The 230,686-nt window shown below is 64.1% G+C and carries 194 protein-coding genes, 3 rRNA genes and 1 pseudogene (2 of these 198 only partly in view); 86 read left to right on the top strand and 112 right to left on the bottom strand.

Annotation, left to right across the window (positions count from 1 at the left end):
* On the bottom strand, positions 1–492 hold the 5' portion of the coding sequence (locus R5O87_RS08425) for an SPFH domain-containing protein (protein WP_410554486.1). The gene continues 324 nt to the left of window position 1, outside the view; the window shows 492 of its 816 coding nt (coding positions 1–492); it begins with the start codon at positions 490–492; its stop codon lies beyond the left edge, outside the window.
* 233 nt (positions 493–725) lie between these two features.
* On the opposite strand from R5O87_RS08425, the gene R5O87_RS08420 reads away from it, so the two are divergent.
* Entirely contained in the window at positions 726–998 is a 273-nt protein-coding gene (locus R5O87_RS08420) for a hypothetical protein (protein WP_410554485.1), read from the top strand.
* Between the two features lie 49 nt (positions 999–1,047).
* Here R5O87_RS08420 and R5O87_RS08415 read toward each other — a convergent pair whose 3' ends face one another.
* Positions 1,048–1,719 (bottom strand): hypothetical protein, encoded by a 672-nt coding sequence (locus R5O87_RS08415; protein ID WP_410554484.1) that lies wholly within the window; start codon positions 1,717–1,719, stop codon positions 1,048–1,050.
* Between the two features lie 77 nt (positions 1,720–1,796).
* Here R5O87_RS08415 and R5O87_RS08410 point away from each other — a divergent pair, with 77 nt between their 5' ends.
* A complete protein-coding gene (locus tag R5O87_RS08410) occupies positions 1,797–3,203 on the top strand; it encodes an MFS transporter (protein ID WP_410554483.1) in 1,407 nt (468 codons plus the stop codon).
* A gap of 35 nt (positions 3,204–3,238) precedes the next feature.
* Here the strand turns inward: R5O87_RS08410 and R5O87_RS08405 are convergent, their stop codons facing one another.
* The 4 genes from R5O87_RS08405 to R5O87_RS08390 all read right to left on the bottom strand — a co-directional run bounded on the left by R5O87_RS08405 (position 3,239) and on the right by R5O87_RS08390 (position 7,711).
* Positions 3,239–4,903, bottom strand: a complete 1,665-nt coding sequence (locus R5O87_RS08405; RefSeq protein WP_410554482.1) for a hypothetical protein — start codon at positions 4,901–4,903, stop codon at positions 3,239–3,241.
* Positions 4,904–5,430: 527 nt separating this feature from the next.
* Positions 5,431–6,432, bottom strand: a complete 1,002-nt coding sequence (locus R5O87_RS08400; RefSeq protein WP_410554481.1) for an SLAC1 family transporter — start codon at positions 6,430–6,432, stop codon at positions 5,431–5,433.
* Positions 6,429–6,998 (bottom strand): PaaI family thioesterase, encoded by a 570-nt coding sequence (locus R5O87_RS08395; protein ID WP_462836416.1) that lies wholly within the window; start codon positions 6,996–6,998, stop codon positions 6,429–6,431. The genes R5O87_RS08400 and R5O87_RS08395 overlap by 4 nt, the downstream gene beginning before the upstream one ends.
* Entirely contained in the window at positions 6,995–7,711 is a 717-nt protein-coding gene (locus R5O87_RS08390) for an SDR family oxidoreductase (RefSeq protein ID WP_410554479.1), read from the bottom strand. The genes R5O87_RS08395 and R5O87_RS08390 overlap by 4 nt, the downstream gene beginning before the upstream one ends.
* Positions 7,712–7,836: 125 nt before the next feature.
* On the opposite strand from R5O87_RS08390, the gene R5O87_RS08385 reads away from it, so the two are divergent.
* Positions 7,837–8,325: a winged helix-turn-helix transcriptional regulator gene (locus R5O87_RS08385; RefSeq protein WP_410554478.1), complete on the top strand. Its 489-nt coding sequence runs from the start codon at positions 7,837–7,839 to the stop codon at positions 8,323–8,325.
* A gap of 58 nt (positions 8,326–8,383) precedes the next feature.
* Here R5O87_RS08385 and R5O87_RS08380 read toward each other — a convergent pair whose 3' ends face one another.
* On the bottom strand, positions 8,384–9,130 hold the full coding sequence (locus tag R5O87_RS08380) for an ABC transporter ATP-binding protein (RefSeq protein WP_410554477.1): 747 nt from the start codon (positions 9,128–9,130) through the stop codon (positions 8,384–8,386).
* Between the two features lie 51 nt (positions 9,131–9,181).
* A complete protein-coding gene (locus R5O87_RS08375) occupies positions 9,182–10,306 on the bottom strand; it encodes an ABC transporter permease (protein WP_410554476.1) in 1,125 nt (374 codons plus the stop codon).
* Positions 10,307–10,482: 176 nt separating this feature from the next.
* On the opposite strand from R5O87_RS08375, the gene R5O87_RS08370 reads away from it, so the two are divergent.
* Together R5O87_RS08370 and R5O87_RS08365 are read left to right on the top strand one after the other, a co-directional pair.
* On the top strand, positions 10,483–11,793 hold the full coding sequence (locus tag R5O87_RS08370) for a sensor histidine kinase (protein ID WP_410554475.1): 1,311 nt from the start codon (positions 10,483–10,485) through the stop codon (positions 11,791–11,793).
* Complete coding sequence (locus tag R5O87_RS08365; protein WP_410554473.1) at positions 11,790–12,449, top strand: response regulator; 660 nt, start codon at positions 11,790–11,792, stop codon at positions 12,447–12,449. The genes R5O87_RS08370 and R5O87_RS08365 overlap by 4 nt, the downstream gene beginning before the upstream one ends.
* 28 nt (positions 12,450–12,477) lie before the next feature.
* Here the strand turns inward: R5O87_RS08365 and R5O87_RS08360 are convergent, their stop codons facing one another.
* The 6 genes from R5O87_RS08360 to R5O87_RS08335 form a co-directional block, all read right to left on the bottom strand.
* A complete protein-coding gene (locus R5O87_RS08360) occupies positions 12,478–12,867 on the bottom strand; it encodes a hypothetical protein (protein ID WP_410554472.1) in 390 nt (129 codons plus the stop codon).
* Positions 12,868–12,918: 51 nt separating this feature from the next.
* Positions 12,919–13,242 carry a hypothetical protein gene (locus tag R5O87_RS08355; RefSeq protein WP_410554471.1) on the bottom strand — a complete coding sequence of 108 codons (324 nt, stop codon included), beginning with the start codon at positions 13,240–13,242 and terminating at the stop codon, positions 12,919–12,921.
* A 60-nt stretch (positions 13,243–13,302) separates the two neighbouring features.
* Positions 13,303–14,124, bottom strand: a complete 822-nt coding sequence (locus tag R5O87_RS08350) for a hypothetical protein (RefSeq protein WP_410554470.1) — start codon at positions 14,122–14,124, stop codon at positions 13,303–13,305.
* Complete coding sequence (locus tag R5O87_RS08345) at positions 14,121–14,669, bottom strand: RNA polymerase sigma factor (RefSeq protein WP_410554469.1); 549 nt, start codon at positions 14,667–14,669, stop codon at positions 14,121–14,123. The genes R5O87_RS08350 and R5O87_RS08345 overlap by 4 nt, the downstream gene beginning before the upstream one ends.
* Before the next feature lie 102 nt (positions 14,670–14,771).
* Positions 14,772–15,503, bottom strand: coding sequence for a hypothetical protein (locus tag R5O87_RS08340; protein ID WP_410554468.1), 732 nt, complete (start codon positions 15,501–15,503; stop codon positions 14,772–14,774).
* Between the two features lie 161 nt (positions 15,504–15,664).
* Complete coding sequence (locus R5O87_RS08335) at positions 15,665–16,354, bottom strand: ArsR/SmtB family transcription factor (RefSeq protein ID WP_410554467.1); 690 nt, start codon at positions 16,352–16,354, stop codon at positions 15,665–15,667.
* Positions 16,355–16,456: 102 nt separating this feature from the next.
* On the opposite strand from R5O87_RS08335, the gene R5O87_RS08330 reads away from it, so the two are divergent.
* From R5O87_RS08330 to R5O87_RS08315, 4 genes and pseudogenes are all read left to right on the top strand, one after another.
* Positions 16,457–16,942: a hypothetical protein gene (locus R5O87_RS08330; protein WP_410554466.1), complete on the top strand. Its 486-nt coding sequence runs from the start codon at positions 16,457–16,459 to the stop codon at positions 16,940–16,942.
* A gap of 145 nt (positions 16,943–17,087) precedes the next feature.
* Positions 17,088–17,219 (top strand): annotated as a pseudogene (locus R5O87_RS08325) (MFS transporter); the annotation flags it as partial.
* Positions 17,220–17,400: 181 nt separating this feature from the next.
* Entirely contained in the window at positions 17,401–18,915 is a 1,515-nt protein-coding gene (locus R5O87_RS08320; RefSeq protein ID WP_410554465.1) for an MFS transporter, read from the top strand.
* Positions 18,916–19,024: 109 nt separating this feature from the next.
* The gene (locus tag R5O87_RS08315; protein ID WP_410554464.1) at positions 19,025–19,456 is read left to right on the top strand and encodes an ester cyclase; all 432 of its coding nucleotides are present in this window, start codon (positions 19,025–19,027) and stop codon (positions 19,454–19,456) included.
* A 328-nt stretch (positions 19,457–19,784) separates the two neighbouring features.
* On the opposite strand, the gene R5O87_RS08310 is transcribed toward R5O87_RS08315, so the two are convergent.
* Positions 19,785–20,492 (bottom strand): EcsC family protein, encoded by a 708-nt coding sequence (locus tag R5O87_RS08310; RefSeq protein WP_410554463.1) that lies wholly within the window; start codon positions 20,490–20,492, stop codon positions 19,785–19,787.
* Between the two features lie 1,600 nt (positions 20,493–22,092).
* On the opposite strand from R5O87_RS08310, the gene R5O87_RS08305 reads away from it, so the two are divergent.
* Both R5O87_RS08305 and R5O87_RS08300 read left to right on the top strand, forming a co-directional pair.
* On the top strand, positions 22,093–22,560 hold the full coding sequence (locus tag R5O87_RS08305) for a hypothetical protein (protein ID WP_410554461.1): 468 nt from the start codon (positions 22,093–22,095) through the stop codon (positions 22,558–22,560).
* Between the two features lie 35 nt (positions 22,561–22,595).
* Entirely contained in the window at positions 22,596–22,766 is a 171-nt protein-coding gene (locus R5O87_RS08300) for a hypothetical protein (protein ID WP_410554460.1), read from the top strand.
* A gap of 66 nt (positions 22,767–22,832) precedes the next feature.
* Here the strand turns inward: R5O87_RS08300 and R5O87_RS08295 are convergent, their stop codons facing one another.
* The 12 genes from R5O87_RS08295 to R5O87_RS08240 all read right to left on the bottom strand — a co-directional run bounded on the left by R5O87_RS08295 (position 22,833) and on the right by R5O87_RS08240 (position 40,593).
* Complete coding sequence (locus tag R5O87_RS08295) at positions 22,833–24,188, bottom strand: hypothetical protein (RefSeq protein ID WP_410554458.1); 1,356 nt, start codon at positions 24,186–24,188, stop codon at positions 22,833–22,835.
* Between the two features lie 213 nt (positions 24,189–24,401).
* Positions 24,402–27,686, bottom strand: a complete 3,285-nt coding sequence (locus tag R5O87_RS08290; RefSeq protein ID WP_410554457.1) for a UvrD-helicase domain-containing protein — start codon at positions 27,684–27,686, stop codon at positions 24,402–24,404.
* Positions 27,683–30,511, bottom strand: coding sequence for a PD-(D/E)XK nuclease family protein (locus R5O87_RS08285; protein ID WP_410554456.1), 2,829 nt, complete (start codon positions 30,509–30,511; stop codon positions 27,683–27,685). Before R5O87_RS08285 ends, R5O87_RS08290 begins: the two co-directional genes overlap by 4 nt.
* A gap of 56 nt (positions 30,512–30,567) precedes the next feature.
* On the bottom strand, positions 30,568–33,228 hold the full coding sequence (locus tag R5O87_RS08280; protein ID WP_410554455.1) for a sigma-70 family RNA polymerase sigma factor: 2,661 nt from the start codon (positions 33,226–33,228) through the stop codon (positions 30,568–30,570).
* Between the two features lie 110 nt (positions 33,229–33,338).
* On the bottom strand, positions 33,339–35,018 hold the full coding sequence (locus R5O87_RS08275) for a nuclease-related domain-containing DEAD/DEAH box helicase (RefSeq protein WP_410554454.1): 1,680 nt from the start codon (positions 35,016–35,018) through the stop codon (positions 33,339–33,341).
* Positions 35,015–35,392, bottom strand: a complete 378-nt coding sequence (locus R5O87_RS08270) for a hypothetical protein (RefSeq protein WP_410554453.1) — start codon at positions 35,390–35,392, stop codon at positions 35,015–35,017. Before R5O87_RS08270 ends, R5O87_RS08275 begins: the two co-directional genes overlap by 4 nt.
* A gap of 6 nt (positions 35,393–35,398) precedes the next feature.
* Complete coding sequence (locus R5O87_RS08265; RefSeq protein ID WP_410554452.1) at positions 35,399–35,869, bottom strand: hypothetical protein; 471 nt, start codon at positions 35,867–35,869, stop codon at positions 35,399–35,401.
* 16 nt (positions 35,870–35,885) lie between these two features.
* The gene (locus R5O87_RS08260; protein WP_410554451.1) at positions 35,886–36,569 is read right to left on the bottom strand and encodes a DUF6308 family protein; all 684 of its coding nucleotides are present in this window, start codon (positions 36,567–36,569) and stop codon (positions 35,886–35,888) included.
* A gap of 26 nt (positions 36,570–36,595) precedes the next feature.
* Entirely contained in the window at positions 36,596–38,020 is a 1,425-nt protein-coding gene (locus R5O87_RS08255; protein WP_410554450.1) for a TY-Chap domain-containing protein, read from the bottom strand.
* A 173-nt stretch (positions 38,021–38,193) separates the two neighbouring features.
* On the bottom strand, positions 38,194–38,658 hold the full coding sequence (locus R5O87_RS08250; RefSeq protein WP_410554449.1) for a dual specificity protein phosphatase family protein: 465 nt from the start codon (positions 38,656–38,658) through the stop codon (positions 38,194–38,196).
* A gap of 7 nt (positions 38,659–38,665) precedes the next feature.
* On the bottom strand, positions 38,666–39,634 hold the full coding sequence (locus R5O87_RS08245) for an ADP-ribosylglycohydrolase family protein (RefSeq protein WP_410554447.1): 969 nt from the start codon (positions 39,632–39,634) through the stop codon (positions 38,666–38,668).
* Positions 39,631–40,593, bottom strand: a complete 963-nt coding sequence (locus R5O87_RS08240) for an ARPP-1 family domain-containing protein (protein WP_410554446.1) — start codon at positions 40,591–40,593, stop codon at positions 39,631–39,633. The genes R5O87_RS08245 and R5O87_RS08240 overlap by 4 nt, the downstream gene beginning before the upstream one ends.
* Before the next feature lie 93 nt (positions 40,594–40,686).
* On the opposite strand from R5O87_RS08240, the gene R5O87_RS08235 reads away from it, so the two are divergent.
* Both R5O87_RS08235 and R5O87_RS08230 read left to right on the top strand, forming a co-directional pair.
* Positions 40,687–41,367 carry an NrtR DNA-binding winged helix domain-containing protein gene (locus R5O87_RS08235; protein ID WP_410554444.1) on the top strand — a complete coding sequence of 227 codons (681 nt, stop codon included), beginning with the start codon at positions 40,687–40,689 and terminating at the stop codon, positions 41,365–41,367.
* A gap of 209 nt (positions 41,368–41,576) precedes the next feature.
* Entirely contained in the window at positions 41,577–42,851 is a 1,275-nt protein-coding gene (locus R5O87_RS08230) for a hypothetical protein (protein ID WP_410554443.1), read from the top strand.
* 317 nt (positions 42,852–43,168) lie between these two features.
* Here the strand turns inward: R5O87_RS08230 and R5O87_RS08225 are convergent, their stop codons facing one another.
* Genes R5O87_RS08225 through R5O87_RS08205 form a run of 5 tightly spaced genes read right to left on the bottom strand, consistent with a single transcriptional unit; the run spans position 43,169 to position 54,905 of the window.
* A complete protein-coding gene (locus R5O87_RS08225) occupies positions 43,169–46,162 on the bottom strand; it encodes a Z1 domain-containing protein (protein WP_462836415.1) in 2,994 nt (997 codons plus the stop codon).
* Between the two features lie 34 nt (positions 46,163–46,196).
* Positions 46,197–47,174: a PD-(D/E)XK motif protein gene (locus R5O87_RS08220; protein WP_410554441.1), complete on the bottom strand. Its 978-nt coding sequence runs from the start codon at positions 47,172–47,174 to the stop codon at positions 46,197–46,199.
* On the bottom strand, positions 47,167–48,714 hold the full coding sequence (locus R5O87_RS08215; protein WP_410554440.1) for an ATP-binding protein: 1,548 nt from the start codon (positions 48,712–48,714) through the stop codon (positions 47,167–47,169). Before R5O87_RS08215 ends, R5O87_RS08220 begins: the two co-directional genes overlap by 8 nt.
* Positions 48,711–52,091 carry a DUF499 domain-containing protein gene (locus tag R5O87_RS08210; protein ID WP_410554439.1) on the bottom strand — a complete coding sequence of 1,127 codons (3,381 nt, stop codon included), beginning with the start codon at positions 52,089–52,091 and terminating at the stop codon, positions 48,711–48,713. Before R5O87_RS08210 ends, R5O87_RS08215 begins: the two co-directional genes overlap by 4 nt.
* 18 nt (positions 52,092–52,109) lie before the next feature.
* Positions 52,110–54,905 carry a DUF1156 domain-containing protein gene (locus R5O87_RS08205; protein WP_410554438.1) on the bottom strand — a complete coding sequence of 932 codons (2,796 nt, stop codon included), beginning with the start codon at positions 54,903–54,905 and terminating at the stop codon, positions 52,110–52,112.
* Positions 54,906–55,102: 197 nt separating this feature from the next.
* Between R5O87_RS08205 and R5O87_RS08200 the strand changes: the two genes are divergently transcribed.
* Positions 55,103–56,254, top strand: a complete 1,152-nt coding sequence (locus tag R5O87_RS08200) for a DNA cytosine methyltransferase (protein WP_410554437.1) — start codon at positions 55,103–55,105, stop codon at positions 56,252–56,254.
* Positions 56,255–56,667: 413 nt separating this feature from the next.
* Positions 56,668–58,164, top strand: coding sequence for a hypothetical protein (locus R5O87_RS08195; RefSeq protein ID WP_410554436.1), 1,497 nt, complete (start codon positions 56,668–56,670; stop codon positions 58,162–58,164).
* 3 nt (positions 58,165–58,167) lie between these two features.
* On the opposite strand, the gene R5O87_RS08190 is transcribed toward R5O87_RS08195, so the two are convergent.
* Positions 58,168–60,516, bottom strand: a complete 2,349-nt coding sequence (locus tag R5O87_RS08190) for a HelD family protein (protein ID WP_410554435.1) — start codon at positions 60,514–60,516, stop codon at positions 58,168–58,170.
* Positions 60,517–60,978: 462 nt separating this feature from the next.
* Between R5O87_RS08190 and istA the strand changes: the two genes are divergently transcribed.
* The 5 genes from istA to R5O87_RS08165 all read left to right on the top strand — a co-directional run bounded on the left by istA (position 60,979) and on the right by R5O87_RS08165 (position 73,319).
* Positions 60,979–62,499 carry an IS21 family transposase gene (gene istA / locus R5O87_RS08185; RefSeq protein WP_410554434.1) on the top strand — a complete coding sequence of 507 codons (1,521 nt, stop codon included), beginning with the start codon at positions 60,979–60,981 and terminating at the stop codon, positions 62,497–62,499.
* A complete protein-coding gene (istB, locus tag R5O87_RS08180) occupies positions 62,496–63,281 on the top strand; it encodes an IS21-like element helper ATPase IstB (protein WP_410554433.1) in 786 nt (261 codons plus the stop codon). Before istA ends, istB begins: the two co-directional genes overlap by 4 nt.
* Positions 63,282–63,582: 301 nt before the next feature.
* Positions 63,583–64,428 (top strand): HNH endonuclease, encoded by an 846-nt coding sequence (locus R5O87_RS08175; RefSeq protein ID WP_410554432.1) that lies wholly within the window; start codon positions 63,583–63,585, stop codon positions 64,426–64,428.
* 493 nt (positions 64,429–64,921) lie between these two features.
* A complete protein-coding gene (locus tag R5O87_RS08170) occupies positions 64,922–71,416 on the top strand; it encodes a DUF3320 domain-containing protein (RefSeq protein ID WP_410554431.1) in 6,495 nt (2,164 codons plus the stop codon).
* 247 nt (positions 71,417–71,663) lie between these two features.
* Positions 71,664–73,319, top strand: coding sequence for a hypothetical protein (locus tag R5O87_RS08165; RefSeq protein WP_410554430.1), 1,656 nt, complete (start codon positions 71,664–71,666; stop codon positions 73,317–73,319).
* A gap of 406 nt (positions 73,320–73,725) precedes the next feature.
* Here R5O87_RS08165 and R5O87_RS08160 read toward each other — a convergent pair whose 3' ends face one another.
* Positions 73,726–74,589 carry a ribokinase gene (locus tag R5O87_RS08160; protein WP_410554429.1) on the bottom strand — a complete coding sequence of 288 codons (864 nt, stop codon included), beginning with the start codon at positions 74,587–74,589 and terminating at the stop codon, positions 73,726–73,728.
* A gap of 140 nt (positions 74,590–74,729) precedes the next feature.
* Here R5O87_RS08160 and R5O87_RS08155 point away from each other — a divergent pair, with 140 nt between their 5' ends.
* The 4 genes from R5O87_RS08155 to R5O87_RS08140 all read left to right on the top strand — a co-directional run bounded on the left by R5O87_RS08155 (position 74,730) and on the right by R5O87_RS08140 (position 81,877).
* A complete protein-coding gene (locus R5O87_RS08155; RefSeq protein ID WP_410554428.1) occupies positions 74,730–76,163 on the top strand; it encodes an MFS transporter in 1,434 nt (477 codons plus the stop codon).
* A gap of 35 nt (positions 76,164–76,198) precedes the next feature.
* Entirely contained in the window at positions 76,199–77,203 is a 1,005-nt protein-coding gene (locus R5O87_RS08150; protein ID WP_410554427.1) for a nucleoside hydrolase, read from the top strand.
* Positions 77,204–77,834: 631 nt separating this feature from the next.
* Entirely contained in the window at positions 77,835–79,580 is a 1,746-nt protein-coding gene (locus tag R5O87_RS08145; RefSeq protein WP_410554426.1) for a DUF262 domain-containing protein, read from the top strand.
* A complete protein-coding gene (locus tag R5O87_RS08140; RefSeq protein WP_410554425.1) occupies positions 79,577–81,877 on the top strand; it encodes a DUF262 domain-containing protein in 2,301 nt (766 codons plus the stop codon). Before R5O87_RS08145 ends, R5O87_RS08140 begins: the two co-directional genes overlap by 4 nt.
* Positions 81,878–81,938: 61 nt before the next feature.
* On the opposite strand, the gene R5O87_RS08135 is transcribed toward R5O87_RS08140, so the two are convergent.
* Positions 81,939–82,721 (bottom strand): GntR family transcriptional regulator, encoded by a 783-nt coding sequence (locus R5O87_RS08135; protein ID WP_410554424.1) that lies wholly within the window; start codon positions 82,719–82,721, stop codon positions 81,939–81,941.
* A gap of 236 nt (positions 82,722–82,957) precedes the next feature.
* Entirely contained in the window at positions 82,958–83,758 is an 801-nt protein-coding gene (locus R5O87_RS08130) for an FxLYD domain-containing protein (protein ID WP_410554423.1), read from the bottom strand.
* Between the two features lie 444 nt (positions 83,759–84,202).
* On the opposite strand from R5O87_RS08130, the gene R5O87_RS08125 reads away from it, so the two are divergent.
* Both R5O87_RS08125 and R5O87_RS08120 read left to right on the top strand, forming a co-directional pair.
* Positions 84,203–84,508: a hypothetical protein gene (locus tag R5O87_RS08125; RefSeq protein WP_410554422.1), complete on the top strand. Its 306-nt coding sequence runs from the start codon at positions 84,203–84,205 to the stop codon at positions 84,506–84,508.
* A 493-nt stretch (positions 84,509–85,001) separates the two neighbouring features.
* Positions 85,002–85,205: an antitoxin MazE family protein gene (locus tag R5O87_RS08120; protein WP_410554421.1), complete on the top strand. Its 204-nt coding sequence runs from the start codon at positions 85,002–85,004 to the stop codon at positions 85,203–85,205.
* A gap of 36 nt (positions 85,206–85,241) precedes the next feature.
* Here the strand turns inward: R5O87_RS08120 and R5O87_RS08115 are convergent, their stop codons facing one another.
* From R5O87_RS08115 to R5O87_RS08100, 4 genes are read right to left on the bottom strand one after another with little or no spacing between them, the layout of a single operon-like run.
* Positions 85,242–86,498 (bottom strand): Wadjet anti-phage system protein JetD domain-containing protein, encoded by a 1,257-nt coding sequence (locus R5O87_RS08115; RefSeq protein WP_410554420.1) that lies wholly within the window; start codon positions 86,496–86,498, stop codon positions 85,242–85,244.
* Positions 86,488–89,883: an ATP-binding protein gene (locus tag R5O87_RS08110; RefSeq protein ID WP_410554419.1), complete on the bottom strand. Its 3,396-nt coding sequence runs from the start codon at positions 89,881–89,883 to the stop codon at positions 86,488–86,490. The genes R5O87_RS08115 and R5O87_RS08110 overlap by 11 nt, the downstream gene beginning before the upstream one ends.
* On the bottom strand, positions 89,880–90,527 hold the full coding sequence (locus tag R5O87_RS08105; protein ID WP_410554418.1) for a DUF4194 domain-containing protein: 648 nt from the start codon (positions 90,525–90,527) through the stop codon (positions 89,880–89,882). Before R5O87_RS08105 ends, R5O87_RS08110 begins: the two co-directional genes overlap by 4 nt.
* Complete coding sequence (locus R5O87_RS08100) at positions 90,524–91,996, bottom strand: DUF3375 domain-containing protein (protein WP_462836414.1); 1,473 nt, start codon at positions 91,994–91,996, stop codon at positions 90,524–90,526. The genes R5O87_RS08105 and R5O87_RS08100 overlap by 4 nt, the downstream gene beginning before the upstream one ends.
* Before the next feature lie 227 nt (positions 91,997–92,223).
* Between R5O87_RS08100 and R5O87_RS08095 the strand changes: the two genes are divergently transcribed.
* Positions 92,224–92,379 carry a hypothetical protein gene (locus R5O87_RS08095; RefSeq protein WP_410554415.1) on the top strand — a complete coding sequence of 52 codons (156 nt, stop codon included), beginning with the start codon at positions 92,224–92,226 and terminating at the stop codon, positions 92,377–92,379.
* Between the two features lie 146 nt (positions 92,380–92,525).
* Here the strand turns inward: R5O87_RS08095 and R5O87_RS08090 are convergent, their stop codons facing one another.
* The gene (locus R5O87_RS08090; RefSeq protein WP_410554414.1) at positions 92,526–93,152 is read right to left on the bottom strand and encodes a GntR family transcriptional regulator; all 627 of its coding nucleotides are present in this window, start codon (positions 93,150–93,152) and stop codon (positions 92,526–92,528) included.
* A gap of 109 nt (positions 93,153–93,261) precedes the next feature.
* Between R5O87_RS08090 and R5O87_RS08085 the strand changes: the two genes are divergently transcribed.
* The 6 genes from R5O87_RS08085 to R5O87_RS08060 all read left to right on the top strand — a co-directional run bounded on the left by R5O87_RS08085 (position 93,262) and on the right by R5O87_RS08060 (position 98,985).
* Positions 93,262–94,299: a succinylglutamate desuccinylase/aspartoacylase family protein gene (locus tag R5O87_RS08085; RefSeq protein ID WP_410554413.1), complete on the top strand. Its 1,038-nt coding sequence runs from the start codon at positions 93,262–93,264 to the stop codon at positions 94,297–94,299.
* Positions 94,283–95,230, top strand: a complete 948-nt coding sequence (locus R5O87_RS08080) for an ABC transporter substrate-binding protein (RefSeq protein WP_462836413.1) — start codon at positions 94,283–94,285, stop codon at positions 95,228–95,230. The genes R5O87_RS08085 and R5O87_RS08080 overlap by 17 nt, the downstream gene beginning before the upstream one ends.
* 8 nt (positions 95,231–95,238) lie before the next feature.
* On the top strand, positions 95,239–96,162 hold the full coding sequence (locus R5O87_RS08075; protein ID WP_410554411.1) for an amino acid ABC transporter permease: 924 nt from the start codon (positions 95,239–95,241) through the stop codon (positions 96,160–96,162).
* On the top strand, positions 96,159–96,956 hold the full coding sequence (locus R5O87_RS08070; RefSeq protein ID WP_410554410.1) for an amino acid ABC transporter ATP-binding protein: 798 nt from the start codon (positions 96,159–96,161) through the stop codon (positions 96,954–96,956). The genes R5O87_RS08075 and R5O87_RS08070 overlap by 4 nt, the downstream gene beginning before the upstream one ends.
* Before the next feature lie 324 nt (positions 96,957–97,280).
* A complete protein-coding gene (locus R5O87_RS08065) occupies positions 97,281–98,087 on the top strand; it encodes a hypothetical protein (RefSeq protein WP_462836412.1) in 807 nt (268 codons plus the stop codon).
* A gap of 163 nt (positions 98,088–98,250) precedes the next feature.
* Positions 98,251–98,985, top strand: coding sequence for a hypothetical protein (locus tag R5O87_RS08060; RefSeq protein ID WP_410554408.1), 735 nt, complete (start codon positions 98,251–98,253; stop codon positions 98,983–98,985).
* A 55-nt stretch (positions 98,986–99,040) separates the two neighbouring features.
* On the opposite strand, the gene R5O87_RS08055 is transcribed toward R5O87_RS08060, so the two are convergent.
* The 5 genes from R5O87_RS08055 to R5O87_RS08035 all read right to left on the bottom strand — a co-directional run bounded on the left by R5O87_RS08055 (position 99,041) and on the right by R5O87_RS08035 (position 102,777).
* The gene (locus tag R5O87_RS08055) at positions 99,041–99,619 is read right to left on the bottom strand and encodes an HNH endonuclease (protein WP_410554407.1); all 579 of its coding nucleotides are present in this window, start codon (positions 99,617–99,619) and stop codon (positions 99,041–99,043) included.
* A gap of 33 nt (positions 99,620–99,652) precedes the next feature.
* Positions 99,653–100,078, bottom strand: a complete 426-nt coding sequence (locus R5O87_RS08050; protein WP_410554406.1) for a type II toxin-antitoxin system VapC family toxin — start codon at positions 100,076–100,078, stop codon at positions 99,653–99,655.
* Positions 100,079–100,086: 8 nt separating this feature from the next.
* A complete protein-coding gene (locus R5O87_RS08045) occupies positions 100,087–100,350 on the bottom strand; it encodes a type II toxin-antitoxin system Phd/YefM family antitoxin (RefSeq protein WP_410554405.1) in 264 nt (87 codons plus the stop codon).
* Positions 100,351–100,485: 135 nt separating this feature from the next.
* Positions 100,486–102,153, bottom strand: a complete 1,668-nt coding sequence (locus R5O87_RS08040; protein ID WP_410554403.1) for a thiamine pyrophosphate-binding protein — start codon at positions 102,151–102,153, stop codon at positions 100,486–100,488.
* Positions 102,154–102,273: 120 nt separating this feature from the next.
* Positions 102,274–102,777: an Lrp/AsnC family transcriptional regulator gene (locus tag R5O87_RS08035; RefSeq protein ID WP_410554402.1), complete on the bottom strand. Its 504-nt coding sequence runs from the start codon at positions 102,775–102,777 to the stop codon at positions 102,274–102,276.
* Between the two features lie 93 nt (positions 102,778–102,870).
* Between R5O87_RS08035 and hisC the strand changes: the two genes are divergently transcribed.
* Entirely contained in the window at positions 102,871–103,980 is a 1,110-nt protein-coding gene (gene hisC / locus R5O87_RS08030; RefSeq protein ID WP_410554401.1) for a histidinol-phosphate transaminase, read from the top strand.
* 78 nt (positions 103,981–104,058) lie between these two features.
* Positions 104,059–105,498 (top strand): amino acid permease, encoded by a 1,440-nt coding sequence (locus R5O87_RS08025; protein ID WP_410554399.1) that lies wholly within the window; start codon positions 104,059–104,061, stop codon positions 105,496–105,498.
* 209 nt (positions 105,499–105,707) lie between these two features.
* On the opposite strand, the gene R5O87_RS08020 is transcribed toward R5O87_RS08025, so the two are convergent.
* The 3 genes from R5O87_RS08020 to R5O87_RS08010 form a co-directional block, all read right to left on the bottom strand.
* On the bottom strand, positions 105,708–106,286 hold the full coding sequence (locus R5O87_RS08020; RefSeq protein WP_410554398.1) for a hypothetical protein: 579 nt from the start codon (positions 106,284–106,286) through the stop codon (positions 105,708–105,710).
* Positions 106,287–106,288: 2 nt separating this feature from the next.
* Positions 106,289–107,002 carry a hypothetical protein gene (locus tag R5O87_RS08015; RefSeq protein WP_410554397.1) on the bottom strand — a complete coding sequence of 238 codons (714 nt, stop codon included), beginning with the start codon at positions 107,000–107,002 and terminating at the stop codon, positions 106,289–106,291.
* A gap of 225 nt (positions 107,003–107,227) precedes the next feature.
* Complete coding sequence (locus R5O87_RS08010) at positions 107,228–108,913, bottom strand: multicopper oxidase family protein (RefSeq protein WP_410554396.1); 1,686 nt, start codon at positions 108,911–108,913, stop codon at positions 107,228–107,230.
* A 314-nt stretch (positions 108,914–109,227) separates the two neighbouring features.
* Here R5O87_RS08010 and R5O87_RS08005 point away from each other — a divergent pair, with 314 nt between their 5' ends.
* Complete coding sequence (locus R5O87_RS08005; RefSeq protein WP_410554395.1) at positions 109,228–110,559, top strand: sensor histidine kinase; 1,332 nt, start codon at positions 109,228–109,230, stop codon at positions 110,557–110,559.
* A 64-nt stretch (positions 110,560–110,623) separates the two neighbouring features.
* Positions 110,624–111,235 (top strand): response regulator, encoded by a 612-nt coding sequence (locus R5O87_RS08000; protein WP_462836437.1) that lies wholly within the window; start codon positions 110,624–110,626, stop codon positions 111,233–111,235.
* A gap of 162 nt (positions 111,236–111,397) precedes the next feature.
* Here the strand turns inward: R5O87_RS08000 and R5O87_RS07995 are convergent, their stop codons facing one another.
* Both R5O87_RS07995 and R5O87_RS07990 read right to left on the bottom strand, forming a co-directional pair.
* Positions 111,398–112,618, bottom strand: a complete 1,221-nt coding sequence (locus tag R5O87_RS07995) for an MFS transporter (RefSeq protein WP_410554393.1) — start codon at positions 112,616–112,618, stop codon at positions 111,398–111,400.
* A 29-nt stretch (positions 112,619–112,647) separates the two neighbouring features.
* Positions 112,648–113,055: a (R)-mandelonitrile lyase gene (locus R5O87_RS07990; protein ID WP_410554392.1), complete on the bottom strand. Its 408-nt coding sequence runs from the start codon at positions 113,053–113,055 to the stop codon at positions 112,648–112,650.
* Positions 113,056–113,181: 126 nt separating this feature from the next.
* Here R5O87_RS07990 and R5O87_RS07985 point away from each other — a divergent pair, with 126 nt between their 5' ends.
* Positions 113,182–113,526, top strand: a complete 345-nt coding sequence (locus R5O87_RS07985; protein ID WP_410554391.1) for a carboxymuconolactone decarboxylase family protein — start codon at positions 113,182–113,184, stop codon at positions 113,524–113,526.
* A 99-nt stretch (positions 113,527–113,625) separates the two neighbouring features.
* On the opposite strand, the gene R5O87_RS07980 is transcribed toward R5O87_RS07985, so the two are convergent.
* From R5O87_RS07980 to R5O87_RS07965, 4 genes are all read right to left on the bottom strand, one after another.
* Positions 113,626–115,494, bottom strand: a complete 1,869-nt coding sequence (locus R5O87_RS07980) for a glycoside hydrolase family 15 protein (RefSeq protein WP_410554390.1) — start codon at positions 115,492–115,494, stop codon at positions 113,626–113,628.
* Between the two features lie 27 nt (positions 115,495–115,521).
* Positions 115,522–115,998, bottom strand: a complete 477-nt coding sequence (locus R5O87_RS07975; protein WP_410554389.1) for a hypothetical protein — start codon at positions 115,996–115,998, stop codon at positions 115,522–115,524.
* Between the two features lie 287 nt (positions 115,999–116,285).
* Positions 116,286–117,575 carry a flavin-containing monooxygenase gene (locus R5O87_RS07970; protein WP_410554388.1) on the bottom strand — a complete coding sequence of 430 codons (1,290 nt, stop codon included), beginning with the start codon at positions 117,573–117,575 and terminating at the stop codon, positions 116,286–116,288.
* A gap of 2 nt (positions 117,576–117,577) precedes the next feature.
* A complete protein-coding gene (locus R5O87_RS07965) occupies positions 117,578–117,964 on the bottom strand; it encodes a TfoX/Sxy family protein (protein ID WP_410554387.1) in 387 nt (128 codons plus the stop codon).
* Positions 117,965–118,219: 255 nt separating this feature from the next.
* Here R5O87_RS07965 and R5O87_RS07960 point away from each other — a divergent pair, with 255 nt between their 5' ends.
* From R5O87_RS07960 to R5O87_RS07930, 7 genes are all read left to right on the top strand, one after another.
* A complete protein-coding gene (locus R5O87_RS07960; RefSeq protein WP_410554386.1) occupies positions 118,220–118,687 on the top strand; it encodes a hypothetical protein in 468 nt (155 codons plus the stop codon).
* Complete coding sequence (locus R5O87_RS07955) at positions 118,684–119,910, top strand: Nramp family divalent metal transporter (protein WP_410554385.1); 1,227 nt, start codon at positions 118,684–118,686, stop codon at positions 119,908–119,910. Before R5O87_RS07960 ends, R5O87_RS07955 begins: the two co-directional genes overlap by 4 nt.
* The gene (locus tag R5O87_RS07950) at positions 119,907–120,338 is read left to right on the top strand and encodes a hypothetical protein (RefSeq protein WP_410554384.1); all 432 of its coding nucleotides are present in this window, start codon (positions 119,907–119,909) and stop codon (positions 120,336–120,338) included. Before R5O87_RS07955 ends, R5O87_RS07950 begins: the two co-directional genes overlap by 4 nt.
* Positions 120,325–120,672 carry a PRC-barrel domain-containing protein gene (locus R5O87_RS07945; protein WP_410554383.1) on the top strand — a complete coding sequence of 116 codons (348 nt, stop codon included), beginning with the start codon at positions 120,325–120,327 and terminating at the stop codon, positions 120,670–120,672. Before R5O87_RS07950 ends, R5O87_RS07945 begins: the two co-directional genes overlap by 14 nt.
* A gap of 224 nt (positions 120,673–120,896) precedes the next feature.
* The gene (locus R5O87_RS07940; RefSeq protein ID WP_076798513.1) at positions 120,897–121,100 is read left to right on the top strand and encodes a cold-shock protein; all 204 of its coding nucleotides are present in this window, start codon (positions 120,897–120,899) and stop codon (positions 121,098–121,100) included.
* A 284-nt stretch (positions 121,101–121,384) separates the two neighbouring features.
* Positions 121,385–122,404 carry a patatin-like phospholipase family protein gene (locus R5O87_RS07935; RefSeq protein ID WP_410554382.1) on the top strand — a complete coding sequence of 340 codons (1,020 nt, stop codon included), beginning with the start codon at positions 121,385–121,387 and terminating at the stop codon, positions 122,402–122,404.
* A gap of 61 nt (positions 122,405–122,465) precedes the next feature.
* Complete coding sequence (locus R5O87_RS07930; protein WP_410554381.1) at positions 122,466–123,713, top strand: plasmid pRiA4b ORF-3 family protein; 1,248 nt, start codon at positions 122,466–122,468, stop codon at positions 123,711–123,713.
* A gap of 46 nt (positions 123,714–123,759) precedes the next feature.
* Here the strand turns inward: R5O87_RS07930 and R5O87_RS07925 are convergent, their stop codons facing one another.
* A complete protein-coding gene (locus R5O87_RS07925) occupies positions 123,760–125,601 on the bottom strand; it encodes a tetratricopeptide repeat protein (RefSeq protein WP_410554380.1) in 1,842 nt (613 codons plus the stop codon).
* 119 nt (positions 125,602–125,720) lie between these two features.
* Here R5O87_RS07925 and R5O87_RS07920 point away from each other — a divergent pair, with 119 nt between their 5' ends.
* The gene (locus R5O87_RS07920; RefSeq protein ID WP_331572636.1) at positions 125,721–125,888 is read left to right on the top strand and encodes a hypothetical protein; all 168 of its coding nucleotides are present in this window, start codon (positions 125,721–125,723) and stop codon (positions 125,886–125,888) included.
* Positions 125,889–125,971: 83 nt separating this feature from the next.
* On the opposite strand, the gene R5O87_RS07915 is transcribed toward R5O87_RS07920, so the two are convergent.
* Entirely contained in the window at positions 125,972–126,706 is a 735-nt protein-coding gene (locus R5O87_RS07915; RefSeq protein ID WP_410554379.1) for a FadR/GntR family transcriptional regulator, read from the bottom strand.
* Between the two features lie 190 nt (positions 126,707–126,896).
* Here R5O87_RS07915 and R5O87_RS07910 point away from each other — a divergent pair, with 190 nt between their 5' ends.
* The 10 genes from R5O87_RS07910 (at position 126,897) to R5O87_RS07865 (ending at position 136,332) form a co-directional block, all read left to right on the top strand.
* A complete protein-coding gene (locus tag R5O87_RS07910) occupies positions 126,897–127,475 on the top strand; it encodes a gluconokinase (protein WP_410554378.1) in 579 nt (192 codons plus the stop codon).
* A gap of 69 nt (positions 127,476–127,544) precedes the next feature.
* Positions 127,545–128,948: a GntP family permease gene (locus R5O87_RS07905; protein ID WP_410554377.1), complete on the top strand. Its 1,404-nt coding sequence runs from the start codon at positions 127,545–127,547 to the stop codon at positions 128,946–128,948.
* A 100-nt stretch (positions 128,949–129,048) separates the two neighbouring features.
* A complete protein-coding gene (locus R5O87_RS07900) occupies positions 129,049–129,324 on the top strand; it encodes a hypothetical protein (RefSeq protein ID WP_462836411.1) in 276 nt (91 codons plus the stop codon).
* Between the two features lie 283 nt (positions 129,325–129,607).
* The gene (locus R5O87_RS07895) at positions 129,608–130,297 is read left to right on the top strand and encodes a haloacid dehalogenase type II (RefSeq protein WP_410554375.1); all 690 of its coding nucleotides are present in this window, start codon (positions 129,608–129,610) and stop codon (positions 130,295–130,297) included.
* Positions 130,298–130,314: 17 nt separating this feature from the next.
* A complete protein-coding gene (locus R5O87_RS07890; RefSeq protein ID WP_410554374.1) occupies positions 130,315–130,785 on the top strand; it encodes a RidA family protein in 471 nt (156 codons plus the stop codon).
* Positions 130,786–130,825: 40 nt separating this feature from the next.
* Positions 130,826–131,935: an alanine racemase gene (locus R5O87_RS07885; protein ID WP_410554373.1), complete on the top strand. Its 1,110-nt coding sequence runs from the start codon at positions 130,826–130,828 to the stop codon at positions 131,933–131,935.
* A 70-nt stretch (positions 131,936–132,005) separates the two neighbouring features.
* Entirely contained in the window at positions 132,006–132,740 is a 735-nt protein-coding gene (locus tag R5O87_RS07880) for an SDR family NAD(P)-dependent oxidoreductase (protein WP_410554372.1), read from the top strand.
* Between the two features lie 101 nt (positions 132,741–132,841).
* A complete protein-coding gene (locus tag R5O87_RS07875) occupies positions 132,842–134,248 on the top strand; it encodes an NAD(P)/FAD-dependent oxidoreductase (RefSeq protein ID WP_410554370.1) in 1,407 nt (468 codons plus the stop codon).
* 140 nt (positions 134,249–134,388) lie between these two features.
* Entirely contained in the window at positions 134,389–135,522 is a 1,134-nt protein-coding gene (locus tag R5O87_RS07870) for an FAD-dependent oxidoreductase (protein WP_410554369.1), read from the top strand.
* 147 nt (positions 135,523–135,669) lie between these two features.
* Complete coding sequence (locus R5O87_RS07865; protein ID WP_410554368.1) at positions 135,670–136,332, top strand: GntR family transcriptional regulator; 663 nt, start codon at positions 135,670–135,672, stop codon at positions 136,330–136,332.
* A 56-nt stretch (positions 136,333–136,388) separates the two neighbouring features.
* Here the strand turns inward: R5O87_RS07865 and R5O87_RS07860 are convergent, their stop codons facing one another.
* Both R5O87_RS07860 and R5O87_RS07855 read right to left on the bottom strand, forming a co-directional pair.
* Positions 136,389–138,596, bottom strand: a complete 2,208-nt coding sequence (locus R5O87_RS07860; RefSeq protein ID WP_410554367.1) for an amylo-alpha-1,6-glucosidase — start codon at positions 138,594–138,596, stop codon at positions 136,389–136,391.
* A gap of 156 nt (positions 138,597–138,752) precedes the next feature.
* Positions 138,753–139,958 carry an aminotransferase-like domain-containing protein gene (locus R5O87_RS07855; protein ID WP_410554366.1) on the bottom strand — a complete coding sequence of 402 codons (1,206 nt, stop codon included), beginning with the start codon at positions 139,956–139,958 and terminating at the stop codon, positions 138,753–138,755.
* A gap of 979 nt (positions 139,959–140,937) precedes the next feature.
* Here R5O87_RS07855 and R5O87_RS07850 point away from each other — a divergent pair.
* Positions 140,938–141,282, top strand: coding sequence for a cupin domain-containing protein (locus tag R5O87_RS07850; RefSeq protein ID WP_410554365.1), 345 nt, complete (start codon positions 140,938–140,940; stop codon positions 141,280–141,282).
* An 83-nt stretch (positions 141,283–141,365) separates the two neighbouring features.
* Here R5O87_RS07850 and R5O87_RS07845 read toward each other — a convergent pair whose 3' ends face one another.
* The 8 genes from R5O87_RS07845 to R5O87_RS07810 all read right to left on the bottom strand — a co-directional run bounded on the left by R5O87_RS07845 (position 141,366) and on the right by R5O87_RS07810 (position 148,621).
* Positions 141,366–142,037: a GntR family transcriptional regulator gene (locus R5O87_RS07845; protein WP_410554364.1), complete on the bottom strand. Its 672-nt coding sequence runs from the start codon at positions 142,035–142,037 to the stop codon at positions 141,366–141,368.
* Between the two features lie 69 nt (positions 142,038–142,106).
* Positions 142,107–142,874: an amino acid ABC transporter ATP-binding protein gene (locus tag R5O87_RS07840; protein ID WP_410554363.1), complete on the bottom strand. Its 768-nt coding sequence runs from the start codon at positions 142,872–142,874 to the stop codon at positions 142,107–142,109.
* Entirely contained in the window at positions 142,871–143,767 is an 897-nt protein-coding gene (locus tag R5O87_RS07835) for an amino acid ABC transporter permease (RefSeq protein WP_410554362.1), read from the bottom strand. The genes R5O87_RS07840 and R5O87_RS07835 overlap by 4 nt, the downstream gene beginning before the upstream one ends.
* A 45-nt stretch (positions 143,768–143,812) precedes the next feature.
* On the bottom strand, positions 143,813–144,577 hold the full coding sequence (locus R5O87_RS07830) for an ABC transporter substrate-binding protein (protein ID WP_410554361.1): 765 nt from the start codon (positions 144,575–144,577) through the stop codon (positions 143,813–143,815).
* Between the two features lie 280 nt (positions 144,578–144,857).
* Positions 144,858–145,475 (bottom strand): 3-oxo-tetronate 4-phosphate decarboxylase, encoded by a 618-nt coding sequence (gene otnC / locus R5O87_RS07825; protein ID WP_410554360.1) that lies wholly within the window; start codon positions 145,473–145,475, stop codon positions 144,858–144,860.
* 5 nt (positions 145,476–145,480) lie between these two features.
* The gene (gene otnK / locus R5O87_RS07820) at positions 145,481–146,767 is read right to left on the bottom strand and encodes a 3-oxo-tetronate kinase (RefSeq protein WP_410554359.1); all 1,287 of its coding nucleotides are present in this window, start codon (positions 146,765–146,767) and stop codon (positions 145,481–145,483) included.
* 30 nt (positions 146,768–146,797) lie between these two features.
* Complete coding sequence (locus R5O87_RS07815; RefSeq protein WP_410554358.1) at positions 146,798–147,526, bottom strand: aspartate/glutamate racemase family protein; 729 nt, start codon at positions 147,524–147,526, stop codon at positions 146,798–146,800.
* 192 nt (positions 147,527–147,718) lie between these two features.
* Positions 147,719–148,621, bottom strand: a complete 903-nt coding sequence (locus tag R5O87_RS07810; RefSeq protein ID WP_410554357.1) for a LysR substrate-binding domain-containing protein — start codon at positions 148,619–148,621, stop codon at positions 147,719–147,721.
* 168 nt (positions 148,622–148,789) lie between these two features.
* On the opposite strand from R5O87_RS07810, the gene solA reads away from it, so the two are divergent.
* Positions 148,790–149,974, top strand: a complete 1,185-nt coding sequence (gene solA / locus R5O87_RS07805) for an N-methyl-L-tryptophan oxidase (protein WP_410554356.1) — start codon at positions 148,790–148,792, stop codon at positions 149,972–149,974.
* An 82-nt stretch (positions 149,975–150,056) separates the two neighbouring features.
* The gene (locus R5O87_RS07800; RefSeq protein WP_410554355.1) at positions 150,057–150,731 is read left to right on the top strand and encodes a haloacid dehalogenase type II; all 675 of its coding nucleotides are present in this window, start codon (positions 150,057–150,059) and stop codon (positions 150,729–150,731) included.
* A gap of 1,157 nt (positions 150,732–151,888) precedes the next feature.
* Here the strand turns inward: R5O87_RS07800 and R5O87_RS07795 are convergent.
* The 8 genes from R5O87_RS07795 to R5O87_RS07760 form a co-directional block, all read right to left on the bottom strand.
* Positions 151,889–152,995 (bottom strand): IS110 family RNA-guided transposase, encoded by a 1,107-nt coding sequence (locus R5O87_RS07795; RefSeq protein ID WP_462836410.1) that lies wholly within the window; start codon positions 152,993–152,995, stop codon positions 151,889–151,891.
* Positions 152,996–153,390: 395 nt separating this feature from the next.
* Positions 153,391–154,083, bottom strand: coding sequence for a GntR family transcriptional regulator (locus R5O87_RS07790; RefSeq protein ID WP_410558426.1), 693 nt, complete (start codon positions 154,081–154,083; stop codon positions 153,391–153,393).
* Between the two features lie 40 nt (positions 154,084–154,123).
* The gene (locus tag R5O87_RS07785; RefSeq protein ID WP_410558427.1) at positions 154,124–155,578 is read right to left on the bottom strand and encodes an NAD-dependent succinate-semialdehyde dehydrogenase; all 1,455 of its coding nucleotides are present in this window, start codon (positions 155,576–155,578) and stop codon (positions 154,124–154,126) included.
* Between the two features lie 29 nt (positions 155,579–155,607).
* Entirely contained in the window at positions 155,608–156,861 is a 1,254-nt protein-coding gene (locus R5O87_RS07780) for an aspartate aminotransferase family protein (RefSeq protein ID WP_410558428.1), read from the bottom strand.
* Between the two features lie 83 nt (positions 156,862–156,944).
* A complete protein-coding gene (locus R5O87_RS07775) occupies positions 156,945–158,078 on the bottom strand; it encodes an FAD-dependent oxidoreductase (protein WP_410558429.1) in 1,134 nt (377 codons plus the stop codon).
* Position 158,079: 1 nt separating this feature from the next.
* Positions 158,080–158,847, bottom strand: coding sequence for an amino acid ABC transporter ATP-binding protein (locus tag R5O87_RS07770; protein ID WP_410558430.1), 768 nt, complete (start codon positions 158,845–158,847; stop codon positions 158,080–158,082).
* Complete coding sequence (locus tag R5O87_RS07765) at positions 158,844–159,740, bottom strand: amino acid ABC transporter permease (RefSeq protein WP_410558431.1); 897 nt, start codon at positions 159,738–159,740, stop codon at positions 158,844–158,846. Before R5O87_RS07765 ends, R5O87_RS07770 begins: the two co-directional genes overlap by 4 nt.
* Positions 159,741–159,789: 49 nt before the next feature.
* The gene (locus tag R5O87_RS07760; protein WP_410558432.1) at positions 159,790–160,713 is read right to left on the bottom strand and encodes an ABC transporter substrate-binding protein; all 924 of its coding nucleotides are present in this window, start codon (positions 160,711–160,713) and stop codon (positions 159,790–159,792) included.
* A 327-nt stretch (positions 160,714–161,040) separates the two neighbouring features.
* Between R5O87_RS07760 and R5O87_RS07755 the strand changes: the two genes are divergently transcribed.
* From R5O87_RS07755 to R5O87_RS07730, 6 genes are read left to right on the top strand one after another with little or no spacing between them, the layout of a single operon-like run.
* On the top strand, positions 161,041–161,715 hold the full coding sequence (locus tag R5O87_RS07755; protein ID WP_410558433.1) for a haloacid dehalogenase type II: 675 nt from the start codon (positions 161,041–161,043) through the stop codon (positions 161,713–161,715).
* A gap of 27 nt (positions 161,716–161,742) precedes the next feature.
* Positions 161,743–163,020: an NAD(P)/FAD-dependent oxidoreductase gene (locus R5O87_RS07750; RefSeq protein WP_410558434.1), complete on the top strand. Its 1,278-nt coding sequence runs from the start codon at positions 161,743–161,745 to the stop codon at positions 163,018–163,020.
* 12 nt (positions 163,021–163,032) lie between these two features.
* Positions 163,033–164,574, top strand: a complete 1,542-nt coding sequence (locus R5O87_RS07745; RefSeq protein ID WP_410558436.1) for an aldehyde dehydrogenase family protein — start codon at positions 163,033–163,035, stop codon at positions 164,572–164,574.
* The gene (locus R5O87_RS07740) at positions 164,571–165,668 is read left to right on the top strand and encodes a tartrate dehydrogenase (protein ID WP_410558437.1); all 1,098 of its coding nucleotides are present in this window, start codon (positions 164,571–164,573) and stop codon (positions 165,666–165,668) included. Before R5O87_RS07745 ends, R5O87_RS07740 begins: the two co-directional genes overlap by 4 nt.
* Positions 165,665–166,660 (top strand): D-2-hydroxyacid dehydrogenase, encoded by a 996-nt coding sequence (locus R5O87_RS07735; protein ID WP_410558438.1) that lies wholly within the window; start codon positions 165,665–165,667, stop codon positions 166,658–166,660. Before R5O87_RS07740 ends, R5O87_RS07735 begins: the two co-directional genes overlap by 4 nt.
* A 16-nt stretch (positions 166,661–166,676) precedes the next feature.
* Positions 166,677–167,720 carry an NAD(P)-dependent alcohol dehydrogenase gene (locus tag R5O87_RS07730; RefSeq protein ID WP_410558439.1) on the top strand — a complete coding sequence of 348 codons (1,044 nt, stop codon included), beginning with the start codon at positions 166,677–166,679 and terminating at the stop codon, positions 167,718–167,720.
* Positions 167,721–167,752: 32 nt separating this feature from the next.
* Here the strand turns inward: R5O87_RS07730 and R5O87_RS07725 are convergent, their stop codons facing one another.
* On the bottom strand, positions 167,753–168,454 hold the full coding sequence (locus tag R5O87_RS07725) for a type 1 glutamine amidotransferase domain-containing protein (RefSeq protein WP_410558441.1): 702 nt from the start codon (positions 168,452–168,454) through the stop codon (positions 167,753–167,755).
* Between the two features lie 51 nt (positions 168,455–168,505).
* Positions 168,506–169,822: a class I SAM-dependent methyltransferase gene (locus tag R5O87_RS07720; protein WP_410558455.1), complete on the bottom strand. Its 1,317-nt coding sequence runs from the start codon at positions 169,820–169,822 to the stop codon at positions 168,506–168,508.
* Positions 169,823–170,170: 348 nt separating this feature from the next.
* Here R5O87_RS07720 and R5O87_RS07715 point away from each other — a divergent pair, with 348 nt between their 5' ends.
* Together R5O87_RS07715 and R5O87_RS07710 are read left to right on the top strand one after the other, a co-directional pair.
* Complete coding sequence (locus R5O87_RS07715) at positions 170,171–170,638, top strand: hypothetical protein (RefSeq protein ID WP_410558442.1); 468 nt, start codon at positions 170,171–170,173, stop codon at positions 170,636–170,638.
* Between the two features lie 187 nt (positions 170,639–170,825).
* Entirely contained in the window at positions 170,826–171,293 is a 468-nt protein-coding gene (locus tag R5O87_RS07710) for a hypothetical protein (RefSeq protein ID WP_410558443.1), read from the top strand.
* Positions 171,294–171,370: 77 nt separating this feature from the next.
* Here R5O87_RS07710 and R5O87_RS07705 read toward each other — a convergent pair whose 3' ends face one another.
* Both R5O87_RS07705 and R5O87_RS07700 read right to left on the bottom strand, forming a co-directional pair.
* On the bottom strand, positions 171,371–171,838 hold the full coding sequence (locus tag R5O87_RS07705) for a hypothetical protein (protein ID WP_410558444.1): 468 nt from the start codon (positions 171,836–171,838) through the stop codon (positions 171,371–171,373).
* A 473-nt stretch (positions 171,839–172,311) separates the two neighbouring features.
* The gene (locus R5O87_RS07700) at positions 172,312–172,884 is read right to left on the bottom strand and encodes a hypothetical protein (RefSeq protein ID WP_410558445.1); all 573 of its coding nucleotides are present in this window, start codon (positions 172,882–172,884) and stop codon (positions 172,312–172,314) included.
* A 239-nt stretch (positions 172,885–173,123) separates the two neighbouring features.
* On the opposite strand from R5O87_RS07700, the gene R5O87_RS07695 reads away from it, so the two are divergent.
* Positions 173,124–174,764 (top strand): alkaline phosphatase D family protein, encoded by a 1,641-nt coding sequence (locus tag R5O87_RS07695; RefSeq protein WP_410558446.1) that lies wholly within the window; start codon positions 173,124–173,126, stop codon positions 174,762–174,764.
* Between the two features lie 68 nt (positions 174,765–174,832).
* Here the strand turns inward: R5O87_RS07695 and R5O87_RS07690 are convergent, their stop codons facing one another.
* A complete protein-coding gene (locus R5O87_RS07690; protein WP_410558447.1) occupies positions 174,833–175,189 on the bottom strand; it encodes a GYD domain-containing protein in 357 nt (118 codons plus the stop codon).
* 146 nt (positions 175,190–175,335) lie between these two features.
* Here R5O87_RS07690 and R5O87_RS07685 point away from each other — a divergent pair, with 146 nt between their 5' ends.
* Positions 175,336–175,602 carry a hypothetical protein gene (locus tag R5O87_RS07685; protein ID WP_410558448.1) on the top strand — a complete coding sequence of 89 codons (267 nt, stop codon included), beginning with the start codon at positions 175,336–175,338 and terminating at the stop codon, positions 175,600–175,602.
* Positions 175,603–175,750: 148 nt separating this feature from the next.
* On the opposite strand, the gene R5O87_RS07680 is transcribed toward R5O87_RS07685, so the two are convergent.
* On the bottom strand, positions 175,751–176,014 hold the full coding sequence (locus R5O87_RS07680; RefSeq protein ID WP_410558449.1) for a hypothetical protein: 264 nt from the start codon (positions 176,012–176,014) through the stop codon (positions 175,751–175,753).
* A 46-nt stretch (positions 176,015–176,060) separates the two neighbouring features.
* Positions 176,061–176,357: a hypothetical protein gene (locus tag R5O87_RS07675; protein ID WP_410558450.1), complete on the bottom strand. Its 297-nt coding sequence runs from the start codon at positions 176,355–176,357 to the stop codon at positions 176,061–176,063.
* Between the two features lie 239 nt (positions 176,358–176,596).
* On the opposite strand from R5O87_RS07675, the gene R5O87_RS07670 reads away from it, so the two are divergent.
* Positions 176,597–177,805, top strand: a complete 1,209-nt coding sequence (locus R5O87_RS07670; RefSeq protein ID WP_410558451.1) for an exonuclease domain-containing protein — start codon at positions 176,597–176,599, stop codon at positions 177,803–177,805.
* Between the two features lie 215 nt (positions 177,806–178,020).
* Here R5O87_RS07670 and R5O87_RS07665 read toward each other — a convergent pair whose 3' ends face one another.
* The 3 genes from R5O87_RS07665 to R5O87_RS07655 all read right to left on the bottom strand — a co-directional run bounded on the left by R5O87_RS07665 (position 178,021) and on the right by R5O87_RS07655 (position 182,374).
* Entirely contained in the window at positions 178,021–180,369 is a 2,349-nt protein-coding gene (locus R5O87_RS07665) for a multicopper oxidase domain-containing protein (RefSeq protein WP_410558452.1), read from the bottom strand.
* A gap of 204 nt (positions 180,370–180,573) precedes the next feature.
* A complete protein-coding gene (locus R5O87_RS07660) occupies positions 180,574–181,974 on the bottom strand; it encodes a GAF domain-containing serine/threonine-protein kinase (protein ID WP_410558453.1) in 1,401 nt (466 codons plus the stop codon).
* A 142-nt stretch (positions 181,975–182,116) separates the two neighbouring features.
* Positions 182,117–182,374, bottom strand: a complete 258-nt coding sequence (locus tag R5O87_RS07655) for a hypothetical protein (RefSeq protein WP_410558454.1) — start codon at positions 182,372–182,374, stop codon at positions 182,117–182,119.
* A gap of 638 nt (positions 182,375–183,012) precedes the next feature.
* Here R5O87_RS07655 and R5O87_RS07650 point away from each other — a divergent pair.
* The 5 genes from R5O87_RS07650 to R5O87_RS07630 all read left to right on the top strand — a co-directional run bounded on the left by R5O87_RS07650 (position 183,013) and on the right by R5O87_RS07630 (position 191,202).
* Positions 183,013–184,535: ribosomal RNA gene (locus R5O87_RS07650) — 16S ribosomal RNA — on the top strand.
* Positions 184,536–185,060: 525 nt separating this feature from the next.
* Positions 185,061–188,186 (top strand): 23S ribosomal RNA (locus R5O87_RS07645).
* A 161-nt stretch (positions 188,187–188,347) separates the two neighbouring features.
* Positions 188,348–188,464 (top strand): 5S ribosomal RNA (gene rrf / locus R5O87_RS07640).
* The 16S, 23S and 5S rRNA genes sit together here, the layout of an rRNA operon.
* A 279-nt stretch (positions 188,465–188,743) precedes the next feature.
* Entirely contained in the window at positions 188,744–190,240 is a 1,497-nt protein-coding gene (locus R5O87_RS07635; RefSeq protein WP_410558506.1) for a CBM96 family carbohydrate-binding protein, read from the top strand.
* A gap of 125 nt (positions 190,241–190,365) precedes the next feature.
* Positions 190,366–191,202, top strand: a complete 837-nt coding sequence (locus R5O87_RS07630) for an SDR family NAD(P)-dependent oxidoreductase (RefSeq protein WP_410558507.1) — start codon at positions 190,366–190,368, stop codon at positions 191,200–191,202.
* A 42-nt stretch (positions 191,203–191,244) separates the two neighbouring features.
* Here R5O87_RS07630 and R5O87_RS07625 read toward each other — a convergent pair whose 3' ends face one another.
* From R5O87_RS07625 to R5O87_RS07600, 6 genes are all read right to left on the bottom strand, one after another.
* Complete coding sequence (locus R5O87_RS07625; RefSeq protein WP_462836409.1) at positions 191,245–191,988, bottom strand: hypothetical protein; 744 nt, start codon at positions 191,986–191,988, stop codon at positions 191,245–191,247.
* A gap of 249 nt (positions 191,989–192,237) precedes the next feature.
* On the bottom strand, positions 192,238–194,385 hold the full coding sequence (locus R5O87_RS07620) for a putative bifunctional diguanylate cyclase/phosphodiesterase (protein ID WP_410558509.1): 2,148 nt from the start codon (positions 194,383–194,385) through the stop codon (positions 192,238–192,240).
* Between the two features lie 135 nt (positions 194,386–194,520).
* Positions 194,521–195,903 (bottom strand): UDP-glucose dehydrogenase family protein, encoded by a 1,383-nt coding sequence (locus R5O87_RS07615; RefSeq protein WP_410558510.1) that lies wholly within the window; start codon positions 195,901–195,903, stop codon positions 194,521–194,523.
* Positions 195,900–197,141, bottom strand: coding sequence for a glycosyltransferase family 4 protein (locus tag R5O87_RS07610; RefSeq protein WP_410558511.1), 1,242 nt, complete (start codon positions 197,139–197,141; stop codon positions 195,900–195,902). The genes R5O87_RS07615 and R5O87_RS07610 overlap by 4 nt, the downstream gene beginning before the upstream one ends.
* 81 nt (positions 197,142–197,222) lie before the next feature.
* Positions 197,223–197,468: a hypothetical protein gene (locus tag R5O87_RS07605; RefSeq protein ID WP_410558515.1), complete on the bottom strand. Its 246-nt coding sequence runs from the start codon at positions 197,466–197,468 to the stop codon at positions 197,223–197,225.
* 31 nt (positions 197,469–197,499) lie between these two features.
* Complete coding sequence (locus R5O87_RS07600) at positions 197,500–198,936, bottom strand: flotillin family protein (protein ID WP_410558513.1); 1,437 nt, start codon at positions 198,934–198,936, stop codon at positions 197,500–197,502.
* A gap of 239 nt (positions 198,937–199,175) precedes the next feature.
* Between R5O87_RS07600 and R5O87_RS07595 the strand changes: the two genes are divergently transcribed.
* Positions 199,176–199,385: a hypervirulence associated TUDOR domain-containing protein gene (locus tag R5O87_RS07595; protein WP_410558514.1), complete on the top strand. Its 210-nt coding sequence runs from the start codon at positions 199,176–199,178 to the stop codon at positions 199,383–199,385.
* 91 nt (positions 199,386–199,476) lie between these two features.
* On the opposite strand, the gene R5O87_RS07590 is transcribed toward R5O87_RS07595, so the two are convergent.
* The 3 genes from R5O87_RS07590 to R5O87_RS07580 are packed head-to-tail and all read right to left on the bottom strand — an operon-like array spanning position 199,477 to position 201,652.
* The gene (locus R5O87_RS07590) at positions 199,477–200,109 is read right to left on the bottom strand and encodes a DUF3618 domain-containing protein (RefSeq protein WP_462836408.1); all 633 of its coding nucleotides are present in this window, start codon (positions 200,107–200,109) and stop codon (positions 199,477–199,479) included.
* Positions 200,106–200,537 carry a phage holin family protein gene (locus R5O87_RS07585; protein WP_462836407.1) on the bottom strand — a complete coding sequence of 144 codons (432 nt, stop codon included), beginning with the start codon at positions 200,535–200,537 and terminating at the stop codon, positions 200,106–200,108. Before R5O87_RS07585 ends, R5O87_RS07590 begins: the two co-directional genes overlap by 4 nt.
* Positions 200,534–201,652 (bottom strand): hypothetical protein, encoded by a 1,119-nt coding sequence (locus tag R5O87_RS07580; protein WP_410558347.1) that lies wholly within the window; start codon positions 201,650–201,652, stop codon positions 200,534–200,536. The genes R5O87_RS07585 and R5O87_RS07580 overlap by 4 nt, the downstream gene beginning before the upstream one ends.
* Positions 201,653–202,001: 349 nt before the next feature.
* Here R5O87_RS07580 and R5O87_RS07575 point away from each other — a divergent pair, with 349 nt between their 5' ends.
* Both R5O87_RS07575 and R5O87_RS07570 read left to right on the top strand, forming a co-directional pair.
* Positions 202,002–202,874, top strand: a complete 873-nt coding sequence (locus tag R5O87_RS07575) for a DUF2382 domain-containing protein (protein ID WP_410558348.1) — start codon at positions 202,002–202,004, stop codon at positions 202,872–202,874.
* A gap of 101 nt (positions 202,875–202,975) precedes the next feature.
* Entirely contained in the window at positions 202,976–203,695 is a 720-nt protein-coding gene (locus R5O87_RS07570) for a MarR family winged helix-turn-helix transcriptional regulator (protein WP_410558349.1), read from the top strand.
* 145 nt (positions 203,696–203,840) lie between these two features.
* On the opposite strand, the gene R5O87_RS07565 is transcribed toward R5O87_RS07570, so the two are convergent.
* Together R5O87_RS07565 and R5O87_RS07560 are read right to left on the bottom strand one after the other, a co-directional pair.
* Positions 203,841–204,017, bottom strand: a complete 177-nt coding sequence (locus R5O87_RS07565; protein ID WP_410558350.1) for a hypothetical protein — start codon at positions 204,015–204,017, stop codon at positions 203,841–203,843.
* A gap of 88 nt (positions 204,018–204,105) precedes the next feature.
* Complete coding sequence (locus R5O87_RS07560; RefSeq protein ID WP_410558351.1) at positions 204,106–205,233, bottom strand: hypothetical protein; 1,128 nt, start codon at positions 205,231–205,233, stop codon at positions 204,106–204,108.
* Positions 205,234–205,374: 141 nt separating this feature from the next.
* Here R5O87_RS07560 and R5O87_RS07555 point away from each other — a divergent pair, with 141 nt between their 5' ends.
* Entirely contained in the window at positions 205,375–205,566 is a 192-nt protein-coding gene (locus tag R5O87_RS07555; protein ID WP_410558352.1) for a hypothetical protein, read from the top strand.
* Between the two features lie 88 nt (positions 205,567–205,654).
* Here R5O87_RS07555 and fdxA read toward each other — a convergent pair whose 3' ends face one another.
* From fdxA to R5O87_RS07515, 8 genes are all read right to left on the bottom strand, one after another.
* A complete protein-coding gene (fdxA, locus tag R5O87_RS07550; protein ID WP_410558353.1) occupies positions 205,655–205,963 on the bottom strand; it encodes a ferredoxin in 309 nt (102 codons plus the stop codon).
* A 6-nt stretch (positions 205,964–205,969) separates the two neighbouring features.
* A complete protein-coding gene (locus R5O87_RS07545) occupies positions 205,970–207,451 on the bottom strand; it encodes an aldehyde dehydrogenase family protein (RefSeq protein WP_410558354.1) in 1,482 nt (493 codons plus the stop codon).
* Between the two features lie 50 nt (positions 207,452–207,501).
* Entirely contained in the window at positions 207,502–208,287 is a 786-nt protein-coding gene (locus R5O87_RS07540; protein ID WP_410558355.1) for an SDR family oxidoreductase, read from the bottom strand.
* Positions 208,287–209,219 carry a dihydrodipicolinate synthase family protein gene (locus R5O87_RS07535; RefSeq protein WP_410558356.1) on the bottom strand — a complete coding sequence of 311 codons (933 nt, stop codon included), beginning with the start codon at positions 209,217–209,219 and terminating at the stop codon, positions 208,287–208,289. The genes R5O87_RS07540 and R5O87_RS07535 overlap by 1 nt, the downstream gene beginning before the upstream one ends.
* 95 nt (positions 209,220–209,314) lie before the next feature.
* On the bottom strand, positions 209,315–210,100 hold the full coding sequence (locus tag R5O87_RS07530) for an enoyl-CoA hydratase-related protein (RefSeq protein ID WP_410558378.1): 786 nt from the start codon (positions 210,098–210,100) through the stop codon (positions 209,315–209,317).
* Positions 210,101–210,156: 56 nt separating this feature from the next.
* Positions 210,157–211,434 (bottom strand): CaiB/BaiF CoA transferase family protein, encoded by a 1,278-nt coding sequence (locus tag R5O87_RS07525; RefSeq protein ID WP_410558357.1) that lies wholly within the window; start codon positions 211,432–211,434, stop codon positions 210,157–210,159.
* On the bottom strand, positions 211,431–212,813 hold the full coding sequence (locus R5O87_RS07520) for an FAD-dependent oxidoreductase (RefSeq protein ID WP_410558358.1): 1,383 nt from the start codon (positions 212,811–212,813) through the stop codon (positions 211,431–211,433). Before R5O87_RS07520 ends, R5O87_RS07525 begins: the two co-directional genes overlap by 4 nt.
* Before the next feature lie 215 nt (positions 212,814–213,028).
* Positions 213,029–213,637 (bottom strand): helix-turn-helix domain-containing protein, encoded by a 609-nt coding sequence (locus R5O87_RS07515; protein WP_410558359.1) that lies wholly within the window; start codon positions 213,635–213,637, stop codon positions 213,029–213,031.
* Positions 213,638–214,226: 589 nt separating this feature from the next.
* On the opposite strand from R5O87_RS07515, the gene R5O87_RS07510 reads away from it, so the two are divergent.
* Positions 214,227–215,531 carry an MFS transporter gene (locus R5O87_RS07510; RefSeq protein ID WP_410558360.1) on the top strand — a complete coding sequence of 435 codons (1,305 nt, stop codon included), beginning with the start codon at positions 214,227–214,229 and terminating at the stop codon, positions 215,529–215,531.
* 9 nt (positions 215,532–215,540) lie between these two features.
* Positions 215,541–215,996: a cytidine/deoxycytidylate deaminase family protein gene (locus R5O87_RS07505; RefSeq protein ID WP_410558361.1), complete on the top strand. Its 456-nt coding sequence runs from the start codon at positions 215,541–215,543 to the stop codon at positions 215,994–215,996.
* Positions 215,997–216,259: 263 nt separating this feature from the next.
* On the opposite strand, the gene R5O87_RS07500 is transcribed toward R5O87_RS07505, so the two are convergent.
* Positions 216,260–216,721, bottom strand: coding sequence for a DUF4383 domain-containing protein (locus R5O87_RS07500; protein ID WP_410558362.1), 462 nt, complete (start codon positions 216,719–216,721; stop codon positions 216,260–216,262).
* 176 nt (positions 216,722–216,897) lie between these two features.
* Here R5O87_RS07500 and R5O87_RS07495 point away from each other — a divergent pair, with 176 nt between their 5' ends.
* On the top strand, positions 216,898–218,217 hold the full coding sequence (locus R5O87_RS07495) for a cell division protein PerM (RefSeq protein ID WP_410558363.1): 1,320 nt from the start codon (positions 216,898–216,900) through the stop codon (positions 218,215–218,217).
* A 39-nt stretch (positions 218,218–218,256) separates the two neighbouring features.
* Here R5O87_RS07495 and R5O87_RS07490 read toward each other — a convergent pair whose 3' ends face one another.
* A complete protein-coding gene (locus R5O87_RS07490; protein WP_410558364.1) occupies positions 218,257–218,700 on the bottom strand; it encodes a hypothetical protein in 444 nt (147 codons plus the stop codon).
* Positions 218,701–218,739: 39 nt separating this feature from the next.
* Between R5O87_RS07490 and purN the strand changes: the two genes are divergently transcribed.
* A complete protein-coding gene (purN, locus tag R5O87_RS07485) occupies positions 218,740–219,318 on the top strand; it encodes a phosphoribosylglycinamide formyltransferase (protein WP_410558365.1) in 579 nt (192 codons plus the stop codon).
* An 88-nt stretch (positions 219,319–219,406) separates the two neighbouring features.
* Here purN and R5O87_RS07480 read toward each other — a convergent pair whose 3' ends face one another.
* The gene (locus tag R5O87_RS07480) at positions 219,407–220,759 is read right to left on the bottom strand and encodes an MFS transporter (RefSeq protein WP_410558366.1); all 1,353 of its coding nucleotides are present in this window, start codon (positions 220,757–220,759) and stop codon (positions 219,407–219,409) included.
* A 226-nt stretch (positions 220,760–220,985) separates the two neighbouring features.
* Here R5O87_RS07480 and purH point away from each other — a divergent pair, with 226 nt between their 5' ends.
* Complete coding sequence (gene purH, locus R5O87_RS07475) at positions 220,986–222,656, top strand: bifunctional phosphoribosylaminoimidazolecarboxamide formyltransferase/IMP cyclohydrolase (RefSeq protein WP_410558367.1); 1,671 nt, start codon at positions 220,986–220,988, stop codon at positions 222,654–222,656.
* 116 nt (positions 222,657–222,772) lie between these two features.
* Here the strand turns inward: purH and R5O87_RS07470 are convergent, their stop codons facing one another.
* Both R5O87_RS07470 and R5O87_RS07465 read right to left on the bottom strand, forming a co-directional pair.
* A complete protein-coding gene (locus tag R5O87_RS07470) occupies positions 222,773–222,943 on the bottom strand; it encodes a hypothetical protein (RefSeq protein WP_410558369.1) in 171 nt (56 codons plus the stop codon).
* On the bottom strand, positions 222,927–223,928 hold the full coding sequence (locus R5O87_RS07465; protein WP_410558371.1) for a trypsin-like serine peptidase: 1,002 nt from the start codon (positions 223,926–223,928) through the stop codon (positions 222,927–222,929). Before R5O87_RS07465 ends, R5O87_RS07470 begins: the two co-directional genes overlap by 17 nt.
* A 372-nt stretch (positions 223,929–224,300) precedes the next feature.
* On the opposite strand from R5O87_RS07465, the gene R5O87_RS07460 reads away from it, so the two are divergent.
* On the top strand, positions 224,301–226,520 hold the full coding sequence (locus tag R5O87_RS07460) for an NADP-dependent isocitrate dehydrogenase (RefSeq protein ID WP_410558372.1): 2,220 nt from the start codon (positions 224,301–224,303) through the stop codon (positions 226,518–226,520).
* A gap of 102 nt (positions 226,521–226,622) precedes the next feature.
* Here the strand turns inward: R5O87_RS07460 and R5O87_RS07455 are convergent, their stop codons facing one another.
* Positions 226,623–227,465: an SRPBCC family protein gene (locus tag R5O87_RS07455; protein WP_410558373.1), complete on the bottom strand. Its 843-nt coding sequence runs from the start codon at positions 227,463–227,465 to the stop codon at positions 226,623–226,625.
* 274 nt (positions 227,466–227,739) lie between these two features.
* Here R5O87_RS07455 and R5O87_RS07450 point away from each other — a divergent pair, with 274 nt between their 5' ends.
* On the top strand, positions 227,740–229,956 hold the full coding sequence (locus tag R5O87_RS07450) for a catalase (RefSeq protein ID WP_410558374.1): 2,217 nt from the start codon (positions 227,740–227,742) through the stop codon (positions 229,954–229,956).
* 68 nt (positions 229,957–230,024) lie between these two features.
* Here R5O87_RS07450 and R5O87_RS07445 read toward each other — a convergent pair whose 3' ends face one another.
* Both R5O87_RS07445 and R5O87_RS07440 read right to left on the bottom strand, forming a co-directional pair.
* Positions 230,025–230,534 (bottom strand): hypothetical protein, encoded by a 510-nt coding sequence (locus R5O87_RS07445; RefSeq protein WP_410558375.1) that lies wholly within the window; start codon positions 230,532–230,534, stop codon positions 230,025–230,027.
* On the bottom strand, positions 230,531–230,686 hold the end of the coding sequence (locus R5O87_RS07440) for a serine/threonine-protein kinase (protein WP_410558376.1). Its footprint extends 1,086 nt past the window's final position; 156 of the gene's 1,242 nt are visible here — the last part of the coding sequence; the start codon falls outside the window, past its right edge — the gene reads right to left on this strand; it ends in the stop codon at positions 230,531–230,533. Before R5O87_RS07440 ends, R5O87_RS07445 begins: the two co-directional genes overlap by 4 nt.

Below are 230,686 nucleotides of genomic sequence, written 5' to 3'. Positions count from 1 at the left end.
GTCCTTGAGCTCCACCAGGGTGACTTCTACGCCCCATTCGACGGTGAGCACGTCGAGGATTTCACGGATGTCGACGTTGATTCGTCCTGTCTCGGACAAAGTCTGGTCAAGGGTGTGTTGGCCGACGACTTTCCGCAGGGTCGTCTGGGCGATCTGGTCGATGGCAGCGGCCACGTTTTCGATTGCGACGACGGACTTCACCGCGTCGACCACCCGATAGTAGGCAACCGCTGAGACGTCGACGCTCACGTTGTCCTGGGTGATGATGCCCTGGGACTGGATGGGCATGGTCACGATCCGCAGGCTCACCAGCGGCAGCCGGTCGATGACAGGGATGATCAGTTGCAGGCCGGGATCCCTGACTCCGGCGACCCTGCCGAGGCGGAAGAGCACGCCTTTCTCATATTGACGCACGATCCGGATCGACATTTTCGCAACGATGAGCAGCAGTACGACGAGGACAGTAACAACGGTAATGGTGGTGGGGTCCATCAGGATCCCCTCCTGGTCTTTTGAGCGGGACGTGCCGGTGCCGGGTCCGACGCCGTGACAGTTGTCCTTGCTCCATTTTCCCACGCAAAGGATGTAAGCGAGGCTCCTGCGCGTATCTGCTAGACGATCGAGAGCTCGTTCACAGCCTCTTCAAAGGGCCTTTTGTCGCTGCCTTCATGTTCGTGGGCAACGATCAATCAATGGGGCTTTGGAGAACGGCGGTTACGCCAGACATGGCAGCTTTGGCAGTCATTTTCCTTGGCGCGGCCAGCGCGTCCGGCATCGACCAGATGGCAACCGCCAAAATTCATAGTCCGGCATCGGCCACCATGTCCGCCGTCGTGCCTGACGGTCAAACCTCGCTGCATCACTTGGTCCTGCGCGGCCTTGCCAAGGGGGCGCTTCCTGGTGGCTATCCCTACGATGAACCCCGGGACGAAAGGTCCGATGAGGACTATCAGGAGACCCTGCACCAGCACCGATCGTCGGTAACCCCTGCGGAGTAGGAAATGTCCGGGTGAAGCAAAATAATGACGGCCTAAGCGTCCTGGGAGGCTACGCCTGTCGGGCCGACAAAACTTCCTTAACCCGTGTCAGATATGGCCTCATTTGCGACTGCCACCATTCGTCAGCACCACCCGCAATTTCTGCGTTTACAGGCAGCTCGACAATGGCGCTTACAGTCAGAGTGCACCCAGAAGCTGTCGGTTCGATCCGGTAGGTGGAACGATTATTCGTTTCGCCCGGCGCGATCGACCGGGTTGTAGACCACCATGGGCCCTCCTCACCGATGACTTCCATGATGGACACCGAACCGTCGCGCCGTATAAAGCATTGTTGTTCCCCAACGCCGAGCGGCGTGCCCGGAACCGTGAATGCCTTTTGCACATCGGACAGCAGCACCGCGCTCTCGGCCGGCCGGATCAATGACCAGACGGTATGGGCATCGTGTTCGTACGATTCGGAGACGTGAGCACTATAAGTCTTGGTGCGTCCGGAGGCGGCGGCAGAGTTCGCGATCTCGGCCGAACGCGCCGCCCTCCGGTGCCTGCGATTCACGGTCACTGTGAGGATGAATAGCAACGCCATCAGGGCGGTGGCGGCCAACAAGATACCGAGTCCCAGCGGCGGCTTTCCGTTTTCGCTGATTATTAGGGAAAGCATCGTAATGGCGATGTAGCCCGCTACGATCAGTATTTCGTGGAGGACCCTGATGAATTTGATCACTTGGTCATTATGAACATTAACTGCGTTCGAGACGGACATGGCGTGGCCGCACAAGGAGTTCGTCGCCGAACGGCAGGATGCGGAAGACTGTTGCCGTGAGCAACTCTCCCCGTGCCGTCAACCAAACCCGCCACCGCACCGGCCTCGCCGTGGCCGGACTCAGCTTGGGCACAGCGCTGAACCCGCTGAACTCGTCCATGATCGCCGTCGCGCTCGTGGTGCTGCGTGAAGACTTCCGGCTCGACGTTGCCACTGTCACCTGGGTGATCACCGCCTTCTACATCACCTCGGCAGCGGGCCAGCCCCTGATGGGCAGGCTGGCCGACAGGTTCGGTCCGCGGAAACTCTTCATGCTGGGCATGGGACTGGTGGTCGTGTCGTGCGCGCTGGCGCCGTTCTCGCCGAACTTCGTGTTCGTTTGCATCGCCCGGGCGCTCATGGCCTTAGGGACGGCGACGGCGTACCCGAGCGCCGTCGTCATGGTCGGCGCCCTGGCGCGGCTGGCGGACACGACGTCAACGAGGCCCCTCGGCCGCATCCAGATGGCCAACACCTCCGGGGCGGCGGTAGGGCCGGTGGTCGGCGGGCTGCTCGTGAGCCTTGTCGGCTGGCAGGCGCTGTTCCTGATCAACGTGCCGCTGGCCTTGGCCGCGCTGCTGATTGTGCGGAAGGTGGCGCCCGCGGACGAACGGAGGGAGCAAGGGAGCATCGCCACTCTGCTGCGCGACTCGGACATCCCGGGCATCCTTGCGTTCGTCGGCGGCATGGTGCTGCTGCTCATGGGGCTACTGAACGCGCTGCCGGGCTACCGCTGGTGGCTGCTCGTTGGCGCTATGGTCCTGGCGTTGCTGTTCGCTTGGAGGGAACTGCGTTTCGACAGGCCCTTCCTGGACCTGCGGCTGCTTGGCAGGAACCGGCCGCTGCTCCTGGTGTACCTGGGCTTCACGGTGTTCAGCGGCGTGTACTACTTCGCGTTCTTCGGGCTGCCGCAGCTGCTGCAGGAAGCCGCCGGCTACAACCCCGGCCTGGTGGGCGTGCTGATGCTGCCGCTGGCCGCCATGTCGGTGGTCATCACCCCGCTCGCCGTGAAGGCGATCGACAGGTACGGCGTACGGCGGGTGCTGCTGGCCGGCGTCGTACTTCTGGCGGTGGCGGCAGCGGCACTCTGGCTCCTGACGGCGTCGTTCTTCGTCCCGCTGGTGCTGGTGCTGACCGCCCTGATGGGCGTGCCGTACGGGTCGGTCAGCATCGCCTCCAACCAGGGGCTGTACCTGTCGGCCGCGCCGGAGGACAGGGGCGTGGCCGCCGGGATTTTCCAGACCTGCCGGTACGTCGGCGCCATCAGCGCGACTGTGATGATCGGCATCTTCTACCGTACCGGCGTCAACCAGGAGAACTGGGGCCGCGTGGTGCTGGTGATGCTGGCCCTGAGCGCAGTGACGTTCGTCGTGTCGCTGCTGTGGCGGGAGCGGAAAGCGGCGTAGGGGAACGACGGCGGCAATCGCCGTCGCCATTAGCTTCAGAGCGAGGTTGGCCCCCACACCCAGCGCGAGGCAGAGGCCCTGGCGGTGTTCAGGTAGTTGACCCGCCTGTAGGTGGCAATTACCCGGATGAACTTGTCCCGGTCTCCCGCGGTCAGCCGGTACGACGAGGTCGTTGCTCCTGCGATGGGGCGGCCGTCGCGCTGCCACTGCCAGCTGATTGACGTGGGGGCAGGGTAGGGCAGAGCCGTGGACGCCCTCAGAGTCTGTCCGGCGGTGAACGACCCCCGGAATGTTGCTCCGCTAACGACCGGGCTGGGCAGCTTGGTAAACACGGCGAGTGGGCTGATCGCTCGGGAGGTCTGGGTGGCATTGACCGTGCCTGCGCGCTTGAACGTGACCCTGAAAGTGATCTGGTGTAACTGGTCTGCGGCGGTGAGCCTGTAGGACGTACCTGTTGCCAGGGAGATCGGCTTGCCGTCCCGGTACCACTGGTACGCGACGGCAGTGGCTGTGGGACTTGTCGGGCTGGTGCGGGCACTCACCGTGTAGCCTGTCGCTGCGGTGCCGATGATCAGGGGAGTGGCACCCAAATTGAAATAGCCCGGCGGGGCGACAGCCGCTGAGGCAGGGCTAAGGCCGCCGTCGTAGTTGGTCTTTTCATACTGGACCCGAGCGGTGATCTTGTGGCCGGCGTCCGCTGTGTTGAGGCGGTAGGTGGGGTCCGGGCTAGGACCACTGATCTGGCCCCCGTCGCGGTACCAGTAGTAGCTCACCGTATCCGGGGACGGTGTTGGGACCGGCCCGGGGACGGCCGTGAGCAGCTGACCGGCCAGTGCCGTGCCCTTGATGGTGGGGGCGCTCATGGCGGCAAACTTGCCAAAGGCGTACACCCAGCGTTCGCTCGTCATTGCGACGCCGACAAAGTTGGCGGAGACCGGCGTCACGTAGACGCCAATGCGTTTGCCAACGTCCTCGGTGCGCACGGTGTACGTGGAGCCCGTGGCTCCGGCGATGGAGCCGATGCCCCGGGTCCCCTCGGCCTGCCACTGATAGGCGTAGGTCACAGAGGCCGGTGCCGGAGCGAAGGGGGTGGAAGCCCTTGTGGTGACAGCCGGAGCGGAGGCCTTGAGCACTTGCCCGGGGTATGCGGCGTAAGGTGTCTGCGTGCCGGTGCCCATGGTGATGACCGGTGCGGAGGCCGGCTGGATATAGCCGCGGATGACAGTGCCGAAGCTAGCCGATCCGGTCCAGCCCTGGTAGCCCGGTTGGGAGACTGTTGCCTGGGCGGTGATCTCCGCCCCAACGTCTGCCTCGGCCACTGTGTAGCGGTCTGCCGCATCGGCAATGGGTATCCCGTTCCGGAACCAGTTTGTTGTGATCATAGGGTCGACCAGGGCAGGCCGGGAATAGGTGGTCCAGACCGTCAGGCTAAGTTCGGTTCCCAAGACCGGCCTGGTATTGGGAGCCACCGATCCGGTGATGTAGCCAAGGACGGGCTCCGTTTCCTTAGACGTCAGGATCTGCGGATCAGAGTCAGGATTCGTAACGGTGACCCGGACGGAGATGCGCTTACCGAAGTCCGCTTCACTGAGGCGGTAGTAAGACCACGCGGTTGCGGGCACCTGGGCCTCGCCATCACGCAGATACTGGTAGCTCAACTTACCGGCCGGTGCTGTTCCCGAAAAGGTCGCGTCCACCATGGACCCAACCACCAGGTTGCCCGCTAAATCCACTGAGGTCGCAGGGGTCGGGGCCTCCGCCCCGGTGCTGACCGGCTCCTCGGCAGCGGCTGGCGGGATGGGTGAGAGAAACGTCAGCAGTCCCAGAAAGACGCAAAAAGCCGCAATCGCGCGGCGGCCTGCCCCAGGCAGGCCCGATGAAGATATTGTCACGCGCTGTCCCCCAGCTCGGTGTGGGCCAAGCTGTGACCGCACGATTTTTCCGCTGAGGATATCCGACGGGAGTCATATTCGCCAAGCATGACCGTTTTGTCTGTCGTTGCGTGGCTGGCCATCGGGTCGATTCCTTCAAATCCAAGCGGTACTGCTGGATGGCCGACCTTTCTGCTCCAAACGTTAAGCACTGAAATCCCTTTGCGACAGGCATTCTCAAGATTGGCTCAAGACTGAATCAACGTTGGCCCAAGATCACATGCCCGCCGGCAGTTCTCGACGCCAGCCCCAGTCCTCTCCGAAAAATGAGGACTCCTGCCGGGCCCATCGAGCGGCTAGTTTGGGCCAGCGGTAGCTGCCGGCGCGGTGCGGGCGGCAATGGCCAGAGTAAAGGCCGTTGCGAGGCCGAGAACCGTCCAGGCGTAAATTTCCCGGCCGGGGAGGTCGGTCGCCGCAAGCCAGCGGATGGCATAGTTCGTGGTTGCACCGACGGGAAACGTGAACACCCAGAACATTTGGGTGAAGGGAAGCTTGCGGTACTCGGGGAGCAGCATGACCTGCAGCAGCACCATGATCAGCAGCACGCCCGTCAGACCCAGCTGGACTGCCCCCATGGGTCCTGGATGTGACACCATCCAGGCGATGTTGGCGGTTGCGGGCGCGGCCAGATAGGCGGACAGTCCGGTCTTGGCGGCTGCCGGCAGCTCGCCGCCTGTCATTAGGCGGACGGTGACGACGGTTCCTACGACCAGCCAGAAGAACGCGCCAATGCCAAACGCGGCGACGGCCGCACCATGGGCATGGATGCTTGAGAATCCGATGCTGGCAACAAAAGAACCGGCCACGACAGGCAACAGGTAGCCGGGATGAATGGACTGCATGGATACGCCGCCGGTGACCCAGTGGGCGAGGAGCTGGGCAGCGACGATGGCCAGGGCGGCGATGAAAGCCATGCACAGCCAGGCGCCCCAGGGCGGCAGGTACTGGCTGTAGTGGGACGAGAGCAGGATTCCCACTAACGGGATGAAGGATGCGAAAGGCCCTGCCACTTCGTGTCGCAGGTCGGCGCGGAATGCTCCTTTCCGGCGAAGACCCCGGGACACGTACATGGCGGTCAGGATCAGCCACAGAGAGCCGGCCGCTCCGTACAGGATTTCCTCCGGCCACACCTGGGATCCGAGTGTGCTCCTCGCTGCGGACCAGCCGCCGCCGAGGCCGGCAAGGCCCAGGGGAATGCCGAAGCGGCTCAGCGCCGGCATTCCCGAAGGGGCAGCCGGGGGCAGGGCGGGATCCTGAGCGGCAGGCGTCAGGGCAACAGCAGCTGCAGTATCAGTCATCTCGTCGGTCCGCCTGGTTGGTGGGGGAAGATGAGCAGCGTGCTCGTGGCGGTGGCGAGGAGTTCACCGTCGGCGGTGCTGAGGCGGCCTTCGGTGAAAATCACGCGCGAGCCGGTTTTCACGACTGACCCTTCAGCGCGAAGAGCACCCTTCCGGAGCGTGATGGGCCGTAGGTACTTAACCGCCAGGTCGATGGAGGTGTAGCCGATCCCTGCTTCGAGAGTGGTGTGTGCTGCGCAGCCGAGTACCGTGTCGAGCAGCGTGCACGCCAGGCCGCCATGCACCATTCCGAGCGGGTTGTAGTGGGCTTCTCCCGGCTCGCACTGGAACTCGACGTGTCCGTATTCAGCATCAATGAGGTCGAAATTCATCAGGGAAGCGATCGGTGGCGGCGCAATGCTGCCGTCGCGGAGGCCGGAAAAGTAGTCCAGCCCCGACAATCGTGGCAGCTGTTCGAGCGCGATGGCCGGATCCGTCCAGGTGAACGTTGCCGAGCGTTCCGCCGAGGCGTTGGATGACACCGGGGTTTCCTCCTCAGGTTCTTTGCAGGGGTTCGTTGAGGTCATGCCGGCGCATTGGCCGCCAACGCGGGGTACAGATCCGAAATCGGACCAGACAGGCCGAGCTTCACACCGGCGCTGATGTCGTCCACGATAACCTCGTAGTCACCCTGCTCGAGCCCGTCGAAAGACTTCCGCGCGACTTCCTCGGGGGAGGTTTTCGGGGCATTCACTCCCTTGGCCATGGCGGTGTCCATGTAGCCGACGTGCACCCCCGTGACCTGCGTGCCGTGGGGAGCCAGTTCCACGCGGAACGAGTTGGTGGCCGACCACAGAGCGGCCTTGGATGCGCTGTAGGCGCCGGTGAGCGCGATCCAGCTGAGCACCGAGTGGATGTTCAGGACCGCTGATGTCCCGCTGGCGGCGAGCACCGGCGCGAATGCCCTGGTCAGGGCGACCGGTCCGAAGAAGTTGGTCTCCATTACCTCGCGGAACTCCCCGTCGGAGAGTGCCAGGAAAGTGTCCGATTCGACGCTCATGCCGGCGTTGTTGATCAGCACCGTGACGTCCGGTGCCTGGGAAACGGCGGCCCGGATCGAGTCGGCGTTGGTGATGTCGAGGGCGAGGGGGACGATCCGGGAGTCGTTCCACACTTGCGGGCGGCGGGCTGTCGCGTACACCTTCGCAGCACCCCGGGCGAGGGCCTGTTCCACGAGCTCGCGGCCCAGCCCTCCGTTCGCACCGGTGACAAGGACGACGGCGCCAGATAGCTGCGTCATGGGTTCTCCTGATCTCAAATAAGGCGAGGACGCGCTTGTCGCGGCCCCAGAACATCAGATTAGCGGAGTCGGTTGGATTTTCCAACTGACATGTATACTTGGGTGAGAGCAGCGAAAGCAGGTGAATGATGGATCGGCCGACGGATAAGGCACTCGATGCGCCGAGAGCGTGTTTCATCGCGGCGGGGCTGGACGTTTTGGGGGAGCGGTGGGCGCTGCTGGCGCTGCGTGAGATGTCGCTGGGCGTTCACCGGTTCGACCAGATCGCCCGCAATACCGGCGCGTCCCGCGACATCCTGACGGGCCGGCTCCGCACACTCGAAAGCCGTGGCGTGATCGAGCGCGTCCAGTACTCCGAGCGCCCCGCGCGCTACGAATACCACCTCACAACTTCCGGAGCCGAAGTCGCGCCCATTCTTATTTCCCTCGCGGCGTGGAGCAGCACATGGATGCGCGACGAGACGCCCCGTGCCTCCTACAAGCACAGTTGCGGGGCTGACCTGAAGCCGCTGGTCCTGTGCGCGGAATGCGGTGAGGAGTTCAAGCCGGGAAGTCTGATGCTGGGACCGCTGGTGTCAGCGGGCGGTACGGACCCGGCGTCCGACGACCACTAACCAGGAAACAGACAGAGGACGACGGCGGTGCATCCCGCCGTCGTCCGCCGCCGCCCGCTCACCGCACCGGCGCCACCGGCGCGCTGAGCCTGCCGTCCCGCATCGTGGCGACCGCGTCGGTGAGCGGCACGAACTCGGTGTCGTGGGTGACCATCACCGTCGCCACCCGGAATTCGTCGGTGACCCTGCGCAGCAGCCGGACGATCGATTCGCTGCGTTCGTGGTCCAGGGCCGCCGTCGGCTCATCCACCAGCAGCACGCTGGGTTTGCCCATCAGGGCACGCGCGATGTTGACGCGCTGGCGCTGGCCGCCTGACAGCTGGTGCGGCCGCTTGTCCGCGCTCGAGGCGAGCCCGACCAAATCGAGCAGCTCGGCCGCCTTCCGGCGCGCGGCCTTGAGGGGTTTCCGGCGCAGGTGGTCGCCGATGATGAGCTGCTCGGCGGCGGTGAGGGAGGCGAGCAGGTTGGGCTGCTGGAAGATGATGCCCACGCTGTCGCGCCGCATGGCCGTGAGTTCCCTGTCCGGCAGGGCGGTGGCGTCGGTGCTGCCGATGCTCACCAGGCCGGCCGTGGGACGCGTCAACGTGGCGGCGACGGCCAGCAGGCTCGACTTGCCGGAACCGGACGGCCCCACGAGCGAGACCATCTGGCCGGCCCGCACCGCGAGGCTGACGGAGTCGAGGGCCTTGACCGTGCCGTCGCCGTCGGGGTACTCAAGTGTGACGTTGGCCAGGTTCAGGGGGAGGGGACCGGAGCCGAAAGGTACGACGGCGGCGGCAGGGTAGGCGGGGAACGTGGAGGACATGCTGTGGTTTCCTTTGCGGAGTAGGCGGAAAGAGACTGAGGTCGGGCGGCGCTAGTTGCCGCCGAGGGCGATCAGCGCGTCCACCTTCGCGACGCGACGGACGGCCAGCACGGCACCCGCCAGACCGAGGACCACGATCCCGAGCACCGGAAGCAGCGTGGTGGCAGGCGTCAGCAGGAACGGCGCGGCCGTGGCGGCGAAGGCACCGCCCAGGACGCCGAGCGCGCCGCCGGTGCCGGCGCCGGCTAACAGGACGATCGCGGCCTGCGTGAGAGCGTCCCGCAGGACGTAGGAGCCGGAGCCGCCCAGGGCTTTCAGGACCGCGACGTCGCGGGTGCGCTGCACTGTCCACACGGTCAGGAAGGCCACGATCACCAGCGCGGAGATGCCGTAGAGGAAGGCCTGCATCAGCATTAGCGAGCCGTTCTCGCTCTTGTAGGAGCCCAGGGCCTGGAAGGAGCCGGTGCGGGACGCGGAAACGGTACGGGCTGCGGCGTTCGCCGCGGACTCGTCCACGCTGCTGCCGTCCCGGTACGTGACGGCTAGGACCGTTCCCAGCTGCTGCGGATCCGTGACGTGTGCCAGCCGGGACCAGTCGGGAAGTGCCGTCCAGACCACGCTGGTATGGGAGTACCACTGGTCCTCGACCACAGCACTGACGGTAAGGTCCCTGCCGCCGACGCTAACCATGTCGCCCACGCTGAGCGCGAGGTCCCTGGCCAGAGTGCTGCCGACCACCACGGTGCCGGGGGCGACGGCGGCCGGCGCCAGCCCGCCGTCGTCCGCCACACCGAAGACGGCGACGTTCGCCGTGCCGCCCGCGGCGGATCCTGACCCGCCCGCCTGCAGGCGGGACTGGCTGATCCCCACGGCTTCGGCGCTTTCCACGCCGGGGACGCGCCTCCACTTGTCCAGCTGCGCTGCGGTGACGGAGCTGTCGGTGTAGGACGCCGTGGGTTCGCCCGTGCCGGGGGCACCGAAGACGATGGTGTCCACCGGCTTGGACGCGCCGCCAGAACCGGTGCCCAGCTTGGCGATGGCCGACGTCGACTGGTCGCCAAGTCCGGCCGTAAGCCCGGAGAGCATGACCAGGAGCAGCGTAATCAGGGCGACGACGCCGCCCATGAGGGCGAAGCGGCCCTTGGCAAAGCGGATGTCGCGGAGGGCAAGAAACACGATGGCACTTCTTTCGGTTGATGGGCGGCGGGTCGGAAAGACCCCTGTATCCACTCTCCGGTTTGAACCGGCTGCCAGCATGGGGGAGAAGGATGATCCGCGCAGGAAGGACGGTTGATGCCGGAGTCAACCGATCGGTTGATCCGGCCCACAACGCCGCGGCATAAGCTGGAACAATGTCTGCCCCGCCGTCCGGCCCCGCGATCCTGCTCTTCCTGCGGGTCACTCTCCACGTCGGCTTCGCCGTCCTGCTCGGGGTGGCCACCCTGGGGCAGCTGACGGGCGGCGGTGCTAACGGCAGCCGGTACTGGTGGGCCGCGGTTGCCGCGGTGTTGGCGGGGGTCTACCTGGCCGGCACCCTGCTGGAGAAGCGTTTCGCCGCGGGCAAATCCGGCTTCGATCCCCGGCGGTACGCGGTGCTGTGGCTGGGGATCGTCACAGTGCTGTGGGTGGTGCTGCTGGCCTGCAGCGCCGACTTTTCCTGGCTGGCGTTCCCGCTGTTCTTCCTCCATCTGCACGTCCTGCCGCGGCCCGTGGCCCTGGCCACCATCGCGCTGCTGACGGCGGCGGTGATCGCCTCCCAGTGGGCGGCCAGCGGGCAGGCCGCCCCGCACGTGGCCATCGTGCTGGGGCCCGCAGTGGGCGCGGCCTTCTCCGTGGTGACGGGGCTGGCATACCGCGCGCTGTATCGGGACGCCGAGAACCAGCGCCGCGCCGCCGATGAGCTGCGGCGCACCCGCGCGGACCTGGCCAAAACCCAGCACGACGCCGGTGTGCTGGCTGAGCGGGAACGGCTCGCCCGGGAGATCCATGACACCCTCGCACAGGGCCTGTCCAGCATCCTGCTGGTGGCCCGCGCCGCCGAGAAATCACTGCACGACGGCGATGCCGCCACCGCCGGAGAGCACCTGGCCCTGGTGCAGCAGACCGCCGCGGACAACCTGGCGGAGGCGCGGCACTTCGTGCGCGGCCTCGCCTCACCCCAGCTGCAGGAATCCTCCCTGGTCGAAGCACTGCGCCGGCTCTGCAGCGAAACCGAGGCGCTCGCCGCCGCCCGGGGCTCGGGTCTGCGGTGCCGGCTGGAGGTGGAGGACGGGCCGGCGGAGCTGCCGCAGCCCTACACGGTGACGCTGCTGCGGGCCGCGCAGGCGAGCCTGGCCAACGTGCGGGAGCACGCCCACGCGGGGACGGCGGTGGTCACCCTGTCGTTCCTCGGCAACGAGGTGACCCTGGACATTTTCGACGACGGCATTGGCTTCGACCCTGCCGCGGTGCGGCCAGTGGAGGACGGGACGACAGACGGGAGCACGGACGGCCGGCCGGACGGGCGCGGCTTCGGACTGCGCTCGCTGCGGGAGCGGGTGGCCGTGCTGGGCGGCTCGCTCGACGTGGAGTCGGCACCGGGCGAGGGAACAGTCGTGGCGGTCCGGCTGCCGCTGGACGGTTCGCTGGACGCTGCCCCGAACGGTCCGGAGGAGCTGGCGTGAAGGGCGAGATCCGGGTGCTCTTGGTAGACGACCATCCCGTGGTACGGGCCGGCCTTCGGGCCATGCTCACGGAATTCGAGGGGATCTCCGTGGCGGCAGAGGCCGCCCACGGGGACGCGGCGCTGCAGGAATTAGAGCGCCTCAACGCGCTGGGTGAGCGGGTGGACGTGGTGCTCATGGACCTGCAGATGGGCGCCGGCATGGACGGCGTGACCGCGACGTCGAAAATCCGGCTGCTCGATCAGGCGCCGCCGGTGCTCATCCTGACCACCTATGACACGGATGCGGATATCCTCGCCGCCGTTGAGGCCGGTGCCAGCGGCTACATGCTGAAGGACGCGCCGCCGGAGCAGATCCGGCAGGCCGTCATCGCCGCCGCGGCCGGGGAAACGGCGCTCGCGCCGAGGGTCGCCGCGCTGCTCATGGGCCGGATCAGCAGCCCCGCCCCGGCTCTCACACCGCGCGAGGTCCAGCTGCTCGAGCGGCTGGCCACGGGGCTGTCCAACCGTGCCATCGCCAAGGAAATGTTCATTTCCGAGGCCACGGTGAAAACACACCTGGTGCACATCTACGGGAAGCTCGGCGTGGACAACCGCACGGCAGCCATCGCCGTGGCCACCGAGCGGCGGATCATCCGGGGGCCGGGTTCGCGGTGACCGGCAAGGCCGCCGGCCGGGAGCGGACTTAGTCCTGTGGCAGGCGGTCAAACCCGGCGTGGAGGTCCCGGACAATGACGGCGGCGTCGCCTAAGAGCCTCGCCTTGGCGTGCAGCTGTGCGACGAGCTCCTCGGTCGGGCGGCCAAATACCTCGATCGACCGCATCTTAATAAACGGGGCAATGGGCGAGAATTTGGGCCCCGCCACCTGCATGTGAAACTCCAATGACGCCACGTCCGGATGAAAGTGCAGGACGCTCATCGTGGAACCGTCCGCGGAGATGTAGACGCGGTAGGCGAGAATCCTGGGCTCATTCACCTCCACGAAGGCGGCCAGCTCCGCCATGGCCGCCTTGAGTTCGTCAAGCTTTCCAGCCCGGACCTCGGATGTGTCCAGATAGGCGATAAAGCCATCCATCCCAGACTCCCGATGTAACTGGGCCGGGCAAGAGGTCCGGCGGCAGGCAGCCTACTGGCCCAGGCGCCGGTTGCGTGCCAGCCGCGCCAGGCGGCTGAACGCAAAGATAAAGATGGTCTCGGTGAGCACCATCAGCCCCAGCAGCAGCCATTGCCCGCGGCTGATAAAGAAGACGGCGCCGGTGAGGACCAGAACGGTTCCAAGCGCCAGGGCGTAGACGGCAAACCCGAGGGCCACCCTTGCACTGCGCACGCCGGTGCGGAAGCCAAAGCCCTGCGGCTGTCCGCCGGGCAGTCCCCGGACGCGGTCGGGTTCCGCGGGAGGGAGCCGGTCGAACTCCTGCCACAGATCCTCGTCGTGATCGCGATCGGTCATGCTTCCATTATCCCGCGCCCGCTCCGGGTGTGGGGAAGACGGGTCAAGGTCGACGGCGGCCTACCGCCGGTAGCCCTGAGACGCGCCGTTGTTGGGCTCGCCGGCATCCTGCAGGGTTTCCAGTTGCCCGGACCTGTCGTTTCGGCTGCCGCCGTCGTTCCGTACCTGGCCTTTCGCGTTTCCGTTGCCGCGTTTCCCGTCCGTCGCTGACCGGTTTGCCCGGGACGGACTGCCGTTCCCGCGGGAGGCGCCGGGGACGGTCGGCTTGCCGCTGTTCCGCGGCGTCGCTGAACCCGTGCCGCCGTTCTGCGGCGCCCGTCCGTGCCTCGGCGCAGTGGAGGCTGTCGGCCGGTCACCGGCGGTAGGTTCCGCCGTCGGAACTGAAACAGGTGCCGGGGCTGCGGGAGCCGCCGCCGTTCCGGCGGGGGAGGGAACGACGGCGGGTGCGGGTTCTGGTGACTTCGCCGGCGAGGCGGGGGCCGGCGTCGTCGGTGTTGGTTCGAGTGGGTTGGTGAAGGAACTGAAGATGGCCCTGATGGTTCCTTCTGCCTGGCTGCGCAGGCCGTCGTTCCCGGCGGCCGCGCCGCCGGCGATTCCGAGGGAGGCCGCCACAGCCAGCGATGTGAAGACGGCGCGCTTCTTCCGCCGGTTCCTGCGGGGCCAGTCCGCCAGGCTGATCACGTCGGCTGGGGCGGACTGTCCCATCAGCGCGGCCACCTCCGGAGAAGGCTCCGGCACCTCAGTAACCCGAAGGCTGCGCATCTCCAGCAGCATGGCCCGCAGCTCGGCGTCGTCCGTAATGCCCGACTCGGCGAGCAGCCCGTCCACGCAGCGCTCGTCGGCGAACCGGCGTGCTTCACGCTTTCTGTCCCCATTAGTCATGACGCACCCTCTTTCCATGAGGAACGGAGTTTCCTGAGCCGGCACAGCGCCCGGCGTTGAAGTTGCTTGATGGCACCCGGGGTCTTGCCCATGATCTCCGCCGTTGCCTCGAGGGAGAGGTCCGCGATGATCCTCAGGACCAGGACCTCCTGCTGGTCCTGCTGCAGCGTGCCGAGCAGTTCGTTGACGTTGGCCGAACTCTCCGCCGCCAGCACCTGCTCCTCGGCGGACGCGGCACAGCGTGGGTCCGCGTCGGCGTCGTAATCGGTGGTGACAGGGGCCCTGACGCGGCGTCGGTGCTCGTCCACGTACCGGGCGTGCGCGATGGAAAAGACCAGGTTCTTCAGCCCCCTTGGCCCTCCGCGCACCTGCCCGAGCTGCGGGTAGAGGGCCAGGAAGACCTCCTGCGTCATCCCTTCCGGATCCTCCACGTCGCGTGCCCGCAGGTAACTCAGCACAGCCGGTGAGAACTCGCGGTAGGCAGCGCAAAAGGCGCCCTCGTCAATCTGACCGGGCGCCTTCGCCTCATTCTTGACTTTGTGCATCCGCCCCCCGTGACAGATGCCCAGCCTCGGGCACGTTGTGGATGGCCGCCGGGCCGGAATCCCCCCAGACATCCCGGCCCCTGCGGTACCCCTGCTGACAGGTTACCGGTGGCCGCGCGAATTCTGATGCGAGTTTCCGGAGTTGTTCGAGTTTCCTCGGTTGTCCGAGTTGCCGGGGCCGCCGTTGCTGGCCGGGGCTGGGCCCGGGCGCTGCTGCTGCACCTGGTCCTCGCCGGAATCATCTGCAGAGGTGCCGGTCGAAGTTCCGGAGGTCTCGCCGTCGTCCGTCCGGTCACTGTCCCGCTTTATGTCCCTCAGGCCCCTGACGTCGGCGCAGTAGGTGACGATGTTGCTCTTGCCGCCTGCCGCCCTCACCAGCGCGGCGTACGCTGTCGACGTGGAGTTCAGGCCGCCGTGGCTGAAGGCATTGCAGAGTCCGAAGGCTGCGGGGCCGGTGGCGTCCGGGCCCTTGGCGGCTGAGGTGGCCGGTGTCTCCGGTTCCTCGGACTCAGTGGGTGACGGGCTTGGTGCGGCCGTCTCAGTTTCGGTGGGCGTCGGTGACTCGGTTTCTGTCGCCGTGGGGCTGGGTGACGGTGATTCCGATTCAGTTTCCGTCGGCATCGGCGACGGCGACTCCGTCTCCGTGGGGCTGGGCGTCGGCGTTTCCGTTTCGGTGGCCGTGGGCGACGGCGACTCCGTCTCCGCGACCAGTGCTGCGGAGCCGTCGGGCAGTGACACCGCGACGGCGGCCACCGCCGTCCCGCCTGCCACCAGCGCCCCGGCGGCGAGCACTGTTACTGCGAGCTTGTTTCCTGAATAAGTGAACAAGGACATGAGACCCTCCGTTGACGAATTTGCGATTGCGTTCAACTTGCGGTTTTCCCCCCGCACTGACTGGATCGAAATTCCAGTCACAAAGGTTACGGGTTTTGTAAATCTTTTGCGGCCGGTGCCTCACTCCCTTGTTCGTGCCGGGAACCGTGGGGGCGTATCCTTTATCCCGCACCGCCGCGGGGCCTGACCGTGGCCTGCTCGACCGGGAGGCCGGCATCCCTCCACTCGGGGAAACCTTCCTCGAGCCGCAGCGCCTGGCGCCCGTCGTCCGCAAGCTGCCGCACGGCGTCGTCCGCGTATACGCAGTAGGAACCGCGGCAGTACGCGACGATTTCTTTTTCGCTGGGAATCTGTTCGAGGCGGGCCTTCAGATCAGATATGGGGACCGACAGGGCGCCCGGGATGTGTGCGGCGTCGTATTCTGGGCGCGGCCGCACGTCGAGGACGATGACGTCACCCTGCTTCAGGCGCCGCTGCAGCTCCTCCCGGCTGATCGTGCCCAGGCCCGCACGGTCGCCCAGGTAGGAGAGCGCCAGCTGGCCGAGTTCCCCGACGTGCGCTTCGGCCGTATCGCGCAGCGCCCGCCACAGCCGCTCCACGGAGGGGCCCGCCAGGGAGTAGTACACGCGTGTCCCCGACCGGCGGGACGTGATCACCCCTGCCCGCAACAGGCGCTGCAGGTGCTGGGAGGTGTTGGCGACGCTTTGCCGGATCTCCCCGGCCAGCTCCTCCACCGAGCGCTCGCCTTGGGCAAGGACGTCGACGATTTCCGCTCTGCGGCCGCTGGACAGCGCCCGCGCCGCTTCGACGAGGGCATCAAAGAGCGCCTCCTTCGCCTTGTGGCTTCCCATGCCAAGCCTCCTCCACCCTTATTCAAGCATCTTCTTGACAAGAGTACCGCGCCGGGAGTCTTATTCAAGTATCTACTTGAATAAGAAAGGAGAGTGGGGCACATGGCCACCATTCAGACGTCCCAGACTCAGCCGCGCCTCCGCACCGGAGCCGCCCTCATGGCATTGTCCGGTCTGGGATTCATCGGTTACGGCGTGATCTTCTTCGTCCTGAACTTCACGGACGCTTTCCTCGAGCTGGGCATCGGCCCGGAGCAGGTGGACAAAGGCAAGGAACAGATCGAGGCCTTCAGCCCGGAGCTGTACCACTACATCAGCCATTTGCAGATCGCGCTCAGCGGATTCATCGCGGCCGTCGGGCTCGCCGTCGCAGCCCTGTCGTGGTACGGAGTGCGCCGCGGCGTGCGGTGGGCCTTCGTCACGGCCATCGTCGTGCCGGTCGTCGCCCTTGGCGTCGCCCTGCCGGCCCACTACCCGTGGGGCTTTGCGACGCTGGGCCATCTAGGCCTGATCTACCTTGCCCTCGTCATCTTCCTCGTGGGGGCAGCGATCGCGTTCAGCGCTATGAGAGGCCATGCGAGGGCTTAGCGTCTGACGCCGCCGACCATATGCGGCGCGGATCAGGGACGTGAACGAGCGTGAACCGGGGCCGGCGCGGCCCACGGATCCTGGCCTTCGGCCGGGCCAACAGGTCCACCGGCCGGGACGCGGGCACGCCCCCGGCCCAGGGCCGGTGCTGGGATTGCGCCAGAACCTGGCCCAGTTCATGCTGCTCGTCGCTGTCAATGCCCTGGTCGGCGGCACGCTCGGCCAGGAAAGGACCGTCCTGCCCCTGCTGGCCACGGAGACCTTCCACCTCGACCTGACACCAGCGCGTACTGGAAACAGAACGACGACGGCGGCCCGGGCTGAGCGGGCAGCCTGCGGTTTTCGTTGTTGTGTCAGTTTGCCGGTGGGAAGATGGTGGGGAGTTGGGCACTAAGTGGGGGTGCCGGCAGAACGGCGGCGCGTGTCCAGTCCGAGCAGACAGGGACGGTGACCGAGCCATGACAGAGCACCCATTGCAGCGGCGGCGGCTACGCCTGACCGACATCAACGTTGTGGACCACCGCACCCTGCGGAAGGCGCTGGGCGGCACCATCGTGGGCAACACGATGGAGTGGTATGACGTCGGCGTGTTCGGTTACCTGATCACCACCATGGGCCCGGTCTTCCTGCCGGAGGCGGACAGGGCCGTGCAGAACCTGTTCCTGCTGGGGACCTTCGGCGCCACGTTCATCGCCCGGCCCCTGGGAGGGATCTTCTTCGGCTGGCTGGGGGACAAGATCGGCCGGCAGAAGGTCCTGGCCATGACCCTGATGATGATGGCCGGGGCGACGTTCGTCGTCGGCCTGCTTCCCGGGTACGCGGTGCTGGGCATCTGGGCCGCAGTCCTGCTGGTGGTCACCAAGCTGGTCCAGGGCTTCTCCACCGGAGGCGAGTACTCCGGCGCCACCACGTTCGTCTGCGAGCACGCACCGGACCGCCGCCGCGGCTTCTTCGTGAGCTTCCTGGACATGGGCAGCTACCTGGGGTTCGCCCTGGGCGCCGCACTGGTGTCCGCACTCCAGCTGATCCTCGGCCAGGGGCAGATGGAGGCATGGGGCTGGCGCATCCCGTTCCTGATCGCGGGCCCGCTGGGCATCGTGGCCATCTACTTCCGGATGAAGATCGAGGAGTCGCCCGCCTTCAAGGCCACCCAGGAGGCGGAAGTTGTGGCCGCCCAGCACCACGAGACCGGCGACGAGCTCCGTCCCGTCGGCCCGGTGGGAATCTTCCGGGACCACTGGCGTCACATCCTGCTGGCCATGATCCTCGTGGCCGCCGGCAACACCGTGGGTTATGCCCTCACGTCCTACATGCCCACGTACCTCACCACCAACAAGGGGTACGACGAGATCCACGGGACGCTGCTGACGGTTCCGGTGCTGGTGGTCATGTCGCTGTGCATCCCGCTGACTGGGCGCCTCTCGGACCGGATCGGCCGCCGTCCCGTGCTCTGGATCGGGGCCCTCAGCACGGTGGTCCTGGCGCTTCCCGCGTTCCTGCTGATCTCGATCGGAACCGTTCCCTCCACGCTCGCAGGCCTGGCCATGGTCGCGTTTCCGGTGGCCTTCTTTGTCGCCATTCTCGCCTCGGCGCTGCCGGCACTGTTCCCCACGGCGCACCGCTACTCCGCCATGGGCATCGCCTACAACTTTGCCGTGGCGCTCTTCGGAGGGACGGCTCCGTTCATCATTGCCGCGCTCATCCAGGCGACAGGCAACGACCTGATGCCGGCGTACTACCTCATGGCGACGTCGGCCATCGCGGCGGTCGCCATCTACTTCCTGCCGGAGTCCGCCAAGCGGCACCTGCCGGGATCCATGCCCAGCGTGGATTCGGACGACGCCGCCCGCGAGCTGGTGGCGACTCAGGACCGGAACCCGCTGCTGGAGATGGATTCGCTGCCGTTCGACAGCAGCTACGAGGAGGCGCGGGCGGCGCACGGGGACCGACCCAACAGGCCGACGGTAATGTGAACTGGACGGCTGAGCCGTCTCAATTCGGGCCTTAGCAACTGAGCGTTGACTACGGCCCGGGACTGCCTACCATGAGGCGCATCGGGACATTTCAAGGAGGAGATGTGTGATGTCACGCGCAGAAGTAGAGCAAATTGACGACCGCGGCATGGCGGCCTGGGACCAGCACGACACGGCGGCGTTCGCCGGCCTGCTGGCCGATGATTTCACCTTCGAGGACATCATGGCGCCGGAGCCGTTCCACACCCGGGAGCAGGTGAAGGCCTACATGGAGGCATGGTACGAGGCGTTTCCGGACCTGCACGCCAGAACCACCAGAAGGGTGGTCAGCGATGACGAGGTGGCGGGGGAAATCGAATTCACCGGCACCAATACCGGGCCGCTGCACATGGGGGACAAGGAAATTCCAGCCACGGGCAAGTCGGTGACCGGGACGGGGACGTACTTCGCCTCCGTCAGGGACGGAAAGATCGTTTCGTTCCGCGCCCATCCGGACGTCGCCTCCATGATGGGGCAGCTGGGGCTGATGCCCGGGATGTGACCTAAAGGCGCGATCCAAACAGAGGGGGACCAGTTCACGAACTGGTCCCTTTTCACTGCCGAAGCGCCGGCCCCTCGGCTTCCGTCTCCGGAACGGCGGAGTCTTGCCAACCGGGCTCCTTGCGGTCCGGCGGATAAGCGTACCTCCGGCCGGCCACTGTAATGACAAGCGCGACGGCGACCGGCAGGGCCGCGGCGACGGGCACCGTGAGCGGACCGGTCCGCACCGGGCGACGGAGGCACGAGAACAGCAGCTTGCATATATGAACCCGTCGAAAATAGGACCGAGCAGTCGAGGAACTGCTCGGTCCGATAGTCGTCTAGTATCGCTAGAGCTCCGTCACTCCGACGGCGTCCGCGGCCGGGAAGTTTTTCTTCGCCCAAGCGCCGACGGCGCGAGTGCTGGTGAAGTTGACGCCGCCGCCGATTACCCCGCCTACAACGGGCGCGAGCTTGGTTAGGTTCACGATGCCCTTGGTCCCGGCCTTGGTGATCAGCCGGAAGCCGACTTTCTTGTTGATCTCGATGAGAACCCGGCCGGGGACCTGCTTGATGGCGCTGACGGCGGACTTCGTGCCGATCTGGACGCCCGCCTGCGCCAGAGCCTCGGTCGCTGAGGATCCGACCAGTGAGATAAGGACGACGGAGCGGACTTCCTCTGAGCGAATGTCATACCCGCGCAGGTGCGCGATCGCACCGGCAAGGCGCGCCTGGGTGAGCCACAACGCCGTGAAGTCAGCCGGCAGCGTGACGGGCAGGGTGATCAGCCCGCCGAGCCCGGCCAGGAAGCCAGCGCCTGAGGTGATCCGGAGGTGCGTCGCGATAAGCCGCTCAATGGCCTTCTCGACGTCGCCGTGTTTCGCTAGGTGCTCCTCCGCTACCTGGACCGATCCCTTCCACGCGCCCATGCCATCGACGCCGACGTTGCAGATCTTGTCGCTGACTTCCAAGGCCTTGCTGCTGAGGCGCTCGAGCCTCGTTGGATCGGCCGTCGCCTGCTCGTCCTCGACCAGGACCTCGAAATTGTTATCGCTCATGGGACGACAATAGCGGACAGGACTGACCTCCGAAGTCCGTACGAAAGTATAGGCTCTCGCCGTCTTCGAAGCGATGCCGTTTCTGCCTCCTCCACGGACCATCTGGCAAGGAATTTGTCACACTCGTCGTTCGCGAGGGATGCCGTCTGCGGGCGGCCGTTTCCTTGACATTGCACCGCTTCGAATGCCAAATCCACGCCGCTGCTACGGCCGCAAGTGCCCCCCGCCGCACCGTGCAGAAGTTTACAAAAGTTGCATAGTGCGAAGAGTTTTTTGTAACTGCCGCCGTTGTCGCTACCCGTAGATACATTGCAGCCATGACCAATGAAGTGAAGCCCGCAAAGAAGCGGCAAGCTGTCCGCAGATGCCCAGTTTGCGGGCACGAGTCCTGGCGGATTACGTACGGCATGATGCTGTCCGACGCCATGGCCGAGTATCAGAAGACGGAGTTTGCCGGTTGCTGCCCGACCGAGGAACTGCGGATCTATCCCGCCACCGGTAAGGTCGAATCCGGCGTACCTAAGTGGGCATGCCAGAACCCGGGGTGCCGGCACCGCTGGTGGTGACGGCAGGCGCAGCGGTCCTAACTAGGCCGCCGGGACCATCCAGAATGCGGCGTTGGCGGTGTTGCCGGGGTCGGCGCTCCCATGAGTGATGCGAACCGAAACCGGTCCCGCTTCTATGTCCAGTTTCACGCGCGCTGTAGTTCCGCAGTTGATGGGCACTTCACGCGTTGTTCCTCCCCGAAGATCGGGCTGCGAGACGGCGAGCGAAGCTTTGAGCATTCCCACGCATTCAGCGGTGACCGTGTAGCTTCCCTTCGGCATTTCAGTCGCCGACGCCCCCAGTCCGCTATCGCCCAGTCCGCCTGATCCGCCCAAGACAAGACCGTCAGGCGGGTGGCCCATGCGCTTTTCCAGCTGCGCCTGGTTTCTGACTCGGACCCGGGCAAGAACGGGGTCGTCCGATTGCACGGGAGAAAGCACCGGCGGGGAGATTGCGGCCGGAGTGTCGATAGGAGCCAGGCTGGTCTGTGGCACGGGCGGGGGAGCTGACGGAGAGACGACAGCTGACGGGTCACCCGAAGGCGGGCTGGCGTCCTGGTACTCACATGCACTGAGTGCGATTCCGCAGCTGGCCATAACCAGCAAAAGCGCGAAAGCCCGAGACCAACGGTTTCCCCCATGCGTTGCCATGCGCCAACCCTATCGGCATAGACGGCGGTTTCGTCCCGCTGGGGTGGACTCGACACTGAACGGGCACGCCAGCAAGCGGCAATATCGGCCAAGCTATTCTTGGCAGAGCATTCTCCTCGCGTTCTCGTACTTTCCTGCAAGCCGCCGACGGTCTTAGGGTTCCAGACGCGCTGTCCGCTCCGGATCGGTGTTGTCTGTAAGGTCCGCCAGTTTCCTCGGACCGGGTAAGAAGGACGACGGCGGCAATCACCTCGTCGCTGATTCCGGGGGCACTCAGGTCGTCGGCGGTGATGCCGCAATCTTCAATGACGGCGTGCAGACAGGCCGCCGCTATGCCCCGACCGGAAAAATGTCAGTGGGGACTGTGACTATGAGGGCATCGGTTAGAGATGAAAGGCACGGACATGCTGGAGACGATCACACGCCTCGAAACCTCGCTGGAGCTGATGCTGGAGCTTCAGCCCGAGGAATGCCTGGAGTGGAAAGCCGAGGTGAATGGCCGGTACACAGGGTGGCACAACGTGGAGTCGGCCTCCCATCTCGTTGCCCTCATCCATGGGGTATCCAACGCAGGTGATTGGCTGGTCGTGCAAACCAGGGCTCTCGATTATCAGCACTTCGGGAGGTACGCCCAGGTCATGAGCACAGGAAGTGGTTACCACGTAGAGGTTGCTGTAGTCAGCAGTGGAGTCACCAACAACTGGCGCGTCGGGCTGGGACTCCAGGCAGATGACGCAGGAAACGAGCCACGTGCAGGGGTCGCTCCGTCACAGAACCTGAGCCTGGCTGAAGCTTCGGATGTGATGGTGTCCTGGCTGAACGGCCACGGGCTGCCGCTGGGCTACGGCGCGGCACTCCACGTTCATAGCTAATCCGGCGACCGAGAATGTGGAGCCGAAAGGCTACCGTGGGCGACCTGCGCAAGGTCCATGAGGAGTCGAAGGATAAGCAGTACGTCTCCAGCCTCGACTGGATCGCCAGCGGAGCCTTCGTGGACCGGGGGCAGCCTGACGACACGCCGCTGTTCCCCCGATTCATGCCCATCAATCCAAGTGGCAGAACGGCTCCGATGAACTAGATCGCGGCCAGCAACCCCGAGAGGCTTACTGGTCGCGGCCTGCAGGAGAGTACGCACGGCCGGCGGTCAGGCCTCCTCAGCCTTACTCGTCAGTCTTTTCGTCGTCTCAGCTCCGGCGGAGCCTCGCTCGCCGATCATGCTGGAAAGCTTATCCCTCACCGATCTGGCTCGGTCGAGGGTCTCGTTGCCGAGGCGTCCAGCTGCATCGACGCCCTCTGTGCCCGTCTCAAGCGCCTTGTTTCTCACCGTTTTGGCTCGGTCGAGGGTTTCGTGGCCGAGGCGACCTGCGGCATCAATTCCCTCTGCTCCCGCCTCGAGCGCCTTGTCCCTCACTTCCGCCACCGCGTCTAGCCATCGTCTCGCCTCCAACGACGCACGGCTGTCCGCGATCCCGAGCCTCCCGTGAAAGTCCACGACGCCGGTCGCGACATAGTTGCTCGAATGCACGACTGCCCGGGATGCAGTCGGATGCAACAGCACCTTCGTGTTGGCGGTGGAAGCCGCCGCATCCATGCGGGCCATCAGTCGCTCTGTGCTCCGCGCGATGAGTTCCAACCGGTTCTGCCGCGCAGCCCTCAGAGCGAGGCGATGCTGGTCCAACTCATCCGGAGTTGCGTCCAGCACACGATCGAGTTCGAGCACGGCGATCGCGTCTTGCAGCTGGAAGCAACGAGCCAGAACGGCGAGCCACTCCTGAACTTTGATCTCGGCTTCCTTGGCGGTCGTGGCGAGATCACCCACTTTCGTTTTTTGCTCCAATTTCTCCGCGAGTGCCTCGAGCTGACGCAGTGTGTACGCCTGGGTCCGCGCGATCGTCATCGACGTGGTCTGCACCTTTGACCACGTAACCTCAGAGACGCGGCCAACCTGCTCTCGAATTGTCATAGCCTCGTCGATAACGAAATCCACGCCGATCATGTCCGCTAACACAGCGTCCTTTTGGGCACGGAGCACGTCGTCGACCTTCTCATCGATCGTCGCGAGATAGTCGGTGATCTCATCCATGGTTTGTTGCATCGCAAATTGCGCCATGATCCCCGCGGCACCGGCCAGAATCGCCGGGTTAGTCACAAACGATCCGGGCCCCTTAGCGAATTGGACGATTGCTTTGATCCCTTGGCCCTGGCCCTTCGCCTGCACCACACCTAAGCTCAGCCCCGTCTTCGAACTTTTCATTAGCCCGTACTTCTTGATGGCCTGCGCGGACTCCTCGGTGAGTTTCACCCAGCGACCTGAGTTGGCAGCAATCTCAGAACCTAGCTGCGTGACTCCAACCGCGCTACCGAGGGCGGTCCCGAGCCGCTGCAGTCCGAGATCCTTCGACGGCAGTCCCTCAGACACCAGGAAGCGTTCTACAGCCGCCGGATCACCGATGACCGCCAAGCCATCACCGTCACTGATCAGCTGAATCTCATTTTCCATTGTTGACTCCTAAAGCTTTGGCGGGGAAAGCGGCATCTCTGAATAGAGTGAAGTCGAGGTGGACGCGGCGGCCGCAGTTTTGGTGTGAGTATCCGAACCGGATACCACCGCGAGGTACGCGAGTAGGTGCTGGGAGCATACCGAACTGGCACGTGGGACTGGGCCTTTTATCCGACTTCGCATTCATCAGTGAGCCGAAGTGCTGTGGCGCCATTACTTCTGTTCCGCGCGGCGTCGTCGAAAGACCTCGGATTGTCCAGGCCTGCAGAAGATCAAGGTGAGCTCACTCACTGTCTGCCCGGTGATTCGCTCCAGAATGTGCGCGTAGGTCGACAACTGACGCCAATATGCTGCCATTGTTTCCTGCTTGACGCTGATGTCTGTCTTGAAATCGGCAATGACCAAGCTTCCGTCGTCCTCGCGATACATCAGGTCGATTACGCCTTCGAGTGTCACGCCCTCAAGTGACGTGACAGTCGGAAGCTCTATCCAGTGCTCCCGGCCGGCAGCCCTCTGAACCGACTCGCTCCGCAGGACAGAACGGGCACGCTGGGCGAGGCCGGCAGCATCCTTGAGACCCGCTGCGCTGGCGACCCTTTCGGCCAGGGCCTCAAAATTCTCAGTCTCACGAAGGTCGGTCAGCTCCAGCAGCCTGTGCAATGCAGTTCCGAAGTCCGTGCCGTGGTCCCCTCCTGGCTCCGCGAATGACGGTAACTGCGCGCCGTTATCGACACTCACAAACCGCGTCGCCCCATGAGGCTCTGAACCCTTCTGTCCGTTGGCGGCGTCCTTTGCCATGGCCGTGACCGAAGTGGCGGACACTAACGCCGAGGACTTTTGCCAAGTCTCGCGGCGTTGCTCCCAGGCCCCGTACGGCTCAACTGGCAAGACCTCGTGAGGCGTTCTGCTCAGTAGAGGCATGTCCTCGGGGATATGAAGATCCGGTGCTGAAGCGGCATCTTCTGCGTCCTTGAGGAACTGGCCGAGGCTATTCTTGGCGTTCACGTAGTGGGAGACGATCAAGTGGCTTTCCGCCCGGGTGCAGGCAACGTAGAGCAGACGGCGTCGCTCGGCGTCGTCGAACAGCTTTTCCACGCCCTCAGCGCTGCCGTATCCAGCTGACCGGATATCGCCGATGAAGTGCACTTGCAGTTGCGACTTCTGATCCCAGAGGGCAGCGGACTTCTGATTGTTGGGACCGGATCCGGTGCCGGCCAGAATCACCATGGGGAATTCCAGACCCTTGGAGGCGTGGATGGTCATGACACGCACGGCCTGGACGTCGGTCTCCGGCACCACAGCTTCCTTGACCCGCGAATTGTCCTCCTGCTGCACGCCAGCCCACACTAGGTAGTCGCGCAGTCCGCCATGTGTGGCTTCCGTCCAGGCCCTGGCCTGGTCAATCACGAAGCGGAGCCTGCGCCAGACGTCGCGGTAACGGGGGGCGTCGATTGCTGCCTCCAGTATGCGCCGGTCGCTAACCAGACGCTCCATGATCTCAGCGGGGGTCAGGACTTCGATGTCACGGCACAGTGCGGCAAGGTACTGAAGGGAGCGCGCTACGGTGGAGTCTTTTACCGCATCCGGCGCGGTGGAGAAGAGGTTCCAACGGCCCCCGGCTTTCTTCCACTCGAACAATTCATCATCGCCGCAGCCGAACATCGCCGACCGAAGGGCCAGCACAAGTGCGGCTTCGTCCGCCGTGTTTGAAATTGCCCGCAACGTGAGCAGCAGGTCAGTGACCTCCTGTGTCGAGTAGACCAGCGACGAGGCCTCTGCCCGGTACTCGATGCCGGCGTCATCAAGCGCGTCTTCGAGGGCGGCAAGGGACGTGCGGGTGGGGATCAGGACGCAAATGTCCTTCAGCTGGATCGGTGAACATGTGAAATCGCCGGAGCGCTTGCTTTGCTTCTGCCACGCCGGCAGCCCTGCGGTGCCGGTCGCGATTCTTATCGCAGCAGCAACGTCGGCTGCCTCCTGCCGGCGCATGTCGTCAGCTGAGACCTTCCCCGATTCGCCAGGCTGGGCACCTGCGCGGCCGATAACGGAGACAGCCGGACCGTTTTCTTCGCTCCAGTCGGGGCGTTGCGGATCGGGCGTCAGCGCGTGGTACTCAGGCTGAATGGTCCCGCTCGGCTTGATGAGCTGCCCGAATGTGGCGTTGATCCAATCGAGGAGGCGTCCGGTTGACCGGAAGTTGGTCTGGAGCGACGCGATTGCCGAGCTTTGGTCGTTGGAGAAGCGCTCCTGGGCCGCCAAGTAGGTGGCAATGTCCGCCCTACGGAAACGGTAAATGGATTGTTTGGGGTCGCCCACTGTGAACAGCCGGCCTGCAGGGATGGCTAGCTGCTCCCACCCATCGGGTCCACACACGACGTCGGCTGAGATCCGGGCGGCCAGTTCCGCCTGAATAGGGTCCGTGTCCTGGAACTCGTCCAGCATGATGCAGCGGTAGCGATTGTGGAGCGCAGCATGCACAGCCTGCTTGTCGTCGCCGACCAGCAGGTCCCGGGCGTGGATGAGGAGATCGTGATACTCCAGCTCGCCGCTGTGCTGGCGTTCGCGTGCAGCCTGCACGAGTACCTCAGCCATGGCGGCTGTGACCGTTTCGACGGCGGGTTCGACGAAGCTGTTACGGAGGGCGATAGCCTGATCGGCCAGGTCCTTGCAGGAGGTTCGCACGTCGGCGACGTTAATGGACCAGTTGCCTTTTTGCCCGCCGCCGAAGCCCTTCTGCGGAACAGAGTGCAGGAGCTCGAGCACCAAGCCGAGTTCCCCGGTCTCGGCCTCGGCCAGGCGGCCGTGCCAGCTCCTGATGAGTTCGAAAGCGGTGAACAACTTGTCGGCCGGATCCGTGCAGTGATCAGCGTGTGCGAGGACCTCGGCAGTCTGGCGCAGGATCGGGCCAAGATCCACAGCCGGGATGTGCCGCTTCCGGGGAGGGTGGCTTTCCAGCCGGTCCCAGTTCGCGTCTAAGTCAGCGGCCACATTCTGCAGGTGGTCCAATGAAACGCCGACGGCGAGGATGATGCGGAGGGCGTCGTCGAGGGACGCGTCAGTGAAGAGTTTTTGCCGGGCCGCTTCCCACCGGCGCGTGAAGGCGATCTGGGACCGCAGCTCGTCCACCACAGTGATTAGGGGCGGCACCCCGGCTTCGATGGGATGTTCGCTGATGATCCGCGCTGCGAAGGAGTGGATGGTACCGATAGGAGCAGTGTCCAACTGATTCAGCGCCCTAAGGCGCAGTTCCGTGGGGCTTGCATCGGACAGCCGCCGGCGGACTCGCTCCCGGAGCTCACCCGCCGCCTTTTCCGTAAAGGTAATGGCGGCGACGCTCTTGAGTTCGACGCCGGCGTCGACCATCGCGCAGATGCGCTCGACAAGTTCATGCGTCTTGCCACTGCCTGCGCCTGCTTCGACGAAGATGTTGGCTTCGAGCTCCTGCTCGATCAGCGTGCGGTCTGTCTGGTCGGTGAGTTCCAGGACTTGGGATTTCATTTCTCCGCCTTCAGGAGCTGGGCATACGGCTGGAGTTCGTGGGCGTTTTGAAGCTTTAGCCACTGCTGGCCAAGCTCCTGTGCCCCCATCATTGTGGTGAAGTTGACGTAGCGGTCAGACTCGGGCCGAGGGGGGAATACCCCGTTCCGCAGCGCCGACATGATGAGGCCGGTGTCTTCGCGGAGCTGCTCCACGACGTCGTCAGTCACGGTGTAGCCGATCTTCGCGAAGTTGCCGGCCTTGGAGATGAACCAGTATTCGGCGGCGACAGGTGACTGCGGGTCTGCGAGCGTCCGCGCGAACAGGCCGTAAACCGGAAGCTGGTACCGGGTACCGTCCGCGGTGGGATGGTTTTTGAGTGGTGCGTACTTGTCCGCCTTGCCGGTTTTGTAATCGATGACTTTGACGGTGCCGTCGGCATTCCGGTCGATCCGGTCCACCTTTCCCCGGAACCGGATCACGGTGCCGTCGTTGAGCGCCAGTTCGACTGGCGGGTGGCTATCGGTGTCCTCCGGCCCGAAGCTTGCCTCCTCGGCGAGGTAGCTCCAGCCCTCGGTACGGCTGCCGTGGTCCTCAGCTGCTACCCGCTGCAGGTCTTGGCGGATCATGGCCTGATTCCGCTCCCAGACGTGACTGAGCCACGCAGGGTTGGCGAATTCCTCAAAGGCGGCATCTGCCAGCTCCATGAGGCGGTCCGACGACGGGGGAAGGCCGTCTTTGGTGATGCCGCGGACGTAGTCTTCCAGCACTTGGTGAACGAGAATGCCCCGCTGCTGAGGCGAAACCTGAACCTCCAAGGTGACGTCTTCCAGGATGGTCACCTTCAGGACGTGCTTGATGAAGTAGCTGAGCGGACTGGTCACCCAGTCCTCGAGGCGAGTCGGCGACAACGCCTTTTCCGCTTCAACGATGGTCCCCGCATGGGTTCCGAGATTGCCGTTGAATCTGGAGAAGATGCCGTCGCGCCGGTCCCGGGTCGCAGTGAGTGCCTGCTGCAGCGCTGCATCATCCCGAAGCGTCGCCGTACGGTCCTCGGCCGTGAGGATGCGTCGTAGCCGCCACTCCTGGGCCGTTGGGGGAAGGGCGGCCTTCGCTGGGGAACCGTTCTCTATGCCGTGGGCGAAGGACTGCAGTTCCTTGTCGGGACGTGCGATTAGCCATCGGGAAATCTGGTAGCTTCCGGATCCACGCAGGTCCCCGCGGGGGCTCATGACGATACGCTCTAATCCCGCGGCTAGGGCGGCGAAGAACTGCTCCTTGCTGGCTTCTGCCCGCTGCTCCACAGTGGGGAGACCACAGGCCATCATTGCCCTGACGGTGTCCGGAAGGAGCGGGTTCTCCCGGATTCTAGCTGGCGCCAGTCCTTCGGCCGCTCCGACGAGGAACAGCACGTCCAAATCCCTGGCAACGGCGTCGGCGTAGCTGCCGATGACGACTCCGGTTCCGCTCTTCCCGGTCCAGCCACCCTTCGAAGCTACCGCCTCCTCCATTGCACTTTGCACAAGCGATGGGTGAGGCTGCGGGCCGACCAGGTCCAAGTGCCGGAGGTCAAAAGCGGCCTGGCTCAAGGCGTCACGGGCAGCCGCCTTCTCCGGCCGTTCTGTCGCTGTACGCGGCCCCATGAAATCTTCAAGAAGCGAGATCATTCCGGCTGACGCGTGGCCCCAGGTCCCGCTGGTGTGGATCTGCTCAAGCCGGGCTGCGAGTGCCGTGACAAAGGATTGAAATATTTCGAACTGCTCAAGTTGACGGGCTCGGCTATCCGAGCTCTTTTCTCCGGTCTCGTCCTCCGCCGGTGGACTGGCGTGCAGCTTTTCACAGACGGCGCTGCTGGGCAGCTTCTGTTCCTGCCAAGCGAACGTTCCTTCCGCGTGTATGTTCAGGATGGCGCGCGTGTCAGGTTGCTGAGGATCGAGTTTCAGTAATTGAAGAAGACCGCGGGCTAGCGGCGAGTCGCTGAGCCGATGGGCTGCCGGACCGACGAAGGTTATTCCCGAGTCAGTAAGCCGCTGGGACAGCAAGGCGGCGTAGGGCCGGGAGGTTGAGTGGAATATTCCGATGCGGTGGCCAGGAGTGCCCGCTGCCAGCTTTTCGACGACAAGCCGGACGACAGCGCGGACTTCGTCATCGGCATCCGACGCTGTCGTCAGGGTTGTGATGTCACCCTCGGCACCGGACGCAGTGATGCTCTGCATGCCGGTCTCCTCGAGGCTTCGTCGGAAGGAAGATTCGGAGGGGCGGGGCTCCGTTCCGAGCATGAAGCCAATGACAGTACCAAGCCGTCGTTGTACTGAGTTGGTTCCAAGTTTCTGGCCCGCGAGGAAAAAGGCGTCATGGTCGGTGTACCACTTGGAGGCCAGCGCCTCCTTGGCTGTCCCATGGATCCGGAGCACTTCATGCGTGAGCCCTGGAAGCGCGGGATCGGTTGGATCCGGTGCGGCATCCAGCAGTTCGGCTGTCTTAGCGATTGCGCTGGCCGTGGCGGGCCGGTCGGCAACCTCCTTGAAGAGACCCGGAGCATCATTTAAGACTTTGCTGACAGCGCCCAGCCTGAGGACCGGCAGGAGCGGACTCCTTCCATTTAGCGCTGGGTCGTCGGCGATGAGCTCAGCTGCCAGGTCCTTCAAGGTGAAGGCTCTGATGCCGGCACTTCCCGCACCTGAGTTCAGCGTCCGGCCGAGGTACCTGGTTACGTCTAAGCCGGAAGCGTGGGACGGGACCAACACGGTGACAGGCGCCAGAGGGTCCGTGGCCTGTGCATGGCCGATGACTGCGGCGAGCTCAGCCAAGGCGTCGCTTACCGAAGAGAAGTTACTGCAGGTCATTTCGTTCCCTCATCCTGACGTTTCGAACAACATAGCAACCTGCACTGACAGGATTGTCATTGCGTCCCTGCCCCGTCATTCCGACTGATGTCCTCGCTGGGCTGTACCAAGCTGGCAGGGTCTGATGAAGCTGCCTGCCGGGCGGCGGGCACTGGCGTGTCTGAGTCAAAATGGAATTCGCGCAGCGGGGCCGAGACAGCCGGGTCCTTGAGCAGGTCCATGGTCTTCTTCTCGATCTGACGAATACGTTCCCGGGTGACTCCGTAAACCTTCCCGATTTCGTCCAGCGTCTTGTGCTCGCCATCAGTGAGACCGAAGCGCATGGCGATCACGCCAGCCTCCCGCTCGGTGAACGTGTCGAGAATAGTGTGGACCTGCTTCGTGAGCTGCTCGCCCGCGAGGCGCTCGATTACGTCCACATCGGAAGGATCGACTATTTGCTCTCCCAGCGGTTCGAGCCCACCCTTGCCATCTGAGACGAGTACGTCCAATGAATGCACAAGCTTGTCCAAGGTCAGGAGATACTCCACCTTGGCCGCCGTGTTGCCCGTGCGTTCGCCGATTTCTTGGTTGGTGCAGCTGCTACCTTCCATGGCAGCACTATGTCGCGCGGACAAGACCTTGTGGATCTGCTCCACCATGTGAACGGGAAGCCGGATTAGGCGCCCCTGATCAGCCAAAGCGCGAGTGACTGCCTGACGGATCCACCATGTCGCATAGGTCGAAAACTTGAAACCCTTGGTGTAGTCGAATTTGCAGACTGCACGGTGGAGGCCGAGGTTTCCTTCCTGGATGAGGTCCAAGAAGTCCAGACCGTGATTCACGTACCGCTTGGCGATGGACACCACGAGCCTTAAGTTCGCTTCTAGCAGGGCGTCGGCAGCCCGTTCACCCAGGAGCGCAATCGCTCGAAGTTCCCGCGAGTGCTTGCGGCCTCGCGAAGTGCCATCGTCCAAGAGGTGCGTGGCGAAGAGCCCTGCTTCGATCTCCTGCGCCAGCTCCACTTCCTGCCCGGCTGTCAGAAGGGCTGCCCGTCCGGCACGCCTGAGGTAATCGGATACGGCGTCATCACTGAAGCCTTCTATGCTGGCGAGTTGCTCCGGCCACTCCGGATCTTCAAGATCGAACGAAGTCGGCGCGGCTTCATCCTCATCGTCGTAGCCGGGCGGCGGCAGGAGGTCCTCCAGTCCGACGTCATCCAGGGCATCCTCGCCGGGCTCGATCTCCTGCTCACCCGAGGTATCTTCCCCGGCCGGGACCTGGTGGTCATCTGTACGCCCGGGTGGCGCTGGCTTGGGTCCAGGGACCGGCGGTTCCACCGGCTGCGGTTGCCGGAGGAATTCCTGCAACCGGCTGAGGTCTGTCTTCATGTCAAAGAAATCGACCTCACGGGCAAAGGGCAACACTTTGCCGAGGAACTCCTCGCCCTGCACTTCCGGATCCTCGATGGTGCCCTTGGAGTAGAGAACAACAAGCCTGCCGACGCGACCGTCCGCCTTCTTACGGATGACACGCCCCAGCCGCTGCACCATCTGCCGCTGGCTGCGGTTGGCCGCCACGATGATGCCGAGGTCCGCTTCCGGCACGTCGATGCCTTCGTCGAGGAGCCGGGGCGCAGCGAGGATCTGGGAGGCGCCGCTGCGGAAGTCCTCCATGCCCTGCTTCCGTTCGTCCTTGGCCATGCCGCTGTACAGTGCGGAGGCCTTGGAGCCCAGCGCGGTGTAGACCTGCTCCGCCCGGCGCGCCGACTCCTGGGTCTGGGTGAAGACAAGGGTTCCGTGCGAGTCATCCACTGTTTCCTTCAGCGCGGCCAAGGCAAAGTACTTGGTCCGGGCCTCGGCCAGCAGGGTCAGGCGCGAGGACATAGCCTTCATATACTTCCGGGCGAGGGTCGCTTCCCGGCTCGGGGACTCGGAGGCTGCCAGCGCAGCGACGGCGGCGATGAACTGGTGGAAAGGCCGTCGCGGGATTCCGGCATAGGACTCCAAGTGGCGGGCCGTCTCAGCCATCGTGTCGGAGAACTCGTCGTAGCTGACCTGCTCTGAAGCCGTCAGGTCAACGCCGACGAGCGCAATGTCGAAGGGCGCAATGACTTCGTCCTGCAATGCACGGTCATACCAGAGCTTGTAGACCACCCCGCCGAAGTAAGGCGTCAGAAGGTTCTCGTGTTCGCCGTCGGACCGCTCGTAGGTAGCTGTGAGGCCGAGGCGCCAGGCATACCCTTCCTGGAGAGCGCCCGTGAACATCGGCGCTGCGTAGCGGTGGCATTCGTCGGCGAGGATCAGCCCGGCTTTATGGCTGCGCAGGGTCTCGCGGTTGGAGGCTGAGTGCACAATCGCCACGAGGATGTCGACGTTGTCCAGGGAGTCCGAGCGCCCGTTGCCGAGTGCGCCGCGCCTGGCCTTCGGCAGGTCGCGCTGGAGGGAGGCCAGCCACTGGTTCTGGAGTTCGGCGGTCGGCACCAGGATGAGGACCTTGATGCCCTGACGGACCGCTTCGAAGGCCGCAGCGATGCCGACGCGCGTCTTGCCGGCACCGGTGACAGCTTCCACCACGCCGCGCCGTGCGTTGGAGTGCCACGCCTTGAGCGCTTCCTGCTGCCAGGCGTAGAGGAAAGCGTAGTCGTACTCGGCGGGAACAGAGGCGGCAGGGACCGCTTCCGGCACCCGGGTGAGCGTGGCACTCAGGTGCGACGCGTCGTCGGCAAGTTCTGGCATTGCATCCCCCATTGGACGGTTTGGAACTCGGTGAATGAAGACTATTGGGCGGGTCTGACAAAAACTGAACCGCCCGCCGTCGTGCTCGCCCGAACGGGCCAGCAGCGACGTCACGCCTGAGGAGGCCACCACGCCTGCGCCCTCGAGAGCGCCATCTTCAGTTCCCTGCCGCCGGCCTCCTCTAGCAATGCGCTGTCGCCAACCACCACCAGCAGGCTCCTCGCGCGGGACAGGCCGACGTACAGCTGCTCCGCTGCGCGTTCCATGTCCTTGAATCCGTTGACGCACAGCACAACGACAGAGCGCTCCAGGCCCTTGAAGCCCAGCACGTGGCCGTAGAATTCAGCTTCGCCTGCGTGGAACTCGCGCCAGTAGTCTTCGGTGGCGCCACGTTCGAAGAAGTCCAGATGGATTGGGTGCCGCTCCTTTGTGGTGAGGAGCGCAATCTGGTTGTTGGCCCACCCTTCGGTGATGAGCGCATCCACGCAGTCTCCGCCGATGTCGAGCGCCTCGTCTGAAGCGCAATCCACGAAGCGTACGGGCAGGCCCGTGCTGCCTCGGGGAGTGAAATGCTCTCCGGCCAGGGGTTTGAACGTTTCGGCGATCTTGCGAGTGTTGCGTAGGTTCTCATCAATGTGGATGGGCACAAAGCTTGCCGTGGGCCCATAGGTGAAGTCCGCCGTCGCCCCGCCCCACCTGCGGTAGACATCCTGACGGTCATCCATGAAGGCATACACCTCGCCGCCGTCGGGGTTCTTGGTGCAGGCGAGCAGCGCATCCCACCACAGCGGGGCGAAGTCCTGTGCCTCATCGACGACGACGGCATCCAGCCGCTCATGCTGCTCCATCGTGGTTGCCAGTTCCTTTAGCAGGCGGGGCATCTCCACGTCGAAATACTCCTGGCCCGAACCGTCGGGAACGCCCAGCCCCCGTACGTATTCGTGGAACTCGCCGGTGAAGACGGGCTTTGCCTGGCGCCAGCCGGAAACCCGGTCCTGCAGATACTGCCCGAGGCCCTTGTTGTAACAGAAGAGACCGACGCGTTTGCCCTGCTTGCTGAGCAGACGGGCCTTCTCCACGGCGAGCCAGGTCTTCCCGCTGCCGGCACCGCCGGTGAACCTCACCCGGTTGAGTGACCTCGTGGCCTGAAGCAGCACTGCCTGCCGCTCTGTTAGGTGATCCTGTGCGTCCTCGGCTTCCTGTGGATCCAGGGAATCAACGGACTGCGTATTCAAATCCCCGCTCAGGTGCTTGACGATGCGATCCATGAAGGACGAAGCCAGCACGTTGGCTCCGCCGCCTTCGCGCTCTATCGCTTCACGTACCAGCTCCACCGACGATGCGACGTCGGCCTGGTCAAGAACAAGGGTCCGCGGGCAGCCAGCCATATCCCAGTCCTGCCGCACGGGGGTGTACGGCAGCGCAACCATATAGGCGAACCGGCTGGTCACGGGCGTACCAAGCCGCCTGCCAATCCAGCTCTTGAACGCGTGGAGCGATCCCCGGGACTGGGCGATGGGGCTAAGGATGCGGTGCTTCCCGCTTCGGTCGGACTGGTACCACTGCGCATTGTCGATGGAGACAAGCCCGCCCTTAACTTCGATGGCGGCCATGCCGACGCCGGGCCACAGCACGAGCAGGTCGATCTCGTGCTCGCGTATTCCGTCCCGTACCTGGACCGAGTGGGCCAGCACGCAGTCATCCGGCAGGCTGTTCCGCAGCGCTTCCCATACTGCCTTCTCGGCGACCTGTCCGTCGCCGAACTCCGGGTCCTCCGGTATGCACCTCATGCGGTTCCTCCGGCAGCCATTCGTAGCCGTTCGATGTCCTCGGGGTAACTCGCTGCGAGCGATGGCCGGGTACCGTGCGCACTTGGATGTTTGAGGAAGCAGACAAGCCTATCCAGCCCGCCAAGCGTCATCTGGACGAGGTTCTGCTCTCGGTGCGGAGTGCCGAACTTGGTGTACTTCCCGAACATTGGTCGCCGCTGGAAGACGTCCGGATAGGCAAGTCGCAGCGTCTGCGCGGCTTTGCTGCCGACGACGACGATCAGCCCCGCCGGTGACGCCGCGAGAATGCGGTCCATGTGTTTAGAAGCGCAGAGCCGTGTCGCGTCGGCGACGCCTTCTTCGCCGTTGGACTTGCAGTGGACCACTTCCGTCATAACCGCCTACTCGTACCACGGAGTTTCTGAACCCAAGAGAGCCACTGTTTGCTGCTCAACCCATCCCCAATAGGGTTCGGGAGTTCCCCATGCCGGCCCATCCTCTGTTTCCACTTTTCGATGCCGACGGTCTACGACCCATCCGTGTTCCGGGTTGAACCGGTTGATCATGAAATCGGTAATGTCCGAGTCCCGCCAGTCAACGGTGGGATACTTCTCAGCGATGCGCTTTCCGCGCCACTTGGAAGCCGGGTTGCCGGCGCTGATCGCCGGATTCGACGATAAATAGGCGATGCGGGCGGACGCTAGGTTTCCTGCCCACGCTTCGGGCACCTGAAAAGGCCCGTCGAACGCATCCTGGGAGTCGACAATTTTCCGGCAGGGGTGACGGAGGCCCTCATTCGTCACTTTGTCCACACGTACGAGCTCACTGCAACGGGCGACGCTCAGTGCCAGTTCGTTGAGGTAAAGGGGCATAGTGACTCCGGCTTTCTTACTTTGCGGTGGCGGCGAGCGCCGGGGTAGCTATCTGCTTGCCGTGCATCCAAAGGACGATGTCCATAACTCTGATGTCGGGAATCGGATCCTTGACCCCCGATATCGCTTTTATCCTTCGCAAACGCTCGGCTAACCCGGGATCTTCCAAGAACGCGCTATGCCATGCTGCCCACTGGTTTTCAGAATCTTTGAGCCCCATCAAAGGGGCCACAACGGAGTCGTAGATCGGAATTAGCCGGGGCCGTTTACGGGCCATGATCTTGCTGGCTTTTGTGGGTCCGATGCCCCATCGGCCAGGGTCACTGCCCCGAATGACTCGCCACAGCTTTACTGCGGCGCTGTTCTCGCCGTACATTTCTGGAAACTCAGCAGGCGAGACGTCGGCAAGATCTCGGTCGGCAGGGATCTTTTTTAGGAGACCTGAAATTTTCTCGCTATGAGTGTCTAGGATCCCAATAGCGGCTTCGCCCGGGATCTTTACCGAGAGGAATGAAGCGGCGATAAGGTCGTCGGCCGTAATGGTGTCCCGATTATCGACTGAGTCCCTGCCGCCAGCCCACGAATTGAAATAGCTGCCGGTGTAGGCGGGCAGGCCATCAGCTGTACGCCGATAGTAGGCGGCCAGGAAACGGGTTGCTTCTTCTTCATTGTCTTCGGTGAGGATCGTGGGGAGTGCCATGTTGGTCCTATCTACTCAAATGGGATTTAGCTGGCATTGCGGAGCGTTTGCACAGAGCCTTTCAGGACTTCTTCAACTGTGACTCCGCCGTCCGGGTTGGTTCCGGAGGGGAAACTCCCGGTGTGCCACCCAAGCTCGTCAGCTTCATAACAAGACCTGCCTTCTCTCAAGCCCACAAGCGTGACGTGGCCGGCATCTTCCAACGCAACGCCTTCCCTGAACCAGTTAGGGAACTCCGCATCGGGCTTCGACCAACCGTCTTGCAGCAGGCGCTCGGGATAAATCGGCCAGTCGTCCGGCTGCAGGAATCCCTCGGAGACGATCTCGCACCACGCCCCGTCGGGCCCGGGGGTGATCTGGGCGTATGGCTGAGGCCCTCCATCCGCGCCTGCCCTGTATTGAATGCTGAGGAACGAGTTCCACGGCATCGTACGGAGCACTTCACTGATGAGTTCTGCAGCTCGTGCCCACGCGTAGTCTGCGGCAGCCTCGGTTCTCAAATGGCTGACCATTCCGCGGAGCTCATCTTCTTCCAGCGGAACGTAGGCGCCGATCACAGACTCCCAGGCTCCAAAGTGCCGTCCGATGGCCACCGCAGAGGGGCGATCCCGACCCATGGCGCGTTCGGCGATCATCCAGCTGTCGTAACTGTCAACGTCTTTCGGGGATCCGAACAGCCCTTTTGTAGCGCGGTACGCCTGAGAAGCGTCTTCGTTGTCGGCGACGGTAAATCCGCCGCGAACAGTAGGAAATTTCAAGCCCACCGATTCCAGCGCCACGTGCCAGGACCTGCCCTCCGTTCGATCACGGATCACTTCGGCCGGGGGTGGAAGCAATGGGCGCCGCTCGGAACCGGACTGAAGGATTATCGCTTTCCGAGCTTTTTCATATTCAGAGAATGAGATGCCTTCATCGTCGCCCGTACTAATTGCCTCAGCAGTTGTCTCAACGAGAGCAATGACTTGAGCTACCTGCTGAAGGGCCAGCCGCTCACTTAGGATTATTCGAAAATCGTGGATAGCTGGCAACGGAATCTTGCCCAGCGCCAGCTGGTAATCAGGTACTAGCCCTCGGTGATAACCCGTCACGTAGCGCAACCACATCATATCGGTAACAAAACACGGTCTACGACCTTGGACGGAGTCTTGGAGCAGGTCCGGGTTCTTCAACAGCTCTGAAGCGATGTCGACATCGATCGTGGCGCCGAGAGCGGCCAGAATTTTTGGAATGTCAGAGGTTTCAATTCCAGCGTCTAAAAGCTGGAGAATCCGGGAGGCATTTTCACGCAGAACCTTGGCAGTCGCAGAGCACCGCCTGAAAAGTGCTTCGGACCGCTGCTGCTCGCTCTGATCAGCTACCCGGGTACTGAGCAGACGCAGCATGTCGAAAGCTCTCATACCGGCATCCGCCGCAATGCGCTGCAGCGGATCACCTGCCTGGTAGGCCTTCACTGCCCGACTGGCAATTTGGTGCCGATCACGCTGACGTCCCTGCGACACGGACTCTTGTTCCCCCAAGTGCAACTCTCCCACTTCTGAGCGCCAAATAAGCATCCTCTCTGATGCCAAGTCATTCTTATCAGCACCCACGGACTTTGTTCGGCAACTGCTCCGCGCGGTCGTCCTTATGACTCGACGGCGGGCGCACTGTCGCCTCCTAGCACCCTCATAAACTGCGGATTCGGCCGTGCCCCGGGCAGCATCCGCCGCACATCCTCCAACGCTTCCAACGGAGACACGTCGACAACCCGGGCTCCGTACAGCGCCGCCACAGTAGGCGTTCTAGATTCGGCCCGAACGCAGTGCAACAGGACCGTCTTGCCCTTCGCCCGGTAGCGTTCGACGGCGGCCGCCGCCTCCCGGAGCACAAAGTCCGGATGGGCGTTGAGCCCGGCATCGTGCGAATCGACCACCCAGAACGTGGCATGATCGGCAGCACCAACAGCCGGCACATCGTCAATGCCCAGCCGACACAGCGACACCACGGCATCGATCCCCAGCTCCGCCACCCGGGCGACGGAACCAACGCCGCCGAGCCACACGCCGTCGTCGTGCGGGTGCTGGATCAGCGCGTCGGTGCGGCCCCACATGCTGTAGTCATGGGTCGCCGCCCGCGGCCACGAATCCAATCCGCGGCCTTGGCCGCGGCCCAGCTCCATCCCGAGCATCATCACGTCCCGGGCGCCCAGTCCCGGCCAGCCGTGCAGGTGCTGCCGCCACTCGAACGGCACTGCCGAGAAGCCGTAGGCGGCGCCCAGCATCAAGAGCCGCCCGGAGGTGTGCCGGGCCGGACGCGGTGGCCGACGTGAAATGGATGGCGCTCCAGGCACCTTGGAAAGCCTCCACCACCCAGCCGTTGCGGGCGAAGTCCCGCGGCCGGGACCGCTCCGCCGTCTCGATCCGCTCCAGCCACACAGCCGCCCGCGCTGCCGGCAGCAGATTAAGGCCGGCCCGGACATCCAGCCCACCGGTGAGCACCGCCCTTCGGGTGGCCACGCACCATAGGCCGCACGCCGCCTGCGCGTCAATATCAGCGTGGGTCAGGGCGCTGACCATGCCGGCCTCGGCCATGAGCTCCTCGGGGCTGCGTTCCAGGTAGGCCAGTGCCAGGGGCGCGGTACGCATCAGCGAGCCGTTGCCTGCGCTGCGGCCAGTGCGGGCGTGGAACTCGGCGGCAGCTGTTGTGAACTCGCTCGCGTCCGCCTCGCTCCGGCCACCGGCTGCGGGCAGCCGCCGGGCGGCGGCGATCACGGAACTTGTCTGGGCGCCGACATCCTTTGTGTCGGCGGCCCATCGTGTCCAGGCCCGGACGGTAGCGGTTAGTGCGCCAGCAGAGCCGGGCTCGGAGGGGGAGTCCACCAACGCCTCGGCGAGGCCGATGGCCATCGACGTGTCGTCGGTCCACTCGGCGGGGGCGAAGCCGAACGGTCCGCCCCCCTTCATGCTCACCGGGGTGCCGTCGGGCAGCGGTGCGCCGAATTCGTAGCCGGCGCCGAGGGCGTCTCCGGCGGCCAGGGTGACCAGGACGCCGGCGGCGCGGTCGTTCTGCGGTGGGTTCAGCTTCATGCGATCTCCATCAGGGGGTGATTGTTGTTCCAGCCGGTCAGGTGGGCCAGCTCGGGTTCGCGCTGGGGGAGTGCGACGGCGATCCCCGTCACCACGAGCTGCCCGGTGGTCTGGGAGACGTTGCGGCTGCGCAGGGCACCGTGGTTCCGGACCTCCAGAGCCGGCAGGCCGCCGTCGAACGCTCGGAACCTCAGGGCCTGGACGATGGCGGCGAAGTCGCGCGCTCGCTGGCCAGGCATCTGGCCGGACGCCATCATCAGGGGCGGCAGGAGCTCCAGGTCCAGCAGCGCGGACTCGACCAGCTGGCGGTAGTGCCGGCGGAACAGGGTGTGGGTGCCGAACACCTCCAGCAAGAGCGGCTGCGTGCCGAGGCCGATTACCACGCCGCGCTGGCCTTCGAGGGGAGCCGGGGCGTCGTCAGCACTGAACCGGCGGTCCTTCCGGGGCTCGGCGGTGAACCGGTCCAGGTGCTCCGGCAACGAGCTGGTGGCCGACCGGCCCCGGGCGGCGTCGAAGCGGGCAACCCGATTCCAAATGCGGCCCTGCCGGTCCGCGCCGCCCGGATCGGCCGGACTCGTGGCGAGTTCGGCCCTGACATTCAGCGGGGCACGGCGGGCCTGGCGGCGGTGGCTGTGGGTGCCTTCCCAGCGGCCGGCCTCCACGCAGTAGGTGTCGATATCGCGGGTCTCACCGGGGCCGAGGACGACGTCCCGAGCGCAGGTCCGGTGCTGCTGGCCGCCCTCGAGCAGCTCGCCTTCGAGCAGCAGGGCCGGGCGCGGGCCGTTGTTGGTGACGGTGAGCCGGGGAACCTGCGCGCCGCTGGCCAGTTCGGTGACGGCGACGTTGGCGTGGGTGCCGGTGCTGATGCCGAGCCCGCCGGCACCGCGGGTCCAGACGGGAAATATGGTGAGCGGACCAAGCGAAGTGCCGGCCCCGACGTGGAGCTGTTGAACCTTCATGATGACCTCCAGAATCTTTAGCTCAAATCTGAGCTAATTGCCTCAAGTATGCACGGCTTGAATCTTTAGCGCAATACTGCAATAAATAGTGGTGTGAAGACCTCGAAGGATGTCCCCGCCACGTCCCTGCTCGACTATCCCCGGCCGTCGGTGGCGGTGGACACTGCGGTGCTGACCGTCGCGCACGGCAGCCTCCAGGTACTGCTGGTGCGCCGGGGCGAGGAGCACCATCACGGCGAGTGGGCGCTGCCGGGCACGTTCCTTCGCGAGCGGGAGCGGCTGGCTGACGCGGTGCTGCGGTCGCTGCGGGAGAAAGCGGGGATCTCGGGGCGTGTGCCCCGGCAGCTGCACGTCTTCGATGACCCGGAGCGGGACGACCGCGGCTGGGTGCTGTCCGTCGCGCACGTGGATGTGGTGCCGGTGGTTGCGCTGGAGGACGCGTTGAAGTCCGACGGCATCCGGCTGGCTTCTGTTTCAGGAGAACCGCAGCTAATCACGGAGCTGCCGTACGGGCATGCGGAGATCGTGGCGAAGGCCGTGGAATGGATCCGGGCAGTATATGCAGAGTCACCCGATCCCGGGGCGCTTCTGGTCGAGCCGTTCACGCTGAAGGAGTTGCGGGACGTGCATGAGATTGTGGCCGGGGCTTCACTGATGCGGGACACGTTCCGGCGGTTCATGGAGCCGCAGCTGACAGGGACGGGGCAAATGTCCGACGGGACGCGGGGGAGGCCCTCGCGGTTATGGCGCCGGCAACAAAAGCACTACTCCTGACGCCACTCGAGTAGTGGTTGCAGATTCCGGTGCCATTGCAGGGTTCTTGGTTGTAAACGTTCTCAGCGGCTCCTTGCGTTGGGACGCGCGGTGCATTGTTTCTTGACGCTGAGAGAATTCACTACGATGGCCAGGGGCGTCCAGCGACTGAAGCACCAATCCATTACAGTCCTGGCCACTAGAAACTTTAACAACGAGGGGAGTGCGGCATGACGTACGCCGAATCTCGAGAAATCGAAATTGCATGCAAGTTGATACGTCTTGATGAGAAAAGACGCTTGGAGCTGACAGCCTATGCAAAGTCGCTGGTTTCTACTGGCTCGCTGAAAACTAGCGACAACACTCAGCGGCTTCTCATCGGAATTCCCCCGAAACTTTCGGGTCTGTGGGACAAGAGGCTTTTGTCCGCGAGTGTGATCAAGGATCCTGAAGGACAAACTCGAGAACACGAACATGCCCGAGATCTGGCGAGGCTCGGAGGGCAGTCCAAAATTGGGCAAATGGCGGCCCTGCAGCGCCAGTCGACTGTCGATCTCGTTGAGAAACTGGAACTAATGGCCAGCCCCGGCGCCCTGCCTGTTGAGGTCGGACGCGCTGTTGTAGCATCCGGACTTGCTAGTCGCATTATGGCCAGAGTGGTGAGTGCCGCCGCCGTCCTGGACAAGCGCCCAGTTGAAGTAGTTCCATATACGCTCCTGCCCACGCGGGGGTCCGATTGGCACCCTGCAGCTGGAGCGGGCATTCAGGATTCGGGGCACTGGGTCTACGGTCTTCCCCAAATACACAGCCAATTGTCTGGCTGCGATGTCGCCTGGTCCTTGCCGCCACGGCCTCACCTATCCGTGCAAGGGCATGAGGAGCGCGCAGCCTACTTCGCGCCGCTGGCCCTTTTGATGTTCGGCTGCCTTTCCTGGGTCAATCCGGCACTTGGTCTCGCTCGATGGATCAACGCTGGAATGCCAACGAGTGATCGAGCGTCCAGCCTCATCAAATCACATTGGGGAAAATGGGCAATCGCGCACGCACTTAGTAATGACTCACTCAGCTTCTGGACGTATGGAAGCGGGACTCTGCTGGCCGATGGCCTGACCCCCGGTCAGGCGGACCTTCACGCCTCCGCAGCGCGGGGGAGGGAATTCCTCGGACTCACAGCTTACGGGCGCGCACAACTCAACTTTGCGGGAGCACTCCACATGATGACCCATATCGCGAGTCAACTTCATCACGAAACCCCAGGGCGTCCGGGGTCAAAGATTTACCGGTGTGGCAATGAAATCATTTTAGAACTAGACGGCTACAGCGGTTGGTGGACCACTCTCCGAAAAATCGGTGAATCGCTATTAATTGAGCGAGACGCGGCAAGCATCCGTGTTCGGATCTTGGTAGCCGGATTCGGTCTATTAGGTACCTTTCGACATTGCCGCGTGTCTAACCGTTGGCATGCAGGAGATGAAGGGACGCATCTCCTGGGCTGGACAGACTAGTAGCCATGCAAGTGGGACGCTGATTCCGCTGTTCGAGCATGCCGACGAAGTCTTTTCCGAACCTGCATGGCGTCGAACCTGAGCCGGCCGTCTTCAACCTGATGTGCACCACACCGTGTACGCGGTTATCATCCACAACATCTTTGGGAGGCCTCTACCTTGACAGCGGCTCACACGAAGAGCTGGTGGGCCGGAACCGGGGCCGACGTGTCAAACGCTGCTGGCTGCCAGCCGCGAACGCATTCGATCCCCCAGGGATGAATCCGTCGCACAGACTGCAGGGGTGTGGCGAAGTTGGTCGTCACACCCCTGCAAGGTTAGCTGGCGGCTAGCCTGGCCTCGTGGTCGCTGAGGTTGTAGCCCTCGTCCCCTGCGGACAGGATGGCTGCATTTGCCTTCTTCTGGCTGCGCACAGTGAAGCCAATTTTCCCCTTGGGAGCCGAGGCATATGGGGCCGCATAGGAGATCATGACTGCAATGAGAGCTGGATCAACTTCACCGGAAAGTGTTGAGGGATCACTGACGGAGTGTTTGCCTCGTGGGTCGTGGGCCGCCGTCAGGAGGATGGCCCCTCGTGTTGGAGAACGCAGCGATTCCACTAGCTCGGTTAGACCGTCTTTCTGTCGCGGATCGGCGATGGCCTCCACCGCCACGCGCTGCCTTCGAGAGCTGCCAGAGAATGCCCATTGTCGCTCCTCGCGGCGCTTCCTCTTGAGCACATTGAGGTGCGCTCCGGCGACAGTCACCGCTGTTCCTTCAGACAGGTCAGGCACTATAACAACCCAATCTTGGATCTTTCCGTCGGTGCTGGCCTTTCTGAGAAATTGAAGCTGAGGCTCGAGATCGAATGTCTCACCAAACCTGGTGTTTTGAAGGACTTGTATGAAGTCGTCCGATGAAACGATTCCATATCGCGCTGAATATGCTGATCCAGAGTCAGTAACGAACCTAGCTTCTGTTTCCGCGGCTTCGATGAGCGGTTTGACGGCAGCGAAGTTTTTTCTGTTTACGGTGTCGTTCTGGGCCGGTAAGGCATTGAGGTCCTTCAGCCGGCCGCCATCCCCACGCTCTGTCACAACTGCGTTGTAGCGTTTATTGGCCGCTGTTGGAGCCAGCCACTGAAGATGCTGAGTGACCAGGGGTGGAACGTCTCTCGGGCGAACCTGTGGCTTGCCCTCATCGTCCAACTCGGCGTAGCGTGCCAGCTCTTCACGGAAGAGCTCCTCATCGATAACGATGGACTCGAAGGCTTCGTAAAGGTCAAAGTACTTCTGGCCACTCAGTTCCGCTCGTCCAATGTAAAGCCGAACTAAGTCCTTGTATCCGCCGCGGAAGCCGAACCACCGCCCCATCTGCATCAAAGTGTCTGCAGCCAGGGTCTTTCGGCGGTAGTAGGAAACGGTGAGGCCTTCAACCGTAAATCCACGGCTTAGCTTGGTTCCACCCACGAGAATGCGCCATACGGAACCGCGATCAAAGTTCAGAGCCTCCTGGTGCGTCTGCAGGTCCTTATCGCCGTTCACCACGAGCACTGGATTCTGGCTGGAATTGATCTTGTCGAGTGCCATCCCGATAAAGGGCCGCAGCTCGTCGAATGATGACGGAATAAGGTCGTGATCCTCAGCTCGAGCTTCACTAACCGGGAGATAGTCCTTCGACCACAATTCCTCCAGCCTTGGGAGGCCTGACGAGGAATAGCCCCCCTGGGCCCACAGCTCGCGTAGGAGATCAGCTGTATCACGGTGTTCGATCATTTTTACGGACTCGTGGACCAACATAGTGTGGTGCCGGAAGGATAGGCCTGAATTCTCAGCGCGGTAGAGTTTGACGGCACCAGACAGCAGATAGGCATCAAGAGCACTTCGCAGCGATTGCTCCACTGATTCGGGATCGTCTCCGCGTACAGACCGCACGAACGCTGCCTCGTTCGAGGTTGCAACGGACTTAGACCCGTTCTCGAACTCAACCCCGAGATCGTGAAAATCCCTTGCACCCATATATCCGGCAGGTCGCTTCAAGGCGATGATGAAATCATTCGGGAAGATATCGGCCGCGTCATCAGGGTCAACAAACACATTGGCGAAGGGCGTGGCCGTGTAACCGACGTACTGAGCGCGCTTGAGTGCTCCAAGTAGATTCGTAATCTCCCGGTTCACGGCCGTACGCTCTTTCTTCTCCGCTGCGGTCGGACGTTTGGTGCTTATGGATGCCTGATCCGATTCATCGTCGATAATCAGCGTGGGAATTTCCGCGAGGCTGATTTTCAAAGACTTAAGGTCGGATACCAGCTTTTTTAGAACCGTCGTATTCTTCTTGACAACGACAATTTTCGCATCTGCCTTGTACAGGTTATCGGGGTGATATAGGGGTTTCGTCTTGTCGCGAAGTCCAGTGCGAAATTCGAGAGCGTTCAGCCCCTTTTTGAGGCGCTTGTAGTCGTCTCCATATCCCGACAAGCGGACAATGTCAACGAAACCGGCATCGGAGGGCTGAATCCCGTGAGATAGAAACTTGTCCCAGTCTGTATCGTCGAGATAGTCAATTTCCCTGCGGTGGTCCGGATCGTTGATGTCCATGCCGCCGATGATGTTTTCCTTGCCGACGAGCTCCATATCGAGACGCCGCTGCGTCTGGGTCCGAAGCATGTTCAAGGTTCCGGCAAGGACGATGATCAGCCGATAGCCAGCATCTATGGACTTGGCGATCGTTCCGGCAAACTGTGCGGTCTTCCCGCTCTGTACGTAGCCTACGACCAGCCCCTTTGACTGGTATGGCGTTTCGTTGGTGGGGTCACTGAGGCGGCTTACCACCTCACGCGTGCTGACATCCAAGTCCGCAATAGCTTCGGCTGGCCAGCCCTTGCTCGAAAGGACGCCGCGGTAAGCTGGCCAGTAAAATGAGTGCTGCTTAGCGCGCTCGTCTGTGTACCAGGGATCTGATTCAGTCGCGATGACAATGTCGCCTTCGTCAGACCGGACCGGCCATTGTCCGTTCACTATGTCTTTCGCGTCCGCGCTGAAACCAAGCAGCGTGAGGATGCGATCCCGGCGCCCGACTGTTGCGGGCTCCGATGCTTCAAACCAATCGCCTTGCGACGTAGCATCCCACCGAGCCAACGCAAGTTGGAACTCCATGCGCACTTTGTCGTTGACGTTTTCGGCGGCCAGAGCTGATACTAGCTCATCTTCTTTGATGGTTGGATTATCTTCCAGCTCAAGCTCGTTGTTCACCCTTGCCAGCAACGCCTTTGGACGGTCGGCCCCCATCACTTTCAAGTGAGCAATGATGGCCTCGCGAACTGCCGATGACATCGACGTTTCCCCCATAGGAGTCGTCCCTTCTGGATCAGACCTGTTGGTCGATGGATTTGGTTATGTGGAGAGGATCCGGCGGAGTGGCAGGCTCTCGACTGCTCACATCCACACGGTAGGACACATCACTGACAGTCTCGAAGTGCGGTATTACTGACTTCAACGCCGCAGTGGTAATTGCGGGAAAGTCCTCGGTAACAAGATACGTTTGGATGGGACTGCGCAGGATGAAGCGTTGGGAATACAGATCTCCGTCCTCACGGCGCCAACCGAGACCCCGGAGATAACCCCAAAACTTGTCGGCTTCCATATCCAGTGATGCGGCAACATCGGTTACCAGCTCGTTCAGGGACTCGCCGGAGTCCAGGCCCGCCCGCGTGACCTGCACGGAGATGAGCCAGAGATCGCGTCCTGGGATCTTTTCCAGCTGTGATGCCGAACCAATTGTGTGGATACGTTTTTCGCTGATGGTTGTCTTGCACTCGGCGTCGAAGGCGCCAAATACGAAGTCGTGCTGTTCACTTGCTGGTCCCAGCCACGCTTCGATTGCGTTCGCTTCGCCGAGATAGGCGATTAGTTGGCGCAATAGTAGCAGCTCACCGTACAGTCCAAGTTGCTGTTCAGTGCTAAGGCCGCTCTTGCCGCGAAGCAAGGCCTTGTAACTGCCCAATGATTCAGTCGTAGCCCGTGCGAAACTTGAACCAGCGAACAGTCCATCGATGATTGCGGTCAGGATGTTATAGGCCTCAAAGTGAGCGTCCGTAGCGTCGACACGGATTTCGAATTCACTGTCGGGACCATCGCCAAGTACGGCAAAGGAAATGCGGCTGAATTTGCTGACGTCCGGCTCGGATCCCTCAGCTGGCACTGTGAGAGCTATCTCTTCGTGAATCGGATCTATCGTGATTTCGCATCGCGGCGTGTCGATGACACGGTGCCGGGAAATCTCACGCTCCGCAAACAGTCGTTCCAATGAATCTGGATCGAAAAATCGGTGCTGGAGGTTACTCATCGTTGCTCTCCTTGCGGGCACTCGAAGCTCGAATTGCATCATCTTGTAAGGCATGCTCGAGTGCCAGAGACATTCGGAAATGGTCTTGTTGCCGATTTTTCTGGAGATGAGACTTTAGGAACTCTTCCTCTAACAATAAGAAAAGAAGAGTCTTGATTAGCTGGGCGTCATTGGTGGCACCTCTTGCACCACCGTTGATGATTTCACGATAGTTCTGGTTCAAATAGATGGTCCGGTCTTCGAGGTCAATCTCGTAAAGACCCATGCTCAGGGCTTTCCACCCTATTTGTATGGGGTCTGAGTTAGGCCTCAACATGCTTTCCTGAGACGCAATCATCGTCCTGCTGGCGTCAGAGAATCCGCGTCCCATGGGAGCAAACCGCTTGTGTTCTCTAGTGCGCCGGTTTGACTCCTTGAATGCGGCTCGCGCCGTATCCAGGTACTGCCGGAATGTGACGCCTGAACTGCTGACGGCTCTATCGATTGCCGTTGTCAGAGCTGGAGTGAATTGGACGCCAGTTTTTTCAGGGTTGATCTTGACGTGCTCGTCAATACCGGAACCGACATCAAAAATCACCCGTGCTAACTGCAGCGCCTTTTCGTTTGGGAGCAGTTTAGGCCATCCGCCGAGGTGTTGCAGGCGGTCACGACGATAAACGAATATGCCTTGGTGGTGCTCTCGGTCCTTGCCCAAGAGGCGTGCGGACGGCGTTGCCCCGCTGGCAGGCAGAATGTGGCACTCGAGAGTGAATTCCTGGCCGCCCACCTGCCCTGTCAGTTTCATGGGGTAGTCGTTGTGTCCACTTTGCTTATATTCGAAGGGGTCCGTGGGTTCGAGCCTGGAACTCAAGCCCGCCGTGGACCTATCGGCGTCGAACACATCGACGTAGATGTCTACTGCCCCAGTCTCGAGTAGCCGGTGGAAGATAACCGATAGCTCGAGTTTGAGAGCCACCAAAGCATTTTCAAACCAACGGGTCTGATCAGCGATATTGTCAGCTGCGGACATCCCGTGCACATCGGACCACTGGACCACAGTGCCTGTGGTTAGGTCGAAGCCGTAGTCGGACGCGTACAGGTGCGCTAGAGCGGAGGACTTGCTGAGAATGTCGCATTGCGCACCGTTCATCATTGAGTCTTTTGTCATCCGCATGCCAGTTGGATCGTTGTTCGCAGCCCTGGTCCAGACGCTCAAAACGTTGGCCTGGCTCAACGAGCTTGCCTTTAGGCCCATCCCGAAGTGCCCGAGTTCGTCCGGTCGGTAGTCACGGCGCCGGCCGACGGTCAAGCCGTCACGGAGCCCCTGCGGTGTCATACCTCTGCCGTTATCGACGATTTGCACGCCTACAATGGCCCCGTTGCTTTGCAGGAACCGGACCAATACGGCATTTGCTTCGGCGCTTATGCTGTTGTCTATTAGGTCGGCGATTGCCGAGCTTAGAGTGTGGTGCTTCCCCAGGCCTTCCATCGCTTTGGAATCGATGGGGAGGGTGATCTGCTCTACTGCCTCCTCGCCGCCGAAGAGGTCCACGCTTGTCACGACTCGTCCTCAAACTTGGCTGATTCGAACTTGAGCTGCGACGCATTTTCGCGAACCACTCGTACGGTGTCCGAGTCAAATCCTGCCCCGCGGTTGGCTATGACCTCGACTGAAACTTCCAGGTCGGTATCGGGTGCAGTGGCAAGATGGCTTAGCACCTCGTCGTAGACCTTTTGAAGATCGGCTCTGAGCGCTTCGGCTCGTGCATAGAACGTTCCGGTGAACCGTACATTTTTGGCCCGTTCTCGCCTCGGTCGGGCCGGCTGCTCCCACGGCAGTCCCGTTTCACCTTCCTTGTCACTGGAAGTTCTACTTTCGGACGTGTCGTCCGCCGGTTCATCGATAGTTGTTCGTGCCGTCGCCGCTTCTCGCTCTCGCTGTTTCTCAGCCAGTCGGGGATCTACCAACAGGGTCGAATCAGTGACTGTCCCAAATGAGTCATTTGTCATCGGAAGTGCCAGCCCGAGGAAGTCCCCTGAAGCCTCGTCGTAACCCTCCGCCAGGGCAAAGCCCTCGGTACTCCACGTAGGCAGATCCAGTACGTCACGCACCCCCGTTTCCAGGACTGAGCGGTCGCGGATACGCCGCAGGTAGGCGTACTGCGTGTAGTAGCCCCACAACTCGCCTACAGCAATTCGTCCAGCGTTCCAGCGTGCCCTCAGACGCCCGTCCAGGGCCTGCTTGATCGCGGCCGGTGCGTTGACCACGCGCAACGCATCATAGCGGACCAGCGCCGCACCTGTCCGCTCCGTGAGCGACCCGCTGCCGCTGCCGATCTTCTGTTTGGACCATTGGACTGTATGGCCTTCGTGTATCTCGGGCGCGAGCGCCCACAGGTACGTGCCCGACAGCCGCAGGTCCACAGCCTTTCGGCTTTCTGCGAGACGGGCCTTGACCTGCGTCTCTTGCTGGCGAGTCAGACCGAGATCATCGATTTGGCCGTTAATATCGCGCCAGGCAATGAAGTCACGGACCGCAGTATCAAGCGACGCGTACTCGTTCTCGTCGGGTGCCAGAAACACAATTGTGTTGCGGTGCTGGCGATTCGCAGGTCCGCGATGCTCGTACACATCTTGAGCGAACGAAAGTGCATCGCTCGTTTCGGCTTTGCTCCGGTGGCGGTGCTTAGGGTGTAGGAGGACAAGCCGCACGCCTTCCGTATCAGGCACCTCTGCGGACGACGACGGCGCCACCACCGTTCCGACGAACGCGGAGGTGGGATGCCCCTCGCCTTTATTCAGGCGGTCGACAATTTCCTGCCAGACGTCCTCTTTATGCAGGCGCTCGGCTATATCTTTTGCCTTACGGCTGACAGATGCTTGGACGTCAAACCAGTAGCGGCTGGACTCGGAGTAAAAGAACGTAGCTTGCTCGGACATGAGCTGCAGCGCACTACCAAAGTTGCCCACAACGTCTCCAGGGATGGCCACGCCGAGAGCGACGTGCTGGCGTTCAATTCCCTTGTGCGCGCTGCGCAACGTTGGCGCGGAGCCTAGGAAGATCGACCGTGCCAAGCGCCTTGACAGAAGCCGCTGCTGAAAGGCTGGCCTCGACGCATCTATCCGCGCCGGGGTAGCTGCTGGGCCGTCCACGTCGGCGTCGATAATAGGTTTCCACTGGTCGTCGAGGTACTGCGTGATCTCCGTGAGTACACCGTCGGTATCAAGCGGGACGCTGCCCGGCATGATCATAGGGCTCTGGTCGCCTGCCATCCATAGCTCGTGGACCACTGTGCTCATGAGCCGCAGCACGCCGCGGGTCCGCTGGAACCTCTCGAGCGTCGACCAATCGCGGTAGAGGCGTTCGAAGAGCTCCGGATGGATGGGGTACGCCTCGGCGATGCGGCGCTCGTACTCGCGATCCGTGGTCTCAATGGGGAACTCATCACGATGATTTTTATAGAAATCGGCGAACTGCCGAGCCGTTGATGAAATGTTGACGGAAGCATCACCGGAGGGAGCTTCAAAAAGACGCCGGCGTACGATCTCGAAGGACTCGCGGGACGTCGCTGGCCGCCACTGGTCTGCCACCCGACGGACCACGTTTTGAAGCCGCTCGAGTGCGGCTTTGCCATTGGCGCCGCCGACTTCAAGGTCGGACGAGGAATCCTGCTGGCCTTCGGCAGTATGGTCGGATGCTGGAATGGAGACCACCAGCATGACGCCGGGTACGGACTTCACCGCCTCCGTGAGCGTCTGTGCGAAGGTAAACTGCGTGTCAAAAGTGCCCGCTGGCAGGCCGTCCCGCGCATACAGCTGACGGGCATAGGCCACCCATTCATCGATAAGAATGAGCGACGGCGAGTAGCGGGTTAGCAGCGTCCGAAGGCTTGCGCCCGGATTGGTGCCAGAGGCGTCGGATTCCCTGACGATGTCGTAACCGTCACGGCCACCGAGCTGCCAGCCGAGCTCACCCCACAGCGTGTTGACCACGGTGCCGTCAGCCTTGGCGCAGTCCTTCCCCGGCGTTACGGCTATGTGATTTCCCACGAGGACGGCGCGCCTGCACGTCCCCAGCGCCTGAAGATCGGTCCCCTCAAGAAGCTCTTGAATTTCCTGAGGGTACTCACCCAGCTCGTGGCCAGACATGATGTGCCAGAGCGCGAGCATCGAGTGGGTCTTTCCGCCGCCGAAGTTCGTCTGCAAGTTGATCACCGGGGGCGCGTTCAAATCGCCATTGATGCGGCGAACGGCCTTCTCGAGGAGATCCTTGATGCCTTCTGTCAGGTAGGTCCGGCGGAAAAACTGCACAGGATCGATGTATTCGTCAGATCCGACACCTTGTGCCACCATGTGGAGGTCGGCCGCGAATTCACTGGCGTTAAAGGTTCCTGTGATGACATCTGCGTGAGGCTTGACGACCTCGCGCCACGGTTTGATCGTGGCCGAGCCGGTTTCCGTGAGGACACCCGTGGTGGTCGCCTTCCTGACGTCTTTTTGGAAGTGGCTGTTCCGGAGGTCTTCGCGCGACGTCCTGATCTGATCGGCGCCAACAGGGTATCCGGCAACCCGCAAGAGTCGTTCAAGGGTGTCCAGTGCGCGGTAGGCGTCGTCGAAATTGATTGGTGTTCGGTGTGCCCAGTTGTTGCGGATATCCCGTGCCTCACCAGCTAAGTTCTGCTCTGCTCGGGACAGTTTGCCGTCGAAGGGGAACCAGCCGGGGAAAAGTCTTTCCGTAAGTGCTCGGAGCTGATCATTGGGATCATGTCGGTTGTACTTCTTGACCGCTCCGTTTTGTGCATCCTTGGCGGCGAGTAAAATTGTCCAGTCTTTGCCTTCCGGCACTCTCGACGCGAGTGCCTCAGCAACAAAGGGCTCCAGGCCCTGCGCCAAAATATCGAGTGCCTTGCCGATTCGGTCGAGATTGCTCGTTGCCATGATGCCCCCAATGCCTTTCTAGAAGTTTTCATCCAAGGATTCGAAGTCGAATCCGCTCTGTACTGTGGTGGACGATCCTGCTTCAGAGGCTCGTAGAATATCGGGCCATGCCGTGGCCAGATTGTTAAAGGTCTGTCCAAGCGCTGACCAGTTCTTGCGTTCAGCGATCGAGTACAGAAGGTAGGCAAGTTCCTTAACTGCATCCAAGTCGATGCGCGAACCAGGCGCCTCTTTTAGCCTAGCGACCAGTTGGCCAGCATCCTCGATGCCCTTGGCTTCGAGGACACGAGCTGTGTGCAGCGCAGCCTCCCAGACACTGAGCCGCTGATCCCGGCGGGGATCGTAGTCGTCCGGGAGTTTGGCCGGGGCAAAGAGCTGCACCTTGCCTGCACGGCTGGTGAGGATCCCCCCGCGCTCCATTCCCGGGATTGAGGTGTTCAGTGCAGTTGCCTGATTCTCGGCGTCGCCAAAGAGTCCCTCATCGAAAGCGTTCTGATGGAACCATTTGAGCGCCCAGCGCGTATCTGCATCGAAGTCGCCTTCCAACTCATTGAGCACTTCCGCCAAGACCTGGTTGATGAGCTCCAACGCTGTGCGCACACGCATCGCCGAGCCGTCGGCTTCGGTGACCTTGGAATAGCGGGTGAAAACCGCCATTCCAGGTCCGATGGTTGATTGAGCCAGGTCCACGGGGGCAACAGCGGCCTCCTGTAGCTGCCGCAACTGTTTCGGAAGTTCGGAGCGAAGCACGGCAAGGAACCCGCCGCGGTCGGTAGACGACGCTGATTCGCTGCGTGGACGGCAGGCAAGAACAATGGATGACGCCAGCGCGTTCGAACCTGAACCAATCATGCGGTTGCTGAGCTCACTGCGAACCGGCCAGGTTGCCGTGACAGTCCAGCCTGCGCGAACAATGCCTTCGAGAATCGTCGCCCAACCGGTCGACGATTCGCCACCCGCTGCGCTCTCCGCTTGCTTGAAAGCATAGTAAACGGTGATCGGATATTCCGCACTGGCGTTTTCCCGCATCCGGGCAAAGACTGACTCAAATCCGGACTCGAAGAACTTCTCAGCGCCGGCTTTGCCATCGTGGCGGTAGGGATTCGCGACGAGTTCTTCAGCCTTGGGCACAAGCATGGTGCTCATGAGCTTGGGATGGATATCGCGAAGTGAACGTCTCTGCCAGACGTAGAAGAAGTCCGACAAGTCAGAGTAACCAATGTTGTCGTAGTACGGCGGGTCAGTTGAAATGACCACATGGGAATAGCTTCGCGAGCTAGCATCTGAGGTGATCGCCTTGCCCGGGATGTCGCCGGCCACACGAATGACTTTGATCAGGCTGCTCAAGCTGACGATGAAGGCGCCGGCCGCCTTACCGAATGGGTTGGTCTCCGCAAAGTCCCAAATCATCGGGATTGCCTGGCGCCCAAACAGGTTCCGCACTTGCGTCTTTGTTACTTCCCAGCGGCAGAGAGCATTGCAGATGTCAGTCATTCGGCTGACGCCCAGACCGAGGTACGTCGCAACGGCGTCGGCGTAGGCCGCAGCACCAGTTCCGCCCGATTCCAGTCGCTCACCTTCCTGAAGCCCCGCAGCCAGCGCATCGGCAAGAACCCTCTCGCGGGCCTCCATCACGAGGTCGCTGAACGTCGTCAGTGTAACGAGCTGGCGATTGGTGAACAGCTCGGAGAATTTGGTCAAGCCATAGCGAAAAACGTTGATGCGACCGGGCCAATCGAATAGTTCGCCATCAGGCGCAGTCGCCGGTCGATCCAAGTCGGCGGCGACTTCATGACGCAGAGTGGGCGCCAGGTATGACCGTCCGCGCGTTCCATCCCCCACCACTGCCATGAGTTGGCTACCAAGACCTGACGTGCGGCTCGACTCGCGGACGTATTCGAGACCAACGCCACCTGCACATGAGATGCACGTAGCGCCAGTTCTGCCCACGGTTCCGTCGCGCTCGAGTGTCGGGGCTTTGGACGGATCGGTACCGATCGAGTAAGTGACTTCGCCCCGGTCGACCGTCGGGACAACGTAGGCTTCCTTGCCCTTCTTCTTACTCAACCACCACGAGCGGACCAGCGGCATTGCGATGCCGCAGGCCGGGTTGGGGCACGTCACAGTTCGAGCCCAGATCCAAGCGATGACGTTGGCGGTCTGTCCGGCACCAAGTTCGGCCCGGGGGTACAGATGACCAATTCTTGTCTGCGCGACGTCGCGCATCCATTCGCCGTACGCGCGGACATCGGCGGCGAGGCCTTCGGCGCCGGACCAGGCGGTCGTCTGCCCTTCAGAAAGTCCAGGGTAGAGAGGTGGCGCGTCGGAGAACTTCGGGGGTATTTCGATTAGTGCCTTGTTTATCAGGACAGCAACAGGGTTCAGGTCGGAGGCGTGGGCCTCAAGACCCAGACGCTGAGCCTCAAGCGGAATTGTCCCTCCACCAGCGAAGGGATCCAGGATTGCAGGCGGCCCGTCCGGCCCAGCTGACTTCAATATTTCAGCGTGAGCTGCTTCGAGAAGCGTTTTGTTGTTTGAGTTCTCCCAGACCACGAGCTGCTCGATGATGCGGTGGAGGCGGGCGCGCTCGGTGGCCTGTGCCTCTTCGGTAGGAAAACGATCCGGGTGTGAGGAAGGGTCATCGACCAGCTGGGCGAAGAGCACCGCGCGTGCCGCGGCAAGGGGGCGTCGGGCCCACCACAGATGCAGGGTGGACGGGTGTCCATGGCGTATGGACTTTTCGCGTGCCGACTCCCGATTGATGACCTCGAGAGGCATCGAGACCTCGATGAGTTTGCGCTTCTCCGCGTGCATACGTGCTTAGTCCATTCATGTTGTGCTGCCAGATCCGGGGCGTCCCGTTTCCACAACCAAATGTATACTCCGCTGGCTCGCTGGACGGCATCATGCTCGCGTGGTGAACCGCAGGTCTGAGGAATAGGCGTGGCCGAGGCCGGCGCGCCAGCCGTTTTGACCAAGAAGTGTCCTAGTGGCCGGCTAAGCTAGTGGGCATGCCACAACGTCTACGCCTCATCGACCTTTTCGCCGGCGCAGGCGGAATGACTCAGGGATTCAAGTCCACCCAGCGGTACCAAACTGTGGTCGCCGTCGAGCTCGACAAGTATGCTGCGGCCACTTTTGCCCAAAACCACGAAGCGGCACGAGTCTTTGCCGGGGGGATCGAGGAATGGCTGGACGAAGGTCTCGTGCCGCGGGCCGACGTGATCATCGGGGGACCGCCCTGCCAGGGATTCTCGGCGCTTGGAAAGCAGGACGTGCTCGATGAGAGGAACTTCCTCTGGCGGAAATACGCGGAGACCATCATCAGGGCTCAGCCTCGATACTTCGTTCTTGAGAATGTGCGACAGTTTCTGACCTCACCGCAATTCGCCGAGCTCGAGTCGTGGACATTACCCGGTGGGCCGCTGGAGAACTATGAGCTTCAGCCGCTTTTGCTGAACGCCGCAGACTTCGGTGCCTACCAGGCGAGAGTGCGAACGATCGTGATTGGTCGGCGGACAGGACTGCCGGAAGTAGACGTCCCTGCGGTAGGGCCCTTCAAGGGGAGGCACCGCAGCGTTGAGCACGCGTTTGCGGGATTGACTAACCAGCGAGTTATACCTCGAACCACGTCGGTGAGAGACTTTCCAGATACTCGAACAGAAATCGATGGGGTGACGATGCCTGGTCCGTTCACTACACCTGAGTTGCACGTAACCCGCAATTACACAGAGACTTCATTGAAGCGCTTTGCGAAAATCCCCGCTGGCGGAAATCGCTTCGATATTCCCCCTGAGCTGCTGTCAGACTGCTGGAAGAAGCACAGGAGCGGTTCCGGCGATGTGATGGGCAGATTGCATTGGAATAAGCCGTCAGTGACAATTCGTACAGAGTTTTTCAAGCCCGAAAAGGGTCGCTACCTGCACCCGGATCCGACCGTTCACCGGGCAATCACGCATTTCGAGGCAGCACGTCTTCAGGGTTTTCCGGATACGTACAAGTGGATGGGTACGAAAACAGCGATTGCCCGGCAAATAGGCAACGCCGTTCCCATTCAGCTGGCTGCATTCCTCGGGCAGCTTATTGCTGACGCTTGGGATGCATCGCTCGCTGTTTCCGTTCCGAGTCTGTTGAGTGAACACGAAACGGCAGCCTCATGCTGAGCTACAGAACACTTTTCACTATCAACCCGGGCTCGGACGTCGATATAGCCGGGAGCGTGCTGGATAAGACGTTTGAGTGGCTGCGGGGCAAGGGTTTAGACGCGGATGCCCTGGCAGTCAATCAAGAGGTAGCGGTGGCTGATCATGCCAGTGTGAAGTGGATTGCGCCGGACTCTGCAGACTTCACCGGCACACACCGGCTTGTCCTCACAGAGCAATCGCCGATGGGTGAGTGGGTCTCCACCGTTACAGTTCGGCAGCCACCAGACGGACGTCCATGGTTCTGGATGGACGTGGAGGGACCAGAGTGGGCTGGGGCGCCGAGACTCGTTCGTTCGCTTATCGAGGAGTACTCGTGCTCAGATCGCGGCGTCAGGCTGACAAATCGACCTGTAGTGGTCCGGGCGCAGCAAGTGGACCAACTCATTCAGCTTCTCCGGCGAAACGGCCGAAGGACTCTTTCCTTCATCGCCGGAAGCAGTGCTGCTCTGCCGATGAGAGAATGGACCGAATTCGTTGGCAACATCCTCAAACAGACAACGGGTCAAGCGTCCGCATACGTGTTGGATCCCGTTGCAACAACTACCTTCAACCAGCGCGTAGGAAACGAATTCGGGGTAAGGCCGGGAATGCTGAGGACTTATTTACCGGACCTCAACATAGATGATCCGCAAGACGCGGCCCGGCATCGTTTCCTGACATCAGAATCGATCGCCTCTCAGCACGTCGGCCGGCTAGGCAAAACGCTCAGCTATAAAGCACGCGAAGTAGCTCAGACGTCGCTTTTGGACGACAGCGTTAGGCTGCTGGATCGACGCATCGATGACCTAGAGCTTCGGCTGAACCCACCGGTTACGAGGGAGCAGGCGGGCGAAGCAAAAGTTGCGGGCGATTCCGCCCCCATTCCACCAGCACCATTGCGGGAATCTGGTGTGATTCCCGACCCCAGCGGCCCTGGGACATCTTCCAGCGCGCCTGATGCTGAGCAGGCCACGAATACAGGAAATCTGGAGGGCCAAACTGCTGATGCTCCAGTGGGGGAGCAGGCCGAGGTCTATTTGGCACTGCGGTCGCTCGTGGAAGAGTATGCGGGGGGTGCAACTTCGCTTGCGGCTGTCGAGAGCGTACGAGGACTTTTGGAAGCCGGTGTGGCAGCGGAAGTTCTCAGCGCACGCCTCCTAGCTAAGATCGACCAAAAGTCAGCCGCTTTGGACGCTGCAGCAGTCGAAAATGCAAGGCTGCGGCACCTGGTCGACGATCTCGAGCTAGACGCCTGGGACACGTGGGAACAGCTCGAGGCTCAATTTATACGCACTCGAAGTGCTCAGGACGCTGAGCTAAAGCTGCGTACGATGCTGGCAAAGGCCGGCGGTGACGTCGATTGGACTCAGCTGGATGAGGAAGAGACAGTTGAACTTTCTGTGCCAGAAAACTTCAACAGTCTGGTGGAAGCGGTCGGCGACCTTTCACATGTTGTGTATACAGGCGATAAAGATGTCACCGCAGGTCTTGACGACCACGATGCCGTCGGGCGTTGGTGCGGTATGACGTGGAGCATTCTGCTGGCGCTTGATGATTATGCAAGGTTCAAGGCCGACGGCGCGGACTTCGCTGGTGTGCATGCTTATCTGGAGAACCCTCCGGCGGGGGGCCGAACGTATCCTCCCGGCCGGCATGCTCGAGACGAGAGCGAATCAGTCAAAAACAACCCAGCCTTCTCAGCCCCCCGAGTTCTTCGAGTGCCAATGAAGATTGATCCCAGCGGACAGGTGTTCATGGGAGCACATTTCCGCGTGGCGAAACACGGAATGGTGTCCCCGAGGTTGCACTACCTGGACGCGACCGGAATTGCAGGAAAGATCATTGTTGGCTATATCGGACCACACCTGCCGAACACCCAGACAAACTAGCTCTCAGCGTCCTTGTCCCTCTATTTTGTCCCAGAGCAGATCGACGACTCGTTGCTGAACACTCGGGCCCATTTCGCATAGAACGTCAAAGAAGTCCTTGGCGATCCCCTGAGCCACGTGTTCTAGCATCGGTTTCAGCTCGCCGTTGGAAAGTGTGACTTCCGGGGCCGACTCATCGACGGGACGGGGAGTGGGCTCATCGACGCCGGTTCCACGGTCGCTGCTTGCGTTGTCACTTTCCACGCCGATCGGTACGACCTCGGCGTTGGATTCACTATCGCCGCACTCGCTGGCGTCCGTCGCAAAGTCGGCCGCTTCAGTGGCACGAGGTGCGATGAAGTCGGCGAGGATTTCCGGAACCCTATCTTCGCGCAGAACAACGTCAAGATGACGGACGGTGCGCGTAAGCGCAACGTAAAGGAGCTTGTCCCCTTGTGTGAGTTCGAGTATTGATGCTGGCTCGACGACGATCACGGCGTCAAACTCAAGGCCCTTGGACTCCTCAGGGGAAACGAGGTTGATGCCCTGTGACAACCCGCCGTCGGCCGAATCGCTGTACTTGATTCCTGCTGTGCGGAAGGCGCTGCGAACTGAAACCATCTGCTGTTCAGCTACGATGACACCCACAAACAGGCCCCGTGAACTGTAATCCTTCACCGACGAGACCACTGCGTCCATCAACTCGTGGAGAGCAACAACCCGCCAACGTGGTTCTTCCTCCATCTGTCGCGGGAATGCCTCCGGAGCAGTCAGCCCAGGCGCTGCCGTTGCGAGGACTTTAGCTGCGATCGCCAAGACAGGTGCTGGCACACGATAGCCAATGGTCAATTCAGCTTCAGTAAATTTGTCTTCCGTTCCAAGAGTCGTGAGAACTTGGTTCCAGTCCTTACGTGAATAGGCGGAAGTCGCCTGGGCGATGTCGCCCACCACAGTCATGGACCCGTTCTGACTCCGTCTGCGAACCGCTCGGAGCTGCATATACGAAAGATCCTGCGCTTCATCTACGACAATGTGCCCATAACGGCTGAGCGTGCCACTAATTGCATCGGTCGCGCAGTCGATTACACCCAGGTCCGCCATTGTCCACGGTTCGTCCCCGATTCTCGGGGTCGCCGACCGGTAAAGTAGCTCGACTTCAGGTCCTGTTGCACCTGCTCGAACGAGCCTGTCTTTCGAACCATACAACTCGCGGACAAACTGCTGGGGGGAGAGCGACGGGTAGACCCTCTCGGATTGCTCCTCTAAAGAGGCTCGATCTATGAGGGGTGCCGAGTCCCTTCTGCCAGCGTCGATTTTGCCCGCTACGAAAGTTTGCAGTGCAGCCCTGAATTGAGCACGGCGACGGTTGTATAGGCCGGTGGTGATTCCAGCCAGGAGGAGTTCAACGTCCTCTTTTGTAACGGAGACAGTCAATGCGGTGTCGATCCGTCGAATCGCTAGCCCGTCCGCTGGAATTCGCACCCGTCCGTTCAGACCGCTTTGGATGATGGACTCCATTTTCGCAGAGCCCTTCTTGCGTGCCACATCAGGCGTGTCGCCGCCACGCGGCACAATGTCGCCTCCCAGCAACTGCGCCAATGACTGCTGAATCACGTCCACGTCTCCGAGAGTTGGCAGCACGCGTCTGATGTACTTAGTGAAAGTCGGATTTGGTCCTACAACCAACACGTCCTTCGGTTGCAGTTCTTCCCGGTAATTGAAAAGTATCCAGGACACGCGATGAAGTGCGACGGCGGTCTTTCCAGTCCCGGGGCCACCCTGAATGACGAGGAGTTGGTCTTTCGGTGCCCGGATGATTCGGTTTTGGGCGGCTGTGATGGTCCTCACGATGTCCCGCATAAACTCGTCGCGACCGCGCCCAAGGTCCTCGAGCAATGGATCTTGCTCGCCGACGAAAGTCCCCACCGAAATATCGTCGGACAGCGCTTGGAAGATCACATCGTTGAACGAATCGATCCGATTATGGGTTGTGGTAAAGATTCGCTTTCGGGCAAGTCCTCGCGGTTCATCGTGCGTAGCCTCGTAAAAGATCTCCCCAACTTGCGACTGCCATGGTGCAACAAGGAGGTCATACTTTTCGTCACGGATGGCCACGCTGCCAAGGTAGATGGTCTCGCCATCCTCCAAGTCCATTCGAGCCGTGGCAACTGCTTCGGAGGGCTGAAGCATTTTGCGGTTCAGCAGGGCTGCCCGCTGACTTGAGCGCTCGTGGACGTTGCCGCTGACGGTCGAGGAGCCAACGTCGGCCAGGTGTTCGTCGTAGGCCTGCTTGGCCTTGTCGAAGTAGTCCTGCTCCAGTGCCTTTTCGGCCTCAAAAGCGTCCTGATCGGTGTCCTGCAACTGTGCAGTCATAGTGCCCCCTGTAACTCGTGGATCACATTAAAGCAGAGTGAAGCGACAGTCACGTTGTGGCGCGTACGAATCGGGCGTGACGGACTCCTACCAGCTGATTTGCCTGCAGCATGTGGGCTACGAGACGCTTAGAGGTTGCTACGGGCCCATAATTTTGGAGTTCCTCATGCTGCCAGGACTCGAGGTTTTACACCCGACCATCCGGGCAATAGCCTGGACCGATGATTACGCATGCGGGCCGCGGGTCTGTTAGCGGCCATGAAAAACTGCCCGTAGATGGCCACGGAATTGCCCGCTGATGGCCACCGGGACTGCCCACGTATGGCCATGAGTTCTGCCCAGTTATGGCCGATTGGTTTGCCCGCATTGTTCGCTGATCCCGCCGTGTCGTGAGACGGCGGGGGCCTCTTCCCGCTTGGATTTCGGTGTCGAATCGAATCCGCTGACAGGAAGAGGCCCTGAATGAAGGATGCCCTAGAAACCGTGAAAATTCTTGCTGCCTACGATCTGACCAAGTCGCTGCGCGCTGCAGCCGAGCTGTCAGGTTGTTCCCACCACACCGTCGACCGGCTGTTGCAGGCCCGTGATGCCGGCCGAGCCCCGGGGGCCGTGTCCGACCGGCCCAGGGTCACCGATGCGTGGCTGCCGAAGATCGAGGAATGGGTGGAAAAGTCCAAGGGCCGGATCCGCGCCGATGTCGTCCATGCCAAGCTCACCGCGATGGGCTACCGGGGTTCGGACCGCTCCACCCGCCGCGCTGTCTCCCAGGTCAAAGAGGCCTACCGGCGCGGGAACAAGCGGGTCCACCGCCCCTGGATCACCGAGCCGGGCGCCTGGCTTCAGTACGATTTCGGTGACGGACCGGTCATCGATGGAGTCAAGACCGTGCTGTTTGTCGCCTGGCTGGCCTGGTCCAGGTTCCGCATCGTGGTCCCGTTGCGGGACCGGACGGCGCCGAGCGTTTTCACCGCCCTGGACCGGTCATTCCGACTGCTCGGCGGCGCGCCAACGTATGTGCTGACCGATAACGAGAAGACCGTCACCACCATGCATGTGGCCGGCGTGCCGGTCAGGAACCAACAGACGCTGGCGTTCGCCAAGCACTACTCCGTCGAGGTGCTGACCTGCCAACCGGCGGACCCGGCCTCCAAGGGCGGGGTCGAATCCTCCGTGAAGATCGCCAAGGCAGACCTGGTGCCCAAAGACACCAACCTGCGAAACGCCTATGCATCGTTCGCCGAACTCGAAGCGGCCTGCGCGGAGTTCATGGACCAGGTCAACACGCGCGAGCACCGGACCACCCGCCGCCGCCCTGTCGACATGCTCGCCGAGGAGACCGCGTCCCTGCACCGCGTCCCGGACACAGCCCATACCCTCGCCTACGGAGTCGGGCGCCGGGTCCCGGACAACACGCCCATGGTCTCGTTCGAGAACGCCCAGTACTCCGTCCCTGCCCATCTGCTCGGGGCCGAGGTGTTCGCCCGGTTCCACGGGACAGGACCGGACGCGCAGGTCGTGATCGTGCACGTCGGCGCCGGCGGGCCGGTCGAGGTCGCCCGCCACGCACTTGCCCGTCCCGGGTCCCCGGCGATCCTGGACGAACACTTCCCGGACCACCAGCAGAAGGTCCCCGGCGACTACAAACCCGTGCCCCGTTCCAAAGCGGAAGCCGAATTTCTGGGCATCGGCGCCGGCGCGAGGACCTGGCTGCTCGAGGCCGCCGCGGCCGGCGCGCAACGGATCAACGTGAAGATGGCCGAGGCGGTCGCGCTGGCCAAGATCGCCGGGACCGACGAGGTCGACAAGGCCCTCGGCGTCGCCGCGATCCACCACCGCTTCGCGCACGGCGACCTCGCGTCCTTGCTGAACGCGGGCGGAGCCCGCACTGGGCTGCGCACCGCCGCGGAGGACAAGTCCCTCACCCAGGGCACCTCCGGCTGGGCAGGGCTCGGCAGCACCGGCGCCGGGAAGAGCACCCGATGAGCATCACGACCGCGAACACCACAGCCCCGGCCCTGCCCGCCGACCTCGAGGCACTCATGCGGCAACTGAAAATGCCCCACGCCCGCGCCATCGCCCCGGACATCCTGGCCACCGCCCGCGCTCAACGCTGGGAACCGGCCGAAGTCATCAAAGCCCTCCTCGCGGAGGAAACCCAGGGCCGGGCCCGGTCGATGCTCGCCACCCGGCGCAAAGCCGCAGGGTTCCCGACCGGCAAGACTTTCGCGCTCTGGGACGAAGCCGCGTCCTCGATCCCGGCACCAACCCAGCAGGCACTGCGCACCCTGGAATGGATCCACCGGAAAGAAAACCTCGTCGTCTGCGGACCCTCCGGAACAGGGAAGACCTTCTTCCTCGAAGCCCTCGGCCAGCAGGCCGTCGAAGAAGGGATGCGGGTCGCCTGGTTCACCCTCGAGGACCTCGGCGCCCTCATCCGCTCACACCGGGCCGACGACACCGTCACCCGGGCCGTGGCCAGGATCCTCCGCGCAGATCTGGTCGTCGTCGATGACATCGGCCTCCTCGCCGTGGCCACCGACGCCGCCGAAGGCCTCTACCGGGTCGTCGACGCAGCCTACGAAAAACGAGCCGTCGCGGTCTCCTCAAATCTTCACCCCGCCGGCTTCGACGAGCTCATGCCCAAAACCCTCGCCACCGCGACCGTCGACCGGCTCCTGCACCACGCCCACGTCTGCCAAACAACCGGCGATTCCATCCGCCTCACCCAGGCCCTGGCCGGAAAGGGCGTCATGCCACTGAACTAAACCCCAAACCGGTGGCCAGCAAACCCCCGCCAAGCGGGCAAACCAGCTGGCCACCACTGGGCAGTTCTACTGGCCACCAGCGGGCAGAAATACTGGCCACCTATGGGCAATTCCTAATGGCCGTTGACACGGGTCGGACGACTTCGATAGCAGGCTTCGCTCTGCTGCATTTGCCTGGCTAACGCGTCGGACGCTCCATCGCACAGGGAACCTTACTTACCCGGAAATACAAAGTTTTGTTTTTGACGGACACCCTACTCCGCTCAAGGACAGGGTGAAGGGGATATGGAAACCCGCAAGTTTGAGTTCGGCGCTCTCAATAACGACGACGTACCGTCCCCCGGGGGTTGACCGCCCCTACGACGACTTGATTCATGAGGGCGACGGGCTGCTGAGGTATAAGTGGAACGGAATCAAACGGGACGAGGCGACCAACCGCTCGCTGAGATCAGCGATGCAGTCCGGCGTTCCATTGATCTGGTTTTTCGGCGTAGGAAAAGGTGTCTTTACGCCGATCTTTCCGGTTTACGTGGTAGGCGAAGAAGAGGAAAACAGGCAATTCATCCTGGACCCTTACCCCTCAACTTTCGCCAAGCACGAGGACGGTATTGCCGAGCAATTCCTCCGGCAACACCTTCGTGCGGAATTCAGGAACAGACTTTTCCAAGCTGTCTTTAGAGGAACGGTGATGCGCGCGTATCAAGGGCGATGCGCGGTGTGCAGCTTGCAGCGGGGCTGGTTGCTGGACGCGGCCTACATACTTCCGGATACCACCAATGTAAATAGTGCGTCCGTGGTCAACGGCCTCGCGTTGTGCAAGATCCACCACGCAGCGTTCGACGTTGGAATACTAGGCATTCGGCCGGATCTCGTCGTCCAGATCCGGCCTGAATTCATGCAGGAACCCGACGATCTGATGCTTCGGCCTGGCCTGCAGGAAGTGCATGGACGGCGCATGAAAGTGCCGAGCGCTAGGGCTGAGCGGCCCAGCGTGGACCTTCTGGAACGCGCTTACGAGCGTTTCCGGGCAGTCAACGGAATTAGCTCAAAGCCTATCGATCCACGTTTCTTCCTCCCGATTGTCCCAGGCGGACCCCGAACTGGATCTCGTTGGGAGGCTTCGCTCTTCGATGCGTCGGAGGATTAGACGCACATCTTTTGCTAGGAGTTCTCTTATGGTTGCGACTCGGCGAACAGTGCAGCTTTCGATGATTGCACGACGCTCGTCCATGGAGTCGATACCTGCAGCAGCGAAGGCATCTCGGAGCTCCTGCACCTGAGCATCTCGGATCGGCAAGTCGGTCAGAACGTCGGGAGTCATGGCAGGCGTCGTAAATATGTCAAAGGTGCTCTCGTTCACAGTTCTTCCTCGTGGATTTCGCAGGGCTTCAATTCTGCCATGACGCCGCAATGGGGACGCGACTCCTTGGGGAGGACCGTGCAGCGGCCTACAGTCTGGCCGCCCGAGTACCACGGCGTCCAGGTCAGCGTTGGTGCTGACACAACGTGCCTGTGATTTCTCGCTGCAACGCCCTGATCAGCCAGGTCTACGTTTTGCAACGCCACGCGCCGTGCGGACAAGACAAATACCCACTACTCTAATGTCAGTTTAAGATCGGCCTCGCGCCGTAGATGGGGGTATGGCAGCTATGGGGCTTTCCAACCGTGAGTATGTGGGCCGTGCGCTAGAGACGCTAGCTCTCAGCCTTAGTCCGCACATTGTTTCAGTGCTGGCTGGCGTGGCCCCAGGCGTCTCGTGGCCCAAGCTTCTCGAGCACAAGGATGCTACTGCCGGCCGGACGGCGCAAGGCTACTCGGCCACCGATCTCAGCGTTCAACTGCGTGTCATGACCGAGTCCCTCGGTGCACTTGGCTACCCCTTCAACCTGGCGCATGCTGCGCGGAGCTACACCTCCGAGCTCCGTCAAACCCGTAATCTGTGGGCGCACAACGAACCCTTCGATGACGACGACACTTACCGTGCCCTGGACACGGCCGGCAGGCTGGCAAGACACCTCAAGCTGGAAGCGGCCTCTCACGCACTCTCCGCACTGCTGGAAGAATTCAGAGTGCGTGGTGCAGGCGGCAGTGAAAATACGCGTGCCGAGGATCCAGCAGACGCGAACAAAGCGCGCGAACGCTCTGAGGATCCTGCTGACAGCGAGATAGATCAGCTGTCACCGACCCAACATAAAGTCATCGTCGAGATAACCGCGGCTGAAGCGCTTAGCTACGCGATGGCGCACAACGGGTTTAAATTCGTTCACCAGGTCAAGATCAACAACCCAGGTGTGGAGATCCGCGGGGCCGTGGTCCGCATTGAGGTGCTATCGACCGCTGGAAGGATTTCGGAAGAATTCCAGCAGTTCATTGACCTCGCCGCCGGCCAGATGATTGTGCTGGACGATTTGGACGTGCCCGTATCGGCGAACACGATGTACGAGTTCTCCGATAAGCAAACTGGCCGCGTGGTTGTCACCGTCGAATCAGGTGCAGCGTCGGCTGGTGCGACAGAGATTGGTAGAGCGGAAACACGAATCGACCTTCTCCCTGCACAGCTCTGGGTTGCCGGCAACGGGCTGGTCTCCTATGAGTTTCTCGCGGCCTACGTTCAGCCGCACCACCCGGCGGTGGCGAAGTTGGTCTCGGAGGCCGCTGACTTACTTCTGGAGAGAACGGGCAGCAGCAGCCTTGACGGCTATGTGGAAGGCGCGGAGCGCGTCGATGAGATCGCCTTCGCCATGGCACAAGCGGCGAGTAACCGCGACATCCGTTACAGCATGCCCCCGGCCAGCTGGGGCCTCCAGGGCCAGCAAGTGCGTACCCCCAGTCAGGTCTTGGAGGAGAGACTCGGTACCTGCCTGGACACAGCGATTGTCATGGCGGCCGCCCTTGAATTCTGCGGTATCGGGCCGCTGCTCTGGGTTGTCGACGGTCACGCCTTCCTCGGCTATTGGCGCGAAGAGCGTGCATTGCCGACAGCTGCGTCGGACGATGTGACTGAGCTGGTCAGCCTTGTTCAGCGTGGCTACATCGGACTCATCGAAACCACATTGCTGACTGGCAGCCAGCCCATCACGCTTGCTGCCCTCCAGAACAGCCCTGTAGCCAAATACATTGAGTCGGGCAACGACGACGTCCAAGCCGTAACGGACATTCGCCGTGCTCGGCTTGATGGCATCTTCCCGCTGCCGGCCAGGACGACGTCCGAGACCGGGGCTCTGGTCGTCACGACCTACACGCCGGAGACCAAGGCAGCAGCCGTCCTTCCCGAGAAGCAGGGCAAAGTCGTCCGTACCCCCGGACAGGCAACGGAAGTTCCTGCGCGCGTCACGCAGTGGAAGAACGCGCTGCTGGACTTGAGCCTGCGGAACCGGCTGATCAATTTCACAGATACTGCACGTTTTCCGCTGGCGGTGCCCAGCTCGTGGATCGGCTCGTTTGAAGATCTCATCAATAACGGCACTCCGGTCAGCCTGCTCCCGTCCAATCAAATCAGTGCCGTCTACCAGGAGCGCGGCATCCGCTTTGGCCGCGACCTGCCGCAGGATGAGCTGATCGGACTGCTCAGTTCCAAGAAGTCAGTCTTTGCCGAGGTCAGCGAGGATGCGTACAGCAGCAAAATGCGTAGCCTGGCCTACAAAGCCAAGACGCAACTGGAAGAAACGGGCGCCAACAACCTCTACCTGGCTCTCGGCAGCCTGATGTGGGAGCTGGATGGCCGAGCGCTGCGATCTCCCCTGGTCCTCGTGCCGGTCAACCTCACCGCTGCGGGTAAGCAGGGCCTGTATCGCGTCACCTTGGACGAAACCGGCCAGTCCACGCCTAACTATTGTCTGCTCGAAAAGCTCGCCCAGTCCCACGGGTTGAGAATTCCGGGCCTTGCGGAGCCCGCGGAGGACGGCTCGGGCATTGATCTTGATGCTGCCTTCGACTCAGTCCGGGAGGCTGTCTCCGCCAAGGGGCTCGCCTTCCGGGTCGAGAACACCGTGGACCTGTCTATGCTCCAGTTCGCCAAGTTTCGGCTTTGGAAAGACCTCGACGAGAACTGGGAGCAGTTTTCCAAGAACAGGCTTGTCCACCATCTCATCAGCACCCCCACGGAACTGTTCCATGACACGGTGACTGCGGACGACGACGTCGACCTCGACGCCCTCGCTGCTCAGTGCCCGATTCCGGCGGACTCGTCGCAGCTTCAGGCTGTGGCCTCAGCACTGGCCGGGCAGACCTTCGTCCTGGAAGGGCCTCCCGGAACCGGTAAGTCCCAGACCATCACCAACCTGCTCACACGTGCCATCGTTGAAGGCAAACGGGTCCTGTTCGTCGCCGAGAAGCGCGCGGCACTCGATGTGGTTCAGAAACGCCTGAACGAAGTGGGGATGGGACCGTTCTCCCTCGACCTCCACGACAAGGGCAGCAAGCCCACTGTTGTCCGCGCCCAGATCAAGCACGCTTTGGAACTCCGTTTGGATTCGGATTCCCAGCAGCTTGAAACCGCCTCAACCGATCTGGCGGCCGCACGGCGCGGCCTCATTCGCTATGCCAGCAACTTGCACGAGGAAAACGGGGCGCATCTCTCCCTTTACAGCGCCCGGACGAAGGCGCTCACGTACGAGCAAGACGATCCCGCGATTCCGCTGGGAATTGACTTCACCTCGTCCGCCAACGATGCGAGTCTGGAGCCCATCCGGAGCGTTCTGCATGAGCTGCCCGAGTACACCGACCGTGCCCGCCCGGGGAAGGACCACCCGTGGAGGTTCGTTGCTGCTGCAGCCGGGCAGGAGCAGGTGGATCAGCTGCTGCTGACTAGGGGGCGCAGGGTCGACGCGGCGCTCGACGCCATCAGCTCTGTTGAGGGATTGGCGCAGGTTGTCTTCTCCGCCGGGCAGCCGTCCGACGTCGGGACGCTCGCCGCGCTGCTGGAAGACCGGAGCGTTCCCCTGGAAACGCTCGACATTGTCCGGTCCGGGAAATGGTCCACAGGTGCCGGCCACCTGGAACAGCTGGTGGCCGCGTTCGCCGCGGTCAACCACCCAGGTTTGGACCAGGTGGGGCCGGAAGCCATGGACCTTCCGCTGCAGGACATCCTGGCACGAGCCCAGCAGGCCGCAGCGACAGGTTTCTGGGGACGCAAGAAGCGGCTCCTGGCCGTAGCCGCTGAACTGGACAGCGTGCTGTACCAAGGGGCCGAGACCCGGCATAAGGAGCTCGTACCGCTGTTGGAGAATCTGGTCACGGCACAGCAGCAGATTCAAGGCCTCCAAAACGAGGCGCAGGCTGTGCCAGGGGTATCTGTACCTCAATCGTGGAACCCGTTGACCGAGGCCGGGCAGGCAGCGTTGAACCACCGCCTGGGATGGCTCCGTTGGGCGGCGGCGGCAGTCGTTCCAAACAACGGGAAGGGCGGGCTTCCGTTCCAGCGGGCCCTGCGCACGTTCCTCAGTGACGGACCGCCGGTGCACGAAAACATAGTCGGGTGGTTGTACGAGCTCGCGCAGGCGTGGGAGGCCTTCGTCAAGATCCCTGCCGTCGCAGATTCCGAATTGAAGAATTGGATCGGCGATAAGGGCTTTTTGCAGGTCTGGGGCGAGACCCGCGCATCCCGGCGTCTGGATGCCGCCGGCTCGGCGCCGCTGCAGCGCTGGGTTGAGCTTCTGCGTCATGTTGAACCGCTCCGGTCTGTGGGACTGCACGGGGCACGCACTGCGATCCTCGACGGTCTTCTGGACGCGGACGAGGCCGCAGCCGCCTTTGAGCGCGGACTCGCCGAGAGCTCCCTCGAAGAACGCAGTCTGGCCACCGGCCTGCAGGACTTTGATCCGCACGCACACGAGCGAACGATCGAACGGTTCACGTCACGGGCAGCGGCGGTCCGCGAGCTCCTGAAGCGCAACCTGGCCGCGGGCGTCGTTGCTGGAAGGCGTGTCTCGTCATCGTCGACGTCCGGCCGCATGGGCGAGCTGCAGCGCCAGCTGACGCGTCAGCGCGGCGGTATGACCGTCCGCAAGCTGATGGAGAACTACGCCGACCTCATCACGGAGATCATGCCATGCACTCTGGTCAGCCCCGACTCGGTGGCACGTTTCTTCCCTGCTTCGGCGGGCCTGTTCGACATCGTGGTGTTCGACGAGGCGTCGCAGATCCGGGTGGCGGACGCCGTCGGTGCAATGGGCCGCGGCTCCTCGGTGGTTGTTGTAGGTGACAGCAAGCAGATGCCGCCGACGTCCTTTGCCGAATCCTCAGGCGATTCTTCCGACGAGGTTGAGAACGACGTCACCGCGGTGGAGGACATGGAGTCCATCCTTTCCGAATGCGTCGAGGCACGCGTTCCCAGGCAATGGCTGTCCTGGCACTATCGGAGTCAGGACGAGTCCCTCATCGCATTCAGTAACCAGCAGTACTACGACAGCAAGCTTTCGTCCTTTCCCGGGCCATCCCACGGGGCTCCTGACCCCGGGCTCCGCGGTCACGGCGTCAACTTCGTCCGCGTGCACGGACAGTTCCACAGGTCCGGTCCGTCCAAGGTGCTGCGCACCAACCCCATCGAAGCTGCCGCTGTTGTGGACGAGGTCCGCCGGCGCTTCGATTCGGATACTTCGGGTTCGCCTTCAGTTGGCGTGGTCACCTTCAACCTGCAGCAGCGGGCACTCATCGAAGGCCTGCTTCGCGACACGCACGATCCCCGAATCATCAAAGCGCTGGACGAGGATGCAGAAGGATTGTTCGTCAAGAACCTTGAAAACGTCCAAGGTGACGAGCGGGACGTCATCCTGTTCTCGACTGGCTTCAGCAAAAACGACAAGGGATACCTGCCCCTGAACTTCGGTCCACTGAACCGGGCAGGGGGTGAGAGGCGGCTCAACGTTGCCGTCACCCGTGCCCGGCGACAGGTGATTGTTTTCTCCAGCTTCAGCCCGAGCGAGCTGCGGTCGGAGGAAACAAGTTCGGTGGGCATCAAGCACCTGCGCTCATACCTAGACCTGGCCGAGCAGGGAACTGCCGCGTTACCGTACGACGGGCACCGTGCCGTTGGCGTGGATCTGCACCGTGAAGAGATCGCTGATGCTCTCCGGGACCGCGGTTTTGTCATTGCGACCGACGTGGGGCTGTCGGACTTCAAAGTGGACATCAGTGTTGCTGTCCCGGACGATTCCAGCCGGCCGCTGATGGCTGTTCTGTTGGACAGTCCTGCCTGGGCTGCGCGCAGGACCGCCGGGGACAGGGATGGGCTTCCCGGTGACGTGCTTACGCGGATGATGCGGTGGCCATCCGTGCAACGGGTTTGGCTACCAGCGTGGCTTGCCGACCGCGATGCTGTGCTGGACAAACTTGAGGCTGCTTTGGCACAGGCATATCAAGCCGCGCCTTCAGTTCCCGTACCGTTCGTTGCTCCGGAAGGCGAAGCTCCCCAGGTACCGCGGTCCGGGCGACGGGCTGCCGGACCTGCTGTTCCGTCGGAGGACTACATCCTGGTTGCTGGCAAGGACAATACTGGACCAGGCCAGGGAGCCCTGTTGGAAGCAGTCCGGGCAGAACCGCGGCCGGCTACGGTTGTGAGCTCTTCCTCGCGTGTCAGTTACGAGCCGTGGACAGTCCGGCGTTTCGGAGGTGTCGAAATGCTCGACACGCTGCATTCGCGGCGTTCGGTGGCGGCTGTGCGTGATGCCATTCAGACAGTGGTCGAAGCAGAAGGGCCAGTCCACCAGGAACGGCTCGCAAAACTCGTCTGCGCGGCCTTTGAGCTCAATAAAGTGAACGGGCAGCGGGCGAATTCCGTTTTGGATGTCCTCGACGAGACTCTGCATTACTGCGACGCGGACGGCTTCATTTGGGACGCGTCTATCGAGCGGGATCTCTGGGAAGACTTCAGGCCGAACAGTTCTGACGTGACGAGGAAACCCGAGCACATCAGTGTGGTGGAGATTCGGAACGCGATGGTCGAAATCGTGCGTGTCTCGGGTGGCATCGCCGTGGATGAGCTTCACCGAGAAGCGATCAGGACCTTCGGAGGCAAGCGCCTGACCGCAGGTGTCAGTGCACGGTTGAACGAGGGACTGCAGTACGGCGTTGATACAGAGAGGCTCGAGCTGCGCGGGGAATTGGTGCATCTGGCTCAGTGGCGCCCCCAGGCGTGAGCATGAGCCTAACTGTCACTCATCGCCCGAGTTATCTAATCGACATGGATCCAAGCTAGGAGATCGACAATGTCAACTAGACCCGTCCGGTGAAGCAAGGCATCAACACCTCTGCCCCGCGCATGCGGCGTCAAGCTCTATGCAAGCGTTGGAGTCTGAGAGGCGCACCTGAAGAGCAGCTGGAGGCAGCGCGCCGTTCAGGCCCTACATAAGTGATAACAAGTGGAAGTTGCGGAGGAGAGGGATCATGGGGCAGAGGCAGTCGGCCGCAGACTGGGCGGAGGAGATGGACCAGCAACTTTACTGTGTGGAGGAGCGGCGTGCTCTTCCTCCGGCCGTAACAGAGGGATTGCTTGAGGCGCTGAATGGTGAAGCAAGCGCGGAGGAGCGTCAAGCAGTCCTAGCCCGGGTTGGAGACTACAGGGAGAGGTCTCGCCGAAGGGCGGAGTGGCTCCTCCGAATATTGGACAGGGCCACCGCTGTGGATATGAAGGCTCTTGAACATGCCATGGCAAATTCACCTGCAGCAAGGTATGCCGGCCGGGCTGGATTCAACCGTTTCCACTGGATTCTCGCAGTTTCAGGTAAGGGGACAGATCAGAATCCGGCGAATGTTCAAAAATTCGCCGCAGCATGCGGCGCTTGGTTGGCCACATCCCAAATCATTTCCCAGCTGGTTGAAAGAGACGAGGAACTCGCGCGGGGCGTGCAAGTGAACCCCTCGCAAGAAACTCAGCGAAGAATTTGGGCAGTTGTTGTTCACTTCCGCTGGGCTTCAGAACTCTTTTGCACATCCATGGCGGTCGAAATACAGAGCAACCCCACGAAGTACCGCGGTTTGGAGTTCGTCACTCAGCGAGCAGTTACCGATCTCTTCAAATGGGTAGAAGCGTATGTGGACAGGATAGATCGCCAGGCCAACGACCAAGCCGTGGGGCCCGTGCCCTCGATTTCATCTTTCGCTCGTCCGCTGATTGAAGCTTTGACAGTGCAGGGCGACGAGTATCGATCCAAGCCATTCGAAGGTCTGACGGAGACTCTGGATATTGAGGCCTATCCATTTGTCAGCGTGGGGGGAGTTATCGCCCCAGTAGCACTAAGGGAGGCAACGTATGGCCTCGAACTGGCCCTTCTGAACCTAGCTCGCCGTCTACTCTGCGACGAAAAGGACCGATCGGACCTTTTCGAGAATGCTGTAAAGCGATCGCTAAGCAGGGTCCTGCCTTCAGGAATTGATCTTCCCTATGCTCCCGTCTCAATTCCAATACCGAAGACAAAGAATAAGGGTGAAACAGATTTTATCCTTCGGGAATTGTCAGCGCATACATTCATTGGTGAATGTAAGGCAATGGCAGCTGTGCAAAGGTCCGGCACTGTCATCCACTCCTTCTCGGACGACGTCGGCAAGGCAGCGAAACAGCTCAAGCTCCGGATGGATGCCGTTAAGCTCGGAGGCGAGGTTAGGGTAGACGGGCTGGCCTGGGCTGCGCCAACCCGCAACGTTTATGGAATTGCGGTGCCACTCCATGCCTACGGCGGCGCTATTTGGAACCATGAGTGTTTACCTCACGGCGATATAGATCACCCGGACATTGCTGTTATTCCAGTCCACCAGCTCCTTGTGGTTGCGAGGGCGATGGAGGACGCCCATGATCTTGGGGCCTACATCCGGTTCCGGAGCGCCTTGTTCGGCCTCAAACTGGAACTCAGAGACGAACTGGATATCCTGGCCGCCTACATTTTCAGCGATGCTATGAAGATCAAGGCGCTAATCGAGGGTGCCCCAGAGCACGGCAGACGCGTCATACGCGCCTATGGGGTAGAACTCGAGACAGCTGTCAGTGATGTCATGCCTACATCCGCACGGGCTTGGCGAAACCGACTCAAACGAACTCTCATATAGTGAGGTGTGTGCTGTTCGGAATTCGGGTGAGGAAACGCTAATTGGCCGGAGCGGTGGCTGAAATTCATTGCGAGGAAAGCCGTTGTCACAGGCGTTATGCTGACTACTGGGTGGAGTGTGAGGTAAAGCGATAGGAAAATTTGACACAGGTTGTATAACCCTCGCCGATAGTCGATCGCGATCTCGTTATAGGGCCGCCCCGTGAAGGGCAGGGTCGCTCTCGCGACCACTGCACCGGCGGCTTTTTGTCGGCCATGTCCGGCGTGCTCCACCCGGTGTGGCACCTTATCTAGCACGTCCATGTAGGGGTGCTTTAAGGTGAAATGCCCGGACTGACGAGAGTCCGCTCAGGTGATTTTTCGTACATTTGATTAGCCGGCTGGGGCAACCGGCCTGAAAGCCAAACTCAAGTCGTAGTGGCTCCGACCCGGGCCACATACGCGTCCAAGCGAGCCAGCGCAGGCTGCGACGAGGGATCACCCACGGCATCCGCCCCCACTGCGTTGGCCACGGCCAGCGCCGGGCTGTAGGGCAATCCGCTTCGCAGCGCCAGCACCAACGCTGCGCAGAACGCATCGCCCGCGCCGATAGTGTTGGCGACCGCCACAGAAACGGCAGGCGCCTCTGCCACCTTCCGCCCGTGCTCGAACATCGCCGAGCCGTCCTTCCCGTACGTCACGGCCACGAGCTTCGCGTCAGCCAACGCGGGGATCAGTTCGTACTCCGTCTCGTTGACGATCACGAGGTCGCAGCGCTCCAGCAGCTCTGCCGGCAGGTCCATGGCCGGCGCGGCGTTCAGCACGAAGAACCCCGAGGACTTCCGCGCCGCCTCCAGCACCACGTCCAGCCCGACCTCGAGCTGGCACAGCACAGCCTCGTCCGGCGCAAACTCCACGCCCTCCAACGAAAACGCTGAGTTCGCCCCCGGGCACACCACGATCTGGTTCTCGCCGTCCCGGTCCACCACGATCAGCGCGGTACCCGTCGCGGCGCCGTCGAGAACCGCCAAATCAGAAGTGTCCACGCCGGCGGATGAAAGCGCCTCCAGCATCTGGCGGCCCTGGGCGTCGTTGCCCACCGCGCCGATCATCCGGAAACTGCCGCCGAGCCGCGCGGCGGCCACTGCCTGGTTGGCCCCCTTGCCGCCGGGCTGCTGCTGCAGGACGCCGCCGCCGATGGTCTCGCCGGCTGTGGGGAGCCGGTCCGTGGTCGCGATGATGTCCAGGTTGATGCTGCCAACGACGGTGAGGGCAGGAAGTCGAGTGCTCATGAAGAAGTCCTATCAGGTCGAGCCGGAAGCGGCTGAATTGGAAAACAGTGTACGGCAGGTTGAACTTGTTCGTCATACGTGGTTGTATAACAACTCACATCCCTACGGCAGGACGAGCCTGCAGAACAAAGGAGTTTGATGTGAACACACCATCCGCTGGCACCGCCTCGCCGCCAGCCGCCGTCGACAATGAAGACGTGCACCAGACCAAACTCAGCGGCCGTCCCGCCGCCCTGCTCATCTCCACCCTGCTGCTCGGTGTGCTGTCCTTCCAGCTCAACGCCAGCATGGTCACCCCGGCGCTGCCGCACATCGCGGCCAGCTTCGGCCAGTCCGCCGACGCCGCGGCCCCCGTGCAGTCCATGTTCTTCCTCGCCGGCGCCATCGCCGGTCCCGTGATCGGCCGGTGGAGCGACCTCATCGGCCGACGCACCGCGCTCCTGCTGGTGCTGGCCATCATGGGCGCCGGCACCATCCTCTGCATCGCCGCGCCCACCCTGCCGCTGCTCATCGTCGGCCGCTTCCTGCAGGGCGTGTCCAGCGCAGTCTTCGCCCTCTCCTACATCGTGCTCAGCGAGAACCTGCAGCCGCGCGTCTTCGGCACTTCCGTGGGCATCATCGCCGCCATCAACGGCGGCATCGGGGGAGTGGACGGCTACGTCGGCGGCCTGATGTCCGAGACCCTCGGCTTCCGGTCCATCTTCGCCGTCGTGCTGGTGCTCACCGCCGTCGCCGCCGGCTGCATCCTCAAGACCGTCCCGAAGGGACGGCCGGAGCACGTCCGCGGCGCCATGGACTGGTGGGGTGCGGGTTCGCTCTCGGTGTTCCTGGTGTTCATCACCTACTTCGTCTCCGGCGGGTCGGCCGCCGGCTGGACCGCGCCCGGCACCCTGGCCCTGCTCGCCGGCACCATCATGTCCTTCGCCGCCTTCTGGATGATCGAGAAGCGGCGCAGCCACCCGCTCATCGCCGTCCACCACCTGCGCTCCCGCCAGGTGTGGCCTGTCATCGCCAGCACCGTCCTGACGCTTGCCGGCATCTTCGCCATCATGAACTTCACCGTGGTGCTGCTCAGCCAGGATCACGACGCCGGGTTCGGGCTCAGTGCCTCCCTCTCGGCCCTGCTGTTCCTCACCCCGGCCGCTTTGATTGGTGTGTTTGCGGCACCTTTGGCCGGGTGGTTGGCCGGGCGGCGCGGCTGGATCAAGACGCTTCGGTTTGGGACGGCGCTGAGCCTGGCCTGCGCCGTGGCGGCCGCCTCGTTCTCCGGCAACCGGGTGGCGGTGATGGTCGCGGTTGCATCCCTCGGCATCTTCTACAACGGCCTCTTCCTGACGGCCATCAACGGGCTCTCCGTCCTGCTCTCGCCCAAGGAGGCGCCGGCTGCTCTGCCCGGCATCAACGGTGCCTCCTTCGGCATCGGGGCGAGTCTCGGCGTCGTGATAGTTGCCCCGTTCGCCGCCCAGGCGACGCCTGCCGGCTACGCCACGGCTCTCTGGATCTCGGTGGGCATTACAGCCGCCGCGTTCATCGTCAGCCTCTTCGTCGCCGCCCCCAAGGGCGAGACCTTTTAGACCCTGCCGCACCAACCGAAAGAAGAACCGCTTCCATGACCAGCTTCCCGTTCTACCTCGACTGCGACACCGGCATCGACGACGCCCTCGCCCTGGCCTACCTGCTCGCCTCCCCGCAGGCGGACGTGCGGGGGATCGGCGCGGTCAGCGGCAACGTCAGTGCCGCCGTCGGCGCCCGCAACACCCTGGACCTGCTGGAGCTCGCCGGGCACGCGCACATCCCCGTCGCCCTCGGCGCGCACGACCCCCTCGCCGGTTCCTTCGGAGGGGGAGCGCCGTGGGTGCACGGCGCTAACGGCATCGGCGAGGTGTCGCTTGCTGAGTCCTCTGTTTCCCTTGCGCCGGAGACCGCGGCGGAGATGCTCGTGCGGCTCGCACACGAGCACCCCGGCACGCTGCGGGTCCTGGCCATCGGCCCGCTCACCAACATCGCCGAGGCCCTGCGGCTGGAGCCTTCTCTGCCGTCGCTGGTCGCGGAGGTCACCATCATGGGCGGCGCGGCCCTGGCCCCGGGGAACCTTACCCCGGTGGCGGAGGCGAACATCGCCAACGATCCCGAGGCCGCCGCCCTGGTGCTGTCCGCCGGCTGGAACGTGACCCTGGTGCCGCTGGACGTGACCATGACCAACGTGCTGGAGGAGAACCACCGGCAGGAGCTGCTGGCCTCGCCCGGACCCGTGCCGCGCGCGCTGGGGGAGATGCTGGGTTATTACTTCCGCTTCTATGAGGGCATATTCGGCCGCGCCTGCTCCGCGATGCACGACCCGCTGGCCGCGGCGCTCGCGGTGGGTGCCGTAACCCCTGCGGTGGCGCCCGTGGTGCATGTTGACGTCGACACCACGTCCGGGCCTAGCCGCGGGCAGACTGTCTGCGACCTACGCGGGCTGTACCTGGACTACCCGGAGCAGCCTGGGGCCCGCTGCAAGGTGGTGCTGTCGCTTGAGGACGACTTTGCACCGCACTTGGTGGAGACGCTGCTGATGCTCGGTGCTTGCAAAGGTTCGGAAGCGGGGGCCGCCGTGGTTGCGTTGGTCGACTGACCGATTTGGTAGTTGCGCCCGGGTTAGCGACAGGCTTGGCGGCGGAAGCAATGTTGTGAAGGCTCGCGAGGCCCTTCGGCAGCCTCGTCCCGCAGCCGGTCATCTTCTGGGGACGTTTCAAGATACCTGTAGCACACAGGGGGTACGTCGCGTAGTTGCGGCAACCGTTCGCTAGGTTCGTCGTCGGCAGCGGTAACTATTCCTGCCCGAACCTTAACTCGAGGAGCGGAGTTTGTGTTCGGTGGCGGTCCTCTGTGACCACTTGGTTTCACTCAAACTGGCTTCAGCTGTCTCGCACCCCCTGTGTTTCGACTTACTGGGCTTATGTGACACTTCGCGTCGGCTGGAAGAAGGCTCCACTGTCCGTAGGGGATCCGGCACCGTGCACTTGGCGTCGGATCCGTCCGACTCCTCGAGGCTGCTGAGTAACTCGTCGGGGAGCATGAGTTAATCGGCGGGCGTGAGCTTCAGCGCCCTTCGATCAACTCCGCCGAAGTCACGCGGTGAGTGTACGGCGCACTTGGCGACGAGACTGAGATTAGCCCGTTGTCGAGGCCGCCAAGCGGTTCGGGACCGAGCTCGGTTCGCTCTGAGCTGGCAGCACGACATGGCACACGCATATGGTGGGGCCATGGAGGCAATACTCGAGCGACGTGCCGTCGGAGACATAGCTGGATCATTCTTCGTTCCCGCGTACCAGCGCGGCTATCGGTGGGGGACCGAGGAGGTCGGGCGCTTGCTTGACGACATTTGGGCGAGTAACGGCGACCCCTACTATCTGCAGCCAGTCGTAGTGAAGCCGATGGGGGATGGCAGGTGGGAGTTGATCGACGGCCAACAGAGGCTGACCACGTTGTTTCTCATATTCCAGTACATGCGGAGCGAGGGCCTGCAGAACGCCGGCGCAGGATTCACGATCGAGTACGAGACGAGAAGCGGGAGCGCAGATTTCCTGAGCAATCCGACGGAAAAGCGCCGACGAGAGAATATTGACTTCCATCACATCTTCGCGGCCTACGCGCACATCAATCAATGGTTCGATCGGTACGAGCACCGCAAGCAATGGGCCGCGAACCGGTTCTACGACTACCTTTTCGAGTCGGTCCGAGTGATCTGGTATGAAGCCGCGAAGGAACTTGACTCCATCGTGCTCTTCACGCGCTTGAACGTTGGACGGATCCTGCTCTCGGATGCCGAACTCGTTAAGGCTCAATTGCTCGCGAAACTCAAGCATGGGGCGGGTTTATCTGACCGCAGCGAGCAGACTGCCGCTCAGTGGGATCAGTTCGAACGCGAACTCCGAGTGCCGGAGGTCTGGTCGTTCGTGACCACGCTTAGCGAGGATGTGCCGACGCGAATTAGCTTGATTTTGGATACCCTCGCGGATCGTCGCGGAGGCACACCACCCGGCGGCCATCGGCCGCGGTACTACACGTTCGAGACACTGCGGCCAGTGATCGACGACGACCCGCAGGCATTCTGGGACGACGTGGTTAAGCTGCATTCTCTCATCGTCGGCTGGTACGAGGATCGCGACATCTTCCACAAGGTGGGCTACCTGGTAGCGACCCGCAAACACACGTTTGCGGGCCTTATCGAAGCAGTGACCGGGCTGACTAGGCCCGCGCTCCAGGCCGTGCTCGATGAACTCATCGCCAAGCACTTAAACCTCACCGCTGGCCAGGTCGCTGACCTCGACTACCAGAAGTCGGGATCGAGATGCTCGGACGTCCTCCTCCTGATGAACGTGGAGACAGTCCGCCTCCGATCCGACTCAACAGAGCATTACTCGTTCCATGCGCACTCACGTGGCGTCTGGTCGCTCGAACACATCCACGCGCAGAACGCCCTTGACCTCAAGCGCGACGAGAAGGTGTGGACCGAATGGCTCCGGCTTCACCGCGGCGCCATCAGCGACGTCCCGAGTATCGACGAGGACCTACGCAAGAACCTCTTAGCCGAAATCGATGGCGTCCTCGCGGCCATCGCGGACCCTCGGATCGTCGCGGTGGGCACCCAGTTCGATCAGACCAAAGCCCTCGTCGAGACTGTGCTCACCGAGGGGAAAGCTGATGGCGACGACGGCGTGCATACGATCTCCAACCTTGCGTTGCTTGCGAGCGGCGATAACAGCGCCCTGTCGAACTCCACATTCGAAGTGAAGCGGAGGGAGATGATCGGTCGCGACAAAACGGGCTCCTACATTCCCCCTTGCACCCGCAACGTGTTCCTAAAGTACTACACGGACGCTGACGACCAGCAGATCCATTTCTGGGGAGCTCAGGACCGGGAGGCGTATCTGGACGCGATTCTCGCGACGATTCAGCCGTACCTGAGGCCAGACCCCGAGCTGAACGAAGAGGAGTTCATCGCGTGAAGGGACACAAGACGACATTCGCCGGCATGTTCGGCCACGCGGCGGGTGAAATGCCGAGCGTCGGGCGAATCGAGATTCCCCTCATCCAGCGCGACTACGCGCAAGGTAGAAGAGGCGCACTCGTCGAGACGATTCGACATGACTTCCTCGATGCACTCATCGGGGCGGTTGGCGGCGGCGAACCTCTGGATCTCGATTTCGTTTACGGGGAGATAGAGGACTCGGCGCTCAAGCCGTTGGACGGACAGCAACGCCTCACCACGCTCTTCCTCCTGCACTGGTACCTCGCGGCGCGAACCGATCGACTGGGTGACGCGGAAAGAATCCTCAAACTGACTTACGCGACTCGCCCGACAGCGGAGCTCTTCTGTCGGCAGCTCGTGAACCCGCAGCATCCACTGACCGACGACTTCGCCGCGCCATCCGAATGGATCACAAACCAGTCGTGGTACCTATATGCATGGCGGCACGATCCGACGGTCCAGGCAATGCTCGTCATGTTGGACGCGATCCACGATCGACTCGGCCAAGCGCACGTCGATCTCGAGGAGGCGTGGTCGCGCCTGATCGCCAAGGATCGGCCGGCGGTCTCGTTCTACTTCCTCCCCATCGATGACATGCCTTCTGGCGACGAGCTGTACATCAAGATGAACTCCCGCGGGAAACCGCTGACTGGCTTCGAGAATTTCAAAGCCCGATTCGAGAAGCTACTCGCGGAAGGGACCGACGCGGAGAGGTTCAACCGCATCATTCACAAGATCGATGGCGCCTGGACTGACGTCCTGTGGCAGTTCGACGGTGGCGACGACATCGTCGACGACGAGTTTCTTCGGTACTTCGAGTTCGTGGTCGAAGTGTGTGAGTGGCGGGACGGTGAGACGATGCAAAGCGCAACCCTGTTCGAGCGCACGGAGCGGGCTTTCGGGCCTGCGAACCCACGACGTGAGCAGCACCTGGACTTCATGGAACACGCGTTCGACACGTGGGTGGGTGTTGACGACGTCCGCGAGGTGTTCGCGAGCGTATTCACCGAGTCGGATAGCGCACAAACGGCAGCCGACCAGGAAAAGGTCCCGCTTTTCGACGCCACCGACATCAACCTGTTTGCGTCCTGTTTGCACAGTTATGGCATTAAGCGTGGCCGCAACCGTCAATTTTCCTTGGCGGAGACGCTGTTCCTGCTGGCCGTGCTCGTCCACCGGCAGTATCGGACGGATAATTTCGCGAGGCGGGTTCGCGTCTTGCGCAACCTCATCGACCTAGCGGATGACGAGGTCCGTGAAGCTCGCATGACCGACCTCGTTCCGGGCGTCGAGCTCCTAATCAGAGGCGCGTCGCTCGAGGAGCTTCGTGGTTTCAACCCCGATCGAGTCCGTGACGAGCAGGCAAAGCAAGCCTTCAACGGCACTGATCTCGAGGTGGTGATTCATCGCCTCGAAGATCATCCGCTTCTCCGCGGCCGAATCTTCGCGTTCGATCTCGAACCAGCAACGCTTCGGGCGCGCGCCAATGCATTTGTACGCATTACCGAACCGGATGCGTGGGGTCTCTTCGCTGCCGCACTGCTCGCCAAAGGTGACTATGGCTTCGACTTCGGCAGCGGGCGTATCAGACAATTCGGAACACGCGCGGCGAGCCAAGCATCGCGATGGCGGGAAGTGTTCTCCCACTCCGGTCGCGGGAGAAACGGCGAACTGCGTTCGGCACTTGCCGCCCTACTCGACGAGGTCTCCGCCTCCGACGAACCCACGCTGAGCAGCCTGGAGCGCGCTGCCGCTGAGTTCGTCACATCCCGTCAGGCATCAGGCAGGCACGACTGGCGCTATTACTTGGTCGCCTACCCAGCAATGCGCGAAGGCGAAACAGGGATCTACTACGGCGAGCACCGACCCACTCGGGGGATTTGGGGCTACTCGATGTGCATGCTCCGCACCGCCTCGTTGACGGGAAGCGCCTACTACCGAGATCCCTATCTACTCGCGATCTACCGCGCCAGCGCGGTCGAGGCCCGAATTAACGACCCTTGGTTTCGAGGTTATGAGACGGCGCCGCGATGGCTTCAGCTCTCGCGGAGCGGCGGCGGTATCCGGTGCGTCGAAGAAGGCTTCCAACTAGCAGCGCCCCAGGATGCCGACGCCTCGAACCGCTTTCACGCGATTTGTCGGGCGCACGGCGCCACAGGTACGGGGTTCCTCCCCATTCGCCAGGTAGAGGTCGATGGAGAACTAATCGATGCGGAGGATCGGGTCGTCGTAGGTGCCGCACTCGTGCGGGCGCTGGTCGAAGCGGGAATCTAAACTCAACGGCGTGCCGTGGTCATCGCCTCGTAGGGGGAGGCGGAGAGTTCCACTTGCAGTACTAGGACGGAAGCGACTGCATCACCGAGAGGTGCCCGGCGCGGTCGGCGACGAGGCACTTGGCCAGGTAGAACGGCCGGTTGGCGTGCCGGACGTACTGGGTGAGGACCAGCACGGGATCCGAGGGGCGCAGGTCCAACAGTTTGGCGCGGCTGGGGCCGACCTGGCTGAGGCTGATCTGGCACTCGCCCGGACCGAGCCCTCGGCCCGCTGCTTTGTTGAGCGCCGTGAGCAGGGTGGTGCCGCCGTCGTCGTTAATTTCCAACGGCGCCGCGGCGCCGCCGGCGAAACTGACCGGCAGGGCGGAGATGTTTTCCTGCAGGTGGGCGATGGGTTCGCCGTCGCGGATCAGGACGGACTCCCAGAGCCAGACGTCGGTGCCGGGTTCGACACTGACGCCGGGGGCGACGAATTCGGAGGCTGGCTGCTTCTCGACCTGGATGCGTTTGATCTGGACCTGGTGTCCGGGGCCGCCGAGGACTTCCTCGAAGGGGCGGATGCGTTCAATGCCGATGCGGGGGAGGGTGTCGGAGACGAACCGGCCGACGCCGCGGCGGGCGCGGATGAGGCCGTCCTCCTCGAGCAGCATGAGGGCCTCGCGGACGACGGTGCGGCTGACCTTCATGTCGGTGCCGAGTTCGGTCTCGGTGGGGAGCATGGAGCCGGGCTGCAGCAGGCTGTTGCGGATGGCTTCGGCGATCCGTGAGTAGACGGCGACCCGGAGCGGTGAGCCGGGCTGGGCCTCCACCGGCTGGGACAGGAACCGGACGGCGTCCTCGTGCACGTTATGCCTCGCTTGCATTTTGTTTGGGGGAATCCCAGCCTAGCAAGTGGTACGCGCTTGTTGGACAAGTTAGTTTCCCTGGAGTTGCCGGGTGGGCACAGAGGGGGCACGAACAGAGGCGCCCGTCCGCAACCAATTCGGCTGCGGACGGGCGAACTGCATTAGACTCCGAGTTGTCCCGGCCGGATTCCTTTATGACCTAAAGCTCCCCGTCCCTCCGGTGGCCCGCTAGGGGCCTACAGTGGCCCGTATCCCGAGACGCCAACCAGGAATGTGGGACAGGGCTCGTCGTAGAAATCCACCTGAAAGGTCACGCTCTGTCCGGCAGCCAGGTCCGCATCGGGCGAGGCGTACCCAGTCTGGCTGCCCAGCAGCTTGCCCTTCGCGTCGAAACAGGTGACATGAACGCCATAGGGTCCGTTCAGCTTGTTTTTGGACGTGTTGGTTGCCTTGCCGGTGATCGCAGTCCCCACGGCGTTGGCCTGGTTGACCTTTAGATCCTGGAAGTAGGGGTCGCCCTCCAGGGGCTTCGAGGCAACCGTGAATTCGAGCTTTGCCGTGGTCGGCAGTTTCGCGTCAATGTAGACGTAACCCAGAGAGATCCCTCCCGCTGGCACTACCGCAGGGGAGAAGCCCTGGCTGCGGCCGGAGGCCAGGATCTTGCCGGCTGCATCCATGGCGGCCCCGGTGACCTCGACACTGGTGATCGGCCCATCGGTGCCGTTGCGCACAGCGACGGGGAGAGTAACGGATCCGATCATATCGACCTTTATGGGGGCGGAAGCTACCACATCGACCTTGCCTGCGCCGCCAGCCGGGAAGGTCGGCTTGGCGTTACCGGCTAGCCACCCGGCCGCGATGGCGTCTGCCGTTGTTCCCATCTTCACTTCGGCCGCGGCCGAACTCGTTGCCGGCACCGCTGACTCAGTGCTGCTGGCGGCCGCCGTGCCGCCGCCGGTCTGAGTGGATGATGCGCCACATCCGCTTGCCGCCAACGCCAGCAGTGCTGCCGCGACGGCACCCAAACGCTTATTCATGTGTCCCCCTGGGAGTGCTTGCTGTCCATGTCGTCACTGACGGCGGACAGGATGATCTGTACGGATAATTAGTACATGAAGTGCAAGAATCTACTGCATTCCGCTGTTCCATGACCGTCCGCAGTGCACGAGGGCAGGGTTTCACCTGTACTTGGCCGGGACGCGTCGTATTTCGGTGGCGTGATGCCAGCGGTTAGCATCAGCGGTATGCGTAAACATGTGGCCGTCCTTGGGGCGACAGCACTACTTCTGGCCGCCTGCTCGGCACCTTCAACCCAGACCTCGGATCAGGCTACCCCGGCCGCTCCCTCTTCGGCGGTCTCAGTCACACCCACGCGCTCGGCGATCCCAACTGCAACGCCGACTCCGACTGCGGCAGCTGACGCAACAACGGTTGCTGCCGCCCTGAAGCCAAAGGTTGCCAGCATCACGAAGATCACCACGGTGACCGAAGCGCTGGACTCGAACAAGCTCCTTGGCCGGCCCAACCAGTACACGTCCGCGGCATGGATCACCGACTCGGGCGCCACGGCGGGGGAGACCGGCATCGACGGCGGTGCCGTCGTTGAAGTGTTCGAAAACGAGGCTGATGCGAAGGCGCGCTCCGCCTACATCTTGCGCGTCCTGAAAGAAGCGGGCCCCGTGCTAGGCACCGAGTGGCACCACATGAAGGGAACCGCCCTACTAAGGGTTAGTGGCCTGCTCAGCCCGAGCGTCAACAAACAGTACGCCACGGCGTTCGGCTCCTAAGTGTTTGTCTGAAGGCCATGTAGCCGAACCGGGCCAACCCATCGGAAACGACGACTGGGTGTGGCAACCGGCGGGGCAGGGTTTCTACAGGCTCACGGGGCGCCGGCGGTGAGGCGGCGAGCGCCCAGTCCCACCGGGAGAGCTCCTGCTCAAGACGCACGGCTGCCGGGTTGTACTTAGTGCCGGCCAGCGACTGGTTGATCTCGCCGATCCGGTTCCCGCCGTCCGGCCGCCGGCTGTCCAGTAACGCGTTTGAACGCCACCGCCTCGTGGATGGCGCGCGTACTCAGAAGCTCTGGCCAACTCGCACCAGCACGGCGCAAAGAAGACCCTTCGCGGACAGTAAGTCTGAGAGCGTTACGGTCTCGGTTCACGATGCCCCATCAGGACCCGGAAATGGCCGGGGGACACCCGTATCCGGGTGTCCTTCGACCGTTTCCGCGTCACAGGGCCAGCACTGCAGACTCGGTCAAGGGGCAGGTAACTTGGAACCATGAGCGTAAGGGATCGGGTTGCGCGGCACCGTGCCGCCATGCGCGAGCGGGGATTCCGGCAGATTCAGATGTGGATCCCGGACGTACGCACGGAGGAGTTCAGGCAAGAGGCGCGGCGCCAGTCGCTCGCGGTTGCCGCTTCGGACTGCGCCGGCGACGACCAGGATTTCATCGAACAGATTTCGGAAGAGTTGCCCGAGTGAATCGTGGCGAGCTGCGCACGGTATTCTGCGGACCACCTAGCGTTTGAGCCTCTCCAGCGCCCAGTCCCAGTTGATGAGTTCCTGCTCGAGGCGGACGGATGATCCGTAGGTGTCATTGCCAAGGGCTTCATATAGCGCACGTTCCTCGGGTGTCAGCCTCGCCAGTGCGACTCTTGAGGGCGACGGTTCCCTTCCCCAAGCGTCTCGGTGAGACAGGAGCGTCTCCTCGTCCATCAGAATGCTTTCCACGTGAGGGTGCACCGCACGAAGCTGATCCAGGATCCGGAAGCCGTGGGTGTCGATGTCACCCCAATACAGGACTTGGCAGTCACGAAGCCATGCCGCCTCCCGCAGAGACGAGAAACCATACCCCGCCCCATACAGCGCCAGCGTGCCCGGGCGTTCCGGCAGCGCGAGGTAGTTGACCTGGTTCTCGGTCGCAATCACGGTGCCTACTGGCAGCTGCAAGGCACTGAAGGCTTCAGCCGTGACGGTGATGTCGCGTGCACCGCCCGGAGCAGGGATCGAAGGATCGAGAATACGGAAGCGGACGAGTTCGGGTGGATGCAGGAACCCGTGCCGGCGGGCGAAGCGGGCCGCAGGAGTGCGGCCGGCACCGTTTTCCAACGCTGCGTCCGAGCCAGCTACATCAGGTTCGGCGACTTCCAAAGGAGCATCGGAGTCTGTGTCCGCTTCGCCGCCGTCGGATGCCGGCGAAAGAGCGACGAGCAGCTGATCAATCACCTGTCGGTGCCGCTCGATGAACTTCGTGTGGACTCCCGGTAGCCCGAGCTGCCGGACGTAGATACCAGGCTCCGGATTGTCCCGAAGCCACAGTGCCACCCTTGCCGCCGCCTCGGCATCCGAACCCAGCTCCAAAAGCTTCAGCGGCCGACGCGCCGCCCAGCCAACCAACAGCGGGTCCAGCTCACCCAGACCCGCAGCCAGCTCCCGGAACCGCCCCGCCTCCCGGGACTTCCTGACAAACCCGATCTCGTCCTCCACGGTCGCGAACACGGCCGCTGCCGGAATTCGGTTGGAGCCAACGGTCCGACGCCCCACCTCAACTGTTTCCAGTTCGTACGGACGAACCCCGGCCACCAGCTCAGCCGCCCACGCGTGGGCCGCAGCGTAATCACTCAACAGGGCTGCCGCCGTCGGACGTTTCAGTGAACGGCGGCGCGGATACGCGCCCGACGGTTCCAGCAGCTCCCGCAGCAACGCCCCGCTATTCCACGCCTTCAGCGACTGCGCCCGCAGCCCCGCGACCGTGGTCCAGGACTCAGCCGGCACGCCGGTCCCGTTCGTCGCGGTATTCCTGGATGGTCATGTTGCGCAGCTGCGAGTCGTCGCCGTTGGTGTTCGCCACGAACCCCACGTGCGAAACGAACGGCTCGATCACATGGATCTTCTGCAGCGGCGTGACGATCAGCAGCTGCAGCTTCATCCGCTGGAACAGCTGCAGCCCGTACCGCGCGGACTCGTCCGACCCGCGCCCGAACGCCTCGTCGATCACCACGAACCGGAAACTCCGGCCGCTGTTCTTGTTCTTGGAAACAGTGTTCCCCGACCCCAGCCCGAACTGGAACGCCAGCGCCGCCGCCAGGATGGTGTACGCCAGCTTCTCCTTCTGCCCGCCGGACTTGCCGCCCGAGTCCGTGAAGTGCTCGAACTCCTCGCCGGTCTCGGTCCACTTCTCCGACGCCGAGAACGTGAACCAGTTCCGCACGTCCGTCACCTTCGCCGTCCACCGCTCATCCAGCGTGGTCAGGCCCTCCCGGCCGCGGAAGCGCTCGATCAGCCGCTCCACCTGCAGGTACTTCTGCTCCGAGTACTGGTCCTCGTCGCCGATGGTCCCCTCCGAGCACGCCCGCAGGTCCACGCCGAACTCGCGCACGTCCTGGTCCGACGTCTGCTGGTGCTCCAGCTGAATGTGCCGGCCAGGGTTGTACTCGATCCCGGCCAGCGACTGGTTGATCTCGCCGATCCGGTTCACGATGTCCTGCCGCCGGCTGTCCAGGAACGCGTTGAACGCCACCACCTCGTGGATGGTGTTCTGGTTCAGCGACTCCTTGAAGTGCGCCTCGAACCGCGGCAGGTCATTGCTGACCAGCTGCTCCAGCAGCCGGTTGTAGTCCGGGGAGGCCTCGAGCGCGGCGTCGATGTCCGTGGTCTCGTTCGGGTACCTGTTGCGGAAGTCCGCCATCAGCCGGACCGTGCCCTCCGCCGCCCGGGCGATCCGCTTGGACAGCGCGTCGATGGTGTCCGTCAGCCCCGACCGGACCGTGCTCTCCGCCGTGCCCGTGTTCTTGTACGTCAGCGTTTTGTCCCCAAGCGCGGCTTGGGTGAGATGTTCGACGGCGGCCAGCACCCCGCCGTCGTCCGTGAGGGGAGTCTCGGTGAGAATGCCGCGGCACTCCTCGATCGCCTCGGCGATGTCCCTGGCGTCCTTCTCGTTGGCGCCCAGGCGCTCGCGCAGCTTGCCGGCCCGCTCCTCCAGCCGCCCCAGCTCGGTAGCGACGGCGGATTCCTTGGCGGTCAGCTGCTTCAGCACGTCGCTGGCCGTCTCCAGCTCGGTCTTCTCGGCCTTGAGCTCCTCGATCCGCCGGGCCGTGAGCTGCCAGCTGATCTCGCCGAAGTCCGCCACCGAGCGGACGGTGCCCAGCTGCTGGTTCTGCCGGCCCAGCGCGCCGAGGTTCTCCATCACCCTGGCCAGCTGCGCCTCCGTGACCTTCAGCTGTCCCCGGACCTCGTCCTGCTCGGCGAGGAAGCGGCTGATCTTGTCGTGGTTGTCCCAGCCGAGCACATAGTTGCGGCGGTCCGTGAGCTCCCGCCGGTCGTCCTTCTCGTGCCTGCCGCGGCCGCCCTTGAGCTGCCCGTTGACGGTGAGCGCCTTGGGGTAGCGGCGGAAGTCCTCGAGCGTGTCACAGCAGAAATGGTCGAACCGGGTGGCGAGCTCGTCCAGCAGGAAGTTGCGGAACGGCGTGCCCGGCTTGATGGCGATCTTCGCCGCCAGCGTCCCCGGCTCCGCCGCCCTGGCCGCGGGGGATTCGCCGATCCGCAGGTAGACCAGCCGGCCCTTCAGGTTGTTGGCGTCCACCCAGCTGCTCACGGCCGCGTAGTGTTCCGCCGGCACCAGCAGGGACAGCGCGAAGCCGTGCAGCGTGCGTTCGGCCGCGCCCTCCCACGCACCCTCGCCGTCCCTTACCCGGAGCAGCTCGCCGGCGTACGGCAGCGCCGCTTCCGCAATCCCCGTGCCGTCACACAGCCGACGGCGGAGGTCCAGCTGGGCGATCGGCAGCAGGTTGGGGCGGGACTGCAGGCTGGTGAGCTCGGCCGCGATGTCCGACGCCCGGCCGGTCAGGACGGTATGCGTCATGGTCAGCTCGGTGCGTCGGTCCTGCAGTTCGTTGGACTGGTCGGTGAGCTGCTGTTCCACCTCGCCGAGCCGTGCCCTGTTGCCGTCGAAGAGCACCTTGTCCTCGGGCGGGCGCAGTCCCAGGTCCTTCGCGGCCTCGGCGTAGGTGTCGAAGCGCTGCCGCTGGGTCCGCGACTCGACGGCGAACCTGGCCATGTCGGCGTCGATGGCAGCGAGCCGGCCGCCGCCGTTGGTTCTGATGTCCTCCTGAACGGCGGACAGCTCGTGCCGCTTCCCGCTGATCTCCGTGCGCAGCTTGGAGCTGTCCTCCTGCAGCCGTTCCCCGGTGCGTTCCAGCTCTGTCTGGTGCTCGAGGCTCAGCTGCAGCTTCCGGTCCGTGAACCAGGGGTGCAGCTGGTCGCGCTGCTGGCGGGCCAGCTCGTCCTCGCGGCTCAGCTTCGCGTGCTGCGCGGCGCCCTCCGTGATGGGCGTCAGCAGGGCGATCTGGTCCTTGGCCCGGAGCACGGCGTCGTGGGCCTTCTTCAGGTCGTCGAAGTGGTGGATGAGGTTGCCGATCCGCTCGCCGACGTTGTCCTCCTCCAGCATGTTGGTCCGCACGAAGGAGGTGATGTTCTCGACCTGCTTCATGGACACCGTGCGGTGGAACAGCTCCATGGCCTGGTTGCCGCTGATGCCGAACTGCCGCTTGAACGCCGCGGCGTAGGGCTCGAAGGTGTCGTGCACTGAGGCGCCGGCGGCCCGGAGCTTCTTCTTCAGCTTCGCGGGGTCCTGGCCGAAGTTGGAGAAGTCGGCCGCAATGGACTGGTCCGCCTCGGCGAGCGAGTAGAAGCGGCTGGGCTGGCCGGCCTCCTGCGTGGCCCACAGGGTGATGGCCAGGGTGACCGACTTGCCGAGGACGGCGTTGTGGAAGACGGCGAGCACCACGGTCAGCGCGCCGGTGCTCCTCAGTGCCACGGGCTTGGAGTACTCGCCGCCGGTGCTGCGCGTGCTCTTGTGGAAGCCGCGCACGTACGACATCAGCGAGCGTTCCTTCTTCTGCGCGCCGGCTGCCTTGTTGTACTCGATCTTGTTCGCGGGCAGCAGCAGCGTGGTGATGGCGTCCACCACCGTCGACTTGCCCGAGCCGATGTCGCCGGTGAGGAGGCTGTTGGCGCCGTCCAGCCGGAACGTCCGGACGCCCTGGTGGAACGTGCCCCAGTTGAGCAGCTCCAGACGGTGCAGCCGGAAGCCCGGGGGAGTCCCGCCGTCGTCCGTCTTTTCCTCCAGGCTGAACAGCGTGTCCTGCAGGTCGGCGGTCACTTGCCGTCCTCCTCTTTGGCCGCTTTGGTGAGTCCAGCTCCGGTGAGAGTCGCGCGGTAGTCCGCCAGCCGCGCGTCGAACTCCTCCAGCCACTGGGCGTCCACGAACGCCTTGAGGATGCGGGCCACCTCGTAGGTGCCGGGCTGGCCGCGGAGTTTGCGCAGGAAGCCGAGGTCCACCACCTTCCGGATGTCGGTGGCGAGCCGGTCCATGACCCGGGCCTCGTTGCTGGATTCGGGCAGGAAGACGGCCACCATGTCCGCGATGTCCTGCTCGGTCATGATGAGCCGGAGCTCGCTGCTGTTGGTGTCGAACTCCAGCATCCGGCCGCGCAGGAGGGCCAGCAGCAGGCTGACGTGGAAGGTCAGCTGCCGGCGCGGGATCAGCCGGGGGAGCGTGCCGTCCGGATCCTCGCGCGACTTCAGGAACGCGTAGCCCTCCGACTCGTCTAGGATCAGGTCCAGCCCCAGCACGGACACGTAGTCGCGGACCTGGGAGGACAGGCCCAGCAGCGACTGCCAGAGCTTCTCGTCCCCCTCGGCGTACAGCACGCCTTTGAAGAGCCGGGTGACGACGCCGGGAAGTTCCTCGGGCGTGCGGCTGTCCGTTTCCGCTGTGGCTGGGAAATTCGCTGCCGGGTTCATGCGGGCCTTCCGAAGATGATCTGTTCGAGGGTGGCTTCGCGGACGCTGCCGTCCTCCAGTTGCCACGCTATCCGCTGCTCGGCGTCCGGGTTGATGGTGGCCCAGTCCGACTCCGTGGCCAGCTGGTAGTACGCCACGATCTCCGCGAGCCCCTGTTCGACGGGGTGCTTCTTGGTGATCTCCGCGAGGGTGGCCTGTTCCGCCCCTTCTGCCAGCACCGCGTCGATGTTGGCCTTGAGGCGTTCCTTGTCCACGTGGAACTGGCTGAAGAGGGCACCGGCGTCCACGTCGGCGTCGTCCGCGGTTTCGATCTGGTCCTCCACCATGACCCGGCGGCTCGGCTCGTACAGCGGGCGTTCGAACGGGAGGGTGATGTCCACATGCGGGGCGCTTACTTCGATGAAGTCCCCTGACGGGGGCTGCTCCCTTGTGGCGAGGGCGCCGGATTCGACGCTGCGGATGAGCTGCATGATGCGCTTGTTCTCCAGGAACACCTTGTCATCCAGCAGCCGGCGCATCTGCTGGGAGAGCTGGCGGACGGTGCCCTGGGTCTGCTCGACGGCGGGCAGCCAGTCCTGGTGCAGGTTGGTGACGGCGGGCAGGTTGTCTGTTTGCTTTAGTGCTTCGATTTGCGTGGCGCGCTGGAGGAGTTCCTGCAGTTTCCGCCTCGACTCCGGCGACATGAGGTAGTCCCAGAAGCCCTGGAACGTCCGGCCCTGCAGGGAGCTGCTGATGTCCTGCTGGTTGGCGAAGATCGATTCGAGCAGCTCGCCCTGCGTGCCGTCCCAGGTGGCGATTTGCTCGCGGACCTGGCGGTCCAGCTTGCGGAAGTTCTGCTCGACCTCGCGGAAGTCTGACAGGAGGTCCTTGGCCAGGGCCTGCAGCTGTTGGAAGTGGTCCAGGGCCTCGGGGGCCGTCATGACGCGGATGTTGCCGTCGCGGATTCTTTGCATCTCGGCGTCGATGTTGTCCCGTTGTTTCTGGAGCTCGTTCAGGCGTACTTCGGGGTCCGTTTCGGACTGCTGGACCAGCCGCTCGAGGACGGCGAAGATGCTGGTGAGTCGCGACTGGGTGGCCACGAAGTCCCTGCCCTTTAGGCTTTCGACCCAGCGGACCACGTCCTCCGCGGCGGGGGTGAGGTCGTAGCGGGGCTCGTCCTGGCCCTGGATGTAGTACTTCCGCAGCCATGCCCTTTCGGGGGCGGCCCAGTCATCGAGGTACTCGGCCGCCTGGCGCGGGAACTTGTCCTCGCCGTAGGCGTCGCGGAGGCCGAAGAGAACGTCGTCGAGGCTGTCGATGAGCTGCTGCCGGCCGAGGTTCCGCTGGTTGGGCCCGGTGAACGCCGCCATGAAGAACGAGATCGCGAGCGGGGCGTTCTGGGCGCGCAGCAGGGACCAGCCTGCATGGTTCTCACGCAGCGCGTTGATTGCGTAGTAGTCCATCCGGTCCTCGGTGGTCGCGGCCCACATCCTGGTAGTTCACTCTAAGGGGCACCCCGGACTTTTAAAGGCAACGCGGGGTCACTTACCGCCCAATTAAGGCCCCTCATTGGGCGCTAAGTGACCCCGCGTTGCAGTAGTGGTGCGCCTGTCCGGCGGGGCCCGACTGCAGACCTTTGCGGATCTTGCTTGAAACTTTCGGTGACCTTGCCCGAACGGGGGCACCATCAGTTCATAGCCTGGAAGGAATGGACATCATGAACGACTTTGTTCCCCGACCGCATGAACCGTATGACGCGCATTGGGTGATCAAACATGACCTGGCGAACATCATCGCCAAGTACACCGACAGGGGCGACCAAGAAACGGCCGCCGTCTACATCGAGGCACTTGCCCGCTACAGCGACGACTGAATCTGGTTTCGACAGGCTCAACCAGCAGGCTTGGGGGAGTGACTGGCGTTCGCCGCGGCCTGAGTTTTTGTCCAGATAATGGCCGCTAAAAGGCCTCCGGAAGCCATTATCTGGACGAAAACTCTGTCCCCGCCACGGACCGGTCCCTAGTCTTTTTCGTGGCACAGGTCCAGGAGCGGAATCAGGGTGTCCGGATCGCCCGCCCGGGCGGCTGCAAGGATGCGGCGGTGGTCATCTGCGACCCGGTCCAGCTTGGCTTTGTCCAGCGGATAGGAGCGCGTGATCAGGCGCTGGACCGGGTTGTCCCAGACGGACTGCAGGGTCTTGAGTAGGAAGCCGTTCTTGGCCGGTGCCGCCAGTCCCAAGTGGAAAGCCCGTGTGGCCGTGAACAGTTCTTCCGGGTCGGCGCTTGCGGCGCCCTCGGCAATCAGCAGCTCCAGCCGGGCGAGTTCGATGTGCGAGTACTGGGCCCCGAACTGCCGGATCGCCATGATCTCCAGCGCCTTGCGGACCTCGTAGATCTCTTCGACTTCCGAGCGGGTCAGCGTCGTGGCGAAATAGCCGGCGCCCGGTTCCAGGGTGGCCAGGCCGTCATGGACCAGGCGGTTCAGGGCATCCCGGACAGGCGTGCGGGAGACGCCGTATTCGCTGGCGAGTTGCTCCTGGACCAGCGGAGCACCCGGGGCAATCACGCCATTGACGATCTCATCGCTGATCCGCTCGTAGATGTGCTCGCTCAGCGGCCGTGCGTTCCTGGCAGCTTGCGCAGGCATTGTTTGCTTCCTTTCCGGTGCAGGACTCTCATAAATCCTACGTGCTTTACATCACGGTATTCACTGTATACAGTGAATCCAATTCTTCCAACCCGGCGAAAGCTGAGCCATGACTTTTACCATTCCACGCATCCCCGGCATTGATTTCGCCGCTCCCGGCAAGCAGTTCGGGTACCTCGAAATCGACCACTCGGACAATGAGTACGACGCCGCCGTCATTCCCTCGCCCATTGCGGTCATCAACGGCGGGGACGGGCCGACCGCGCTGCTGATCGCGGGAACCCACGGCGACGAATTCGAAGGGCAGATCCTGCTCCAGGAACTGATCCGGGCGGTCGACGCCGACGCTGTCACCGGCCGGCTGATCGTGCTGCCCGCCCTGAACATCTGCGCTGTGCGGGAGGGACGACGCGTTGCCAGCGTGGACCGCAAGAACCTGAACCGGGCGATGCCCGGCAACGCCGACGGCGGCCCGGCTGAACAAATCGCCGCGATCGTGGCCGAGGAACTCATCTCCCTGGCCGATTACGTCCTGGACATACACTCCGGCGGGACGGCTTCGGAATACGTGGCGTCCTCCTTCGTCTACCCTGGCCCCACGCCGGAGCTCTGGGCAGCGAAGGTTGCCGCGGTGGAGGCTTTCAATGCGCCGTACTCCGTGGCGGTCAAGCCCATGATGAAGACCGGCTCGATCAGCGGCGCCGCCGATCTGGCAGGCGTGCCGATGATTTCCACGGAACTCGGCGGCCGGGGAACGGTCTCCGTTCCGATCCTCCGGCGGGCCCGGGCAGGTCTCCGCTCCCTCCTGGACCACTGGGGCGTGCTCAAGGACGAGGGCTCCCGCAGCGCCCGGGCTGAAGCTGTCCAGTGGGTCGAGCTCACGGGGGCCTCGGCGGTCCATTCCACCCTGGCCGGACTCATGGAACCCGTCGCGGAACTGGGGCAAAGGGTCAGGGCAGGGGAGCTAGTGGCCCGGGTCCACCCTGTGGAGGAGCTGGACCGGCCCGCAAAAGAATTCCATGCACCCATGGACGGGGTGGTCGCAGTCGTGCGGCACCCCACCGTCGTCAATATCGGCACCACCCTGGTCAACATCGCGGTTGACCACGGATCAACCCCACCGAAAGGCAATGATGCTACGTTCTAGAGCCATCGCAGGCGGCAGCCTGCTCCTTGCAGGGGCCATCGGATTATCCGCCTGTACCACGGCGTCCCTTGACGCCGGAAACGAAGCCGGTGCCACCGCCGTCGGGCAGAAAAACACGGAAGTCTCCGCGGCACCCTTCAACGCCGCGGCGGCCGGCTTGCTGCCCCCCGGCGTCAGGGCCAGGGGGACCCTCGTGGTGGGAACCGATCCCACATTCGCGCCCTACGAGTTTTATGCCAGCGACAACAAGACCGTGGTCGGGTGGGACGCCGACTTCGCGAAGGCGCTCGGCGAAACGCTGGGACTGAAGATCCAGATGGTGCCCGCGACGTTCGACACCATCCTGCCCGGGGTCAGCTCACACAAGTACGACGTAGGCATCTCGGGCTTCAACGTCACGGCCGAACGCATGAAGAACGCCGACTTCGCCGTGTACCAGAGCAGCGGTTCCGGGCTTGCGGTCAAGGCCGGAAATCCGCGGAAACTGTCGGTGGACCCGATGAAGCTCTGCGGCATGAAGGTGGGCGGCGAAAAGGGAACCACGCAGGGAATCGAAACCCTCCCGGAGTTCTCGAAGAAATGCGTCGACGCCGGAAACCAGCCCATCGACATCCAACTCTTCCCGTCACAGCACGAAGCGAACCTGGCCCTCATGTCCGGGCGGGTGGACGGCGTCCTGTCGGGCACCATTGCCATGGGGTACTCCAGCAAGCTCTCCGGCGGTGCCTTCGAGCTGGCGGGCGGCGAAGACTACGCGCCGACTCCGGTTGGTATCGCCATGCCGAAGGGATCACCGCTCACCGGGGCGATCGTGGCCGCGGTGAGGGCAATTGTTGCCGGTGAGAGCTACAAGCAGATCAATGCCAGGTACGGAATTCCGCAGTCCGTGACCGTGAGCCCCGACGCCGTTGACGCAAGCGGTGCCCGATGAGCCGGCTCATGAGCACGCCTGCGGCAACGTGCACCGGGCAATATACGGTGGTGCCCGCCCGGCACCCCTGGCGCTGGGTGGCCGGCAGCGCCGTTGTCCTGCTCGCTGCGCTTCTGTTTGCCTCGGCCGTGAGCAACCCGCGGTTCGGATGGGACAAGGTGGCGCTGTATTTCCGTGACGTGACGGTCGTCAACGGGATCGGGATCACCCTGTTCCTGACCGTTGTGTGCATGACGGCAGGCGTCGGCCTCGGCGTGCTCCTGGCCGTGATGCAGCTGTCCCCCAACCCCGTGGTCAAGGCCTCCGCCGGCGCCTACGTCACGATCTTCCGGGGAACTCCCGTGCTGGTGCAGCTGCTCTTCTGGTTCAACCTGTCTGCCCTTTACCCGGAAATCACCTTCGGCATTCCCGGGGTCAGCCTCGACGCGAACCAGCTCATCACCCCGTTGGCCGCTGCGATCCTGGGCCTCGGACTTAATGAGGCGGCGTACATGTCGGAAATCGTGCGCGCCGGAATCCAGTCCATTGACCAGGGCCAGAGCGAAGCCGCCGGAGCGCTCGGACTCTCCCGGCTCCAAACCCTCCGGCGCGTGGTGCTGCCGCAGGCCATGCGGGTCATCATTCCGCCAACGGGCAACGAGTTCATCGGCATGCTCAAGATGACGTCGCTGGTCAGCGTCCTCGCGGTCCCCGAACTGCTGTATTCGGCACAGATCATCTACTCCAAGAACCTGCAGGTGGTTCCGCTGCTGATGGTCGCGAGCATCTGGTACATCATCATCACCACCGTCTTCACCGTGGGCCAGGGTTATCTCGAACGCCGCTTCTCCCGGGGAACGTCCCGTTCCGTTCCGCCGACGGCGATGGAGCGGCTGCGGAAGTACTTCAGGGTCCACGCCCCGCTGGCCACCGAAAAAGGAAACGCATCATGACCACCGAGACGATGAGCCCGGCGACGCAGCCGGCCACGCCCCTTGTGCGGGCAGAAGGTGTCCGTAAGAGGTTCGGCAGCAACGAGGTCCTCAAAGGCATCGACCTGGCAGTGGGAAGCGGCGAAGTGGTCTGCCTGATCGGCGCATCCGGATCCGGCAAAAGCACCTTCCTGCGCTGCGTGAACCACCTTGAAAAGATCGACGGCGGCCTGCTGTGGGTGGGTGATCGCGTGGTGGGCTACCGGCTCAAAGGCAACAAACTCCACGAGCAGTCGCACAACGAAATCTGCGCCGACCGCACGGACATCGGCATGGTCTTCCAGCACTTCAACCTGTTCCCGCACATGACAGTTTTGGAAAACCTGATGGAGGCCCCGCTCAGGGTGCTCAAACAGCGCAAGGACGCGGTCCGGCGTCGGGCACTGGAACTGCTGGCGAAGGTGGGCCTGCAGGACAAGGCGGGAGCTTACCCGCGTCACCTTTCGGGCGGCCAGCAGCAGCGCGTGGCGATTGCCCGGGCGCTGTGCATGCAGCCGAAGCTGATGCTGTTCGATGAGCCGACGTCGGCGCTGGACCCCGAACTGGTGGGCGAGGTGCTGCGCGTCATGAAGGACCTTGCCAGCAGCGGAATGACCATGATCGTGGTGACGCATGAAATGGGCTTCGCCCGGGATGTGGCCGACCGTGTGGTGTTCATGCATGACGGGCGGATCATCGAGGACGGCCCGGCGGCGTCCGTCATCAACAACCCGACGCACGAACGGACCCGGGCGTTCCTGTCCGCGGTGCTCTAAGCCCCCGAAACCCCGAGCCCGGGGAAGCCGAGCCCGGGGAAGCCGAGCCCGGGAAGCCGAGCCCCGGGAACCCGAGCCCCGGAAACCCCGAGCCCCGGGAAGCCGAACGGCCCGAACCGGATGTTTCCGGTTCGGGCCGTTGGGCTTATTCCAGCACCGAAAGTGCCGCCCAGCAATCCCGTCAACGCAGGGTTCTGAAACACTACAATGTCGTCCATGCCCGGGAAGTTTTGCTCGTCCCGGCGCCGACGTTGAGTCAAGGTTGGGGGAACCATGATGGCAATGGGAAACATGCTTCGCCGCTTTTTGGTGGCGGTGCTTTTGATGAGCCTTCCGACCGCCTGCGCTCCGGTCGAGCCCGGCGGCGCAACTCCCACATCGCCCGACCCGGATTCCGGCATCGAGGCCAGCCGGGACGCGGCAGCCCCGCGGGAAATAACTGGCAGCCCGTCTGCAACTCCCGCGAAAGCCGCCCGCCTTTTCTCCCAGGCCGAGGTCGAGACTCTGGCAGGAGTCGTAGCCGGTCCAGGCGGAGCTGCGGGTGAGGTCCTGACCGGAGCACGGTTCTGGGACCAAAATCAGTCCCTGCACTTCGGCGCGGGGGCGGCACGCGTCAGCCCGGCGGAATGCTCGGACGTGCTGGCGTGGGCCATGTTGATGTCAGCTGAATTGCCGGCCGCAGGAACGTTCAGCGGAACCCGTGCTGAGCCCGTGTTCGTCGCTATCAGCGCGGACCGTGATGCCGCACTGACGCTGGCGTTTGAGTCTGTATTCAAGCTGCCGGACTGTTCCCCCGCCACACTGACGGTCGAAGATGGTTCATTCACCGCGACGTATCAGCGGGCCTCGGCGTTCACCGACGCTGACAAAAGCTTTGCCGTCATTGCCACCATCATCATGGAGGGCCGGCGCCCGGCCCATTTCCTCCGGGTGGCTGCAAAAGACGGGACTCTGTTTATTCAGGCAACCATGCTCCTGGCCGACCCAGACGACTACCGCAACGAGGCGGACCGCCTCACCGGCTACATCAACCAGGTGGTGCGCGGCGAGCGGCAACTCCTACTCGGGGCCAGCCCCCGACCGGAGCCGGGCCCCGCTAAAGAGCCGCCCGGGGGCCTTGAAAGCTCCTGACCATCACGACGGCGGCGAACGTGCCGGCCGCTCGTCGACCCAGCGCTATTTATTTGAGGGTTCTGCTTCGGGGCGGACTGCACTACCTTTTTTCTATGGCCATGGGCAGCGTTGCCCTGACCCTTTATAGGAATTTCTACTCAGTGAGGAGTGGGAAGAGGTCATGCCGCTACGCACCAAAATTTTTCTGGGTGTCCTGGTCTTGTTGCTGGTTGTCGGCGGGGGAGTGTTTTTGTACAACGACAACGTCAAAAGGAGCCGCGCCGGGGAGTACAACCCCGAGATCAGTCCGGCGGATTTCACCACCAACATAACCAATAAGTATTTCGCGCTCCCCGTCGGCAAGAAAATGACATACGAGACGGCCGGCCAGGGCGGAGTCACCGAACGGATCGAGATTGAGATCCTGCCGGAGAAAAAGCGGATCGAGGGCTTTGAGACCGTCGTTTATCTGGACAAGGAATACAAAAACGGCCAGCTGGTGGAGGAAACCAGGGACTACCTTGCGCAGCACAAGAACGGTGACGTGTGGTACTTCGGGGAAGATGTGAATAACTATTGGAACGGGTTCCTGCTGCACCATGGGGGCAGCTTCCTCCACGGAAAAGACGGGGCAAAAGCCGGGATCTGGATGAAGGCCGACCAGCGGGTGGGCGATTCCTACCGGCAGGAATTCTACATTGGCAGCGCGGAGGACATGAGGGATACCGTCGCCACCGGCCAGACCGTCTCCACGAAAGCCGGCAAATACACCGACTGCGTCAAGGTGTTGGACTGGTCGCCGCTTGAGAACGCACGGGAGCACAAGTATTACTGCCCCGAGGTCAAAACATTGGTCCTGACCGAAGATCTCCAGTCGGGTGCCAGGTCCGAACTCGTGAATGTTGTCCAGCCCTAGGAACAACGCGCCGGATAGAACGTGCAAACTGGCCTGTGAACGCAGCTGTTGCCCGTTACGGCAGCTCCCGGCGTTCGCCGACGCGGACCGCGTCCTCGGACAAAACGTAAGCCATCCGCCGTCGTTCCAGTCGTGCCTGCTGCGCCGGCGACGGGATCCGCGCACCTTTCGCCCGGTTGCACCTGCTGCATGCCGCGACGAAGTTCTGCAGACTGGTCGAGCCGCCCTTGGACCATGGGTAGAAATGGTCACCATGCTCTGCGGGACGGGAGCAGCGGCGGCTGAAGCCCGCCTCCATCTCGCACTGTCCGCCGGCCCGGGCCATCCCTTCGCGGCGCTCCTGGCGCGTGAAGCGCCGGACCGGGTCCCGCCGTCGGACGTCCCGGAAGCGGATGATAAGCGCGGTGACGACCAGGGCAAGGATGACCAGGGCCGGGGCGGCGGCCGCCGCCAGGACGCCGTCGAACATCCCGCGCAGGATGTCGGAGACCGAGGGGCCGCTCGTGCCGAAGGTTGTGTGGACCGTGTTGGGGTGAAAGGAAAAGACGACGGCAGCGGCCAGCCAAACGGTGGCGGCGGCGTATGCCAGCCGCAGGGCAACCCGCGTCCAGTAGATGCGCTCCAATTCCAGCACGATATGTTCCCCCAGGATGGCCGCGACGTTTCTCTAACTGGGCGATTCTACGTGGTGACCTGCGGCGTCAGTGCCGGGGGCTGTGCCTGGCGAGAGCGCCCGCAGGCCTGCCTCGGTGGCAGCCGAGAGCAGTTCGGCGTCGTAAGCGACCAGCACGTCCGCCTGCAAGCGAATGGCGGCAGCGAGGTGGATGGCGTCGGCGCTGCGAAGATTCCCTGGCATTGCGGCGGCGTACATGAGGTCCGAACGCGCAAGATCCACCAGGTTTATTCCGCTCAACACAGTTGTGATCAGCTCTGCCGGGAGCCCCCGGCGCTTCCCGGCACAGTGGAGTTCGGTGTACATCAGCATTGAGGCGACCAGCTGGTCGCCCCTTTGCACGGCTGATGTGAGGTATCCAGCTGCCGCAGGGGAGCCGGTTTCCTCGATGATCAGTTTCAGCGCGGCTGACGTGTCCACATAGATGATCAACGGTCGCCACGCAGGTCGGACAGGATTTCTTCGCTGCCGGTGTCGGACCTCACGCGGGGCAGCATCTGGAAATCGACAGCGCCTGAGGCAGGGCGGACGCTACCGGACAGCAGCAGCCGTTCGAAGGGCGAGGCCGATGGGGGAATTAGAGTGGCTGCCACCTCGCCGTTGTTGGTCACGTCAATGACCTCGCCGTTCTTCACGCGCTCAAGGATCCTGCTGCTCTGATTACGGAGCTCGCGATGGGGAATAGTGGCCATGATTGCCTCCGTAGCAATCGTAGCAACCATCGGCTTGCTGAGCGACGTTTGGATACCGCAACGCGGGGTCACTTAGCGCCCAATTAAGGGCCCTCATTGGGCGCTAAGTGACCCCGCGTTGCAGTAGGACAACCGTCAGCCGGCGACCTTCTCCTTTTCGGCCTCCTTGGCCTTCATCCACTCGGTCAGCCACGGGGCGCGGACGCTTGAGGTGATGCGGCAGTCGGCCACGAAGGTGCCCCTGGCGCCGGCGTCGATCCAGTCCGTGAGCGCGGAGAGGTCCGACAGTTTGCGGATGACCGCGGACTCCGCCCCGATCGCGCGGGCAATCCCGCTGAAGTCCACCTCGGGGATCAGCATCGGCTTTTCGGTCAGGCCCTGCGAGCCGTACTGATGGATCTCGGCCCCGTAGGCGGCGTCGTTGTAAATCACGACGACGGCGCTGCTCGCCGCTCCCACGAGCGACTCCAGATCGGACAGGCCCATCAGGAATCCGCCATCACCCGAGGCCAGCACCAGAATGTTGCCCTCGTCCACCGCCCGGGAGGCCCCGACGGCGCTGGCCAGGCCAAGCCCGATCGACTGGTACGCCGTCCCCACCATGACCAGGTCCTGCGGGCGCGGGATGCGCCAGTACATGGGTGCCCAGCCCAGGAAGTGCCCGCCGTCCTGGACCACGGTGCGGCGCTCCGGCAGGACGGCATCCAATGCCGTGGCCAGCGCCCGGGGGTCAAGGCGGCCGTCCGGGACCTCCGCGCTGCCGGGGTGGTGGCCGGGTCCCTCGGCCAGGCGCTTGAGTGCTTCCGCGCGCCAGGCCTTCGATGAACCGGCGTCGACGGCGTCGTCCAGCAGACGGAGGAGCCGGCCCGCGGCAGCCTTCACGTCCGCGCTGACGAACATGTCCACCCGCGGGTTGGTCGGCTCCAGGGCGGCGTCGATCTGGATCACGGTGGCGTCCGGGCCGATCAGGTGGCCGAAGCGCATGGTGAACGGGCTCAGGCTTGCCCCGGCCACGAGGACCACGTCCGCCTCGCCCATGAGCCCGGCGGCGGTGTCCGTGCCGAAGCCGCCCGCGACGCCCAGGTACCCCTCGCCCTGCAGCAGGTTCAGCGCCAGGGCCGTCCCGGCCGTGAGCGCACCGAGGCGATCAGCCAGTTCCCGGAGTTCAGGCCCGGCACCGGCGAGGTGCGCACCCCGGCCGGCCAGGATGAGCGGCCGCTTCGCGCCGGTGAGCAGTTCGGCCGCCCGGCCGAGTCCGCCGTCGTCGTTCCTCACGGCAGCCGCCGCCGGCGGCGCGGGAAGCTCTTCGTCCGCCGCCTCAACGGCCGCCAGATCGTACGGAACGGCAATGACGACGGCGGTCCGCCGGGCAAGTGCGTACTCCACCGCTTCCTGGGTGATGGAGCCCGCGGCGTCACGGGTGACCGTGAAGGTGGCCGCGCCCAGCCCGGCGGCGATCGCCGCCTGGTCCACGTCCCACGGGCGGGCGCCGCTGCTCGGTGCATCCCCGGTGACGAGCACCACCGGGATCTGCGCCTGCACCGCTTCCGCGAGGGCCGTCAGGGCGTTGGTGTAGCCGGGGCCGTAGGTGGTGGTCCCAGCCGCGAGGCGCCCGGATGCCCGGTAGTAGGCGTCCGCAGCGGCGATGGCCGCGCCTTCATGGCGTACGGCGGTGAAGCGGAGGCCCTCCTTCTCGGCGGCATCCAGGAAATACACGTTTCCGTTGCCCATCACGCCGAACACGTCGCTGACATAGCTGCTGAGAACCTGCGCCACCCGGCCGGACACTGTAAGAGAAGTCATGCAGGAATCGTCGGATGCGGGCCCTCGGTAAGCAAGACATCGACTATTTGCTGGGACTTTTGGCAGTTTCTCCATAGCCCTGCTGAAAATATGCCCAAAGGTGGTGCGCGTCACCCCGCCTTAGCCGGGCTGGCGGCTCTCCTGCTGTGACAGCCGGGCCAGCAGGCCGTCATAGCGGGGCGGCATGAGCTCCACGACGGAGATGGCTGTGCTGGTCCGCTGGATTCCGTCGATCTCCAGGATCTGGTTGGTGATCCGGTAGAGATCGGCCGTGTCCCGGGCCACCACCTTGGCCATGAGGTCAGCATCGCCTGTGGTGGCGTGGACCTCGATGACCTCCGGAATCGCTTCGAGCCCGCTTTCCACCGATTTGGCGCGGGCCTGGCTGATGGCCAGGGAAAGGAAGGCCAGCAGCCCGTAGCCGAGCGCCGCTGGGTCCAGCCTCCGGCTGAAGGACCTGAGGGCACCGCCGCTCTCGAGTTTCGACAGGCGTGCGTGCACGGTGTTGCGTGCGACGCCGAGCGTCCGGGACAGTGCCAAAGCACTGGCTTCCGGGTCCTTGTCGAGCGCGAGGATGATCCTGGCGTCCAGGGAATCGAAGGTGCGGGGAGTCGGGATGGTCATATTTTCACCACAGACGATAGAAGTTGAGCAGAAATCCCAAGGCATTCAGAGTATCTTGCAATGTGGTCCCGGTCACTTCCATGATCAAGACCCATGACCAGTAATCAGATACTGATGGCCACGGAAACCGCACACCCCACCCTGCGTGCAGCGGTCGCCGGCCTCCCGTCCTATGTCCCGGGCCGGCGCAGCGCCGGTGAGGACATCGCAGCCCTCGCCAGCAACGAAAGCCACTACGAACCCCTGCCCGCGGCAGCCGCCGCCGTGGCCGAAGCGGCCGGCAGGATGAACCGCTACCCGGACATGGCCGCCGTCGAACTCCGCGAACGGATTGCTGCCCACCTGGCTGTCACCGCCGAAGAGGTCGCGGTGGGACCCGGCAGCGTCGGCGTTCTGCAGCAGATCATCACCGGGCTTTGCGACGCCGGGGATGAAGTGATCTTCGCCTGGCGAAGCTTCGAGGCCTACCCCATCCTGGTGGAGCTGGCCGGTGCCAAGCCCGTCCGCATCCCGCTGGATGACGCCGAGGGTCACGACCTCGACGCCATGGCCGCCGCCGTCACCGACCGGACCAGGATTGTCCTGCTCTGCACCCCCAACAACCCGACGGGCGTCCCGATCAGCCATGAACGCATCGAGGCGTTCCTCCGCTCCATCCGCTCGGACATCCTCGTGGTGATCGACGAGGCCTACGTGGAATACGCCGAGACGGGCAGCGGGCCGGACTCGCTTTCGCTCTACCGCGAGTTCCCGAACATGTGCATCCTCCGCACCTTCTCGAAGGCCTACGGACTCGCCGGCCTGCGCGTGGGATACGCTGTGGCCGCGCCGGCCATCGCCGAGGGACTGCGCCGGACCGCCATTCCGTTCGCCGTGACGGCCCTGGCCCAGAAGGCTGCCATCGCCTCGCTGGACGCAAGCGACGAGATGGAGGCGAGGACCGCCGTCGTCAAGCAGGAGCGCTCGCGGTTGAGTGCACAGCTGGCGGCCCAGGGCTGGACGCTGCAGCCAAGCCAGGGCAACTTCCTGTGGATCCGGGCCGACGACGACCTCCGGGCGAGGCTCGTGGGCGCCTTCGACCAGGCGGACATCATGGTCCGCGCGTACCCGGGCGACGGCGTCCGGATCACCGTTGCCGACCCCGCTTCCAACGACCGCGTGCTGCAGGTTATGGCAACCATCCTGGCAGTCCACGCGGCCTGAAACCCGCTTCACCCTTAGCCGTTCCACCTTTACCCGTTCGATCTCTCCCTGTTCGACAGACAACCCAGAGGACTCTTCATGGAACAACGGACAATGACGTCTGCCCCGGCGCTTGGCGCCGCCCTCAAACCCCGCCAGCTCACAATGATGGGACTCGGAAGCGCCATCGGCGCCGGTCTCTTCATTGGTTCGGGCGCCGGCATCCAGGCCGCCGGACCGGCGGTGCTGGTCTCCTACCTGGTGGCCGGCACCCTTATCATCCTGGTGATGTGGGCCCTCGGCGAGATGGCCGCCGCCAATCCGGACAGCGGCGCCTTCTCCGTCTATACCGCCCGGGCCTTCGGGCCCGTGGCCGGTGCCACGGTGGGCTGGCTTTGGTGGCTCCAGCTGGTGGTGGTCATCGCGGCTGAAGCGCTCGGTGCGGCGGGCCTGCTCGCCACGATCTTCCCCGCCCTGCCGGTGTGGCTGATGGCCTTCGTGTTCATCGCGGTGCTCACCGCCGTGAACCTGACTCGGGTGAAGAACTTCGGCGAATTCGAGTTCTGGTTCGCGCTGCTCAAGGTGGCTGCCATCGTCGGGTTCCTGCTCGTCGGCGTCGCCCTTCTCTTTGGCTGGCTGCCGGGGGTCTCGTCACCGGGCCTGGCCAACTTCACCGGAGTCGACTTCGCTCCGCACGGCTTCGCGGGGATCGCCACGGCGCTCTTCGTGGTGGCCTTCGCCTTCGGCGGCACCGAGATTGTCTCCGTGGCCGCAGCCGAAACCCAGGATCCTGCCCGCAGCGTCCGCAAGGCCGTCCGCACCGTCCTGTGGCGCATCCTCATCTTCTACATCGGCGCCATCTTCATCATCGCGGCTGTTGTCCCCGTGGGATCGGCCGGCCTGAAGAGCCCCTTCGCTGCCGTGCTGGATGCCGCAGGCATGCCCGGCGCAGCCACCGCCATCACCCTCGTTGCCGTCGCGGCACTGCTCTCCGCCCTCAACGCCAACCTTTACGGCGCCTCCCGCATGGCGTTCTCCCTCGCCGAACGCGGTGAAGCTCCGCGCGTCCTGGCTTCCCTGTCCAAGGCCCGCGTCCCGGTGGTGGCAGTCCTGGCCAGCGTCTCCTTCGGCGTCGTCACGGCCGTGCTCGAGGTGGCCTTCCCGGAGAAGGTGCTTCCCCTCCTGCTGAACATCGTGGGCTCGACGTCCCTGCTGGTGTGGGCCTCCGCCCTGCTCGCCCAGCTTGCCCTCCGTCTCCGTGCGGACCGTGACGGAGTTGCCCTGCCGCTGCGGATGGCGGGCTTCCCCTGGCTGACGGGCCTCGGCCTGCTGATTCTCGCGGCCATCTTCACGGTGGGCTTCATCGGCGAGGACTCCCGACCCCAGCTCCTGAGCACCTTCGGCCTCGTGGCGGTCCTGGCAGTGGCGAACTGGCTGCACCACCGCTCCATGAACCGTTCCGCCGGGACCCCGGTGGGTGTCTCCGCGGAACGCCTTGAGTCGGCGGAGCGCGTCGAGCCGCCGGTGCTCATCGACTGACCCGCGGCTTTGGGGGATTCCGCGCAATTGCTTGGGGGTTCCGCGGAAAGGGGAGGGCGCGTCCGGTCTGGCCGGACGTGCCCTCCTTTTTCGGTGCACCACCACACCAACGCGGGGTCACTTAGCGCCCAATGAAGGCCCCACATTGGGCGCTAAGTGACCCCGCGTTGCAGTTTGGTCCACCGGGCCTTAATCGGACTGGGGCGGGCCTACGAGGCGGCCGAATTGAAGCCGGGGTCCGTCGTCGCGGTTTCCAGGAGCCGGTCGAAGCTGCGGATGCCGTAGTCCGGTGGCGTGGCCGCGATGACGATCCGCGTGATGGTGACCACCTCGGCATTCGCCTTGGCGTTCTGCTTCGGCTTGGGGGAGGGCTGCCGGACCGCCTTCAGGTGCAGGCCGGATACCCCGTTCACCAGCAGCGGGAGGCTCCCGCTTTCCATCAGGAGTGCACGGAGCCCGTCCGGCGAAAGCTGGTTCGTCCGGTCCGCCGTCAGTTCGAGAATGACCTCATTAACGGTCCCGGTCAGCCGCTGCAGGAACGCCCGCTCGCTAGAACTCCTGCCGATGATGGCCAGGACCGTGAACACGGTGGCGAAGCCCGCGACGAACAGCATCATGGCGCCGAAATCCCTCAGGAAGGGTGTGAAGGTCATCAGCAGCAGGCACAGGATGAAGCCGATGAGGGAGAACCCGCCGAAGGTGGCGCCCGCGCCGTCGGCCGGCCTGCCGCTCCATTGGGTGGACGTGAAGCTGCAGACTTCCCGGGATTGGGTCCGCGGAGTTGGCATGATCAGTTCCCTTTCACTTCCAGCAGGGCCTCGGCCAGAATGATTGCCTCGCGCGCTTCCCGGAGGCTTTCCCGGAGATCCGGATCCGGGAAGCCGAGGCCGGTGCCCTCCGGGGAGAGGGACAGATCATCGGCCACCTTGCGGAGATTTTCCCGTTCTACCGCCAGCAGCCGGGACGACGTCAGTTTGACCCGGCTCTTCTCCAGTTCAAACAGCGATCTGTTGATTTCGTCCTGGCGTTCCCGGATCGAATGGCAGACGTCCTGAACTCGCTGCGTGCGGCTGGTGAACATCCGCTCCATCTTGGCCGCAACGTCATGGAGCTCCCGCAGGGTGCTGTATCTCCGCGCCCCATGGGCTCCGCTGGGCCGGGCCAGGAGCAGACTGATGAGCGAGAGGCGTTGACCCCACAGTTCGAGCCCCGTCTGGTTCTGGGTGAGGAGCAGTTCCGCAGCGCCGAGGGCCGTGGCCAGGGCATCGCGCCGCGGAGTGAGCCTGCCGGCAGCGGCGTCCAGCCGCGCGATGAACTCGGCGTAGTTGTCGAGGGCCGGCGCGGAATTTTCCTCCCTGCTGGCCACCGCCATGGTGGGCGGGGCAGGCGGCCCGTTGGCCGCCGTCGTACTTTTCCTGCCTGACCCGACGCGCGGGGGCTTGGGCGGCTTAAGCGGCGGGACGGCGCGGGGTTCCGGTCCGGAGTCAGGTGCGCCGTCGCTCATGATCAGTCATCCCCATTCATGATCCGTCCAGGCCGGCTTGCACCGTCCACGAACGAAGCAGGAGCGCCCGCGCACCTGCCTGTGGATGCCCATTGTAGATCCAGGTGCTGACCTTGTCTGCGGTCACCCTCCCGCCCCGAGTTTTTGTCCAGATAATCGTCGTTTGGCTCGATTCAAGTCGCGATATCTGCCCAAAAACTCGGGGGCCTCGGCGACGGATCCAGCTCACGTCCCCGGCGGGAACAGCGGCCGGTACACCGGCGGGAAGGCGTCCGCGGGACGGAGGTCAAGCCTGGGCGGGTCGGCGGTGATGGGGTCGTTGGTCCGCAGATTGGCCACCGCGTACTGGACCATCATGTCGTGGTCCTCGTGCACCAGGTTGTGGCAGTGGATCATGTACCGTCCGCCCTCCTGAGCCGTGGAGTCGAACTGCATCAGCGTGGTGATGGACTCGTTCTCGCCGGCGTAGAAGACGTCCTTGGGACCGCCCTCCCAGGCGAACGGTTTGCCGCCGTTGGTGTTGCGGGCGATGATTTTGGCGTCGACCAGGTGGACGTGGACCGGGTGGAACCATCCTCCGGACTGGTTGATGATGGTCCACTGCTCGACGGCGAAGGGCTGGGGATTGCCGAACAGCTTGGTGAACCCCGACCTTTCAATGTCGTCCCAGATGACACCGTTGATGGTCCACAGGCCGTTCTGGCGCTCGAATCTGAGCTGCCTCTTCACCGTGGCCATCTGAGGGGTCAGGCTCATCGTGTCGATGCCGCCCAGTGACGCCCTGGGCGACCCTCCGTTGTCCAGCCTGGACGGGATGGAGGAGATGGACCCCGCCCCGGAACCCGAATCGGTGACCACCTGGAACCGCATGATCTTGTTCGTGTTGGCAAAGTCGATGTTGTTCTTGTTGCTGAGGTTGCGCAGGTCGACGGTCTGCCCCACCTTGTACTTGCGGAAATCGATCAGGATTTCGGTGCGCTCCGCTGAGCCCATCCGCCATGACGACACAGCCTGGACCACCGGTGTCATGCCGGCATCGGTGCCAACGATATAGACGGGTTCACCGTTGGAGAGGGTGGGCCGGTAGGAGCGCGCGACCGAGGCGTCAAGCACGCGGAAACGGTAGATGCGCGGCTTGACCTTCATGGTGGGCCACGGCACCCCGTTGACCAGGATGATGTCGCCCCACAGCCCCTTTTGGCCGTTGTCGTTGAACGCGAGCGAGCCGTCCGACCGGAACAGTGCATCGGAAATCATCAGCGGCACGTCAAACTCGCCCTGCGGCAGCTGCGCCCTTTCGAACCGGTCGGACAGCGGGTAGAACGCCGCCAGCCCCGAATACACATTCTCGGCGGTGATGTGGTGCTTGTGGTCGTGGTACCACAGCGTCCGCGCCGCCTGCCGGTTGGGGTAGTGGTAGTTCTTGAAGAAGCCCGGCACGGTGATGTCATTGGCATAGCCGTCGTACTGGGGGAGCGACGCCGAGCCGTGCAGGTGCGTGGAGGTGCTGAACGTGCCCGGCTGGAGCAGACCGGTCTGCGGGAACGCGTTGCGGATGCGCACCTCAATCCTGGTCCCCTGCCTGGCCCGGATGGTGGGGCCCGGGAAGATTCCGTTGAACCCGGCCAAAGTGGTGGTGAGGCCGGGCAGCATGCGGGCCTGTCCGAGTTTCTGGGTGAGGGCGTAGCGCTCGAAAGGCCGTTTCGGGTCGCCGCCATCGAAGCCCTTCTGAAAAGGCACGAGCTCCGGGGGCCGCCGGAAGACACCCCTGAACGGGACCGGGGTGTTCTGCGGTGCCAGCTGACTCTGGCTTATGGGCTCTGTGGTCGCCGCCTCGGCGCTTCCGGCCAACGCTCCGGTCATGGCAGCGCCCACCACACCCAGTTTCAGTACTTCCCTGCGAGACGCCATTGTCTCCTCCAGTCATTGATATGGGTTGACATGCAACGGACCCGCGACCAATGGCCGCAAGTTCGTTCTCCCCCGTGGAGATGCAGAGACCGTGTAACGGGCCCAAGTGTGGGCCGGGGGCACTGGGAAAACCTTGCAGTTTCTGCCGGCCAGGCCCGCGGCTACCCCATATGGGGCGTTGGCCGGCGTGCGGCTGGTTTCGGTCTCGCGGACTGGCTTTCGGAATGAAAGTTCTGGCTTCCGGGTGGAGATTGGCCGGAAACGGCGTTCTGCGCCGGAAAGCCGCGGATAGGGTGGCAGGCATGGAACCAGTAATGAAGTTTGGACGGCGTTGGGGCGCCCCGGTGGCGGCCGTCATTTTCTTCTCCCTGTGGTGTGTGGCCGAAGCCGGCCGGATGGCACCGATCGCCGGCTTCGGCGGTGGGTTGCAGACCTGGCCCGGGACCTGGCCGCTCGTGCTGACCACGCTGGCGATTGCGGCGGCCGCCTGGCAGCCGCTGGCGTCCCTGGCACTCGTCGCCCTGCTGCTCGCCGGCCAGCTGGCACACCTGATCCCGCCGATGTACGACAACAACTGGGCGATTTACATCGGATCCTTTGTTGCGCTGGTGTTCATCGTCTGGCTGCACCAGGGATGGACGCGGCTGGTCGCGGCCGGGGCCAATGTGGTCTTCGCAGCCGCCATGGCGTTCCTCCTGCTGTCGTGGCGGTACGGCGCCGGCGTCGGTTGGTTCCTCCATTACGACGGCGACTTGGGCATGCTTCGCCGCAATGGCTGGCAGCTTTTTGCCCTCTTCGTTGTGATCGCGGCGGCATGCTTCGGCCTTGGGCTTCTGCTGGCCCTCTACCAGGAGCGGGGCTCCCTGTTCCGTGCGCGGGACCTTGCGCAGAGCACGCTTGAGGCGGCCGAAGTGGACCTGATCGTGGAACAGGAACGGACACGCATCGCCCGGGACCTCCACGACGTCCTCGCCCATTCCCTCGCGGTCATAGCAGCGCAGGCCGACGGCACCCGCTACCTGAGCAAGGACCAGCCGAAGGCCGTCCTCAGCGCGCTGGAAAACATCGCGGGGTCCGCCCGCACTGCGCTGGTTGACGCCCAGCGCGTCATTGAAGGCGTGCACGACGACGGCATGGCCGTCCCGCAGCCACGGCTCAGTGACATTGAGGTGCTGATCGAGGGGATGCAGCGGGGCAGCCTGAAAATCGAATCCAGCGAATCCGGAACACGCGTTGAGCTGTCCGGCGGCCAGCAGGTGGCGGTCTACCGCATCGTCCAGGAGTGCCTGACCAACGCCCTCAAACACGGCGGGCGGGGAACGGCTGTCCGTCTCCACTTCGACTGGAGCGGCCCCGGCCTGACCCTGCACGCGGCATCGGCAACTGTGGCCGCCAAGCCCGGACAACCGGCGGAGGCTGCACCGCAGCGGTCCGGCCGTGGCCTGCCCGGAATGCGCGAACGCGCACACATGGCGGGCGGCTGGCTGACGGCCGGACCGGACGGCGAGCAGTTCAGGGTGACGGTGTTCATCCCCTACCCGGCAGGAAATCCCGGCACGACGGAGGACGACGGGGACCGGCTTGGCCGGCAGACCGATCTCGTAGCCGTGTCCGCCGCGGCGGTGGAGGCTGACCCCCGTGGGTGAGGCTGCGTCGCGCATCAAGGTGGCGCTGGTGGATGACCAGCCGCTGTTCCGTGCGGGCATCCGCATGCTCATCGAAAGCCAGCCGGACATGGAGTTCTCCGGCGACGCCGCCGACGGGGAACAGGCCGTGGCCCTGGCCGCCGAGCGCCGCCCGGACGTGATGCTGATGGACCTGCGCATGCCCGTCCTGGACGGAGTCACCGCCACCAGCCGAATCATCAGCCAGGCCGACGCCGGCAACACCGACAAGCCGAAGATCATCGCGCTGACCACCTTCAACCGGGACCAGGCAGTGGTCGAAGCCGTCCTGGCCGGGGCCAGCGGATACCTGCTCAAGAGCGCCGAGCCGGAGTTCCTGCTCGCCGCCATCCGGACCGTCCACTCCGGCTATTCGGTCATCGCGCCGGGCTCGGTGCACTCCTTGTTCGAACACGCGGCGAGACAGGCTCCGGTTGCGGGCCCGGATCTGTCCGTCCTGGATGTTCTCTCGGTCCGGGAACGGGATGTGTTTCTTCTCGCCGCCAAGGGGCTGACCAACGGGGAGATGGCTGAAGGCCTGTTCGTCTCCGAGGCCACCGTCAAAACGCACCTGCGCAGCGTGCTGGACAAGCTGGAGCTGCGGACGCGCCTGCAGCTGATCGCGTTCGCGCACGAACGGCGGCTGCTCGGCAACTGACGCGCGAAGTCAAGAGACGCGGCTGAGCGCGCACTGCCCGCTCCGGCGCCTGGCTTGGGGAGGACCAAACTGACGGCCGACGGCGGTACTTGCCGCCCGCCGTCGGACTTGCCTCCCGCCGTCGGGAATTCCGACGGCGGCACCCCACCAAAATCCGTAAGCTCAGTACCGGCCGGGAACGGGAGCCGGGTTCCGGGCGCCGAGGAGTGTGGCCACCCAGACGAGGACGGCGAGGGCGGCGTAGCCGGTGGTGATGACGGGGAGGCTCAGGACCCGGCTGGCTTGTCCGGCAATGAGGCTGGGGACGGCGGACCCGGTGTACGAAATGGCGTAGATCACGGCGAGCAGGCCTGCGCGCTCGCGGGGGAGGGCCTCGGGCAGGAGTGTGTTCATGCTGCCGGAGGTGGCAAGGCCCATCCCGATGCCGCCCACGACGCCCGCGCCGATAAACAGGCCGAGGATCCCGGCAGTGCTGGCGGCGGCGAGCCCGATTCCTGCGGCGGCGACCAGTGTCATCCCGGTGCGCTGAGCGGCGGCAGGTGTGAAGCGTCCGGCGAGGAAACCGCCCAGGAAACTCGGCGCCATGTAGGAGGCGAACACGGCCGCCGCAACGAGGGGGCTGTGCGAGCCGAGGTCGTCTGCCGCGATGGAGGGGCCGAACGAGGTGAAGTACCCGCCGAACGCCCAGGTGGCCACAAACACGCCAGACGCGAGGGGCAGGTAGGGGCGTGACGCCGTCGGGACCGCCAGCCGCGGGATCAGCGAGGACCACGCGCCGGGCGTGCGGGCAACGGTTTCCGGGCGGGTGGCAAGGGCGGCCGCGCAGCCGAGCAGGACCGCGGCGAACAGGCAGAAGGTGAGCTGCCGCGGGGCGGGCCCGAACTCGACGAGCACTCCCGAGAGGAAGACGCCGAGGGCGAGGCCGATGGTGGCGGCGGCAGTGGTGACGGCCGCGACAAGCCACCGCGGGCGGCGCGGTGCGGTGTCCACGATGTAGGCGCCGATGGCGCTGGAGGCAAGGCCGGCTGCAAGTCCCTGGAGGACCCGGCCGAGCAGGAGGGGAAGGAAGCTGTGCACCCACAGCAGGGTGAGGCAGCCGGCCGCGGCGAGCAGCAGCGCGGCAATGGAGACGGGGAGCCGGCCGTGGTGGTTGGAGAGCCGGCCGAGGACCAGCAGGGCGAACACGGCGCAGACGAAGTAGGCGACGGCGACCAGCGAGAACTGGTCGTTGGTCAGGCCGTCGGCGCTGCGGTACGTGTCGTAGAGGGGAATGGCCGAGGCGCCGGCGGCGAACACGGAGACGAACGAGACGGTGGCCGCGATGAAGCCGCGGCCCTCGGCGGGCACCGTGGTCCGGCCGGGTTGGGGGTGTGTTTGGGTCATGTGCTCTCTGAAGTTGGTTTCCGGGGATGTCAGGGCTGGGTGCCGTTGTATTCGTCGTCGGTGATGTGCTCCAGCCAGGTGGTTGTGGTGGCGGGATCGTCACCGTTCTCCAGCATGGCAATGTGCTCCATGAAGCAGCCGGGTGCGGCGGCGTGCCAGTGCTCTTCGCCGGGCGGTGTGTACAGGGTCTGGCCGGGGTGGACCTCGATGATCCTGCCGTCGCGGCCGCCGAACCGGGCCACGCCCTGGGTGACGCGGAGGTACTGTCCGCGGGCGTGCGAGTGCCAGGCGGTGCGGGCGCCGGGGGCGAACCGGACGGTGGCGACGATCATGCGCTGGTCGCTTTCGTGCGGCAGGGCGATGGGGTCCAGCCACACATCGCCGACGAACTGCTCGGGCGGGTTCTTGCCGGTGGGCCTGGTCGGTTCGATGTTCATGCCGACCACGCTACTTACCCGTCCGGTGCCGCGGGAGTCTCTGCCAGTACCCGTATCGGCAGACCCTCCCGCGCGGGCGGGAAGGGGCGTTGACTTGTGCCACTGGACCCCACTGAAAGGAACAACATGACCGACGAGACAACCGGCTGGACCGGCGGCCAGCGCGCCTTCGGCGATTTCGCGCCGGGGCTGGTCCACTACACCGACCGCGTTCTCTTCGACGAGGTCTGGGAGCGCCCTGAGCTTTCCAAGCGCGACCGCAGCCTCGTCACGGTCGCGGCGCTGCTTGCCGGCGGCAACAGTGAGCAGCTGACGTTCCACCTCGACTTCGCCAGGAAGAACGGTGTCACAGAGCAGGAGCTCATCGAGGCCGTCACGCACCTTGCCTTCTACGCCGGCTGGCCGAAAGCGATGTCCGCCATGGCCGTGGCGAAGAAGGTCTTCACTGCCGGGTCGGCACGGGAGGGCTGAGCCCCGACGCCGGGTGGTTCCCTTGGTTGGGCAGACTCAGTTTCGACGGGCACCACCACCACCCGAGTTTTTGTCCAGATAATCGCCGTTCAGGCCGCCCTAGAGGCCATTATCTGGACAAAAACTCGAGACCTCAGCCGGCTCAACCAGAGGCGTCGGCTTGGTTTCGACGGGCTCAACCACCGAAGCATCACGCAACGCCAGCGCCGCCTGGACCAGGGCGGCGTGGGTCATGGCCTGCGGATAGTTGCCGAGGAGAGTCCCGGTGGCGGCATCGGCCTCCTCGCTGAACAAGCCCAGCGGACCGGTGATGCCAAGAAGCGCCTCGAACATTTGCGCCGCCTCCGCGGCCCGTCCTGTCAGGGCGAGTGCCTGCACCAGCCAGAACGAGCACGGCAGGAAGGCGCCCTCATCCCCGGGCAGCCCGTCCTGGCCCGGAGGATAGCGGTACAGGAACGGGTAGCCTGCCGACAGCTCCGCCCACACCGCATCCACCGTGCCGCGCAGCCGCCCGGAGTTCGGGTCTTCGAAGCCCGTCACCGGCAGGATCAGCAGGGCCGAGTCCAGGTCCCCCGACCCGTAGGAGCGCGTGTACGTGTTCCGGGCGGCGTCGAACCCCCGCGTCCGGATGTCGGCCGAGATGGCAGTCCGGGCCGCTTCCCACCGGCCCCGCCGCCGGGTGCCGATGCGGTGCGTCTCGGCGATGCGCAGGGCCCGGTCCAGGGCGAGCCACGCCATGATCTTCGAATGTACGTGGTGCGCGGCATCAGCACGGATCTCCCAGATGCCGGCGTCCGGCTCCACCCAGCGACGCGCCACGAGATCCGTGAAGCCGCGCATTGCCCGCCACGTCTCCGAGTTCAGCCGGTGCCCCTGCCGGACGAGGTTCCACGCCGCATCAATCACCCAGCCGTAGCCGTCCAGCTGGTGCTGGTGTGCGGCCCCGTTGCCCACCCGCACCGGGGCGCTGCCCGCGTATCCCGGCCAGTTCGCCAGGGTGCGCTCGCGCGGGACATGCCCTCCGGTAAGGGTCAACAGCGCGGGCAGCCGGGGGCGCTGGAGCCGGCTCGCGTGCAGCAGCCAGTTCAGGAAGTTCAGCGCCTCCGCGTCCTTGCCCAGGCCGAGGAACGCGGCGATGCCAATGCTGGCATCCCGCGGCCAGGCGAACCTGTAATCCCAGTTCCGGATGCCGCCCGGATCCTCCGGCAGCGACGTGGTTGGCGCGGCCACCGGCGCGCCCGAGGGCGAATAGGTCAGCAGCTTCAGGGTCAGCAGGCTCCGCACGACGGCTTCGCGGAACGGGACGTCCTTGCTGATGCCCGATGACCACTCTCGCCAGCGCGCTTCGTCGTCCTGCACCAGGTCCCACGCCGTTTCGGGATCGACCCAGACCAGCGGTTCCGTGTATGCCAGGGCGAGCACCAGCACAACGGGACGTCCGGGCTCAACGGTGATTTCCGTCGTCGTACCCGGCTCCACCCGCTGCCCGCCGCTGCAGCCGAGCGACAGGGCCAGCGCACCCCATTCGCACACGAGGTGCCGGTCCTGCCGGATGCGGGGGCGGAGGTGGCGCTCGCCGAAGCGGGGGTTAAAAACGACGGCGGCTTGCGCCGGTGCGCAGTCGGCCTCCAGCCGCCGGACCAGGAGAGTCGTAGGCAGCAGGCGTCCCGACACCTCCGCCACCATCGCTTCGGTGAGCGTCAGCGTGCCGCCGTCTGTGGCCCAGACCGTCTCGAGTGTGGCGGTGTGCGGCCGGTACCGGCGGTGGAGGCGTTCAGCGTTCTGCGCAGGGCCGATACGGAAGGTGCCCGCTTCCGGGCCGCCGAGCAGCGCGCCGAAAACGGGTTCGCCGTCGAAGGTGGGCGCGCAGAGCCAGTCGATGCCGCCGTCGGCCGAGACCAGGGCGGCTGTGCGCGTGTCTCCCAGCAGCCCGTAGTCGGCAAGGGCGGGGGACTCTGCGTTGGCCATGTCGCGTTCACCTTCTCTCACGCTGGGTCAGCCGGCCGTGAGGAGCAGCCCGAGGAGCGATCCGTAGACCAGATGGGCTGCCACCGCCACGGCCGGCGTCTGGATTCCGTAGTTCAGGCCCAGCAGCCCGGGAGGTTCGAGGGCTGCGCGGCTGGCCGGACCTGCCCGGGTGCTGGCCATTCGGGGATGGATGCCGGGAAGCAAGGGAAGAATGACGGTCAGCGCCACGGCGACGTGTAGGAGTCCCAGCAGGGCACCGATCCACCAGGTGGCCCTGCCCAGCATCGCGAACACCGCTGCGTAGCCGAGGGCGAAGACCTGCCCGGCCGCCAAGTGGATGAAGAAGCCGGCGATCCGCGCCCTGTCCGGATCCGGCGTGACCAGGCTGCCCAGGACCAAGGGCAGGTCGAGCCGGGTCCAGCCGGCCATCTGGAACGCGATCATCACGGCGGTCAGGGCTGTGGTGGCGAGCAGCCCGAACAGCGCCCAGCCTTGCCAGTCCATCTCAACCTCCACTCCACGACGCATTCTAAAAGTAACTTCTTCAATTTTAGAATGGGGGCAGGGAGCAGACAAGGCCCCATACGTTCGCCCAGGACGCAGACTCGGTGCGGGGACACGCGGATTCGGGTGTCCTCGCACCGGTTCTGTGTCCTCAGCGTCGGCGGCGTGCTTCGACAACCTCAGCCCCCAACAAGCACCACCACACCAACGCGGGGTCACTTAGCGCCCAATGAAGGCCCGAGATTGGGCGCTAAGTGACCCCGCGTTGCCGTTCGGCCGCGTCGCAGTTAATGTCCGGCGAGGTGGGCCGCCACGTACTCCGCATCCAGCCCCACCGCTGCCACCGTCGACGATGCGTGTTTCGTGAGCCACGGCAGCCCGACCGCATAAAGCCCCGGAACCTCGGTGACGCCACGCGAATGGCGCGGGTAGTTCCATTCGTCCAGAACCGGAATGTCGAGGAACCCGAAGTCCAGCCCGTAGCCGGTGCTCCAGATGACGGACGAGATGCCCTCGGCGCCGAGGTCCAGGCGCGCCCCGGACGAGGACGGCTGCCAGTCGAGCGCGGGCACGGGTTCTGCAGCAGGCGCCGCGATCCCCGCCGCCGAAATGTACGCGTCCAGCATCACCTGCATCCGCTGCCCGAACGCCGATTCCGTCAGCGCGATGCGGGCGGCGAGGTCGTCGCTGAAGGTGATGACGCCGTCGTCCGTTCCCTCATAGTGGCCGTGCAGCCGGACGCCCTGCCGGCCCAGGTCCCGCAGGCGGATGCTGTGCCCGCCGTCGTTGCCGGAGACCAGCGGATTGCACATGAAGCGCGCGGCCGGCGACGGGAGCTGCGCCAGCTGCAGTCCGTTGATGCCGTAGTCGGGCCCGTGCAGGTTGACCTCGAGGAGCCAGTAAAACGTGTCCTGCCCGCGGTAGCGCCGCGGCGCCTCGGGGCAGGTTGAAACCGACAGGTGCACCTTGCGGCCGGCGTCGAGCAGGTCCTCGGTGATCTGCCCGCCCGACTGCCCGGTCCCCACTACCAGCACCGCGCCGTCCGGCAGCTGCGCCGGGTTGCGGTACTCATGGCTGTGCAGCTGCGTTATGTGCCGGGGGAGTTTGGCGACCGACGGCGGAACGCGCGGCACCTGATAGGCCCCGTTCGCGAGGACGACGTTCCGTGCCAGCCAACTTCCGTTGTTCGTGTCGACGGCGAACTTGGCGCCCGCTGTCGGCCCACCACCCGCCCCGTCCGCCCGCGCAACCCGGGTCACCTCCGTCCCCAGCTGCACCGGCGCGTCAATCCGCCGGGCGTACTCGCGGAACAGTTCGATCACCTCGTCCCGCGGCAGGAAGGCGTCCGGCTCGGGACCGTCGTACGTCATACCGGGCAGCAGGAACGCGAAGTTCGGCGTATTCAAATAGAACGAGTCCCAGCGGTCCTGCCATGCGCCGCCCAGCTCCGGGCGCTGCTCCAGCAGCAGATGCTCGACGCCGGCCCGGCTCAGCCAGTAGCTCGTGGCCAGGCCCGCCTGCCCCGCCCCGATAACCAGGGTGTCGATGTCACGTGTGGTGCCGGGGGAGGACGGCATGGCTACTTCTTGGCGGACCTAGGCTTGGGTTCCTTCGCGGCCTTCGGCGGCAGGCTGGCGACGTACGCGAACGCCTTCTCCGTCCAGGCGCGGGCGCGTGCGTCATCGCCGTCGCCCTCCTCGTTCCACATCTCCGGCAGCCCGGTGTATCCGCCCATCGGACGTTCGGCGGGGCCGAAGGGGACCGTCCGCTCCGAGGATTCCAGCACCTCCCGGTCCTCGTCGGAGAGTTTGATGCCGATGGTGGGCCCGAACAGCCCGGCGAACATGTTGCCGTTGACGAAGGCACCCAGGTTCCCGAACATCGGCTTGATGACCACCTCGGGATGGTCGGGCACCACGGTCCGGAAGTGTTCCTTGTCCGCCTCGGTCGCTTTGGGCATTTCCATCGGTGCACCTCCGGTAGCAGGGCTCAGGCAGCATGTGATGGGCGCGGCCTGGTGCCGCCCCATGCCCGGATCATACGCCCGCCCGGCGGCCCCGGCCACCGTTTCAGGGACACGCCCCGCCACCGTCGGAGACCCGGCAACTTACCCCCGCCGGACCCTGCTGTTTACCGGAAGGCAGTGCTATACATAGCTCAAGGCAACTAATTTGCAGTGGCGTTTCGGACGAACCGGGCCCGCCCGGAGGCTGGAGGGAAGGTGCAGACCAGGCCAGCCGGGGCGCGGACGGGCCGCCGGACACTCGCCGCCGTTGCCTGTCTCGGAGCCGTCCTCACCTCCTGCTCAGCCGGCAGTGCCGTCACGGACACCGTCTCCACCGCCGCGCAGAACAGCTCCTCCGCCATCGCCACCGCCAAGCTCGCCGTTGGCCTCGACTCCGGCGGCAAGCTCACCAAGGCCGCCACCTCCACCACGCTCGACGACGCGCTCAAGGAAGTGCAGACCAGCCGCGACACCGTCCTGCGCCTCTCGGCCACCTCGCCCGAGGACCGGCAGGTGCGGGAGGAGGCGCTGAAAGTGCTGGACAGTTCGGCTGCCAGCCTCACCACCGCGCGGAACGCCGTATCGTCCGACGGCGGCGGGCCATCCCTTGAGGACGGGGACAAGGCGCTCGCCGCGGCTGGGGACGCGCTGGAGCAGCTCACGTCGAAGGTGGGTAAGAAATGAAGCGCCTGCTCGGCGTCGCCCTCGGCATCCTGACCGCCATCGGCGGGTTTGTGGACATCGGCGACCTGGTGACCAATGCGGTCGTCGGATCCCGATTCGGCATGTCGCTGGTCTGGGTGGTGGCCGTCGGCGTCGTCGGCATCTGCGTTTTCGCCAACATGTCGGGGCGGGTGGCAGCCGCCTCCGGCCGGGCCACATTCGAGGTGATCCGCGAACGGCTGGGGCCCCGCGCCGGGCTGGCCAACCTGTCCGCGTCCTTCCTCATCAACCTCATGACGGTGACCGCGGAGATCGGCGGCATCGCCCTGGCCCTGCAGCTGGCCAGCAGCGTCAACTACCTGCTCTGGATTCCGCTGGCGGCGGTGGCCGTGTGGCTGGTGATCTGGCGGGTCAAGTTCTCCATCATGGAAAACGTCACCGGGCTCCTCGGGCTGACGCTGATCGTCTTCGCCGTGGCGCTGTTCCTGCTCAAGCCGGACTGGGGCAACCTCGCCAGCCAGGCCATCCCCGCCGTCCCGGCCGAGGAAACCGGCGCCACGTACTGGTACTTCGCCATCGCCCTGTTCGGCGCCGCGATGACGCCGTACGAGGTGTTCTTCTTCTCCTCCGGCGCTGTGGAGGAGGGGTGGAAGATCAAGGACCTGATCCAGTCGCGGATCAACGTGCTGGTGGGCTTCCCGCTCGGCGGCCTGCTGTCCGTCGCGATCGCCGGGTGCGCCGCCGTCGTCCTTCTTCCGGCAGGAATCGCCGTCACGTCCCTCTCCCAGGTGATCCTCCCGGTGGCGGCGGGCGCCGGGAAACTGGGGCTCGCAGTCGTACTTGTTGGCGTGGTGGCCGCGACGTTCGGTGCCGCGCTGGAGACGACGCTCTCCAGCGGCTACACGCTGGCGCAGTTCTTCGGCTGGTCCTGGGGCAAGTTCCGCAAGCCCGCGGAGGCTGCCCGATTCCATGTGTCGATGATCATCTGCCTGCTGGTGGGGCTGGCGGTGCTGGCCACGGGCGTGGACCCCGTCCTGGTCACCGAATACTCCGTGGTGTTCTCCGCCGTGGCCCTGCCGCTGACGTACCTGCCTATCCTGATCGTGGCGAACGACCCCCAATACATGGGCAAACACGTCAACGGCCGCGGCGTGAATGTGGTGGCGATGATCTACCTCGTGGTGATCCTCGTGGCCTCACTGGCGGCCATACCGCTGATGATCGTGACAGGAGCCGGCGCATGAAAACTTCCCGCCCGCTGCCCTCCGTTCCGCCTGTCGCCGGGCAGACCCTGGACGCGCAGCTGCACCTGCTGGACCGCCAGGCTTTGGACAGCGACGGCGTCCCGGTCACCACCGTGGACGACCTCGAATTCGGCGTCCCCGAGGGCGCGCCGGAGCTTCCGGTGGGCACGGTCATTCCTGAGGGGACGCCGGCGCCGGTGCTCACCGCGCTGCTGACCGGCCCGGTCCTGGGGACGCGCATCTTCGGCGGCAGGCCGCCGTCGTCCCGGCTGATCCGGATTCCGTGGACGGACGTGGCCAGCGTCGGTGTGGTGATCCGGCTCGGCGTCAGCGGCCAGAGCCTCGACGCGGACTGGGTGGAACGCTGGATCCGGGACAAGATCATCACCCGGATTCCGGGGTCGGGAGGCCGCCGTGATCCTCGGTGATCTTTTGGGCACCCCGGTGCATGACGACGACGGCGTGCGGCTGGGGCGCGTGGCCGACGCCCGGTTCGTGGTGGACGGCGCCCCGCGCCCGCTGATGGCGGACGCCCGGCTGCTGGGGCTGGTGGTCAGCCCGCACAGCTGGTCGTCGTTCCTGGGCTACGAGCGGAACGATCTGACGCAGCCGTGGCCGCTGCCCCAGCTGCTGCGGTGGCGGCACCGTGGGTCCTTCTTCGTGCTGTGGGAGGACATTGCGGTGCTGGGGGAGCGGTCCGTGCGGCTGCGGCCCGGGTACACGGCGTACAGTCCGGCGCTGGACGGGAACGGGCAGGAGTAGGTTCCGCTTCGTATTCGCTCCCTGAATGGTTGTGCCTGCAAGTTTGGCGTTTGCACTGGTGGATCTCCTGTAGAGTTGATCACGTTGTTGTGTTTGCATTGTGTAGTTCAGGCAGTACGCGCGGTCGAAAGTCCGCGTTCTTCTGAAGTAGCGGTTTTGAACACCCCACACCGGAGGACCCGAAAGTCGGGACTTTTCCTCCACCTTCACGAAGGACAAAAATAATGGCTACTGGCACCGTCAAATGGTTTAACGCTGAAAAGGGCTTCGGCTTCATCTCCCCGGACGACTCCTCGCAGGACGTTTTCGCGCACTACTCCGCGATCAACTCCTCCGGCTTCCGCTCACTCGAAGAGAACCAGAAGGTTTCCTTTGAAACCGAGCAGGGCCCCAAGGGTCCCCAGGCCGTCAACATCCAGGCTCTCTAATTTCTAGAGCTTCCTGAGCTGTAACGCTTCACGCAGGGCCCGTCTTCGGACGGGCCCTGTTTGCGTTTAACCTGCTGACTGAGCCTGCCGAAATCACGCTGTCACCCGCTGATTGCGCCCGCGCGCCGCAGCGTGTTAAGGTCGTGGCGATCGTGACCGGTTGGCAGGAGGTGAGACCCATGAACGCAGTATCCGCAATGGGTGCTCCCTGCAGTCCACGATCGCGCGGCTGAGCCAGTCGCCACCGGGAGCGCCGAACAGGCAAATCGCGAAGGGCGACTCCCATGAACACAACACCTTTTTCAACTCTGCACTCCACCCCGACGGCGGCCTCTGACCACCCGGCCTCTGACCACCCGGCCTCTGACCACCCGGGGGCTGACCAGCCGCAGGTCGACGCCACGCAACGGATACCCGCCTCGGGTGGGCGGGCGCTGGTCCTCGGTGGCGGCGGATCCACAGGCAATGCGTGGCTGATCGGCGTCATCGCCGGCCTGTTTGAGGCCGGGCTGGATGTGACCGGGGCCGATCTGATCGTTGGGACGTCGGCCGGATCCACCGCTGCGGCCCAGATAACCGGCGCGAACCCGGCTGAACTGTTTGCCGATATCCTCGCCGCCGCGCCCCAGCCACGGACTGGACCGGACGGATCCGGCCGTGGACCGGGCCCGGTGAGGCCCGTGATGAACCAGATGGAGAGGACGGGCAAGATCATCGCCGCCGCCGAGGACGCGGCCGACATGCGCCGCAGAATGGGTGCCGCGGCGCTCGAGTTGGATGCGGCGTCGGACGACTCCCGGCAAACGCAATGGCGCGCCACCGTTGCGGCCCGGCTTCCCAGCCAGCTCTGGCCGCAGCAGCGGGTGCTCATCACGGCGGTCGATGCCCATAGCGGTGAACCCGTCGCGTTTGACCGTGACAGCGGGGTCGACCTGGCGGACGCCGTGGCGGCCAGCTGTTCCAGTGGCGCCACCTTCGGCATCGGCGGCAGCCGGTACATCGACGGGGGCTACCGATCCAACGCCGACAACGCCGACCTGGCAGCCGGATACGAACGGGTGCTGGTGCTGTCGCCATTCGGCGGCAGGTCACGGACTCCGGAGGAATGGGGCATGCATCTCGCCACACAGGTCGGAGAACTGCGCGCCCACGGCAGCCAAGTGGAAACCATCTTCCCGGACGCCGACTCCGAGCACATGTTCGGCGCCAATGCGATGAACCTGTCGCTGCGTCCCGCCGCGGCACGCGCCGGATACGACCAAGGCAGAGCCCTCGCCAAAGAGCTGACCGAGTTCTGGCGCTGACAAAACGCTGATTGAGCCTGTCGAAATCAAGGACGCGCGCGGCGATGGAACAATTGCCAGTATGCAGACAGTCCCCGCGTACGACCTCAGGATCAGCATTCAAGGCACCGAACCCCAGATCTGGCGGCAGCTTCAACTCCCGGAAACCGTCACCGTCCCGGAATTCCACCGCGTGGTTCAGGCGGCGTTCGGGTGGGAAAACAGGCACCTTTACGGGATCCGCTGCACTGACGTCCGGGGAGAACGGCGCGTCATCGTTGGTCCGGACGAAGCGGCCGACGACATCGATGCTGAACCGGCGTCGGGCGTCGCGCTCTTCGAACTCCTGGATGCCCAGAGGACGGGACCCGCCGATTTCGAGTACGAATACGACTTCGGTGACGCCTGGACGCACACCGTCGAGTTGATGGGTCCCGCCGAGCTTCCCGAGGGGACTTTGCGCTGCACGGACGGCGCGAACCGCGGCCCGGTGGAGGATTCCGGCGGGGCGCCCGGCTACGAGCGGGTCATTGACGTCCTGGGCGATACCGGGCACGCGGAATACGGGGATGTTGCCAGTTGGTACAAGTTTGTAACCGGCCAGGACGCCGCAACTTTCGCGCCGACCTCGCTCGATGCAAGCGCGCTCAACGCCCGGCTGGACGAGCTTGCCCTACAACTGTGGCCTGAGCCGCCCACGGATGGCGAGATCGACGCCGTCGTCCATTCCGTCCACTGGTTCCTGTCCCAGGTTCCGGCCGACGGGTTGCCGCTGACCCAGGACGGCTACCTCAAACCGGCCTTCGTCAGGGAAACCTTTGAAGCCCTCGGCCTCAGTGACAGATGGCCCGGCAAGGCCAACCGCGAGGTCCAAACTCCGCCCGTCCTGCGGCTCCGGGAGCAGCTGCAGGCCTGGAAACTTCTCCGGAAGTCCAAGGGCAGGCTGCTGCTGACGCCCGCCGGACGCAAAATGAACGACGGCGGTCGTCCACTGTGGGATTACCTCGCCAATGCCGTCGGCAGTCCTCCGGAGCAGGCGGCAGTCACGGTGAACGGCCTCCTGGTGCGGTGGTTGCTCGACGGCACCACGCCGCGTTGGGATGAGCGGGCACGGGTCGTTGCCGACACCCTCAACATTGAAGGGTTCCGCACCCGGAACGGAGGTCCCATCCCGCTGGACCTTGGCCACGACATGTACCTTCACAGCCGCTGGACCCTAGGCTGCCTGCAACTGACGGCGCCCGGGGGCGGCTTTTCCGACCATCCCGTGATGACGGACGGAGGACGAAAGTTCCTGCTTCAGGTGCAGGGGCTGCTCGACGGGAGATAATCGGGCCGCGGGTCGGTTTCGACAGGCTCAACCAGCGGGTCGGCCGTCACAGCTGCCCGCGGGCCATCAGGAACGCGGTCAGCGCCGGGCTGTCGATCTCCTTCGCCAGCCAGGGAACGGCCTGGGCGGCGGCTTCGTCACCGAGCACGGCGCGGTGGGACTGCGCCCGGACCACGAACTCCCGCATCCCGCTCCGGCTCGCCAGCGCCCCGAGCCGCTCAACAACCTCGACGGCCCGCTCGGATCTGGCCGCGATGGCCACCTCCGCCGCAACGTCCAGCAGCCGGGCCGAGTACCAGAGGTACCAGGGCTTGGGCTCCATCCCCCTGTCCACCCAGTGCTGCGCCGCGGCGAGGTCGCCGTGCGCCAGGAACAGCCGCGCTTCGGCCCCTGCGGCGAGGGCCATGTAGCAGTGGTCCCCGGCCAGGTCCGCCATCACCCACGACCGGTCGATCATCTCCGCGGCCGCCTCGAGGTCGCCGGCCGCGAGATACGTTTCGCCGCGGACTCCGGCCACGAAGGGTTCGAACGCCGTCCAGTGTTCGGCGAGGATCCACTGCAGCGCATGGTCAAGGGTCTCGGCCGCCAACTCCAGCTCACCGCGCAGCAGCCATACCCGCCCGAGGAGCGCGCTGCTGAACGCCAGCTGCCGGCGGCTCCGCGCCTCCCGGGTGAGCCTGACGGACGCGGTCAGCGCCTCCACAGCGTCGCCGTAGCGGGCGGTATCGGATGCCAGCATTCCCTGGATTGCCAGGACCCGTGCCTGCTCTTCGGGAAATCCGACGGCGGCAGAGCCGGCCCGCTCCAGCCAGCCGGCCGCTCGGTCCGGGACGCCGCGCTGGACGGACAGGTATCCCAGCTCCCGGTAAGCGGCAGCGGAAGTGGGGGACGCGCCGTCGTACTTTTCCGGCCGTGCCTCAACAGGAGCCCCGGCCGGCCGTGACTCGGCCGACAGCGCCCTATGCAGGAAGTCCGCCACCTCCGCGCCGCGGCCGCCCGCCTGGTGGATCATCGCCCCGGCCAGCGTCACCAGCGACTCGGCGAGGAGGTGCCGGACGGGTGTGCGCTGGGCGAGGACGACGGCGAGCCGCAGCTGATCCAGCCCCCGGTCCACAGCCCCGGCCGAGAGCGAGGCACCGCCGGCGTCGAGATAGGACCGCACGGTGGCGACGGTCGCCGGGATTCCGGGGTCTGCCTCCGGTGCGGCGCCGGACAATGCAGTGCGAATTTCGGGCGGCAGCGGCAGGCCCAGTTCGTCGCGGTACAGGTTGGCGCACTTGGTCACGTGCTCGCGCGCATGCCGGTGCTCACCGATCGCCACCAGCGCCCTGACCAGCACGGCATTGCAGTCAGTGTGGAACGGGTCCCGCTGCAGCGCCCGCGTGGCCAGATCGGCAGCCTCCCGGGGATCGCCCGAGGCGAGGGCAGACACGGATGACTCATACAGCAGCGACTGCGCGCAGTTCTCCAGCCGGTAGCGCTGGTCCGCCAGCCAGGAGTCGAACACCGGGCAATCGGTGAAGGACAGCCCCTCAAGCAGCTGGCCGTTCAGGCTGTGCGGGTCGGGGCGGGGGATGGCACCCGCCCCGACGAGTTCGACGGCGTCACATCGCCACGGCGGCCGCAGCGCCAGCCGCAGCGGGTCGCCGTCGAGCGTCACGCCGGTGAGCGTCCGCCGGAGCTCGGAGAGGTTCCAGCGCAGGGCACCGAGCGGATCGGCCGCGTCGGGGAACAGCAGCGTTGCCAGCCGCGACCGCCCGGCGCCGTCGGGCTGAAGCGCAAGGTAGGCCAGCACGGCCCAGGCCTTGCGGCCCCTGGGCTGCGGGGGAGCGCTGTCAGTGGACTCGATCGCTGGCGGACCGAGGAGCCGAATGGTGCTTTCGGCCATACGCGTCATTTTAGCCCCGGCCCTCCGCGGAGTCAGGGGGCATTCACACGCTTGCTCACACGGCGGCTGAGCACACTGAAATCACCCCATCCGCTCACAACCATCGAGGCACAAACACCATGGCACTGCTCGTTATCCTGCTGCTCACCGGACTCTGGGCTGTCACCGCCACCGTTCGCTCCGTCCTGACCGACGGCCGGGGTCACACCCCGAGTGTCCGCTCGGATGAGTTTTGGAACGCGGGAGACCTGCCCAGCGTCCCGTACTCCAGCGCCCGGCTCTGGTAGAAGCGTTTACCGCTGATTGAGCCTGCCGGAATCAGGGAGACCTGGTTTCGACAGGCTCTGCCTGCGCCGCCAACCACGAGCGCTTAGTGCAGCCCCATCGCTTCGCGCACTTCGTCGAGGATGTGGTGCATGGCGCTCTCCGCCGCCGTGGCGTCCCCGGCAGCGACGGCCGCGGCCGCTTTCTCGTGGGCGTCCAGGGCCTCGGGCCGCGGCTTGAACGGCATCAGCCCCTGGTGCGTGCGGCTGGTGAGCACCTCGGCCACCATCCCCTCCAGGGACGAGAACATCTCGTTGCCGCAGCTCTTCAGCAGCAGCCGGTGGTACGCGATATCGGCTGCAAGAAATCCCTCAAGCTCTCCCGCTTCGCCCAGCCGGCGCAGGTCCGCAGCCAAGGCGACCAGCTGGCTCCGTTCCGCCGCGCTCGCCCGGCGGGCCGCACCCGCCGCGGCAATAGGTTCGACGGCGATGCGCAGCTCCGTGAGGCTGGCGTACTGTTCGGCGCGGCGCTCAGACGCCAGACGCCACCGTACGAGCTTGGGGTCATAGACGTTCCAGCGGTCCGGGCTCTGCACCACGATCCCCACCCGCCGGCGTGAGTAGACCAGGTTCATCGACTCGAGGACCTTCATGGTGTCCCGTGCCACCGTCCGCGATATGCCGTACTCCTGCTGGAGGCCTTCAAGGGTCAGGCGGCTTCCCGGCGCCAGGGCGCCGGCCGCGATGGCCACACCCACGGCGTCGAGGACGCGTTCGTGCATGGCGGGTGACAACCCGCCGTCGTACGCGTTATCCGCGCGGTCTTCTGTCGCCGTCGACATGATCCTGCCTTTCCTCTGCGCTGAGGCGCTCCTCCAGCGTACCGGAAGACGACGGCAAAGGTATGACCTGTGACACGCAAAGATAGTATCTTTCGGATGAATTGGTGATACCTTATCTCCAGCGCAGTTCGAGTCGGGCTGCAGATTGAGCTTCTTCCACAAGCCAAAGACGTCTTCTTCGGAGGTAAACATGCAGTATCCAGCCACGCATCTGGTGGTGATGGGCGTTGCCGGTTCGGGCAAGTCCACGATCGCCGCGGCCCTGTCCAAGCAACTTGGCTGGGCAAGCGCGGAGGCGGACGAGTTCCACCCGCAGTCCAACATCGACAAGATGAGCCAGGGCATTCCGCTGCAGGACGAGGACCGCTGGCCGTGGCTGCAGCAGATCCAGGACTGGATGACGGACCAGGCCCGCGGCGGCCACAGCACCGTGCTCACCTGCTCCGCGCTGAAGCAGAGCTACCGCAAGCTGCTGGCCGAAGCCGAGGGCCGCGTGATCTTCATTCACCTGCACGGCGACGCCGAGCTGCTCAGCCAGCGCATGCAGGGACGCGAGGGCCACTTCATGCCGCCCACACTGCTGCCCAGCCAGCTGGCCACCCTGGAACCGCTGACCGCCGAAGAATTCGAGACCGGAAGCCTCCGGCTCGACATCACCCGCTCCCCGGAGGAACTCATCGCCGCCATCCTGGCCGCGCTGCAGCTCCCCGCCAACGGGGTCGCCGCCAACACCCAGCTCCCCACCGACCCGGCGCCAAGCGCCACCTAGCTGCAACACCCGGGCGCCGCATGCCCCAAGCGGCACCCACCCCCAAGAAATCTGCTTCAAAGGAGAACCATGACCATCGAAGGATGGACACAAACGCTGGGCGCAGGACCGCTGCTGCTCATTGCGGCAGTGGCGATCGGCGTCCTGCTGTTCCTGATCATCAGACTGCGCATGCACGCGCTGCTTGCCCTGATCCTGGTCAGCCTCGGCACCGCCTTCGCCACGGGCATCCCCGCCAACCAGGTGGTCCCGGTGCTCATCAACGGTTTCGGGACGACCCTCGGAACCGTGGCCCTGCTCGTCGGCCTGGGCGCCATGCTCGGCCGGATCGTGGAAACCAGCGGCGGCGCCAAGGTGCTGGCCGACTACATGATCGGCATCTTCGGTGAGAAGCGCGCCCCCTTCGCGCTGGGCCTCGCCTCGCTGATCTTCGGCTTCCCCATCTTCTTCGACGCCGGCCTCGTAGTCATGCTCCCGGTGGTCTTCGCCGTCGCCCACCGGCTGGGCGGGGGAGTGCTGCGCTACGGCCTCCCCGCCGCCGGCGCGTTCTCCGTGATGCACATCTACCTGCCGCCGCATCCGGGCCCGGTCTCGGCGTCGGCCTTCTTTGAAGCGAACGTCGGCCTGGTGACCATCGCCGGCCTGCTCACCGCCATCCCCACCTGGTACCTCACCGCGTACCTGTACGGTCTGTGGACCGGCAAGAAGCTGGAGCTCCCGGTCCCGGAACTCCTGGGCCACGCCACCGCCGAGGCAGAATCCCATCCGCCGCGCTTCCGCACCATCATGGGCCTGCTGCTCCTGCCGCTGCTCTTCATCTTCATCAACACCGGCCTGAACACCGCGGCCGCCTCCGGTCTGCTGCCCGCCTCCGTCAAGGACGAGCAGTGGTTCCAGTTCCTGCGCACGCTGGGCGAAACCCCGGTGGCGCTGCTCATCACGGTGTTTGTGGCCATGTTTGTCCTCGGCGCCCGCCGCGGGGTGAACAACGGCGTCCTCGAGAACCTGCTCGAATCCTCGCTGGGGCCGGTCTGCTCGGTCATCCTCATCACCGGCGCCGGCGGCATGTTCGGCGGCGTGCTGCGCACTTCCGGCATCGGCGACGCGCTGGCCGACGTGCTGGGCCACATGGGCATCCCGCTCATCCTGGCCGGCTTCCTGATCTCGTCCATCCTGCGCATCGCCCAGGGTTCCGCCACCGTGGCCCTCACCACCACCGCCGGCCTGATCGCCCCCGGTGTTGCCGCGGCCGGAATGAACGGCATGCAGGTGGCCGCGCTGGTCATCGCCTGTGCCGCCGGCTCCGTGGTGGCCTCACACGTGAACGACGCCGGCTTCTGGATGGTGGGCCGCTTCTTCGGCATGGACGTCAAGACCACGCTGAAGACCTGGACCGTCATGGAAACCCTGATCGGCGTGATGGGCTTCGGCATCGCCGCGGCCATCTTCGCCGTGGCCGGGCTGTCGGGTTAGCCCGCTTTCTTAAGTACGACGGCGGGAGGCCGGCAGATCTGCCGGCCTCCCGCCGTCGTTGTGCTAAGACTGGAACTTCCCGACCAGAAAGCGGCCCACAATGATCAATCTGCAGCAGGATGCCGAAGGCTTCATCCGGATGAACCGGCACTTCCCGGAGAGCATCCTCGTCTCCGTGACCTTTTCCGACGGCTCCGTGGAGCAGGTCTTCGGCAAGCGGCTCAACCAGGCGTACGATGAAGCCCTCGCCGAGTTCCGCGCACAGAACCACCTGGACGCGAAAGGCTTCTCGCGCCACCAGAAGAGCCGGACCAACCCCGGGAACAAGGTCGACTTCGTGCGCGTCCAGCGCGGGATCGGGACTGCGACCGGCTGACCGCGCTCCCGAGATCCAGGCGTCGGGTTTCGACAGGCCCAACCGGCGGCGGTTTCCACAGCCTCAACCAGCGGCCCTCCGAGGTAAAGGACGCGGCGCAGCTCCGACGTAGTTGGTCGGACAAGGTGAGTTTATGATCAACGGAGCAAACTGTTGACAATCCACAGAGACGGCTAGTATTGTCGACAATCGACGGTAGTTCTAGCGAGCATCGCCCCATCGGAAAAGTTCATTCCCACATCTCGTCGACAATCGACGAAAAAAGGTAAACAGAGGAACAACAATGGCATTCGAAACCAAACCGAAGTTCGTTACATTCGACATGAACGGAACGCTCATCAAGTTCGCGATCAATGACGCGTTGCGTGAGGTCCTGGGCGAACGGCTACCGGCCGAGATCGCCGACGAGTACTTGCGGATCTGCAAGGCGTACCGCATCGACGAGTGCACGGGCGGATACAAGCCGTTCCACCAGATCGTTGCGGACTCCATGGAACGCGCCTCGCGCAGGGTTGGCCTCGAGTTCCGTACCGCCGACGCACGGGCAGTCTATGAGAAGATCCCGTCCTTTGGCCCGTACCCGGGTGTGACCGAGGCATTGAACCGGCTGGCTGAGGAAGTTCCGCTGGTCATCATCACCAACAGTGACACCGCCCATGCTGCGCGCCTTGCGACGAACCTCCGGGCCCCGTTCGACACCATCATCAGCGCCGAGCAGATGGGCTGCTACAAGCCACGTCTCCGCGCGTTTGAATACATGTTCGACAAGCTCGGCGTGACACCGGACGAGATCGTGCACGTCTCCGCGAGCCCGATGTACGACCACAGGCCTGCAGCCATCATGGGCATCAAGAACAAGGTGTACGTTGACCGGGGCTTCGAGCACGACGAGCACTGGCTCGGCTACGAGCGGATCACCGACATCGCCGATCTGCCCGTCCTCTTTGGCCTGCCGCGTCCGGCTGCCTCGTAAGAGAGACCTGGCTAGCGATGAGCCTTGCGACGCCGGATTCCGCTTTGGATCGGCTCCGGGCCCTCGGCCTGGACCTTCCCAGCCTCGCGGACAACCCCCACTTCGTGCACCACCGGGCGGTGGATTCCAGCATCCACGTCTCCGGCCAACTGCCCTACAAGGACGGTGTCTTGCTGGGCCAGGGGATCGTCGGCAGGGACGTCGGGCTGGAGACGGCACAGGACCTCGCCCGCCATACCGTGGTCAATTGCCTCGCCGCCGCCGTGCAGGCGGTGGGAGATCTGGAGCGGGTCCGGATCGTGCAGATGCTGGTCTTCGTGGCCAGTACACCGGACTTCGGTCTGCAATCGCAGGTCGCCAACGCGGCCAGTGAAGTGCTCATCGAAGTGTTGGGCGAGAACGGACGGCACGCCCGCACCGCAATCGGCGTCGCCGGACTGCCATTGAACACTCCTGTGGAGATCCAGATGATCTGCACAGCGGTTTAGTGGCGGACGTGTTGGCGGCAAATTCATGAGGAGAACAAGCATGAACCGTATTCAGGGAGCACTCAACGCCCTCGCCGGGCGAGTTGACACCCCTGCGCCGATCGTTCTGGTCGACGTGATGCAGGACAACATCGATCGCATGCAGGGCTTCGCCGCCCGGCATAACCTCGACGTCAGGCCGCACGTAAAAACACATAAGTGTGTCGAAATCGGCAGGCGCCAGATCAAGGCCGGAGCTGTCGGAATCACCGCAGGAAACGTTGGTGAGGCCGAAATCTTCGCCGCAGCAGGCTTCGACGATATCTTCATCGCCTACCCGATCTGGCCTTCGGGAACGAAGGGCCTGCGGATCCGCAAACTTGCCGTCACCACCCGGCTGCGGGTCGGCGTCGACAATTTCGCGGCCATCGATGCCCTTGCAGATGCGATGGGAACTGAAGCCGAACGGCTGCAGGTTGTGATCGAGGTGGACTGCGGTGCTCGTCGTTCCGGTGCGCCACCCGAGATCGCAGGCGACCTCGCAGCTGCCGCCCGCAGACGCGGACTCGTCCCGGTGGGCATCTTCACGTATCCAGGTCACGGAAGCTCCAACCGGGACGCCCGCAAGGGCGCGGCACTGGACCAGGAGGCCGCGCTCACCGCAGCGGTGCGCAGCTTCAACGGGGTGGGCATCAGCCCCGAGGTGGTCAGTGCGGGCTCCACACCCACCGTGGAGTACTCCGCGACCAGCAGCGTGATCACCGAGATCCGGCCCGGAGAATATGTGTTCAATGACTTGAACAACACCCGGCTCGGGGCCTGCACTGAAGATCAAATTGCTCTGTTCGTCGCTGGCACGGTGGTCAGCAGCTGGGTTCCTGATCAAGTCATCCTCGATGTAGGCAGCAAAGCACTAAGCCGAGAAGGCAGCCCCGAGATTGGCTACGGGGCCGTCCCCGGCACGTCGGCCATTCTCTCCAAGCTCAACGAGTATCACGGATTCCTGCCGCTGCCGGCTGGCGAATTCCGCCCGAGCGTCGGCACGGTGCTTCCGATCGTGCCGAACCACGTCTGCCCGGTTGTCATCAATTTTGAGGAACTGCTTGTCACGGACAGCGCGGGCGCATCGCTGGAGCGGTGGCGGGTGGATGCGCGCGGATTCCTGAACTGATCCGTCCCCGATGGACATCCCGTCCCAAGCCCCCAACCCAAGCGATTCACCGTACCAAGGAGTGACCCCCATGAGACTTGATAAGACCACTGCCGTTATCACGGGTGCCAGCAGCGGAATCGGGGAAGCAGTGAGTTCCCGCTTCCGGCGCGAAGGCGCTCGACTGCTGCTCACGGGCCGCAGGGAGCAACTTGATACCGCCCAACCCGACGACCTGTACGTCCCTGGAGATCTCAACGATGAGGCCTTCGTCGAATGCCTGGCCCGCCAGGCCGCCGAATCATTCGGAACCGTGGACGTCGTCGTCCTTAACCATGGACTGCAGGTCAGCGGCCCACTGACGGAGATGGCGTATGAAGATGCGAGGAACGTAATCCACAGCAACCTGCTCAGCGCCTTCCTGATGATGAAGCACTTCGCACCACTGATGCCCGCAAGGGGCGGCTCGTTCGTCCTCGTCAGTTCACGACTGGGCATAGTCGGCAAACCCGACGAAGTGCTGTACTCCGCGGCTAAGGGCGGCCTCATCATGCTCGCCAAGGGCGCTGCTATCGAGTGGGCCGCACGCAACATCCGCGTCAACGTTGTTGCGCCAGGACTGACCGTCACTCCCGTCATCGAGGCATCGTTCCAGCGGAGGCCCGATCCCGAGGCCTACCGCCGCGAGCGGGAGGGCCAGATCCCGCTTCAACGCCTCGCAACCCCCGAAGAGATCGCCGACGCCATACTTTTCATGGCGTCACCCGAATCCTCCTACATCACCGGAGCGGTCCTCCCCGTCGATGGCGGATACACCGCCTTCTGACACCACGCCATCCACCGCAGACACCTATAAGCCGGCCAAGGCCGGGGGATGGCCCGCAGCCGTATTAGCTCAACGGTTCACACACATAAAGAAGGACAACAATGACAGCCCTTGCGGCAGCACCCCGAAACGGAGAGCTCGGCTTCTGGATGGCCGGACTCGCGGACAAGAGACCTACGTACCCCCGCATCACAGGCGATGGCTCAGTAGACCTGGCCATAATCGGTGGCGGCTACACAGGCCTGTGGGCGGCGTATTTTGCCAAGAAGCTCGAGCCGTCGCTCTCGGTCGCAGTCTTTGAGGCAGAACAGATAGGCTACGGGGCGTCCGGACGCAACGGCGGCTGGCTGTCTGCCATGATTCCAGGAAACCGGGCGACGTTTGCCCGCGTATCCGGGGGCGGGCTGGACGCGAGCCGGGCCTTCCAGCAGGAGTTTATTGCCGGCGTCGACTCCGTCCTGGATATTCTTCAGGCCGAGGGCATTGATGCGGATCAGCATAAAGGTGGCGCGCTCGTGGCTGCCCACACCAAGGCAGGGCTGGGCCGGCTGGTCACCAGGCGCGATGCCGACTTGAAGTACGGGGTGACCGAAGATGAGGTCCATCTGCTCGGCCGGGATGAGTTCCAGAGCCGGGTCAACATCTCCACCGTCCACGGCGGGCTCTTCTACAAGCACTGCGCCCGGATCCAGCCGGCCAAACTCGTCTACGGGCTCGCGGACACCCTGACGTCCATGGGCGTGAGCATCTATGAACGCAGCCGGGTAGGCAGCATCGACGGTACGACCCTCAGCCTGGACAACGGGCGGGTGACCGCGGCCAAGACGTTCATTTGCACCGAAGGATATTCGGGGCAGCTGCTTGGCAGCCGGGCCCTCATACCGATCAATTCCTCGATGATCGTGACCAAACCGCTGTCGGAGGAGGCATGGCAGCAAATTGGCTGGAACGGGCAGCAGTGCCTTAACGACTCCGCACATACTTTCATCTACTCCCAACGCACAGCGGACGGCCGCATCGCCATCGGCGGCAGGGGAGTGCCCTACCGCTACGGCTCCGGCACCGGGGGCGCCGGTTCAACTGCCCAGTCAACGATCGATCTGATCTCTACGAAACTCCGCTCCTTCTTCCCTGGCATCCAGTTCGAAGTGGACCATGCCTGGTCCGGAGTCCTGGGCGTCACCCGTGACTGGAACGGCGGGGTGAACTGGGACCCAGTGTCCGGGATCGGATCTTCAACCGGATACGCAGGGCACGGCGTCACGGCAGCCTACGTGGGCGGGCGAACTCTCGCGGAACTGGCTTTCGAACGGAAGACGCGGCGCACCACACTTCCCTGGGTTGGCTACCGCGCACGGAACTGGGAACCGGAGCCCATCCGCTGGCTGGGTGTTCACGGCATGTACCGGCTTTTCGGTCTTGCTGATCAATGGGAAGAGCGCAGGGATTCCACCAAGACCTCGCTCCTGGCCAGATTCGGCAGCAGGCTCGCCGGACTGCACGAATAGCGACCCACCACCGATGCCAAACACAACAACGAGAGGTTGTTTCCATCATGCAGACCATCACTGACGGAAGCATGGGCTTCGCCCGCCAAACAGCAGGTTCCCAGCTGTTCATGAATGACGACTTCGGGGTGCTCTAAGCAATGGACGGAAACCTTGCCGTCATTGGCCTGGGCAGCATCGGGAGCATGGCACTCTGGCAGGCCTCACGGCTTTCCGGTTCCGTGGTCGGCTTCGAGGCACACACGCCCGCCCACGCACGCAGCGCCGTCGGCGGGGACACCCGGCTGTTCCGCATGATTTATCGCGGAAGCCCCGGGTTCTACCCCATCCTGAAGCGGTCACGGGACCTCTGGGCGGAGCTCGAAGCAGAAACCGGACAGGACATCCTCACTCGTTGTGGTGGACTGTCCATCGGCACAACGGATGGGCCATATCTCCGCAGCGTCCTGGAAACCACCCGGATCAACGGGGCTGCCCACCAGATCCTGACCCGTGAGGAAATGGCCGAACGCTATCCCCAACACAACCTCAGGGCCGACGATGCCGCGGTGTTCGACCCGAACGCCGGTGTTCTTCGGACCGACCGGGCAGTTACCGCAGCCGTCGCCGCCGCACAGGCCAACGGAGCAACGGTCCTCAGCAACACTCCCGCCAGCAGCATCAGGGAAACCAACGACGGCGTTGTCGTCACCTCCGGAGACACCTCCTGGACCTTCGAGAACGTCCTCGTCGCCTCGGGGGGTTGGTCCCAGCAGCTCATGCCCGACTACCTGAAAGCCCACACGGAAACACGCAGAGTTTTCCTTTCTTGGTTCGTTGCCCGCGACGCAGCGCAGTTCACCCCGGAAAAGTTCCCCACTTTCAGCCGGATGTACGAGGACCGCGCCATGTACGGAGCGCCCGCCGTTGACGGCGTCACGGTCAAAGCCACCTTGGACGGCCGGGGTACGGTCACAACCGACCCCGACGGTTTCCCCAGGGAACTCTCAACAGCCGAAATCGCCGAGACTCTCGAAACCGTCACCGAATTCTTTCCCGGCCTCATTCCGACGATCGTCCGCTCCGACGCCTTTCCGGACCTCTACACCGAGGACCGGAACCCGCTGCTGGGCTGGCTCAGCGAGTCAAGCAGGATCTACTGCGCCACAGGCTTCTCCGGAGGCGGATTCAAGAATGCCACCGGCTACGGCCACATCGCCGCATACGAAGCGCTCGGCAAACAGTCATTCGACGGCCTGGATTTCGTGCGCCCGGCGCGGTTCAAGACGGGCTAGGTCTCCGCCCAATTCTTAGCCCCTCAACTACTGCTTCTCGGCGGAACTGGAAGTCGGCTTGGTTCCAACCCGGCGGCACCGTTCGGCGGCGTCAAGGGTCCTGACATGCGGTGCCCGGTATAATCGACAATCGACAAGGAGGCAGCAATGGACCGCAAGTTCGAGTGGCAGGAACAACGGACAACCACACCAGACGGGGTCTACCGTGTGCTCCGTACCGCAATCCTTGACGGAACTGTGCCTCCAGGGGGACAACTGCGCGAGACGCACATCGCTGCGGACCTCGGTATCAGCCGGTCCCCATTACGTGAGGCGCTGACCAAACTTGAGGAGGAAGGGCTGGTCATAAGGATCCCCTTCCGTGGATCATTCGTTGTGGAAGTCAGTGCTCGCGACGTCGCGGAGATCGCAGCGATCCGAGTCCTCGTCGAGCCCTATGCTGCCGAGCTCTCGGCCCCCATGCTGCGGGGTCCCGAGCAGCTCCGGCTGAAGCAAACCATCGAGGAACTGTACCGGGCCACCGACACCAATGACATCCCAGGCAGCATCGACGCTCATCTTCGCTTCCACAGGCTCTTCTACGAATTTTCGGGGAACGCCGCGCTGCAGAGCATGTGGAACGGGTGGGAGAACAAGCTGCGTCTGTACCTGGCGGTTGACCACCGTTCCTACAGCGACCTTCATGACATCGCTGTTGAGCACGAGAAACTCGCTGAGCTTGCTCTGGAAGGCGACTTCGAGGCCTTCCGCCAGGAGACGGTCAATCAACTCCAGAATGCTCTCCAAGCAGATGCTCTAGAACAGAAGTAGCCGCTACGGCGGGCCGGGGACGAAGCCGGTGACGGTTTCGGTAGTCTCGGAGCCCGTCACTCTTGGTTTTGCGTGGCGCGGGCATCCTCACGTGGCTTTGGGCTGCTGGCTTTTCGTTGCAGTCCCGCATCCTTCACGAGCTCGGCCAACCATGGCCGGTGCCCCTTGTGGAAAGCCATGCCGTCGGGCAGCCCCTGGACCGTGGGCACAGAATTGGCGATGTCGATCGTGATCCGGCCGCCAGCCATGGGCGCGTTCGTGATGTGCAGCTCCCCGTAGGATTCCGGCAGGACCGGGTCCATCCAAAAACCGCCGCGGGAAACATGCGTGTCGTACCGCATCAGCGTGGTCACGAGTTGGATGGGCGTCGTGGCTGCCCACGCCTGGGGCGAGCACGCCGTCGGGTAGGGGACAGGCTCGGCGAACTGGTCCCGGCTGAAGCCGCAGAACAACTCGGGGAGGCGCCCCTCAGAATATTCGGCGGCTTCCAAAAGCGCGGTGGCGATGCGCTGCGCTTCCGCCACGAATCCGTAGCGCATCAGGCCTGCCGCAATCACCGCGTTGTCATGCGGCCAGACCGAGCCGTTGTGGTAGCTGGCGGGGTTGTAGGCGCCCATGTTGCTCGCCAGGGTCCTGACACCCCAGCCGCTGAACATTTCCGGCGACATGAGGTGCTCAGCCACCTGCGGTGCCTTGTCCTCATCCACCAGGCCCACCCACAGGCAGTGGCCCATGTTCGACGCGCACGCATCGACCTGCCGCTTCTTGCCATCGAGTGCGATGGCGTAGTACCCGCGGTCCGGGATCCAGAACTGTTCGTTGAACCGCTTCTTCAGGTCCTGCGCGCGGTCGGCGAGCTGGTCACCCAAAGCCGTGTCGCCGGCGTCGTACGCTATCCAGGCGCGCGCCATGTACGCGTCGTAGACGTAGGCCTGCACTTCACACAGCGCGATCGGCGGCTCGGCCAGACGGCCATTGGCAAAGTTAATGGCGTCCCACGAGTCCTTCCAGCCCTGGTTGATCAGGCCCTGGGGGTTGAGGCGCTCATACTCGACGAACCCGTCACCGTCCCTATCGCCGTAGTTCCGGATCCAGTCCAGGGCCCGGTCGGCGTGGGGCAACAGCGCGGCGATGGTTTCCTTGCCGAAGCCCCAGCGGCTGACGGATCCGAGGACCGTCACGAAGAGCGGCGTGGCATCAATGCTGCCGTAGTAGACGGACTTGCCGCCCAGCGACAGGCCGCTGGAGACATCCAGCCTGACCTCGTGCAGGATCTTGCCCGGTTCCTCCTCGCTCATCCGGTCCACCACGCTGCCTTGGCGGTCGGCCAGCGTTTGCAGCGTGCCCAGCGCCAGGGAAGGGTCCACCGGCATTGCCATTTCCGACGCCCACAGTGAGTCGCGGCCGAAAAGAGTCATGAACCATGGGGCACCGGCCGCCACCACAATGCGTTCCGGATGGTTGGGGTCCTCGATGCGGAGCGCGCCGAGGTCGTCGTAGCTGCGCCGCAGACTGCGCTCGATGGAGTGGTTGCCCATATGCAGCTTGGGGATCTTGGCCACCCACTCCTGCCGGCGGCGGTCCCGGGGGGACAGTTTCTCGCCGTCGATATGGATGAACGACGGCGGGGGAGGGCTTGCTGCCTCGGCGCTGGGCACCGCGGTGACCAGGGTACTCCACTGGCTGTGCGGTGCGAGCGACACGGCGTATGTCAGGGCGTCTTGGGCGACGTCGGCTCCGGGAGCCTGGATCAGGAGTCCCTTCCGGACATCCTGCCAGACGGCCCGGATAGCCAGGGTGTCGCCTTCCACTTCCCGGGTTTCTTCCCAGCGCCCCTGGATCCGGGCCTCCTTGACCTCGAACAGATCCGCGAAATCTGCCTCGGCACGGATGGAAATGGTGCATTCGGCCGGATCCGGGGAGTAGTTGCGGATGGTGACCTGCTCCTGGATGCCTGCCCCCACTTCGCGCAGCCGCTCGACGATCAGCGGGCTGTCCGCATACCCGTCGGAACGGGTGACGCGGCCGGCAAACAGGGCACGGTACGGTTCCTTGGTCTCTGCGGCCAGCGGTTCCAGCGACTGGCCGTTGACGGTAAGGCTCCAGCGGGACACAATGCGCGTGTCCTGGAAGAAAACCCCGTGCGGATACTCCGGGTGGATGTCCCCGTTCGGCAGGGAGATGCAGAAGGACGTGCCTTCCACCAAGGTGATGGTCCCTGCCCCCACAGGTCCGGCAGCAGTGTCAGCGTTCCATCCAGCCATCCCGGCCCCTTCAGGAGACCGACGCGCCTGGGCTTCCATGCCTGGGCGCTGCAGTCCTCAATTCTTGCACCGAAGATACTCTTGCTCGATTCGGGATGCCAGAGCCCGCGGCGGCAGAGTGTTGGACACAGTGAAGGAGGCAGGCAGGCAGGCAGGTTAAACCGACAGCGTGCTCAACGTATCCGCGAGCCGGGAAATGCCGAGTTCCGAACGCTCCGGCGTTTGCGAGGCAAAGCACAGCCGCAAAGCGTTGCCGAACCCTCCAGTCACCGAAAACGCACGTCCGGGGATAAACGCCACACCATTCCGGACGGCCGCGTCAAAGAGTTTCGACGTGTCGACGTGGTCACCGAAGGTGAGCCACAGGAAGAATCCTCCCTGCGGATTCGTCCATGTCGCCTGCCCGGCGAAGTGCTTTTCCAGCGACGCCTGCATTGCCCTCATCCGCCTGTGGTATTCGCTTCTGAGCCGGCCCAGATGCGGTTCAAGTTCACCGCGGCGGAGGAACTCGGCCGACAGGAGTTGGTTGGGAACATTGGTGCAGGTATCCATCGTCTGCTTTGCATCAATGAGTTTCGCCACGATTGTGGGGTCGGCGTCCACCCAGCCCACGCGGAGCCCGGGAGCCAGGATCTTGGAAAAGGTGCGGACGGAGAAGACGAGCGGATCCCCGCCGCCCAGCTCGCGGAACCCCGGGATGTGCATGTGGTCGAACCGCAACATGCCGTAGGGGTCGTCGTCGATGATAATGCTCTGCCATTCGCGGGCAAGTGCAAGCAGAAGTCGCCGCCGCTCCAGGGACATGGCCGTCCCGGTAGGGTTCTGGAAGTTCGGAATCACGTAGATGGCTTTGGGCAGGCGCCCGGCTTTTTGAACCAGCTCCGGCAAAGCCCCCACCATCATGCCGTCGTCGTCGATCGGAGCCTCCACGATGTCTGCACCATAGGCCAGGAGCGTGGCGCTTCCGTTCGTGTAGGTTGGTGCCTCGACGATCACCAGGTCTCCCGGGTCAACAAACAGCTTGCCCGCAAGATCCAGGCCCTGCATTCCTCCGCTGGTGATGATCAGCCGTTCGGCGGACGTGCGCTCAGGAGTCGTTTCCAAGTATGCAAGGAGTTCGTCGCGGAGCGCCGTTTCGCCCTCGGTGGCTCCGTAGCCGAAAACCTCTGCCCCGTTAGTGGCGAGAAGGGAACTGTAGATCTCGCTGAAAGCCTCGGACGGAACCACTTCAGCAGCCGGACTCCCCATAGCGAAGCTGACGATGTCATGTGTCTGCCGCTGCAGCAGCGTTGTGCTCGAATCGATGATCGAGCCGCCCAAGCCCCTGGTCCGGGCTGCCCACGGGACGTCGACGGGATTCACGGCTTTCCCCGGCGCTGTGCCAAGAGCTGCAGTTCGCGCGCAACAGCGTCGATCACGTCGGCGCGCGTGGCGAGCCTTCTCTTCTTCAGGCGCTTTGGTCCGAGGCGTTGTGTGGATGCGCCATGGGAAGGCTCGAGGCGGCGATTGGAGGGCACTGCTTGTGCGTCGGGTAGCGAATGCGGAAGAGGATCGTGGAAGACCATCTCCGTGCCTGTCGGTGAGGGGGCGCCGGCCGGCCACGGCTCGGGGATGTTGGGTGTTGGCGCGGTCATTGGGATCCGCCCAATTGAACACTGACGGCCAGGATGACGGCGCCGAGGGCAAGGATCCCGGCGGAGATCTGTAACAGCAGGCGCACGTCGAACTTACTCCGGCCTCCTCGCGTAGGGGACCCCGGCTGTTGCGAGACAGCGCATGAGCTGCTTACGAACCCTGCTGTGATGAGCAAGATCAGGCTTAGCATTGCGCCGCCCGCAGGACCGGGATTCTGCCGAGGCCTCCGAACTGGCCTGTTCCCAAAGTCTGCCTAATAGGAATAGACATTGCCCGAAACCAGTAGGTCGTAGTCATCCTCGACATGGAACAGGCGGCGGTCGCCGATTTGGTCTGTCACCCAGATCGTGCGGCCATCCTCCGTTCGCTCATCAATGGACCCCTTGTAGCATTCGACTCCCTGCCGGCAAAGAGCGATGACGTCTCCGGTCTGCAGGGACGTCCACATGGATACACGACGGCTCTGTCGCATTGTGTGTGCCTTTCTGTGAATTGCGTCGGGGGCCGGGGGCTTTGCTCTCAGCAGCGCTGGCCCGGGAGAGGAGGCAAGGTCGTCCAGCGCAGCCCCCGTTGGAAAAACTTCCACCTCAAGCCTATCGTCGATTGTTGACAATTGCTAGGATGAAATCCGTGCCTTCCAGTGAGGGCGGGCACCTACGTACTGGGCACAGCCCAAGAAGGAGCAACTATGGTCAAGGCGACCGTTATGAGCGATGCGACAACCGCACACCCGGGGGAGCACAAAGCCAAGGAAACGTCGATCACCGCAGGGCAGACCGAGGTGTCCCTGCGTCTTTGGGCGAGGGACGACTTCAGGACCGGCATCTGGGAGGTAACTCCGGGAACCTTCAAAAGCACCCGTCCCGGATACGACGAGATCTGCCAGATTCTGAGCGGGAAGGGCACCATCACGGAGCCGGACGGCACCAGCTTCGACATCGGCCCGGGCACGCTGTTCGTTACTCCTGCCGGCTGGGAGGGCAGCTGGACTATCCACGAGACGGTGCGCAAGATGTGGGTTGTTAAGGACGTTCCTGCCGCGGCCGAATAATTCTCAACCGGCAGGAGTCCCCGGGCGGCAGTCCACAGCCGCCCGGGGCTCCCGTCCGGAAGACGTGGGCGTGCGCTGGGCGGCTACCTGGTGGCGGTGAGATCCTCCACGGCCTTTTGCATGTGCCGTTTGATGGCCTTCTGGAGACCCCTTTTGTCCCGCGCTTTCAGGAGATCCAGGATGTTCTGGTGCTCTTGCACGAGAGCATCCACCCGTGGATAAGAGACTTCCAGACTGAGAATGCACATCCGGGATTCGGCGGCCAGTGTCTCGTAGACGCGGATCAGGCGGGAGTTTCCTGCCCCTGCAACGAAGGAGGTGTGGAACTGCATGTCCAGCCGTGCGATAGCCTGCCAATCGGAAACAGCAACCTGCTTCGCCATGTCATTGATGATTCCCTGCAGCACGTCGCAGGTGTCCGTGACCTGGTCCTGCTTACCTTCCAGCAGCGTATTCGCTGCCGCTGATTCCACGGCTTCGCGGACGGCGTAGATCTCCCTGATGTCCTCGGGCGTAAGCTCCAGGACGAACACCCCGCGGTTGCGGTGGTTGACCAGGATCCCTTCCTGGCACAGCCGCTGTAATGCTTCCCGGAGAGGTCCCCTGGACGTGCGGAGCCGGCTCGCCATGGCAGATTCATTGATCTGCTCTCCCGGCCGGAAGATCCCCTGAACGATTTGTTCCCGCAGCTGATCGGCAATCAGCTGGGCCGTGGGCCTTCCTTCCAGGACAAACAGTCCTTCGGTTGCCGCCATGTCATTCCTCATCTCACTCTTCGGCATGCTACCTGTCCCAGACGGTGCAGGACTCAAGTTCATCCATTGTTAGAGCACCTTTTCCAGGAAGGATTGGGTGCGGCGTTCCTTCGGGGTGCGAAGGACTTCCCTGGCGTCACCGCGTTCGATGATGCGGCCGTCGGCCATGAAGATTAGGGAGTCAGCGACTTCGCGGGCGAAGCCCATCTCATGGGTGACCACAATCATGGTCATCCCTTTGCTGGCCAGATCCTTCATGACGGCGAGGACCTCACCGACTTTTTCGGGGTCGAGGGCAGAGGTGGGTTCGTCGAAGAGCATGATCTCGGGGTCCATGGCCAGGGATCTGGCGATGGCGACGCGCTGCTGCTGCCCGCCGGACAGCTGGGCGGGATAGTGATCGCCGAAACCAGAGAGGCCGACGCTGGCCAGCAGCTCCTCGGCCCGCGTGGCGGCCTGCTTTTTGTCGCTGCCCTTGACCAGGACGGGGCCGGCCATGACGTTTTCCTGGGCGGTCATGTTGGGGAACAGATTGAACTGCTGAAACACCATGCCGATTCTGGTGCGCTGCCGTGCGAGTTCCTTCGGGGGCAGGGCGTGGTAGGCGGTGTCCGTTTCGTAGTACCCCAGGTTCTCACCGTTAACCTTCAGGACTCCGGTGTCGACGGTTTCCAGGCCATTGAGACAGCGCAGCAGGGTGGATTTTCCGGAGCCGGACGGGCCGATGATGCAGCAGACCTCAGCACTGGCTATGTCGAGATCAATGTCCTGCAAGACTGTCTTCGATCCGAAGGACTTCCGGATTCCGCGGGCATGAATGGTGCCGTCGGCTCTCATCGGGCAATCCCCTCCTGTTCTGTCAGGGGCGCTCTTCTCGCCTTCCTTGGCAGCGTGGAGGTTGCGCGGGAATACCTTTGCTCAAGCTTGGATTGCGGATAGCTCAGCAACAGGGTCATCACGAGGTACCAGAGGCTGGCCACGATCAGCAGCGGGATGGTCTCGTAGGTGCGGGCGTAGATCAGCTGCGCGCTCTGGAGCAGCTCGGCAACCCCGAGGACGCTGACCAGGGACGTTTCCTTGAACATGCCGATGACCTGGTTTCCGGTCGCCGGGATGATTGCGGGCATGGCCTGGGGGATGATGACCTTGCGCATCTTCATGGCCCGGCTCATCCCCAGGGAGTCGGCGGCCTCGATCTGGCCCTTTCCGACGGCGGAGAAGCCACCGCGGATGATTTCGGCCATGTAGGCGGCTTCATTGAGCGTGAGGCCTACGAGGGCTGCGGTGATGGGTGCCATCAGGGCATTGACATCGACGGCGGTGCTGATGTTCGTGAAGGGTATTCCGACGGTCAGGTTCGGGTACAGGGCCGCGATATTGAACCAGAAAATCAGTTGCACCAGGACTGGGGTGCCGCGGAAGAGGGTGACGTACACGCCTGCAGTGACGGCGACCGGCTTAATGCTGGAGGACCTCATGATCGCCAGCACCAGGCCCAACAGTGTGCCGAGGGCCATACTTGCCAGGGTCAGGAAAACCGTCAGCATCAGGCCGCGGATGATCGTTTCGTGGGTGAAGTATCTGGCAACCACGTGCCATTTGAAGTTGGGATTGGTCAAAACCGAGATCAGAATGCCCACACCAAGCAGGATGCAGACCACCCACGCGACGTACTCAAAGATGCTTCTACGCCGCAGCCTTGGCTTGAGGGCAGCGTTTACCGGCCCCACGGTTGGCCGCCTTCCACGACTGGTGAATTTCAGCACGGCGGGCCTTCAGTTAAGCTTCGCTTCGGTGATGGCGCCCGATTCCAGGCCCCAGTTGCCGAGTGACTTCTTGTATTCGGGGCTGTCCAGGACTGACTGTGTGGCCTTCTGCAGTGCGGGAGTCAGCGGTGACCCCTTCTTCAGGCCAATGGCAACGACGTGATCTGAACGGGTATCCACCTGCGGAGACAAAATCGTAAATGTGTCCGGCTGTTGCTTTGCCGCCCATACCAGCGAAGCGGTGTCGTAGAAGACCCCATCGATGCGCTTGGAGGCCAACTGCGTCAGGGCCTCCTGGACATTGGGGAGCGTAACCGCGTTGATGGCCGGCTTGCCCTTGGCGGCGCAGGTCCAATCCGAAACGTTGGGCAGGTGGATCAGCTGCCCGGTGGAGCCCTTCGTGACGGCAATGTTCCTGCCGCACATATCGTCGTTGCTGATCATCAGCGGGTTGCCGGCGGTGACGGCAACCGAAAGGCCCCCGTTGAAGTAGTCGATCATGTCCAGCACCTTCAATCGCTCGGGCGTGGGTGCCATGGTGGTGACGGTGAAGTCATAGCGGCCGCCGTCAATGCCGGGAATGATGGTGTCAAACGCGGTGTTTTCGAACTTCAGCTTGAGGCCAAGCTTTTTGGCCACGAGACGGGCGATGTCCGGGTTGAGGCCGATTGGGGTGGCGTTGTCGTCGGCCAGGAACGTGGTGGGCGGGTAGTGCAGGTCCATGGCCACCGTCAGTTCACCCTTGTCCTTGTAGGACTGCGGCAAGAGCTTCACTGCCGCCGCATCAGGCTGGACCCCCTCGGAAATATCCGCCGTGTTCGACGTCTTGGAGCCATCGGCTTGCGAATCACTGTTGGTACCCGGGCCACAAGCGGTCAGTGCCAACACAACTGCCAATGCTGCAACTGCGCTCTGGGCTTTGGTTCTGATCCTCATCGCTGCTTTCCTCTTGCGACGGCCGTGCCGGACTGATGTTCACCTGTTTTCCCGCTGTCTCCTAACTAATAATGCAACCATCACGATCGCAGATCCTCGACAATTCACAGAAAATTTTTCAGGAGCTAAGGGTCAGTCGCGCCGCCTGGGCGGGTTGGAGCGGCCGCGTCGCGTGGCCCTGGAGGAGAAAGAACACTCGTGCTGTTTCTTCTACTTCCTCAACGGCGTCCACTGCTTGTGCCAGGGAAGGCGCGGAAACGATCGGTCCGTGGTTCGCCAGCAGCAGGGCACGGGTCGACGCTGCAGCGGTTTGGGCAGCCTCGGCCAAACCCCGGGCTCCAGGGGCGAAATATGGCAACCGGACCAGCCGGCCGACTCTCATTACAAAGTAGGCCGTCAAGGGTGGCAGAACGTCATCGTCGTCCAGATCGTCCAGGCATGAAAGGGCTGTGGCGTAGGTTGAATGAAGATGGACTGCGGCGTGATCCTGCGGCCTCGCACGGTACATCGCCAGATGCAGGAATGCCTCCTTGGACGGACTGGCCCCGGACAAGTGCTCGCCGGTGTCGGAGACTTTTGCCAGGTCGTCGGTTCTGAGTTCACCCAGTGAGGCGTTGGTGGGCGTGACCAGCATTCCGCCTGCCACACGGGCACTGAGGTTTCCGGATGTTCCCCTGGTTAGGCCTCTCTGGTGCAGGGACCTGGCAAGTCGGACGAGTTCGATGCGGCTGTCCATGTCGGTCATCCGTTGTGGTCCCATGCGTCGAGGAAGAGTCCCGGCGTTCCGAGGTTTCCGGATTTGAGCAGGATGGACAGCCCGGGGCCAGTGTCCGTTTCCAGCCATGGCACTCCCGGGGAGACTTCCTTCCCGACATGGGCCGTGGTAATGCCGAGCTTGCGGACGACAGCGCCGGAGGTTTCTCCGCCGGCGACGATAAGCTGTCGGATGCCCAGGGCAACGAGTCCTTCGGCGATCTTGGAGAGGCTGTCTTCGGTGATTTCAGCGGCGCGGGCCTTGCCAAGTTGCCTTTGCGCTCTCGAGACTTCCTGTGGGGAGGCGGTGGAATGGATCAATACCGGGCCGTCCGGAAGGTTGTCCCGCGCGAACAGCAGGGCCTCCGCGACCACGTCTTGTCCTTGCGCGATGGCGACAGGATCGACGAGGAAGCAGGGTCGTTGCCGGCGGAACGCGGTGATTTGCATCCTCGTCATCTCCGAGCAGCTGCCAGCGACGACCGCGGCCGCGCCCGTTGGCTGTGCGGCACGCGGCGATTGTGGCTGGCCGCGGAACCCGCGGGCAGCTGCCAGACCTCCCACCAGCCCTGATCCACCAGTGACCAGCGGGTGGTCGAGCACTGCAGCGCCCAGCGTCGCCAAGTGGAGGTCATGGAGGGTGTCGACGACGGCGTACTCGGTACCTTGGCCACCCAGGGTCTGGAACTGCGATTGAACTGCCGGAGCGCCGGCTTCGACGACGCTGTAGCCGATGTGGCCCACGAGCTTTTTGGTTTGCGCCTGAAGCAGCCGCGGCACGCTCGAATCCGTCATCGGGGTCAGCGGGTGATTGCGCATAGATGATTCGTGCAGGAGGTCCGTCCCTGCGAAGAGCACACCGTTGTACACGGTCCGCCGTAATGCAGGGGTTCCGGGGGCAACGACTGTGATCTGGCCCGCGGGGACAAATTCACCACGCAGGGCGTCTGCCACGGGGCCGATGTTGCCTTCCGGCGTTGAGTCGAACGTGGAGCAGTATTTGAAGTAGAGCTGCTGAACGCCCCGGGATTTGAGGGCGCGGGCCGCCGCCAGAGACTGTTCTACTGCCTCGACGACCGGCACGCTGCGGGTCTTCAGGGACACGATTATGCAGTCAGCGTCGTGCAGCTGCATCGATGGGTCGGGGACGCCGAAGGTCTGCACCACCCGCATCCCGGCACTGACAAGGCTGCCGGCCACGTCAGAGGCTCCTGTGAAGTCGTCGGCGATAACTCCAAGCCATGGGGCATTCGACGTCATTTGAGTGTTTGACATGCTCGGATCCTTCTCGGGTAATGACGTTCTTTATGAGTTCTTGGCAGGGAAAAGAGTGCTCAGCTGGGTCATCCCGGAGTCGGGGGAAGCAAGGACGGTGGGCCCTCCCGGCTGGTCCCGGGCATGCTCAATGACCCGGGCCATGGAGGCTTGGGCGAGAACGACGACATCGCACTCCGCTGCCAGTTCCGAGAATGCGGCGAGCACCAAGCTGTCATGCACCATCCGGTCACCTGCGCGCAGGGCGGAGAAAGCGCCGTCGACTTTTCTGGCGACGATGGTGGGGGTTTTGTTCTGCTTTGTGGCCGAGTCTTGGACTAGCCGCGTGGTTGGTCCCAGGGTCGCTGACAGGGTCGCAAGCACACCGATCGTGTCGCCGGACAATATCGCCAGCTCGGCCATTGGGGTGTCGATGCGAAGGACAGGGATGGAGACGAAATCCGCGGCGGCGGTTGCCGCCTCGCCTATGGAGGAACAGCTCACCAACAATGCCTGGGCACCCGATTCCTCGGCGTAGCGGGCATAGTCGACCAGCCGCCGTCGAACGTGTCCTGGCGTTGTTCCCGCGGCAATGGTGTCTTGGAGCAATGACTCGTCCACGTAGTGCAGGACGCGGAGGCGGGGAACCGTGCCGGCGGCCAGGGTTTCCATGCCCGGTACCAAGCCGGGCACTGTGTGCAGCATTGCAAGCACCGGGCTGGGCGTTATGTCCTGGGCTGCCGGGGGCGAGGTGGCCGTGGTGGTCACGGGTGGGTTCATGGTCTTTTTCCTGTCGTTTGCAGCGGCTGTGGATGGCTGCCGGCCAGACCAGCGTACGAGACAAGAAGAAACTGATTAAGGGCGCTTGGGACAATGCATTATTTCCAGAAACGAAATAAGCAGTAGATGGGCAGATCGCCCGCACCCGAACAGCCGCCAGGAATTCCGTCATTGACGGCGGCCTTGCCCTCGTTAGGAACCCAGCCTCGCCGCCAGCCCCTGGCGCAGGTGCTCAATGGCCGCGCTGATTCGGCGGGGTGTCCTGGCCGTGGCGGGGTAGAGAGCATAAATGTCGGCGCTGGGGGTCGGGATGTCCGGGAGGACCTGCTGAAGTGCTTCCTGTTGAATCAGCGGGTTGACGTGCCAGCTGGAGCGCATGATCAAGCCGAGGCCCTGGACGCACCAGTCGGTCACCACATCCCCGTCGTCGCTGATCATGCTGCCCGTGACGTCTACGTAGTCCTGGCCTTTCTCGCCAAAGCGCCACAACGAGTAGTCGGCATTGTTTTCCCGCAGGACGATGCAGTTGTGCCGCTCCAGGTCCCTAATGGTCCGCAGCGGCGGGGCGGTGTCAATGTAGCTGGGCGCCGCGCACACAATCCTTCGGTTCCGTGCCAGGAGTTTTACCTTGAGCCTGGAATCCGAAAGTCCGCCTACGCGGATGGCGATGTCGAAACTCGTCCCCGAGATGTTCAAAGGCAGTGGGGAAAGCTCCAGGTCTATTTGGATCAATGGATGCTGCCGGACGAACTCCCCGAGCAGCGGCGCAATGTGCTTACGGCCGATCCCCAAGGACGAATGCACAGTAAGGCGTCCCTTGAGCTCGCCGTGCTGTGCGGACAGGGCGTCTTCGAGATCAGTTTTCTGCTGCAGGATGGCCACGGCGCCTGTCGCATAGCGCCGCCCCTCTTCGGTGAGCATCAGTCGGCGCGTGCTGCGCCGGACCAGTGGTACCCCTAGCCGGGACTCGAGCGCGGCAAGGCGTTTGCTCACCGCGGACACCGACTTTCCCCAGTTCCTGGCGGCTTCAGTAAGGCTCTGGGAACGGGAGATCTGTTCAAAAAACTCCAAATCATCTATCGATGTGAGGTCCATCTCCTGCTTCTTTCGTTTTTGGAAACAATGCATTGTCCCATAGGCCCTTAATTAGGACCTTCTTGTGTCCTACGCTGAACTGACTGGAAGCACAGCCGACGGTATGGCCCTTCAGAGGCAGCCCGGAGCGGGACAACGGCTTGCACTAAGGGAAAGCAAGGTAGAAGCATGACTGCACTCGAAACGGACGTTGTGATCGTCGGAGTCGGCTCGGTTGGAAGCATGGCGAGTTGGCAGCTCGCCTCCCGCGGTCAGCGCGTGATTGGAATAGACAGGTTTTCGATCCCCGGCCCTTTTTCCGCATACGCCGGCGAATCGCGCCTTTTCCGGAAGGTATACGCGGAGGGCGGGCATTACACTTCCCTTTTGCAGAGGTCACAGGATCTGTGGCGCGATCTGGAGAAAACCAGCGGGACCCGCCTGCTCAATACGACCGGCGCCGTCACGATATATGACGAGCACAATCCGCGACTGGCATCGCTCCTTGCCGCCGGGAAAGACAATGGTCTTGACTTCGAGTTTCTCCGGGGCGATGAAGCCAGAGCAAGATACCCCGAACACGTGATCAGGGACGGGGATGTGACAATCTTTGATCCTGAGGGCGGTTACCTGAATTCAGAGAAGGCCGTGACCGCCGCACTCATGGAGGCTACGCGGCTTGGCGCCAGGTTCCTGGGAAACCGGAAAGCACACAGAGTTGAGCCATACGGTGACCGGTATATCGTCCGGTCGGATCAGGAAGAAATCATCGCCTCCCGAGTGATCATCTCGCAGGGCAACGGTGCGGGAGCAGTGTGCAAGGAGCTCGGCGTTCACCTTTCAGTCCTGCCGCAGGTCCTGACCTGGTTCCCCGCTGTGAATCCAGCGGCATTTTGCAGGGAAGACATGCCGGTCTTTGTCAGGCGGGCGGAGGAAGACGGAAGGCCGGACAAAGCCCAGCTCTACGGGTTCCCGAGCGCTGACGGCTGGACGCTGAAAGTCGTGGGGAGCGTCTACCTGGACGAGGTGGAGTCCATGGAGAAGCCTCCTACTTGGGATCCTAAGCATTTGGACACCATCCGGGCATGGGTCCGTGAATTCATTCCGGAACTGATTCCGGAGCCGGTGCGGGTTGCCACGTGTGCGGACGGTCATTTACCTGACGCGACCGGGCTGTTGGGGGCGGTTCCCGGAATGGCAGGCGTCGTCGTCGCGGCCGGATTCTCAGGTCACGGCTTCAAGATGGCCACTGCCCTGGGAGCAATTGCCGCAGACCTCGTGGTGGACGGAACAACGGCCACAGACGTCAGTTTCATGAACCCTGCCAGGTTCCTCGGACCGGACAGGAAAGTCACCTCACTGGCTCTGGGTTGAGCATCAATCATTCAACAAAAGACCACTTGTTGAAATCCAAGCCCCTTCCCAAAAATACAAGGTAACTAAGAACGGACGAACCATGGCAGACACGAACTTCCGCCCGAAGTACATCTCTTATGATGTCTACGGCACGCTTATCAACTTCAACATCTATCCCACCACCCAACGCCTTCTCGATGGCCGCATCCCCGAAGAGCAGTGGCTGGCCTTCAAGAAGATTTTCCGTGCATACCGGTTCGACGAGGTCAATGGCGACTACAAGCCCTACGAGCAGATCCTTCAGAATGCCTTTGACCGCGCATGCAAGCGGTTTGGCATTGGGCCGACCCCCGGTGCCGGCGCAGAGCTCGCTGAGGCTGTACGCAACTCCATTGCCCACGAGGACGTTCCGGCCGCGCTCAAGCTCCAGGGCGGCAACTACAAGCTGGTGGCTCTGTCCAACGCGGACAACAGCTTCCTGGAGATCAGCATTCCCAAGCTCGGCGCAGAGTGGCACGCTGTGTTTACCGCTGAACAGGCCCAGGCGTACAAGCCGCGCCTCCAGGCGTTTGAGTACATGCTCGATACCCTGAACGCCAAACCCGAGGACTTCCTCCACGTCTCCTCGCACCCACTGTACGACCACATCCCGATGCACAACCTGGGTTTCCGGGACCTTATTATGCTGGACCGTGGCGCTGAACCCTTCGCTCCGGGCTACGACATCTTCACTGTTAAGTCGCTGGACGAGCTGAACAAGCACCTCGGACTCTAAACCCAGGCCAAGACCCGTTTTTAGAAGTGGGACGGGCTCGTTGGATTAGAGCCCAAGCTCGAGGGCCTGAGCACCGTGTTGCAACGGGCTCGGGCCCTTGAGCTTTGCAGATTTCCTGTCACATCGATGACCAATTCGAGTTGCGGGCATCGGCATCGAAGTGCCCGTCCAACAGTTCGCTGCAACTTGCACCGGCCCTGAGGCTCTTATGACGCAACGTCTCTGGTCTTCTGGCTCTTCCTGCCCGCCCCCCCGGCCACAAGCCCCCAAAACTCTAGCCGAGCTGCCCGCCGGGGTCACCGCCGTCGGGCCTTTGCTGCTGCCTCAAAGAGAAAAAGTTCATCGGGTTCGCGGCCTTCTACAGTGTCAATCTCCTGGCAGCCAACCAGCTGTATATCGCTCTTCCGGCGGAACTGGAACGCGGCGGCGCGTGCGTCCACGGACTGACGATCATCTTGGTCGCGTCTGTCCTAACCATCAGCCGGGAGTCCCAATGGCGCCTATTACGGATTGCTGGCCACCGCCAGCGGCCCCGCTGTCGTCATCGAATCACCGCAGTCGCTCCCTGGCTCCTTATGTGCCTGTGCGATGCCAGATCGACAGTGTTCATCGGCCGCTTCATCCCCACATCCAACGTAATACGCTGCTTGTGCGCCCGCCTTGCCGCCGCTGGCGGAAGAGACTGGGTGCCCCAGAACAAGCCGGTGTTTGACGTCGCCTCAACCATCCCGACAAGAACAGCATTCAACTGTGCGGCGGGGGACACTCTCACCGGTTCCAGAGGTGCGGCTTGCAGCCAAGGTATTTCCCTTCCAGCACAGTCAAGCATGCGGCCATCCTCCAGACCCCCTGCCGGACTGATATGTAGCTTCAGTTGTCAAGAGGCATAGATGAGCGGCTCCCGGTCTTGGTTCCGGGGGCCGCTCATCCTGTGCGGTCCGGTCTGGTGGGGTGTGTTGTGGCGGGTCTTGTGTCGACTGGGCAGTGTCAGACTGATATTCGCGGGTTGGGTACCGCATGACGATGTGTTCGGCGGGAGCGTTATCGGTGTCTAAGGTCGAGCGTCGACGGTTGGATCCGCCTGCTCATAGTCCATTCTCGAGTTGGCTCCGGTTGCTTGCCAGCGCATTTCCACCGTTTTCGGAGGCACGTTCTGGTCAGGGTTCTGCCATGGGTTGCCTTTGCTGGAGCGGGGTGGCCAGTGACCAGCACCAGCCTGCCAACTCGCGGGCGATTGCGGTGTTGGCCTTCACTGACATCTTGTGGCGGTGATCGAAGGCTTCCCATTTGTGATGCAGCCGGTGGTTTCCTTCCAGGGCGCGGATGCGGGTTGCCGGGGCGACGAGCTCCAGCTGGCGCAGCAGCCGTTCCCCGGGCCGGGCGTAGGGGCGTCGGTGCTGCCAGGCTGCCTCGATCAGGAGTTTGCGGGCGTAGGTGTTCCCGGCCTTGGTGATCGGGCCTTGGTGGCGTGACGGGCCGGAGGACTCTTCGCTGGGAACCAGGCCGAGATAGGACCCGATGGTCGAGCCGGTGAAGCGGGTCCAGTCGCCGATCTCCACGGCCAGCCCGAAGGCGGTCGTGAGCTGGATGCCACGAAGGCACATCAGGGCGGCAATCACTGGAGCATAGCGGCACGCACCGGCAGTGGCGGCGACCTGTTTGTCGATGCGTGCCAGGTGCGCGGCGAGCAGCTCGGCTTGCTCGACATCGGCGTCGTAGGTGAACTGAAGCGCCGGTTCGTCAAAGTGCTGGCGGTGCAGCCAAAGACGGTGTTCTTTTGTCCACCGGGTGGCTTTCGGATAGCGGATGCCGTGGCGCAAGAGGATGGCGTTCACGTGCTGGCGGGCGTGCGCGAGGTCCCTGGCCGCACCGGAGCGCAGCCGCGACAGATCCCGCAGGGACTCTTCGTCAGGGGCCGGGATGCGGACCTCGGTGACCGAACCGACCGCGAGCATTTCGGCCAGCACCCTGGCGTCCCGCCGGTCGGTTTTCACCCGGTCCCCGGGTGCGCGCAGCAGCTTCGAGGATGCTGCGACCACGCAATTGATCCCCGCAACCCGCAGATGGCGTGCCAGGACAAACCCTGTCGGGCCCGATTCGTAGACGACCTTGACGGGCGGCTCGAACCGACTGACCCACTCCAGCACCACGGCCGGGTCAGGCGCCATGGTATGCCGTGTGATCTCACTAGTGTCCGGGTTCAATGCGTGCCCAACGACGTTGACCGCGTGAACATCAAGACCAATGAAAGTATGCTCGAACATAGCCGGGACCTCCCAACCTCACATGTGGCACTACCATTGCACCCCGCAGCAGCTTCGCAGGCCACGGGAGCCGCTAATGGCAACCCACGGACGCTGTGAAACAGAAGGCCCCGGCCCCCCGTACTCCTGCCAGAACCTGCCCGTCCCGGGATAAAGGACATCACCGCCGGGAACAGGCCCTGCAGCGCCACCCTCTCGGAACATGGCACCGACCCACATCAAGCTGGCGCTGCAGGACCGCCCGGCGATAATGGCCGGCCCGGACGTGTAGGACCCCCGACCACACTTCATATCGTCTAAGTCCCGTCCTCCCGCAGGGCTGCACAAAAACAAAAAAGGAGGCCGGGTCCACTGGACCTGGCCTCCTCTTCACTGGAGTTGCGCCAAATGAGTGCCTAAGCGGTGATATCGATGTCCGGCCTGGTGGCGGTGAGGTCCTCCACACCTTTTTGCATGTGCCGTTTGATGGCGCCCTGGAGTCCCTTGCGGTCTGCTGCCTCCAACAGGTCAAGGATGTTCTGGTGTTCCTGCACCAGAACATCCACCCGAGGGTAGGCGACTTCAAGGTTGAGAATGCACATCCTTGATTCCGCCGCCAGGGTCTTGTAGATCCTGCTCAGGCGTGTGTTGCCGGCACCTGCAACGAGGGCAGTGTGGAACTCCATGTCCAGCCGCGCGATGGCCTGCCAATCCGAGACTGCCACCTGCTTTTCCATATCCCGGAGGATTCCCCCCAGCACCTCGCACGTGTGGTTGATTTCCTGCTGTCCGGAGTCGAGCAGCGTATTCGCAGCGGCGAGTTCCACGGACTCACGGACGGCGTAGATCTCCTTGACGTCCGCCAGCGAAAGCTCAAGGACGAACACTCCGCGGTTGCGATGGCTGACCAGGATTCCTTCCTGGCACAGACGCTGCAGCGCCTCCCGAAGAGGTCCCCGGGACGTTTGAAGCTGGCCGGCCAGTAGAGATTCGTTGATCTGCTGCCCGGGGCGGAAGGTTCCTTGGACGATTTGTTCCCGCAGCTGATCTGCAATCAGTTGCGCTGTGGGCCTTCCTTCCAGTACGAACAGTCCCTCTGGTGCCGCCATTGACATCCCCCTCATTTCATTTCTTCGACTAACTGGCTCGCTAGACCGCTATTGCGGTGTACTTGGTCTCAAGGAATTCTTCGATTCCAACCTTGCCGCCTTCGCGTCCCAGCCCGGACTGCTTGACGCCCCCGAACGGCGCCGCAGGATTGGAGACCAGGCCGGTGTTCAGCCCGACCATGCCCACTTCCAGTTCTGCGGAGAAGCGCAAGGCCTTGTCCATGTTCTCAGTAAAGACGTAGCCAACCAGACCCCATTCGGTGTCGTTGGCAAGGCGGATGACGTCATCCTCGCTGTCGAAGGCCGTAATCGCCGCGACCGGACCGAAGATCTCGGTGCTCATTAGTTCCGCATCGGCGGTCACGTCGGTCAGGACGGTGGGGGTGAAGAAGTATCCCGGGCCTTCCGGACGTGTCCCGCCGGTGAGGATCCGCGCGCCCTTGGTGACCGCATCCTTGACGAGGCTTTCAACTTTGTCCAGGCCCTTCTGCTCGATCAGGGGTCCGACGTCGGTACCCGCCAGTGCGCCGTTGCCTACCTTCAGCTCGGAGATCCGCTTGGCGAACTTCTCACCGAATTCCTCAACGACGGAACGGTGGACGAAGAAACGGTTTGCGGCGGTGCAGGCCTCGCCCATGTTCCGCATCTTGGCCTTCAGGGCACCGTCGACGGCCTTTTCGATGTCCGCGTCGGCCAGGACGATAAACGGGGCGTTGCCGCCCAGTTCCATCGACGAGCGCATGACGTTGTCCGCCGCCTGGCGCAACAGAATCTTGCCCACCTCAGTGGAGCCGGTGAAGCTGACCTTGCGGGCGATGCCGCTGCTCATCCAGGTTCCCACGACGCTGGAGGCGCTGGAGGTGGTGACGACGTTCAGCACACCGTCAGGCAGGCCTGCCTGCTTGAAGATGTCCACGAGGGCCAGGGAGGTCAGCGGGGTCAGTTCGGCAGGCTTGAAGACCATGGTGCAGCCGGCGGCCACGGCGGGGGCGATCTTGCGGGTGCCCATGGCCAGCGGGAAGTTCCAGGGGGTGACCAGCACGCAGGGACCAACGGGTTCCTTGGTGATCATGATCCGGGTGTTCCCGTCATTGGAGGTGGCGTTGTCTCCGCCGATGCGGACGGCTTCTTCCGAGAACCAGCGGAGCATGTCGGCGCCGTAGGCCACTTCGCCCCTTGCCTCGGCCAGGGGCTTGCCCATCTCGGCGGTCATGATGGCGGCCAGACGGTCCGTGTTGGCGATGACCAGTTCAAAGGCACGGCGCAGGATGTCAGCCCGTTCCCGGGGCGTGGACTTCGCCCACTCTGCCTGGGCCCGGCCGGCAGCCTCAATGGCTGCGCGGGCCTCGTCAGGCCCGCCATCGGCCACCCGGGCGATGACCTCATGGGTGGCCGGGTTCTCCACCGGGAACGTCGCGCCGCTGGCGGCCTGCTGCCAGGCGCCGTCGATAAACAGGTCCTTCTGCAGGCCTGAGGGTTCAAATGATGTGCTCATATCAATGCTTTCAAGAATCGGAGGAAGGACTAGTAGGTGGCCGCTTTCAGGGCTTGGGTGAACCTGGCGAGACCGCTCTGGATCTCGTCGCTGCTGACGTTGAGGGCCGGAATGATCCGGATGACGTTGCCGTAGGGGCCGCATGTGAGGAGCAGGAGCTCCTCCTTGACGGCGGCCTGCTGGACGGCCAGCGCGGTGGCGGCATCCGGAGTTCCGTCTGCTGCGGTGAATTCGACGGACTGCATAAGGCCACGGCCCCGAACATCTCCAATAGCCGTAAATTGAGCCTTGAGGCCTTCAAGTCCGGAGCGAAGCTCGTCCCCTCGAACCAGTGCATTCGACACCAGGTTCTCGCGCTCAATGACGCCCAGGGTGGCGACCCCGGCTGCGGCGGCGACGGCGTTTCCGCCGTAGGTGCCGCCCTGGGAGCCAGGCCATGCCTTGCCCATCAGCTCCGTCGAGGCGGCAATCGCCGAAATGGGGTATCCGCTGGCGAGGCCCTTGGCGGTGATGACAACGTCCGGGGTGATGCCCGCCCAGTCGTGTCCCCAGAACTTGCCGGTGCGGCCCACGCCGGCCTGGACTTCGTCCACGATGAGGACGATCCCGTGCCGGTCGGCGCGTTCCCGCAAGCCCTGCAGGAATGCCACCGGGGTGGGAATATAGCCGCCATCACCGAGGACGGGTTCGATAATGAAACCGGCGGTGTCACTGGGGCTGCTGATGCTGACCAGGAGGTGGTCCAGTTCCTTCAGGGCGAAGGCAACCGCTGTTTCTTCATCCCAGCCGTACCGGTAGGCGTGCGGGAAGGGTGCAATATGCACGCCGCTCATCAGCGGGGAGAACCCTGAACGGAATTTCGTTCCTGCAGTGGTGAGCGAGGCTGCTCCGACAGTGCGCCCGTGGAAGCCTCCCTGGAAGGAGATGATGTTCGGTCGGCCGGTTGCCATCCGGGCCAGGCGCACTGAAGCTTCCACGGCTTCGGAGCCCGAGGTGGCGTAGAAGACGCTGTCCAGACCCGAGGGCAGGAATTCTCCCAACTTTTCCGTGAGCTCGAGGAGTGGCTTGTGCATCACGGTGGTGTATTGGGCATGGACAATCTTGCCCACCTGCTCGCGGGCTGCAGCGACGACGTCCGGGTGGCAGTGGCCCGTGCTGGTGACACCGATGCCGGTGGTGAAATCCAGATACTTTTTGCCGTCGGTGGCGTGGATCCAGGAGCCGGCTGCGTAATCAACGACCACCGGCGTCGCCTGCTTGAGGATGGGGCTAAGAGTTGCCATGGCTTCATACTTTCTCAGGAAATGTAGATTGTCAACAATTGGCGATATGCGAAGGATCGCCCTTTGTCCACGGATGGGGGCGGTCAGTTGGTTGAACGTTGGGGGCGGACGAAATCCAGGCCCTCGATGGTTTGTTTGCCCAGGGCCTCGTGAGCAGCGATTTCGCCGAAGCCGGTGGCGTTCTTGAAACCAGCGCCGGAGAAGCCGGTGGCGCAGTAGATCCTGCTGCCTTCCTCCAGCGGGCCAAGCAGCGGATGTCCGTCCCGGGTGTAAAGGTCCGGGAAGGCATCGGAGCGGACGATGTTGGGGTAGAGGCCGGGGAAGAACTCGGTGACGGTTTCGGTGGTCTCGGTGATTTCTGCCGGGGTGAGTTCCCTTGGCACTGAGTCCGCGTTGGGCGCTGCTGCGCCGCGGCCGTCCAGGGTGGCTTTGACGGTGACCCCGTCCACGGCGGGTGCGCCATACATGGAGCGGTCGTCATGAATTCGGATGAAAACCGGGAACTTGTCCGGTGTAAATTCGGCTGCGTCTTTGGCGACGAACCAGGTCAGGAAGATCCGCTTAGTTTGGGTTGCTGCCTTTAGATAGTCCGGCATGAGCCGTTGGGACCATCCGCCGGAAGAGATGATGACGTTTTCGAAGGTCCAGGACTTCCCACCGGAGGTGATGACCACGCCGTCGTGGGTTTCGGTAATGCCGTCGATAGGTGTGTTGGTGTGGATTGTGGCCCCGTTGGCCTGGGCGGCGGCGATGGCGGCGGTGACGGCTCGGTCGGTGCGCAGGGCGCCGGCGTTGGGGTCATAGACGGCGACGTCGTCCGGGCGCAGGTTGTGCTGGGGATAGCGTTCGGCCATTTCCTCGCGGCTGAGGATGATGTGCTCGGCCCCGTTGGTCCTGGTGGTTTGGAGCAGGGCAGTGAGGTAGGCGCCGTCTTTGGTGCCGATGGAGAGTCCGCCGCAGCGGGTCAGGATGTCCTGTCCGGTTTCCGCTTCGAGTTCGGCCCAGAGGCTGCGGGAGCGTTCCAGAATGGGGTAGTAGCCGGGGTTGCCGCGGTAGATCATGCGGAAGAGCCGGGTGTCCCCGCCGACGGCGCTGCGGCCGTGGGCGGGCGCGGCGGCTTCGAAACCCGCCACGGAGTCGGTGAGGCGGGAGGCCTGCCAGAGGGCCATGGATCCGATGCTGCCGAGGCCGATGACTGCGAGCTTTCCGTCGGTCATGTCAGATCACCTTGTCCAGGAAGGACTTGGTGCGGGCTTCCTTGGGGTTGCGGAGGACTTCGCGGGCATCGCCGCGTTCGACGACGCAGCCGTCGTCCATGAAGATCAGGGAGTCAGCCACTTCCCGGGCGAAGCCCATTTCGTGGGTGACGACGACCATGGTCATGCCCTTCTTGGCCAGGTCCTGCATGACCATAAGGACTTCGCCGACTTTTTCGGGGTCGAGGGCGGAAGTGGGTTCGTCGAAGAGCATGATCTCGGGGTCCATGGCCAGAGACCTGGCGATGGCGACGCGCTGCTGCTGGCCGCCGGAGAGCTGGGCGGGGTAGTAGTCCCCGAACCCGGCCAGGCCGACGCTGGCCAGCAGTTCCTCTGCCCGTTTTGCGGCTTGTTTTTTGTCCGCGCCCTTGACCAGGACCGGACCGGACATGATGTTTTCCTTGGCAGTCATGTTGGGGAAGAGGTTGAACTGCTGGAAGACCATGCCGACCCGGGTGCGCTGTTCGGCGAGTTCCTTCGGGCGCAGGGCGTGGTAAGCGGTGTCGGTTTCGTGGTAGCCGAAGTTCTCGCCGTTGACCTTCAGGACGCCGGTGTCGACGGTTTCCAGGCCGTTGATGCAGCGCAGGACGGTGGACTTGCCGGAGCCGGACGGGCCAATGATGCAGCAGATCTCCCCGCTGGCGATGTCCAGGTCAATGTCTTTCAGGACTGTTTTGGAGCCGAAGGACTTGCGGATTTTACGGGCGTGAATGGTGCCGTCGGTACTCATCGGGCAATACCTTCCGGTGCTGTCAGGACAACCTTTTTCGCTTTCCGGGGAAGCCTGGAGGTTGAACGGGAGTATTTCTGTTCGAGCTTGGACTGCGGGTAGCTCAGCAGCAGGGTCATCACCAGGTACCAGAGGCTGGCCACGATGAGCAGCGGGATGGTCTCGTAGGTGCGGGCGTAGATCAGTTGCGCGCTCTGCAGCAGTTCGGCAACCCCGAGGACACTGACGAGGGAGGTTTCCTTGAACATGCCGATGAACTGGTTACCGGTGGCCGGGATGATCGAGGGCATCGCCTGGGGGATGATGACCTTGCGCATCTTCATCGATGCGCTCATGCCCAGGGAATCCGCGGCCTCGATCTGGCCCTTGCCGACGGCGGAGAACCCGCCGCGGATGATCTCGGCCATGTAGGCGGCCTGGTTCAGGGTCAACCCGACCAGGGCTGCGGTGATCGGGCCCATAATCGCATTCGTGTCCACGGCCGTGCTGATGTTCGTGAACGGGATCCCGATGGATAGATTCGGGTACAGCGCGGAGATGTTGAACCAGAAAATCAGCTGGACCAGGACCGGGGTGCCGCGGAACAAGGTGATGTAAAGCCCCGCCGCGATGGACACCGGCTTCACGTGCGAGGCCCGCATGACCGCCAGGAACAGACCCAGCAGGGTTCCCAGGGCCATGCTGGCAAAGGTCAAAAAGATCGTGAGCATCAGACCGCGCAGGATCGACTCGGCGAAGAAGTACTTCCCGACAACATCCCACCTGAAATTCGGGTTGGTCAGGACGGAGACGAGGATCCCGACGCCCACGAGAATGCTGAGGACCCATCCGGCGTACTCGGCCGGAGTCCGAAGCCGAAGACGTGGCTTCAGCGCTGGGTCAATGCCAACCATCGTTGACCTGCTTCCTTTGTCAATAGCTGTGACCATGAAGGGGCTCCCGCTAGTTCAGCTTGGCGTCGGTGATGGCCCCGGACTCCAGGCCCCAGTTTTCGAGGGACTTCTTGTACTCCGGGCTCTTGAGGACGGACTGGAGCGCTGCCTGCATGGCCGGGGTCAGCGGTGAGCCCTTCTTCAGGCCGATGGCGGTCAGATCGCTGGAGCCGACGTTGACCCGGCCGAGGAGGGTGAAGGAGCCGGGCTGCTGCTTCGCGGCCCACCCGAGGGAGGTCGTGTCGTAGAGGACGCCGTCGATCCGCTTGGAGTGCAGCTGGGTCAGGGCCTCCTGGACGTTGGGCAGAGTCACGGCGTTGATCGCCGGCTGTCCCTTGGAGGTGCAGGTCTGCTCGTTAAGGGCCGGGAGGCGCTTGAGCTGGGCGGTCGAGCCCTGGGTGACGGCGATGTTCTTACCGCACAAGGTCTCAACGGTCAGGTTCAGCGGGTTCCCGGCGGCCACGGCCACGGAGTTGCCGGCCTTGAAGTAATCGATCATGTCCAGGACCTTGAGCCGCTCTTCCGTCTTGGACATCGTGGTAGCGGTGAAGTCGAAGCGGCCGCCGTCCAGGCCGGGTACGATCGTGTCGAACTTCGTGTCCACGAACTTCAGCTTCAGGTCCAGCTTCTTCGCCAGGAGCCGGGCGATGTCCGGGTTCAGGCCGATCGGCGTCTGGTTGTCGTCAGCCAGGAAGGTCGTGGGCGGGTAATGCAGGTCCATCGCGACCGTGAGCTCGCCCTTGTCCTTAATGGACTGCGGCAACAGCTTGACCGCGGCCTCGTCAGGGGTGATGCCCTCCGAGATGTCCGAGGTGTTCGAGGTCTTCGAGCTGTCCGGGGCCGTATCACTGGCAGCAGTACCGCCACAGGCGCTCAATGACAACAGAACGGCCAGGCCTGCGGCCGCCGTCTGGATCTTGCTAATGGTCCTCATGGTGCTTCCCTTCGAATGGAGGTGACAATGCGTGTTGCTTCATGCGGTTTGTGATCCGGATCTCGTTCCGCATCCATCAGCAATGGAACTCTCCTGATCGCAGATTGTCAACAATTGACGATAAATAAAAGCTGTTGATTGCCCATCGCGTGCTGTTGCGAAGGACTCGCAGTAAAAATCGTTGACAATTGACAATCGTGGCGCCTACAGTCGAGAGCAACGGGCTGAAGTGTCTTCCAGCCTGGAAGAAACCGGCAGCTGGGTCAGCTGACATCCCCTGGCCAGCCGCCCGGCCCCCGCATAGAATTTCTACTGAACGGATGAATCATGGCGACCACAAGCTTCCGGCCGAAGTACATCTCCTTCGATGTCTACGGCACCCTGATCAACTTCGACATCGACCCCACCACGCGTCGACTTCTGGATGGCCGCATCTCTGAGGAGCAGTGGCCGACCTTCAAGAAGCAGTTCCGTGGGTACCGGTTCGACGAGGTCCTTGGCGACTACAAGCCGTACGAGCAGATCTTGCAGGATTCCTTTGACCGGGTGTGCAAGCGGTGGGGCATTGGGCCGACCGAAGGCGCCGGCGCAGCGTTCGCTGAGGCTGTCCGCGGCTGGGTTGCCCACGAGGACGTGCCGGCTCCGCTGAAGCTCATGGGCGACAACTACAAGCTGGTGGCTCTGTCCAATGCGGACACCAGCTTCCTGGACATCAGCATTCCCAAGCTCGGCGCAGACTTCCACGCCGTCTACACTGCTGAGCAGGCCCAGGCCTACAAGCCGCGGTACCAGGCATTCGAGTACATGCTGGACACCCTGAACGCCAAGCCGGAGGACTTCCTGCACGTCTCCTCGCACACCCGGTACGACATGCATCCGATGCACGACATGGGCTTCCGTAACCTCGTGATGCTGGACCGCGGCTATGACCCCATCACCGAGGGCTACAACCTCTTCACGGTTAAGTCCCTGGACGAGCTCAACAAGCACCTCGGTCTGTAGACCGACGACGAGGCGAAAGGTCAACCGATGAAACTCATCCCCTACTGGCTGGACACTGCCGAGCCTTCGGCCGACTATCGGCGCACCCCGGTACCGGAGAACGTTGATGTCGCGATTATCGGCGCCGGTTTTACCGGCTTGTCTGCGGCCCTGGAATTCGCCCAGCAGGGCGCCAGTGTTGCTGTTTTCGAGCGTCACACCGTGGGGTGGGGTGCGTCCGGCCGTAACGGGGGAATGGCGACGACCGGGTTGGCCATCGGCTTCAGCACCGCGGTCAAGCGCTACGGTGAGGCTCGTGCGGTGGAGTACTTCCGTGAGTACAACGACGCGATCGACAGCATCGAGAAGCTCGTCCACGATCACGCCATCGACTGCGACTTCAACCGCTTCGGCAAGCTCTCGCTGGCCTACCATGAGTCGCACAATGAGGGCTTCCTGAAGTCGCAGGAGCTGCTGGCCAAGTTGGTCGACCACCACGTCACGGTCATTCCCAAATCCGAGATCCACAGCGAAATCGGCACTGACTTCTACCAGGGCGCGATGATGGACCCAATGGGTGCAGGCCTGCATGTGGGCAAGTTCGTGCATGGGCTGGCGAAGGTGGCTGCTGCCACCGGAGCGGACATCTGCGAGAACGCGGCAGTCACCGAGCTGACAAAGGTCTCCGGAACCGTGCACGACGTCCACACCACGCGGGGCATCAGCCGCGCCAAGCAGGTCCTCGTGGCCACCAGCGGCTACACCGGTGGTGCCACCCCATGGCTGCAGCGCCGGGTAATCCCCGTTGGCAGCTTCATCATCTGCACCGAGCCGCTCCCCGAGGACGTCGTTAACCGGATCCTGCCCAACCGGCGCATGGCTTCGGACAGCAAGATGCTGACCTACTACTTCCGGATCACCCCGGACAACAGGCTCCTCTTCGGCGGCCGCGCACGCTTTGCCCTCTCCAGCCCGGACTCGGATGTGAAGAGCGCGGAGATCCTGCGCAAGGCCATGCTCGAACTTTTCCCCTACCTCTCCAACGCCAGGGTGGACTACATCTGGGGCGGCCTGGTGGATCTCTCGATGGACCAGATGGTCCACGCAGGCGTCCACGACGGGCTCTTCTACTCGCTCTGCTACAGCGGACATGGCGTGCAGATGGCCGCCCACATGGGCAAGAGGATGGCCCACTACATGGGCGGGGACAAGAGTGCCAACGTCTGGGAAGACCTGAAAAACCCGCCCGTGCCGGGTCACTTCGGCCCGCCATGGTTCCTGCCCTTCATCGGGGCAGCAGCGAAGATCATTGACCGGGTCAAGTAGGCACGGGATCACATGACGTCATCAACAACCCTGGGTGAAGCGCGCCCGGAAACAGGGTACAGCCGCGCAGAAATCGCTAACCTTCCCGGTGGTGCCTTCTTCGAGGGCCAATGGCAGACCAGCGACATGATCCTGGAAATACGGGACCCTGAAGACGGCATTCTGCTAGGCCGAGTCTGTTCCTCTTCGCCCCAGGACGTCCGCCGGGCCGTCGCACACATCCACAATCACCTTCAGGGGGCAGACTGGCCCCTTCGCTCCCGCCGGCAGGCATTGGAGACTGCAGCACAGCTTCTCGCCGGTCAGTCGGGGCGATTCGCCAGGATCATCGCCGCGGAGAGCAGCAAGACCATCACAGAGGCAGAGCGTGAGGTACGCCGCTGCATTGAGACCCTGCGGCTTTCGGCTGCCGCTTCCGGAGAACTTACGGGGGAGACCCTGGGGTTCGAGGACAGCATGGCCGGTGCGGGAAAGATCGGCTGGTACAGCCGGAAGCCGGTGGGGATCATCGCGGCCATCACCCCTTTCAACGATCCGCTGAACCTCGTGGCACATAAGCTGGGCCCGGCCCTGATAGGAGGCAACGGCGTCGTCCTTAAGCCTTCCGGCCGTACCCCGCTGACCGGCCTGGCCTTTGTCCAGTTGCTGCTCGAAGCGGGTGTCCCCTCCGGACGCATTGCCGCCATCGTCTCCGGACCCGGCGTGTCCGAAGCGCTGGTGGGCGATGAGCAGATCGACCTGATTTCCTTCACCGGCGGCCCGCGAACTGCGGACCGCATTGCGGCGACCGCAGGGTCCAAGAAGATCCTCTCGGAGCTGGGTGGGAACAACGCCACGATTGTCTGCTCCGATGCGGATGCGGTCCAGGCCGCGGATGCCATCGTGGCCGGGGCCTTTGGTGTGGCCGGGCAGAACTGCCTGTCGGTTCAGCGGGTCTACATTCACATCTCGCTGTTCGAGGAAGTCCTCGAGCGGGTAACCAGCGGCACAAAGGCGTTGAAAACCGGTCCGAAGCTCGACCGCAGCACTGACGTGGGCCCCCTCATTTCCGAGGCGGAAGCCCGGAGGGTGGAGGAATGGGTCGAAGAGGCCGCGGCTGCCGGGGCGCGCGTCCACGCCGGGGGGAAGCGGCGGAATGCATATTACGAGCCGACGGTCCTCACCGATGTGCCGGCGGAGTGCCGGGTGATCCGCGAGGAAGTGTTCGGTCCTGTCGTCAGCCTCATGCCCTTCATCAGCGTCTCAGACGCGGTCCATGCCGCCAACAGCTCCGACTACGGACTTCAGGCCGGCATTTTCACTCAGTCCATTGACCGTGCACTGGCCGTCGCGGAGAAACTGCACGTGGGGGCCGTGGTGATCAACGAGACCAGCGACGTCCGTATCGACTCCATGCCGTTCGGCGGTTTCAAGAAATCCGGCGTGGGGCGGGAAGGCGTCAGGTATGCGCTCCATGAGATGACCGAGCCTAAAAGCACCATTGTCAACCTTGGAGGAACGGGCGCCCGCTGGCAGCAGCTGCCGGGCGGCGTGCCGGAACGGAAGAAGTCATGAGTACGCACAAGATCGCTGTTATTCCGGGCGACGGCATCGGGAACGAAGTTGTCCCCGCGGCGGTCGACTGCCTTGAACGCATCGCGGAACTTCATTCGCTGAATCTGGAGTTCACCTACTTCGAGTGGGGATCCGAGTACTATTCCCGGCACGGCCGGATGATGGCCGCTGACGGCCTGGACCAGCTCGCCAAACACGACGCCATCTTCCTGGGCGCCGTCGGGTCCCCGGAGGTGCCCGATGCCGAATCGCTGTGGGGACTGCTCATCCCGATCCGCCGGGAGTTCCAGCAGTACATCAACCTCCGCCCGGTCAAAACGCTCGACGGCGTCACGTCGCCCCTCGCGGCCAAGGAACCGATCGATCTGCTGATCGTCCGGGAAAACAACGAGGGCGAGTACTCGGAGGTGGGCGGGCGGATGTACCGCGGGCAGCCCGAGGAATGTGCCATGCAGACCACCGTCTTCACACGGCTGGGCGTGTTGCGGGCAGCGCACTATGCGGCCCGGTTGGCCGCATCCAGGCGCGGGCAACTGACCTCGGCCACGAAGAGCAACGGCATCGTGCACACCATGCCGTTTTGGGATGAGGTGGTCGCCGAGGCCGTCCGCGAGTATCCCGATGTCACTCTCACCAGCGAACTGGTGGATGCACTCGCAGCCCACCTGGTCCTGAAGCCCTGGACCCTGGACGTCATCGTGGCCTCCAACCTGTTCGGCGACATCCTCTCCGACCTGGGCAGTGCCGCGACCGGCTCCATCGGCCTGGCACCGAGCGCCAACCTGAACCCCGAGGGGGACTTCCCGTCCCTGTTCGAGCCGGTCCATGGTTCGGCCCCTGACATCGCGGGTAAGGGCCTGGCGAACCCGGTGGGGCAGATCTGGTCGGGGGCCATGATGCTGGAGCACCTCGGCCACCCCGAGGCCGGCGCCCATCTGCAAGCCGGGTTTGAATCTGCCCTTCGGGACGGCCTCGGGACCCGGGACGTCGGTGGAACCTCGTCGACGGCGGAGTTCACCGCCGCTGTGTTGTCCGCCATCGATGCCTTAGCCGGCAACTACGCGGACAGCGCCGCCGCAACGGCAAAGCCGTGACTGCCCCGGAGCGGCGTCCCGTCGTCGCGGCCCTTTATCGCGAGGCGCTGCCGCTCCGCCTGACGGAGGTCGAAGAGCTTGCCGAGGTGCGGCTGACCAAGGCCGACGGCCTTGCGGAGGCTCTGGACGGTGCGGACGTGCTGTATCAGTGGCACTCGTTCTCGCCGGCCTTACGGGAGAACTGGGGCGCCGCCTCGTCCCTGCAGTGGGTCCATGCCACGGCAGCGGGTGTCAGCCAGCTGATGTTTGACGAGCTGGTCGCCAGCGACATTACCTACACAAACTCCCGCGGCGTGCTGAGCCGGGCCATCGCGGAGTTCGCGCTGGGTTTTGTGCTGGACATGGCCAAGGACGCACAGGGCTCGTTCAGGCTGCAGCAGCAACAGCGCTGGCAGCACCGGGTCACACGCAAAATCCACGGCCAGAGCGTCCTGGTGGTGGGAACCGGGTCCATCGGCCGGGAGACCGCCCGGCTCTTTCGCGCCGTAGGCATGGACGTGGACGGGGCCGCCCGGGCCGGCCGGCCCGGGGACTGCGACTTTGGACGGATCCACTCGTCGGCCGACCTCGTTGAGGTCGTCCACGGCTACGATTACCTGGTCCTCGCCGCGCCCCTGACCGCGGACACCAGGGGACTGGTCAACGCCGACGTCCTGGCCGCGATGAAGCCCTCCGCACACCTGATCAACGTTGGCCGCGGGGAACTCGTCAGCACTGGTGCACTGACCGAAGCGCTGGCCTCGGGCTCCATCGCCGGCGCGGCCCTCGACGTCGTCCACCCGGAGCCCCTGCCCGCCGGGCATGCCCTCTGGAACATGGACAACGTCATCATCACACCCCACATGAGCGGTGACAGCGAGGACTATCTCGACGATCTGGGCAAGCTGTTCGTGGACAACCTGAAGCGGTACTGCAGCGGCCAACCACTGGAAAACGTGGTGGACAAGGCCCTCGGGTTCGTCCCGGCGTCTGAGCCCTCGCTGGCCACCTAAAGAATACGGAGGCACCATGCCCACCCTTGCCAAAGCCTATGTCGCAACCTCGCCCACGGCTCCCTTGCAACCCGGCACCGTTGAACGCCGTGAGCCCGGCGAGTTCGAGGTCCAAATCGCCATCAAATTCACCGGGATCTGTCACTCCGATATCCATACGGCGCGCGGCGATTGGGCGAGCGTGAAGTATCCGGTGGTCGTCGGGCACGAGATTGCCGGAGTCGTTGAGGCGGTCGGAGCGAAGGTGACGCGCTATGCAATGGGCGACCGTGTGGGCGTGGGATGCTTTGTTGACTCCTGCCGTGACTGCGTCAACTGCCGTGCCGGCGAGGAACAGCACTGCCTCGTGGGCTCCGTCAGTACGTACAACTCGGTGGGCCGGGACGGGCTACCGACCGCAGGCGGCTACAGCACCAGCATCGTGGTGGACGAGAACTACGTCTTGGGGATTCCGGACGGCATTTCGCTTCATGCCGCGGCCCCTCTGCTGTGCGCCGGTATCACCATGTACTCGCCGCTGCGGAACTGGAACGCCGGGCCTGGGAAGCGAGTGGCCATTATCGGCATGGGCGGTCTGGGCCACATGGGTGTCAAGATCGCGGCTGCCATAGGCGCGGAAGTCACGGTGCTCAGCCAGTCACTCAAGAAGCAGGAAGACGCGCTCGGCCTCGGGGCGCAGCACTACTACGCCACGTCGGACCCTGCCACGTTCGTAGTCTTGGCGGGGCACTTTGACCTGATTATCAACACGGTCTCGGCCGATATCGACGTCGACCAATACCTTTCGCTGCTTGCCTTGGATGGCACCATGGTCCTGGTGGGTCTGCCTTCGAAGCCGCTGTCCCAACGAGCCTGGTCTCTTGTGGCCTCCCGGCGGAACCTGGCCGGATCAAAGATGGGCGGCATTCGTCAGACGCAGGAGATGCTCAACTTCTGTGCAGTCCGGGGCCTCGGTGCGGAGGTGGAGGTAATTCCGGCGAGCAAAATCAACGACGCCTATGAGCGCGTCCTCGCAAGCGACGTGCGGTACCGCTTTGTCGTTGATGCCGGCACTTTCTGACACCCCGCGCGAAAGTACGCGGCGGTTCCGTTTTATTCGGCGAGGGCCTTGATGACCTCCTTGGCCACGTCCTCGCTGGACTGCGGGTTCTGGCCGCTGATCAGGTTGCCCTCGCGGACCACGTGGCTGGCCCAGTCCGGGCCGGTCTCCACGTTCGCGCCCTTCTCCCGCAGCGCCGTCTCCACAAGCCACGGAGTGTTCTCGCCGGTGCCGCCGCCGAGTTCCTCCGAGTTGGCGAACACCGTGACTTTGCGGCCCGCGAAAGTGAACGCGCCGTCGTCGGCCGTGGCGCTGAGCAGGCCCGCGGGGCCGTGGCAGAACGGCGCGATGATCTTGCCGACGCCGTCGGCCTCCGCGAGGATCCGCCCGAGGTCCCTGTCCTGGAAGAGGTCCGCCATGGGGCCGTGCCCGCCCGGCAGGACGACGGCGTCGTATCCGGACATGTCGACGTCGGCCAGCACCAGGGGTGCGAAAAGGTCCACCTCGATCATGTCCAGATAGGTGCGGAAGTCCTCCGCCCTCTCCTCGCTGCCGACCGTCTCGGGCTGCAGGCTCAGCTTGTCCACCGTGGGTTTGACGCCGCCGGGGGTGGCGAAATCCACGTTGTGTCCGGCCTGCTGCAGGGTCCGGTGCGCCACCACCAGCTCCTCGGCCCAGAATCCAGTGGGGTGCTGGCTGCCATCCTTCATGGTCAGCGAATCGGCGGCCGAAACGACGATCAGAATGTTAGCCATTGTCCTTGCTCCTTATGTGGATTTTCTTGGTTTCGACGGGGTCACTGCCCCTCAGACCGCCCAGTTCCTCAGCAGCAGCGGCGGTTCCTCGCCGCCGGCCTTCTGCAGCAGCACCTGGTTCACACCGGTCAGCCCGCCCTCGAAGCCGAGAGCGCTGGCCGCCATGTACAGGCGCCAAATGCGGGCCCGGCCTTCGGAGGTGAGCCGGACTGCCTCGTCCCAGTGTCCCTCGAGGTTCTTCACCCAGGCCCGCAGTGTCAGGGCGTAGTGCCGGCGGAGGGCCTCGACGTCGAGCACCTCGAAGCCGCTACCCTCCATTGCCACGATCATGTCACCCAGGCTCAGCATCTCGCCGTCGGGGAAGACGTAACGGGGGATGAAGGAATCGGGATCGTCCTCGGCGGGCCCGGCGTTCCACGAGATGGCGTGGTTGAGCAGCCGCCCGCCGGGCCGCAGCAGTCCATGAAGCTGCGAGACGTAGCGGCCCAGCTGTTCGCGGCCGACGTGCTCGGACATGCCGATGGAGCTGATCGCGTCGTAGGGGCCGTCGTTCACATCGCGGTAGTCCTGGACGCGGATCTCCACTAGTTCCGTCAGTCCGGCCTCGGCCACGCGTTTGCGGGCAAGCTCAGCCTGCTCGATGGACAGGGTGATGCCCACCAACCTCACCCCGTACCGCCTGGCCGCATGCAGCGCGAAGCTTCCCCAGCCGCAGCCCACGTCCAGCACCCGCATGCCCGGGGCCAGTCCGAGCTTCCGGCAGACCAGATCGAGCTTCTCCTCCTGCGCCGCTTCCAGGTCAGTGTTCTCGTCGGACCAGACAGCGCACGAGTAGACCAGCGACGGACCGAGGACCAGCCGGTAAAAGTCGTTGCCTACGTCGTAATGGTGTGAAATAGCGGCGGCGTCCCGTTTCTTCGAGTGCCGTCTGCCGTGCTTCTCCAGTTTCGCTTCCTCCGGCGGGGGAGCGGGGTTGGGGCCCAGCGCGCCTAGCCGGACGCCGGTCTTCACCAGCGTCCATACTTCCCGTGGCGTCAGCGGACTGAACGGGCCGGGCTCGGCAAACTTACCGGCGGAGCTCAGCGCGGCGAAAGCGGCGAAGATGTCGCCATGGGCCGTGATCTCGCCCGCGACGTACGCGCGGCTCAGCCCCAGCTGCCCCGGCGACCAGAGGATCCGCCGCAGCGCCCGGCGGGACGTGAACTCAACCAGCGGGGCATCCTCGGGGCCCGCTTCGGACCCGTCCCAGGCCCGCAGCCGGACCGGTATCTGCTCTGTGCCCGACTTCCCGTTGTTGATGTCCCCGGTGCCGAGGACGATGGCCAATGCCGTGGCCAGTCTGGGTGCTGCTCCGGGCGTCTTCGCCATGCTCGTCTTTGCCAACTCGTCGCCTCTCGTCCGCTGCCCAGCTCGGCGGCTGCGCCATTGCAGTCCCGTGGGATTAACGTACACAAGCCTGCCTGCACCGGACAGGGAGACAACCCTGTCTCGCTCGGATCACCTCTGCCCCACCGGGCTTGGCCTCGCCCGCGCCCCGAATTCGCCGGAGAGCTTCCCGCTCGCCGGAGCGCTCCGGCGTTCTCGAAGCGTTCCCGCGAACTCGGTAACGATCCTGAGCCGCCGGCGTGGCCTCTGCGCTATTCCGGCTATGGACCGGATTTAGGGCCGGTGGGATCCTGATCGCAAACACCGTCGGAGAGGGAGGTTGATGCCGCCATGGACGACTCGCCGGAGACGCGCCAGAAGCTGTCCGACCGCATCGAAGAAAAGCAGTCGGCACTGCGGTCCTACCTGGATCGGCTGCGGCCTCGACGGCACAAGCTCACCGAATTCAGTGTGGTGGGCAGTGTGCTGGCCGCCCTGTTCACTGCTGGCCCGGCGTTCGGGGGCACTGGCTTCACTGCATCAGTCCAGAGCATGTTCTCCCTGGGCGACTCTTCCGTGGTGTGGCGGGTCCTTTGCCTGGGAGCGGTAATCCTGTCCGTCGGGGCCGGGCTCGCCACGAACTTCGCGAATTCCCAGGCTTTGGCCGAAAAGGTCACCGCAGCAGAGACGGCCATCGCGCAGCTGGAAGGGCTGCAGCTGTCCCTGGGCTTCGGCCACATTGCCACCGACGAAGCAGCGATGCTCTACAAGCAATATGTCTCCCACGTAGCCTTCGTCGACGCCGTGCCCTCGCGCTGAGCCGCCCCTACGGGTAACAAGCGGGCCCGGGCCGTGGCCCAGAAAGCCCACTCATCACCGATTCTTCTGCCGGCCGCTTGGCTGGGTTTGTGGCAATTCGGTGGTGTTGCTGAGTCTGGACCCGGCATGGGTGCGGTGGGATCCTGAACCCAAAACGCCGACGGGGGGAGAAAGGCTGTACTTGACCATGGACGAATCCGCGGAACCTCGGCAACGGCTGTCCGACCGCATTGACCAGAAGCAGCAGGCCATCCGGACTTATCTGGGACGCGAGCGGCCGCGCCGGAACAGGCTCTCCAACATCAGCATCGTGGGCAGCGCCCTGGCCGCCATGCTTACTGCTGGCCCCGCCGTTGGAGGCACGGGATTCACCGAGGCGATCCAAGGCATCTTCAACCTGCAGGAGGACTCCGTGGTGTGGCGGGTCCTCTGCCTCGCGGCGGTGATCCTGTCGGTCGCCGCGGCGCTGGCCACGAACTTCGCGAACTCCCGCGCTCTTGGCGAAAAGGTCAGCGCTGCCGAAAGTGCCAACGCCCAGCTCGAAGGCCTGCAGCTGTCCCTGAACTTCGGCAACCTCGCCGTTGAGGACGCCCTCAAGCTGTACCAGCAGGCCGTCGCACCGGTGGCTTTCGTGGACGAGGTCCCGTCGCGCTGAGCTGCTTTTCAGATCACGTACGACGGCGGGTGGCTGGCAGAGATGCCAGCCACCCGTTCTGTCTCGTCAGATTGTTCTTACGCGAGCAGTGCGCAGATGTCCGTCACTTGCCCTGTGCCTTCGAAGGGGCTGATTTGCCTCCCTCTTCCGTCAAGGACGTACGTGACCGAACCAACTGTTAGATAGACGCCCTTCCTGTCTCCTTCCGGGATCGTCAATACATTCCTTCCAGTCGCCGTTATTTCGACACGATTAGCGGAAACTGTGTTGACGTGGCTCGCGCCCGTGATGCCGAACGTGACGCTTTCGCCGGTCTTAACATTGGTGAGCGTTACTTCCTGGCCTGGAGCGGTAAAAATTGTGGCTCCATTCCCAAGTTCGTTCACGCCCGCCTTTCCCGTTACGACGGCCTCGATTCGGTATCCGCACTCTCGAAGAGTCAGGGTGACTGTTCCGATGGGTTCTGGAGCGGCGGTGGCAGCGACGGCTCCCGTGCCCGCCACAAGGCCTGTGAGCAGTCCTGTCAGTAGTAGCAATTTCTTCATGGCAAACTCCGTCCAAGATGTCGCTTTGAAAATGTGCATGCCAAACACAACGACGCATAATGCGCGGGAGTGGCGTTAAGTCTTCAGCGATGATTAGCGCTTGTAAAGCGGACCCCCATAAAGGAGCCCGCAAATGAGTTGCCGCGAGGAAAGATGCAATGCATCAAATTTCCCACTCATTTACCCTTGCCCGAAACTAAGGGTCAGCTCTCGGCATATCTACTTTGATTAATGCCTAGGTGCAGGATCTTAGACCCTGCTTCTCGCGATTGGGAAGACAATTTCATTATTTGTCAAGGAATTCGATCTGGTTGTCACCGGTGTGCTTCACACGGTTCATCCCGGCCATCCCTGGCCCCTTCACCCGTGGTCCAGCACCTGCTGGCCGTCGACGAGCACGGCAGGAAGCCCGCGGACCCCACCATCCCATAGGGACAGTTCGCTGCCCGCGGGCTCCTATTTCACCCGTGTCTCTAGCTCAGAGCCTCACAGACGTCGAACTCGGTTGCCTTCACGCGCAGTATTTTGAAGTTATTGTCCGCATCGGCGGTGTACACAACCCGTCCGCTGTACTGGGTCGTGCTGGGTCCGGCCGGAATATCTGTGGGGAACATGATGATTCCGAAATCGCCGGTGTTCGTGACGGTCCTGGTGCCGTCCTTGTGGAAGATTGTGTCCTCAGTGATTTGAGAGGACGGGAAGGAAATGGTCGCCTTGGTTTCTGCGTTTGTGTACGTAAGGTTATAGCCCTTGCCCGAAGCGAAGGTTCTGACGACATCGCCCGCGCTGTTGGTGAATGTCGTAGTGAGGACCTGTGAATCAGTGCCGTCGGCGTGCAGTTCGAAGCCCGGACACGCTGTGCCAGCTGGCAAAACAAAGTGAAGATCTTCTGGAGGGCCGCTGACTTTGGGCGGCGCTGCATTCGCGGGTTGCGGAGCGGCAAGGAGCCCTCCTGCGAAGAGGACTGCGAGGGCATAGCGGCGTGCTGAAAGGGTTCGCATGTTTTCATCCAATGTAAGAAGTGACCCATTTTCGGTGGTGCTCAATCGCCGTTGATTGGCGGACTATAGACAGGCCCATGAGTTTCAGCCTCAGGCGCAGCAAGCCTTTCGGGGAAACCTTGGGAAAACCTTGCAGGACGCCTGAAAGGCTTCCATTCGACGACACAAAGTTGTCGGCTTCGTTTTCACTGAATCTTTTCCGCTTATGCCACCATCACTCCGTCACCCGTGTGCTTCACCCGGTTCACCCAGCCGTCGCCGCCCCTTAACCCGGTCCGTCAACGATGGGGCACATGACTGCTCTCTCCCGCCGTAATGTCCTCAAGGGTGCCATCGCCGCTGCCGGTGCTGCCGCCGTCGCGCCTTCCCTGGTTGTCCCCGCCCACGCAGCCCGGCCAGCCGCGGTTCCCTTGGTCCGCAGCCGCCTGACCCTCCCGTCCGGTATCTCTACCGGTGATGTCACCACCAACTCGGGCGTCCTGTGGTCGCGCGCGTCGGGAGCGGGCCGTCTGGTCGCCAACCTGGTGGCCGTCGACGAGGACGGGTCCGCGCTCCGTGGCAACCGCGCCTTCAGCCGGGTGCTCCGTGGCACGACCGCCAGCGACGCCACCGACTTCACCTCGAAGATCGCCGCCCGCGACCTCCCGGCGGGGACCCGCTTCGCGCTCAGCATGCACTTCGAGGACCCGGACGGCAACGCAGGCGAGACCGCCCGCGGCTCGTTCAGCACCGCACCCGGTTCGAAGGCCAACAGCGCTTGGTCCCGCAGCGCAGGGACCAAGCGCGGCCAGAGCTTCGTCTGGACCGGCGACACCGCCGGCCAGGGCTGGGGCATCAATGAGGAGATCGGCGGCATGCGCGGCTATGCGGCCATGCTCGCCACCAAGCCGGACTTCTTCATCCACTCGGGCGACACCATCTACGCCGACGGCCCCATCGCCGCCCAGGTCACCGAGCCCGACGGCCAGATCTGGCGCAACCTCGTGACCGAAGAGGTCTCCAAGGTGGCCGAAACGCTCGAGGAATACCGCGGCCGGCACCGCTACAACATGATGGACAAGAACATCCGCGCCCTCTACGCCGAGGTCCCGGTCATCGCCCAGTGGGACGACCACGAGACGCACAACAACTGGTACCCCGGCCAGATCCTCACCGACGCCCGCTACACCGAGCGCCGCGTGGACGTCCTCGCCGCCCGGGGCCGCCAGGCCTGGCAGGAATACCAGCCCATCGCCCAACTCAGCGACGGCAGCACCGGGTTCGAACCGGCCCGCATCTACCGCAAGATCACCCGCGGCCCGCAGCTGGACGTTTTCTGCCTGGACATGCGGACCTTCAAGGACCCCAACACCGACGGCAAGGAAACGAACCTCACCCACATTCTGGGCCAGGAGCAGGCCGACTGGCTTATCCGCGAGGTCAGCAAGTCCAAGGCAACGTGGAAGGTGATCGCCGCGGACCTCCCGCTCGGCATCATCGTCCCGGACGGACCCGCCGCCCAGGAATCCCTTTCCAACCGCGACGCCGGTGCCCCCTTGGGCAAGGAACTCGAGATCGCGCGCGTGCTGTCCGCGTTCAAGCGCAACCGGGTTAAAAACGTCGTCTGGCTCACTGCCGACGTGCACTACACCGCCGCCCACCACTACTCGCCCGAGCGCGCAGCCTTCCAGGACTTCGACCCCTTCTGGGAGTTCGTCGGCGGCCCCATCAATGCCGGCAGCTTCGGGCCCAACCAGATGGACGGCACCTTCGGCCCCGAGGTGGTGTTCTCCCGGGCGGGCGCCTACGCAGGCGAGTCCCCGCGCAGCGGCGAAAGCCAGTACTTCGGCCACGTGGACCTCGGCGAGGACGATGTCTTCTCCGTCAGCCTCCGCAACGCCAACGGCACGGTGATCTTCCGCAAGGACCTCAACCCGGAGCGCTAACGCCGCTGATCGAGCCTGTCGGGACCTCGCGGTGCGGGGTTTCGGCAGGCTCAACCAGCGGGGGAGGCTCAGTCGACAGTGACCTCGGGCTGCTGCTGCGCAGCGCCTGGAGACTGGTACTTGATCTGGGCGGCCTGCCGCATGGATTCCATCGATTCCTCGACTGTCAGGAGCACCGTAGTTTCGAATGAGCTCAGTGCACCGCCTCCGCTGATGGCCAGGGCAACCGCGGCCATGGAGACATTGTCCGGGGCCTCCCAAAGGTTGAAACCATCGTGGGTGCCGAAGGCGTACCAGAATCCGTGGAGCTTCCCGCCGACGGATTCGATGTAGGCCTTCGCGGCCTTTCGTCGGTCTTCAGGGTTGTTGATCAGCCGTGCCCATGTCTCCGGTGTGTAGCTGAATTTGGACAGGTAGAGCGGCATCGTCGCATCCTTTCGTTAGCTGTCGGAAGCAGGATGAACCCAGAATGGCAGGCCGCTGAACGGCCAGTAACGGGTGGATTCACCGGCGGCTTGCACCGGCCGCCGGGGAGGTAGCCACCCGGCCTGTCAGGTGGGACGATTCCACTATGAGCGAGTTCTTTCCCGATCACGGGCCGCACTTGCACGCGCATGCGGCACCCACCACCCAGCAGATGCGCACAGTTGGCCAGCGCCGCCGCGACGCAGAGGAGAAGCTGGAACAGCATCTCCAGGAGGCCCGGCAAAAAGACCATTCGCACCATAGCGAGCCCACAACCCAGGCCGTTCCGCTGATCGAAGTCTCAGATGTTGCAGGCCCGGACGACGGCGGATTGGGAACCGCCGAGGGGGTCGATCCGAACCCTGGGCGGTGACGGAACCGCCTGCAAACAGGTTTCGACGGGCTCAACCAGCGGTCGACAGGCTCAACCGGCGGAACGTGCATAACCACGACGGCGGGTGGCCGGCTGACATGGCCGGCCACCCGCCGTCGGGCTTTCCTAATACTGGAGAACCAGCGAGTTACTCGAAGAACTCGATCCGGGGTTCGCCCTGGACGCCGGCGCGCTGCATGGCGTCCTTCAGTTCCGGGCTGGCGAAGAACGCCCTTGCGGTCTCCACATTGTCGAAGTGATGGATAACCAGGACATTGTTCGGATCATCTGCCATCCGGTGGACCGACTGCTGGGTGACGCCGCCGTCGTTCTGCATGCCGGCGACGGAGTCGTAGACCTTGCGCCATGCGTCGTAATCGGCAACACGGTGGAGGACGAGTGAAACGGCCATGATGCTTCTCCTTTGAAGCGTTGAATCTTGAACTGGTGCGCGCCGGTCAGGCGGCCGGACCCTCGGTCAGGTAGTTGTGAACCTCGTAAAACGTCACATCGGGCTTATCGGTAATGCCCACTTCGGCGGTGATGGGATCGATCTTCTCGCGGGCGAACGCCTCGAAGGCCTCCCTGCTCTTCCACGTGTCCACCACGCGGATCCCGTTTTCAGTGGCGGCCACCCAGTGTGTCAGGCCGCCCGGCGCGCCGGCACCGCCCTTGGTGAAGCCCATTTTCTCGATGACTTGGTCGTACTGCTCCAGTGTTGCCCCGGCAAAATCCAGGACGACGGCGACAGGCATAACGTGCTCCTAATGCTTGCGGAATCACCTGCGGCGGCCCGGAATTGGACCGCCCAAGGCCGTGGTACTCCGGGCCGGGCAGCGTGTCAACGGTCTTTTCATTGGCTGAATGGCGCACGTCACATTTTCACCAAGGGACGTAATCCGGCATCCCTTCTGCAAGAATAGCGAAGTCATGTGCGGGAGGTCACAAGCAAAGGCGCTTGCGGCCTCCCGTGCTATGCCCTGGGGAGGCACGGATGTCAGGAATCAGTTTTACGGCCATCGATTTCGAAACGGCCAACAGCCACCGCGGCTCGGTGTGCGCCGTCGGCCTGGTGAAGGTCCGGGACGGGCACATCGTGGACGCGGCGTCGTGGCTCATCAAGCCGCCGCCCGGCATCGACGACTTTGACCCCATCAACGTGGAGCTCCACGGCATCACAGAAGAGGACGTCCAGAACGCCGCCGACTGGGAGATGTCCCTCGAAGGGATCCTGCAGTTCGTCTGCGAGGACCCGCTCGTGGCGTTCGACGCCGCCTATGACGCCTCCGTGATGCGCAAAGCCACCGAGCATCAGCACCTGGACCTGCCGGCCAAGGACTTCTACTGCGCACTGCACCTCGCCCAGGACCACCTGACCCTGCCGCAGCACCGCCTCAGCGACGTGCTCACCGCCCTGGATCTTCCGCCGGTTGAGCAGCACGAGCCGCGGACCCACGCCCTGGCCTGCGCACGGATCGTGCTCGCGATCGCCGCCCAGCGCGGGTTCACCACCCTGGCCGAGGTCTGGGAACAGCCGACGACGGCGGTCGGCAAGCGCCGCCGCGGCCGGCGCGTCCGCACCGACGCCGATCCGGAAGCAGACGCGCCCGCCGGCACGGGATTCGGGGATCCCGGCGGGACGCCTGAGGGTCAGGGTGAGCCGGGCGAACTTGGTGAGCCCGGTGCCACTTTCGCTGTAGTGACGCCCGACGCCGGTCCGCACCCGATCGCCGACGGCACCGGTACCGCTGGGGCCGGCCGGGCTGAACCCGGGAGGGCTGAGGGCGGCTGGGTCTCGGGCGGTACTACCGAAGCCGGTGCCGCCGACCTGCTGCAGCTGAGCCGGACCGGGGCCGACGATCCCGACCCTGACGGCGCGGAATGGGACGCGGCCGAGCCGGGCGCGACCGCCCGGCCGGGCACCGGCAAACCGCGCACCGGCAAACCGCGCAGGGGCGAACCGGGCACCGGCAAGCCGAGCACCGCAGGGCGCGTCTTCAGTACCGCCGCGGGACTGGTCCTGTTCACGCTGGGGGTGGCGGCCGCCGTCGGGCTCGCCTACCTCACCGGATTCACCATCCGTTTCTTCGCCGCCGGGCAGACAGTCACCGCGGCGCTGACACTCGCCGCCGCCGCGGCCACCATGGCGGCGATCTGGGCATGCATCACCCGCGGCTGGCGCCGGCTCCTGCCGGGTGGCTGACCGCCGGAGACTGACCCGGGCAGCTGGACCGCCGGCAACTAGCCCCCAAACACCGCAAGCGGTCCAAGGACCAGGCGGCATCGGGCTGCTGTGCGGGCTCGCATCGCCGGTGCAGGACCCCGGACGGGGATCCCAAGGTGACCCCGACGACGGGTGGGCGGCGACGCTGGCGCCCTCCCGCCGTCGAGCTTTAACAAGCGGTCCGTTGGGACCGCTCAAGCCGCGGTGACCGTTACCGTCTTTGTGGCGAGGACCTTCGACGTGATCCAGTGCAGGAACTGGACGCTGATGGTGTACTTTCCGGGAGCGGGCGGATGCAGCAGGAAGTCGAACTTCTCCGCGGCGCCGGACTTGATGATGTTGGTCAGGAGCGGCTGGCCGGCGATCGAGGGCTGCACTGCCGGGCCGGTGGGGCTGGGCGTCGTCCAGAACGCCCGGCCGTCGTGGGCGATCAGTTCGGCGATCCGTGCCGGCCTGCCCGCGGCGTCCGTGATGGTGGTCAGGGTGGGGAAGTAGTCCACGTTGACGTACCGCACGAGCGTCGGATGCTTGCCGTTCCGGACCACGTTGGCCCGCATCTGGGAGACCGCCCAGACCCTGTCGTCACCCTTGGGCCGGCCGGGGATGTTGCCGCCCAGGAGGAAAAAATGCCTGGGGTCGAAGCGGTTCAGCCCCGCATCCTCACCGTTCAGCCCCGCGGCGTGGTTCATGTCGTGCCACCGTGGATCGATGGAGTACGGCGCGATCAGGGTTTCGGTGGCGATGTCATACAGCGGACCCTCAAACGTATGACGGCGCGTCCCGGCCGGGGCGGGCATGGCCGGATTGGGCGGAGGATCGATGACGATGGCACCGAACATGCCCATCTGGACGTGCAGCGGGGTGTTCACATGGCAGTGGTAGAAGTAGGTTCCCGCCGAGCCGCGGTTGGGGTTGCCCCGTTCGGCAAGGTCCGGCCTCCACTGGTACGTGTAATGACCCGTGACCTCGAACGATGTGTGGCCCACGCCGTCGTTCCGCGGGTCCGGTTCGATGCCGTGCCAGTGGATCGTGTGGACTCTCTTGCTGGGTTTGATGGTTGCGTGGAACAGCTGGCCCTCCCGCATCCGCACCGTGCTCCCGGGGAATTGCCGGCCGGAATCGTTGGCCTCGAAGCTCCACATCTCATGCTCGGAACCGTCAGGGAAATCGAACTTCCGGTTGAAGAAGTCCATCTCCAATGAGACGTCCGGTTTCAGCGCGAACTCGGTTTCCGGACTGCCTTCGTGGGGCTGGTCCGACGAGAACTCCACCTGGCTCCGGAACGTGTGGTGTGAGTCCTCAGCCGTGGGCGGCGTGCCCTGCTCGGGGACAGGCTGGGCGGCCAGCACCCAGTCAGCCACCAGCCCGCCCGGGTACAGCCCGCCGCGCGCCGTCTGCGACGGCTCCGCATGGCAGTGCATCGGGTAGGTCCAGTCCTCGGTCCGCGCGTTCCATACCTGGTCCACCACCTCCGGCGGCCGCCTGACCGGGATCACCGCCTCCTTCCGTTCCAGCGGCTGCAGCTGGATGGTGTCCTCCCACTGCTGGAGCTGCACGTCGCCCTGCGGCGATACCCGACCGTGCGACCTTGGGAAGTCAATGCCGTTGGCGCGGACGGTCCAGACATGGTTGCCGTGGTAGTGGAGCTGGTGGTCCACGATGCCGGCGTTGACCATCCGCATGAGGTGCCCGGTGCGCACCGCCCCCGCGCCCGGGGAGGCGCTGAAGTTGCGCACGTCAGTCTCGCGGGGGTGGCCCGAGGGCAGCGTGTCCTCATGCCGCCGGTCGTTGAACGCCGGGTCCGTGGTGACGGCCAGCGACTGGATGCCGGCAAAACCGTTGAGCGTGAAATAGTTCGGCACCGCCGGGGTGGCGAGCGGATCCACCGTCTGCCCCCGCGAGGCGATCCGCGCCCAGTTGGAATCCAGGTCGTGGCACAGCCAGAGCCACTGGCGTTCGAACTCCGCTTTCCCGGGCGCTAGCCGCCACGCGTTGCGTGGATCGATCACCACCAGTGCGCCGTACAGGCCCAGCGTCCGTTCCACCGGCTGGTTGCCCGGATCGGTGTACACATAGGTCCCGGGCAGCGGCGCAGGAAACTGCAGGAGCTTCGACTTCCCTGGCGCCACCGGACCGGAGCCGATGTCGGCCCCGCCCGGCCCTGCCCGATGGAACCGCATCTCGTGTGGCTGCGCGAGGTTGTTGTGCACCATGACCTGGATGGTGCTCCCCGTCTCGGCGATCAGTGTCCGGGGCGGGAAGTAGCTGGCCCAGTAGCCCCGCCGGGCGAGAAACTGCCGGGGGTTCGCCGGGTCCGGCCGCAGCGGCTGCGGCCTCCCGCGCGGCGGGACGGGTGCCCCCACCGGGTACGTCCGGCTGGCCACCACCCTGCCGTTCGCGGTGATGACCCTCGGGCTTAGCGCCAGCGCCGGGTTCGGATCGTTGACCGCGGTGCGGCGGTCCCCGAAGCCCCGGTGGTAAACCAGGGAACCGTCCACCATCGCGACGAACCCGTCGTTGATGTGGATGTCCAAGACTGCCATTGCCGACCTCCTGTGTATTGGAGACCGGGTACATATGCCGAACACAGGTCCATGTCGCCCCCAATTGCGCTTACAGACAGCACCCATGGTGGTGGCAGCAACCTAGGAAAAACTTGAGGTACCCCCGCCCAAGGGGGCATGTCCTGACATACGCGCGTTCCGGCGTCGTTATTGGACTTTGGTGGACGGCGCCTTCTGGCGCTGTTAGCTGACGACGGCGGGACCCGGGGGAGTGCCGGGCAGACCGGCGGCTGCCTCGAGCCTTAGCTCGAGGTCGGTCATGACCATAGCGGCCAGGTCCCGAAGGTTGGCGTTGTCCTCCGCGGTCATGGAGCGCGGCTCGAAGTCCAGGATGCACAGGGTACCCAGGTTGTAGCCGTCTTTGGTCTTCAGGGGAGCTCCGGCGTAGAACTTCAGCCCGAACTCGCCGGCGACCAGCGGATTGAGCAGGGTCCTCGGGTCCTCCGGCGCGTTCTCCACTACCCACAGCTCGTCCTGCAGTATCGCTGATGCGCACAGGCCGGGGTCCCTGCTGATCTGCTCCACGTCCACGCCGTGATGGGACTTGAACCAGATCCGGTCATGATCCACGATCGACACGATGGCCACCGGCACGGAGAAGAGCCTGGCGGCCAGTGCCGTGATCCTGTCGAAAGCGCCGTCCGGGGGAGTGTCGAGGATGCCGTAGCTGTGCACGGCCTGCATCCGGGCTTCCTCGTCGGCCGGAATGACGGCGGCGTCCACCTTGTGCTTTCCGCGGCTGCTCAGGGACAGCTCATACAGGGCCTGGCTCACCTCGGTGGTCGACGGCCTGTCCTCCGGATTGCGTGCCGTCATGGCGGCCAGGAGCAGGCGCCACTCCGGCTCGACGTCGTCAGGGATATGGGGATCGTCCATGAGGCGCGCGAGTGCGCTCTGCAGCGGATCACCCGGGAAGGCCTGCTGCCCGGTCAGGCTCTCGAGCAGCACCAGGCCCAGGGAGTACACATCGCTGGGCGGCCCGATGGGTTCGGCCTTCGCCTGCTCGGGGCTGAGGTAGCCCGCGGTGCCAAGGAATCCGCCGTCGTGCAGGTCCGGAGCATCAGCCATCAGGGCGATGCCGAAATCCGTGAGCTTTGCGTGCATGCGGGCGGCGTCGTGCTGGTAGTCAAAGACCAGGATGTTGCCGGGCTTGACGTCCCGGTGGACCACACCGCTTTGGTGGATATAGGCGAGGGCGTCCGCCACGTCATAACCGATCTCGGCCGTGTGCCGGGAGGTGAGCGGGCCTTCGGCGAGGCGGCGCTTGAGGTCCGGGCCTTCCACGAGTTCCATCACCAGGTAAATGCGGGTGCGTCCTGGTTCTTCGCGGTCGACGCCGGCGTCAAGCAGCGTGATGAGGCTGTGGTGGTTCAGCGCCGCGAGGACCTTGACTTCGGCGTCATCATCCCGCGCCGGCTGCGGAGCGGCGTCGCTTCTGTTGATGACCTTGAGGGCCACTTCGCGCTCGAGGGATTCGTCGACGGCGCGGTAGACGTTCGCCATGGCGCCGGAACCGATCTGTTCCACCACCCGGTACCTTCCGCCGAGGACTGCGCCTTCTGCAATGCCGGGTTGTACGGCCATTGGGTACCTTTATTTTCCCGCCGGACCCCAGAGGCCGGCGATATGTGTGCGTTGAAGCGTTGTGACGGCGTTGTTCCGTCAAATGCAGGGTTTTGGGTACACGGAAAGAGCCGATTTGCATCGGCTCTTTCTGTGGTCCGGCCTAGATAAGGCTGGGGGCGCTCGCCAGGATGTAGTCGGCGGCTGCCGGGCCGGTCATGGCCAGCTCGCAGTTCTCCGGATCGATGCCGCGCTCCCTGAGTGCTGCAAAGAGGGAGCCGGGGGCCGCCGGTAGCAACTTGTGAATCAGGCACCAGCTGGTGTAGAGGCCGTAAAGCTCGTCCGGGCCGAGAACTGTGTCGGTTTCCCGTTCCGTGGTCAGCGCCTCGGCGATGAATTGTTCAAACTTGGTGGCGTCCATTTTGGGCTCCTCTACGGACATGTACATTGATCCGCCGTTTCTGCTTCAGCGATAAACGGATCTCCGCCCAAAGCGGCCGTCGATCTACCTGAAATTTATGCGAGACAGACTGTTCTGTCTAGTTGAGCGGGTAACGCGCAGACCTATGCCCCGGGTAGGACCTACCCATGAGTACGTGCGGTGACCCGCTGGCGCCATCCGAGGCCGATTTGCGGTTGGGTTCGGGGCCGTGTAATGTTCTTCGAGTCGCCGCCGCTGAAGCGGAAAGATAGCGACCGACCCCCTTTCAAATGGCCTGGAAAATGGTGCGCTTAGCGGTGTGCTGTGGACGGGTTGGGGACCTTCCTGCAAGCGGAAATCCGCGGTAACGCTGATTTGCAAAGCTTCGCCGGATCGGGTAAGTTTGAAAAGTTGCTCCGGAGCGATCCTGAATGTTTGGTTTGGGTGGTGCCGGGTGTGTCTGTTGTTTGAGAACTCAATAGTGTGCCAAGTTTGTTGATACCGATTTTTTTATGAATTGGTTGAATTGCCGGGCCATGTCACCCCCGTGGTGTGGTCTGGTGTTTTTGGCTGGTTTCAAATTTTGTGCAGCCTGGTTCCGCGTTATTTCCGTGGGGCCTGGTTGTGTCTGTTTGTTTTCAACGGAGAGTTTGATCCTGGCTCAGGATGAACGCTGGCGGCGTGCTTAACACATGCAAGTCGAACGATGATCCGGTGCTTGCGCCGGGGATTAGTGGCGAACGGGTGAGTAACACGTGAGTAACCTGCCCTTGACTCTGGGATAAGCCTGGGAAACTGGGTCTAATACCGGATATGACTCCTCATCGCATGGTGGGGGTGGAAAGCTTTTGTGGTTTTGGATGGACTCGCGGCCTATCAGCTTGTTGGTGAGGTAATGGCTCACCAAGGCGACGACGGGTAGCCGGCCTGAGAGGGTGACCGGCCACACTGGGACTGAGACGCGGCCCAGACTCCTACGGGAGGCAGCAGTGGGGAATCTGCACAATCGGGCGGAAGCCTGATGCAGCGACGCCGCGTGAGGGATGACGGCCTTCGGGTTGTAAACCTCTTTCAGTAGGGAAGAAGCGAAAGTGACGGTACCTGCAGAAGAGCGCCGGCTAACTACGTGCCAGCAGCCGCGGTAATACGTAGGGCGCAAGCGTTATCCGGAATTATTGGGCGTAAAGAGCTCGTAGGCGGTTTGTCGCGTCTGCCGTGAAAGTCCGGGGCTCAACTCCGGATCTGCGGTGGGTACGGGCAGACTAGAGTGATGTAGGGGAGACTGGAATTCCTGGTGTAGCGGTGAAATGCGCAGATATCAGGAGGAACACCGATGGCGAAGGCAGGTCTCTGGGCATTAACTGACGCTGAGGAGCGAAAGCATGGGGAGCGAACAGGATTAGATACCCTGGTAGTCCATGCCGTAAACGTTGGGCACTAGGTGTGGGGGACATTCCACGTTTTCCGCGCCGTAGCTAACGCGTTAAGTGCCCCGCCTGGGGAGTACGGCCGCAAGGCTAAAACTCAAAGGAATTGACGGGGGCCCGCACAAGCGGCGGAGCATGCGGATTAATTCGATGCAACGCGAAGAACCTTACCAAGGCTTGACATGGACCGGACCGCCGCAGAAATGTGGTTTCTCCTTTTGGGCCGGCTCACAGGTGGTGCATGGTTGTCGTCAGCTCGTGTCGTGAGATGTTGGGTTAAGTCCCGCAACGAGCGCAACCCTCGTTCCATGTTGCCAGCACGTAGTGGTGGGGACTCATGGGAGACTGCCGGGGTCAACTCGGAGGAAGGTGGGGACGACGTCAAATCATCATGCCCCTTATGTCTTGGGCTTCACGCATGCTACAATGGCCGGTACAAAGGGTTGCGATACTGTGAGGTGGAGCTAATCCCAAAAAGCCGGTCTCAGTTCGGATTGGGGTCTGCAACTCGACCCCATGAAGTCGGAGTCGCTAGTAATCGCAGATCAGCAACGCTGCGGTGAATACGTTCCCGGGCCTTGTACACACCGCCCGTCAAGTCACGAAAGTTGGTAACACCCGAAGCCGGTGGCCTAACCCCTTGTGGGAGGGAGCCGTCGAAGGTGGGACTGGCGATTGGGACTAAGTCGTAACAAGGTAGCCGTACCGGAAGGTGCGGCTGGATCACCTCCTTTCTAAGGAGCACCTACAACACTGTTTCCCGGACGTATGTGCCGGGGGTGGGTGTTGTCAGGAGTAAAGGCCCGCAGCACAAACGGATGTTTTGTGGCGGGTGCTCATGGGTGGAATATCAACGGATAGCGGCTGCGTGGTTTTTGTCCTGGTTCAGTACGGTCGGGTTCCCTTTGGGGGGTCTGTCCTGGAACGGCGGGGGCGGGGGTTGCGTGGTTTAGTGTTTGGCACACTGTTGGGTCCTGAGGCAACAGGACCGGGGAGGGTAACTCTTTTCCGGGACGTTTGTTTCTGGTTTCCTGGCTGCACCGATCACACGGTTGTCTGCGCTGTTGGCGCGGGGTGTGTGGGGTGTGTGGTACGGGGTTGTTGTTTGAGAACTACATAGTGGACGCGAGCATCTTTTATAAGAAGCAATTTCCAAGATATTTGAACCTGGATCTGGCTGCGCTGGTGGTGCCCTTTGGGGTGTTGTTGGTGTGGTTGGTTTCTGTGGTTCTCTCGAGAAAATGTTTTTGATCTTTTGTGGTCAAGTTTTTAAGAGCACACGGTGGATGCCTTGGCATTAGGAGCCGAAGAAGGACGTAGGAATCTGCGATAAGCCTGGGGGAGTCGATAACCGGACTGTGATCCCAGGGTGTCCGAATGGGGAAACCTCGCCAGACGCGCGAGTGATCTGGTGACCCGCATCTGAACACATAGGGTGCGTGGAGGGAACGCGGGGAAGTGAAACATCTCAGTACCCGCAGGAAGAGAAAACAACAGTGATTCCGTTAGTAGTGGCGAGCGAACGCGGATCAGGCTAAACCGTTTCCATGTGTGATAGCCGGCGGGCGTTGCATGGGCGGGGTTGTGGGACTTGTTGTCCTGGTTCTGCCGGACCGGGGAGGTGTGAGTGCTGGTATAGGTGAACGGTCTTGAAAGGCCGGCCGTAGAGGGTGTGAGCCCCGTAACCGTAATGCTGTGCGCCGCCTTTGATGAGTATCCCAAGTAGCACGGGGCCCGAGAAATCCCGTGTGAATCTGTCAGGACCACCTGATAAGCCTAAATACTCCCTAATGACCGATAGCGGACCAGTACCGTGAGGGAAAGGTGAAAAGTACCCGGGAGGGGAGTGAAACAGTACCTGAAACCGTGTGCTTACAATCCGTCGGAGCAGCCTTGTAGTTGTGACGGCGTGCCTTTTGAAGAATGAGCCTGCGAGTTAGTGTTACGTCGCGAGGTTAACCCGTGTGGGGAAGCCGTAGCGAAAGCGAGTCTGAACAGGGCGTTGCAGTGGCGTGATCTAGACCCGAAGCGAAGTGATCTACCCATGGCCAGGTTGAAGCGACGGTAAGACGTCGTGGAGGACCGAACCCACTTCAGTTGAAAATGGAGGGGATGAGCTGTGGGTAGGGGTGAAAGGCCAATCAAACTTCGTGATAGCTGGTTCTCCCCGAAATGCATTTAGGTGCAGCGTTGCGTGTTTCTTTCCGGAGGTAGAGCTACTGGATGGCTAATGGGCCCTACAAGGTTACTGACGTCAGCCAAACTCCGAATGCCGGTAAGTGAGAGCGCAGCAGTGAGACTGTGGGGGATAAGCTTCATAGTCGAGAGGGAAACAGCCCAGACCACCAACTAAGGCCCCTAAGCGTGTGCTAAGTGGGAAAGGATGTGGAGTTGCGAAGACAACCAGGAGGTTGGCTTAGAAGCAGCCATCCTTAAAAGAGTGCGTAATAGCTCACTGGTCAAGTGATTCCGCGCCGACAATGTAGCGGGGCTCAAGTACACCGCCGAAGTTGTGGCATTCACATATTTTCCAAGCCTTTGTGGTTCAGGAGTGTGGATGGGTAGGGGAGCGTCGTGTGGGCGGTGAAGTCGCGGTGTAAACCAGCGGTGGAGCCTACACGAGTGAGAATGCAGGCATGAGTAGCGAAAGACGGGTGAGAAACCCGTCCGCCGGATGATCAAGGGTTCCAGGGTCAAGCTAATCTGCCCTGGGTAAGTCGGGACCTAAGGCGAGGCCGACAGGCGTAGTCGATGGACAACGGGTTGATATTCCCGTACCGGCGAAAAACCGCCCATGTTGAACAGGGGATACTAACCGCCCGAAACCTGCCCGACGCCCCTTGTGGGTGAAGGGTTTTGGTGGAGCGCGGGACCTGATCCTGGGAGGCAAGCGTATTAACAGGTGTGACGCAGGAAGGTAGCCGAGCCGGGCGATGGTTGTCCCGGTCCAAGGATGTAGGGCGAACGGTAGGCAAATCCGCTGTTCATGTGCCTGAGATCTGACGGGACTCCCGTAAAGGGGGGATTCGGTGATCCTATGCTGCCTAGAAAAGCATCGGCGCGAGGTTTTAGCCGCCCGTACCCCAAACCGACACAGGTGATCAGGTAGAGAATACTAAGGCGATCGAGAGAATTATGGTTAGGAACTCGGCAAAATGCCCCCGTAACTTCGGGAGAAGGGGGGCCCCAACCTTGAACACCACTTGCTGGTGGGAGGGGATCGGGGCCGCAGAGACCAGGGGGAAGCGACTGTTTACTAAAAACACAGGTCCGTGCGAAGTCGCAAGACGATGTATACGGACTGACTCCTGCCCGGTGCTGGAAGGTTAAGAGGACCGGTTAGCCTCACGGCGAAGCTGAGAATTTCAAGCCCCAGTAAACGGCGGTGGTAACTATAACCATCCTAAGGTAGCGAAATTCCTTGTCGGGTAAGTTCCGACCTGCACGAATGGAGTAACGACTTCCCCGCTGTCTCAACCATAAACTCGGCGAAATTGCAGTACGAGTAAAGATGCTCGTTACGCGCAGCAGGACGGAAAGACCCCGAGACCTTTACTATAGTTTGGTATTGGTGTTCGGAGTGGCTTGTGTAGGATAGGTGGGAGACGTTGAAGCCCGGACGCCAGTTCGGGTGGAGTCATCGTTGAAATACCACTCTGGTCACTTTGGACATCTAACTTCGGCCCGTAATCCGGGTCAGGGACAGTGCCTGATGGGTAGTTTAACTGGGGCGGTTGCCTCCTAAAAAGTAACGGAGGCGCCCAAAGGTTCCCTCAGCCTGGTTGGCAATCAGGTGTCGAGTGTAAGTGCACAAGGGAGCTTGACTGTGAGAGAGACATCTCGAGCAGGGACGAAAGTCGGGACTAGTGATCCGGCGGTACATTGTGGAATGGCCGTCGCTCAACGGATAAAAGGTACCTCGGGGATAACAGGCTGATCTTGCCCAAGAGTCCATATCGACGGCATGGTTTGGCACCTCGATGTCGGCTCGTCGCATCCTGGGGCTGGAGTAGGTCCCAAGGGTTGGGCTGTTCGCCCATTAAAGCGGTACGCGAGCTGGGTTTAGAACGTCGTGAGACAGTTCGGTCCCTATCCGCTGCGCGCGCAGGAAATTTGAGAAGGGCTGTCCTTAGTACGAGAGGACCGGGACGGACGAACCTCTGGTGTGTCAGTTGTACTGCCAAGTGCACCGCTGATTAGCTACGTTCGGATGGGATAACCGCTGAAAGCATCTAAGCGGGAAGCTCGCTTCGAGATGAGATTTCCATACACCTTGTGTGTGAGAGGCCCCCAGCCAGACCACTGGGTTGATAGGCCGGATGTGGAAGCGAGGACTAACGACTCGTGAAGCTGACCGGTACTAATAGGCCAACAACTTACACCACACAAGAATCAATGCATGCTTGCGTCCACTATGTGGTTCCCAACCAACAAACCCGCCCACGGGTTTCACGGGAACCAAGATAACTGAATACAACACCACAGTTGTAACACCACAGATTTCCCACACCAGGGCCCATCGCCCCACGGTGCCGGGAGCAAGGGTTACGGCGGTCATAGCGTGGGGGAAACGCCCGGTCCCATTCCGAACCCGGAAGCTAAGACCCACAGCGCCGATGGTACTGCACCCGGGAGGGTGTGGGAGAGTAGGTCACCGCCGGACAACCATTAGGAAAAAACGGTCGAGAGCCCCAACCACACGGTCGGGGCTCTCCCGCATTTAAGCTGACCATCGTGGGAGGGGAGCTGGCACCGCGATTTCGGTGGCCCTTCCGTTGCCTATTCTCACCGGAAATCATGGGGATACTAATGGTGATCTTCCGGAGCAGAACTAAGGTTTTCACAGGGTAAATCCAGAATTTCCCACTATTTCTCAACGGCATCGGGCTACGTTGGGCGAACGCATCAACGGTGATGCGCTCGTCGGACAAAGGAGTCCCTGATGCGTTCCAGATCAGACATCGTACCTGGCCGGAAAAGACCCGGAAGGACGCGCCACAGGCGCGGAGTTTCGCCGGCCAAGTGGTTAGCAGCGGCGGTCACGACCATTTTGTTTGTCTCTGCTATTTCATTCATTGGCGGGACTGCGCAGGCAGCCACCGTCACGATCGGTCCTTCCGCAGACGCGGTGGTCAAAAAGGACACGCCCAACACAAATTACGGCACCGCGATCGGTTTGAAGGCAGATAACTCCCCGGTCGAGATGTCGTTCCTCAAATTTACGGTCGCTGGCACCGTGAGCACGGTAACCGGCGCCAAGCTGCGGCTCTTCATTTCTGATCCGTCCAACCTCGGCGGCCAATTCCGGCGGGTGCAGAACACGACCTGGGCCGAAAACACCATCACCTGGTCCAACGCGCCGGCGGCCGACTCCACCGTGATCGCCTCGGTCGGCACTGCCACCATCAACACGTTTGTCGACGTTGACGTCTTTAGCGTCGTTAAGGGCGACGGCACCTATTCCTTCCGCATAGACAACACGTCCTCCGACGGTGTCATCTACGCGTCGAAGGAAGTGGCCGACACCACGCACCGGCCGCAGCTGGTCCTGACGACGAACGGAACGACCCCTCCGCCGCCTCCGCCCCCGCCGACAACACCACCTCCCGGGGCGAACCCCTGCGGCACCACGGCAACTCCGCCATCCACGTATGACCACGTGATCTGGTTCATTTTCGAGAACAAGACCTACTCGCAGGTCATTGGCAGTCCCAACGCGCCCTACATGACCCAGCTGGCGAGGCAGTGCGGTTCAGTGACCACGTGGAGTGATGCGGGCCTCGGGCTGCCTTCGCTTCCCAGCTATCTGGCTTTGACCTCCGGCAGCACCCAAGGAGTGACCACGGATTCGAACCCCAGCAACCTCCCGCCGATTACAGCAGACAATATTTTCCGGCAGGTGAGGACCCGGGGGCTGACCTACAAGAGCTACCAGGAATCCATGGGGTCGAACTGCCAGCTTGGAGGCTCGGGCCAGTACGTGGTCAGGCACAATCCCGAGGCGTACTATCAGGGCACGGGGGACCGGGCCGCTTGTGCAGTCAACAACGTCCCACTGGGTACTCCGACGTCCGGGAACCTTCAGCGCGACTTGGCCAACAACACGCTGCCGAACTTTTCCCTCATTACGCCGAACGTTTGCAACGACATGCATGACTGCAGCATTGCCACGGGTGATACGTGGCTGGCCGGCTGGCTCCCGTCGATCCTGAATAGCCCGACATATAAAGCCGGTAGGACTGCCATAGCGGTGGTGTTCGACGAAGACACCCCTATACCCAACTTCATTGTCGCTCCCTCCGTCATTCCGGGAACTACGGTGCAGGGGTCTTACAGCCATTACTCGCTTCTCCGGTCCACCGAGGAGATGCTGGGCATTGCACCTATGCTGCTGAACGCAGGCAATGCGGTCAGCCTGCGGCCGGCCTTGAACTTTTAAACCGGGCTCTGCAAAGGCAACGCCGACGTCGCCGGGCCGGGGAACATTACCCGGCCCGGCGCCGTTTGTGTGTGGGGGAGGAATACCGTTTGGCGGCCCTGATACTCAACTCTCGAAGGACACCCATGCCCCGTACAATCGTCATCACCGGAGCCAGCGACGGCATTGGTGCAGCAGCCGCACGGAACCTGGGTAAGGCAGGCGAGCGGATCGTCGTCGTCGGACGTTCGCCCGAGAAGACCGCGGCGATAGCCGCGGAACTGGGAGCTGATTACTTTGCCTGCGACTTCGCGGAGCTGGCGCAGGTGCGCGCTTTGGCCGCGGTGCTGCGGGAAAAGTACCCGCGGATCGACGTCCTGGTGAACAACGCCGGAGGGATCATGCGCGGCCACGAGCTCACCGTTGACGGCCACGAGAGGACGTTCCAGGTCAATCACCTGGCGCCGTTCCTGCTCACTACTGAGCTGCTGGATGTTCTCACAGCAAACCATGCCACCATCATCAATACCTCCAGCGCCGCCAACGGCTTCGGCCGGCTGGACCTGGCGGACCTCAATTCAGAGCGGAACTACTCGACAAACCGCGCCTACGGCACCGCGAAGCTGGCGAACATCCTGTTCACCGCGGAACTGCAGAACCGTTACGGGAAGGACGGCATCGCGGCGGCTGCCTTTCACCCCGGCGTCGTGGCCACCAACTTCGCGGCGGAGTCCACGAGCTGGTTCCGCCACGCCTACAAGTCGGTGCTGAGCCGGTTCCTGCTGTCGTCCGAGCAGGGCGCCGACACGCTCGTGTGGCTTGCCACTTCCACACCCGGACGGGACTGGGTGCCCGGAGCGTTTTACATCAAGCGTGCGCTGGCAAAGGCCAACAGTCAGGCGTACGACGCCGAGCTGGCGCGGAAATTCTGGGACCGCAGCCTGGAGCTCGTGAGGGCAGGCGAACCTGTCGAGAAGCCGTAACCCGACAACGCCTGCGGAACGCCGCGCCCACAGGGGCGAGGTTCAGCCTTCGCAAGCTACGCCGTCGTGGTCTCTGTCCAGACCGTAAATGTCCGACCCCGTGACAGTCACAGGTCCCTGTACATAGGCAGGACCGTTCCCGCTTCCGCCCGCACAGTCAACATCCGACGCGATCGGCACGCAGGCGCCGGAGTAGTTCGGGTCGCAGTTGGAGGGAGCGGCGGCAGGCGGTGCGGCCGGTGCAACGAGGGCCTGCTGGGCCGCCTGATCCGCTGCAGCTTGAGCTGCAGCGGCGTCCTGGGCTGCTTTGGCTTCTGCCGCACGCTGCGCTGCCTGAGCAGCTGCCGCCGCTTCCGCGGCCTTCTTGGCGGCAGCCTGCTTAGCCGCGAGTTTCGCGGCCTTCTCCGCTGCTGCCTTCGCTGCCGCTTTTTCCGCGGCTGCCTTGTCGGCGGCAGCTTTATCCGCTGCCGCCTTGGCGGCGACATGGGCAGCACGCTTGTCCGATATCGCCTTGGACTCAGAGGCCTCGAGCCACACCAGGCGGCCTGCGGCATCCTTAGTACAGATGAAGGTGCCGGCATCCTGGGACGTCTGCTGTTCCTCCGTGCCGCAAGGCGTCGACGCAATTGCGCTGGGTGAATGAGTGGCGTCCGCTGACGCAGTGGCGTTGTCGGTCGCAATCACACTGCTGCTGGTTGCCTGGCTGTTTCCGCATGCTGTGAGTGCCAGCAAGAGAAGACTTAGTGCTGCAAGCCCCCGGCACACCTGCGGCTGGTTCGTGTTCATTATTCCCCCTAGTTTCGACAGCAGGTCTCTGCCTAACCATCTCTTCACCTGATTGACGAAACCTTGAGGTGTCCGCGTGAGGTCCCCCCAGCAAGGGCCCCGAGGAAGGGTGGGGTTTTGGCCCGCCGAAAGTGAGAGAGCGTGGGTCGAAACGCCGCCGAAAGTGAGAGAGCGTGGGTCGAAACACTGCGGAAAGTGAGAGAGCGTGGGTCGAAACGCTGCGGGAGCTGAGAGAGCGTTTCGGGCGGGTCAGCGGCGCAGGCGAAGGCCCTCGAGCGCCTCGAGCGCGGCGGCTGACCGAGTGATGGCCTGCTCGAGGCCGCCCTCGGATTCGGGCACCGAGAACAGGTACCCCTGCAGGGCGTCACACTGAAGGTCGGTCAGGAAGGCCGCCTGCGCGGCGGTTTCGATGCCCTCCGCGGTGACACTGAGCCCCAGGCTGTGAGCCATGTTGATCATGGAGCTGAGGATCGGCAGCTTCTCCGCCCCGGTACGGACCATGGAGACAAAGGACTGGTCGATCTTCACCGCGTCCACCGGGAGGTCCTGAAGCCGGCCCAGCGACGAGTAGCCGGTCCCGAAATCATCGAGCGCAACCCGCACACCGGCGCTGCGCAGGCTCGCGAGCTGGCTGATCACGTGGTCGTCGGCATCGAAAAACACGCTCTCCGTCACCTCCAGCACCAGCTGCCGGGGATCCATACCGTGCTGCTCGGCCATGCCCAGCACACTGTCGGCGAAGTCGCAGTCCCGCAGCTGCACGCCGGACACGTTCACCGCGAGGGAGCGCTCGGCGCTGCCGGAGAGCCAGGGGCCCAGCTGGATGAAACTTTCCTTCATCATCTGCAGACCGACGGCGGAGATCAGCCCGCTGCGCTCCGCCGTCGGAATGAACTGCGACGGCGGGACATTCCTGCCGTCGCGCTCCCACCGTGCCAGCGCCTCGAACTGGATCACCTCACCCAGCCGCGGCGAGACGACCGGCTGGTAGCTCACGCTGATCTCGCCGTTGTCGACGGCAAGCCGCAGGCCCGCCTCCATGTCCGTCCGCTGCACCAGGGCCGTCATCATCTCCGGCTTGAACCGCATGAACCGGTTCTTGCCGGCGGCTTTGGCCGCATACATCGCCACGTCGGCGCGGCGCAGCAGCTCCGACGCGGCCACCGCGTCCTCGCTGAGCGAGGCGATCCCCAGGCTCAGGCTGGGCCGCAGCATGGAACCTTCGATCCGCACGGGAACGTTGAGTGACTGCACGATCCGCTCCGCGACGGACTCGGCATCCGTGGACCCGGTCAGGAGCACGACAAACTCGTCGCCGCCCAGCCGGGCCACCGTGTCGTCGGGCCGCACGCACGCCCGCAGCCGGCGGGCCACCTCCACCAGCATCTGGTCCCCGGCAGCGTGGCCAAGGATGTCGTTGACCTCCTTGAAGTCGTCAAGGTCCAGGAGCAGGACGTCGACGGCGGCACTGTAGCTGCCGTGCAGCGCTTCGGACAGCTGGTCATGGAACAGCTTGCGGTTCGCCAGCCCCGTCAGCGGGTCCTGGAACGCCATGGCCTTGAGCTGCGCGGCCTGCTCGGCGAGGTCCGCCATTGCCTGCCGGGCCTGTTCCTGGGCGCGGCGCCGCGGTGTCACGTCCCGGAAGCTCCAGACCCTGCCCACCACCACGCTGCCCACCCGCTGCGGCCGTGAGTACCGTTCGAAGGTGCGGCCGTCGAGGAACTCCAGGGTGTCGTGGCTTTCCGCGGTGGGGTGCGCGTACAGCTCATTGACCTTGTCCACGAAGCTTTCCGGGTGCGAGAGCAGGCCAAGCACGTAATCCATCACAGCGGCGTCATCGCCCGTGGCCATCAGTTCCCGGGGGATACCCCACATCTTGGTGAACTGCTCGTTGATGCCGGCGATCTTGCCGTCGATGCCCACCACGAGGATGCCGTCGGCCGTGGACTCCAGGGTGGCGCTGAGCAGCGACATCGCTTCCCGCAGTTCGGCGTCGGCCTCCTGCCGGTGAAACGTGGGCCGGACAGATGCGACCATCGATGGGCCGCCCTCGGCCTCCAACAGGGAGCAGGCCACCTCGCCGTGGAACTCGGTGCCGTCGCTGCGCAGGCCGTAGGACTCGAAAGGTGTCTGGACGTCGGCACTGTCACCGGTCTCGCTGCGCAGGCTGGCGAAGAGCCGGTCGAAGCCGCTGCGGTAGCCTTCGGCGAGGAGCATCCGGTGATCTTCGCCGACTAGCCGTTGCCTGGCGTAGCCGAAGAGATGTTCCGCTGCGGAATTCACCTGCGTGATAACGCCGTCGCCGCCGATTACCAGGACCGCGTCCGGCAGCGCGTCGAACAGGGCAGAGTAGGCGTCTGCCGGATCCGCCTCAGGGCGCGGGAAAGCCGCCGTCATGCGACCGTTGCGTGAGACCGCGAGAAACTCATTGAGCGTCCACCCCCTCAGCAAGATCGTACCGCTGATCGAGCTTGCGGAGATCAAGGTCCTTGGTTTCGGACGCCGCTGATCGAGCTTGTCGAGACCGAAGGCTCAACGAGCGGGGATGCGCTCCACCGCCGGCGCCGCCTGGGTGCCGAGGCCGCGGACGGTCCAGCCTTCGGCCTGCCACGCCGCGGCGTCCAGCACGTTCCGTGCGTCCAGCACCGCCCGGCGTCGTACCAGCTGCCCGACGGCGGCCGGCGACAGTGCACGGTACTCGGCCCATTCGGTCAGCAGCAGCACCAGCTCGGCGTCCTCCAGCGCACGGGTGGCGGAGGCCTCGAACCGCAGCTGCGGGTAGCGCATCCACGAGTTGTTGATGGCCTTGGGATCCGTCACCGTGACGTGCGCCCCTGCCGAGGCCAGCCGGACCGCGACGTCGAGGGCGGGGGAGTCGCGGATGTCGTCCGTGTCCGGCTTGAACGCCGCGCCCAGCACGGTCACGGTCCGGCCGGCGATCGAGCCGCCGCAGAGTTCCCGGGCCACCTCCGCGGTCCGGGCGCGCTGACCGAGGTTGATGGCGTCCACCACGCCCATCCAGTCATCGACGGACCGCACCTCCAGCGCCTGCGCCTGGGCCCGGAAGCTGCGGATGTCCTTGGGCAGGCAGCCGCCGCCAAAACCCAGCCCGGCGTGCAAATACCGGTTGCCGATGCGCGGATCCATTCCCATCGCCTCGCTCAGCTCGGTGACGTCGGCCCCGGCAGCGTCGCACAGCTCTGACATCGCGTTGATGAAGCTGACCTTCGTCGCCAGGTAGGCGTTCGACGCCGATTTGATCAGTTCCGCCGTCGCGAAGTTGCACACGAGCCGCGGGATGCCGGCGCGCAGCAGCGGCTCATACACCGCGTCCAGCACGGCGGTCACGCCGCGGGCAGCTCCCCGTGTGCCGTCGCTGCGGCGTCCGAATGCAACCTCCTTGCCGCCGGGCACCCCGTACACCAGCCGGTCCGGCACGAGCGTGTCCTTCACCGCCGTGCCCTGCCGCAGGAACTCCGGGTTCCAGCCCAGCAGCACGTCCGGCCGCGCCGAAAGCATGCGTCCCAGCTTGTCCACGGTGCCCACGGGCACCGTGGATTTGCCGACGACGGCGGCACCCCGGCCCAGGTGCGGAAGGAGACTTTTGGTGGCGGAGACGAGGTAACTGAGGTCGGCGCCGTCAGACGTCTTGGACTGCGGCGTCCCCACACACAGGAAATGCATCTGAGCCCCGGCAGCGTCAGCGAAGTCCGTGGAGAAGCTGAGGCGCCCGGTGGCGCGGCCGTCGCGCAGGAGCTCGTCCAGGCCGGGTTCGAAGAAGGGGGCCCGGCCGCTGGCCAGCTGCTCGGCGCGTGCGGGGTCGACGTCGATCCCCACTACGGTGTGGCCCATCGACGCGAGGGTGGCCGCATGCACGGCACCAAGGTAGCCGCAGCCGATCACGGAAATCTTCACAGGGTGGCTCCTTGCGTGGTTTTGGTTTCTACGGGCTCAACCCGAGGTTCCCCGGTTGATGTTGGGCCCACGCCGACAGGGTTCCCTGGCCGAGCTTGCGAGGTTAGGGCGTCGGTGCAGAGCGGGGTGCCGGCAATGACGTCCTTGTAATGGCGCACCAGCTCAGCGGACAGGGCAGGCCACGTCCGGCCCTGGACCGAGGCGTAAGCCGCCGCGGCGAACGCGCGGCGCTTGGCGTCGTCGCCCATCAGGTCCATCACATGCCGCCGCAGGCCGGCCAGGTCACCGGGCTCGTAGAGCCAGCCGGTGCGGGAATTCTCCACCAGGTCCAGGGGCCCGCCGCGGCCGGTGGCCACCACCGGAACGCCGGATGCCATGGCCTCCTGGATGGTCTGGCAGAAGGTCTCAAATTCGCCGGGGTGGACAAACAGATCGAAGGACGCCACGGCCCTGGCCAGCTCCTCGCCGCCGAGGAACCCGGTGAACACGGCATTGGGCAGGGCCTCCTCCAGCGCTGCCCGCTGCGGCCCGTCACCCACAATCACCAGGCGGGTGCCGGGAACGTCTGCCAGCACGGCGAGGTCCTCCACCTGCTTCTCTACGGCCAGCCGGCCGACGTAGCCAATGATCCGCTCACCGCCCGGCGCCACGGATGCCCGCCACGCGTCGTCGCACTTTTCCGGTGCAAAACGCGCGGTATCCACACCGCGCCGCCACATGCCCACCCGCAGAATCCCGCGGCCGCGCAACTGGTTCAGCGCGAAAGTGGACGGCACCAGCGTCCGGGACGCCAGGAGATGAATGTTTTCCACCCGGTTCCAGGCCCAGTTCTCCAGGAACGGCACCCCGTACCGGGCGGCGTAGCTGGGAACCTCGGTCTGGTAGATGGCCACCGTGGGGATCCCCAGCTGATGCGCGGCCTGCGCCGCCCGCCAGCCGAGCACGAACGGCGACGCCAGGTGGACCACGTCCGGTGCGTAGTCGGCAAGGATTCTCTTGACCCGGTACACACCTCCCAGCGCCACGCGCACGTTCGTGTAACCCGCCAGCGGCACGGAGGGCAGCCGGTGCACAAACGCGCCGTGCACAACGTCCAGAACATCAGCGTCCGACGTCGACGGCGCAATCACCAGCACCTCATCGCCCCGCTCCTGCAGATGCTCAAGCACTCGCAGAATGGAGTGCGTAACTCCGTTCATCAGCGGCAGGAATGATTCGGCAACGATAGCGATCCTCACCCCTCAACGGTGTTCCCGCCGTCTAACAGTGCGGGGGAGCAGGCGTAACCGGAAAGGGAAGGTTGGGTTAACAGGCGGGGGCTACAGTTCCCCATGTCGGAGGACGTCCGGCAGTTCGTCCACGAAGACGGTCTGCGGCGGTTCGAAGTAGATGACCAGCACTTCGTCACCCACCGTGAAGACACTGACCTTGTCGAACGGGTAGGCATGGAAGGCGCTGGTGCCGCCGCGGTAGGCGAGCATAACCTCGCCGACTGTTCCCGGGCCAACCTGGCCGCTCACCCTGCCGATCTTTCCCGTCAGGCTCCGGTCAACGTTCCTGTGCACCATGTCCCTCGGCTTTCCTGGGCTTCCGGGCCTAGGCGCTGGGCTGCTTCGGCGGCTGCTTGGCATGGTTCTGCCCGTTTTTGAGAGCAGTGGACAGGCGGGGCAGGAACGAGCCGGCCTGGGTGATGATCCCGCCCACCATGCTGTTGAGGCCGTCGGCGCCGTTGAGGACGGTCAGCTGGTCCACGTGCCCAAACGGTTCGGCGGCCGCCGCCACGATGGACGGCATGTTCTCCGCCAGCTGCTGCGAAATAACGGCGTCCTGGTTGCTTTCCAGTGCCTCGCCGCGGGCCTTGATGCCCTCCGCCTCGGCCAGCGCCTTCGCCTTGATGGCGGAGGCCGCGGCATCGCCGCGCGCCTTCGTGGCTGCCGCCTCGGCCTCGCCCGTCACCCGGGTGGCTCCGGCAATCGCTGCCGCCGCGCTGGCATTGGCCTGCGCCTCCACCTCCACGCGGCGGGCGTTGGCCTGGGCCTCGAGTTCCGTCCGCTTGGCCCGAGCTTCGGCCGCGCTGATGTCGGCTGCCTTCTGGGCCTCCGCCTCGGTCCGCTGTGCGTAGGCCTTGGCGTCGGCGGGCTTGCGGATGGTGGTCTGCAGCTTCTGTTCCTCGCGGTCTGCCTCGAGCTTGGCCACCTCGGTTTCCTGGACCACCACCTGCTGGCGGGCGGTGGCATCGGCCAGCGGGCCCGCCTGCGCCGCATTGGCCCTCGCTCTTTCCGCATTGGCCTGTGCCGCGGACTGCTTGATGGCGGAGACGCTCTGCGCATCGGCGATCTGAGCGGCGGCCTCGGCTTCCCGCTCCGCGGCCTCGCGGTTCCGGGTGGCCTCGGCGATGCGGGCTTCCATCTTGACCTGGGCGATGTGCGGTTTGGCGATGTTCTGGATATAGCCGGTGGGGTCCTGGAGGTCCTTGATCTGCAGCGAATCAACCACCAGGCCGAGCTTCTCCATCTCCACGCCGCTCGCGCCGCGCACCTGCGACGCCAGCTTGTCGCGCTCGCGGATAATTTCCTCCACGGTCATGCTGCCGATAATGGAACGCAGGTGGCCCTCGAAGACGTTGTACACCTGGCTTTCCATTTTCGGCTGCTGCCCAAGAAACCTTCGGGCGGCATTGGCGATAAAGGCGGGCGCATCCCCGATCTTGTAAATGACGACGCCTTCCACCACAACCTGGATGCCCTGGGACGTAACGCAGGAGACCTTCAGTTCCGTCTCGTTCAGCGTGAGGGACAGCGTCCGGACGGTCTGCAGGCCGGGAACCACGAGTGCGCCCTTGCCGGTGACGATCTTGAAGTCCATCCCGTCGGTGCTTTCCAGCGTGCCCCGCGTCAAACCGGAGATGATGAGGGACTCGTTCGGTTCGGCCACCTTCCACATCAGCTTGACGGCCAGCCAGATAACCAGAATGCCCAGCAGCACCGAGACAACAATGACAATCAGGGGCAGGATGGCTGCCAGGTTCTCCATGGCGGTGTCCTCTCAGTGCAATCGGAAAGCACGGGAACTGCGGTGCCGGAAATCCCTCAAGGCGCCGGATTGCCAGCTGTAATAGACAGTGTGGTGGTGCGCCGGGGCTTAGTCCAGCAATTCCGTCCGCTTAAGATAGCGGGCTCTCAAAGCCGTCCGAGCTGGGTCCAGGCTCTGGCCGGTTGCCGGCGCCGGCTGTAGCGTCGGTGGTGACTGCCGGACCGACGTGAGGAGCACGCGTGGCACTGACCAAGGGCACCGAAGTGGAATGGAACACGCCGCAGGGAAAGACCCACGGCAGGATCGTGGAAAAGAAAACCAGCGACTTTGAGCTCGACGGCCATACGCACAAGGCCACCGACGACGAACCCCAGTACGTGGTGGAGTCCGCCAAGACGGGGGCGAGGGCCGCACACAAGGCAGTCGCGCTGACCGAGAAGCAGGGGTAGCCGCCGGGCACCTGACCACAGACAAACGGCCGGTCCGCGCTTAAGCGGGCCGGCCGTCGTCGTACCTTGACTCTTTTAGTTGTTGACGCCGCTACGTGTTTTGGACGTGGTCTTTGGCGTCGGTGGCGGTTGTTTTGACGTCTTGGGCGGCGGTTTGGCCTTCGTCTTTGACGTGTTGGGCGGCGTCGGTGGCGGTGGCCTTGACGTTTTCCATGGCTTCCTGGGCGGGTTCCTTCCAGCCCTGGGCCATGTCCTTGGCGGCTTCGGTGAGTTGGGTGGTGACGGGTTCTGCCGCGGTTTTCAGGGCGTCGGCGGCTTCGCGTTCCTTCTCGCTCGGGGGGATGAGGGAGGAGACGAGGAGCCCGGCGCCGAAGGCGATGAGGCCGGCGGCGAGGGGGTTGCCCTGGGTTTTGGCGGCGACCTGGTGGGGTGCGTCGGCGATTTTTTCGCCGGCGTCGTGGAGGGCGTTGCCGGCGGCGTCGGTGGCCTGGTGCATGCCGCTGGTGGTGGAGTGGGCTGCGTGGTGGAGGTTGCCGGTGTGGGTGTGGTCGGGGGTGCCCATGACTTTCTCCTTGGCTCCGAAGACGGCGTCCCGGACTTTGCTGGTCTGGCGGTGGACGATGTTGGAGGGGGTGACTTTGTCGGCGACCGCGTCCACGTTGGTGCCGAGGCGGGCGCGGGTGGCTTCGATGTCGGCGCGGATGGCGTCCGGGTTCTCACTCATCGGTGGTCTCCGTTCGGTTTGAGGGTGGGCGGGATTTCCTTGGCGGTTTCGACGGTCTGGGGCAGGCCTTTGATGGATTTGAGTTCCTTGCGGCCTACGGAGGCCAGGATCGCGGCGATGATGCCCCAGATGACGGCGACGACGACGGCGGACCAGCCCAGGCCCATCAGCTCGCCCAGGGCGTACCAGAGGGCGATGGAGAGGAACAGGAGCACGAAGTGCCCGGCGATGCCGGCGCCGGCGAGCATGCCGCCGCCTTTGCCGGCGCGGGTGCCGGATTGTTTGAGTTCGGCTTTGGCGAGTTCGATTTCCTGCCGGATCAGGGTGGACAGGTCCCGGGTGACCTCGCCGAGGAGGTCACCGAGGGACGTGGTCTCGGCCTTCACGTGCGCGGCGGTCTGCGGGGTATCAGGTATCTGGCTGCTCACAGGGGACGACCCCCACCCTCGGTATCGTCGGTATCCCGGCGTCTCGGCTCGCCATATCCGGGTTCGCCGGGGCCGGGCTCACCGACTCCCGGTTCGCCGACGCCCTGGTCCCCGTAGGCGGGTTGACCGGTCGCCGGTTCGCCGTAGGCGGGCTGTTCCCCGTAAGCGGGTTCGCCATAGGCGGGTTGACCGGTGGCCGGTTCACCGTAGGCGGGCTGTTCGCCGTAAGTCTCTTGGCCGTAGGCGGGTTGGCCGGTGGCCGGTTCGCCGTAGCCGGGCTGTTCCCCGTAGGTCTGTTCGCCATAGGCCGGTTGACCGGTGGCCTGCTCTCCATAAGTTGTCTCGCCGTAGGCCGGCTGGGTGTAGGCGGGCTCGCCGAGCTCGGCGCGGTCATAGAGCGGTGCGCCGGCCCCGGCGTCCAGGCTGCCCTCAGTGACCGGCGGCTGAACGGGGTATGGCGGAACGGTGCCGCCGGTGGACCCGACGCCGGTGGAGGTCCGGGTCTCGGGGGCTCCGGCCTGCAGACTGCGGCCCAGCCGTCCGGCCAGGAGGCCGGCGCCTGCCGCGAGAAGCAGGAAGGTCCCGGGACGCTGGCGGGCGAAGGACTTGACCTCGTTCAGGAGCGAGCCCGGGTCGCGGTTGTCCAGCCATGATGCTACGGATTCAGAGCGGTCGGCGGCCTGGCGGACCAGGTCCGCGGCCACGCCCTGCTGGTCCGGTGCATTGGCCATGGTGCGCAGCTGCGAAGAGATGTTGCGGATGCCTTCGGCGGCCTTGGCCTGCTGGGTGCCAGCCTGGCTGGTCAGGTCCGACTTCGCCTGGTGCAGCAGGTCCCTGGCGCTGTTCTTGGCTTCGTACGCGACGTTCTTCGCCTCGGTCCTGGCCGTCTCGGCCACGTTCCGGGCGGCACCTTTCGCCTCGCCGGCGACGTTCGCGGCCTCTTCCTTGGCCACATCCTTCTTTGAGGACGCATCATCCTGGTAGCCGGCGGCGCCGTAACCGGTGGTGCCCGCTCCAGTTGCGCCGTATCCGGTGGTGCCGGCGCCGTAACCCAAATTCTGTGTGGCCGGGGGAGTGGTGAGGTTTTCGTCCTGCGGCCATTGGTTCTCAGTCATCTTCGCTCTCTCTTTCCGAAAGGGGCAGCTGCTGTACAGGAACCAGCGTTGCTGGCATGCAATGGTAAGCATGTTTACTAATAAATAGTAAGCAACCTTGTCATTTTTTCCCACCCCTACCGGCGGGTCGCAAGAAAAAAGCTAAGTAGGCTTGCCAATCTGATAGTAAGCATGCTTAGGGTATAGATGTGAGGTCGAGTTATCGGCCTCCACCGCGACGGCGGATTGCCCGGCAGAGGGCGGCGGTTGCCGCTCCCCGGGAGCGACAGAACCAAACTGGCGCTGCACCGTCGTCGGCCTAAGCGTGAACAGCCAATGTGAACACGAAGTCAAACTCCAAGGAGGCAGCATGCTCACCAAGGAACACATCGACGACCTGCTAAACAAGAACGGAAACATTGTCTCCGCAGACGGAGACAAGATCGGCTCCCTCGGCCAGGTTTATGCGGATGATGACAACGGACAGCCCACCTGGGTGACGGCCCGCACCGGCCTTTTTGGCACCTCGGAGTCCTTCATCCCCCTGGAGGGAGCACGGCTCGAGGGACGCGACATCGTTGTCCCATACAGCAAGGACCAGGTCAAGGATGCTCCGCGCGTTGACGCTGAAGGCCACCTTGACCCCTCAGAAGAGGACCGGCTTTACGCGCACTACCAGCTGAACGGAACGGTGACATACACCCAGGCGGCGAAGGGGGACCGGGCTGACTCCGGCCGAACGGGCGATCAGTCCGCCGCGGGCCTTTCAGCCACCGAGCGGGATGCGGGGTTCGCTGCCGCAGGGACCGGCGGAACCTACAGCGCGGCGGACGGCAGCGCCGATCGCGACACGTCCGGACTGGCTGACCGCGACGCGATGACCCGTTCTGAGGAACGCGTGAATGTTGGCACGGAAAGGCAGGCCGCCGGCCGGGCACGTCTGCGCAAGTACGTGGTGACCGAAAACGTCACCCGGACAGTTCCGGTTCAGCGCGAGGAAGTGCGGCTGGAGCGCGAACCGATCACCGGGGGAAACCGGGGTGAGGCGCTGAGCGGTCCGGATATCAGCGAGGCGGAACACGAAGTGGTTCTTCACGAGGAACGCCCCGTGGTGGATAAGGAAGCCGTGCCGGTCGAGCGGGTCAGGCTGGACACGGAAACCGTTACTGACGAGGTGACGGTGGACGAGCAGGTCCGCAAGGAGCGCATTGAGGCCGACGGCGTAGACGACAGCCGCCGCTGACTTGCCTGACACCGGGGCCGGGTTTTCCGGTCCCGGTGTTTCCGGCATTTTGGGCTGGCGGTGTTGCCAGCACGGGCTCAAGGGAAAGAAGGTCTAAACCGATGGTCCCGAACCCTGACGCGGAGCAGTGGGGACCTCACCAGCTGCTGTCCATGGCCGCCAGGCTCGTCCAGCGCAGGCAGGACCAGGCACTGGCTGAACTCGGCCTCACGCACGCCGCAGTCATTGCGCTGCAGGGCCTTCTCGACGGTCCGCTGAACCAGGAAGAGCTGGCCGCCGATATCAAGGTCCGCAGCCAGTCCATTGGCCGGGTTTTGGCCCGGCTCGAGGGGGCGGGACTTGTGGCCCGCGAGTCGAGTTCATTGGACCGCCGGCACAACGAGGTATCCATAACGGAAGCCGGCCGCCAGGCACTCGAGGCGGCGCGGAAAGCTGAGCAGGATGCACTGCCCCCCGACGTGGTCGAGGGGACTGCCCTGGGCCGCGAGCTGGCGCGTGTCATCAGCTACTTTCCAGGCCGCGCCAAGCCCGGCGCGGCCAAGAACCAGAATTCGGCCGCCGTTGCCGGCGAGGCAGCCCCGGATGGCACCTCCGAATCGGGCTCTCCCGTGGCCAATGTGCCTCCAACAGGCGTGCCGGCAGAAGGCGACCAGTCCACAAAGGCGGACACGGCCGCAGGGCCTGCCTGGCGGGGATCAGTGGCCGAAGAAGATGGGGTCGAAGCCGATACGGTTGGCGGGCAGGAGGCTATGCCGGCGCCGAACGACCGCACCGCAACACGGCAAAAGCCTGCCGGGAAGGGCGACGCCGATCCTGGATAGGTGAATCGCCTCGGACGGCCGGATTGATTATTGAGGATAGTGTCGCCGCGCCGCGCGCGGCGACACTTCCTCGTTTACGTGTCCCTTGTTGGCGTGCCGGTCCAGGCTCAGGTCCGGACCGTGCTCCAGCTTCGCAGGGACATCCCTAGTTTCTCTGTTGCATCGGGTCGGGCCAGTTGCCGATGAGGCCGGACATGGGGTCGGGCCAGTTGCCGATCCGGCCGCGCATGGGGTCGGGCCAGTTGCCGATCCGGCCGCTAAGGGCTCCGGACTGCGGACGGGACGGGCGGGAGGCGGCAGACAGCGGGGCGTGCGTAGACATGACATGTTCTCCTGACTGAACTGATGGTCCTTGCGCAGGGCTGCGCAGGTGGTCTTTTCTGCCCTGAAGGTGGGCAGGGCTGACCTGTTCAGTCGGGGGAGCACCCCGGATCGAAGGCGGGGCTGGCGGGAAGATTCTGGGCAGCATCGAACATGCGGGAGCCGGCAAGCAGGGGCGTCCTGTCCCAGGTTCCCGCCGCATCAGCGGCCTGGGGGCCGGAGCCCTCGGAGCCCGACGAGGAATTCCCCGACGTTCCCTCGCTTACGGCGAAGGACGGAAGATGGCCATCGCCGGGGAGCTCATCAAGGTTCGCCGTGGAGGCTGCAGGGCCGGCGCCTGCCGGCTCTCGCCGCTCGGGCGTGGTCATCTGAAGCTCGGCAAGTGAGAGGCCCGTGCCGGCGAGCGGGACGCCAAAGCCGGTAGCGGGAGTGGCCGCGAACGCTGCCCCGGCCGGTGCCGCCGGCTGGGTCCTGTCTGCGGTCCTTCGGGGTGCCGTCCCCGGCCCAACATCCGAGGGCGAAACATCAGCGGCCTGCGCGGCAAGATCTGGCGGGTTGCCCCCGGTGCCGGGAGTCGGCGTCGGCGGTGTGGCACCCGGTCCGGGAACTGCAGGCAGTTCCGGCAGCGGCACTGAAGGCAGCGGCACTGAAGGCACCGGCACTGATGGCACTTGCACTGATGGCACCGGCGGAACAGTCTTGCCCGGAATCGGCAGCGAAGGAATGGACGGCACAACAGGCGTTGCCGGCAACTGCACGGACGAAACAATCTCTTCCGCGGCCGTTACCAGGCTGTCCACTGTGCCGACCACAGGCGCCGCAGCCGCAGTCACGGTGGTGACCGCCGTCGACGCCCCGTTGACCACGGTGCCGGCTGTGTCCGCCACTGTACTGACGACGGTCGTCACAGGCTTGGTGACCGCTGCCGGGAGACTCGGTGCTGCCGGCAGTGCCGGAACCACCGGCAGCAGCTTGGCGGCCGGGGCAACCCGGGAGGTGGCAGAAGCCAGAGGGGCAGCCACTGCCGACGGCGCGATGGCGGCGACAGGCGTTTTGACGAGGGGACCGGTATTGAGAGTGCCAGCGTTGAGGGAGCCGGCCGGCACGGCGTCGCCGGAGGCTGCATCGGCGGATGCTGCACCCCAAATAATCCACGCCAGGGCCAGGAGAACGGGCAAGAGCAGGGCGCGCAGGACGGTTGCGTCCAGTAAACGCACCCTGTTGCCCATTCGAATCACCCCCCAGCGCAATGGGAGACCAGAATATGCCCGGCGCCCCGTTCCGTCCAGAGGAAAAATGTTCGCGCATGAACGGGAGCGCTGAACAGCAATAAAATTGAAGCAGAAGGTGCTTGAGGGATGTCTGGATCCATCGTCGTCGTCCTGATGCTGCTGGCCGCAATCGCCGTCGTCGCCATCGCGGCAACGGTGCTGGCCGTCCTGCGCGACGGGCGCGGAGAAGTCCGGAGCGAACCGTCCGAGGAGCCCTGGACTGCCGGAAACCTGCCCAGCGAGCCCTACGCCCAGATCCGGTTCAAGACGGGCCTTTGACGGGACCGGCCGCGGCCTGGCCACCAGTGGGGGTGCCGCCGTCGTGATCATGTTCACGACGGCGGCATCAGTCCTTGGGTGGGACCGTTCACGCCGCGTTGGTTACCACCGGATGGTCGCGGCCCAGATTCCCGAGGGCCGAGGCTCCCTGCGGCGACCCCATCTCGTCGAAGAACTCCACGTTGGCGCGCACGTAATCGGCCCACTCGTCCGGGACATCGTCCGAGTAGTAGATGGCCTCGACAGGGCAGACAGGATCGCAGGCGCCGCAGTCCACGCACTCGGACGGGTGGATATAGAGCGAGCGTTCGCCCTCATAGATGCAGTCCACCGGGCATTCATCGATGCACGCCTTGTCCTTCACATCCACACACGGCTGCGCGATGACATAGGTCATGGCAGGCTACACACCTGTGTAGACGGTCTTGCCCCAGGTGAAGAAGTCCAGCGCGGACTTCCCCTGCTCGCGGAACGTGTTGGTGGAGGAGTCCTTGACGCCGCCGAACGGCACATTCAGGTCCAGGCCCGCCGTCGGCCGGTTCACCTTGATGACGCCGGCCTGGGCGCGGGCGGCGAAGTCGGTCGCCAACGCCAGGGAATCTGTGCAGATGCCGGCGGTGAGGCCGTAACGGGAATCGTTGATCGCGGCGAGAACGGCCTCGTAGTCCGGGACCTCGAGCACAGCCACGACCGGACCGAAAATCTCATCCGTCACGGCGGCGTCGTCGAACGGCAGGCCGGTGAGCACGGCGGCAGGGAAGAGGAAGCCGGCGTCCGTGCCGCCGTCGTACCCGCCGTGGAGCAGAGTGGCGCCGCGTTCGACGGCGGTGCGCACCGCCGCCTGGTTCTGCCCGAACTGCTGGCCGCTCACGACGGCGCCCATCGACGTCCCCGGGGCCAGTCCGTCGCCGGGGGTGTAGGCGGCTGCTTCCTGGGTCAGCGCCTCAAGGAACGCGGACCGGATGCCGGGCGTGACGTAGACGCGGGACGTCGCGGTGCAGGCCTGGCCAGTGAGGCCGAAGGCGCCGGCGGCCACTACCTTGGCGGCCTTGCGGGGATCGGCGTCGTCAAGGACCAGCACCCCGTTCTTGCCGCCCATTTCCAGCTGGACCCGGGCACGGCGCGCGTTCAGGATTTCCTGCAGGCCCAGGCCCACGGCGGTGGAACCGGTGAAGGACAGCCCGGCGATGCGCGGGTCACGCGCCAGGGCGTCGCCCACCACGCGGCCCTTGCCGTGGACCACGTTGAACACCCCGGCCGGCAGCCCGGCATCCTGCAGGGCGCGGGCCAGGTGGGTGGCCGAGAGCGGAGTGAGCTCGGCCGGCTTGATCACCACGGTGTTGCCGCTGATCAGTGCCGGAGCAGCCTTCCAGGCCGGGATGGCGATGGGGAAGTTCCAGGGGGTGATGAGCCCGACGACGCCGAGCGGCTCGCGGCGGGTGGTGATGGTGGTGTCCGGCAGGCCGCTGGGCAGGACCTCACCGGTGGCCGCCCAGCCGAGGGAACCGAAGAACCGCAGCACATCGGAGGCGCGTTTGACCTCGCCCTTGGCTTCGGCGAGGGTCTTGCCTTCCTCACGGACGAGGTCCTCGGCGATGCTTGCCTGGCGTTCCAGCAGGAGGTCGCCGGCCGCCATCAGGATGGCGCCGCGGGCAGGGGCGGGCAGGGTGGCCCAGCCCGGCTGGGCAGCGGCGGCCGCGCTGACGGCGGCGTCGGTGTCCGCGGCCGTGCCGCTGGGGGAGAGTGCCGCGAGCTCGGCGGGGCGGGCCGGGTTGAGCCGTTCGGTGTCCGCCTCGCCGAGCCATTCGCCATTGATGAGGTGCCGGGCGGTGATGCGGTCCCGCTTGGTGAAGCTGGTGGACTTTTCGGTGACGGTGGAAGTCATGGGGTTCCTTCGGGGGAGTCGGAGTTGCAGGGCCATGCGTGCGGGAGAGGTCAGAGGCCGCGGATCAGGCCGCCGTCACAGCGCAGTGCCACGCCGGTGATGTAGGAGGCCGGGGCGCTGCAGAGGAAGGCCGCGGCGGCACCGAATTCCTCCGGTTCGCCGTAGCGGCGGGCCGGGATGGTTTTGCGGGATTCGAGCTGTATTTCCTCGGCGGTGGTGCCGCGGCGCTTGGCGGCGGCGTGGTCGAGTTCGGCCACGCGGTCCGTGGCGATGCGTCCGGGCAGGAGCATGTTGACGGTGACCGCGTCCAGCGCGACCTCAGCCGCGAGCGTCTTGAGGTAGCCGGCCAGGGCGGCGCGGCCGGTGTTGGATACGGCCAGGTTGGGCAGCGGTGCCACCACGCCGCTGGAGCCGACGGCCAGGATCCGGCCCCAGCGCCGTTCCCGCATGCCCGGCAGGACGTGCGTTACCAGGGCGTGGTGCGGCTTGACCAGCTGTTCGAACGCTGCAGCGATGTCGTCGGCACCGAGCGTGGCGGCCGCGCCGGGCTTGGGTCCCGGCCCGTTGAGCACCAGGATGTCGATGGGTCCGAACGTGTCCACAGTGCGTTCGACGGCGGCGGCCACCCCGTCGGCGGTGCTGAGGTCGGCCTCAATGGCGACGGCGCTGTGGCCTTCCTCCTGAAGCTGGGCCGCGATTTTTTCGGCGCGCTCGCGGCGCCGGCCGGTGATGGCAACCCGGGCGCCTTCGGCCGCGAGTGCCCGGGCGACGGCAAGGCCCAGCCCGCCGGTGGAGGCTGCCACGAATGCGGTCTTGCCGCTGATTCCGAGGTCCATCAGAACCTCCCCGCGGGAACGTGGGCGGCGGCGGGATTCGGGCCCAGCGCCGCAGCTGCCTCGGCCAGGTGCGTGCGCAGCCCGGTCCTCAGGACCTCCGGGAAGGCCGAGCCCGGCGCCCGGACGCCGGCGTCGGCAATCAGGCCGCGCTGGCGCAGACATTCCTTCCGGACGGCCAGGGCGATCTTCGCCTGCTGTTCGAAGTTGATCAGCGGCAGGTAGGGCAGCAGGGCGTCGCGGGCGGCCTCATAGCCGTGCCGCTGCCAGGCCCGGACGCAGGCGATGAGAGCCTCCGGGTAGGAGAATCCGGTCATCGCCCCGGCGGCACCCGCCAGGAGCTCGTCCAGCAGTCCCTGTCCGCCCAGTCCGCCGAACACCGAGACATCGAGGGCGTCCGTCAGCTGTCCGATCGCCACGGACGTGGGCGGAGCCTCGGCCTTGACCCCAATGACAAAGCTGCAGGCCTGCACCACCGAGATGAGTGCCTCGGTGCCGATGCTGACGCCGCTGGCCAGGGGGTAGTCCTGCAGCACCACCCTGGCTCCGGTCGAGCGGTGAATAGCGTTCAGGTGCGCGATGGCCACGCCGGGGTTGGCGGAGTTGGCCTGTACCATCACGGCCGCGAGCCGGTCCCCGGTGGCCGCCTGGATGGCGTGGATTTCCTCGACGGCGGTGCCGGTGTAGAGCGACGTCACCCCCGCCACGATTGGCAGGCGTGTTTCTTCCACCGCCACCTCCAGGACCAGGCTGCGCTCGGCCGGGGTCAGGGCTGCCGCCTCGCCGAACACGCCCAGGACGGTGAGTCCGGTGGCGCCGATCGATTCGTAGTACCCCACGAGTCCGGCGAGGCTGTCGGTATCGACGTCCAGGGTGCTGCCCTGGAACGGTGTGGCGACGACGCCCCACACGCCGGGTGTCAGTGACTCCCGCATAGGTTTTCTCCTTAAAAGGCTCTTGTTGACGCTCTTGCTAAAAGCTCGTGTTGCTTCGGCCGGCCGGACCTCAGGCGGCAGGATCGGTGGAAGGACTAACGCCCCGGCCAGACCGGCAGGCGCTTCTCCTGGAAGGCGCGGACGCCCTCGGCGGAGTCCTCGCTGTCCAGTGCCGCCATCAGGGCCGGCAGCCGGAGCCCGCGGGCCTCGGCGGCGGTCAGGTGGGCGGTCTGCGTGACCATCTGCTTGACCGCCCGGACGGACGTGGGGGCGCAGGCAAGGATCTGGTCGAGCCAGCGCTGCACCGCGGCGTCCAGCTCCCCGGCGGGGACCACCTCGTTGACCAGGCCCATGGCCTGCATCTCAGCGGCCTCGGCCTTCCGCCCGGTCAGGAGCATGCCCATCGCCTGGGTGTACGGGATCCGGCGCACCAGCTGGTGGATGCCGCCGTCGAGCGCCAAACGCCCGACGCGCGGCTCCGTCAGCCCGAAACGGGCGGTGTCCGCGGCCACCACGATGTCCGCGCCGAGCACGATCTCCATGCCGCCGCCCAGGGCGTAGCCGTTGACCCGTGCAATCACCGGGACATCCAGTGAGGTGCGAAGGCTCAGCCCGCCGAAACCGTTCGGGTCCAGGCCTGCCCAGTATTCGAGGCCGGTCTTGTCCACGGCGGAGGCGGACATGTCCGCCCCCACGCAGAACGCCCGGCTGCCGGCGCCCGTGATGACCACGGCGCGGACGGTGGAATCGGCTTCCAGCTGGTCCCAGATCCCGTTGAGCCGGGCCTGGGCGCGGCCGTCGACGGCGTTGAGCACGTGCTGCCGGTCGATCACCACGGTGGCGACGTGGTTCTCGATGGTCAACGTGACCTCGTCCACCATGTTCTGGACTGCCGTGCCGGGAACCGCGGGGGCCCTCCCGGCTTCGGAAACGGCGGTCACCGGAGGACCCCCAGCTGCTGCAGGCGCTCGACGGTCTCGGCGTCGAACCCGTTTTCCAGCAGTACCTCGACGTTGTGCTCGCCGAGCCGCGGGGCCACCCGGCGGATGGTGGGCGGGGTGGCGGAGAGCCGGATGGGCGCGTTGAGCATCTTGACGGTGCCGACGCCGGGGTGCTCGGCCTCGACGATCATGCCGTTGGCGTGGGTCTGCGCGTCGGCGAGGGTCTGTTCCAGGGTGTGCACGGGGGCGTTGAGCAGTCCCTTCTCCTCCAGCCGGCCGGTCCAGTACTCGGTGGTGTTGGTGGCGATGCGCTCGCGGAAGATGGCCTGCAGTGCCGGCTTGTGCTTGAACTGCTGTTCCAGGTTGGCGAATTCGGGGCGCTGCGTGAGGTCCTCGTCCAGGCCCAGGGCCTCGGAAATGCGCAGCAGCGGGTCGGGGGTGAAGCCGCCCACCATGCAGACGGCGCCGTCGGTGGTCTCAAAGACGCCGCTGAGCGGCATGGCGCCCCAGTTGACCTCGAAGCCGCGGTTGAGCTGCATGCAGGCCTCCTGCATCTGCAGGTGCAGCATGGAGTCATACATGGTCACCTCCACTTTTTGCCCGACGCCGGAGGTTTCGCGGGTGCGCAGCGCCAGCAGGATGCCCTGCATGAGGTGCATGCCCGTGATGTAGTCGCACAGGGTGGTGGGGTAAATGGAGGGCTTCATGTCCTCGGACTCGCGCCGCCACATGACGCCGGAGTAGGCCTGCGCGATCGCGTCCTGGCCGCCCTTGTGCGAGTAGGGTCCCTGGGGTCCGAAGCCCGTGCCGGAGGCCCAGATGATGGCCGGGTTCTCCGCCTTGAGCTCCTCGTAGCCGAAGCCCATCCGCTCCATCACGCCGGAGCGGAAGTTGCTCACCACCACCTCCGCGTCGGCCAGCAGCCGGCGGAGCACGGTGCGGCCGTCCTCGGTGCGGGTGTCCACCGAGACGCTGCGCTTGTTGCGGTTGATGGACAGGAAGATCGGGTTGTCCTGGCCGTCCTTGTCCGGGAAGGAGTTGCGGGAGATGTCCCCGGCGCCCGGGCGTTCCACCTTGATGATGTCCGCCCCGTAGTCGCCGAGGAGCTGGGTGCAGGACGGGCCCATGAACACCTGGGTGAAGTCCACGATCTTGATTCCGTCGAGGGGGAGCGGCGTGCCGGCGCCTGCAGCGCCCGGGGCAGCGGCGGTGCCGTCGGCAGCGGCGGCGGGAGCCGCCGTCGTGCTTTCCAGTTCGTCGATGGCGGCGCTCATGCCCCCACCACCGCGTCTGCGTCCAGGGTGGCGTTCGACGACGGGACGTCGCCCGGGTCCGCGCCGTGCCGGCGCATGCCCTGCTGGATGTCCAGGGCGGACACGTCGCGGACAAGGGTGCCGTTTTGGACCGCCACGGCAGCCGCTACGCCGACGGCCTGGCCCATGGCCATGCAGGGCGGGATTTCGCGGGACATCTTCTGCGCCTCGGGGGTGGCTGAGTAATGGCGCCCGGCCACGAGAAGCTGGTCCACTTCCTTGGGCAGCAGCGAGCGGTAGGGGTAGTAGTAGTCGCGGCCGCGGGCCACGGTGTCCGCGAAGTGCCGGCGGGAGGTGACGTCGTCCTTGGTCATGACGTACTCGCCCTCCAGCAGGCGGGTCTGCCGGACGCCCAGCTGGGAGGCGACGTCGAGCATGTAGCAGTTTTCGAAGCCGGGCAGGTGGGCGCGGACATACTCCACGGCCTCGGTGATCCGGTCCCGGGCGGCGAACTCGGCGGCGGTCATGTCCGCCGGGTCGACGCCGTCGAAGCCGGTCATGTGGGGTGCGTTGCACCAGACCACGCCGTCGATGGGGGTCTTGAGCCACCACAGTTCCCAGGCGCCGCCGAGGAGGCGCTTGATCTTGCGGTTGATGGCGCGGGCTTCCTTCGCGTTGGCCTGCTCGAAGGCCTCGGCGGCGTTGGTGTCGACGTTGCCGAGCCGGAACACGAGGGTGGTGAGGTAGCTGTCCTTGATGTGGCTGGCGCCGGCGCGGGAGGCGACGTCGATGTCGCCGGTGGTGTCGATGACGATGTCCGCCATGAAGGCCTGCGGGCCGGACTTGGTTTCGCAGACGACGCCCTTCATGACGCCGTTGTCCACGATGGGGCGGGAGAACCAGGAGTGGAGGCGGAGGTTGACGCCGGCTTCGCGGACGAGGTCGTTGGAGACCCGCTTCCAGCCGTCCGGATCGAAGGCCGCGGCGTAGCAGACCGGCTTGGGGGTGGTGTGCGAATGGAAGTCGAAGGTGCCGAAGCGGCCCCACTTGTTCCAGAGTTCCTCGGAGGTCTTGCGGTCATCGGCCGGCGGGACGATCGCCAGGCCCAGCTTCTGGAGACGTTCGACATACTCGGAGACGATGCCGGTGACGGTGATCTCCTGGCCGTTGATCATGTCATCGAGCACCAGGACCATGCCCCCGGAGGCGAGGCCGCCAAGGGCGGAGTAGCGCTCCAGCAAAGTGACGGAGGCGCCGGATCGGGCCGCGGTGACGGCGGCGGCAACGCCGGCCGGGCCGCCGCCGACCACCAGGACGTCCGAACGGGAGATGACGGGAGCGCTCAGGTCCTGCGTTGTGGTGATGAGGTCCAGGGAGCGCATGGCTGTGGTCGAGTTCATGGGGGTTCCTTACTTTCCGGCGTCCGTCGGAACGGCAGCCGGTGAGGTAGATGCTGCCCAGAAGGAACACGCGGCGACGCTGACCGCGGGTTCCGCCCGGCAGAGGGTATGACGCAGCGCGGTCCGTTGCGGACCTTGCGGCGGAGTGTGGAAAGGCTTCCGCGGACACCGGGGCGTCGGCGGAAAGAATGGCGAAGGCGGCTAGGGCCGGCTAATCACCACGCGTGAGGTGCGTTAACCCAGATCGCTACGCATACCTCTTCGTAGCTGTTCTTGTACCAGTGAGGCGTATCCGACGAGAAGGTGATGGAATCGCCTTCTTCAAGCGTGTAGCACTCACCGTCCAGGTAGATGTCTTTCCGGCCGGAGAGAATGATGCCGAATTCCTCGCCGCTGTGCCGGAACGGAGTGGCGCTGGTGTCGTGGCCTGGCGGACTCACGATCCATTGGGCCTCCAGGGCGCCGTTGAGGTCGGGGGTGAGCAGTTCATAGACCGCCTCGCCCACGGACTTCTTGGTGACGCCCTTGAGGTTCCGCCGCTCGCCCTTGCGGACTACCGGGGACCTGGTTTCTTCCTGTCCAAGGAAGAACTTCCCCACGGGGATGTCCAGGCCGTGGGCCAGCTGCGCCAGTGTGGTGAAGGACGGGTTGGCCAGGCCGCGTTCGATCTGGCTAACGATCGCCGGGCTGAGGCCGGTGACCTCGGAGAGCTTCGCAAGCGTCATCCCTTTGTCCTTGCGCATGTTGCGGATCTTGTTGCCTACGGTGGCAAGAAGGACGCTCGTGCCGGCGGGGGAGGATCCCGGGAGGCTCTCGTTGGTCATGGTCCGTCTTTCTCTGGATGAGCTGACATGCATAACTATAGTGAAGATTTTTACCGAATCAATGGTTTGGTGAAAAATCCTCGCATTTCCTCCGCGATTCGCCACCGACCTGCGGTTTCGATTGGCCGTTCGGCGTGGCGGGATCCCGCCTTCCTTTGACCATTGACTCTGTGAAGATCTTCAATATAGTTATGTGAGCCACAACACTTCGGAATTGACGCTAATCGAGCAGGAGCAGGGCACGAGGACCTTCTGGCGGAAGGTGCAGCCCGCCCGGTCTCCAGTTCGCTTCCCTGGTAATGAGGCAGTACATCTGCCAAGCCATCCACAGAACCTGATGTTGGCCGGTCAGTATGGAACGTAACGTTCATCCGAACAAGCTCCTGCTGCCGGGCCGGATGGCCGATTGCAGGCAAGCGCTACGAAGAGGCACGCGTAGCTATCTTGGCTAACTCACCTCCCATGTGGTGATCCGGTCACGCCCCGCGGACCAAGCCAAACGATAGTTTCGATCGCCGGCGGCCCAAACAGGGCGCCTGCCGGTGATCCGTACCCTCCCGCGCCCGAAGGCGCGGGGGAAGGAAGAATCATGACTGACACTGTCGTCAAGAATGACCTGGAGGGCGGCCGGAAGTCCCGGCTCTCTCCGGAAATCCGCCGGGGGCTGCTGGGCCTCGGGCTGGGGAACACCTTGGAGTGGTACGACTGGATGGTCTTTGGGCTGCTGTCGGCCTTCATCGGACCGAAGTTCTTCCCGTCGCATGATCCCGTGGCCGCAACGCTGAGCGCCCTGGCAGTCTTCGCCGTCGGCTTCGCCTTCCGACCGCTGGGCGGGATTCTGCTCGGCACCTTCGCTGACCGGATCGGACGGCGGCGGGTGATGCTCTGGTCCATCATGATGATGGCGGTCACCACCCTGATCATTGCCGTGTCTCCGACCTATGACCAGATCGGCGGTGCCGCCGGGGTGATCCTCCTGGTCTGCCGCATCATCCAGGGCATTTCCACCGGCGTCGAAGCCCCGCTGTCCACCGCCCACGCCGTGGAACTCGTACCCGAGGGACGCGAGGGCTTTGTGGCCGGCATCATCTCCTTCTACGTCAACGCAGGCATCCTGCTCGCCTCGCTTGTCAGCTACCTCTGCAGCCTGACGCTGGGCGGATCCGTCATGGCCGACTGGGGGTGGCGCGTGCCGTTCGTCGTCGGTGCCGCGTTCGGCTTCGTTGTGGTCTACCTTCGCCGGACGCTTCCTGAAACCATGAAGCCCGAAGAGCTGGCGAACAACTCCGCAAAAACAGTCTGGGGCGGGGTGCGTAAACACTGGCTGAGCGTGCTGGCCATTACCTTCGTGGTCGGTGCCGCGCAGGCTTACAACTACGCCTGGAACACCGGGCTCCCGACGGCGGCCCGCAGCGGGTTCAAGGAGGACGCCACCGCAGTCTTCGCGCTCACCACGGTCCTCGGCGTCGTGCTGGTGCTCGGCAGCCTCATCATCAGCCGGCTTGCTGACGGCAAGTCGATGTCCAGGTGGTTCCTGGTCACCCGCGCGCTGGCCATTCCCTCGGTCTTCCTGATGCTGATGTACGTCAAGCCCGGCATCGCCGGCTTCGCTGCGGTGCTCCTTGGCGGTTCGGTAGTGCTGGTCCTGAACATGACGCTGTACAACGTGGTCACCAGCTCGCTCATGCCGAAGGGCTGCCGTGGCGCCGGAACGGCCCTCGGCTACGGACTGGGCGTCGCCATCTTCGGCGGCACCGCCTCCTACCTGCTGGTCTGGCTCCAGTCCATAAACGCCTCCTGGATCTTCCCCGTGTATGTAGCTGTCCTCTCGGCGCTGAGCATCGTGTTCTATCTGCTGGCCCGAAAGAAAAACGGCATCTTCATCGGCAGCTAGGAGCCAACCGTGATCTCCTTTGACCTCAGCGATCCTGACGTGGAGCTCTACGAGGCGGCCCGCCGGCTGTTGGTTACCGCCCATCACAGCGAGAACCACCGGGTGGCTGCCGCCATGCGCGGCGAGTCCGGGACCATCTACCTCGGACTGCACATCGGCTCAAAACGACTCAATGTATGTGCCGAATCCAGCGCCCTCGCCAACGCCCGCATGGCCCAGGAGCCATCCATCAGTTCAGTGGTGGCCGTCAGCATGGACGGAGAGGGCCAGCCTCAGGTCACGAACCCCTGCGGCCTGTGCCGGGAACTGCTGCGCATGTACGGAACCGAGGCAACTGTCCTGGTCGACGCCGAGGGCGAGGTGGGGAAGGTCAACATCACAGAACTGTTGCCCTACCCCTGGATGCGTGCCGCGGAAACGGAGTGGAACACTCTTCCGCCCCGCGCGGCTGAATCCGTCACCTAGCGTGAACCACCCAACTTGAACCACCCAACTTGGGCGCCGGCGGCGACCAGACAAACAAACAGGAAGGCCTGGACTCTGCGAGTCCGGGCCTTCCTGCGTGCCGGGCACCCGCCGTCGTACTGAACAGCAGGTGGCCGGCCGGCACAAAGTTGGTGCAGCCGCCCACGAATTCGCGTGACCGCCTGCACCAACCGGTAGTACGAATACTCAGATTAGATATCTATTCATTCGCGGCTCCTAGTTCCCGGCGTTCGCGTTCCGGGCTATTTCCTGTCCTCGACCGAATGCCGTGAAAACATCCAGCCAGCGGCAATCATCAGCACGCCCAGCACCATGTGCGTCCAGTTGTCCAGCATGTTCAGCGACAGGAAGTTGGCCGCCGAATCCACTCCGACACTGAGCCCGTAAATGCTGAGGACGAGGTAAAGCGCACCGGCTCCCAGAAGGAACCTCCGAGCGCCCATCTCTCCGCGGGACATGGCCCAGCCGGTTGCGCCAATGACCAGCTGCACGATGTTGAGCAGCATGGATACCTGGAACAGGCCGAGGAACATGGCGTGCGAATCAGGCCCAAGGAACATCAGTTCGCCATACCGTGCGGTGATGCCCGGGATGAACCCCAGCACACCGACCACCATCAAGACAATACCTACACCCATGCCAGCGTTCTGGACGTCTGTCCTGCCAAAGTGGACGCCGTGTGCATGTGGGGATGCGGTAGTCATTTTCTGCCTCCAACCACTGAATGCGGACAAGCTAATTTTACGACGGGCCTTCCGAAAAAGCGCCCGCGGCTGGTCCTGCCGTGTACCGGCGCAGGCGCACGGCCGTCCGACATTCCCGCGCCGTTGAGCCTGTCGAAAACGGGCGAGCCGGGCCCCGCATGGCACGATGGGAGGCGATGAAACTGCGTGCTGACCAGACCGGAGACCGTGGCCTACCCATGCCCCTGTGGCTGCAGGGCGGGCTCGAGTCCGCGCAGGCGGCCATCATTTCGGCGCTGGTGGTCATCGCACCCATCGTTGCCGTGTGGGCCACCTCGGGTTTCGGAAGCACCGGCCTCGATGCACTGGCCCGGCTTGCCGGCCAGGCGTGGCTGGTCATCCACGGTGTGCCGCTCTACCTCACCACTGTGGGGGAGGGCGCTGCCGCGAGGCCCGAGACCGGCACCCTGTCGCTGCTGCCGCTGGGCCTCACACTCATTCCTTTCCTGCTGGCCTGGCGGGCGGGCAGGCGCCTGGCCCGGGCGTCTTACACGGACCAGCTGTGGCAGGCGCTGCTCGGCTCGTGGCTGGTCTATGCGGGATTCGGCATCGCCACCGGGTTCATCTGCCGGACCGAGGACGTTGAGGTTTTCCTGTGGTGGGCGGGGCTTTTGCCGCTTGTTCCGTTCGGCCTCGGGATGGTGATCGGTGCCCGGCGGGAGGCCGGTTCCTGGAGCCGGCTGATCGGCGTCGACGCCGTGGACTGGATCGCCCGCACCAGCCAGCACTCGCGGTGGGCGGGATCGTACCTGGCCTCGGCAGCCAAGGCCGGCTTCGTGGCCGTGATCGCTGCGCTCGCCATTTCCTCGGCGCTGCTGGCCGCGGACCTTTTCATCCACTGGAACCTGGTGGTGGCGGTCTATGAAGCGCTCGACGCCGGGCCCGTCGGAGGCGCGGCCCTCACCATTGCGCAGCTCGGCTTCCTCCCCAACCTCGCCGTCTTCGCACTCGCGTGGCTGACCGGCTCCGGTTTCGCGCTGGGTGCCGGATCGCAGGTGGGCCCGCTGGGGACCGCCGTGGGGCCGCTGCCCACCATCCCGGTTTTTGCGGCCATCCCTTCAGGCCCCCTCGATTTCGGCCCGGTGGCGCTGGTGGTTCCGGTCCTCGCCGGAGTCCTGGCCGGCTGGTGGTTCCTGCGCGAAGGTGAAAACCACTTCGATGAATGGCTGTCCATCAAGCTCCATGTCCGCTGGCTGACTGCCGCGGTATCCACGCTGTTCCTGGCGCTGATCGTCGGGGCCGCGGCCGGCGTGCTGGGAGCGGCCCTCGCCTGGCTGGCGCGCGGCTCGGCCGGCATCGGCCGCCTCACGGACATTGGCCCGGACCCGTTGTGGACGGCAGTCTGGCTGGCGGCGGAAGTCGGCGTCGGCGTCGTAATTGGGTACGCGGCGGGACCCTGGCTGGAACGCCGGCAGCTGCGGGACGCCGAGCTGGGGACTGCCCCGAGCAGCAAGTAGCCGTTCCGGCCGCGTCCGTGGCTTCAGCGGACGGGCTGCTTAGCGCACGGGCGGCTTGAGCGGTCCGGGCAGCGAGTTCTCCAGGTTGACCCGGCACTCCCCGCTTGCCTTGCTGGTCAGCGACTGGCGGGAGCACTGCTGGAAGTCGCGGATCTGGTTGAAGAAGAGCGCGGAGGTCAGGACCAGGAGAACCATGACCGCCGAGACCACCAGGCCGGAGATGGTGCCGAACAGCACCAGTTTGGATTCCTTGAACCGGACGGCCCGGATGAGCACCATGATCCCCAGTGCGATGCCCGCCGCCGTCAGGATGGCAGTGAGCCAGAGGTAGGCGAGGTCCAGTTGGAAGACGAAGAACGCGCCCAGCACGGCCACAATGAACATGCGGAACAGCGTGTGAGTCTTCTGGAGCGAGGCCTTGGCCTCCTCGCTGAGCGGACGCGCGGTCCGCTGCGGCCCCTGGGGGCCCGGAGTGGGGTTCATGTTTTCCAGCCTACGCGAGCGTCCGCCTAAGCTGGAGCAATGCGCATAGTAGTCCTCGTCTCCGGAACCGGTTCCAACCTCCAGGCCGTCATCGACGCCGTTCAGGCCGGGGACCTGGATGTTGAGATTGCCGCGGTGGGCGCTGACCGCCCGGGAACCTTCGGGGTGGAGCGCTCCGCCGCGGCCGGGATCGACACCTTTGTGGTGGACTTCAAGGCCTACCCGGACCGCGCGGAGTGGAACGCCGCCCTGACCGAGACCGTTGCCGCGTACCAGCCGGATGTGGTGGTGTCCTCCGGCTTCATGCGGATCGTGAGCCCCGAGTTCATCGACGCGTTCGACGGAAAATACCTCAACACGCACCCCGCCCTGCTGCCGTCCTTCCCGGGCGCCCATGGAGTCCGCGACGCCATGGCCTACGGCGTGAAGGTCACCGGCTGCACCGTGCACTGGGCCGACGCCGGCGTGGACACGGGGCCCATCATCGCGCAGGAGGCCGTGGCCATCGAGGACGCCGACACCGAGGAAACCCTGCACGAGCGGATCAAGGTGGTGGAGCGCCGGCTGCTGGTCTCCACACTCGCGTCACTGGCCGCCGAGTACGCCGCCGCGAAGTAACAGCCGCCCCAAGTAAGTAGCAGCAGTGGGCGTTCCCACGGCTGGGAACGCCCCCTGCTGCTACTCAGTTGGGGGAGGGGAGGGGGCGCTATTCGAGGCGGCGCTGGCGGGTTTCGGGGGAGAAGAACGCCATCCACAGCACGGACAGGACCACCAGGCCGCCGGCGAGGGCAAAGGACGTCGCCAGCCCCAGCTGCGGCCAGAAGTAGTTCGCGAAGATGAGCGGGCCGAAGCCAGCCCCCAGCCGCGAGAACGTCGACGCCCAGCCGAAGCCGCTGCCGCGCAGCTCCGTCGGGTACAGCTCGGAAACGTACGCGTACAGCACCGGGATGGCCACCTGCACCACAAACCCGAACACCAGCAGCCAGAACACGGCGGCGGTGGGCACATCCACCACGAACGCCACGACCACCAGGATCAGCGCGGACAGCGGTCCCGTGACGGCCAGCAGCCACTTGCGGCCCACACGCTCCACGAGCAGCGCTGCCGCGATCACGCCCAGGAGCCCGACGGCGGCCATCCCCGCCGTCGTCAGGAACGCCTTGTACTCCGCGAACCCGGCACCGATCAGGATCCGCGGCATCCATGTAAGGGACAGGTAGTAGATCAGCAGGATGCTCATGAACAGGGCCCATGCCGCTGCCGTGATCTTCCAGTTGAACTGCCAGACCCCGCGCAGCTGCTGCCACGCGCTGCCGGCGGAAAGCCGCGGCACGGCCTGCGGCTCGGGCAGGCTGTAGGCGCGGGGCTCGGCACCGGTGGCCTCGACCAGGCCGTCAATCACCCGGGCCGCTTCGTCGCGGCGGCCCTTGCGGATCAGGAACAGCGGCGACTCGGGAACGCTGCGCCGCACCCAGAACACCAGCAGCGCAGGCAGCACCATGACGAGCATGGTCAGGCGCCAGTCGGCAAACGCGGCCACCAGCCAGGCGGACACGAAGCCGCAGAGCGCAGCGCCCACGGGCCACCAGCCGTCCATCGCGGTGAGGACCCTGCCGCGCTGCCTGCGCGGCGTGAACTCGCCCACCAGCGCGTAGTCCACGGGAATGCAGCCGCCCAGGCCAAATCCGGCCATGAAGCGGAACAGGCAGAACCAGAGGAAGTCGGGGGAGAAGGCGCCGAGGACCGTGAACAGCGAGAAGATCAGCAGCGTGGCCGTGAAGGCCTTCCTGCGCCCGATGGTGTCCGCGATGGTGCCCCAGATGAAGGCGCCGAGGGCCATGCCGATCAGGTTGGCCGTGCCGATCCAGCCGGCCTCGCCCGGGGTGAGGCTCCAGTGCGTGGACAGCAACGGAATGAGAATCCCGTTGAGGGTGACGTCCCATGCGTCGAACATGAATCCCAGGCCGCCGATCACGAAGATCCGGCCCTGCACTTTCCAGCGCCACGGCAGTTCCTGGACTACCTGTTCGCCGCTGGGCACAGCAGTGTAAATGTTCATCTCGGCCTCCTGCTTAAACCTTACGTTGCGGAACGCGGCCCAGCGCCGGGCCGTCATGCCGGTGAACGCCGGGCCCTTGGCCCGTTGGGCGCCGGACCCATAGACCGGGTTCGCCCCCGCCTTCACACTGCAGCCGCCAGCAGGAGCGGGTCCGCCGACACGATAAACTGGGCCGTATCCCCACCAACCGCGGCACATCAACCGCGAGATAAAGACGGAGACTTTTGTGAGCTTGACGCAGCTTGACCGTGTTCCCATCCGCCGGGCCCTGATCTCGGTATACGACAAGACCGGTCTGGAGGAGCTCGCCAAGGGCCTGCACGCAGCAGGCGTCAAAATTGTCTCCACCGGCTCGACCGCCAAGAAGATCGCCGCAGCCGGCATCCCGGTCCAGGAAGTCGAGGAAGTCACCGGTTCCCCCGAGATGCTCGACGGCCGGGTCAAGACCCTGCACCCGCGCGTCCATGGCGGCATCCTCGCCGACCGCCGCGTCCCCGCCCACATGGAGACCCTCGCCAAGATGGAGATCGAGGCCTTCGACCTCGTCGTGGTGAACCTCTACCCGTTCGTGGAGACGGTGAAGTCCGGTGCCGCGCAGGACGACGTCGTTGAACAGATCGACATCGGAGGGCCCGCCATGGTGCGCTCCGCCGCGAAGAACCATGCCGCCGTCGCCATTGTGGTGGACCCGACGTTCTACGGCGACGTGGTCCGCGCTGCCGCCGAGGGCGGCTTCGACCTCAAGACCCGACGCCGCTTGGCCGCCAAGGCGTTCGCGCACACCGCCACCTACGACACCGCCGTGGCCACCTGGACGGCCAGCCAGTTCCTCGACGAGGACGGCGACGGCGTCATCGACTGGCCCGCCTACGCCGGCCTTGCGCTGGAACGCTCCGAGGTGCTGCGCTACGGCGAGAACCCGCACCAGCAGGCCGCGCTGTACGTGGACAAGGCCGCCCCGGCAGGCATCGCCCAGGCCGACCAGATCCACGGCAAGGCCATGAGCTACAACAACTTCGTGGACGCCGACGCAGCCCTCCGTGCCGCCTACGACTTCGCCGAGCCCGCCGTCGCCATCATCAAGCACGCCAATCCCTGCGGTGTGGCCGTGGCCTCCGCCGACGCTGCGGACCCGATCGCCGACGCCCACGCCAAGGCCCACGCCTGCGACCCCGTCTCCGCGTTTGGCGGCGTCATCGCGGCCAACCGCACGGTCACCGCCGGCATGGCGCAGACCGTGGCCGGCATCTTCACCGAGGTGGTCATCGCCCCCGGCTTCGAACCCGAGGCCGTGGAGATCCTCTCCAAGAAGAAGAACATCCGCCTGCTCGCACTGCCGGAAGGCTACGACCGCTACCCGGCCGAAATCCGCCAGGTCTCCGGCGGCGTGCTCGTCCAGATCACCGACAAGGTCGACGCCGACGGCGACAACCCCGCCAACTGGACGCTCGCCGCAGGTGAAGCCGCCGACGACGCCACGCTGGCCGACCTCGCCTTCGCCTGGACCGCCTGCCGCGCCGCCAAGTCCAACGCCATCCTGCTCGCCTCCAACGGCGCCGCGGTGGGCATCGGCATGGGCCAGGTCAACCGCCTGGACTCCTGCAAGCTCGCCGTTGAGCGGGCCAACACGCTGGGTGTCCAGGTCGAGTCCGACGTCGACGGTGCCGGCGGCGCCTCCAACGCCGACGCTGCCGGCGCCCCCGCACGTGCCCGCGGCGCGGTTGCCGCCTCCGACGCGTTCTTCCCGTTCGCCGACGGCCTGCAGATCCTGATCGACGCCGGTGTCCGGGCGGTAGTGCAGCCCGGCGGCTCGGTCCGTGACGAGGAAGTCGTCGCCGCAGCCAACGCTGCCGGCATCACCATGTACTTCACCGGCGCCCGCCACTTCTTCCACTGATCCCCACCGCCGCCCTAACCTCGCTGCGCTCGGCCAGGGAACCCGGGCGGCGTGGGCCCAACCGCGACGGCGGCTGCCCCCTTAAGGGGACGGCCGCCGTCGCGCTTTAACTTGCTTTAGTTTCCCTGGGACTTGGGATCCCTGTCCTCCGGATCCGGGAACCGGACCTCCCGGGGGACTGCTTCAGCCATCCGTTCGGGGGTCCAGAAGGCGAGGATCTGCTCGGGTGATTCGCTGACGTTGTGGCTTACCTCGGCACCGTCGGGTTCATCACTTGTTCTGTGCATAGTTGTAGACCTTCATGATGGTGGAACCCCAGTAGGGCCCGAACATCGTGGTGGAACGCGTTCCATAGCCATAACTATTGATGGAGTTCTGGAAGCCGTCAGCCCCGTTCACGGCGTTGGTGTCAGACTGTGCGAACCACGGGCCGCCCGAGGATCCGCCGGTCATGTCGCACGAGATGCCCTGCGAATTGAACTGCGGGTTGATGGTGTCATTGTGTGCCTTGCCGGTGCAGCTGACCAGGGTCTGGCCGGTGAACGGGGCCGCGGCCGGGTAGCCGTAGGACTTGTACGTCATGCCGCGGGACTGGTTGAACTCCACCCCGGACGCCCCGACGACCTCCGCCAGGGACTTGCCGCCGACGCGTGCCACCACGGCGAAGCCGGTGTCGTACCGGATGTCGCCGCCGGACGTCCAGTTCCGTGGGGCGTACAGCGACTTGGCCGCCCACTGGCCGTACGGGGCCTTTCCGTTGATGTAGCCGGGAACGAAGACCCAGTTCTTGGCGAAGGCGCCGGGCCCCTCATTGACGCAGTGGCCGGCGGTGGCCACCATGCTCTTATTTTGTGCGGCAATCGAATTGCCGGAGCAGACGTAGTTGATTCCGCCGAGGGTGAAGAAAACCTTGCCGACGTGGCTCACAGGTGTTTCGTTTGTATGCAGGGCCGTGGTTGCCGTGGTCTGGGGGGCCGTACCGGCGAACCTCGTCAGCGCTCCCGTTTCAGCGGCAGCCGGGGACGGGGCGCCCGTGTTGTCCGTCCCGTCTACGGCCTTGGCGGCCAGTACATCTCCGGGAAGGGCGGCGCGCATGCGCTCGGGTGTCCAGTAGCCCTGCGTGCTGGACACCGGGGTGCTTGCGACCTGGAGTTGGGTCAAGTCCTGGGACGTTGCAGAAGAGGCTGTTGCGCCGCCGATGGCGCTCAGGGCCAGCAGCAGACCTGTGGAGAGGCTAAGAAGGCTGCCGGCCAGAGTCTTTTTGCTCGTCATTGCGGTCCTACCTATCAGGTGGGGCGGGCCCCGGGAGGCACGCCGGGTGACTGACTGACCTACCCGGGGGATGACAAGCTCGGTTTATGCGATTCAAGTTTTGTGTGCCAGGTAGGGGTGTGCTGATCTGCCCCTGCCGCAAGGGGTTCCAACTGGGTTCAGCCGCCGAAGCGGTATTCGTTTATGAGAGAAAGATTAGGACTCCTTGGCGCCGGGGACAATGGATAGTGTGGCGGAAGCCACAGGGATGGGGTCATGCAAGGGCATCCGGCCGTCCGGGTAAGGTTCATCCGGTTCACCTCGGGTAAGTTAAAGGGTGGTGAAATAGCCGGAATACCAGACACAAGCCGACCTTCAGGGAGACACCCGAGCATGGCCAAAATTATCTATACCCACACCGACGAAGCGCCGATGCTGGCTACTTATTCGTTCCTGCCGATCATTGAGGCGTTCGCGTCCACGGCAGGTGTGCAGGTGGAGACCCGCGACATTTCGCTGGCCGGCCGCATCATCGCCGTCTTCGGCGACTACCTCACTGAAGAGCAGCAGATCGGTGACGCCCTGGCCGAACTGGGTGAACTGGCGAAGAAGCCGGAAGCCAACATCATCAAGCTGCCCAACATCAGCGCATCCGTGCCGCAGCTGAAGGCCGCCATCGCCGAGCTTCAGTCCCAGGGCTACAAGCTGCCGGACTACCCGGACAACCCCACGTCCGACGAAGAGACCGCCATCCGCTCCCGCTACGACAAGATCAAGGGCTCCGCCGTGAACCCGGTCCTGCGTGAAGGCAACTCGGACCGCCGCGCGCCCCTGTCGGTCAAGAACTACGCCCGCCAGAACCCGCACTCCATGGGTGCCTGGACCCCCGAGTCCAAGACCAACGTGGCGCACATGGACGCCAACGACTTCCGCTCCAACGAGAAGTCCGTGGTGGTTCCGGCCGACGGCACCATCGAAATCCAGCTGGTCCGCGAGGATGGCTCGGTCAAGGTCCTGAAGAAGGCCTTCCCGGTCCTCGCCGGTGAAGTCATCGACGGCACCGTCATGCGCGCCGCCGCCCTGGACGAATTCCTGGCAGCACAGGTAGCCCGCGCCAAGGAAGAGGGCGTGCTCTTCTCCGCACACCTGAAGGCCACCATGATGAAGGTCTCCGACCCCATCATCTTCGGCCACGTGGTCAAGGCTTACTTCTCCGAGCTGTTCGACACCTACGGCAAGCAGCTCGCCGCTGCGGGCCTGAGCCCCAACAACGGCCTCGCCTCCATCCTGAACGGGCTGGACGAGCTGCCGGAGGACGTCCGCGAGGGCGTCCAGGCCGCCATCAAGAAGGGCCTCGAAGACGGTCCCGCGATCGCCATGGTGGACTCCGACAAGGGCATCACCAACCTGCACGTCCCCAGCGACGTCATCGTGGACGCCTCCATGCCCGCCATGATCCGCACCTCCGGCCACATGTGGGGCCCGGACGGCAAGGAAGCCGACACCCTGGCAGTCCTCCCGGACAGCTCCTACGCCGGCATCTACCAGGTTGTCATTGACGACTGCCGCGCGAACGGCGCCTTCGACCCCACCACCATGGGCACTGTTCCGAACGTCGGCCTCATGGCCCAGGCCGCCGAAGAGTACGGCAGCCACGACAAGACCTTCGAAGCCCAGGTCCCCGGCAAGATCCAGGTGGTCGACGGCTCGGGCAACGTCCTGATCGAACACGAAGTCGCCCCGGGTGACATCTGGCGCGCCTGCCAGACCAAGGACCTGCCCATCCGCGACTGGGTCAAGCTGGCCGTCAACCGTGCCCGCGCCTCCCAGACCCCGGCCGTGTTCTGGCTCGACGAGACCCGCGCGCACGACGCCAAGCTCATCGAGAAGGTCCGCGAGTACCTGAAGGAGCACGACACCGAAGGCCTGCAGATCGAGATCCTCTCCCCGGTCAAGGCCACCGCCTTCACCCTGGAGCGCATCCGCAAGGGCGAGGACACCATCTCCGTCACCGGCAACGTGCTCCGTGACTACCTGACGGACCTGTTCCCGATCCTGGAACTGGGCACCAGCGCCAAGATGCTGTCCATCGTTCCGCTGATCAACGGCGGCGGCCTCTTCGAGACCGGTGCCGGCGGCTCCGCGCCGAAGCACGTCCAGCAGCTGCTCAAGGAAAACCACCTGCGCTGGGACAGCCTGGGTGAATTCCTGGCACTGGCCGTCAGCTTCGAACACCTGGCCAACACCACGGACAACGCCCGCGCCCAGGTCCTGGCCGACACCCTGGACCGCGCCACCGGCACGTTCCTGCTGGAGAACAAGTCCCCGAGCCGCAAGGCCGGCGAGATCGACAACCGCGGCAGCCACTACTACCTGGCCCAATACTGGGCCCAGGAACTGGCCAAGCAGACTGAGGACGCCGACCTCGCAGCCTCGTTCGCGCCGGTGGCCGACGCGCTGACGTCCAACGAGGACGCCATCGTCTCCGAACTGCTGGGCGCGCAGGGCCAGCCGGTGGACATCGGCGGCTACTACCGCCCGGACGCCGAGAAGGCTGCGGCCGTCATGCGGCCGTCCGCCACGCTCAACAAGATTGTCGCCAGCCTGGGCTAAGTCTCCGGCTGAACAGGCATCGCTGAGCAACAGAAGCGCCCCGCCACTCGTCCTGAGTGGCGGGGCGCTTCCGTCTGTTGGGTTACTGGCAGGGGCCTGGACCTACCTGTCGGGGATATCGTCGCGGCGGGTGTCCGTGTGCCGGGTTTCGTTCCGCGGCTCACCTGTAGTCTCGTCACCGTAAGGGGCGTCGACCGCCATGTCCGGGTCCGCGTCCACGGGCCGTTCCGTTGCCGCGGCATCATAGGCGTCACCGGATTCGTAGCTCCGGCCCGGGACCGCGTCCATGCCGGCCCCCTCGGAGTAGCCGGTGCTTGCGCCCGGGTCACCGTTGCCTCCGGCTGCTGTAGCGCCCCATGTTCCCGTGCCCGCAGCCGCCCCGGCACCTGCCGCGCCGGCTCCGGTGCCGGTTGCCCCGGTGCCGGCCCCCAGGCCGGTACCGACGCCGGTTCCCGCGCCGGCCGCCGTTGAACCTGCCTCACCTTCCACCTCGCCACCGCTGACGCTTTCGCGCCAGGCGCCGGTTTCCGTGTCGCGCTCCTCGATGAACTTCTTGAACTTCCTCAGGTCCGAGGCCACCTGCCGGGAATCAAGGCCGGTGGCTGCGCCCAGCTTCTCCACCGCGGATTCCGGCTCCCAGGTCAGCTCGACATTCACCTTGGTCTCGTTGTCGCCCACGGATTCAAACCAGACGGTGCCCGAATTCCGCGGCTCGTTCAGGCTCTCCCACGTGACCCGCTGGTCCGGCTCCTGGACGGTGATCTGGGCGTCGTACTCGCGCTTCACACCCGCAATGCTGGTTTCGAAATGAACAGTGGTGTCATCGAGCTGGCGGACGGCGTCCACGCCGCTCATGAAATTGGGGAAATCCTCAAACTGGGTCCATTGGTTGTAGGCCTGGCGTACGGGGACATCGACAGTGATCGATTCCTGGACAGTTGCCATGCTTGGTTCACTCCTTCAGCGTACGGGCTGATCGGCCCGTGGTTCTGATTGCCCTTGTTCGGATGGAACACCTCCAACGTAGCGGGAAGCAGTCGGCATTTGAAGAGAGAAACTAAGTCTGCTGACTATGAAGCCCGGAACGCCCAAATGACGCCCCCCGGTTGTGGCCTGCCGCCGGTTTTCATAGGGTGCTAAGCAGGCTTATCTTTTGGTCGGGCGCCCGGCGCCAACGGCCGAATCCGGTTAGGCCGCCGCTTCGGAAAGGATCGTCTCTGTGCCTGAAGAATCAGCAATCAACATTCCGGGAGCGCCGGCAGGCGAGCAGCCCGCCGTCGTCGAACCCACCAACCCAAGGGAACCGTTGCCGCCCAAGCCGGACCAGCAGGGGCCGGAGGCAGTGTCTCCGACCGGCAGCCCCACGGGCGCGCCGGAGCACTCCCGTTCGCAGTCCGGGCAGTACCTGACCACCGCGCAGGGCACGCGGCTGGCGGACACCGACCACTCACTGAAGGCCGGCCCGCGGGGACCGATCCTGCTGCAGGACCACCACCTCCGGGAGAAGATCACCCACTTCGACCACGAGAGAATTCCCGAGCGCGTGGTGCACGCCCGCGGCGCCGGTGCCCATGGCGTGTTCCGTTCCTATGGCACGGCCGCCAACATCACATGCGCGGGCTTCCTCGCCAAGGACGTGGAGACGCCGGTGTTCGTCAGGTTCTCCACGGTCCTCGGCTCCCGCGGCTCCGCCGACACCGTCCGGGACACCCGCGGATTCTCCACCAAGTTCTACACGGACGAGGGAACCTACGACTTGGTAGGCAACAACATCCCGGTGTTCTTCATCCAGGACGGGATCAAGTTCCCGGACATCGTGCACGCGGCCAAACCGCACCCGGACCGCGAGATTCCGCAGGCTCAGAGCGCCCACGACACCTTCTGGGACTTCGTGTCACTGCACACCGAGGCGCAGGCGCACACCATGTGGAACATGTCCGACCGCGGCATTCCGCGTTCGTACCGCACCATGGAGGGCTTCGGCGTCCACACCTTCCGGCTGGTCGACGGCGAGGGGGCCACGACGCTGGTGAAGTTCCACTGGAAGCCGAAGCAGGGCGTGCACTCCCTGGTCTGGGAGGAGGCCCAGATCATCAACGGCATGGATCCGGACTTCCACCGGCGGGACCTTGCCGATGCGATCGAGGCCGGCGCCTACCCGGAATGGGAGCTGGGGATCCAGACCTTCCCGGACACCGAGGACCAGATATTCGAGGGGATCGACCTGCTGGATCCCACGAAGTTCGTGCCGGAGGAGCTTGCCCCGGTCCAGCCGATCGGGCTGATGACGCTCAACGCCAACCCGGTCAACTACTTCGCGGAAACGGAGCAAGTGGCTTTCCATCCCGGACACCTGGTGCCGGGCATCGACGTCACCAACGATCCGCTGCTGCAGGTTAGGCTGTTCTCCTACCTGGACACGCAGATCTCGCGGCTGGGCGGGCCGAACTTCGCGCAGATCCCCATCAACCGTCCGCAGGCTCCGGTGAACGACATGCTCCGCGACGGCATGCACCAGACCGCCGTCCACGCCGGGGTGGCGCCCTACCGGCCCAATTCGCTCGATGGCGGCTGCCCGTTCAAGGCCGGGGCCGACCTGGGCGCGTTCGTCGATGTCCCGGAAGCCGTGGCGGAGGCCATCAAGCAGCGAAAGAATCCGGCCTCCTTCGATGACCACTACAGCCAGGCCCGGCTATTCTTCCGCAGCCTGACTCCGGTGGAGCAGGACCATGTGATCCAGGCCTACACGTTTGAGCTCGGCAAGTGCTACGAGAAGCCGATCCGTGAGCGCCAGCTGCTTGCCCTGGCCAACATCGATGCCGCGCTGTGCGCCGCCGTGGCCCGCGGGCTGGGGATGCCCGCGCCCGAGGCCACCGAGGACGTGCCGGACGCGCAGCCCAGCCCGGCCTTGTCCCAGCTGGGGAAGACCTGGCCTGTGGCGGGCCGCGTCGTGGGCATCGTGGCGGATGAGTCCAGTGACCTCGAGGCCGTGCGGGATGCCCGCAAGGCGCTCGACGACGCCGGCATCGTGCCGCTGGTGATCGCACCGTCCGGCGGAACGCTTGGGGGAGAGGACGACGGCGGGATCCCGGTTCAGCGGACCTACCTCACCGCCCGCTCCACCGAGTTTGACGCCGTCATCGTGGCAGGATCCGGGGCTCCGGCGGACGACGCCGAACAGGGGCTGGACGCGAAAGCCGGTGAACCCGGTGCGTCCCTGGATCCGCGCGTCGTGCTGCTGCTGTCGGAGGCCTTCCGCCACGCCAAGGCCATTGGCGCGTGGGGGTCAGGTTCCGCCGGGGTGGATGCGGCGAGCATCCCGAATGATGCGGCAGGCGTGGTGCTGGGCGACAGCGCCGGTCAGGTGGTTCCGCAGATTCAGGAGCTGCTGGCGGCCCATCGGGCGTGGGAGCGCTTCCCCGCAGCAACTGCCTGACGGCGGAATTTGGGGCGGAGAGGCGTCCTGAAAGCTTGAAGGACAAGGGCTGGTCCCCGACCGGGGGACTAGCCCTTGTTCTTGCCCGAGCCCTTGTCCTTGTTTCCTTCCGAGCTGCCCTTGCCCGAATGGTCCTGCCGACCGCCGTTCGCCGGCACAGGGGCTGGGGCCGGCACCACGACAGCGGGCGCCGTTGTCGGTGAGGGCTTCGGGGCTGTGGCCTTCGCAGCGGCAGCCCGCGCAGCGGCGCTCTTGGCTGCCTGTGCTGCCGTGAGATCGGCCCGCACGGCGGTGATGGCCGCCGTGATGCTGCGGTGCCGTTTGAAGGAAACCTGCCCGGCGGCCGCGGCAGCATCCAGTTCGGAGGACAGGCTGGCCAGGGACTTCAGGGCGGCGGCGGGGTTGCTCCCCGCGGCAGACCGGGTGACCTCCAGGACCCGCTGCTGAAGCTTTGCAGCCGCGTCCGTCTCGAGATCCTGGGCGGCGCCGGCGCAGCCGGCCAATCCGGCTGCCAGCACGCACCCGGTAATGACGGTGACCGCCCGGCGCCACACGGCCGGTGCCTGGCGTGGGCTCATGGTTCAACGCTCCTTTGCAGCTCCACGAGATGGTCACCCAGGGTGCCGCTCACGCTGGGGTAAGGGACGACGTCGGGCTTTTCCGGTGAGTTCGCGGCGACGGTGACGGCGGCTGCTCCGCCCAGCAGTACGGCCGTCGCCAGGGCTGCGCC

Source organism: Arthrobacter globiformis (assembly GCF_046536215.2).
In the GTDB taxonomy this organism is placed as follows: Bacteria; Actinomycetota; Actinomycetes; order Actinomycetales; family Micrococcaceae; genus Arthrobacter; species Arthrobacter globiformis_E.
The sequence above is the reverse complement of the archived record's forward strand: the minus strand, read 5'-3'. Positions and strand labels throughout refer to the sequence as shown.

Excerpts from the sequence above, each read along its gene's own strand:
- R5O87_RS07885 (WP_410554373.1), top strand. The coding sequence starts at position 130,826 with ATGAACCGTATTCAGGGAGCACTCAACGCCCTCGCCGGGCGAGTTGAC.
- R5O87_RS07525 (WP_410558357.1), bottom strand. The coding sequence starts at position 211,434 with ATGAGCGCCGCCATCGACGAACTGGAAAGCACGACGGCGGCTCCCGCC.
- R5O87_RS08130 (WP_410554423.1), bottom strand. The coding sequence starts at position 83,758 with ATGAATAAGCGTTTGGGTGCCGTCGCGGCAGCACTGCTGGCGTTGGCG.
- R5O87_RS07590 (WP_462836408.1), bottom strand. The coding sequence starts at position 200,109 with ATGAGTGAGAACCCGGACGCCATCCGCGCCGACATCGAAGCCACCCGC.
- R5O87_RS07950 (WP_410554384.1), top strand. The coding sequence starts at position 119,907 with ATGAAAACTTCCCGCCCGCTGCCCTCCGTTCCGCCTGTCGCCGGGCAG.
- R5O87_RS08095 (WP_410554415.1), top strand. The coding sequence starts at position 92,224 with ATGAACGACTTTGTTCCCCGACCGCATGAACCGTATGACGCGCATTGG.
- R5O87_RS07810 (WP_410554357.1), bottom strand. The coding sequence starts at position 148,621 with ATGGACCTCACATCGATAGATGATTTGGAGTTTTTTGAACAGATCTCC.
- istB (WP_410554433.1), top strand. The coding sequence starts at position 62,496 with ATGAGCATCACGACCGCGAACACCACAGCCCCGGCCCTGCCCGCCGAC.
- R5O87_RS08045 (WP_410554405.1), bottom strand. The coding sequence starts at position 100,350 with ATGGCCACTATTCCCCATCGCGAGCTCCGTAATCAGAGCAGCAGGATC.
- R5O87_RS07920 (WP_331572636.1), top strand. The coding sequence starts at position 125,721 with ATGGCACTGCTCGTTATCCTGCTGCTCACCGGACTCTGGGCTGTCACC.
- R5O87_RS08210 (WP_410554439.1), bottom strand. The coding sequence starts at position 52,091 with ATGGCAACGAGCAATCTCGACCGAATCGGCAAGGCACTCGATATTTTG.
- R5O87_RS07535 (WP_410558356.1), bottom strand. The coding sequence starts at position 209,219 with ATGCGGGAGTCACTGACACCCGGCGTGTGGGGCGTCGTCGCCACACCG.
- R5O87_RS08320 (WP_410554465.1), top strand. The coding sequence starts at position 17,401 with ATGACAGAGCACCCATTGCAGCGGCGGCGGCTACGCCTGACCGACATC.
- R5O87_RS08065 (WP_462836412.1), top strand. The coding sequence starts at position 97,281 with ATGAGCCTTCCGACCGCCTGCGCTCCGGTCGAGCCCGGCGGCGCAACT.
- R5O87_RS08170 (WP_410554431.1), top strand. The coding sequence starts at position 64,922 with ATGGCAGCTATGGGGCTTTCCAACCGTGAGTATGTGGGCCGTGCGCTA.
- R5O87_RS07715 (WP_410558442.1), top strand. The coding sequence starts at position 170,171 with ATGGACGACTCGCCGGAGACGCGCCAGAAGCTGTCCGACCGCATCGAA.
- R5O87_RS08275 (WP_410554454.1), bottom strand. The coding sequence starts at position 35,018 with ATGAGGTGCATACCGGAGGACCCGGAGTTCGGCGACGGACAGGTCGCC.
- R5O87_RS08220 (WP_410554441.1), bottom strand. The coding sequence starts at position 47,174 with ATGAGTAACCTCCAGCACCGATTTTTCGATCCAGATTCATTGGAACGA.
- R5O87_RS08270 (WP_410554453.1), bottom strand. The coding sequence starts at position 35,392 with ATGACGGAAGTGGTCCACTGCAAGTCCAACGGCGAAGAAGGCGTCGCC.
- R5O87_RS08410 (WP_410554483.1), top strand. The coding sequence starts at position 1,797 with ATGCGGAAGACTGTTGCCGTGAGCAACTCTCCCCGTGCCGTCAACCAA.
- R5O87_RS07665 (WP_410558452.1), bottom strand. The coding sequence starts at position 180,369 with ATGGCAGTCTTGGACATCCACATCAACGACGGGTTCGTCGCGATGGTG.
- R5O87_RS08100 (WP_462836414.1), bottom strand. The coding sequence starts at position 91,996 with ATGTGGGCCGCGACCACCGAGGACCGGATGGACTACTACGCAATCAAC.
- R5O87_RS08330 (WP_410554466.1), top strand. The coding sequence starts at position 16,457 with ATGGCCACCATTCAGACGTCCCAGACTCAGCCGCGCCTCCGCACCGGA.
- R5O87_RS07860 (WP_410554367.1), bottom strand. The coding sequence starts at position 138,596 with ATGGCTGGATGGAACGCTGACACTGCTGCCGGACCTGTGGGGGCAGGG.
- R5O87_RS08380 (WP_410554477.1), bottom strand. The coding sequence starts at position 9,130 with ATGTCCTCCACGTTCCCCGCCTACCCTGCCGCCGCCGTCGTACCTTTC.
- R5O87_RS07555 (WP_410558352.1), top strand. The coding sequence starts at position 205,375 with ATGTCTGGATCCATCGTCGTCGTCCTGATGCTGCTGGCCGCAATCGCC.
- R5O87_RS07695 (WP_410558446.1), top strand. The coding sequence starts at position 173,124 with ATGGGGCACATGACTGCTCTCTCCCGCCGTAATGTCCTCAAGGGTGCC.
- R5O87_RS07965 (WP_410554387.1), bottom strand. The coding sequence starts at position 117,964 with ATGGAAATGCCCAAAGCGACCGAGGCGGACAAGGAACACTTCCGGACC.
- R5O87_RS07685 (WP_410558448.1), top strand. The coding sequence starts at position 175,336 with ATGAGCGAGTTCTTTCCCGATCACGGGCCGCACTTGCACGCGCATGCG.
- R5O87_RS07970 (WP_410554388.1), bottom strand. The coding sequence starts at position 117,575 with ATGCCGTCCTCCCCCGGCACCACACGTGACATCGACACCCTGGTTATC.
- R5O87_RS07740 (WP_410558437.1), top strand. The coding sequence starts at position 164,571 with ATGAGTACGCACAAGATCGCTGTTATTCCGGGCGACGGCATCGGGAAC.
- R5O87_RS07445 (WP_410558375.1), bottom strand. The coding sequence starts at position 230,534 with ATGAGCCCACGCCAGGCACCGGCCGTGTGGCGCCGGGCGGTCACCGTC.
- R5O87_RS07490 (WP_410558364.1), bottom strand. The coding sequence starts at position 218,700 with ATGAACCCCACTCCGGGCCCCCAGGGGCCGCAGCGGACCGCGCGTCCG.
- R5O87_RS08090 (WP_410554414.1), bottom strand. The coding sequence starts at position 93,152 with ATGCCTGCGCAAGCTGCCAGGAACGCACGGCCGCTGAGCGAGCACATC.
- R5O87_RS08190 (WP_410554435.1), bottom strand. The coding sequence starts at position 60,516 with ATGACTGCACAGTTGCAGGACACCGATCAGGACGCTTTTGAGGCCGAA.
- R5O87_RS08020 (WP_410554398.1), bottom strand. The coding sequence starts at position 106,286 with ATGCCAACTCCGCGGACCCAATCCCGGGAAGTCTGCAGCTTCACGTCC.
- R5O87_RS07780 (WP_410558428.1), bottom strand. The coding sequence starts at position 156,861 with ATGGCAACTCTTAGCCCCATCCTCAAGCAGGCGACGCCGGTGGTCGTT.
- R5O87_RS08200 (WP_410554437.1), top strand. The coding sequence starts at position 55,103 with ATGCCACAACGTCTACGCCTCATCGACCTTTTCGCCGGCGCAGGCGGA.
- R5O87_RS07865 (WP_410554368.1), top strand. The coding sequence starts at position 135,670 with ATGGACCGCAAGTTCGAGTGGCAGGAACAACGGACAACCACACCAGAC.
- R5O87_RS07980 (WP_410554390.1), bottom strand. The coding sequence starts at position 115,494 with ATGGCCAACGCAGAGTCCCCCGCCCTTGCCGACTACGGGCTGCTGGGA.
- purN (WP_410558365.1), top strand. The coding sequence starts at position 218,740 with ATGCGCATAGTAGTCCTCGTCTCCGGAACCGGTTCCAACCTCCAGGCC.
- R5O87_RS07795 (WP_462836410.1), bottom strand. The coding sequence starts at position 152,995 with ATGTTCGAGCATACTTTCATTGGTCTTGATGTTCACGCGGTCAACGTC.
- R5O87_RS07900 (WP_462836411.1), top strand. The coding sequence starts at position 129,049 with ATGATCAATCTGCAGCAGGATGCCGAAGGCTTCATCCGGATGAACCGG.
- R5O87_RS07760 (WP_410558432.1), bottom strand. The coding sequence starts at position 160,713 with ATGAGGACCATTAGCAAGATCCAGACGGCGGCCGCAGGCCTGGCCGTT.
- R5O87_RS07455 (WP_410558373.1), bottom strand. The coding sequence starts at position 227,465 with ATGGCAACTGTCCAGGAATCGATCACTGTCGATGTCCCCGTACGCCAG.
- otnK (WP_410554359.1), bottom strand. The coding sequence starts at position 146,767 with ATGTCAAACACTCAAATGACGTCGAATGCCCCATGGCTTGGAGTTATC.
- R5O87_RS07530 (WP_410558378.1), bottom strand. The coding sequence starts at position 210,100 with ATGGTGGACGAGGTCACGTTGACCATCGAGAACCACGTCGCCACCGTG.
- R5O87_RS07990 (WP_410554392.1), bottom strand. The coding sequence starts at position 113,055 with ATGAACATCGAACCGACCAGGCCCACCGGCAAGAACCCGCCCGAGCAG.
- R5O87_RS07875 (WP_410554370.1), top strand. The coding sequence starts at position 132,842 with ATGACAGCCCTTGCGGCAGCACCCCGAAACGGAGAGCTCGGCTTCTGG.
- R5O87_RS08315 (WP_410554464.1), top strand. The coding sequence starts at position 19,025 with ATGTCACGCGCAGAAGTAGAGCAAATTGACGACCGCGGCATGGCGGCC.
- R5O87_RS08205 (WP_410554438.1), bottom strand. The coding sequence starts at position 54,905 with ATGCACGCGGAGAAGCGCAAACTCATCGAGGTCTCGATGCCTCTCGAG.
- R5O87_RS07675 (WP_410558450.1), bottom strand. The coding sequence starts at position 176,357 with ATGCCTGTCGCCGTCGTCCTGGATTTTGCCGGGGCAACACTGGAGCAG.
- R5O87_RS07765 (WP_410558431.1), bottom strand. The coding sequence starts at position 159,740 with ATGGTTGGCATTGACCCAGCGCTGAAGCCACGTCTTCGGCTTCGGACT.
- R5O87_RS08230 (WP_410554443.1), top strand. The coding sequence starts at position 41,577 with ATGACGTACGCCGAATCTCGAGAAATCGAAATTGCATGCAAGTTGATA.
- R5O87_RS08400 (WP_410554481.1), bottom strand. The coding sequence starts at position 6,432 with ATGACTGATACTGCAGCTGCTGTTGCCCTGACGCCTGCCGCTCAGGAT.
- istA (WP_410554434.1), top strand. The coding sequence starts at position 60,979 with ATGAAGGATGCCCTAGAAACCGTGAAAATTCTTGCTGCCTACGATCTG.
- R5O87_RS08305 (WP_410554461.1), top strand. The coding sequence starts at position 22,093 with ATGCTGGAGACGATCACACGCCTCGAAACCTCGCTGGAGCTGATGCTG.
- R5O87_RS07495 (WP_410558363.1), top strand. The coding sequence starts at position 216,898 with ATGAAACTGCGTGCTGACCAGACCGGAGACCGTGGCCTACCCATGCCC.
- R5O87_RS08250 (WP_410554449.1), bottom strand. The coding sequence starts at position 38,658 with ATGTGGGGCCGCACCGACGCGCTGATCCAGCACCCGCACGACGACGGC.
- R5O87_RS07670 (WP_410558451.1), top strand. The coding sequence starts at position 176,597 with ATGTCAGGAATCAGTTTTACGGCCATCGATTTCGAAACGGCCAACAGC.
- R5O87_RS07460 (WP_410558372.1), top strand. The coding sequence starts at position 224,301 with ATGGCCAAAATTATCTATACCCACACCGACGAAGCGCCGATGCTGGCT.
- R5O87_RS07815 (WP_410554358.1), bottom strand. The coding sequence starts at position 147,526 with ATGAACCCACCCGTGACCACCACGGCCACCTCGCCCCCGGCAGCCCAG.
- R5O87_RS07655 (WP_410558454.1), bottom strand. The coding sequence starts at position 182,374 with ATGGACGCCACCAAGTTTGAACAATTCATCGCCGAGGCGCTGACCACG.
- otnC (WP_410554360.1), bottom strand. The coding sequence starts at position 145,475 with ATGGACAGCCGCATCGAACTCGTCCGACTTGCCAGGTCCCTGCACCAG.
- R5O87_RS08245 (WP_410554447.1), bottom strand. The coding sequence starts at position 39,634 with ATGAAGCTGAACCCACCGCAGAACGACCGCGCCGCCGGCGTCCTGGTC.
- R5O87_RS07750 (WP_410558434.1), top strand. The coding sequence starts at position 161,743 with ATGAAACTCATCCCCTACTGGCTGGACACTGCCGAGCCTTCGGCCGAC.
- R5O87_RS08345 (WP_410554469.1), bottom strand. The coding sequence starts at position 14,669 with ATGCACAAAGTCAAGAATGAGGCGAAGGCGCCCGGTCAGATTGACGAG.
- R5O87_RS08285 (WP_410554456.1), bottom strand. The coding sequence starts at position 30,511 with ATGACCTGCAGTAACTTCTCTTCGGTAAGCGACGCCTTGGCTGAGCTC.
- R5O87_RS07720 (WP_410558455.1), bottom strand. The coding sequence starts at position 169,822 with ATGGCGAAGACGCCCGGAGCAGCACCCAGACTGGCCACGGCATTGGCC.
- R5O87_RS07845 (WP_410554364.1), bottom strand. The coding sequence starts at position 142,037 with ATGGCGGCAACCGAAGGACTGTTTGTCCTGGAAGGAAGGCCCACGGCC.
- R5O87_RS07690 (WP_410558447.1), bottom strand. The coding sequence starts at position 175,189 with ATGCCGCTCTACCTGTCCAAATTCAGCTACACACCGGAGACATGGGCA.
- R5O87_RS07790 (WP_410558426.1), bottom strand. The coding sequence starts at position 154,083 with ATGGCGGCACCAGAGGGACTGTTCGTACTGGAAGGAAGGCCCACAGCG.
- R5O87_RS07870 (WP_410554369.1), top strand. The coding sequence starts at position 134,389 with ATGGACGGAAACCTTGCCGTCATTGGCCTGGGCAGCATCGGGAGCATG.
- R5O87_RS07680 (WP_410558449.1), bottom strand. The coding sequence starts at position 176,014 with ATGGCCGTTTCACTCGTCCTCCACCGTGTTGCCGATTACGACGCATGG.
- R5O87_RS07620 (WP_410558509.1), bottom strand. The coding sequence starts at position 194,385 with ATGACGGCGGCTTTCCCGCGCCCTGAGGCGGATCCGGCAGACGCCTAC.
- R5O87_RS08005 (WP_410554395.1), top strand. The coding sequence starts at position 109,228 with ATGAAGTTTGGACGGCGTTGGGGCGCCCCGGTGGCGGCCGTCATTTTC.
- R5O87_RS08015 (WP_410554397.1), bottom strand. The coding sequence starts at position 107,002 with ATGAGCGACGGCGCACCTGACTCCGGACCGGAACCCCGCGCCGTCCCG.
- R5O87_RS07660 (WP_410558453.1), bottom strand. The coding sequence starts at position 181,974 with ATGGCCGTACAACCCGGCATTGCAGAAGGCGCAGTCCTCGGCGGAAGG.
- R5O87_RS08080 (WP_462836413.1), top strand. The coding sequence starts at position 94,283 with ATGATGCTACGTTCTAGAGCCATCGCAGGCGGCAGCCTGCTCCTTGCA.
- R5O87_RS08340 (WP_410554468.1), bottom strand. The coding sequence starts at position 15,503 with ATGTCCTTGTTCACTTATTCAGGAAACAAGCTCGCAGTAACAGTGCTC.
- R5O87_RS07565 (WP_410558350.1), bottom strand. The coding sequence starts at position 204,017 with ATGTCTACGCACGCCCCGCTGTCTGCCGCCTCCCGCCCGTCCCGTCCG.
- R5O87_RS07630 (WP_410558507.1), top strand. The coding sequence starts at position 190,366 with ATGCCCCGTACAATCGTCATCACCGGAGCCAGCGACGGCATTGGTGCA.
- R5O87_RS08000 (WP_462836437.1), top strand. The coding sequence starts at position 110,624 with ATGCTCATCGAAAGCCAGCCGGACATGGAGTTCTCCGGCGACGCCGCC.
- R5O87_RS07880 (WP_410554372.1), top strand. The coding sequence starts at position 132,006 with ATGAGACTTGATAAGACCACTGCCGTTATCACGGGTGCCAGCAGCGGA.
- R5O87_RS08385 (WP_410554478.1), top strand. The coding sequence starts at position 7,837 with ATGATGGATCGGCCGACGGATAAGGCACTCGATGCGCCGAGAGCGTGT.
- R5O87_RS08420 (WP_410554485.1), top strand. The coding sequence starts at position 726 with ATGGCAGCTTTGGCAGTCATTTTCCTTGGCGCGGCCAGCGCGTCCGGC.
- R5O87_RS08335 (WP_410554467.1), bottom strand. The coding sequence starts at position 16,354 with ATGGGAAGCCACAAGGCGAAGGAGGCGCTCTTTGATGCCCTCGTCGAA.
- R5O87_RS08070 (WP_410554410.1), top strand. The coding sequence starts at position 96,159 with ATGACCACCGAGACGATGAGCCCGGCGACGCAGCCGGCCACGCCCCTT.
- solA (WP_410554356.1), top strand. The coding sequence starts at position 148,790 with ATGACTGCACTCGAAACGGACGTTGTGATCGTCGGAGTCGGCTCGGTT.
- R5O87_RS07465 (WP_410558371.1), bottom strand. The coding sequence starts at position 223,928 with ATGACGAGCAAAAAGACTCTGGCCGGCAGCCTTCTTAGCCTCTCCACA.
- R5O87_RS08390 (WP_410554479.1), bottom strand. The coding sequence starts at position 7,711 with ATGACGCAGCTATCTGGCGCCGTCGTCCTTGTCACCGGTGCGAACGGA.
- R5O87_RS07510 (WP_410558360.1), top strand. The coding sequence starts at position 214,227 with ATGACTGACACTGTCGTCAAGAATGACCTGGAGGGCGGCCGGAAGTCC.
- R5O87_RS07890 (WP_410554374.1), top strand. The coding sequence starts at position 130,315 with ATGAGCCTTGCGACGCCGGATTCCGCTTTGGATCGGCTCCGGGCCCTC.
- R5O87_RS07570 (WP_410558349.1), top strand. The coding sequence starts at position 202,976 with ATGGTCCCGAACCCTGACGCGGAGCAGTGGGGACCTCACCAGCTGCTG.
- R5O87_RS08370 (WP_410554475.1), top strand. The coding sequence starts at position 10,483 with ATGTCTGCCCCGCCGTCCGGCCCCGCGATCCTGCTCTTCCTGCGGGTC.
- R5O87_RS07775 (WP_410558429.1), bottom strand. The coding sequence starts at position 158,078 with ATGACCGACGGAAAGCTCGCAGTCATCGGCCTCGGCAGCATCGGATCC.
- R5O87_RS07985 (WP_410554391.1), top strand. The coding sequence starts at position 113,182 with ATGACCGACGAGACAACCGGCTGGACCGGCGGCCAGCGCGCCTTCGGC.
- R5O87_RS07575 (WP_410558348.1), top strand. The coding sequence starts at position 202,002 with ATGCTCACCAAGGAACACATCGACGACCTGCTAAACAAGAACGGAAAC.
- R5O87_RS07915 (WP_410554379.1), bottom strand. The coding sequence starts at position 126,706 with ATGTCGACGGCGACAGAAGACCGCGCGGATAACGCGTACGACGGCGGG.
- R5O87_RS07995 (WP_410554393.1), bottom strand. The coding sequence starts at position 112,618 with ATGACCCAAACACACCCCCAACCCGGCCGGACCACGGTGCCCGCCGAG.
- R5O87_RS07895 (WP_410554375.1), top strand. The coding sequence starts at position 129,608 with ATGGCATTCGAAACCAAACCGAAGTTCGTTACATTCGACATGAACGGA.
- R5O87_RS07770 (WP_410558430.1), bottom strand. The coding sequence starts at position 158,847 with ATGAGTACCGACGGCACCATTCACGCCCGTAAAATCCGCAAGTCCTTC.
- R5O87_RS07975 (WP_410554389.1), bottom strand. The coding sequence starts at position 115,998 with ATGGACTGGCAAGGCTGGGCGCTGTTCGGGCTGCTCGCCACCACAGCC.
- R5O87_RS08265 (WP_410554452.1), bottom strand. The coding sequence starts at position 35,869 with ATGCCCCTTTACCTCAACGAACTGGCACTGAGCGTCGCCCGTTGCAGT.
- R5O87_RS07930 (WP_410554381.1), top strand. The coding sequence starts at position 122,466 with ATGCAGACAGTCCCCGCGTACGACCTCAGGATCAGCATTCAAGGCACC.
- R5O87_RS07905 (WP_410554377.1), top strand. The coding sequence starts at position 127,545 with ATGACCATCGAAGGATGGACACAAACGCTGGGCGCAGGACCGCTGCTG.
- R5O87_RS08060 (WP_410554408.1), top strand. The coding sequence starts at position 98,251 with ATGCCGCTACGCACCAAAATTTTTCTGGGTGTCCTGGTCTTGTTGCTG.
- R5O87_RS07850 (WP_410554365.1), top strand. The coding sequence starts at position 140,938 with ATGAGCGATGCGACAACCGCACACCCGGGGGAGCACAAAGCCAAGGAA.
- R5O87_RS07705 (WP_410558444.1), bottom strand. The coding sequence starts at position 171,838 with ATGAAGAAATTGCTACTACTGACAGGACTGCTCACAGGCCTTGTGGCG.
- R5O87_RS08145 (WP_410554426.1), top strand. The coding sequence starts at position 77,835 with ATGGAGGCAATACTCGAGCGACGTGCCGTCGGAGACATAGCTGGATCA.
- R5O87_RS07800 (WP_410554355.1), top strand. The coding sequence starts at position 150,057 with ATGGCAGACACGAACTTCCGCCCGAAGTACATCTCTTATGATGTCTAC.
- R5O87_RS08225 (WP_462836415.1), bottom strand. The coding sequence starts at position 46,162 with ATGTCATCGGCAGTTCGCGAGGCCATCATTGCTCACTTGAAAGTGATG.
- R5O87_RS07755 (WP_410558433.1), top strand. The coding sequence starts at position 161,041 with ATGGCGACCACAAGCTTCCGGCCGAAGTACATCTCCTTCGATGTCTAC.
- R5O87_RS07935 (WP_410554382.1), top strand. The coding sequence starts at position 121,385 with ATGAACACAACACCTTTTTCAACTCTGCACTCCACCCCGACGGCGGCC.
- R5O87_RS07710 (WP_410558443.1), top strand. The coding sequence starts at position 170,826 with ATGGACGAATCCGCGGAACCTCGGCAACGGCTGTCCGACCGCATTGAC.
- R5O87_RS07940 (WP_076798513.1), top strand. The coding sequence starts at position 120,897 with ATGGCTACTGGCACCGTCAAATGGTTTAACGCTGAAAAGGGCTTCGGC.
- R5O87_RS08360 (WP_410554472.1), bottom strand. The coding sequence starts at position 12,867 with ATGGATGGCTTTATCGCCTATCTGGACACATCCGAGGTCCGGGCTGGA.
- R5O87_RS08025 (WP_410554399.1), top strand. The coding sequence starts at position 104,059 with ATGGAACAACGGACAATGACGTCTGCCCCGGCGCTTGGCGCCGCCCTC.
- R5O87_RS07600 (WP_410558513.1), bottom strand. The coding sequence starts at position 198,936 with ATGGAGAACCTGGCAGCCATCCTGCCCCTGATTGTCATTGTTGTCTCG.
- R5O87_RS08355 (WP_410554471.1), bottom strand. The coding sequence starts at position 13,242 with ATGACCGATCGCGATCACGACGAGGATCTGTGGCAGGAGTTCGACCGG.
- R5O87_RS08035 (WP_410554402.1), bottom strand. The coding sequence starts at position 102,777 with ATGACCATCCCGACTCCCCGCACCTTCGATTCCCTGGACGCCAGGATC.
- R5O87_RS08120 (WP_410554421.1), top strand. The coding sequence starts at position 85,002 with ATGAGCGTAAGGGATCGGGTTGCGCGGCACCGTGCCGCCATGCGCGAG.
- R5O87_RS08075 (WP_410554411.1), top strand. The coding sequence starts at position 95,239 with ATGAGCACGCCTGCGGCAACGTGCACCGGGCAATATACGGTGGTGCCC.
- R5O87_RS07925 (WP_410554380.1), bottom strand. The coding sequence starts at position 125,601 with ATGGCCGAAAGCACCATTCGGCTCCTCGGTCCGCCAGCGATCGAGTCC.
- R5O87_RS08160 (WP_410554429.1), bottom strand. The coding sequence starts at position 74,589 with ATGAGCACTCGACTTCCTGCCCTCACCGTCGTTGGCAGCATCAACCTG.
- R5O87_RS08295 (WP_410554458.1), bottom strand. The coding sequence starts at position 24,188 with ATGGAAAATGAGATTCAGCTGATCAGTGACGGTGATGGCTTGGCGGTC.
- R5O87_RS08395 (WP_462836416.1), bottom strand. The coding sequence starts at position 6,998 with ATGACCTCAACGAACCCCTGCAAAGAACCTGAGGAGGAAACCCCGGTG.
- R5O87_RS08405 (WP_410554482.1), bottom strand. The coding sequence starts at position 4,903 with ATGGTGGACGCGACCTTTTCGGGAACAGCACCGGCCGGTAAGTTGAGC.
- R5O87_RS08260 (WP_410554451.1), bottom strand. The coding sequence starts at position 36,569 with ATGGCACTCCCCACGATCCTCACCGAAGACAATGAAGAAGAAGCAACC.
- R5O87_RS08290 (WP_410554457.1), bottom strand. The coding sequence starts at position 27,686 with ATGAAATCCCAAGTCCTGGAACTCACCGACCAGACAGACCGCACGCTG.
- R5O87_RS07540 (WP_410558355.1), bottom strand. The coding sequence starts at position 208,287 with ATGGACCTCGGAATCAGCGGCAAGACCGCATTCGTGGCAGCCTCCACC.
- R5O87_RS07725 (WP_410558441.1), bottom strand. The coding sequence starts at position 168,454 with ATGGCTAACATTCTGATCGTCGTTTCGGCCGCCGATTCGCTGACCATG.
- R5O87_RS08310 (WP_410554463.1), bottom strand. The coding sequence starts at position 20,492 with ATGAGCGATAACAATTTCGAGGTCCTGGTCGAGGACGAGCAGGCGACG.
- R5O87_RS07910 (WP_410554378.1), top strand. The coding sequence starts at position 126,897 with ATGCAGTATCCAGCCACGCATCTGGTGGTGATGGGCGTTGCCGGTTCG.
- R5O87_RS07730 (WP_410558439.1), top strand. The coding sequence starts at position 166,677 with ATGCCCACCCTTGCCAAAGCCTATGTCGCAACCTCGCCCACGGCTCCC.
- R5O87_RS08165 (WP_410554430.1), top strand. The coding sequence starts at position 71,664 with ATGGGGCAGAGGCAGTCGGCCGCAGACTGGGCGGAGGAGATGGACCAG.
- R5O87_RS07625 (WP_462836409.1), bottom strand. The coding sequence starts at position 191,988 with ATGAACACGAACCAGCCGCAGGTGTGCCGGGGGCTTGCAGCACTAAGT.
- R5O87_RS07520 (WP_410558358.1), bottom strand. The coding sequence starts at position 212,813 with ATGAACTCGACCACAGCCATGCGCTCCCTGGACCTCATCACCACAACG.
- R5O87_RS07955 (WP_410554385.1), top strand. The coding sequence starts at position 118,684 with ATGAAGCGCCTGCTCGGCGTCGCCCTCGGCATCCTGACCGCCATCGGC.
- R5O87_RS08040 (WP_410554403.1), bottom strand. The coding sequence starts at position 102,153 with ATGACTTCTCTTACAGTGTCCGGCCGGGTGGCGCAGGTTCTCAGCAGC.
- R5O87_RS07840 (WP_410554363.1), bottom strand. The coding sequence starts at position 142,874 with ATGAGAGCCGACGGCACCATTCATGCCCGCGGAATCCGGAAGTCCTTC.
- R5O87_RS07515 (WP_410558359.1), bottom strand. The coding sequence starts at position 213,637 with ATGACCAACGAGAGCCTCCCGGGATCCTCCCCCGCCGGCACGAGCGTC.
- R5O87_RS07785 (WP_410558427.1), bottom strand. The coding sequence starts at position 155,578 with ATGAGCACATCATTTGAACCCTCAGGCCTGCAGAAGGACCTGTTTATC.
- R5O87_RS08350 (WP_410554470.1), bottom strand. The coding sequence starts at position 14,124 with ATGACTAATGGGGACAGAAAGCGTGAAGCACGCCGGTTCGCCGACGAG.
- R5O87_RS08085 (WP_410554413.1), top strand. The coding sequence starts at position 93,262 with ATGACTTTTACCATTCCACGCATCCCCGGCATTGATTTCGCCGCTCCC.
- R5O87_RS07580 (WP_410558347.1), bottom strand. The coding sequence starts at position 201,652 with ATGACTGAGAACCAATGGCCGCAGGACGAAAACCTCACCACTCCCCCG.
- R5O87_RS07470 (WP_410558369.1), bottom strand. The coding sequence starts at position 222,943 with ATGCACAGAACAAGTGATGAACCCGACGGTGCCGAGGTAAGCCACAAC.
- R5O87_RS08150 (WP_410554427.1), top strand. The coding sequence starts at position 76,199 with ATGACCAGCTTCCCGTTCTACCTCGACTGCGACACCGGCATCGACGAC.
- R5O87_RS08010 (WP_410554396.1), bottom strand. The coding sequence starts at position 108,913 with ATGGCGTCTCGCAGGGAAGTACTGAAACTGGGTGTGGTGGGCGCTGCC.
- R5O87_RS07545 (WP_410558354.1), bottom strand. The coding sequence starts at position 207,451 with ATGACTTCCACCGTCACCGAAAAGTCCACCAGCTTCACCAAGCGGGAC.
- R5O87_RS07500 (WP_410558362.1), bottom strand. The coding sequence starts at position 216,721 with ATGACTACCGCATCCCCACATGCACACGGCGTCCACTTTGGCAGGACA.
- R5O87_RS07480 (WP_410558366.1), bottom strand. The coding sequence starts at position 220,759 with ATGAACATTTACACTGCTGTGCCCAGCGGCGAACAGGTAGTCCAGGAA.
- fdxA (WP_410558353.1), bottom strand. The coding sequence starts at position 205,963 with ATGACCTATGTCATCGCGCAGCCGTGTGTGGATGTGAAGGACAAGGCG.
- R5O87_RS08280 (WP_410554455.1), bottom strand. The coding sequence starts at position 33,228 with ATGCCAGAACTTGCCGACGACGCGTCGCACCTGAGTGCCACGCTCACC.
- R5O87_RS07745 (WP_410558436.1), top strand. The coding sequence starts at position 163,033 with ATGACGTCATCAACAACCCTGGGTGAAGCGCGCCCGGAAACAGGGTAC.
- R5O87_RS08105 (WP_410554418.1), bottom strand. The coding sequence starts at position 90,527 with ATGAACCCGGCAGCGAATTTCCCAGCCACAGCGGAAACGGACAGCCGC.
- hisC (WP_410554401.1), top strand. The coding sequence starts at position 102,871 with ATGACCAGTAATCAGATACTGATGGCCACGGAAACCGCACACCCCACC.
- R5O87_RS07635 (WP_410558506.1), top strand. The coding sequence starts at position 188,744 with ATGCGTTCCAGATCAGACATCGTACCTGGCCGGAAAAGACCCGGAAGG.
- R5O87_RS08240 (WP_410554446.1), bottom strand. The coding sequence starts at position 40,593 with ATGAAGGTTCAACAGCTCCACGTCGGGGCCGGCACTTCGCTTGGTCCG.